Annotated in this window: 152 protein-coding genes, 1 tRNA gene and 1 riboswitch (1 of these 154 running past the window's edge); of the genes, 56 read left to right on the forward strand and 97 right to left on the reverse strand. The window is 55.2% G+C overall.

Annotated features, from left to right (window positions below; translation table 11 throughout):
* The 3 genes from BC440_RS06610 to argJ all read left to right on the forward strand — a co-directional run.
* On the forward strand, positions 1-34 hold the 3' portion of the coding sequence (locus BC440_RS06610) for a hypothetical protein (RefSeq protein ID WP_063094302.1). Its footprint begins 1,082 nt before the window's first position; 34 of the gene's 1,116 nt are visible here — the last part of the coding sequence; its start codon lies off the left edge, out of view; its stop codon occupies positions 32-34.
* A gap of 227 nt (positions 35-261) precedes the next feature.
* Complete coding sequence (locus BC440_RS06615; RefSeq protein WP_007091688.1) at positions 262-1,116, forward strand: peptidylprolyl isomerase; 855 nt, start codon at positions 262-264, stop codon at positions 1,114-1,116.
* 146 nt (positions 1,117-1,262) lie between these two features.
* Positions 1,263-2,492 carry a bifunctional glutamate N-acetyltransferase/amino-acid acetyltransferase ArgJ gene (argJ, locus tag BC440_RS06620; RefSeq protein WP_063094299.1) on the forward strand — a complete coding sequence of 410 codons (1,230 nt, stop codon included), beginning with the start codon at positions 1,263-1,265 and terminating at the stop codon, positions 2,490-2,492.
* A gap of 81 nt (positions 2,493-2,573) precedes the next feature.
* Here argJ and BC440_RS06625 read toward each other — a convergent pair whose 3' ends face one another.
* A complete protein-coding gene (locus tag BC440_RS06625; RefSeq protein WP_063094297.1) occupies positions 2,574-3,845 on the reverse strand; it encodes a pentapeptide repeat-containing protein in 1,272 nt (423 codons plus the stop codon).
* 367 nt (positions 3,846-4,212) lie between these two features.
* Here BC440_RS06625 and BC440_RS06630 point away from each other — a divergent pair, with 367 nt between their 5' ends.
* The 11 genes from BC440_RS06630 (at position 4,213) to BC440_RS06680 (ending at position 16,944) form a co-directional block, all read left to right on the forward strand.
* Entirely contained in the window at positions 4,213-5,433 is a 1,221-nt protein-coding gene (locus BC440_RS06630; RefSeq protein WP_037987020.1) for a response regulator, read from the forward strand.
* A 12-nt stretch (positions 5,434-5,445) separates the two neighbouring features.
* Positions 5,446-6,639, forward strand: a complete 1,194-nt coding sequence (locus tag BC440_RS06635) for an HD domain-containing phosphohydrolase (RefSeq protein ID WP_063094295.1) — start codon at positions 5,446-5,448, stop codon at positions 6,637-6,639.
* Between the two features lie 16 nt (positions 6,640-6,655).
* Positions 6,656-8,089, forward strand: a complete 1,434-nt coding sequence (locus BC440_RS06640) for an ATP-binding protein (RefSeq protein WP_063094293.1) — start codon at positions 6,656-6,658, stop codon at positions 8,087-8,089.
* 113 nt (positions 8,090-8,202) lie between these two features.
* A complete protein-coding gene (locus BC440_RS06645; protein ID WP_063094291.1) occupies positions 8,203-9,234 on the forward strand; it encodes a LacI family DNA-binding transcriptional regulator in 1,032 nt (343 codons plus the stop codon).
* A 147-nt stretch (positions 9,235-9,381) separates the two neighbouring features.
* Complete coding sequence (locus tag BC440_RS06650; protein WP_063094289.1) at positions 9,382-10,641, forward strand: extracellular solute-binding protein; 1,260 nt, start codon at positions 9,382-9,384, stop codon at positions 10,639-10,641.
* A 108-nt stretch (positions 10,642-10,749) separates the two neighbouring features.
* Entirely contained in the window at positions 10,750-11,682 is a 933-nt protein-coding gene (locus tag BC440_RS06655; RefSeq protein WP_063094287.1) for a sugar ABC transporter permease, read from the forward strand.
* Positions 11,679-12,509 (forward strand): carbohydrate ABC transporter permease, encoded by an 831-nt coding sequence (locus BC440_RS06660; protein ID WP_062951245.1) that lies wholly within the window; start codon positions 11,679-11,681, stop codon positions 12,507-12,509. Before BC440_RS06655 ends, BC440_RS06660 begins: the two co-directional genes overlap by 4 nt.
* Before the next feature lie 4 nt (positions 12,510-12,513).
* Positions 12,514-14,136: a glycoside hydrolase family 43 protein gene (locus BC440_RS06665; protein WP_139189981.1), complete on the forward strand. Its 1,623-nt coding sequence runs from the start codon at positions 12,514-12,516 to the stop codon at positions 14,134-14,136.
* On the forward strand, positions 14,129-15,160 hold the full coding sequence (ugpC, locus tag BC440_RS06670) for a sn-glycerol-3-phosphate ABC transporter ATP-binding protein UgpC (RefSeq protein ID WP_063094285.1): 1,032 nt from the start codon (positions 14,129-14,131) through the stop codon (positions 15,158-15,160). Before BC440_RS06665 ends, ugpC begins: the two co-directional genes overlap by 8 nt.
* A gap of 15 nt (positions 15,161-15,175) precedes the next feature.
* A complete protein-coding gene (locus tag BC440_RS06675) occupies positions 15,176-16,285 on the forward strand; it encodes a Gfo/Idh/MocA family oxidoreductase (RefSeq protein WP_063094283.1) in 1,110 nt (369 codons plus the stop codon).
* An 11-nt stretch (positions 16,286-16,296) separates the two neighbouring features.
* A complete protein-coding gene (locus BC440_RS06680) occupies positions 16,297-16,944 on the forward strand; it encodes a ThuA domain-containing protein (RefSeq protein ID WP_063094281.1) in 648 nt (215 codons plus the stop codon).
* A gap of 89 nt (positions 16,945-17,033) precedes the next feature.
* On the opposite strand, the gene BC440_RS06685 is transcribed toward BC440_RS06680, so the two are convergent.
* The 3 genes from BC440_RS06685 to BC440_RS06695 form a co-directional block, all read right to left on the reverse strand.
* The gene (locus tag BC440_RS06685; RefSeq protein ID WP_063094279.1) at positions 17,034-17,354 is read right to left on the reverse strand and encodes a YnfA family protein; all 321 of its coding nucleotides are present in this window, start codon (positions 17,352-17,354) and stop codon (positions 17,034-17,036) included.
* 12 nt (positions 17,355-17,366) lie between these two features.
* Positions 17,367-18,389, reverse strand: a complete 1,023-nt coding sequence (locus BC440_RS06690; RefSeq protein ID WP_063094277.1) for an asparaginase — start codon at positions 18,387-18,389, stop codon at positions 17,367-17,369.
* A 111-nt stretch (positions 18,390-18,500) separates the two neighbouring features.
* Entirely contained in the window at positions 18,501-18,986 is a 486-nt protein-coding gene (locus BC440_RS06695; protein ID WP_063094275.1) for an Lrp/AsnC family transcriptional regulator, read from the reverse strand.
* 142 nt (positions 18,987-19,128) lie between these two features.
* On the opposite strand from BC440_RS06695, the gene phhA reads away from it, so the two are divergent.
* Positions 19,129-20,019, forward strand: a complete 891-nt coding sequence (gene phhA / locus BC440_RS06700) for a phenylalanine 4-monooxygenase (RefSeq protein WP_063094273.1) — start codon at positions 19,129-19,131, stop codon at positions 20,017-20,019.
* 126 nt (positions 20,020-20,145) lie between these two features.
* On the opposite strand, the gene BC440_RS06705 is transcribed toward phhA, so the two are convergent.
* Positions 20,146-20,568, reverse strand: a complete 423-nt coding sequence (locus tag BC440_RS06705) for a response regulator (RefSeq protein ID WP_007091698.1) — start codon at positions 20,566-20,568, stop codon at positions 20,146-20,148.
* Positions 20,569-20,880: 312 nt separating this feature from the next.
* Positions 20,881-20,981: riboswitch (cobalamin riboswitch) on the forward strand.
* A 114-nt stretch (positions 20,982-21,095) separates the two neighbouring features.
* Between BC440_RS06705 and BC440_RS06710 the strand changes: the two genes are divergently transcribed.
* The 5 genes from BC440_RS06710 to BC440_RS06730 all read left to right on the forward strand — a co-directional run bounded on the left by BC440_RS06710 (position 21,096) and on the right by BC440_RS06730 (position 28,292).
* A complete protein-coding gene (locus tag BC440_RS06710) occupies positions 21,096-23,159 on the forward strand; it encodes a methylmalonyl-CoA mutase family protein (RefSeq protein ID WP_063094271.1) in 2,064 nt (687 codons plus the stop codon).
* Between the two features lie 2 nt (positions 23,160-23,161).
* Positions 23,162-25,318, forward strand: a complete 2,157-nt coding sequence (gene scpA, locus BC440_RS06715; protein ID WP_063094269.1) for a methylmalonyl-CoA mutase — start codon at positions 23,162-23,164, stop codon at positions 25,316-25,318.
* 16 nt (positions 25,319-25,334) lie between these two features.
* Positions 25,335-26,420 (forward strand): methylmalonyl Co-A mutase-associated GTPase MeaB, encoded by a 1,086-nt coding sequence (meaB, locus tag BC440_RS06720; protein WP_082822628.1) that lies wholly within the window; start codon positions 25,335-25,337, stop codon positions 26,418-26,420.
* Positions 26,421-26,523: 103 nt separating this feature from the next.
* Positions 26,524-27,828 (forward strand): SDR family oxidoreductase, encoded by a 1,305-nt coding sequence (locus BC440_RS06725; RefSeq protein ID WP_065702158.1) that lies wholly within the window; start codon positions 26,524-26,526, stop codon positions 27,826-27,828.
* A complete protein-coding gene (locus BC440_RS06730; protein WP_063094266.1) occupies positions 27,825-28,292 on the forward strand; it encodes a DUF2269 domain-containing protein in 468 nt (155 codons plus the stop codon). Before BC440_RS06725 ends, BC440_RS06730 begins: the two co-directional genes overlap by 4 nt.
* A gap of 55 nt (positions 28,293-28,347) precedes the next feature.
* On the opposite strand, the gene BC440_RS23090 is transcribed toward BC440_RS06730, so the two are convergent.
* The gene (locus BC440_RS23090) at positions 28,348-28,503 is read right to left on the reverse strand and encodes a hypothetical protein (protein ID WP_156487990.1); all 156 of its coding nucleotides are present in this window, start codon (positions 28,501-28,503) and stop codon (positions 28,348-28,350) included.
* Between the two features lie 298 nt (positions 28,504-28,801).
* On the reverse strand, positions 28,802-28,957 hold the full coding sequence (locus BC440_RS23095) for a hypothetical protein (protein WP_156487991.1): 156 nt from the start codon (positions 28,955-28,957) through the stop codon (positions 28,802-28,804).
* Between the two features lie 230 nt (positions 28,958-29,187).
* Between BC440_RS23095 and BC440_RS06735 the strand changes: the two genes are divergently transcribed.
* Complete coding sequence (locus BC440_RS06735) at positions 29,188-30,186, forward strand: tRNA dihydrouridine(16) synthase DusC (protein ID WP_063094388.1); 999 nt, start codon at positions 29,188-29,190, stop codon at positions 30,184-30,186.
* Between the two features lie 86 nt (positions 30,187-30,272).
* Here the strand turns inward: BC440_RS06735 and BC440_RS23495 are convergent, their stop codons facing one another.
* The 3 genes from BC440_RS23495 to BC440_RS06750 form a co-directional block, all read right to left on the reverse strand.
* Positions 30,273-52,988 (reverse strand): hypothetical protein, encoded by a 22,716-nt coding sequence (locus tag BC440_RS23495; protein WP_071239701.1) that lies wholly within the window; start codon positions 52,986-52,988, stop codon positions 30,273-30,275.
* Between the two features lie 239 nt (positions 52,989-53,227).
* Positions 53,228-54,532: an HlyD family type I secretion periplasmic adaptor subunit gene (locus BC440_RS06745; protein WP_063092721.1), complete on the reverse strand. Its 1,305-nt coding sequence runs from the start codon at positions 54,530-54,532 to the stop codon at positions 53,228-53,230.
* Positions 54,532-56,844: a type I secretion system permease/ATPase gene (locus BC440_RS06750; protein ID WP_063092720.1), complete on the reverse strand. Its 2,313-nt coding sequence runs from the start codon at positions 56,842-56,844 to the stop codon at positions 54,532-54,534. The genes BC440_RS06745 and BC440_RS06750 overlap by 1 nt, the downstream gene beginning before the upstream one ends.
* Before the next feature lie 444 nt (positions 56,845-57,288).
* Here BC440_RS06750 and BC440_RS06755 point away from each other — a divergent pair, with 444 nt between their 5' ends.
* The 3 genes from BC440_RS06755 (at position 57,289) to BC440_RS06765 (ending at position 59,401) form a co-directional block, all read left to right on the forward strand.
* Complete coding sequence (locus tag BC440_RS06755; protein WP_063092719.1) at positions 57,289-58,185, forward strand: M48 family metalloprotease; 897 nt, start codon at positions 57,289-57,291, stop codon at positions 58,183-58,185.
* A 31-nt stretch (positions 58,186-58,216) separates the two neighbouring features.
* A complete protein-coding gene (locus BC440_RS06760) occupies positions 58,217-58,549 on the forward strand; it encodes an HNH endonuclease signature motif containing protein (protein ID WP_065701856.1) in 333 nt (110 codons plus the stop codon).
* A 153-nt stretch (positions 58,550-58,702) separates the two neighbouring features.
* Positions 58,703-59,401, forward strand: coding sequence for a MarC family protein (locus BC440_RS06765; RefSeq protein ID WP_114093483.1), 699 nt, complete (start codon positions 58,703-58,705; stop codon positions 59,399-59,401).
* Between the two features lie 19 nt (positions 59,402-59,420).
* On the opposite strand, the gene BC440_RS06770 is transcribed toward BC440_RS06765, so the two are convergent.
* From BC440_RS06770 to BC440_RS06790, 4 genes are all read right to left on the reverse strand, one after another.
* The gene (locus BC440_RS06770) at positions 59,421-60,566 is read right to left on the reverse strand and encodes an HPP family protein (RefSeq protein WP_063092718.1); all 1,146 of its coding nucleotides are present in this window, start codon (positions 60,564-60,566) and stop codon (positions 59,421-59,423) included.
* A 230-nt stretch (positions 60,567-60,796) separates the two neighbouring features.
* Positions 60,797-61,726, reverse strand: coding sequence for a calcium/sodium antiporter (locus BC440_RS06775; protein WP_063092717.1), 930 nt, complete (start codon positions 61,724-61,726; stop codon positions 60,797-60,799).
* 163 nt (positions 61,727-61,889) lie between these two features.
* Positions 61,890-64,274, reverse strand: a complete 2,385-nt coding sequence (locus tag BC440_RS06780; protein ID WP_082822551.1) for a transketolase — start codon at positions 64,272-64,274, stop codon at positions 61,890-61,892.
* A gap of 372 nt (positions 64,275-64,646) precedes the next feature.
* On the reverse strand, positions 64,647-65,864 hold the full coding sequence (locus BC440_RS06790; protein WP_063092715.1) for a methionine gamma-lyase: 1,218 nt from the start codon (positions 65,862-65,864) through the stop codon (positions 64,647-64,649).
* A gap of 224 nt (positions 65,865-66,088) precedes the next feature.
* On the opposite strand from BC440_RS06790, the gene BC440_RS06795 reads away from it, so the two are divergent.
* The 3 genes from BC440_RS06795 (at position 66,089) to BC440_RS06805 (ending at position 69,094) form a co-directional block, all read left to right on the forward strand.
* Positions 66,089-67,699, forward strand: coding sequence for a sigma 54-interacting transcriptional regulator (locus BC440_RS06795; RefSeq protein ID WP_063092714.1), 1,611 nt, complete (start codon positions 66,089-66,091; stop codon positions 67,697-67,699).
* An 81-nt stretch (positions 67,700-67,780) separates the two neighbouring features.
* Positions 67,781-68,566, forward strand: coding sequence for a 3-hydroxybutyrate dehydrogenase (locus tag BC440_RS06800; RefSeq protein WP_063092713.1), 786 nt, complete (start codon positions 67,781-67,783; stop codon positions 68,564-68,566).
* Positions 68,567-68,569: 3 nt separating this feature from the next.
* Complete coding sequence (locus BC440_RS06805; RefSeq protein WP_063092712.1) at positions 68,570-69,094, forward strand: hypothetical protein; 525 nt, start codon at positions 68,570-68,572, stop codon at positions 69,092-69,094.
* A gap of 19 nt (positions 69,095-69,113) precedes the next feature.
* Here the strand turns inward: BC440_RS06805 and BC440_RS06810 are convergent, their stop codons facing one another.
* Positions 69,114-69,989 (reverse strand): LysR substrate-binding domain-containing protein, encoded by an 876-nt coding sequence (locus BC440_RS06810; RefSeq protein ID WP_062951191.1) that lies wholly within the window; start codon positions 69,987-69,989, stop codon positions 69,114-69,116.
* A gap of 101 nt (positions 69,990-70,090) precedes the next feature.
* Here BC440_RS06810 and BC440_RS06815 point away from each other — a divergent pair, with 101 nt between their 5' ends.
* Positions 70,091-71,215, forward strand: a complete 1,125-nt coding sequence (locus BC440_RS06815) for an S-(hydroxymethyl)glutathione dehydrogenase/class III alcohol dehydrogenase (protein ID WP_063092711.1) — start codon at positions 70,091-70,093, stop codon at positions 71,213-71,215.
* 73 nt (positions 71,216-71,288) lie between these two features.
* Positions 71,289-72,146 (forward strand): S-formylglutathione hydrolase, encoded by an 858-nt coding sequence (gene fghA, locus BC440_RS06820; RefSeq protein WP_063092710.1) that lies wholly within the window; start codon positions 71,289-71,291, stop codon positions 72,144-72,146.
* A gap of 92 nt (positions 72,147-72,238) precedes the next feature.
* Here fghA and BC440_RS06825 read toward each other — a convergent pair whose 3' ends face one another.
* From BC440_RS06825 to BC440_RS06900, 16 genes are all read right to left on the reverse strand, one after another.
* Complete coding sequence (locus BC440_RS06825; protein WP_063092709.1) at positions 72,239-72,841, reverse strand: energy-coupling factor transporter transmembrane protein EcfT; 603 nt, start codon at positions 72,839-72,841, stop codon at positions 72,239-72,241.
* On the reverse strand, positions 72,838-73,512 hold the full coding sequence (locus BC440_RS06830) for an ATP-binding cassette domain-containing protein (RefSeq protein ID WP_063092708.1): 675 nt from the start codon (positions 73,510-73,512) through the stop codon (positions 72,838-72,840). The genes BC440_RS06825 and BC440_RS06830 overlap by 4 nt, the downstream gene beginning before the upstream one ends.
* A 74-nt stretch (positions 73,513-73,586) precedes the next feature.
* Positions 73,587-74,135 carry a biotin transporter BioY gene (locus tag BC440_RS06835; RefSeq protein ID WP_007088871.1) on the reverse strand — a complete coding sequence of 183 codons (549 nt, stop codon included), beginning with the start codon at positions 74,133-74,135 and terminating at the stop codon, positions 73,587-73,589.
* A 1,401-nt stretch (positions 74,136-75,536) separates the two neighbouring features.
* Complete coding sequence (gene ureG, locus BC440_RS06840) at positions 75,537-76,157, reverse strand: urease accessory protein UreG (RefSeq protein ID WP_063092707.1); 621 nt, start codon at positions 76,155-76,157, stop codon at positions 75,537-75,539.
* Positions 76,154-76,879, reverse strand: coding sequence for an urease accessory protein UreF (locus tag BC440_RS06845; RefSeq protein ID WP_063092706.1), 726 nt, complete (start codon positions 76,877-76,879; stop codon positions 76,154-76,156). Before BC440_RS06845 ends, ureG begins: the two co-directional genes overlap by 4 nt.
* Positions 76,869-77,486: an urease accessory protein UreE gene (locus BC440_RS06850; protein WP_063092705.1), complete on the reverse strand. Its 618-nt coding sequence runs from the start codon at positions 77,484-77,486 to the stop codon at positions 76,869-76,871. The genes BC440_RS06845 and BC440_RS06850 overlap by 11 nt, the downstream gene beginning before the upstream one ends.
* A gap of 11 nt (positions 77,487-77,497) precedes the next feature.
* Entirely contained in the window at positions 77,498-79,207 is a 1,710-nt protein-coding gene (ureC, locus tag BC440_RS06855) for an urease subunit alpha (RefSeq protein ID WP_063092704.1), read from the reverse strand.
* A 2-nt stretch (positions 79,208-79,209) separates the two neighbouring features.
* A complete protein-coding gene (locus BC440_RS06860) occupies positions 79,210-79,521 on the reverse strand; it encodes an urease subunit beta (RefSeq protein ID WP_007088864.1) in 312 nt (103 codons plus the stop codon).
* 16 nt (positions 79,522-79,537) lie between these two features.
* Entirely contained in the window at positions 79,538-79,840 is a 303-nt protein-coding gene (locus BC440_RS06865; RefSeq protein ID WP_007088863.1) for an urease subunit gamma, read from the reverse strand.
* A gap of 9 nt (positions 79,841-79,849) precedes the next feature.
* Entirely contained in the window at positions 79,850-80,707 is an 858-nt protein-coding gene (locus BC440_RS06870; RefSeq protein ID WP_223304887.1) for an urease accessory protein UreD, read from the reverse strand.
* Positions 80,708-80,929: 222 nt separating this feature from the next.
* Positions 80,930-81,625 (reverse strand): urea ABC transporter ATP-binding subunit UrtE, encoded by a 696-nt coding sequence (gene urtE / locus BC440_RS06875; RefSeq protein ID WP_062951169.1) that lies wholly within the window; start codon positions 81,623-81,625, stop codon positions 80,930-80,932.
* A 2-nt stretch (positions 81,626-81,627) separates the two neighbouring features.
* Positions 81,628-82,419 (reverse strand): urea ABC transporter ATP-binding protein UrtD, encoded by a 792-nt coding sequence (gene urtD, locus BC440_RS06880; protein ID WP_063092703.1) that lies wholly within the window; start codon positions 82,417-82,419, stop codon positions 81,628-81,630.
* The gene (gene urtC, locus BC440_RS06885; protein ID WP_063092702.1) at positions 82,416-83,603 is read right to left on the reverse strand and encodes an urea ABC transporter permease subunit UrtC; all 1,188 of its coding nucleotides are present in this window, start codon (positions 83,601-83,603) and stop codon (positions 82,416-82,418) included. The genes urtD and urtC overlap by 4 nt, the downstream gene beginning before the upstream one ends.
* Before the next feature lie 3 nt (positions 83,604-83,606).
* Positions 83,607-85,301: an urea ABC transporter permease subunit UrtB gene (gene urtB / locus BC440_RS06890; RefSeq protein ID WP_139189982.1), complete on the reverse strand. Its 1,695-nt coding sequence runs from the start codon at positions 85,299-85,301 to the stop codon at positions 83,607-83,609.
* Positions 85,302-85,417: 116 nt separating this feature from the next.
* Positions 85,418-86,692, reverse strand: coding sequence for an urea ABC transporter substrate-binding protein (gene urtA, locus BC440_RS06895; protein ID WP_063092701.1), 1,275 nt, complete (start codon positions 86,690-86,692; stop codon positions 85,418-85,420).
* 355 nt (positions 86,693-87,047) lie between these two features.
* Positions 87,048-88,001 (reverse strand): LysR family transcriptional regulator, encoded by a 954-nt coding sequence (locus BC440_RS06900; RefSeq protein ID WP_139189983.1) that lies wholly within the window; start codon positions 87,999-88,001, stop codon positions 87,048-87,050.
* Between the two features lie 95 nt (positions 88,002-88,096).
* On the opposite strand from BC440_RS06900, the gene BC440_RS06905 reads away from it, so the two are divergent.
* A complete protein-coding gene (locus BC440_RS06905) occupies positions 88,097-89,080 on the forward strand; it encodes an MBL fold metallo-hydrolase (protein ID WP_063092564.1) in 984 nt (327 codons plus the stop codon).
* Between the two features lie 96 nt (positions 89,081-89,176).
* Here the strand turns inward: BC440_RS06905 and BC440_RS06910 are convergent, their stop codons facing one another.
* A complete protein-coding gene (locus BC440_RS06910) occupies positions 89,177-90,373 on the reverse strand; it encodes a urate hydroxylase PuuD (RefSeq protein WP_063092563.1) in 1,197 nt (398 codons plus the stop codon).
* Between the two features lie 262 nt (positions 90,374-90,635).
* On the opposite strand from BC440_RS06910, the gene BC440_RS06915 reads away from it, so the two are divergent.
* A complete protein-coding gene (locus BC440_RS06915) occupies positions 90,636-91,550 on the forward strand; it encodes a LysR family transcriptional regulator (protein WP_063092562.1) in 915 nt (304 codons plus the stop codon).
* A 64-nt stretch (positions 91,551-91,614) separates the two neighbouring features.
* Here BC440_RS06915 and BC440_RS06920 read toward each other — a convergent pair whose 3' ends face one another.
* From BC440_RS06920 to BC440_RS06930, 3 genes are all read right to left on the reverse strand, one after another.
* A complete protein-coding gene (locus BC440_RS06920) occupies positions 91,615-92,652 on the reverse strand; it encodes a histone deacetylase family protein (protein WP_063092561.1) in 1,038 nt (345 codons plus the stop codon).
* 75 nt (positions 92,653-92,727) lie between these two features.
* A complete protein-coding gene (locus tag BC440_RS06925; protein ID WP_063092560.1) occupies positions 92,728-93,903 on the reverse strand; it encodes a methyl-accepting chemotaxis protein in 1,176 nt (391 codons plus the stop codon).
* Between the two features lie 26 nt (positions 93,904-93,929).
* Positions 93,930-94,463, reverse strand: coding sequence for a PAS domain-containing protein (locus tag BC440_RS06930; protein ID WP_007088850.1), 534 nt, complete (start codon positions 94,461-94,463; stop codon positions 93,930-93,932).
* 266 nt (positions 94,464-94,729) lie between these two features.
* Between BC440_RS06930 and BC440_RS06935 the strand changes: the two genes are divergently transcribed.
* Positions 94,730-95,113, forward strand: coding sequence for a hypothetical protein (locus tag BC440_RS06935; protein WP_063092559.1), 384 nt, complete (start codon positions 94,730-94,732; stop codon positions 95,111-95,113).
* A gap of 71 nt (positions 95,114-95,184) precedes the next feature.
* Here the strand turns inward: BC440_RS06935 and BC440_RS06940 are convergent, their stop codons facing one another.
* From BC440_RS06940 to uraH, 9 genes are all read right to left on the reverse strand, one after another.
* Positions 95,185-96,252: a BMP family ABC transporter substrate-binding protein gene (locus tag BC440_RS06940; RefSeq protein ID WP_007088848.1), complete on the reverse strand. Its 1,068-nt coding sequence runs from the start codon at positions 96,250-96,252 to the stop codon at positions 95,185-95,187.
* 232 nt (positions 96,253-96,484) lie between these two features.
* Positions 96,485-97,405 carry an ABC transporter permease gene (locus BC440_RS06945; protein ID WP_051682096.1) on the reverse strand — a complete coding sequence of 307 codons (921 nt, stop codon included), beginning with the start codon at positions 97,403-97,405 and terminating at the stop codon, positions 96,485-96,487.
* Positions 97,405-98,484: an ABC transporter permease gene (locus BC440_RS06950; RefSeq protein WP_139189984.1), complete on the reverse strand. Its 1,080-nt coding sequence runs from the start codon at positions 98,482-98,484 to the stop codon at positions 97,405-97,407. Before BC440_RS06950 ends, BC440_RS06945 begins: the two co-directional genes overlap by 1 nt.
* Positions 98,471-100,054, reverse strand: a complete 1,584-nt coding sequence (locus tag BC440_RS06955; protein ID WP_063092558.1) for an ABC transporter ATP-binding protein — start codon at positions 100,052-100,054, stop codon at positions 98,471-98,473. The genes BC440_RS06950 and BC440_RS06955 overlap by 14 nt, the downstream gene beginning before the upstream one ends.
* 122 nt (positions 100,055-100,176) lie before the next feature.
* Positions 100,177-100,629 carry a nucleoside deaminase gene (locus BC440_RS06960; protein WP_062951155.1) on the reverse strand — a complete coding sequence of 151 codons (453 nt, stop codon included), beginning with the start codon at positions 100,627-100,629 and terminating at the stop codon, positions 100,177-100,179.
* A gap of 131 nt (positions 100,630-100,760) precedes the next feature.
* Complete coding sequence (gene xdhC / locus BC440_RS06965) at positions 100,761-101,795, reverse strand: xanthine dehydrogenase accessory protein XdhC (RefSeq protein ID WP_063092557.1); 1,035 nt, start codon at positions 101,793-101,795, stop codon at positions 100,761-100,763.
* Positions 101,796-101,800: 5 nt separating this feature from the next.
* Positions 101,801-104,209 carry a xanthine dehydrogenase molybdopterin binding subunit gene (gene xdhB / locus BC440_RS06970; protein WP_063092556.1) on the reverse strand — a complete coding sequence of 803 codons (2,409 nt, stop codon included), beginning with the start codon at positions 104,207-104,209 and terminating at the stop codon, positions 101,801-101,803.
* On the reverse strand, positions 104,202-105,695 hold the full coding sequence (gene xdhA, locus BC440_RS06975) for a xanthine dehydrogenase small subunit (RefSeq protein ID WP_063092555.1): 1,494 nt from the start codon (positions 105,693-105,695) through the stop codon (positions 104,202-104,204). Before xdhA ends, xdhB begins: the two co-directional genes overlap by 8 nt.
* A 7-nt stretch (positions 105,696-105,702) precedes the next feature.
* The gene (gene uraH, locus BC440_RS06980) at positions 105,703-106,056 is read right to left on the reverse strand and encodes a hydroxyisourate hydrolase (RefSeq protein ID WP_062960626.1); all 354 of its coding nucleotides are present in this window, start codon (positions 106,054-106,056) and stop codon (positions 105,703-105,705) included.
* A 421-nt stretch (positions 106,057-106,477) separates the two neighbouring features.
* Here uraH and puuE point away from each other — a divergent pair, with 421 nt between their 5' ends.
* From puuE to BC440_RS07000, 4 genes are read left to right on the forward strand one after another with little or no spacing between them, the layout of a single operon-like run.
* Entirely contained in the window at positions 106,478-107,398 is a 921-nt protein-coding gene (gene puuE / locus BC440_RS06985; protein WP_063092554.1) for an allantoinase PuuE, read from the forward strand.
* 33 nt (positions 107,399-107,431) lie between these two features.
* Entirely contained in the window at positions 107,432-107,959 is a 528-nt protein-coding gene (gene uraD, locus BC440_RS06990) for a 2-oxo-4-hydroxy-4-carboxy-5-ureidoimidazoline decarboxylase (RefSeq protein ID WP_063092574.1), read from the forward strand.
* Positions 107,960-108,010: 51 nt separating this feature from the next.
* Complete coding sequence (gene alc / locus BC440_RS06995) at positions 108,011-109,042, forward strand: allantoicase (RefSeq protein ID WP_063092553.1); 1,032 nt, start codon at positions 108,011-108,013, stop codon at positions 109,040-109,042.
* A gap of 4 nt (positions 109,043-109,046) precedes the next feature.
* The gene (locus BC440_RS07000; protein ID WP_063092552.1) at positions 109,047-109,559 is read left to right on the forward strand and encodes an ureidoglycolate lyase; all 513 of its coding nucleotides are present in this window, start codon (positions 109,047-109,049) and stop codon (positions 109,557-109,559) included.
* A 39-nt stretch (positions 109,560-109,598) separates the two neighbouring features.
* Here BC440_RS07000 and BC440_RS07005 read toward each other — a convergent pair whose 3' ends face one another.
* From BC440_RS07005 to BC440_RS07045, 9 genes are all read right to left on the reverse strand, one after another.
* Complete coding sequence (locus tag BC440_RS07005; protein ID WP_063092551.1) at positions 109,599-110,276, reverse strand: HAD-IA family hydrolase; 678 nt, start codon at positions 110,274-110,276, stop codon at positions 109,599-109,601.
* Entirely contained in the window at positions 110,273-111,049 is a 777-nt protein-coding gene (locus tag BC440_RS07010) for a hypothetical protein (protein ID WP_223304889.1), read from the reverse strand. The genes BC440_RS07005 and BC440_RS07010 overlap by 4 nt, the downstream gene beginning before the upstream one ends.
* A gap of 56 nt (positions 111,050-111,105) precedes the next feature.
* Positions 111,106-112,812 (reverse strand): DUF4153 domain-containing protein, encoded by a 1,707-nt coding sequence (locus BC440_RS07015; RefSeq protein ID WP_063092549.1) that lies wholly within the window; start codon positions 112,810-112,812, stop codon positions 111,106-111,108.
* Between the two features lie 143 nt (positions 112,813-112,955).
* Positions 112,956-113,738 (reverse strand): succinate dehydrogenase iron-sulfur subunit, encoded by a 783-nt coding sequence (locus tag BC440_RS07020; protein ID WP_063092548.1) that lies wholly within the window; start codon positions 113,736-113,738, stop codon positions 112,956-112,958.
* A gap of 25 nt (positions 113,739-113,763) precedes the next feature.
* Positions 113,764-115,560: a succinate dehydrogenase flavoprotein subunit gene (gene sdhA / locus BC440_RS07025; protein WP_063092547.1), complete on the reverse strand. Its 1,797-nt coding sequence runs from the start codon at positions 115,558-115,560 to the stop codon at positions 113,764-113,766.
* 4 nt (positions 115,561-115,564) lie between these two features.
* The gene (sdhD, locus tag BC440_RS07030) at positions 115,565-115,948 is read right to left on the reverse strand and encodes a succinate dehydrogenase, hydrophobic membrane anchor protein (protein ID WP_007088830.1); all 384 of its coding nucleotides are present in this window, start codon (positions 115,946-115,948) and stop codon (positions 115,565-115,567) included.
* Between the two features lie 27 nt (positions 115,949-115,975).
* Entirely contained in the window at positions 115,976-116,356 is a 381-nt protein-coding gene (gene sdhC, locus BC440_RS07035; protein WP_007088829.1) for a succinate dehydrogenase, cytochrome b556 subunit, read from the reverse strand.
* Positions 116,357-116,628: 272 nt separating this feature from the next.
* Positions 116,629-117,681 (reverse strand): MaoC family dehydratase, encoded by a 1,053-nt coding sequence (locus BC440_RS07040; RefSeq protein ID WP_063092546.1) that lies wholly within the window; start codon positions 117,679-117,681, stop codon positions 116,629-116,631.
* 86 nt (positions 117,682-117,767) lie between these two features.
* On the reverse strand, positions 117,768-118,646 hold the full coding sequence (locus tag BC440_RS07045) for a CoA ester lyase (RefSeq protein ID WP_063092545.1): 879 nt from the start codon (positions 118,644-118,646) through the stop codon (positions 117,768-117,770).
* A 220-nt stretch (positions 118,647-118,866) separates the two neighbouring features.
* On the opposite strand from BC440_RS07045, the gene BC440_RS07050 reads away from it, so the two are divergent.
* Genes BC440_RS07050 through BC440_RS07060 form a run of 3 tightly spaced genes read left to right on the forward strand, consistent with a single transcriptional unit; the run spans position 118,867 to position 122,825 of the window.
* Positions 118,867-120,417, forward strand: a complete 1,551-nt coding sequence (locus BC440_RS07050) for an OmpA family protein (RefSeq protein WP_063092544.1) — start codon at positions 118,867-118,869, stop codon at positions 120,415-120,417.
* Between the two features lies 1 nt (position 120,418).
* Complete coding sequence (locus BC440_RS07055; RefSeq protein ID WP_063092543.1) at positions 120,419-121,954, forward strand: hypothetical protein; 1,536 nt, start codon at positions 120,419-120,421, stop codon at positions 121,952-121,954.
* Positions 121,944-122,825, forward strand: coding sequence for a hypothetical protein (locus BC440_RS07060; RefSeq protein ID WP_063092542.1), 882 nt, complete (start codon positions 121,944-121,946; stop codon positions 122,823-122,825). The genes BC440_RS07055 and BC440_RS07060 overlap by 11 nt, the downstream gene beginning before the upstream one ends.
* A 7-nt stretch (positions 122,826-122,832) precedes the next feature.
* On the opposite strand, the gene BC440_RS07065 is transcribed toward BC440_RS07060, so the two are convergent.
* The 11 genes from BC440_RS07065 to pspA form a co-directional block, all read right to left on the reverse strand.
* A complete protein-coding gene (locus BC440_RS07065) occupies positions 122,833-123,735 on the reverse strand; it encodes an HlyD family secretion protein (RefSeq protein ID WP_063092541.1) in 903 nt (300 codons plus the stop codon).
* Positions 123,736-123,743: 8 nt separating this feature from the next.
* Entirely contained in the window at positions 123,744-123,947 is a 204-nt protein-coding gene (locus BC440_RS07070; protein ID WP_063092540.1) for a DUF1656 domain-containing protein, read from the reverse strand.
* The gene (locus BC440_RS07075; protein ID WP_063092539.1) at positions 123,944-126,037 is read right to left on the reverse strand and encodes an FUSC family protein; all 2,094 of its coding nucleotides are present in this window, start codon (positions 126,035-126,037) and stop codon (positions 123,944-123,946) included. The genes BC440_RS07070 and BC440_RS07075 overlap by 4 nt, the downstream gene beginning before the upstream one ends.
* Before the next feature lie 15 nt (positions 126,038-126,052).
* Complete coding sequence (locus BC440_RS07080; RefSeq protein ID WP_223304891.1) at positions 126,053-126,460, reverse strand: MarR family transcriptional regulator; 408 nt, start codon at positions 126,458-126,460, stop codon at positions 126,053-126,055.
* A gap of 192 nt (positions 126,461-126,652) precedes the next feature.
* The gene (locus BC440_RS07085) at positions 126,653-127,783 is read right to left on the reverse strand and encodes a serine hydrolase domain-containing protein (protein ID WP_223304892.1); all 1,131 of its coding nucleotides are present in this window, start codon (positions 127,781-127,783) and stop codon (positions 126,653-126,655) included.
* A 62-nt stretch (positions 127,784-127,845) separates the two neighbouring features.
* Positions 127,846-128,163, reverse strand: a complete 318-nt coding sequence (locus BC440_RS07090; RefSeq protein ID WP_139189985.1) for a hypothetical protein — start codon at positions 128,161-128,163, stop codon at positions 127,846-127,848.
* A 37-nt stretch (positions 128,164-128,200) separates the two neighbouring features.
* Complete coding sequence (locus BC440_RS07095) at positions 128,201-128,770, reverse strand: EndoU domain-containing protein (protein WP_063092535.1); 570 nt, start codon at positions 128,768-128,770, stop codon at positions 128,201-128,203.
* A gap of 102 nt (positions 128,771-128,872) precedes the next feature.
* Entirely contained in the window at positions 128,873-130,249 is a 1,377-nt protein-coding gene (locus tag BC440_RS07100; RefSeq protein ID WP_063092534.1) for an AAA family ATPase, read from the reverse strand.
* Positions 130,250-130,505: 256 nt separating this feature from the next.
* On the reverse strand, positions 130,506-131,084 hold the full coding sequence (locus tag BC440_RS07105) for a PspC domain-containing protein (protein ID WP_063092533.1): 579 nt from the start codon (positions 131,082-131,084) through the stop codon (positions 130,506-130,508).
* Positions 131,081-131,329, reverse strand: a complete 249-nt coding sequence (gene pspB / locus BC440_RS07110) for an envelope stress response membrane protein PspB (protein ID WP_007088817.1) — start codon at positions 131,327-131,329, stop codon at positions 131,081-131,083. Before pspB ends, BC440_RS07105 begins: the two co-directional genes overlap by 4 nt.
* Before the next feature lie 56 nt (positions 131,330-131,385).
* The gene (pspA, locus tag BC440_RS07115) at positions 131,386-132,051 is read right to left on the reverse strand and encodes a phage shock protein PspA (RefSeq protein WP_063092532.1); all 666 of its coding nucleotides are present in this window, start codon (positions 132,049-132,051) and stop codon (positions 131,386-131,388) included.
* 168 nt (positions 132,052-132,219) lie between these two features.
* Here pspA and pspF point away from each other — a divergent pair, with 168 nt between their 5' ends.
* The 3 genes from pspF (at position 132,220) to BC440_RS07130 (ending at position 134,700) form a co-directional block, all read left to right on the forward strand.
* On the forward strand, positions 132,220-133,224 hold the full coding sequence (gene pspF, locus BC440_RS07120; protein WP_063092531.1) for a phage shock protein operon transcriptional activator: 1,005 nt from the start codon (positions 132,220-132,222) through the stop codon (positions 133,222-133,224).
* Positions 133,225-133,226: 2 nt separating this feature from the next.
* Entirely contained in the window at positions 133,227-133,703 is a 477-nt protein-coding gene (locus tag BC440_RS07125; RefSeq protein ID WP_063092530.1) for a hypothetical protein, read from the forward strand.
* Positions 133,704-133,923: 220 nt separating this feature from the next.
* Positions 133,924-134,700, forward strand: coding sequence for an outer membrane beta-barrel protein (locus tag BC440_RS07130; RefSeq protein WP_082822555.1), 777 nt, complete (start codon positions 133,924-133,926; stop codon positions 134,698-134,700).
* A 64-nt stretch (positions 134,701-134,764) separates the two neighbouring features.
* On the opposite strand, the gene BC440_RS07135 is transcribed toward BC440_RS07130, so the two are convergent.
* The 9 genes from BC440_RS07135 to BC440_RS07175 form a co-directional block, all read right to left on the reverse strand.
* A complete protein-coding gene (locus BC440_RS07135) occupies positions 134,765-135,898 on the reverse strand; it encodes an acyl-CoA dehydrogenase (RefSeq protein WP_007088813.1) in 1,134 nt (377 codons plus the stop codon).
* 69 nt (positions 135,899-135,967) lie between these two features.
* The gene (locus tag BC440_RS07140) at positions 135,968-136,588 is read right to left on the reverse strand and encodes a carbonic anhydrase (protein ID WP_007088812.1); all 621 of its coding nucleotides are present in this window, start codon (positions 136,586-136,588) and stop codon (positions 135,968-135,970) included.
* Positions 136,589-136,730: 142 nt separating this feature from the next.
* Positions 136,731-137,042, reverse strand: coding sequence for a hypothetical protein (locus BC440_RS07145; RefSeq protein WP_063092528.1), 312 nt, complete (start codon positions 137,040-137,042; stop codon positions 136,731-136,733).
* A gap of 4 nt (positions 137,043-137,046) precedes the next feature.
* Positions 137,047-138,021 carry a sodium-dependent bicarbonate transport family permease gene (locus BC440_RS07150; RefSeq protein ID WP_037987627.1) on the reverse strand — a complete coding sequence of 325 codons (975 nt, stop codon included), beginning with the start codon at positions 138,019-138,021 and terminating at the stop codon, positions 137,047-137,049.
* Between the two features lie 163 nt (positions 138,022-138,184).
* Entirely contained in the window at positions 138,185-139,372 is a 1,188-nt protein-coding gene (locus BC440_RS07155; RefSeq protein ID WP_007088809.1) for an acetyl-CoA C-acyltransferase, read from the reverse strand.
* A 30-nt stretch (positions 139,373-139,402) separates the two neighbouring features.
* Positions 139,403-140,575, reverse strand: coding sequence for an isovaleryl-CoA dehydrogenase (locus tag BC440_RS07160; protein WP_063092527.1), 1,173 nt, complete (start codon positions 140,573-140,575; stop codon positions 139,403-139,405).
* A gap of 58 nt (positions 140,576-140,633) precedes the next feature.
* A complete protein-coding gene (locus BC440_RS07165) occupies positions 140,634-141,098 on the reverse strand; it encodes a PaaI family thioesterase (protein ID WP_063092526.1) in 465 nt (154 codons plus the stop codon).
* Between the two features lie 189 nt (positions 141,099-141,287).
* Complete coding sequence (locus BC440_RS07170) at positions 141,288-142,130, reverse strand: transporter substrate-binding domain-containing protein (protein ID WP_223304894.1); 843 nt, start codon at positions 142,128-142,130, stop codon at positions 141,288-141,290.
* 253 nt (positions 142,131-142,383) lie between these two features.
* Entirely contained in the window at positions 142,384-144,195 is a 1,812-nt protein-coding gene (locus BC440_RS07175; RefSeq protein WP_063092524.1) for a DEAD/DEAH box helicase, read from the reverse strand.
* Positions 144,196-144,570: 375 nt separating this feature from the next.
* On the opposite strand from BC440_RS07175, the gene BC440_RS07180 reads away from it, so the two are divergent.
* Positions 144,571-146,241, forward strand: a complete 1,671-nt coding sequence (locus BC440_RS07180) for a methyl-accepting chemotaxis protein (protein ID WP_063092523.1) — start codon at positions 144,571-144,573, stop codon at positions 146,239-146,241.
* 106 nt (positions 146,242-146,347) lie between these two features.
* Here BC440_RS07180 and BC440_RS07185 read toward each other — a convergent pair whose 3' ends face one another.
* Positions 146,348-147,208 (reverse strand): prephenate dehydratase, encoded by an 861-nt coding sequence (locus tag BC440_RS07185; RefSeq protein ID WP_007088803.1) that lies wholly within the window; start codon positions 147,206-147,208, stop codon positions 146,348-146,350.
* Between the two features lie 81 nt (positions 147,209-147,289).
* Complete coding sequence (locus BC440_RS07190; RefSeq protein WP_063092522.1) at positions 147,290-148,030, reverse strand: 3-deoxy-manno-octulosonate cytidylyltransferase; 741 nt, start codon at positions 148,028-148,030, stop codon at positions 147,290-147,292.
* Between the two features lie 335 nt (positions 148,031-148,365).
* On the opposite strand from BC440_RS07190, the gene BC440_RS07195 reads away from it, so the two are divergent.
* From BC440_RS07195 to BC440_RS07205, 3 genes are all read left to right on the forward strand, one after another.
* Positions 148,366-149,073: a cytochrome c family protein gene (locus BC440_RS07195; RefSeq protein ID WP_007088801.1), complete on the forward strand. Its 708-nt coding sequence runs from the start codon at positions 148,366-148,368 to the stop codon at positions 149,071-149,073.
* 107 nt (positions 149,074-149,180) lie between these two features.
* Positions 149,181-149,966, forward strand: a complete 786-nt coding sequence (gene hisN / locus BC440_RS07200) for a histidinol-phosphatase (protein WP_063092521.1) — start codon at positions 149,181-149,183, stop codon at positions 149,964-149,966.
* Positions 149,967-149,997: 31 nt separating this feature from the next.
* Positions 149,998-151,224: a cation:proton antiporter gene (locus tag BC440_RS07205; protein WP_063092520.1), complete on the forward strand. Its 1,227-nt coding sequence runs from the start codon at positions 149,998-150,000 to the stop codon at positions 151,222-151,224.
* Between the two features lie 174 nt (positions 151,225-151,398).
* On the opposite strand, the gene BC440_RS07210 is transcribed toward BC440_RS07205, so the two are convergent.
* The 5 genes from BC440_RS07210 to BC440_RS07230 form a co-directional block, all read right to left on the reverse strand.
* Positions 151,399-152,064, reverse strand: coding sequence for a LysE family translocator (locus BC440_RS07210; RefSeq protein ID WP_063092519.1), 666 nt, complete (start codon positions 152,062-152,064; stop codon positions 151,399-151,401).
* Positions 152,064-152,564: a DinB family protein gene (locus tag BC440_RS07215; RefSeq protein WP_063092518.1), complete on the reverse strand. Its 501-nt coding sequence runs from the start codon at positions 152,562-152,564 to the stop codon at positions 152,064-152,066. Before BC440_RS07215 ends, BC440_RS07210 begins: the two co-directional genes overlap by 1 nt.
* 48 nt (positions 152,565-152,612) lie before the next feature.
* Complete coding sequence (locus tag BC440_RS07220) at positions 152,613-153,572, reverse strand: EamA family transporter (protein ID WP_063092517.1); 960 nt, start codon at positions 153,570-153,572, stop codon at positions 152,613-152,615.
* Between the two features lie 113 nt (positions 153,573-153,685).
* Positions 153,686-155,644 (reverse strand): potassium/proton antiporter, encoded by a 1,959-nt coding sequence (locus BC440_RS07225; protein WP_063092516.1) that lies wholly within the window; start codon positions 155,642-155,644, stop codon positions 153,686-153,688.
* 236 nt (positions 155,645-155,880) lie between these two features.
* On the reverse strand, positions 155,881-156,345 hold the full coding sequence (locus BC440_RS07230) for an Lrp/AsnC family transcriptional regulator (RefSeq protein WP_007088794.1): 465 nt from the start codon (positions 156,343-156,345) through the stop codon (positions 155,881-155,883).
* Positions 156,346-156,500: 155 nt separating this feature from the next.
* Here BC440_RS07230 and BC440_RS07235 point away from each other — a divergent pair, with 155 nt between their 5' ends.
* From BC440_RS07235 to BC440_RS07250, 4 genes are all read left to right on the forward strand, one after another.
* Positions 156,501-157,517, forward strand: a complete 1,017-nt coding sequence (locus tag BC440_RS07235; protein WP_255356823.1) for a DMT family transporter — start codon at positions 156,501-156,503, stop codon at positions 157,515-157,517.
* Positions 157,510-158,487, forward strand: coding sequence for a DMT family transporter (locus BC440_RS07240; protein ID WP_063092514.1), 978 nt, complete (start codon positions 157,510-157,512; stop codon positions 158,485-158,487). Before BC440_RS07235 ends, BC440_RS07240 begins: the two co-directional genes overlap by 8 nt.
* On the forward strand, positions 158,484-159,356 hold the full coding sequence (locus tag BC440_RS07245; protein ID WP_063092513.1) for a DMT family transporter: 873 nt from the start codon (positions 158,484-158,486) through the stop codon (positions 159,354-159,356). The genes BC440_RS07240 and BC440_RS07245 overlap by 4 nt, the downstream gene beginning before the upstream one ends.
* A gap of 178 nt (positions 159,357-159,534) precedes the next feature.
* Complete coding sequence (locus BC440_RS07250) at positions 159,535-160,296, forward strand: SDR family NAD(P)-dependent oxidoreductase (protein ID WP_063092512.1); 762 nt, start codon at positions 159,535-159,537, stop codon at positions 160,294-160,296.
* 116 nt (positions 160,297-160,412) lie between these two features.
* Here the strand turns inward: BC440_RS07250 and BC440_RS07255 are convergent, their stop codons facing one another.
* The 3 genes from BC440_RS07255 to BC440_RS07265 form a co-directional block, all read right to left on the reverse strand.
* Complete coding sequence (locus BC440_RS07255) at positions 160,413-160,703, reverse strand: 4a-hydroxytetrahydrobiopterin dehydratase (protein WP_007088789.1); 291 nt, start codon at positions 160,701-160,703, stop codon at positions 160,413-160,415.
* Positions 160,704-160,784: 81 nt separating this feature from the next.
* On the reverse strand, positions 160,785-161,420 hold the full coding sequence (locus BC440_RS07260) for a uracil-DNA glycosylase family protein (RefSeq protein WP_007088788.1): 636 nt from the start codon (positions 161,418-161,420) through the stop codon (positions 160,785-160,787).
* A 27-nt stretch (positions 161,421-161,447) separates the two neighbouring features.
* Positions 161,448-162,113, reverse strand: a complete 666-nt coding sequence (locus BC440_RS07265) for a glutathione S-transferase family protein (RefSeq protein ID WP_063092511.1) — start codon at positions 162,111-162,113, stop codon at positions 161,448-161,450.
* Between the two features lie 328 nt (positions 162,114-162,441).
* Between BC440_RS07265 and BC440_RS07270 the strand changes: the two genes are divergently transcribed.
* Together BC440_RS07270 and BC440_RS07275 are read left to right on the forward strand one after the other, a co-directional pair.
* The gene (locus tag BC440_RS07270; protein ID WP_063092510.1) at positions 162,442-163,842 is read left to right on the forward strand and encodes a leucyl aminopeptidase family protein; all 1,401 of its coding nucleotides are present in this window, start codon (positions 162,442-162,444) and stop codon (positions 163,840-163,842) included.
* Between the two features lie 94 nt (positions 163,843-163,936).
* Positions 163,937-164,284: a MarR family transcriptional regulator gene (locus BC440_RS07275; RefSeq protein ID WP_007088785.1), complete on the forward strand. Its 348-nt coding sequence runs from the start codon at positions 163,937-163,939 to the stop codon at positions 164,282-164,284.
* A gap of 324 nt (positions 164,285-164,608) precedes the next feature.
* On the opposite strand, the gene BC440_RS07280 is transcribed toward BC440_RS07275, so the two are convergent.
* From BC440_RS07280 to BC440_RS07310, 7 genes are all read right to left on the reverse strand, one after another.
* Positions 164,609-165,277: a LysE family translocator gene (locus BC440_RS07280; RefSeq protein WP_063092509.1), complete on the reverse strand. Its 669-nt coding sequence runs from the start codon at positions 165,275-165,277 to the stop codon at positions 164,609-164,611.
* A 220-nt stretch (positions 165,278-165,497) separates the two neighbouring features.
* Positions 165,498-166,184, reverse strand: a complete 687-nt coding sequence (locus BC440_RS07285) for a hypothetical protein (RefSeq protein ID WP_063092508.1) — start codon at positions 166,182-166,184, stop codon at positions 165,498-165,500.
* A gap of 81 nt (positions 166,185-166,265) precedes the next feature.
* The gene (locus tag BC440_RS07290) at positions 166,266-167,900 is read right to left on the reverse strand and encodes an ABC transporter ATP-binding protein (protein WP_063092507.1); all 1,635 of its coding nucleotides are present in this window, start codon (positions 167,898-167,900) and stop codon (positions 166,266-166,268) included.
* 10 nt (positions 167,901-167,910) lie between these two features.
* Complete coding sequence (locus tag BC440_RS07295) at positions 167,911-168,942, reverse strand: ABC transporter permease (protein WP_063092506.1); 1,032 nt, start codon at positions 168,940-168,942, stop codon at positions 167,911-167,913.
* A gap of 2 nt (positions 168,943-168,944) precedes the next feature.
* Positions 168,945-170,054 carry a microcin C ABC transporter permease YejB gene (locus tag BC440_RS07300; RefSeq protein ID WP_063092505.1) on the reverse strand — a complete coding sequence of 370 codons (1,110 nt, stop codon included), beginning with the start codon at positions 170,052-170,054 and terminating at the stop codon, positions 168,945-168,947.
* Positions 170,055-170,057: 3 nt separating this feature from the next.
* The gene (locus tag BC440_RS07305; RefSeq protein ID WP_065701861.1) at positions 170,058-171,938 is read right to left on the reverse strand and encodes an extracellular solute-binding protein; all 1,881 of its coding nucleotides are present in this window, start codon (positions 171,936-171,938) and stop codon (positions 170,058-170,060) included.
* Between the two features lie 310 nt (positions 171,939-172,248).
* Positions 172,249-173,175: a LysR substrate-binding domain-containing protein gene (locus tag BC440_RS07310; RefSeq protein ID WP_063092503.1), complete on the reverse strand. Its 927-nt coding sequence runs from the start codon at positions 173,173-173,175 to the stop codon at positions 172,249-172,251.
* 154 nt (positions 173,176-173,329) lie between these two features.
* Here BC440_RS07310 and BC440_RS07315 point away from each other — a divergent pair, with 154 nt between their 5' ends.
* Positions 173,330-173,539 (forward strand): hypothetical protein, encoded by a 210-nt coding sequence (locus BC440_RS07315; RefSeq protein WP_063092502.1) that lies wholly within the window; start codon positions 173,330-173,332, stop codon positions 173,537-173,539.
* Positions 173,540-173,773: 234 nt separating this feature from the next.
* On the opposite strand, the gene BC440_RS07320 is transcribed toward BC440_RS07315, so the two are convergent.
* The 3 genes from BC440_RS07320 to BC440_RS07330 form a co-directional block, all read right to left on the reverse strand.
* The gene (locus tag BC440_RS07320) at positions 173,774-175,039 is read right to left on the reverse strand and encodes a class I SAM-dependent methyltransferase (protein ID WP_063092501.1); all 1,266 of its coding nucleotides are present in this window, start codon (positions 175,037-175,039) and stop codon (positions 173,774-173,776) included.
* Between the two features lie 135 nt (positions 175,040-175,174).
* Positions 175,175-176,158: an NADPH:quinone oxidoreductase family protein gene (locus tag BC440_RS07325; protein WP_063092500.1), complete on the reverse strand. Its 984-nt coding sequence runs from the start codon at positions 176,156-176,158 to the stop codon at positions 175,175-175,177.
* Positions 176,159-176,275: 117 nt separating this feature from the next.
* Complete coding sequence (locus tag BC440_RS07330; protein WP_007088774.1) at positions 176,276-176,581, reverse strand: hypothetical protein; 306 nt, start codon at positions 176,579-176,581, stop codon at positions 176,276-176,278.
* 333 nt (positions 176,582-176,914) lie between these two features.
* Here BC440_RS07330 and BC440_RS07335 point away from each other — a divergent pair.
* Positions 176,915-177,004: transfer RNA gene (locus tag BC440_RS07335), tRNA-Ser, on the forward strand.
* A 173-nt stretch (positions 177,005-177,177) separates the two neighbouring features.
* Complete coding sequence (locus BC440_RS07340) at positions 177,178-178,980, forward strand: monovalent cation:proton antiporter-2 (CPA2) family protein (RefSeq protein WP_063092499.1); 1,803 nt, start codon at positions 177,178-177,180, stop codon at positions 178,978-178,980.
* A gap of 12 nt (positions 178,981-178,992) precedes the next feature.
* On the opposite strand, the gene BC440_RS07345 is transcribed toward BC440_RS07340, so the two are convergent.
* Complete coding sequence (locus BC440_RS07345; protein ID WP_063092498.1) at positions 178,993-179,526, reverse strand: NUDIX hydrolase; 534 nt, start codon at positions 179,524-179,526, stop codon at positions 178,993-178,995.
* Positions 179,527-179,622: 96 nt separating this feature from the next.
* A complete protein-coding gene (locus BC440_RS07350; RefSeq protein WP_063092497.1) occupies positions 179,623-180,279 on the reverse strand; it encodes an NAD(P)H-binding protein in 657 nt (218 codons plus the stop codon).
* A gap of 195 nt (positions 180,280-180,474) precedes the next feature.
* Here BC440_RS07350 and BC440_RS07355 point away from each other — a divergent pair, with 195 nt between their 5' ends.
* Entirely contained in the window at positions 180,475-181,032 is a 558-nt protein-coding gene (locus tag BC440_RS07355) for a type 1 glutamine amidotransferase domain-containing protein (RefSeq protein WP_063092496.1), read from the forward strand.
* 114 nt (positions 181,033-181,146) lie between these two features.
* On the opposite strand, the gene BC440_RS07360 is transcribed toward BC440_RS07355, so the two are convergent.
* Both BC440_RS07360 and BC440_RS07365 read right to left on the reverse strand, forming a co-directional pair.
* Complete coding sequence (locus BC440_RS07360) at positions 181,147-181,959, reverse strand: hypothetical protein (RefSeq protein WP_063092495.1); 813 nt, start codon at positions 181,957-181,959, stop codon at positions 181,147-181,149.
* Between the two features lie 32 nt (positions 181,960-181,991).
* Positions 181,992-183,677: hypothetical protein (locus BC440_RS07365; protein WP_247643534.1), on the reverse strand; the 1,686-nt coding region annotated here is incomplete at its 5' end.

The raw sequence follows: 183,677 nt of genomic DNA on the forward strand, positions 1-183,677 counted from the left end.
CGTCGGCGAAGTCCTTTTTGACGTTCGCGCCTGACAGCTATTTCTGGATTCTGGCAGAAACCGGCGGGCAAGGGCGCGAAATCCCCCTTGCCCGCGCCATTATATTTTCCGCACTACATCAGCATTTCACATTTTAGCCAGATTGCTTTGAAAAAACCGTGACATCCGAGGGGAACCCTTGTGTGTCACGACCGGATGTGATTTATCCGTGGGGTGAGGCATGGGGAAAAATCCCCCTTAAATGAAAAGTCTGGAGAAAATATGCTGCGCAAAACCCTACTCGCTGCGTCACTTGCGACCGTCATGTTTGCAAGCCCGGTTATGGCACAGGACGCTGCACCGGCCGAAGACCAGGTTCTTGCAACCGTCAATGGCGAGGAAATCCTGGAATCCGAAGTGCGCGCGACACAACAGGGCCTGCCCCAACAGTATCGCCAGCTCCCGTTTGAAATGCTCAAGCCAATGCTTGTCGACCGCGAAATCAATCAGCGCCTGCTGATGCTTGCCGGTCAGGATGCGGGTCTTGCCGACGATGAAGAGGTCAAGAATCAGCTCGCAGCTCTTGAGCGCCGCCTCGTCGCCGAAACCTATCTTGAGCGCGCAATCGCAGAGAAAGTCACCGACGACGCGATCAAAGCCCATTACGACGAATTCATCAAAACCAACGAGCCAGAGCCGCAGGTTCACGCGCGTCACATCCTTCTGGAAAACGAAGACGACGCCAAAGCCGTGATTGCCGAGCTCGATGACGGTGCCGATTTCGTCGAACTCGCCAAAGAAAAATCAACCGGCCCGTCCGGTCCCAATGGTGGCGACCTTGGCTTCTTCAACAAGGGCGACATGGTCGCACCGTTCGCCGAAGCCGCCTTCGCGATGGAGCCAGGCACATACAGCAAAGAACCGGTACAAACCCAGTTCGGCTGGCACGTGATCCTGGTTGAAGAGAAAAAAGACGGCGTACAGCCGACCCTGGAAGAAATCCGTCAGCAGATGGAAGCAGAAGTCACCCAGCAGGCCGTTCAGGACCTGATTGAAGAACTTCGATCCGATGCCGAGGTGGTGAACAACACCGAAACCCCGGCCACAGACGACAGCGCAGAAACCCCGAAAAACTAAGCCCCACGGCTTAACCGGTTTCAAAGCTGAGATCCAAAACGGGGTGAGCCGTCCGGCATCGCCCCGTTTTTTTGTCATCCACCCGTGCCAAATGCGCTACCTTTGGATTAATGGCAGGGTTACGTTCAACGAAGGAAATTGAACAGATGGTTGCGACGTCGCTTTCTCCGCTGGCCCCGGCCGGCTTCCCCGATCTTCCGGCAATTCCCGGTGTCAAACTGCATACCGTGACCCTTGGCATCCGCTACAAGGGCCGCCCCGATGTCCTTCTGGCCGAACTCGAACCGGGCACGCAGGTTGCGGGTGTCTTCACCACCTCGACCACGGCATCGGCCGCTGTTCGCTGGGGACGGGAGGCGCTTAAAGGCGGCACCGGTCGCGCATTCTTTGTCAATGCCGGCAACTCGGTTGCCTTCACCGGCAAGGCGGGCGAAAAATTCGTCGCAGACAAGGTCGAAGCCGCCGCAAAGGCGCTGGGCTGCAACAAGACCGAGATTTTCACCGCCTCCACCGGTGTCATCGGGGAGCCAACCACCGCAAACCGCATCACCGATGCCCTGCCCGATCTTCTGGCAAATGACGCTGGCTGGCTTGATGCCGCCAAGGCGATCATGACCACCGACACCTTCCCCAAGGGCGCATCGGCTACCACCACCATCCATGGTGCCAAGGTCACGATTGCCGGTTTTGCCAAGGGTTCAGGCATGATCGAACCGAACATGGCAACCATGCTTGGCTTCATCTTTACCGATGCCGCCGTGCCCCATGCCGTGCTGCAATCCCTGCTTGCCGATTGCACCAACCGGTCGTTCAATGCGATCACGGTCGATAGCGATACCTCGACGTCTGATACCGTCCTTCTGGCGGCAACCGGCAAGGCCGGTAATGCTGCCGTCACCGGTATTGATGATCCGGCACTGACCGGTTTCAAAACCGCGCTTGAAGACGTCATGCGTGATCTTGCCCATCAGGTCGTGCGCGACGGCGAAGGGGCGTCAAAATTCATCACCGTCAATGTCACCGGCGCCATCAGCGAAGCAGAAGCCAAAATCACCGCCAAGGCGATTGCGAACTCTCCGCTGGTCAAAACCGCGATTGCCGGTGAAGACGCCAACTGGGGCCGCATCGTCATGGCGGTTGGCAAATGCGGCGTGCAGGCCGACCCGAACAAACTGACCGTTTCCATCGGTGGCATTGTTCTGGCGAAAAACGGCGAACGCGTCGCCGATTATGACGAAGCCCCGGTCGCAGCCCACATCAAGGGCCAGTATATCGATATCGATGTCGATCTTGGCTTTGGCGATGGCACGGCCACCGTCTGGACCTGCGATCTGACACATGGCTATATCTCGATCAATGCGGATTACCGCAGCTGATCAGCTTGCCAGACCCCAAAAGATCAAATCCGCCTTTCACCCGAAAGGCGGATTTTTTACAGATACCCCCGACCTTCAAAATCAGGCGTGATCGGGCAAACGCCCATTCAGGGCCGCGGCTACATTGGCTCCGGCAAAATCCACACTGCTCAGGTCCGTTTCACCAAATGCAACGCCGGAAATATTGGCGCGCACCATTTTGACTTCCGCCATCTTTGGCTGGCTGAAACTGGCATTGCGCATATCGGCCTTGGAAAAATCCGCACCGCTCAGATCGGCATACCAGATCACACCTGTTTTTTGCCCATTGCCATCACGTTGTTCAACGGCACCAAACCGCGCGCCCTGGAATATCGCCTTCTGGCAGTTGGCCCCGTTCAACCGCACACCGTTTAATATCGCACTATTGAATTTCGCCAGTTTAAGGTCCGCCCGCCGCAGTGATGCCATGGCAAGAATGGTGTCGACGAACAACGCACCGCGTAAAACGCAATTTTCAAAACATGCCGCCGAAAGATCCAGGCCCGAAAAATCCATCCCCGAAAGGTCACGCCCGTTCGCATCCAACGGCTTGCCCTGTCGTCCACCGGTCGAAAGCCATTCGCTATGTGCATTGACCAGATCGCGAATATCTTCGGGCAAGGGGGCCACTGCCTTGCTGCCAAGGCTGTTGGCGGTATTGGCCTGCGAAAGATCGACACCGTTCAGATCGACATTGCGAAGGTTCGCTCCGCTTAAATCGGTACCGGCCAGAACCGCATTATGAAGCTTCGCCCCCTTGAGGTTGGCGTTCTTCATCTTCGCCCCCGAAAGATTGCAGCCCGTTAAATCCGCCCCGGCAAGATTGACGGCAAACATGTTCGCATCACTCAGGTCGGCATCCACCAGACTGGAACCTGACATATTGGCTTCCGAAAGATTGGCCCCCGCCATCACCGACCCTGCCATGTCGGCATTGCCAAGATCGGTGGCCCGTTTGACCCGGCGTTCCCGCCCGGCATCCATCACGATCATCACTCCGGACCGGAGATCGGCCGCCTTGAGACTGGCGTTTCGCAACTTGGCCCGCGCCATATTCGCCCCGCGCAAATCGGCCCGCTCAAAGCTTGATCCTTCAAGATCGGCTTCGACAAAGTTGGTTCCAAACAGGTCACAGAAATTGAAACTGACATCCTTGATCACGGCCTGGATGAAGTTTGCTCCGGGCAGGATGGCGTCTTCAAGGCTGATCTTGCTCATTTTGATACGCGAAAGGTTCCCGTTGCGAAGCTGCATGCGCTTGCCACCGGGCTGCTTTAAAACATATCGCTGATGCTTTTTGATCGCCTCGATCAGCTCCGGTCGTGACACCATGTGATAGAATCAATCCCCCAGCAACCTGCCCCAACCGCAAAATGCAACGTTACAAAATTAGTATAGCCGGGCCGGGCCCGTTATTTTCTGACACTATTTGACATCTTGGAATTTGCCGGGCGCTTTCCAACAACCAGCCAACATAAATTGTAAAACAATTATGCTCGCCCGGGGCCTGTTCGATGCGGCATTGATCGCCCCTGTATCGCCTGTGCACGACTCGCGGCCCGTCGCCGAAATGCGCCATCACATCCTGAACGTGCAGAATATCTTTTCCTGCAATTTTATTTAAATGTGATCGAGACCTTTGATCTGGCGGACAAAATCACCAAATCCATAGTCAGTTCTCGTGGCATGGACCTATTTTATGAATAATATCCTGTTCGTTGATGATGACGAAAACATCCTGAACGGCCTGCGGCGGCGGTTGCGCGGCATGCGTCCGGACTGGCACATGGTTTTTGCCACCAGTGCGGCTGCCGCCATTGAACTTGCCAGTCACGAAGAATTCGATGTGGTCGTATCGGATATGCGGATGCCCGGTATGGATGGCGCAACGTTGCTGAGCACCCTGCAAAAATCCCATCCACACGCCACCCGCATCATCCTTTCGGGCTTCGCCGAGGAAGAGGCCGTCCTGCGTACCGTCGGGCCAGCCCATCAATATCTTGCCAAACCGTGCGAAGACCTGGTGCTGATCGAAACCATCGAAAACGCGCTTGATTTGCGCAGTCTGCTGACCAGGCCGGAATTGCGGTCCCTCGTTGCCAGCATCGACACACTCAGTTCCCCGCCCGATACTTACCTTCGGCTGGTCAAGGCACTCGAAGACCCGAGAATATCCCAGGATCAGATCACCCGGATCGTTTCATCCGATATCGCCCTGACCGCCGAAGTCCTGAAACTGACCAACTCCGCCTATTTCGCCATCGCCCAGAAAATCAGTTCCGTCTCCCATGCCGTACGCATGATCGGGACCGAGACGCTAAAAGCACTGGCCCTTTTTGTTGGCATTTTCCGCGGATTTGATGGCCCCAAAAGCGAAGCCGACAAATTGCTGCGCCTCTGCCATCGCAGCCAGCAGATCGGCGTCACCGCCGCCCTGATTGCCGAATATGAAAAACTGCCGCGCGCCATCTGCCACGCTGTTCCCTCGACCGGCATGCTCAGCCACGTCGGCAGCCTGATCCTTTATGCCAACCGCAATGCCGAAATGGCCAAGGTGATTGATCGGGTCGAACAGGAACATATCCCCATCGAACAGGCCGAAATCGAACAGTTCGGCGCCGGTCATCCGGAAATAGGCGCCTATCTTCTGGGTTTATGGGGCTTCCCCGCCCCGGTGGTACAGGCCGTTGCCTATCACCACCGCCCGATGGATACCCCGCATCGCGAAATGAACGTCCTTACCGCAATTTATGTCGCACAGGACCTCACCCGGCAGGTTGCCGCCGAAGAAACCGGCAAACAGGTCGAAAGCCATATCGACATGGAATATCTGAAAACCATCGGCAAAGCTGACCAGCTTGACGAATGGCGCATGATCGCGCGCGTTGTCGCCGACAAATACAAAACCCTGACCCAGTAAAGATCCGTGGCCATGGAAAAAAGCAAAGTCCTTTTCGTTGATGACGACAAAAACCTGCTGCATGCCCTGCAACGCAAGATGCGTCACAAATACGATTTTGAAATCGCCATTGGCGGGCAGGAAGCCCTACGTATCCTGATGGAAGACGGTCCCTTTGCCGTCTGCATCGCCGATATGCGGATGCCTGGCATGGACGGTGTGAAACTTCTGACCGAAATCGGGCGCGTCAGTCCCGATACGGTTCGCATGATGCTGACCGGCAATGCCGACCAGCACACCGCTGTCGAGGCCATCAATCGCGGCCATATTTTCCGGTTTTTCAGCAAACCCTGCGATGATGAAATTCTTGAACAGGGGATCAACGATGCCATCCGTCAATATCATCTGATCACGGCGGAACGCGATCTTCTGGAACAGACACTGGCAGGCAGCGTCAAGGTTCTGACCGATGTTCTCGCACAGCTTAATCCCCTGATATTCGGCCGTTCCATGCGGGTGAAATCATGGTGCGACATGATTGCGCGCGATATTGGCTATCCCCAGCCGTGGGAACTTGGTCTGGCCGCCCTTCTTGCGCCGATTGGCCTGGTCTCGCTACCACCTGAAACGCTGGCGCGTCTGGCCATGGGCAAGGTTCTGCAACCGCTTGAACGCGACCTTTTGAAACGCACGCCAGAGGTCGGAAAACGACTGATTTCCAATATCCCGCGTTTGAACCATATCGGCGAAATCGTCTATCTTCAGTTCCGCAATTTTGACGGGACGGGCTTCCCCACTGACAACAGTCCGAAGGGTACGGATATTCCTCTTGGCGCGCGCGTGCTGCGTATCCTCAATGACCTTGCGGAAATCAGCACCAGCGACATGCCACTGGCCCAGAATTTCGATGAATTGAAAGAACATTCGCATCGCTACGATCCGGAACTTTTCGGTCAGATTTCCGACCTGCTGGCAATAGTTGACGACTCTTACGATGTCGATATCCATCCCAAGGGCCGCGAACAGGATATCTTGCTGAAATCGCTGCGTGTGCACGACTTCCTGATGACCGATATCGAAACCGTCGATGGTCATGTGCTGCTGACCCACGGCAACCACGTTTCCGAGGTCCAGTTGCAGCGCCTGCGCGTGTTTCAACAGATCCACAAATTCCATGAACCGATCCGCATTCGTCGTGGCGGCATGAAACCTTCGCAAAACGGTTGAAACACGGAAAGCCGGTATGAACGACACACACCACAATGACGAAAACCTCAAGGTCATCCACCCGACCAGCGATTCGGCGGGTACCGACGACTTGCTCGACGCGATTGATCAACTTGATGTCAGCCCCGAAGCCCTGAAACAGATTCATGCTCTTCTGAACGAACAGAAGAAACGCGAAACAGAGTCAAATCAGCGGCTTAAAACCATCCTCAACAGCGTTGTCGAAGGCATTCTGGTCATTGATGGTGCCGGGATGATTTGCGATTGCAACGAGTCTGCACTCAATCTGATGCGGGGCACGATGTCCGATATGCTGGGCCGGTCGGTTAATGCCTTGTTTGTCGATCGAAAATCGACCGTGCGTCACAAATTGCTTAACCGTTGCATCAATATCAGCAGCGGCACACTGCGCTATGACTATACCGAAACCATGGGGCAGCGCCTTGATGGCGATACCTTTCCGATGGAAATCACCGTAAGCCCCGCCAATTTCACCGGCGAAATGAGCTACCTTTACATTTTCCGCGATATCACGCGCCGCAAACAGGCCGAAGAATCGCATCAAAAGCTCGAAGGTGAATTGCGCGAAGCCTTGAAACTCGAAGCCATCGGTCATCTTGCCGGGGGCATTGCCCATGAAATCAATACGCCCAGCCAGTATATCCGCGACAACCTGAAATTCCTCAATGACGGCTATGGCGCGCTGTCGCGCATTCTGGGGCTGGCGTTGCAAACGCTGTGGCAAAATCGTGATCGTTTGCCGGAAAACACCTTCAACAATTTTGCCCGCAAAATGCGCGATGCCGATCTGGAATTCCTGCTTGATGAAATCCCGCACGCCACCCAGCAATCCCTTGACGGCATCAATCAGGTGGCCCGCATTGTGCTGTCGATGAAGGAATTTTCCCATCCGGGCGGGGCGGAAAAAACCGCGACCGATATCAATCGCGTCCTGTCAAACGTCACCGTGATTTCGCGTAACGAATGGAAACATTATGCGCAACTCATCGAAGAATACGAACCGGAAGTGCCGCATATCCCGTGTCACATCAACGAAATCAATCAGGTGTTTCTCAACCTGCTCGTCAATGCCGCCCAGGCGATTGACGCCGCCGGACGCACGCCCGAAGAAGGCGAGATCAGGATCAAAACCACCTTCCTTGATGACAGTGTCCTGATCAGTATTTCCGATAACGGCACCGGCATCGCCAAGGAAAACCGATCCAAAATCTTCAACCCGTTTTTCACCACCAAGGAAGTCGGCAAGGGCACTGGTCAGGGCCTTGCCATCACCCACGACATCGTGCAGGTCAAGCATGGCGGACGCATCTGGTTTGAAACCGAAATGGGCAAGGGCACAACCTTCCACGTCCTCCTCCCGGCCGAGGATCGGACAGGTAAACCTGACACGGTCAAAAAGGCTCCCGATAAAAAGAAGAAAAATGCCTAGGATCCCGATGTATCGCGACATCTTTGAATATATTGGATTTAATAGAACTGTTTCATAAGTTAGGGTTCGGCTTCTGAAAACCTCATCGGCGAAAACCCAATCTGGAGACCAATATGGCGTCGCGTCCGACCGTTCATGACGTTGCCCGCGAGGCCGGAGTCAGTCTTGCCACCGTCGACAGGGTTTTAAATGCACGAAGCGGCGTCCGTCCGGCCACCGCGCGCAAGGTCGAAGAAGCCATGGCAAAACTGCGATATGAACGCGATATCGCCGCCGCCAATCTGTCCAAAAAACGCTTTTACCGGTTCTGCTTTATCCTGCCCAAAGGCCCCAATACCTTCATGCGTGGCCTGGAGCAGGAAGTTGGCAAAATTGCCGAACACGGACCTCTTGATCGCATAGAAATCGAAACCATCATGGTCACGGCCTTCGATGGCATTGCCTTGGCCGAGGTGCTTGATGCCATTGGCCATCAGAAATTCGACGGTGTCGCCGTTGTCGCCACGGAATCACAAGCCGTGCATCAGGCCATAGAGGGATTGCGGGAACGCAATATCCATGTCGTGACCCTGGTCAGTGACCATCCGACATCCCGGCGCGAACATTTCATCGGGATTGATAACGAAGTTGCCGGCCGGACTGCCGCCGGATTGCTTGGTCGTTTTTGCCATGCGCCATCGGGGAAAATCGCGGTCATAGCAGGCTCAATGCTACTGCGTGACCATATGGAACGGCGCAACGGCTTTGAACGGATCATCCGCAACGAATATCCGCATTTCTCGATCCTGCCTGCTATCGAAGGTCTCGATAATTCCGACCGGGTGGAACTGTTGCTGCGCGAAATGCTCGAACAAAATTCCGATATTGTCGCACTATACAGCCTGGGGGCGGGCAATCGTGGCGTTATCCGCGCTCTTGAAAAAACCGGCAAGGCCGGAAAAATCCCGGTGGTCGCCCACGAACTGACCGAACATACCCGGACCGCATTGCAAAACGGCATCTTTGATGCCGTCATCAATCAGGACCCCGGCCATGAAGCCCGAAGTGCCGTGCGTGTGCTAAAGGCACTGGTTGACGGACGCCCCTTCCTGAATGCACAGGAACGCATCCGCATCGATATTTTCATGCGTGACAACCTCCCCTAGAACAAAATCTGAAACAGGCACTTTTAAATTCCTCTCTTTTGAGGTACGTTCATCAAAGACGTACGTACCTCAGAAAAGCAACTGAATATCGTCTCGTCCTAAAATACATCAACAAAAGGTTGCAAAAGCAACCCCCGGGAGGAACCAATGAAACATATGTTTGGCGCTGTCGGCATCGCCGTATGCAGTCTGTGCACCGTCGCCGCTCAGGCCGATACCACCATCAATATTCTGCGCGTTGAAACCGGCGATCCGGCCCAGAAGGCATATCTGTCGACTATCGGCAAAGATTACGAAGCCAGCCACCCCGGCGTGAAAGTCAATTTCGAATATCTCGCCAACGAAGCCTATAAAAGCAAACTGCCGACCCTGCTGCAATCCGATGCTGCCCCCGACATTTTCTATAGCTGGGGCGGTCAGACGCTGGCCGATCAGGCAAAGGCAGGCTTCCTCAAAGACATATCCGGCCTGCTAAACAGCGACTTCCTTGATACCGTTCCCAAATCCGCGGTTAACGCCTATTCGGTCGACGACAAGATTTACGGCCTGCCAATCTATGCGACCGAGGTCATCTTCTGGGTCAATAAAGACCTGACCGCCAAGGCTGGCGTCGATCACACCCAGATCAAAACCTGGGATGATTTCCTCAAAGCGGTTCAGAAAATCAAGGATGCCGGCATCACCCCGATTGTCGCCGGCGGCAAGGATAAATGGCCACTGCATTTCTACTGGGCCTATCTTGCGCTGCGCTATGGCGGGGCGGATGCGATTAACGAAGCCATGCAGGATGACGGCGAGAATTTCGAATCAGAGCCCTTCGTCAATGCGGGCCGGACCTTCCAGGAACTGGTCAAGCTCGAACCATTCCAGTCGGGCATGATGGGCACAAGCTACGAACAAGCCAGCGGCATGTTCGGCGACGGTGCCGCGGCCTTCCACCTGATGGGGGATTGGGATTATCTGCCGTCGCGTGCGCGTTCCCAAAGTGGCAAGGGCCTGTCTGATGACCAACTGGCCATCATGCCCTTCCCGATGATCGATGGCGGCGAAGCCGGTGCCGATGCAACCTTTGGCGGCATCAATGGCTGGGCGGTTTCCCATAATGCGCCTGATGAAGCGGCTGATTTCCTGCAACACATGATCAGCGCCAAATATCAGCGCGAAGCCGCCAAGGCCGGGATCTTCATTCCGATCGTCAAGGGAACCGACGACGCAATCGATAATCCGTTCTTCCAGCAGGTCGCGCGGGATCTGACGCAATCTTCCTATCATCAGATCTTCCTTGATCAGTATCTCGGGGCGTCCGTCGGCGCCACGGTGAATGATATTTCCGCCGATCTGGCCCAGGAAGTCATCACCCCAGAAGAAGCCGCCGCACAAATTCAGGAAGCCTGGGACTTCCAGTAAGTTCTGACCCTGCATTTGACCCTGCATTCGGGGGCGTTTGGTTCGATCCGCTTGCGGGTTGGGCAACGCCCCCACCTTCTCCAATGATACATGCTTCGGAGGCGGCCCATGCCGACCATCCCCCACGCCCCGCCGCACCTTTCGCTGGTCCAGCGCACAAAAAACGTCCTGACCAATGGCAAATTCGCGGCCCTTGTGTTGCTGTTGCCGCCTGCCCTGATCCTGTTCAGCCTGTTTGTCATTCTTCCCCTGCTTCAGTCGGGCTATTTCGCGTTCTTTAACTGGAACGGATATGGCGAACCGACCGACTATGTCGGACTGAAGAATTTCGAACAGATGATCGGACATTCCGTGTTTCATTCGGCGATCTGGAACACGATAAAGATCGTTCTGGTATCGCTTCTGGTGCAGATGCCACTCGCCCTGTTTCTGGCCCTTCTGATCTATAAGAAAACACCGACCAATGCCCTTTTTCGGCTGATCTTCTTTGTGCCCTACATTCTGGCCGAAGTCGCCGCCGGCCTGATCTGGAGCTTCGTTTTCGACGGCCATTACGGCGTCACCGCATCGGTTGGCGAAACCTTCGGGCTTGAACCCTTCTTCATTCTGGCCGATCGCGATTGGGCCTTTGTTGCCGTCATGACCGTGATTGTCTGGAAATATTTCGGCTTCCACATGATGATCTATATCGCCGCCCTGCAAGGCGTACCCCGCGATCTGATCGAAGCCGCCCGCATCGAAGGCGCAAAACCGTTTGATATCGTGCGCTATGTACAGATCCCGCTGATCAAACCTGCCATCATCGTCAGCGCCTTTTTCGCCATCATCGGCGCGCTTCAGGTCTTTGACGTGATCATCCCGCTGACCAATGGTGGCCCATCCAACACCAGCCATACCATTGTCACCTATCTTTACACCTTCGGCCTGACACGTCTGCGCATCGGTTTTGGCAGTGCTATCGGGGTTGTCCTGTTCATCACCGCGGTTGCCGTTGCCATTTTCTATCAACGTGCCGCCATGTCGCCGGGGAAAAAGCCATGACAAGCAAAACCTTCCTGCGCAATCTTCTGCGCGTCACCATACTGTGCGTCATCGCTAGTTTCGTCATCGCACCCCTGCTTGCCACCGCTCTTGGCGGCTTTAAAACAAATGCCGAAATCCGCACCAGCGCCTTTGGCCTGCCCGAAAGCTGGAATTTCGAATTCTATAACGCCATCGTGTCCGATCCGGCTTTCTGGCGATATCTGGGCAATTCGCTGCTGATTTCGGTGTCGGCGGTGATCCTGACCCTTCTGGTCGGGGCGGCTGCGGCCTATGTGTTCGCGCAAATCCGCTTCTTCGGATCGCGGATGCTGTTTTCCTATCTGCTGCTGGGCCTGATGTTCCCGTTTGCAACCGCCATCCTGCCGCTGTTCATTCAGGTGCGCGATATCGGCCTTCTGGATTCCTACTGGTCGGTCATTCTGCCGCAAACCGCCTTCGGGTTGTCGCTGGCAATTCTGCTTTTCCGCACCTTCTTCGAACAGCTCCCGCGTGAACTGTTCGAAGCCGCCTATGTCGATGGCTGTGGCTATATAAGGTTTTTCTGGCGGTTCACCCTGCCGCTTTCCACACCGATCCTCGCCACGGTTGGCGTCTTCGTCTTCGTCCAGAGCTGGAACAACTTCCTGCTGCCTCTGGTCATGCTCAATTCACGCGAAGCCTTCACATGGCCGCTTGGCATGATGCAGTTCCGCGGTGAATTCGTCACCGAATGGAACCGCACCCTGGCCTTCGTCACCCTGACGATCATGCCCGCCATCGTGTTCTTCCTCGCTGCCCAAAAATATATCGTCGCCGGCCTTACCGGTGGTGCTGTCAAAGGTTGATGCCATGTCTGCTGAAATGATCCAGAACCCCATCCTTCCCGGTTTCAACCCGGACCCGTCAATCTGCCGTGTGGGCGATGATTATTACATCGCGACCTCGACCTTCGAATGGTTCCCCGGTGTTCAAATTCATCATTCCCGCGATCTGGTAAACTGGAAACTGATATCGCGTCCGTTAAACCGCAAATCGCAACTCGATATGCGCGGCAACCCGGATTCCGGTGGCATCTGGGCGCCCTGCCTGACCTATGCCGACGGTCTGTTCTGGCTGATTTATACCGACGTCAAACGCAAGGATGGCGCCTTCAAGGATACGCCAAACTATCTTGTCACTGCCCCCGCCATTGATGGCCCGTGGTCTGATCCGATCTATCTCAATGCATCGGGTTTTGATCCGTCGCTGTTCCATGATGATGATGGCCGCAAATGGCTGATCAACATGATCTGGGATCATAATCAGGTGGTCGGTGAACGCTTTGTCGGTATCGCCCTTCAGGAATACGCCACCACCGAACAGAAACTTGTCGGACCGATCCGCAACATCTATCGCGGGACCGATCACCTGTTTACCGAAGGCCCGCATCTTTATCGTCGGGATGGCTATTACTATCTGCTCGTGGCCGAAGGCGGCACTGGCTATAACCACGCCGTGACCATCGCCCGGTCACGTGAACTGACCGGCCCGTATGAAACCGATCCGGCCAAACATATCCTGACCGCCAAGGACAATCCCGAAAACCCGCTGCAACGTGCGGGCCATGCCGATATTGTCGAAACGCAGAATGGTGAATTTTATATGGTGCATCTGTGCAGCCGTCCGCTGCCCGGCACTAAAAGATCACCGCTGGGCCGCGAAACCGCGATCCAGAAACTGATCTGGGAAAAAGGCGAATGGCCCCGTCTGGCCAATGGCACCAACGAGCCTGACCTGACGGTCCCGGCCCCCGATCTTGAACCCCATCCGTTCGAAGCCGAACCGTCGCGTATTGATTTCACACCGGGCGACCTACCTGCCATGTTCCAATGGCTGCGTACCCCCGAACCCGAACATCTGTTCTCGCTGGCCGAACGGCCGGGGCATCTGCGGCTGTTCGGGCGTCAGGCACCCGGGGGCGCATTCGAACATTCCCTTGTGGCCCGTCGCCAGACTGACATCAATTACAGTGCCGAAACCGTTGTCGAATTTACCCCACTGGACTTCCAGCAGATGGCGGGCCTGATGGCGTGGTACAACAGGTTCCAGTACCATTACCTTGCTGTCACCGCCGACGAAGACGGCAATCGCAAGCTCAACATCTATAGCTGCCCGGGCGATTTCCCCTATGCCCGGCTGACCTACCCGCTGCCGGCGTCTATCGACCTTCCAAAGGACGGTGTCATCCGCCTTGGCGTCGATGTGAACGGGCCGGAATTGCGGTTCCGCTATGCCCTGCCGGGTGGGGACTGGACCATGATTGATGCGGTCCTCGATCACACCGCCCTGTCTGACGAAGCCGGAAGCGGCGAAGGCACGAACTTCACCGGTGCCTTTATCGGCATGGCCGCCCATGACAATAGCGGCCGCGGTGTTCACGCCGATTTTGCTCATTTCATCTATAAAGCCAACGGGGAAAGCAACAATGGCTGACGTTCATCTCAGACATATCAATAAATGCTTCGGCCCCATCGAAGTCATCCCTGATATCGAACTCGAAATCCCGCATGGCTCCTTTACCGTTCTGGTCGGGCCATCGGGCTGCGGCAAATCGACCCTGCTTCGCATGATTGCCGGTCTGGAAAAACCGACATCCGGGACGATTGAAATCGGCGGCACTGACGTCACCGGTTTCGAACCATCCAACAGGGGCATTTCGATGGTGTTCCAATCCTATGCGCTTTATCCGCATATGACGGTGGCACAGAATATCGATTTTGGCCTGCGTCTGATGAAAATGCCCGCCGCAGAGCGCGAAGAACGCGTCAGGGATGCTGCCAAACGCCTGCATCTTGAACCTTTGCTGGATCGCAAACCTTCCGAACTTTCCGGCGGGCAACGTCAACGCGTTGCCATCGGGCGGTCGATTGTGCGCAATCCCAAGGTCTTCCTGTTTGATGAACCGCTTTCAAACCTTGATGCCGCCCTGCGGACCCAGATGCGTGTCGAACTGGCCGAACTGCACCAATCCATCGGTGCCACCATGGTTTATGTCACCCACGATCAGGTCGAAGCCATGACACTGGCCGATCAGATCGTGGTCATGAATGGCGGTCGCATCGAACAGGTCGGCCCGCCGATGGAACTTTACGACAATCCGCAAACCGAATTTGTCGCCGCCTTCATCGGGTCACCGAAAATGAACCTGCTGCCCGGTCAGGCCATTGGCCACGATGACATCAAATCGGTCGGCATCCGCCCCGAACATCTCGAAGTTCATCTCGATAACGGCAAATGGCCGGCAAAGGTCGGGGTGATTGAAAATCTTGGCAGCGACACGGTCGTCTATATGGAAACCGATGATTTCGGGCCCGTTACCGTGCGCCTGCCCGGCCATCACCCCTTGCGCACCGGGGATCGTGTTTTCCTGACCCCGGATGAAAAGCACCTGCATCTGTTTGGCAAGGATGGCCGCAAAATCCACGCCAAAGACGCACTTTCTGCGCCCGCCACCTGAACGGAAAAACTCGTTATGACAGCATCATCACTTGGCGTTGGTATCATCGGATGCGGTGTAATCAGCGAAATATACCTTAAACGTGCCCAAACCTTCCCGCAGATCGACGTCAAGGCCGTCGCCGACCTGAACCCGAATGCGGCGCGCATCCGCGCCGAGGCATTCAACGTCGATGCCCTGACCGTCGATGCCCTTCTGGCCCGCGATGACATTGATATCATCCTGAATCTGACGATCCCGGCCGCTCATATGGATGTCAGCATGGCGGCGGTAAATGCCGGCAAACATGTCTATTCCGAAAAACCGCTAACCGGCACAGCCGCCGATGCCCGTGCCCTGCTCTCGCTCGCGGCCCAAAGAGGTGTGCGGGTCGGCTGCGCGCCCGATACCTTCCTTGGCGGCAGTCACCAGACCGCACGCGCCCTGATTGATCAGGGCAAAATCGGCACTCCCCTGGCCGGGACCGCTACCTTGATGCTGCCCGGTCACGAACGCTGGCATCCCAACCCGGATTTCTACTATGTGCGGGATGGCGGCGGTCCGCTGCTCGATATGGGACCTTATTACATCACCGCGATGGTCAATATGCTGGGTCCGGTATCGCGTGTTTCGGGCATGGGGCGAAGCAGTCGCACCACCCGCGTCATTGAATCCGGCCCCCGCAAGGGGCAGGAAATTCCCGTCACCACGCCAACCCATATTACCGGTGTCATGGAATTTACCAGCGGCGCACTGGTTCAGATCACCACCAGCTTCGATGTCGAGGCACACCGCCACACCCCGCTTGAAGTCTATGGCAGCGAAGGCACCCTGCTTGTCCCCGATCCCAACCGCTTTGATGGCACCGTCGCACTCTATCGCCGTGGCGAAGACTGGCAGGACATGCCAATGACGCATGGCTATGGCGATGACAATTATCGCGGGATCGGCATCGCCGATATGGCCGATGCCATTCTCAATAATCGTCCGCACCGTGCCAGTGGCAAACTCGCCCTGCATGTTCTTGACGTGATGGAAAGCCTCCTGACCGCCACCCTCGAACAACGCACCATCGCCATCCAAAGCCATTGTGACCGACCCGACGGGCTCGCACCAAACCTGTCCGTCGGCCAAATTCACGCATAAAGGATAAATCCATGCCCCAGAAATCAGCCCTCATCTTCTATGGCGGATGGGAAGGACACGAACCCGAAGCCTGCGCCAAAGTTATCGACACCATGCTGCGCAACGAAAACTTCAACACCGAACGGGTCGAAGGCACAGACTGCCTTGCACGCGAAGACCTTGATCGGTTTGATCTGATTGTGCCTCTCTGCACCCAGACGACGGTTGAAAAGGATGCACTCGACAATCTGGTTGCCGCCATTGCTGCCGGAACCGGGCTTGGCGGTTTTCATGGTGGCATGGGCGATACGTTCCGTATGGAACCGGCCTATCAATTCATGGTCGGCGGGCAATGGGTCGCCCATCCGGGCAATATCATTGATTACCGCGTCAACATTACCAAACCCGATGATCCCGTTGTCGAAGGCATCGGCGATTTCGATTACCATTCCGAACAATATTACATGCATATCGACCCGGCGATTGATGTGCTGGCCGAAACCACCTTCACCGGCGAACATGCCGCTTGGATTGACGGCGTAAAAATGCCGGTGGTCTGGAAACACCGCTATGGCAAGGCACGGGTCTTTTTCTCGGCCCTTGGTCACGTTGCCGACGAATTCAAAGTGCCCCAGATGTACGAAATTGTCCGTCGCGGCCTGATTTGGGCGGCACGCTAAGCCCCGCCACCACGCATTGACAAAAACCACACCCGTTGATTTTCGGGTGTGGTCTTTGCATTTGATGACACTGTCAAAAAATCGCCTGCCTATCGCGGCGCAAACAGGATAATCCCCGCACCAATCAAACAGACCGCAACCCCGGTCATGTCCCATCGGTCGGGCATTTTGCCCTCAACCAGCCATAACCAGCCCACCGACGCGACGATATAAATCCCGCCATAGGCCGCATAGGCCCGACCGGCAAAATCGCTTTCAACCTTGGTCAGCAACCAGGCAAACGCGATCAGCGATAAAATCCCCGGCACGATCCAAAGCGCGGACTTGCCAAGTCGAAGCCACGCCCAGAATGCAAAGCATCCGGCGATTTCGGCAATTGCTGCACCGGCATAGGCCACAATGCTGTGCATCTTTCCCCCAAATCAGAATGCCGGACGCAAATCCCCGGCATATTTGCCCGCCCAGTTGGTCAGAACCGGCGTCAGATATTGCTTGAGCGTCTCGGCACGGGCATCGTCAATCACGCCATGCTGGCGCAATATCGCGCCCATCGCAACCTCGGCCCCGCGCTGGGTGCCATCATCGATCTTAAGCGCAACGCCAAGTCCCTGTTTGGGGAATGCTGCGCAATAAACGCCTTCGGCCCCGACCTTGACCAGCGCATCCTCGCCGCACACTTCCATGATCCCGGTGCAAAAACGCCCGGTGCCCGCCACCATGAACGGGGCTTGCGCACATCCCTTGCGGATGCGTTTGATCGCTTCAATACGTTTCGGTGCCAATCCGCTTGGATCAGCCATGCGCGCCATGGCAAGGCCAAGGTCACGCAACCGCATCCCGATCACCGGAATGCCGCATCCATCAATACCGCGTGGCGTGGACGACAGATCGCAATCGCCCATTTCTTCCAGAATTCTGATCAGGCGCTGCTGAACCGGATGGGCTTCCTCGATATAACCTTCGGGATCATCGCCCAGATGCTGCGCGGTCGTCAGGAACCCGCAATGCTTGCCCGAACAATTGTTATGCGCTTTTGAAAGCTTCACATGATCAGACGCCTGCTTGATCGCCGCATTCAGGCTTAGCGAATAATGCGGCGCACAGGCCAGCGTATCGACGGATAATCCGATTTTCTCAAGCCATGCGGCAACGGTCTTGGCATGTTCTTCCTCGCCATTATGCGACGAACAGGCCAGCGCGATATGTTTGTCCTCAAGCCCGAAGGCATCCGCCGCCCCGCTTTCAAGCAGCGGGATCGCCAGCAACGGCTTGATCGCGGATCGCGGATACATCAACGCGTCAATATCGCCCCCTTCGGCAACCACCGTGCCATCGGCCTTCATCACGACATACCGCCCGCGATGGAAACTTTCGACCATCCCGCCACGCGTGGCTTCGACAAGAATCGGATTGGCAGCAATCTGGTTGGCAGAATTGGCAGACATCTTCGGGCTCTCCATGACCGGGGCGCATTCAAAACAGGATCAAACCTATGCCCGAAATCACCCCAAAAAAGCAAGCATCACCCGTGATGCGGTGCAGCGCGATCAAAACGATCACCCACCCGCCAGATGACCAACCGGAATGGCCGTCTGGTTCTTGTATTCCTTCAGCACAAGGCTTGACTGCACATCACGTACATTGGGCATGGATAACAGCTTGTGCGTCACGAAATCCCCGAAGCTTTCAATATCGCGCGCCAGCGCGACCAAAAGGAAATCCTGCCGCCCGGTCATCGCCCAACAGGACATGATTTGCGGCAGGTCGTTCATCGCCTTGGCAAAATCCTCGGCCCCTTCTTCGGTGTGGCGTTGCAGGCGGACCTGAATGGTTGCCAGCACGCCAAGCCCTGCCTTCTTGCGGTCCAGCAACGCCACCGTCTGGCGGATGATGCCCGATGCCTCAAGCTGCTTGACCCGGCGCAGGCAGGGCGATGGGGACATGCCGACCTTTTCGGCCAGCTGCACATTGCTGATCGATGCGTCGTGCTGAAGGATTTGCAGGATTTTGATATCGGTTGGGCTCAACAGCACATCGGTCATTTTTCGCCCTCAAAATGGTTTATGCGGTCACATCTGATCAACCATAACGCATTTTGATCCCTATATCGCGCGAAAATGACATTTGAATTGATGTAAAATGGTCCGTGCAGAAAATCTCATCAGGGAGCAAACGAGGACCGTCATGGACCAGAACAAAAATCTGCGCGGCGACTACAGCCACATCAATGATGACTACACCGTAGCCCAGGACTGGGCATCCTATTCCGCCGCCGAACATGACCTTTGGCGGAAACTTTATGCCCGCCAGAAGGCGATCCTGCCGGGCTATGCCGCCCCCGATTACATCCGCAATCTTGAAAAACTTGATGCCGCCGATGAAATTCCGCATTTCGGCCGGGTTAGTGAGAAGCTCCATGCCGCCACCGGCTGGCACCTTGTCGCGGTGCCGGGGCTGGTGCCCGATGATGTGTTTTTCGATCATCTCGCCAACCGGCGTTTCCCGGTGACCGTCTGGCTGCGCAAGCCCGAGGAAATCGACTATCTCGTCGAACCCGACATCTTCCATGACTTCTTTGGTCATGTGCCGATGCTCTATGATCCGGTCTTTGCCGATTATCTGGCGGCTTATGGTGCCAAGGGCCCCGAAGCCATTGCCAAAGGCGGGCTCAAGAAACTTGCCCGGATGTACTGGTACATGGTCGAGTTTGGCCTGATCATGACCGAACACGGATTGCGCGCCTATGGCGCGGGCATGCTGTCATCGCAAACGGAAACCATCTATTCCGTCACCGATCCAACCCCCAACCGGGTGGCGTTTGACCTCGAACGGGTGATGGCAACTGACTATGCCATCGATGATTTCCAGAAAACCTATTTCGTGCTGACCGACTATCAGCAGCTTTTCGATGCGATGGATGCCGATTTTGCGGCCATCTATGACCGCCTCACCCACCGCCCGGCGATTGATCCGTCGGTCACACTTGCCGGTGATCAGCTTTATCATGTCCACGGGGACGAAAACCACACGATCACCATGCCATCAGGTGATCCGGCGCAACTTCGCCACGCCTGAGATGGCATTTAAATAGTATGATATGAGGAATACAAAAAATCGGGTCCAACGGCATTTTTTGCCAAAAGACCCGATTTTTTGATTTTTCACTGAAAATGAAAAATATGGACGATTACCAAAAATAGTTCAGCAATGGCTCATGGATTTATCAAGCGCCCGGTTAAGCTGCTCGATCACCACCATCGGGCTGGCATCCTTGCTGATAAAGTCCGCCGCGCCAAGGGCATCGGCCTGGGCCCGCGTATCGGCATCATAATGGGCCGAGAAGAACAGAACCGGCACTTCAACCGCATTCGGATAGCGGCGTCGAATCTCGCAAAAGGCTTCAAACCCGCTCATCCCGGGCATTTCAAGATCCAGAATGATCGCCCGCGGATAAAGACCGTCCAGCTGGTCGATCAGATCGTCGGCACAGTCAAACCCTGCCACGTCATAGCCGGCACGGCGCAAAACGGTTTCAAGAGCCGCCTTGGCGCTGGGGCTGTCGTCGGCAAACACCACCAGACCGTCATTCATTGGTCGGGGCGGCACGGCGCTAAGCGCATTCATGGATGGCAATACTCCGAGATTTGGGACAGCGCCAATCTGGCAGACGAAAATGTCAAATTGGTTAAACCCCGCAATTTTTCCCAGAAACCATCATAATCCGGCCAAAGTATAATGGCAGCGGCACGCCATGAATATCCGTTCATCAATCTCGTCCTTGGCAGAAAACAACCACTTTTCAGAAGGATAACGTTACGGAATGCTGATGGATGATCGCAACATTGATCTAAATAGGTATTTCCATGCCTATTTACGTAATTATGGGCGGGTGCTATAAACACCGCCATGTCGCAGATGCGATATGAAACATTCTTTCGGGAATATCGGTGCGGTCCGGCGCATGTCCGCGATCAAGGCCGAAGCTGCCCTCGCAACTGTAACTGCGCCGTTTTTGGCGGCGCATAAGCCAGATACCGAAAGATGGCTCTTGTTTCTGCCGGACCGGGCGGGGTGTACCGGGCGGAGGGAATCCGTTGTAAAATAGATATCGGCCCAGATCCGAAAAGATCCGACCGCGACCGGGAGAGAGCATGACAGACCCGTTAAAGCTGGCCTCAGAGTTTCCAGCCGCCGATTATGCAAGCTGGCGTCAACTGGCGGAATCCGGCCTGAAAGGCGCATCCTTTGACAGGAAACTGGTCACAAGGATGCTTGACGGTTTCGCGATGCAGCCGCTTTACACCAACGACGATCAGGACGACGCAACCCGCCTGATCCATCAGGTCCTGTGTGCCGCCGTCGATGCCAAGGACGCCGCCAGCGGCTGGGACATCCGCCAGCTTCATGCCCATCCCGATCCCAAATCGGTCAATGCCGCGATTCTCGACGATCTGGAAAACGGCGCAACGTCGGTTCTGCTACGCTTGGATGCCGCCGCACGCACGGGGGCGGATGTCACATCGGGCGATGCTGGCATTGACGGCATTGCCATTCACTGCCTTGCCGATCTCGATGCCACACTTGACGATGTCTATACCAACCTTGCCACCGTCGCACTTGATGCCGGTGCCGCCGCAATTCCGGCCGCCGCCCTTTTGGCCGCGCGCCTTGAAAAGGATGGGCAAAACAGCGCCGACGCGGATGACGATTTTGCAAGCGACGCCGCACCAGCCTTTAACATCGATCCGATTGGCACATTGGCAGCAACAGGGTGCCTTCCGGTTTCCGCCGATGATGCGATCAAAAAGGCCGCCGATATTGCCGCCGATCTGATCGACCGTTTTCCTCATGCCACCGCCATCACCGTCAATGGCGCGCCGTTCTATAATGCCGGTGCAACCGATGGGCAGGAACTTGCCTACCTGCTGGCAGGTGGTGTGACCTACCTTCGCGCGCTGACCGATACCGGCATGGTGATTGATCAGGCGGCAGGCGCGATTGCGTTCAATGTGGCGGTTGGCACCGATTTCTTTGCCGGGATTGCCAAGCTGCGCGCGCTTCGCCTGATGTGGAGCCGGGTTCTTTCGGCATCGGGTGTCGATGATGCCACCATCACGATCAATGCCATATCGGCCGAAATGTCGCTGTCGAAGGTTGATCCGTGGGTCAATATGCTGCGCACCACCGTCACCAGCCTGAGCGCCGGTCTGGGCGGTGCCGATAGCGTTATATGCCTGCCCTATGATCATCTGATCGGCCTGTCTGATGGCTTTGCACGCCGCATTGCGCGCAACACCCAACTGATCCTGCAGGAAGAAAGCAACGTTCATCGTGTGATCGACCCGGCAGGCGGTTCATGGTTCATCGAAAACCTGACCCGCGAACTGGCATCCAATGCCTGGGGCCGGTTCCAGTCACTTGAAGCCAAGGGCGGCATTATCAAGGCACTTGCCGACGGGTCCCTGCAAAAAGAGATTTCGGAAATCTGGCAGAACCGCGCAAACCGCGTTGCCACCCGGCGCGATCCCCTGACCGGGGTGTCGGAATTCCCCAACATCACAGAGGCCAAAGTCACCTGCGATGCGCAAGACCTGACGACAATCCGCAAGGAAGCCAAAGCCCGCCAGACCGGGTTTAAGGATGCAATCGGCATCAGCCTTGAGGATCTGATCACGGCGGCCAAATCCGGTGCCACCATCGCACAGATGTATGAAGCCCTTTATGGCAAGGCCGCGGGCACAACCATCGATCCGCTGCCAACCCATCGTCTTTCGGAAAGCTTCGAAACCCTGCGGGATCGTGCCGATGCCCACAAGGCATCAACCGGCAAATTTCCGCAAATCTTTCTGGCCAATCTGGGCCCGGTTGCCAAACATACCGCGCGCGCCATGTTTGCCCGAAACTTCTTCGAAGCTGGCGGGATTGAGGCGATCCTCAATAACGGCTTTGCCGATGCCAGCGAAACCGCCAAGGCATTTGTTGAAAGTGGTGCCAAAATCGCAGTCATTTGCGGATCGGACCCGCAATATGCCGACATGGCCGCCGATATTGCCAAAGCCCTTAAACAGGCCGAGGCGACCCGCATTTACCTTGCCGGGCATCCCGGCGATGCGAGGGCCGATTACGAGGCGGCCGGTATCGATGATTTCATATTTATCGGGGCGGATGTTCTTGCGATCTGCGAGACGGCCCTTTCACATCTGGGGGTAAAATAACCATGACCCGGATTCCGGACTTTTCCGATCTGCCGCTGTTTGATGGCGCAACTTCCGGCCCGACCAGCCCGGTCAATACAGCACCCTGGACCACGCCCGAAGGCATTGATGTCAAGGCCGTCTTTGGCGCGGATGATCTGGCAGGGCTTGATCATCTCAACACCATGCCGGGCATGCCGCCCTTCCTGCGCGGCCCCTATCCGACCATGTATGTCCAGCAACCCTGGACGATCCGGCAATATGCCGGTTTTTCGACCGCCGAAGAATCCAACGCGTTTTATCGCCGCAACCTTGCCGCCGGGCAAAAGGGCCTGTCGATTGCCTTCGACCTTGCCACCCATCGCGGCTATGACAGCGACCATCCGCGGGTAACCGGCGATGTCGGCATGGCCGGTGTGGCAATTGACAGCATCTATGACATGCGGACCCTTTTTGATGGCATTCCGCTCGATCAGATGTCGGTATCCATGACCATGAATGGCGCGGTTCTGCCGGTGATGGCGCTTTATATCGCGGCTGCCGAAGAACAGGGTGTGAAGCATGAACAGCTTTCAGGCACCATTCAGAATGACATTCTGAAGGAATTCATGGTCCGCAATACCTATATCTATCCGCCGAAACCCTCGATGCGGATCATTTCGGACATCTTTGCCTTTACCTCGCAAAACATGCCGAAATTCAATTCGATCTCGATTTCCGGCTACCACATGCAGGAAGCCGGGGCGACCGCGGACCTTGAACTGGCCTATACCCTGGCCGATGGCATCGAATATGCCCGTGCCGGTCAGGCTGCTGGTCTTCCGATTGATAAATTCGCGCCGCGTCTGTCGTTCTTCTGGGCGATTGGCATGAATTTCTTTATGGAAATCGCCAAAATGCGCGCCGCCCGCATGATCTGGGCCAAGCTGATCAAACAGTTCGATCCGCAGAGCCCCAAATCGCTTTCATTGCGCACGCACAGCCAGACATCGGGCTGGTCACTGACAGCACAGGATGTCTTTAACAACGTCATCCGCACCTGTGTCGAGGCGATGGCATCAACCCAAGGCCACACGCAGTCGCTGCATACCAACGCCCTTGACGAAGCATTGGCCCTGCCGACCGATTTTTCGGCGCGCATTGCGCGTAACACGCAGCTTTTCCTGCAACAGGAAAGCGGCACGACCAAGGTCATCGATCCGTGGGGCGGGTCCTATTATGTTGAACGTCTGACGCGTGATCTGGCGGAAAAGGCATGGGCCCATATTCTTGAGGTCGAAGAACAGGGCGGCATGGCCAAGGCGATTGAAGCCGGCATTCCGAAAATGCGCATCGAAGAAGCAGCTGCCCGCACGCAAGCCCGCATCGATAGCGGCCGTCAGACATTGGTCGGCGTGAACAAATACCGCGCGACCGATGATCGCCCGGTCGATGTTTTGCAGGTCGATAACGCCGAGGTCCGCCGTCAGCAGATCGCCAAGCTGGAACGTCTGCGCGCCGAACGCAACAATGCGGATGTTGAAAGCGCCCTTACCGCCCTGACCAATGCCGCCGATCAGGGGAATGGCAACCTTCTTGATCTTGCCGTGCAGGCCGCCCGGTCGAAATGCACGGTGGGCGAGATTTCCGACGCGCTTGAAAAGGTTTATGGCCGTCATCAAGCCGTGATCCGGTCGATTTCGGGGGTCTATAAAACCGAAGTCGGTGCCGATAACGAAGCATTGGCCAAAGTCGACCGGCTGGTAAACGAGTTCGAACAATCCGAAGGCCGCCGCCCGCGCATCCTGATTGCCAAGATGGGGCAGGACGGGCATGACCGCGGCCAGAAAGTCATCGCAACCGCCTTTGCCGATCTTGGCTTTGACGTCGATATCGGCCCGCTGTTCCAGACACCCGAAGAAGCCGCCCGGCAGGCGGTTGAAAACGATGTCCATATCGTCGGTGCCAGTTCTCTTGCCGCCGGTCACCTGACACTTGTGCCGCAGCTTCGTGCGGAGTTGGACAAGCTTGGCCGCGAAGACATCATGATCGTTGCCGGTGGTGTTATCCCACCGCAGGACTTTGACAAACTTTACGAAGCCGGGGCAGAGGCGATTTTCCCGCCCGGAACCGTGATTGCCGAAGCGGCCTGTGACCTGTTAGAAAAGCTGAAGGAATCAACGTCCGAGGAAGCGGCCTGATTGTGAAGGCGAGATCGTGACAGAAACCGCGCCAAAGAGTGCGCCCCAAAATGCACCGGAAACACTGCGCACCGTATCGGGCGGCCCCAAGGGCCAGCCCCGCAAAACGGTGCGCAGGCGGGTTCTTTCAACCGACGAGATTGTCGATGGCATTCTGGCTGGCGACCGCACCATTCTGTCACGCGCGATCACGCTGGTCGAAAGCCGCAATGCCAGACATTTTGATCAGGCGCAGGACGTTCTTTCGCGCCTGATGCCCCATACCGGCGGATCACAGCGGATCGGCATTACCGGTGTGCCGGGTGTCGGCAAATCCACCTTTATCGAGGCCTTTGGCAAAAACCTGACCAAGGCGGGGAAAAAGGTCGCCGTGCTGGCGGTTGACCCGACAAGTGCGCGGTCAGGTGGTTCGATCCTGGGTGACAAGACCCGGATGAATGAACTTTCAATCGATCCGAATGCCTATATCCGCCCATCGCCCAGCAGCGGCTATCTCGGCGGGGTCAATCGCATGACCCGCGAAACCATTTTGCTGTGCGAGGCGGCCGGTTTTGACGTGGTTCTGGTCGAAACCGTCGGGGCCGGTCAAAGCGAAACCATGGTCGCCCAGATGACCGATTTCTTTCTGGTCCTGATGCTGCCCGGTGCCGGGGACGAATTGCAGGGGATCAAGAAAGGCGTTCTTGAAATCGCCGATCTGATCGCGGTCAACAAGGCCGATGCAGACCCGGCCAAGGCCCGCGAAGCCAAACGCGAATATTCATCCGCCCTTCGCATCCTGCAACCCAGCAGCCATCATTGGCGACCGCAATCGATCATGGTTTCCGCCCTGATCAATGACGGCCTTGATCAGGTCTGGGATTTGATCAACCAGCACCGCACCATCATGGAAAACGAAGGCGAGTTCACTGCGAAACGGGCGCGTCAGCAACGCGACTGGATGTGGACCATGCTGCGTGACCGTTTGCTTGAAACCTTTACCGCCCGCGAAGATGTCGCCGGACGCCTCAAAGCCCTAGAAGCCGATGTTCTGGCCGGGTCAACCAACCCGACCGCCGCGGTCGAGGAAATGCTTGGGCTGATCAAGACACCACATGCTTGAAATAGTCGGCAATTAGTCATTTATTTCAGTGCCTTCAAATCGCCCCGCGTGTAAAAGAAACGCTTAACACACTCCGCATGATTTCATTTGTATGAAGACACTGATGCAATCACAAAAGACTGTATACGTGCTTGGCGGTTATGGCCTGATCGGTTCCGCCTGTATCAGAGCCCTTGTAAGAGACGGCTTTTCCGTTGTTGGAATTGGCCGGTCGATAGACAAGGGAAAGCAATCCAATCCGGCGATAGAATGGCGAGAAATCAATATTTCCACTGCCAGCACCCAAGATTGGCGGGAATTGCTGTCCAATGCCGACATCATCGTCAATGCCGCAGGCGCACTGCAAAATGGCGCGCGTGACAACCTGATTGCGATTCATGAAACATCCATTGCCAGAATCACGGAAGCGATTGGAGATTCTGGCAAAAAATTCATTCAGATATCAGCCGTTGGTGCAGACATTCAGGCATCAACAGATTTCATGCGCACCAAAGCCCGCGGCGACCAGATCATCATGCAATCCAAACTGGAATGGTATGTGTTGCGCCCCAGTCTGGTGATCGCTCGTGACGCATATGGCGGCACGGCACTTCTACGCGCAGCATCGGCATTTCCCATCGTCAATATGCGCATCTTTCCTGAAGTCCCGGTTCAAATCGTCTCTGTTGACGATGTTGCAGATGCCGTGGTTCAGGCAGCGTCAGGATCAATACGGCCAAAACTGCTGACCGATATTACAGCGGACGAGTGTTATGCGTTTGATCAATTGAAGACAAGAATCCGCAAATGGCTCGGCTTCCCGGACTGGCGATACCGTTTTGATTTTCCGCCCTTCCTGTTAAAAGCCATTGGCGCGTTTGCCGATATTCTGGGGTGGTTTGGCTGGCGATCCCCGCTGCGTAGCAATGCTCTTGCCGTACTCGATACAGGCATCACAGGCAATTCGAGTTCGTGGATTTCAAATGGTGGCAGGCCATGCCAACCCCTTGAACAGGTACTTGATACGATGCCTGCAACCATTCAGGAACGCTGGTTTTCTCGTATCTATCTGTTGGTTCCTTTTTCTATCGCGATCTTGTCACTGTTTTGGATTTCGTCAGGCTTGATCGGGTTTTATGCGCAGCAAAATGCGCAAAACCTGCTGATTTCGCGTGGCGTTGAACCTTCCCTTGCGCACCTGTTTGTTTTTGGCGGTTCAGTCGCCGACCTTTTGCTTGGCCTATGCGCCCTTGCAAAAAGGACCTGCAAAAGCGCCTGCCTTGCAATGATAGGTTTATCGCTGTGTTACGTGTTTGGCAGTATCGTTATAGCACCCGACCTTTGGCTTGATCCAATGGGACCCATGATAAAAGTATTTCCGGGGATTGCCCTTTCCATGATCACACTGGCGGTTCTAAACGAAAGATGATTTACGAAATCGTTTTGTTCCTGCACGTTATCGGGGCGTTTGTTCTGTTTGGAACCGGTGCGGGAATAGCTTTCTTCTTCGTGATTTCAAACCGTTCAGGAAATCCCGCATTCATCGCGCATACAGCTGGCACTGTTGTTCTGGCAGATGGTATTTTCACCGCAACAGCAGCAGTCGCCCAACCCATTTCGGGTTATATCCTGACGCAGCTCGTTGGCTGGGAGCCGAGCGAAGGGTGGATTGCGCTGTCTTTGGGATTATACGTGTTTGTCGGGCTATTCTGGCTTCCTGTCGTCTGGATTCAAATCAAACTCCGTGATTTGGCAAGAATTGCAGATTCCGAACAAATTCCCTTACAACCAGCCTATCGCCGTCTTTATCGCGTTTGGTTCGCCTTTGGGTTTCCCGCATTTTTCGCGGTTCTGGCGATCATTTGGCTTATGCTGACCAAGCCTTCTTTCTGATAAAAAGGCCGCGCAAAAGCGCGACCTTTGATCGGATAGCTCATCGCAGCAGGTCTTATTTCTTTTCGCCAGCTGCTTCGAGTTTTGCCTTAAGAATTTTCAGCTTTTCGACGGCTTCATTGATTTCGGTGTCGAGATGCGCCAGGTCTTCACGCTTGTCACGCGGCATGGCTTCGATCTCGTTCAAAGCTTTTTCGATGATATAAAGCAAATTCTGTCCTCCGTTATTGGCTGCCGGTTATATGACAGCTCGAAATCTCTTTGTCTTAAGCAGGCCGCAATTCGGCCTGTCATAATCGCCGCTGTCATAGCCCGGTTTGCTATCAGTCCCCATGATCCTGATCAACAATCCGGTCAAACCGGGTCAACGGCTTATGGGTGGCGCACCCGTTTTAGTGCGCACCAATGAGCCGCCCGGATCGTATGCCGGACCCGCAAGTTATTCTACCCAAAACAGGGGTAAAGAAACAGGGATACAAGACAATGTCTGGTGAAAAAAGACCGGCAGGCTAGCCGTTGGTGGCAGGCTGTTCGAGTTTGTCTTTGAGGATTTTCAGATTTTGCGCCGTTGATTTCATCACGGTTTCAAGACGTGACAGTTTTTCACGGGCATCGCGCGATACGGCTTCGACTTCGTCCAGCGCACTTTCGATGACATACAGCATTTCCACACTCTCCTGCCCGAACCATTCGTTCGGGTCGTTTTATTGTGATTGACCTTATGAAGGTGGGCGGGAAATTCGCTGAAACCTTGTCGGAAATAAGCCAAATTGGCCTTAATTCGCCGATCCTGCTGTTGGCAGGGCAAACCTGATCTGTGATTTTTGACCGGCATGATGTTGCGGTTTGTGTTAAAAGCCGCGCACTTGATTTCATGAAACGGGATAATCGGCACATGACGCATCTGGTGCTTGCACCAATGGAAGGACTGGTCGACTGGCGCGTTCGGCAGTTGCTGAGCGCGACGGGCGGGTTTGACCTGTGCGTGACCGAGTTTATCCGTGTGTCGCAAAACCTGTTTCCGGCCCATGTGTTTTACCGTTACTGCCCCGAATTGCTTCAGGGCGGCAAAACGGCATCGGGCACGCCGGTTCTGGTGCAGTTGATGGGGCATGATCCCGAACTGATGGGGGAAAATGCCGCCTTTGTCGCATCCCTTGGCGCGCCGGGGATCGATATCAATTTCGGCTGCCCGTCCAAAACGGTGAATAAACGCGAAGCCGGTGCATCGCTTTTGAAATGCCCCGACAACCTTTTTAACATTGTTTCGGCCGTGCGCCGGGCGGTTCCCGATCATATCCCGGTCAGTGCAAAAATCCGTCTGGGTTATGCCGACAAGGAACTGTTTCTGGACAATTCGTGCGCGGTTGAGGCCGCCGGTGCCCAGCACCTGACAGTGCATGCGCGCACCAAGCTGGAAGGATATAAACCACCCGCACATTGGGAATATCTGGCGCGCATCCGCGACGCCATTTCAATCCCGATGACGGCCAATGGCGAAATCTGGACGGTCGAGGATTACGCGAAATGCCGGGATATTTCCGGCTGCACATCCTTCATGCTGGGCCGCGGGGCGATTGCCGCCCCGGATATCGCCAATCGGATCAAGGCGTTTGAGACCGGTCAGAATCTTGAAAAGCAAAGCTGGTCCGATGTCCTGACGATGCTTTTGACCTATATCGATCTGATGAATGCCGATGACACTACCGAAAACCATCAGGCCGGGCGCATCAAGCAATGGGTGGCGATGATCCGCAAGGGGCATGAACAGGCCGCCGATTGCTTTGACGAGATCAAGCGCATTCGCGACATTCACGAGCTTCGCGCCAAACTGACCATAGACCGCGATAACCCGGAAAATCAGCGGCCAAATGTTCCGATTGCCGCCGAATAGCCGGTAAAGACAGACAATCAAAAGAAAAGGCAGCATGGTTGGCTGCCTTTGTCATTTCCGGGTCAGGTGATCCAAACGATCCGCGATCAGGTGCCGAACCCGAAATCATCGGCATCAAGATCATCGGTATCATGGACGCCCATCAGGGTGACAGATGCATCATTGCCAAGTTCAATCACGACATTGCCATCGGTATCAAGATGCATGTCATTCTTGATCTGGTTGAAGTTGCTGTAATTCCATTCCGACAGATTGATGATGTCCTCGCCCGGGGTGAAGTCGGTGATGATGTCGTGACCGTTGGTTTTGCCGATCTCGAATTCATCCCAGCCCGAACCCCCGGTCAGGGTATCGTCACCGGCACTGCCATACAGGCGATCATTGCCCGCCCCGCCCAGAAGCACATCGTCGCCCGAATTGCTCCAGAGGATGTCATTGCCGTTGCCACCATCAAGCGTGACATTGCCATAGGTTTCATAGGAGCTGGTCAGATCGATGATGTCATCGCCATCACCGGCTTCGATCACCTCGATATTTCGGATGCGCGGCGAAATGCCCGGATCGCTGACCGTGTCGGCAAGGAATAGCGCGTCATTACCGCTGGTCAGTTTCAGGGTATCGGTGCCATCGCCACCTTCGAAGATGTCGTTCGACTGGTTATAACCGTTCAGATTGACATATTCGCCAGTCCCGGCATCGCCACTGTAATCATGGCCCCAACCATTACCGTGATGGCCGGTATGGCCCCAGCCGGTATTGTTGTCATGGCCATCTTCGCCCGGCGCGCCATCATTAAGCGCATGCCAGTTCGAGCTCCAGGTGTCGTCGGCATTGTATTGCAGGACATCGTCACCGGCACCACCATTCAGGATGTCGATCCCGGCACCGCCGGCAAGGGTATCGTTGCCCGCACCACCCCAAAGCGTATCGTTGCCTTCGCCGCCATCAAGGACGTCGTCCCCGGCGTTGCTCCAGATAATGTCATTGCCGGTTCCACCAAGAACCGTCACATCGCCATAGGACTGGGTTTCGCTGGTCAGGTCGACAATGTCATCACCGTTACCGGCATCGATGACTTCGATATTCGAAATGCGCGGCGAAACGCCCGGATCGGTGATCTTGTCGTCAAGGAACAGGGCATCATTGCCGCCGGTCAGGGACAGGGTATCGGTACCGTCACCCCCATCAAAGATATCCTGCGAACGGGTATAGCCTTGCAGATTGACCTGTTCGTTGGTGCCGTCCATGTCCGGATCGCCGACATTCTTTGCGGCATAGCTGCCCGACCAGGTCGCGTCTTTCTGATATTCGATGACGTCATCACCGGCACCGGCATCGATCAGATCGCTGCCCGATCCACCATTGATAACGTCATTGCCATCGCCACCCCAAATGGTGTCATTGCCGCCATCACCGCCCAGAACATCATCGCCCGACAGGCCGGACAGCAGGTTCGCACCATCGTCGCCAAACAGGTAATCGTTGAAGTTCGACCCGATCAGATCTTCGATCGAAGACAGGACGTCATATCCGTCACCACCAACGGCGGTACCGTTTTTCAGGCTGACACCAACCGCGGATGTTGCATTGGCATAGCTTGCGGTATCGCGGCCAGATCCACCCGAAAGGGTATCATTGCCCTGACCACCCATCAGGGTGTCATTACCGCCATCACCATAAAGCCTGTCATCGCCTGATCCGCCGAACAGGGTATCAGTGCCATCGCCGCCCCACAGACGGTCGTTGTTTTCACCGCCATCCAGAACGTCGTTGCCGTCACCGCCAAGGATCGAGTCATCGCCGGTGCCGCCATTGATCACGTCATTACCGGCTTCGCCATAAAGCTTGTCCTGACCCTGACCACCCAGCAGCGTATCGGCCCCGTTACCCGCCCAGACACGGTCATCGCCCGACCCGCCATCCAGCGTATCATCGCCTTCGCCGCCGGTGATGCTGTCCTGACCGCTGCCGCCGTCAATCAGGTCGTTACCGTTATCACCATACAGCTTGTCGTCGCCATCACCGCCATAAAGGCTGTCATTGCCATCCATGCCCGACAGCGTGTCCTGACCATTCAGGCCAAAGACGGTATCGTCACCCGCAAGGGCGGCAATCGTGTCATTGTTGCTGGTGCCATACAGGACATCGTCATAAGGCGTCGGCCCGGTCGAGGCTTCGACACCGACAAACATGTTCGCATTCAGGTCGCTGATCGCGACACCCAGCAGGGTAAGCGTACCCTGACCATTCAGGTTGATAACGGTGTTGCCATTGACCTCGGACATCAAGCTGCGCAACTCGGCCCAGTTATCCACATCAAGCGCAGACAGATTGATCTGGTCACTTGCCCGATTGAAATCGGTGACAACCTTATCGCCGGAATTATCCGATACGATGATCTGATCCGAACCGGCACCACCGGTATAGGTATCGTTGCCAGCCCCGCCATCCAGCGTATCGTTGCCGTCACCACCCAGCAGCGTGTCATTACCGGCATCGCCCGACAGGGTGTCGCTTCCGATACCGCCTTCGAGAAGGTCATTGTCATTGCCGCCCGACAGGACATCATTGCCGGTGCCACCCGAAAGCGTATCGGCACCGTCGCCACCCATCAGGGTATCGTTGCCATCCGCACCCGAAAGGGTGTCATTGCCCGCATCGCCCGAAAGCACGTCATTGCCAAGACCGCCATTGATGGTATCGGCACCATCCCCGCCCGAAATGACATCATCGCCCGCTTCGCCCGAAAGCTGATCATCACCGGCCGCGCCATAGATCGTGTCGGTATCATCACCGCCGGTAACAACATCATCGCCATCCATCGCATCGATGAAGTCCGAACCGCCGCCACCAGAAATCACATCGTCGCCCGATCCACCGATCAGGGTGTCATTGCCCGCACCGCCCGCGATCACATCATGGCCGTCATTGCCATGCAGGCTGTCGTCGCCGTCGCCACCGTCGATCACATCATTGCCGTTGCCGCCCGAAATCGTATCGTTTCCGGCACCACCCGACAGGTTATCGTCGCCGTCATTGCCAAGGATGGTGTCATTGCCATCCCCGCCATCGACCACATCATTCCCAGCCAGTGCATCGATATAATCATCTTCGCTAGTGCCCAGCAGGACATCATCAAACGGTGTTGCGCCAACCGGGCCTTCGATACCGACAAACATGTCGGACGTGACTTCGTTCAGACGCACACCCAGCAGCGTGACCGAGCCATCCGGGCCCAGATCGATGACGAGATTGCCATTGACCTCGCTCAGACGCGGGGCAAGTTCGGACCATTCGGAAATGCCAAGCGCATCAAGGGAAATCTGGTCAACACTGGTGTTGAAATCGGTAACGACCTTATCACCGACAAGGCTTGTGACCTTGACCAGATCGGCACCCGACCCGGTCGAGATACGGTCATTCCCCGATCCGCCATCCAGCGTATCGTTGCCATCACCGCCCACAAGGCTGTCATTACCAGCCCCACCGTCAAGCGTGTCGTCGCCTTTTTCACCGTTCAGATAGTCGTTGCCATTGCCACCGATCAGGGTATCGGCGCCATCGCCGGTCCAGATCGTGTCATTGCCTTCGCCGCCATCGACTGTATCGGCACTGACATCGGCTTCTACATTGTCAAACGTATCGTTGCCATCCCCAAGATCGACAACGTTGTTCTGGCTGTTGCCATAGACGTAATCATCATGCGCCGACGCAATGACGCGTTCAAAGTTGGCAAGAATATCGCCTGCGGCATCACCACCAAATGCGCGACCGCCTTCGCCCGGTGTTCTGGCATTGGCATCGGTATCGCCAAGATAAATCTCGACCCCGGCGTCTGATCCCTCATAGCTGATGGTATCAATGCCATCGCCGCCATCAAGCGTATCGGCACCCGCACCGCCTTCAATGGTGTCATCCCCGGCACCACCCAAAAGGACGTTATCGCCATCCGATCCGGCAATGTCGTCATTGCCCGCCGATCCGATGACATTTTCAAAACCGGAAATATCATCATTGCCGGTTTCGGCACTGCTTGCGGTACCGGCCGACAGATCAACCGTGGCTCCACTTGCCGCCTGGCTCAGGTCAAGGGTATCGGTGCCTGCACCACCCGAAAGCGTGTCATTCCCGGCACCGGCGATGATGGTGTCATTACCGGCCCCGCCATAAACGGAGTCATCACCCGCACCCCCGTCCAGAACGTCATCACCATCCGCACCAGACAGGACGTTTGCCCCGCTTGATCCGATAAGCGTATCCGCACCCGCCGTGCCCAGAACATTCTCGAAGCCGGAAATGGCGTCCGTACCGGTGGCATCGCTGCTTGCGGTGCCGGTCGACAGGTCAACCGTCACACCATTGGCGGCAGCGAAATCAAGGGTGTCGGTGCCATCACCACCGGCAAGGATATCGTTGCCCGCACCGGCAACAACCGTGTCATCACCCGTACCCGCATCAACCGTATCTGCACCGGCACCTGCGGTGATGACGTCATTGCCATCGCCCGCCAGAATAACGTCGTCGCCCGCCCCGGCATCAAGGGTATCGTTACCGGCACCCCCGTCCAACGTATCATTGCCTGCCCCGCCATAAAGGCGATCAGCACCGTCGCCGCCGGTCAGGATGTCATCACCATCGCCACCATCGAGCATGTCGTTGCCGATACCACCATCAAGGGTATCGTTGCCGCCATTGCCGATCAGGCTGTCATTGCCCGCACCACCCGAAAGCAGGTTATCGCCATTCGATCCGGTCAGGGTGTCGCTGCCGCCCGAACCAATCAGGTTTTCAATGCTGACAAGGCTGTCTGCTTCGCCATTGGCAAGCTGTGCGGTACCGGTTGCAAGGTTCGCACGAACCGCCGCGGTCGAATTGCTGTAATCCGCCGTATCGTTGCCATCACCACCGCGCAGCGCATCATTCCCGGCACCACCCGAAAGGGTGTCATCACCGGCACCGCCATCCAGCGTGTTGTTCTGCGCATCCCCCCTGATGATGTCATCATGGGCAGAGCCGACAACGTTTTCGACCCAGTAGATGCCGTCATTTCCGGCACCACCCGTCGCGGTGTAATTGGCCAGATCGACATTCACGCCCGATGCCGCGTCGTCATAGGTCACGGTATCGATGTCACCACCGCCATGGATAATGTCGTCGCCTTCACCACCGCGAAGCGTATCGTTACCCTGCCCGCCGATCAGCGTATCGTTGCCTTCGGCACCATCAAGGATATCGCGGCCATAACCACCATCAAGATAGTCGTCACCCGCGCCGCCATAAAGATTGTCGTCGCCAAGCTCGCCATTGATGCGGTCATCACCTTCGTTGGCCCAAAGCGTATCGTTGCCGCCGCCGCCATTGATGGTGACATCGCCATAGGCAATCGTATCGCTGGTCAGATCGACAACGTCGTTGCCTTCGCCTGCGTTGATGACTTCGACCCCGTCAAGGCGCGCGCCATCGGTGACGGTTTCTTCAACCACCGCATCAAAGGTGATGGAACGCACGAAATAGTCGCTGCTGTCACCACCCGATGAACCATCGGCATAAGGCTCGCCTTCGAAGGCGAGGTAACGGAATTCAACCGGATTGCCCAGACTGTCGGTGACACTGATGGTTGCGGTGCCGACACCGCCACTGGTGTAATTGATTGTGCTTTCGTCAAGCACACCCGACGCAACCAGATTGCCATCGGCATCAAAGGCCTGCCAAGAACCGACTTCGCCGCCATGCTCGGCCGCAATCAGGTTGGAAACCTGAACCGTGGCATTCCGCGCATTGGCACCCAGATCGACAACAACGGCTTCGCTTTCGCCGGTATTGCCATTGTGGTTGATCTGGCTTCCGGCCGGTGAACCGCCGTTATTGCCAATACCGTTGCCATCAAAGGTCACGGTGTCATCGGCCGCGGCAAGGTTCAGTTTGCCGTCTTCACCGACATAGGATGTACCAAAATCAAAGGCATAAAGATTTGCATCCGACCATGCGGCCTGCACGGCACCCGATGATGCCGAATCCGTCAGGCCCAATGTCCGGGTTTCAATCGTGCTACCCGTCGTCTGGCCATCGCCCAGTTTGCTGCCATCAAGGATGAGCGCATCACTGCCACCGCTCAGGTTCAGGGTATCGGTACCGTCACCACCGACAAAGGTATCATCCGAGATGTTCTTGCCACCGATATCGGCAAAATCGCCGGTACCATCGACGCCCGGGCTGCCGGTATTTTCCGTGGTTTCACCGCTTACGGCCGTGCCATCGGCTTCAAAGTTCAGGACATCGTCGCCGGATCCGCCATCAAGGGTGTCGTCACCCGATCCACCCGAAAGCGTATCCGCACCATCGCCACCATTAAGTTCATCATTGCCGGTGCCGCCGCCAAGCGTATCCGAACCGGTCCCGCCATCGACCGTGTCATCGCCCGAACCACCCATCAGGGTATCGTTGCCCGCACCACCATCAATCGTATCGTTACCGGCACCACCATCGACAATATCGTCACCGGCAAGCGCATCAATAACGTCATCGCCATCGCCGCCGGTCAGGCTGTCGTCATAAGGGGTCCCGCCATCGGTAACCCCGGTGAAATCATCGGCTGAAAGATCAAGCGGATTGACACCTTGCAGCGTGATCGTGCCGCCGGACGGCAGATTGATCACCGCATCACCAAGCGAATTGCCGGTGATCAGATCACGAAGCTGGGTCCAGGTTTCAATGCCCGTGCCATCAAGGGTCAGTTTGTCGGTCCCGACTTCAAAGTCGGTGACAACATCATCATCGGTGCCGTCGGCAAAGATAAAGCTGTCATTGCCAGCCCCGCCCGAAAGCGTATCGTCGCCAGCCCCACCATCAAGGGTGTCGTTACCCGCTCCTGCGGCCATGACGTTATTGGCGTCCGATCCGGTCAGTTCATCATCGCCCGAACCGGTTGTGACATTTTCAAAGTTCGAAATGCTGTCCGAACCGGTTTCCACCGATTGCGCCGAACCTGCTGCCAGATTGACCGTGGCACCACTGGTTGCGTTGCGCATGTCGATGGTGTCATTACCCTGGCCACCATCAAGACTGTCATCACCGGCACCCGCGATAACCGTGTCATCGCCCGCACCGGCATCGACATAGTCACTGCCTGCACCATCAGACACGACATCATTGCCGTCACCGGCCACGATCCGGTCATTGCCATCGGCACCGTCAATCGTATCGTTTCCTGCGCCGGACGATATGGTGTCATCGGCGGAACTTCCGGAAATCGTATCGCCACCAGCACCTGTAACGACCTGTTCAAAGCCCGAAATGGTATCAGAACCGGTTTCCGTGCTGCTTGCCGTGCCATTTTCAAGATCAATGACGGCCCCGCCATCGGCATTGGTCAGATCAAGCGTATCGGTGCCATCGCCACCGGCAAGAATATCATTCCCGGCATCACCGATAACGCTATCGTCACCCGCACCGGCATCGACCGTATCATTGCCATCACCCGACGAAATCACATCGTTGCCGTCACCCGCAGCAATCACATCATCGCCAGAACCCGCCGCGATATCGTCATCACCCGCCCCGGCGTCAATCACGTCACTGCCAGAACCCGTATTGATATGATCATCACCATCACCGGCAAGGACGCTGTCATCCCCGGCACTGGTCCAGATGGTATCGTTGCCAGCCCCGCCATCAACCGTGACATCGCCATAGGAATGCACCTGGCTGGTCAGATCGACAACGTCATCACCGTCGCCGGTTTCAATGATTTCAACGCCACTGATTGACGGATTGGCAGCACCATTTTCATGATCGCGATCCAGAATGATCGCATCACCGCCCGACGTGCCCACCAGCGTATCGATGCCGTCACCGCCATCATACTGATCATCACTGACGCCAAGCCCGTCAAGATCGGCAATTTCGCCGGTGCCATCGACACCCGGACTGCCCGCATGATCGGTGGTATCACCCGATTGGCCGGTGCGATCCGCGCCAAATTCCAGAACGTCATCACCCGCACCACCGGCAAGCGTATCCGTGCCAGGCCCGCCGATCAGGGTGTCGTTGCCGTCACCACCGTCGAGCGTGTCATCACCATCCCCGCCATCAACCGTATCGTCCCCGGCACCACCACCAACAGTGTCGTTACCAGCACCACCACCGACGGAATCATTACCATCACCGCCATCGACCGTGTCATTGCCATCACCACCGTCGACCGTATCGTTACCGGCACCACCGCCAACGCTATCGTTGCCCGATCCGCCACCAACGGAATCATCGCCTTCGCCGCCATCGACCGTGTCATCACCGTCACCACCGTCGACCGTATCGTTGCCATCACCGGCACCAACCGTATCGTCACCGCTGCCACCGCCAAGTGTATCATCACCCGGCGTTCCTACATTTTCAATTCCGGCAAAGTGATCCGGTGACAGGTCGCCAACAGCAACACCCGAAAGCGTTACCGTGCCGCCGGACGGCAACGTGATCACCGCACCATCCGGACCATCGGACAGAATCGACTGCAATTCGGTCCAGCTTGTAACACCGATATCGGGCAGGGAAATCACATCGCTGGCGATGTCAAAGTCGCTGACCAGATCGGCGTCGCTGCCATCTTCAAAGACAAAGACATCCGCGCCATCGCCACCGGTCAGGGTGTCGTTGCCGTCACCTGCGGCCAATGTATCATTGCCCGCACCGCCCGAAAGGACGTCGTCGCCAGCCCCGCCATCGATCACGTCATCGCCAGCGCCGCCATCAATCGTGTTGGCCGCATCATTGCCGGTAATGGTATCGGCATCTGCCGAACCGGTGACATTTTCGAAATTGTCAATCGTATCGGAACCGGTTTGTGCGCCGTTTGCCGTGCCAGCGGCAAGATCAACCGTTACCCCGCCACTGGTGCCCGACAGATCAAGCGTATCAATGCCGTCGCCGCCATCAAGGTGATCGTTACCGGCATCAATCGAAACCGTATCGTTGCCTGCACCGGCATCAATCACATTGTTCGCGGCATTACCGGTGATGGTGTCATCACCATCCGTCGCGATCACATTTTCAAAGCCGGAAATGCTGTCCGAGCCAGTGGCATCGCTGCTTGCCGTACCATTGGCCAGATCAATTGTCGCGCCATTGGCCGCAGACATATCAAGCGTATCGGACCCGTCACCACCCGAAAGCGTATCATCGCCGATACCGGCCATGATCGTATCGTCACCGGCACCGCCCGCGATGATGTCATTCCCGGTTCCGCCATCAAGGATGTCGTTATCGGCACCCCCATCGATATTATCGGCACCCGCACCGCCCAGAATATTGTCCGAACCGTCACCGCCAAGGATGACGTCATCACCGTCATTGGCCCACAGGGTATCGTCACCGGCACCGCCATCAATCGTGACGTCACCGTAGGAATGCGTTTCACTGGTCAGGTCGACAACATCGTTACCCGCACCGGCATTGATGTTTTCAATATCCACAATCGACGGGTTGGCGGCACCGCCACCGGCGTGATCGCGATCCAGAATGATGGCATCATCACCGTCGCCTGCCTGCAGGGTATCGTTGCCTTCGCCACCGACAAAACTGTCATCAGAAAGGTTTTTGCCACTGATATCGGCAACGTCACCGGTGCCATCCGTCGTCGGGCTGCCGACATGGTCGGTGGTTTCACCCGATGCCGCGACATGGTCCCCTTCGAAGGCCAGGACATCGTCACCGGCCCCACCGTCAAGCAAATCTGCTCCGGCGCCACCGGCAAGGGTGTCGTTCCCTGCACCGCCCGAAAGGGTGTCATCACCCGCACCACCCGAAAGGATGTTATCGCCATCCGATCCCAGAAGGGTGTCGTTGCCCGATCCACCGGTCGCCCCTTCGATATCGATCAGGGTATCGTTGCCATCGCCGGTGGTGCCGGTCCCCGCGGCAAGATCAACCACAACCGGATCTGTCCGATCCGAATAATCGGCGATATCGGTGCCATCGCCACCGACAAGGGTATCATTGCCGGTACCTGCCTTGAGGGTATCGTTACCCGCCCCGCCCAGAATGGTGTCATCGCCACCACCACCGGCCAGCACATCATCACCGGCACCGCCTTCGATCACGTTGTTGGCATCATCGCCCGAAATGGTATCGGCATGGTCGGAACCGATCACGGTTTCAAACCCGTCAATCACATCATTTCCGGCACCACCGGTTGCCGTGCCATTGGCAAGGTCGACGGAAACGCCGTCTTCGGCCCCTTCGTAGGACAGCGTGTCATCGCCTTCGCCGCCAATCAGGGTATCGTCGCCGCCATTGCCATAAACGGTATCATTGCCTGCGCCGCCATCCAGGATATTGGCGTTTTCATCGCCGATCAGGATATCGTCGCCATTCCCGCCGATGACATTTTCGATGCTATCAAGGGTATCGTTTCCGGCTGCGCCAGTTGCGCTACCTGTGCCGAGGTCAACGGTGACACCTTCGGATGTGTCGGAATAATCGGCGGTATCGTTACCGTCACCGCCATTGAGTTCGTCATCACCGGCCCCACCGGTCAGGGTATCATTGCCCGCATCACCATTGATGACATCATCCCCGGCACCGCCATCAACAATATCGTCACCGTCAAGCGCATTGATTTCATCGCCAAGCTGGCTGCCCTGCAGGACATCGTCAAATTCGGTACCTTCGATGGTGACATAGCCAAAGAAATTATCCGGCCCCAGATCATCGACCGAAACACCTTCAAGCGTGATGCTTTCACCCGGGCCGAGCGAGATAACCGCATTGCCATTGGCGTCATCGAACATGCGATCGGCAAGATCGCTGTAATCCTCAATCCCGTAGGATGACAGATCAATCACATCTTCGTTGACGTCAAAATCGGTAACCGTATCGCTGCCGCCGCCCGGGGTAACAACGATCATGTCTTCGCCGTCGCCGGTAATAATGACGTCGTCACCATCGCCGCCAATCAGCGTATCATTGCCCGAACCACCATCAAGCGTATTGACCCCGTCCGCCCCGATCAGCGTATCGGCAAAGTCGGTACCAATGACCCGTTCGACATCGCGAACAATGTCATTGCCACCCGAACCCGATGCATACTGGTTGACCAGATCAACAACAACCGGACCTTCGACATTGGAATAATCGACCGTGTCGATACCGTCGCCACCATCAATGATGTCGTCACCGGTATCGCCATAAATCCAGTCGTCGCCGGTCCCGGCCTGAATGATGTCGTCACCCGTGCCACCCGACAGGGTGTCGTTATCCGCCCCACCGTCCAGAACATCGTTGCCGGTACCACCGGAAAGGGTATCCGATCCCGCACCGCCGGTAATTTCGTCATCACCACTTCCGGCATCAACAACGTCATCCCCCGAACCGACATTGATCACGTCGTTCCCGGCACCGGCCGTTACGGTGTTATCAGCAGCATTGCCATTGATTGTGTCGTTGAAGTCCGAACCGACGACATTTTCGATATTGGCAAGGGTATCGTTGCCCTGACCGGTCGCTGTGCCTGCGGTCAGGTTGACATTCATCGCCCCGGTTGCGGCACTGTAATCCACAGTGTCAGAATCCGCACCACCGTCGAGCACATCATTGCCTTCGCCACCGACCAGCACATCATCGCCAGCCAGGCCCGAAAGGGTATTGCTGCCATCGGTTCCGGTCAGGGTATCTGCATATAACGTCCCGGTAAGATTTTCGATGCCGTCAAGGACATCATTGCCGTCTCCGCCGGTTACGGTACCGGCCGTCAGATCACCAACAATTCCGGCACTTTCGGTCGAATAATCGGCCGTATCGGTGCCAGCACCACCAATCAGCGTATCCGACCCGGAATTACCAACCAGGGTATCGTCACCGGCATCACCCGACAGGGTATCGTTACCCGAACCGCCAATCAGACGATCATTGCCATCACCACCCGAAACGGTGTCATCCCCGCCCAAAGCATTGATGATATCGCCACCGTTTCCGCCAACCATTTCGTCGGCATTTTCCGTACCAAGACGAACGTCGACACCGATAAAGTTTGCCGCGGTCAGGCTGCCTGCCTGAATATTGTTCAGTGTAATCGTGTCGCCGCTATCAAGCGTGATGATCAGATTACCATCGCCATCCGCACTGAACTGGGATTTCAGGGCATCGAAACCGGCAATATTGAAATCGGTAAGATCAATAACGTCAACGGCCGGGTCGAAATCGGTAATCGTGTCGTTGCCATCGCCCGGGCGGAAGACAACCTGATCAGCCCCTTCGCCAAGCGTCAGAATATCGTCGCCAACCCCGGCATCGAAGGTGTCGTCACCAGCCCCGCCAAGGAAGATGTCCGTGCCTTCCCCGCCAAGGAAGGTATCGCTGAGTCCTGAGCCTTCGATGATTTCGATACCGTCAAGCGTATCGGTTCCGGTTCCCGTCCCGCTGACGGTATTGTTCGCGGTATCAATAACCAGCCCACCGGTCGCATCCGAATAGGTTGCCGTATCAAGACCTTCACCACCGATCAGGACATCATCCCCGGCACCTGCACGCAGGATATCGTCGCCAGCACCACCATCAAGAATATCTGCCCCGCCGCCGCCGGAAATGATGTCATTTCCTTCGCCACCGGTCACATGGTCATCGCCCGCACCCGCGGTGATCGTATCAGCGCCGACACCACCATCGACAGTATCGTTCCCCGTGCCGCTATCGATGACATCATTGCCTTCGCCACCAAGGACGACGTCATCGCCTTGGCCAGCAACAATCGTATCGTCACCGGTACCGCCGTCGACCGTATCGTTGCCATCACCGGCATTGATGACATCGCTACCTGCCCCACCGGTAACAATATCGTTGCCGGAACCCGTGGTCACAACGTCGCTGCCGTCGCCACCATCGACGGTGTCATTTCCGGCACCGGTATCAATGATATCGTTTCCGGCACCACCAGAAACATAATCCTCGCCGCTGCCGGTTGTCAGCGTATCTTCACCGCCCGCACCGATAACCGTGTTATCGCCATCCCCGGCATTGATAACATTTACCTCATCGGTCGCGGTGATAACGTCATTGCCGTCACCGGTAACAAGGTTTTCGATATTGGTGAAGATGTCGGTTGTTGTACCGTCTGTTGCCGTACCGGCGGCAAAATCAACAGTCAGATCACCCGAAACGTCTGACAGATCAAGGGTATCGGAACCTTCGCCACCATCAATGGTGTCTGCGCCGCTGCCACCGCGAATAACATCATTCCCGGCACCGCCCAACAGAACGTCATCACCATCGCGGCCATCAAGGGTATCGTTCCCAGCACCACCATCAAGCGTATTACGACCTGCATCGCCTTTCAGGATATCGTCGAAACGCGAACCGGCAATATTTTCAAAATTGGCAACCTGATCGCCTTCAGAACCACCGACGACACCGGTTTGCAGATCAACCGAAACACCACCGGCGGCACTGTCGTAGGAAAGGGTATCTTCGCCGTCCCCACCATCGAGCGTATCGTTGCCGGCACCGCCATCAATCAGGTCATCGCCAGCCCCGCCGCTAATGATATCGCTTCCGGCACCACCAGATATGATGTCATTACCAGCCCCGGCCGAGATGGTATCGGCGTTGGCGCTACCTGTGATGGTGTCGTCAAAATTCGTCGCAACAATTTGCTCGATATCGCTCAGGATGTCCGTGCCGGTATCCGCACCAGTCGCGATATTGTTGGCAAGGCTGATATCCATCCCCGACTGGGCATTACTGAAATCGATGATGTCCGAACCGGCACCACCGATATAGGTATCATCACCTGCTTCGCCGACGAATGTATCGTTGCCTGCACCGCCATCCAGCACATCATTGCCCGAACCACCGGACAGCGTATCGTTCCCCGCACCGCCCGATAGCACGTTATTGGCGTTATCACCGATAAGGGTATCGTCAAAATCGGTGCCTGTGACATTTTCAAAACCGGAAATGTCATCTGTGCCGTCGGCACCTGTCGCGACGCCGGTTACCAGATTGACAACCTGCCCGCCGGATGCCTTGGAATAATCCAGTGTATCGACACCGGCACCACCGCGCAGCGTATCATCCCCGGTTCCACCCGAAACCGTATCATTGCCACCGCCCGCATTGATGATATCGTTCCCCGCACCACCGGCCAGGCTGTTTGCACCCGACGTCCCGGTCAGGGTGTCATCAAATGCGCTACCCGTCGCATCCTCGATATCCGAAAGCGTATCGGTACCGTCAATCTTGGTAGCAGTGCCACCTTCCAGATCGACATTAACCGCACCTTCGCTTGCGCTGTAATCAACACTGTCGGTGCCGGTTCCACCGGAAATCACATCATTGCCGGCACTTGTATTGAAAACATCATTACCGGCACCACCGATCAGCGTGTTATCGCCACTGCTGCCGGTAATGGTATCGTTAAGGTTTGAACCGGTAACGTTTTCAACATTCAGTACCTGATCGCCGGTCTCGGTATCGGTTTCACCGGTTTCAAGATCAATGGTAATGCCGTTCAGGCTGTTGCTGTAGTCGACAGTATCGTTACCCTCGCCACCATCAATAAGATCTGAGCCAGCGCCGCCGGAAAGTGTGTCGTTGCCACGGCCCCCGAGCAATGTGTCATCACCGCCGCCACCAGCAATAATATCGTTGCCATCTTCACCCGACAGGGTGTTCGCGGCCTCGTTACCGACAAGGGTATCGGCAAACTGCGTGGCGATAATATTTTCGATGCCTGTGACTTTATCCTGTCCAAGACCGAAAACATCGCCTGTCGACAGGTTTGCCGAAATGCTGCCGGTTGCGGCACTGTAATCAACCGTATCAACCCCGTCCCCGCCAATCAGGGTGTCATTGCCCTGTGTTGCGGTAAAGAGGTCATCACCGGCCCCGCCATTCAGGACGTTCGCGCCGCTATCGCCCTTCAGGACGTCGTCGAATTCCGACCCGATGACATTTTCAATATCGATCAGTTTGTCCTGACCATCAGCACCGGTCGCACTAAGGGCGGACAAATCAACATTCACGCCACCGTCGGCATTTTGATAACTGGCCGTGTCGTTACCCGCGCCACCAAACAGCGTGTCGTCGCCGCCAAGCCCTTCGAGCAGGTCATCACCGGCACCACCGGCAAGAATGTTTCCTTCATCATTACCGGTCAGGACATCGTCCCCGGTACCGCCAATGACATTTTCAATATCAAGCAGTGTGTCGTTCTCAAATCCGGTCGAAGCCGTACCGTCTTCAAGATTGATCTGCATATCAGCGGTTTTGTCACTGTAGTCGGCGGTATCATTACCCGCGCCACCGTCCAGTATATCGTCCCCGGCACCACCATCGAGCAGGTCATCCCCGGCACCGCCAAGCAGAACGTCATCACCTGCCAACCCGTCCAGCGTATCGTTGCCATCCAGACCCGATAACGTGTCTTCGCCAGCGGTACCAGCGAGAATGTCATCTCCAGACGTTCCGACGATGTCGCGGATACCGATGAAATTGTTGGCAGAAATCTGGTTCAGGCTGACGCCTTTGAGAACCATGCTGGTATCTTCGCCGAAATCAACAACCAGATCACCATCCGCATTGACCGACATGCGGCTGTAAAGTTCGTCATAGGTGTCTATCGCGAGTTCGGAAATGTCGATCTGATCGTAATTTACATCGAAATCTGTAACGGTGTCCTGACCGTCACCCGCAGACAATTTGTAAATGTCCGCGCCGAAGCCACCGCTGAGCGTATCGTCACCCGCGCCACCACGAATAACGTCATTGCCAATTCCGGCCGAAATAACGTTTGCACCGTCACTACCGATGATCGTGTCATCACCGGTGGAACCGATAACATTTTCGACGTTTGAAATGCTGTCCGTCCCGGCCTCGCTTGTCGCAGTGCCCGCGGCAAGATCGATATTTACAGCGCCCGAACCAAAGAAACTGACGGTGTCCGTTCCCGTACCGCCATCAATGACATCGTCGCCATCGCCACCATACAAAAGATCATCACCAGCACCGCCGGAAACGGTATCGTTCCCTAAACCGCCCGCAATTGTGTTATTGGCAGAATCACCTGTAAGGATGTCGTCGAAATCCGAACCTGATATGTTTTCGATTTCCGAAAGCGTGTCATTGCCAGCCCCACCAGATGCCGTTCCGGATGCCAGATCAACGCTAACAGCACCTTCTGCGTCGGTGTAATCCACAAAATCCTGGCCCGCACCGCCAACCAGCTGATCATCCCCAAGGCCGCCATCAAGGATGTCGTTGCCAGCCCCACCGGAAATCTGATCGTTTCCGGCACCACCGCTCAGATCATCATTGCCGGAACCACCTTCGATCCGGTCATCGCCAGCACCGCCATCGATGCTGTCATTGCCGCCCAACCCCTTCAGAGTGTTGTTCTGTGCATCACCAGTGATCGTGTCGTTGAAGCTAGAACCCGTAACGTCTTCGATATCGACAAGCGTGTCGCTATTGCCGTTGGCGATAAAACCACTGCCATTGTTCAGATCAACCGTAACAGCAGATTCTGATGAATAATCGACCGTGTCCTGACCATCGCCACCATCAAGCGTGTCATTGCCAAGCCCGCCCGAAAGCGTATCGTTGCCAGCACCGCCATAAACAGTGTCCGCACCAGCCCCTGCGCTGATGGTATCATTGCCACCAAGGCCATCGATGATTTCGTCAAAGCCCGTACCAACCAGAACATCGTCACCTTCGGTCGAACCAAGGCTTTCGATGCCAACAAAGTTATCAGCGGCAAGCTGATCCGGTGAAACACCGGTCAGGGTCAACGTCTGGTCATTGATGGAAATGACGGCATCGCCATCGGCATTGGTTTCGATCAGGCTTTTCAGTGCTTCCCAGTTCGGAAGGCCAAAGCTGCTCAGATCAATACGGTCTTCACCAATATCAAAATCGGCAATTTTATCTTCGCCGGAAGTCCCGTTGAAAATAAAGGTATCCGCCCCGGTGCCACCAGCAAGATAGTCGTTGCCTGCGCCACCATTGATCAGATCATTGCCCGCGCCACCCAAAATGCTGTTTGCACGATCCGAACCAGTCAGAACATCATCGAAGTCCGAGCCAACTGCATTCTCGATTTCCTTGAGTGTATCGGTGCCTGCACCACCAGTTGCCGAGCCCGAACCCAAATTGACCTGAACGCTGCCTTCTGCACTGGCATAATCGACGGTATCAGAGCCATCCCCCCCCACAAGGGAGTCATTGCCCGCCCCACCGATCAGCGTATCGTTGCCTGCCCCACCAAGAAGCAGGTCATCGCCATCGCGACCATCAAGGATGTCATTTCCGGCACCGCCAGAAAGCACGTTATTCTGGTCATCTCCGGAAAGCGTATCGTTATAGGATGATCCGGAAACATTTTCGAAATTGGCAAGTGTGTCTGTGCCCTGACCTGTTGCCGAACCTGCATCAAGATCGACATTCACACCACTGCCTGAATCCTGGAACGAAACGGTGTCAGTACCTTCGCCGCCGTCAAGTGTATCAGAGCCGACCCCGCCAACGATCACATCGTTGCCAAGACCACCATCTATGATGTCGTCGCCAGCATCACCGGATATAAAGTCATTCCCGGTGCCGCCATCGACGACGTCATTTCCAACGCCCCCCGAAATGACGTCATTGCCAGAACCACCTGAAATCGTGTCATTCCCGGCATTGCCCGAAATGCTATCGTTGCCAGCCTTGCCATCGATCACATCGCTGCGGCTGGTGCCAACAAGGGTGTCGGCATTTTCTGTACCGTCCAGCGAACGAATACCTTCAAAGTTCTTGAAGGTCAGGCTATCGGGATCAACGCCCTGCAAGGTGACAATAGAATCACCAATCGTGATGGTCGCGTTTCCATCGCCATCCACACCGATAAAGTCTGCAATGTCCGAAAACAGCTCAAGACCATCGATGCCCTGAATGTCGATGATGTCATTTTCAGGATCGAAATCCGTGATCAGGTCATTGTCGCTATCGGTCGAAATAACAAAGGTATCCGAACCGGCACCACCTGAAAGCGTGTCTGCGCCCGCCCGACCATCAATCGTATCGTTGCCGGCACCGCCCCTAAGGATATCGGAACCCGAACTGCCCAGCATGCGATCATTGCCGGCCGAGCCTTCGACCTGCTCAAACCCGTCAATCTGATCGACAAAATCGCCACCGGTAACAGTTCCGGCTTCGAGATCGACGGTTACACCACCAACCGGGTTGCCTGCGGCGTCGCTATAGCTAAGCGTATCGAAACCGTCACCACCTGACAGCGTGTCCGAACCCTCACCACCAAATACGGTATCGTCACCCGCGCCGGTATCAATCTGGTTCTGCGCACCATTTCCGCGAACGGTATCGTTACCGTCACCGGTTGTCACATTTTCGATATCGATCAGCGTATCATTGCCATCGCCTGATGCTGTTCCGGCATCAAGGTTGACGTCCATATCGGCGTCAACGTCACTGTAATCGGCGGCGTCAGAGCCAGCACCACCGTCAAGGGTATCGTCACCGCCACCGCCAGCAAGAATATCGTCACCGGCAAGACCGGTCAGGATATTATTGCCGTCATCGCCGGAAATGATGTCGGAACTTGCCGAACCGCGAACATTTTCGAAGTTGGAAACGGTCGACAGACCGGAATTGGTCTGGACGGTGCCCGCCGCAAGATCAACAACCGCACCGGTTTCACTGCCAAGGGCGAGCGTGTCAGTGCCTTCGCCCCCATCAAGCGTGTCATCCCCGCCACCACCAGCGACCAGATCGTCACCCGCTCCGGCCGAAATGACGTTATTGGCACCATCACCGATCAGAACGTCATTGCCCGCACCGCTGACAATGTTTTCAACGCTGCTAACCGTATCGACTTCGCCGCTGGTGTTGTCTGTGACGGTCCCGGAACCCAGATTAACCGTCTGCGCACCATCGCGTGCCGTCAGATCCAGCGTGTCGTTGCCCGCACCGCCGATATAGGTGTCATTGCCGGCCTCGGCGACAAAGGTATCGTCACCCGCACCACCATCAAGCGTATCGTTACCATCGCGGCCGGTAATGGTGTCGTTGCCGGCCCCGCCCTGAAGCACGTTGACACCGCTGTCACCGGAAATCGTATCGTCGGAATTCGATCCGATAACGTTTTCGATACGGTCAAGAACGTCATTGCCATCGGCACCGGTTGCGCTACCGGCGGCAAGGTCGACATTCACCGCGCCATTGGCACCGGAATAATCAACCGTATCAATACCTTCCTGACCGCGCAGGGTATCATTGCCCGCACCGCCCGAAAGCGTGTCATTGCCATAACCGCCCGAAATGACATCGTCCCCGGCACCACCGCCGAGGATATCATTGCCGTCAAAGCCATACAGCGCATCGTCGCCGTCAGTACCTTCGGCAACGTCGTCACCATCGCCTTCAAAGATACGTCCGAACCCGCGGAAATTATCCGCAACAAGACTGTCAGAACTGACCCCTTCAAGGGTCAGAACACCCTGTTCACCGAAATCGATAACGGCGTTGCCGTTGCCATCATCGCTCATCATCGATTGCAGGGTCGCGAAATCGGTGATGCCCAGCTTCGAAAGGTCGACCGTATCTTCGGCAATATTGAAATCGGTGACCGTATCGTTGCCGAAATTCTCGGTCAGTTCGATGTCATCCTTGCCCGAACCGGTCGTCAGCGTATCGTCGCCTGCGCCACCGGTCAGGGTATCGATGCCATCCCCGCCGATCAGCACGTTATTGCCGTCATTGCCGGTAATATGATCGTCGAAGTCCGACCCGATGACGTCTTCAACCATTTGCAGGACATCATTTCCTGCCCCACCGGTTGCCGTATTCTGCGAAAGATCAACGGTTACCGCATCGGTCGCATCGGTGTAGCTGACGGTATCAGTGCCATCGCCGCCCTGGATATGATCATTGCCAAGACCGCCGCGCAGGAAATCGTCACCCGAACCGCCTTGCAAAACGTCATTGCCGATACCGCCAACCAGAAGGTCGCTGCCTTCGCCACCCTGAAGAATGTCGTCTTCTGAACCGCCATAAAGGCTGTCATTGCCTTCACCGCCCTGCAAGACATCCGCCCCAGCACCACCATCAAGGCTGTCATCGCCAAGGCCGCCCTGCAGCACGTCATCACCAAGACCGCCATCGATGACGTCATTGCCATCACTGCCCTGCAACGTGTCATTCCCGACAGCCCCGCCAAGGAAATCATCACCATCGGAGCCATGGACAATGTCGTTCCCCGATGTCGGGGTGTTGTCATAGATATTGGTCTCGTCGCCGGTCTCGTTTCCGCTGTCGGTAGCACTGCCGCCAGTAGCATCCCCGGTCGCATCTCCGGCTTCGGCATCCGTCTCGCCAGTGGTTCCACCATCAGTCTGCTCGCCCGATGTGCTGTCGCCGTCTTCAGCACCCGCGTCAATCGGGTCGGCTTCGCTATCCGTGGTTTCGCCGCCGGTCGCATCCTCGGCTCCGCCTTCATCCGCGCCAGCATCTTCACCAACAGTCTCATCGCCAGTCTCATCACCGGTCGCGTCACCGGAAAGACCGGTTTCATCCGTGCCGGTTTCGGGCGATGTTTCTGCCCCGGCCTGAAGACCGCTATTGGTGTTTTCCTGTTCGGTCTGGCTCTCTGACTGCGACGGCTGTTCTTCGCCGTCCGTGCTGTCATCACCATCACCCGACGCAGGCGTATCTTCATTCAGAACGTCTTCGCCCGCACCGTCCGAACCGCCAAGGCTGTCATCTTCGGCACCGTCACCCGCGTTCGTTTCATTACCCGCCGCGTCCGAACCGGTTTCAGCCGGGGGTGTTTCCTGATCGGGCTGGGTTTCCCCGTCGGCTCCCTCATTCGGTGAAACATCGGAAGTCTCACCATCGGTTTCAGTCGAAGCGCCCTCTTCGGTTCCGGATGTTTCCGAACCGTTTTCTGCCGGGGTCTCTTCGCCTTCCGTTACTGGATCAGCCGAACCTTCCTCGGTTGTCTCCGCAGTATCGGTGCCATCCGCGCCATTTGAAGTTTCTTCACCAGATGCACCGGCTTCACCCGAACCATCACCCGATGCCGTATCATCCGGCTCGTTCGAGGATGCGTTATCGGATGCTTCATCCTGTGCACCGGTTTGTGCATCACCCGTCTGCGTCTGATCCCCGCCGGTGGTTGATCCGGTTTCAGTTTCCTGCGAAGCGCCACCGGTTTCGTCGGCACCATCCGTCCCGTCACTGCCGGTTTCCGATCCCGTGTTGGTATCGGCACCAGCATCAGAGCCCGTTTCGGTACTATTTTGATCGGTAGGGATTGTCTCATCGACAGTGGTGTTCGGATCGGTTTCTTCATCCGCTCCGGCATCACCAGTGGTTTCGTCGCCAACGCCCGAACCTGTGTCGGTTCCTGCATCGGTTCCTGTGTCGCCGGTTTCTTCAGCAATGGTGTCATCACCCGATCCGCCAGACGCAGAATCATCGCCAGCCCCGCCATCGGTTTCCGACTGGGAACTGTCTCCACCGTTACCGGAAGAAGCCTGATCACCGGTTTCGCCATCGGTCGCATCACTGCCGGACGTATCAGTTTCACCCGTCACCGGTCCCTCCGACGGGTCCGATGCCTCGTCGGTCGTGTCACCAGTATCTGCCCCGGCAGTATCGCCGGTCGTTTCACCAGAAGGTTCGGTGTTGGCGTCCGTGCCGGTGTCAGTTGCCGTTTCACCGCCGGATGCATCGCCACTTGCCGTGCCGGAATCCGTGTTGCTGCCGGTTTCAGATGCGGCATCATCACCGGTTTCAGTTTCTGTCCGGCTTTCGGTCGCGCCATTTTTCAGATCGACAACAACACCCTGTTCGGACGTGCTGTAATCAAGGGTGTTGCTGCCCGCACCACCGTCAATCGAGTCATTACCGCCACTGGCGCCAAAGGTATCGTCGCCTGCACCACCCAAAAGCGTATTGTTTCCGGCGTCCCCGCGCAGAACATCATCGCCCGATGTCCCGGTCAGATTTTCGATATTGCTAAACGAAACGGTATCGTTGTCTGTCGCACTGCCTGCCGTACCGGTCGAAAGATCGGCCGTTACGGCATCATCCGAACCGTCAAATGACAGCGTATCGTTGCCAGAACCGCCATCAACAATATCGCCGCCGCCATTGCCCGAAATCACATCGTCGCCAGACGTGCCCTGGATCACGTCATCACCTGACGTTCCGTCAATGATGGTTGCGTCGCCCGACGACAGATCGCCGGAACTGTCCAGCGCGACATCGGTCAGTTTCGGGGCATCAACAAGGGTGATTTCGGAAAGCTGGGCAATGCTAATGCCCTTAAGCGTCAGCTGATCACCGGACGCAAAGGTAATGACGACATTGCCCTGACCGTCATCCGAGGCGCGCGAAACCAGATCGGCCGCACTTTCAATGCCGAGATCGTCAAGGGCCAGATAATCTTCGCCAAGGGTGAAATCGGTGATGGTCGCCTGACCAAATCCGGCCTGCAAAACAAATGTATCGCGGCCTTCGCCACCCGTCATTTCATCCTGGCCCTCGCCCGGTACCAGGATATCGTCACCCGCACCACCGATCAGGGTGTTGTCGCCCGCATCCCCGATCAGGATGTCGTTAAACGACGTGCCGATGACGTTTTGGATATTGGTGAAGGCCTGCGTTGCAGGGGATTGTGAACCTGACGCGCCCGACGAACCGGAATCAGAATTACCCGCAACAGAGCTATCCTCTGCGCGGTTATCCAGCACCTGTTCGATATCAGCATCCGTTAAACCGGTGCCATCGTCCTGATTGGCGGGCGAAGCCAAGATTCTGCTCCCTACTTGGGATTAATTTTTCAATCCATTGAATACAGAAGACAAAGCAGCCTTCTATATACAGTAGTATAGACGCCAATCAAGCACCCATCAACGGAAGATGCGCACTGGAATCGCTAAATTACATTTTTTTCATGTTTTCCCGGGATTTGAAAGGCGAAATTCGCCTCTGACAGAATCTGTCAGGTTGTATAGGGTAGGTAGAAAGACCCCGAATCGGGCTGGAAGACCTATTGTTCGCGGAATGCGCGATCAAAACTGTCGGTGATCGGAGCAAACAGATAGGCGAGAATCGTTCTGGCACCGGTGACGATTTCAAGCTGTGCGGCCATTCCCGGCGATAAAATCATGCCTTCATGTTCGGCAAGGCTTTCCGAATCGATTTCGATCATTGCCTGAAAATACGGGCGGCCTTCCGGATCGGTCAGACGATCCGGCGACACATCCGCCACAACGCCCTTTACCGGCGCAAACCAGCGCTGGCTGAAAGCCGTCACCCGGATATTAACTTCAAGCCCCTCATGCACGACATCGATATCGTTCGGCGATACGCGCGCCTCGATCACAAGCTTGTCGTCCTGTGGCACGATTTCAAGCACTTGCGCACCGGGCGGGATCACCCCGCCAACGGTGGAAAACTGCAAATTGGTGACCGTACCGGAACGCGGTGCCTTGATGTCGGACCGCACCAGAATATCCTCGGCCGAGCGCAACCGTTCATTCAGGTCTGAAATCTCGCCCTGGATATCGCGAAGCTCGGTATTGATGGTTTGCAGATTGTCACGCGTCAGCTGCGCCTGACTGGATTTGACCTGTTGGATTTGTTGTTCGATGCGTGCGATATCGGCCGAAAACCGCCCTATATTGCCAAGAACTTCGACCAGACGACTTTCAAGCTGAAGCAGACGGGTGCGTCTGGCATAGCCAAGATCGACCATGGGTTTGACCATGGCAAGCTCTTCCTTGACGATGCCAACCTGCTGCTCGGATGCGGTTTTCTGTTCCTGCGTGCCGATGATTTCGCGGCGCAGTTCCTTGATCCGTTCGTCATACAGTTCAAGTTCACCGCGAAACGCGTTCATGCGGCTTTGAAACAGGGTTTCCTGCGATTCAACAATCCCGGCATATTTCGGATCATAAAGCGGCGCGGGAAACTGGATTCTGTCCTTGCCGCCACGTTCGGCAATCAGGCGGGCCTGTGTCGCCAGCGCATTAAGATAGCGGTTATTCAGCAGATCAAAACTGGCCCGCGCACGCGTATCGTCAAGCCGGATCAGGACATCGCCACCCTGCACACGTGCCCCGTTGCGCACCAGAATGTCGCGAATGATCCCGCCTTCAAGGTGCTGAACACTCTGCCGACCGGAAAACGGTGCGACCACGCCGCTTGCCGTTGCGGCGGAATTGATGCGCGCGGTTGCCGCCCACAAGAACACCGACCCGACACCCAGGATCAGGATCAGAAGACCGATCCGCACCAGCGGTCTGACATCGGTTTCAAGTTCACGCGCGGTTGGAAGCTCCACCCCTGCCATCAGACACCACCCTGTCTGCGACCAGCCGATCCTTCAACCACCCGAAGCTGTGGCGGGTCACTGCGTTTCGGGCGCGGGGCGGCGGCGGGCTGTTGTGCTGGGCTGCGCTCGCCGGTACGGCGCGCCTTGCGCGCCTCTTCACGGGCAGCGGCCTTTTTCGCCAGAACCTGCTCACGCGCTTCTTTGCGGCTGGCCTCAAGGGCGGCTTCGCGGGCGGTCTTGCGCGCGCTCAGTCTTTGTTTTTCCTGCTTTTCACGGGCAATGCGCATCCGTTCGGCACGGTCGTCCGCTGTTGTTTCGGCCTTCTTGCGGGTGGCCGGGCGCATGGTCATCATGGTGCCGCCCGGGGTCGGTTGCGGCACCATTTCGGTGCGCTCGATCCCGGCCTTTGACTTGGCCTGTGCGACACGGCTGGCCTGTGCGCGGGTCGGCGTCGGCATAATACCGGCGGGCAAAGGCGTCTGTTCCGGCGTCTGATTTTGCGCCGAATTTTTTTCAATGATCGGGCGCGGTGCATCCGGGTTGGGCACCGCAATCCGTTTGGGCGTGATCCGCATTTGTCCATCACGCGCCGGTGGGGCAACAGGCGATGCCACGGGTGCAGGTGGTGGCGCGATCATCTGATCGGCCTTGGCCCGCACCGGCACGACCTGAATCTGACCATTGGCTAGGGCAAGGATCGCATCGGCACGCACCAGAATTTCGCGTTCGTGACTGACGATAAAGGTCGTAATCCCGGCACGGCGCACGATATCAATCAGCCCGCTGATATGCCCGACACCATTGTCATCAAGGGCGGTTGTCGGTTCATCCAGCAACAACATGCGCGGCCGCCCGAACAGCGCCGCGGCAAGGGCGATCAACTGGCGCTGCCCGCCCGAAAGATTGCGCCCGCCCCGTTCAACCCGGGTTTCATAGCCATCGGGAAGATCAAGGATGAATTTATGCGCCCCGGCCAGTTCGGCCGCCTGAATGATGTCGCGCATTTCGGCATTGCCAAGACGGGCAATATTTTCGGCAATCGTCCCGGGAAACAGGAACGGGTTCTGCGACAGATAGCCGACCTGCGGGCCAAGTTCACCGCGATCAATACGCGATGCTTCGATTTCATCAAGCTTGACCGACCCCGATCCGGGCACCCAGATACCCATGATCAGCTTCAAAAGGGCCGTTTTACCAACCCCGTTGAACCCGGCGATGGAAATCACCTGCCCCGGCCCGGTCTTGAACGAAAATCCCTTGAACAGAACATTGCGGCTGCCCGGCGGGGCAAAAACCAGCCGATCCACCGTCACCGAAATACCGCGCCCGCGTGGCAGCGGCGCAGGTGTCGATTGACGTTTATCCAGAAGAATCTTATTCAGCCGTTCGAACGAATTGCGCGCCGAATTCCAGCTGCGCCATGCCGAAACCGCGCCATCAAATGGGGCAAGCCCGCGCATCCCCATGATCATGGAGGCCACCATGATCCCGATCGTGATGCTCTCGGACAGCACCAGATAGGCACCAACCCCGATAAAACAGACCTGCATGGCCAGACGGATGAAATGCGAAAGCGTTGTCGATGTTCCGACCCGTCGGCTGGCCTGGCCTTCCCAATACAGCGCATCGGACTGATCAGCCTGCCAGCGCTGGCGCGCGGACGGAGTCATGCCCATGGCTTCCATCGCCTCGGCATTGCGGATATAGGTTTCTTCCTGCGCAATACCGCGATTCTGGCTTTCTTCGGACCGGTCGACGGAAATCTTTGCCGCCGCCTCGTTGGCAATCGCAATCAGGATCAGGATCGCCGCCCCGGCACAGGCGACAAGCCCAAGCCGCGTGTCAAAGATGAACACCACACCGATATAGACCGGGGCCCACATGAAATCGATCAGGGTAAAGGGGCCCGATCCGGTCAGGAACCCGCGCAGACCATAAAGATCGCGCAACGGTCGCTGGCGCATATTGTTGCCGCGTGCGGCCTGTTGCACGACATGGGCAAACAGATCCCCGCCAAGCCGAAGATCAAGTGCGGTGCCAACCCGGATCAAAAGGCGCGAACGCAATTGTTCCATCGACGCAATGAACAGCAGCACCAACGCGATGCCAAGCGTCAGAAGTAAAAGCGTATCGACACTGCGGCTGGAAAGGACACGGTCAAACACCTGCATCGAATAGATCGGGATGACCATGTTCAGCATATTGATGACCATGCTGAATCCGCCGACAAGGGCAATCGACCGCCAGAACACCCGTTCCAGCGGGGTGCGATCCCCTTCCCGTGTCGCGCCCGCCTTGCGGACCGACTGGATTTTGTCCAGCAGGGTCATTGTGTTCCTTCCCGAAACCCCGTTCGCAGCAAATCTTGTATCACATCAAATATGGCGCACACGCCAAGCGACCCGCGACAAACCTGTTACGAGCCACCTATCCGATTGCATAAGCACTATTCTAGGGCAACATATAAGGATGTGTTAACAAATTAAGGAACTTCAACGATTTGCGGGCAATAATACGCTGGTTCCGGCATTGCGAAATGCTGCGTTTTGCCACGAATCCGAAAAAACATGCCAGCAGGCAGACATGCCGGAATTGCCGACAACCTGTTGGAAATCTTCCTTTTTCTGATTTGAATTGCGCCAACTCAAATCAGGCGGCGTGCGTTTGGCTTACCCTTGGAGCACGTCGCAAGGCGCAGGCAAAGGTACGTTGCCCTTGCCCTTAACATCTAAAAACATACCTTTTAAGTCAGGGAAAAAGAATCGGGACACCCCATGGAAAACGAACCCTCAAGCCTGCCTGTCTTCCTGCAACGCTTTCTTGCCATCAGTCCGGGCGGCAATTCGCACACCTTCCCGTTAATGGCCTGCATGGCCGGGGTTCTGGCGACCTGCGCATGGATGCTCGGTGGATTATCCATGGCAATTTCGGCCGCGATTGCCGTTGCGCTGATGCTTGTGCTTGCCCCGATGATATCCCCCGAAGTCCTGATGAAATTGTTGCGCGCCCGCCCGCTGGATGCCGCTTCCTTCCCTGCCATTCACGAAATGGCGGCGATGCTGGCGCGCCGTGCCGGGCTTGATTACCTGCCAAAGCTTTTCCTGCTGCCGGGCAAGGGGGTGAATGCAATCACCACCGGCACCGCCGAAGAAACGACCATCGCGATATCAAATGATGCCCTTCATACGCTTTCCCCGCGCCAGATGCGCGCCCTGCTGGCCCATGAAATCGCCCATGCATGGCACGGCGATACGCGCATCCTTCTGATGACCGACGTGCTGTATCGGGCCACATGGACCATTGCCCTGTTCGGATTGATGCTTTTCATTTTTGGCAATTTTGATCCGCCGAACTGGATGGTCATTGTCTTTGGCGTGGTCCCGACCGTAAGCTTCCTGTTACAGCGCGCCGTGATCCGGGATCGTGAGTTCATTGCCGATCACGGCGCAAGCGACCTGTTGAACGGCCCCGAAGACATGATCGAGGCGCTTTTGCATATCGATCAGATCAATCGCCGCCGTTTGCGCCTGATCCCTTATCGCAGCACGCAACCCCCCTTATTGCTTGATACCCATCCACCGGTCAGCGCCCGCATCCGGGCATTGCGCGACCTTAAACCCGGCACGTGGCAGAAATTCTTTGAAAACCGGCGACCTCCCGGCACAAAATAGCCCAACCTGACAATAACCACGTACTTCTTTCATGCCGGTATCGCCCACACCAGATCAGGAACTTGGTCCCTGCCCGATTTGCGGACGGATGATGATCGCGGGCGACAGTGTTGACCGGCATCACTGGACGCCGAAATCAAAGGGCGGCACGGATACCCAATGGCTGCACCGTGTCTGTCATCGCATGATCCACCGATTGTTTGACGAAACCACCTTGGCGCGCGATTTCGATACACCGGAAAAAATCATCGCCCATCCCGATATGCAGACATTCATCCGATGGATACGCAAAAAACCCGTTGATTATATCGACTGGCCGGAAAATGCCGGACGATACGGACGCAATCGTCGTCGCAGCCGTTAAAATCACGAAAACACGTAACAGGCCGATTGCATTTTGCAGCCGACATAAAGGTTTACCTTGCGCGACCGGGCCGATATACGGCCCCAGTTTTGCGGCGACAAACCCGGCTGCAATTGGCACTATGACAAACGATCAACGGACAAAGGAAACCAGATGCCAAGCCTCGACATGCTGAGCGAACTGATCCCGGCCTTTGTCACGTTATTTGTGATCATCGACCCGATCGGGCTGGTGCCGGTCTTCATCGTCCTCACACAGGGCACCGATACCAGACATCGCCGCCGCATGGCGATCCGGGCCTGTATCGCAAGCTTCCTGATCCTTGCCGCCTTTGCCGTTATCGGCGAAAGCGTGCTTGGCATTTTTGGCATACATATGCCGGCCTTCCGGATTGCCGGCGGAACGCTTCTGTTCCTGATCGCGCTTGAAATGCTGTTTGAACGCCGCAGCCAGAAACGCAACCAGCGCGCCGAACAGGTTCATCAGGAACTTGAAGACGAACACGAACTTGATCAGCAGATCACCGATGCCAAACCGGCGCAACCCGACGAAGAACCGGACGATATTTCAATCTTCCCGATGTCGATCCCGTTCCTTGCCGGCCCCGGTTCCATCGCGACCGTGATGCTGCTGATGGGCAAATATGAAGACAGCGTGGTGATGCAGGTCAGCGTCGTCGCGGTTGTCGGCCTTGTCATGCTCTGCGCGCTTACCATGTTCCTGCTGGCCAATCTGGTCGCCAAACGCCTGAGCCCGACAGTCGCGACCGTGATCTCCCGCCTGCTCGGCATGATCCTCGCCGCCCTTGCGGTCCAGTTCATCATTGATGGCATCAAACAGGCGTTTTTCTGATCGACACCTTCGACGTTACCTAGCCCTTCAACCCCGCATGGGCCAAGGCAGCGATAAGGTCCGTTCGGGTGACAATGCCGATGATCCGGTTATCTTCGACCACCGGAACCGCATCACAGGCCCCATCCGCCATCAATGGCAGCAGGGCGGCAATCGGGGTATTCGCCGTTGCCCGTGGCTCTGTCACCGACATGATTTCGATGGCCCGGATCGGGACATTGCGACGGCGATCAATCAGGCGCGCCATGGCGGCAAGCAATCCGCGATCCAGACGAAGGGCATCTTCGGTCGCACGCCGGATCAGATGGATCTGGAAAATCACCCCGATAAAACGTCCGTCATCCTCAATGACCGGCAATGACGTAAACCCGTGCCGCCGGAACAGGTCGGCGACCTCGTTAAGCGGGGTTTGGGCATTCACCGTCACCAGATCGCGTGACATGATCTGGCCTGCCGTGACCGGACCAGCGCGATGGGCCGCGACCTGAAATTCGGCCGCCCCGATCAGGCGCGCAAGATCTTCGACGCCAAGGTTCAGCGACTGGCGATATTGCTGCAAAATCGAATTCAGCTCCCCCTTGTCCAGACCAAGCCGTTCAATCGGGGAACGGTCCGCTGTCTGAAAGGGGCTCTTGTCATCGAAATGGCGTAACGGATATTTCCGCCCGGTTGCTCGGGCATAAAGTACTGCCGTCAGAACAAGAATGGCCGTGATTGCCGCAACCGGTGTAAGGGCAAACCGAAAGCCAAGCTCGGTTGCGATATCCGGGTTCATCGCAACAATCATCGCAACCGCCCCGCCCGGCGGATGAACCGCGCGCGCAACGATCATCACGGTAATGGCAAGCCCGACCGCCACCGCCACCCGCAAAACCGGATCGGGGATCACATAGCAAACCGCAACCCCGGCAAGGGCGGCGACAGAGTTGCCGACAATTGCCGACCACGGCTGCGCCAGCGGGCTGTTTGGCACGGCAAACAGCAACACCGACGACGCCCCGAACGGCGCAATCAGATAAAGCCCCGCCCCCTGCAGATCAAAGAACGACAGAACAAAACCGGCAATCCCCAGCCCGATCAGCGCCCCAAGCCCGGCACGGATGGCTTCCTTATGCGTGCTGGCCGGTATGGCCGGATAAAGCGCGCGATAGTTGCGAAATTTCATCGGATTGGTTCATTTCCCGGCCCGTTATTGAACACTTAATTATTGTTCAATTTTTATAAATGCGATTTTTTCTAGTATTTGTAATTCGCATCCCCGTCAATAACGGCAACCGATAAATCCCCCAACAAAAAGGAGGGCACGCGGCCCTCCTTTCGAACTTTTCCCGGCAAGGCCCCTGATCGCAAGCCCCCGCAAAAGGCCGGATCGCGGTCGTGCTGGCTGGCAATATTTCACTGTGCGGCAAAAACATATCCGCCATAGGCAACAAGCATCACGATCCCGATCCCCCGCCCGATGGTTTGACGGCGCAACAACACAGTCAGGACCAGCGATACCGCGATCATGATCGGCAGATCAAAGGTCAGGAAACGGCTGGCAACCGGGATCGGGGTAATGATCGCGGTCAGGCCAAGAATACCCAGAATATTGAAAATGTTCGATCCGACGATATTGCCGATGGCAATTTCCGACTGCTTTCGCAACGCCGCGATTAACGAGGTCGCGAGTTCCGGCAAGGACGTGCCAACCGCCACGACCGTAAGCCCGATAAACGCCTCTGACACGCCAAAGGTCCGGGCAATTGTTACCGCCCCATCGACCATGAAACGCGCGCCAAACATCAACGCCACCAGCCCGCCAATCACCCAGACCAGCGACAGCCACAAGCCACGCGCCGGAACCGGCAGATCACCCTCATCGGCAAGTGGCGCATTGGGCGCATTGCGCGACTGGCGATAGGCAAACACAAGATAGGCAACAAGCGATACAAACAGGATACCCCCGGCAACCCGCCCCATCATCCCGAAGGCAAAGATCGGCACAAGGGCAATGGCTGCCGCCATCATCACCGCCGTGTCGCGTTTCAGGGTATCGCCAGAAACCCGGATCGGCCAGACAAGCGCCGACACACCAACGATCAGCAGAATATTGGCGATGTTCGATCCAACAACATTGCCAAGCGCAATATCGGAAACCCCGCGCAACGCGGCATCAACCGAAACCAGCAATTCCGGGGTCGATGTGCCAAAGCCAACCACGGTCAAACCGATCAGGAGCGGCGGCATCGCCAGACGCTGCGCAATCCCGACACTGCCGCGCACCAGCGCCTCGCCGCCGAAAAACAGACCGACAAGGCCCGCCAGCAACATCAGATATTCCATAACCAAAGCCCCCATCGCGCTAATGATCAATAGTGTCACAGCATACAGCGCGCAGATGTGTGTGCGTTTCCGACCCTGCGCAAGTGACCCCGATTACATTTCCGCCGACAAAGCAAAATGGCCGGGAAATTCCCGGCCATTGATGCAGATTTCCAGATGGACATCAATCCCAGCGCTTGGTTGCCCGGATGATCGCATCGGTGTCGATCTGGTAATATTTATACAGATCAATGCTGTCGCCGCACTGACCAAACGCATTGACGCCAAGCGGGGCGACGGCGTGACCGCGGACCGAACCCAACCACGCCATCGCCGCCGGATGACCATCAATCACCGTGACAAGACGCGCATCCGATGCCAGCGGCTTCAGAAGGTTTTCGATATGGGCCATGCGCCCATCGGATTTGCCTTCAAGGCGCGCCCGTTCCAGATCCTGCCATTCGTTATAAAGCCGGTCGGTCGATGTCACCGCCAGAAGGCCAATCCCCGGATGATCGGCTTCAAGTTTTTCCCACGCGGCAATCGCTTCGGGGGCCATTGCGCCGCAATAGGCGATCGCCATTTTGCAATTTTCGCCCGGTTCACGCAGCCAGTAACCACCCGATACGATTTCGGACTTTGTGGCATCGGAAAGATCGCGTTCCGGCTGTGCCAGCGGCTTGGTCGACAGGCGCAGATAAACCGATCCGCCTTCGGGATTTTGCAGATGATCAAATGACCAGCCCATGATGGTCGCAAGTTCGTCGCCAAAGCTTGGCTCGAAACTGGTCAGGCCCGGCTGCCCCATGCCGATCATCGGGGTTGAAATCGACTGATGCGCGCCACCTTCGGGCGCCAGCGTAATCCCGCTTGGCGTGGCGACAACCATAAACCGCGCATCCTGATAACAGGCATAATTCAGCGCATCGAGGCCGCGCGCAATGAACGGATCATAAAGCGTTCCAATCGGGAACAGGCGTTGGCCAAACAGGCTGTGCGACAGGCCAAGGGCGGCCAGGTTCAAAAACAGGTTGTTTTCGGCAATGCCAAGTTCGACATGCTGGCCTTCGGGCGACCTGATCCATTTCTGGGCCGAGGGCACCTTGCGTTCGCGGAATTCATCGGCAAGATTTTCACGCGCAAACAGCCCGCGCTGGTTCACAAACCCGCCAAGGTTGGTCGATACCGTCACATCGGGCGATGTGGTGACGATCCGGTCCGCCAGATCGCTATCCTTCAGTTTCGCAAGCTCGTTCAGGATTTTGCCAAACACTTCCTGCGTGCTCGATGTATCGACCCGCGCATAGGGCATTTCGGGAATATCGATGACGGTTGCCAGCTTCTTGCGCGATTTGCCGTCATTAAACGGTGCCGCATCGATATAGGCACGCACCTTATCCTCGGCCACGTCAAGACCGGCGGCGTAATCCCATTCCTGCCCGTCATTGATATTGTTCTGTTTTTTGAACGCATCCATCTGGGCGACATTCATAAGGCCCGCATGGTTGTCCTTATGCCCCTGAAGCGGGGTGGCATAACCCTTGACCGTATAGGCGATAAAGATCGTCGGCTTGTCATTGGGAACGGAATCAAACGCATTCAGGACCGCTTCCATGCAATGCCCGCCCAGATTGGTCATCAGGTCATGCAGGGCATCATCATCATAATCGCCAAGCAGACTTGCCAGCGCATTATCGCCCGGCATATCGCCAAGGATCTGTTTGCGCCACGCCGCACCCCCCTGGAACGTCAGGGCGGAATAGACATCGTTCGGCGCCTCGTTCAGCCATTTTTTCAATGACCTGCCACCCGGCTTGGCAAAGGCATCATGCAGTTTGCGGCCATATTTGATGGTGATCACGTTCCAGCCAACGGCGCGGAAAAACCGGCCGATCACGCGGAACAGATGCGCATCGATCATGCCATCAAGGCTTTGACGGTTGTAATCGATCACCCACCAGACATTGCGAATATCATGCTTCCAGGTATCAAGAAGCGCCTCATAGATATTGCCTTCATCGAGTTCCGCATCGCCAACAAGGGCGACCATGCGACCGGGTTTTTCACCGCGCGGCAGCATATCCTTGTAACGCAGGTAATCCTGCGTGAGGGCGGCAAAGTTGGTGACCGCCGCACCAAGCCCGACCGACCCGGTCGAAAAATCGACGACATCGCCATCCTTGGTCCGCGACGGATAGGATTGCGCACCGCCAAATGCGCGGAAGTTTTCAAGCTTTTCCCTGGTCTGGCGACCGAACAGATAATTGATCGCATGGAAAACCGGCGATGCATGCGGCTTGACCGCGACCCGGTCCTGCGGGCGCAGAACATTGAAATAAAGTGCTGTCATCAGGGTTGTCATCGATGCGCAGCTCGCCTGATGGCCGCCGACCTTGATGCCATCGCGTTTGGGGCGGATATGGTTGGCGTTATGGATGGTCCAGCTTGATAGCCAGCGCACCTTTTTCTCAATCTGGCCCAGCATCTCAAGATCCTTGGCCGCCACGCGCCCGGTCGAGATTGCTTCGATCATTTCGCCAATTTCAGGGGTGCTGTTTTGTGCTGACATCTTTTTCTCGCCTCTCGCTGGCGTTTCGGCCCGGCATCACCGGTTTTGCCGCACGCCTTATTTCGGTATGGATTTGCGTATTTTTGCTGCTACGCGATGCCAATCAAGCGAAAGCACCAAAAATCGCAGGATTGACGAAACTTTCAAAAAACCCTCGTTCAGCCCACGCAAGTTTTTTGAAATTCGTCGAATGTGGCACACAGGCCCGGAGTTGATTTTTATCCGTTACCGATGCCGATTCGGGATGCCCCAACGCTGCCAAGGCGGTTGCCGCATGGCGCGGAACGGCACCCACACCATGCGCAACCTTATACGGACCGCAAATCGTTTGGGGGATTTGCGGTCCGCCTCCCTTGTTCAGGGATTCCGGGATTATTCAGCGGCAATCGCCATCTGATCCCCGTCCAGCGCCTGTTCAAGATCGGCAAGAATATCGTCGATGCTTTCAAGGCCCGCCGACAGGCGGATCAGGCCATCCGTGATCTGATACTCCGCACGTTCTTCGGGCGTGTAGGTCGAATGGGTCATTGATGCCGGGTGCTGGATCAGGGTTTCGGCATCGCCAAGGCTGACCGCGCGCGTGATCATGTTAAGACCGTTCATCAGCTTGCGGCCCTCTTCGATCCCGCCTTTAAGTTCAAACGCGATCATGCCGCCAAAGCGGGCCATCTGCTTTTTCGCCAGTTCATATTGCGCAAAGCTCTCAAGACCGGGATAGAAAACCTTTTCGACCTTCGGATGGTTTTCAAGAAAGGCCGCGATTTTTTCGGCATTGTCGCAATGGCGTTCCATACGAAGTTCAAGCGTCTTGAGCCCCCGCATCACCAGATTGGCATCCTGCGGCGACAGGACCGCACCGGTCATGTCTTTCAGGCCGACAAGGCGAACCTGTTCAAGGTCTTCCGCACGGCCAATCACCGCACCGGCCATCAGATCACCATGACCGCCCAGATATTTGGTCGCCGAATGCACGACAATATCGGCCCCGAGTTCAATCGGGCGCTGCAGATACGGCGTGCAATAGGTGTTATCCACCACGACCTTGGCACCATGTTTATGGGCGATGTCGGAAATGGCTTCGATATCGACCAGACGCATGTTCGGGTTGGCCGGGGTTTCGAAATAAACGATTTTGGTTTTGTCCGAAATCGCCTTTTCAAGCTCCGCCGGATCGGTCAGGTCAACATGGGTATGCTTGATCCCGAATTTCTCAAGCCCGTGACGGAAATAGGCGAATGTGCAGCCATAAAGGGTGCGATCGACAATGATCTCGTCACCCGGCGCAATGAATGTCCAGAAGACCGACGTAATCGCCCCCATGCCCGATGCGGTCGCAAGGGCCGCTTCACCGCCTTCAAGCACCGCTAGACGGCTTTCAAGAAGGGCCAGCGTCGGGTTGCCGATCCGTGAATAGATAAAGCCCTGCTCTTCACCGGCAAACATGCGCCCGCCCTGCTCTGCGGTTTCGAATGCAAAGGTGGAGCTCATGTAAACCGGCGGGTTCAGCGCGCCATTATGGCTTTGCGGATCATACCCATGATGGATGGCGCGGGTGGCAAAACCGGATTTGGTGTGACGCGGATCAGACATGAAAGGCTCCCGTTATTTGAAGTGTTCTGCCCCCATAACCGCAAAGCCCGTGCCAGAATTGAAAACCCCTGTATTTCAATTACTTAGCGCCACAGCCCTTAGATCAACTGTAAACTTAAGTTTACAAACACCTCCACCAACCACGACATTTCGCCAAAACCACTGGAAAACAGCCCCTTACGACTGTATAGTTTTCGTTACAGTGTAAACATTTCGGTACAGCCATGCGTTTTGAAATCACCGGGGAAAACAGGGTCGGCATCACGCGGGACGTCGTCAATGTGCTGGCGGATTTCAAGCTTGATATCCGCGCCTTCGAGGTCACAACCCACCATATCTTTGCCGATATCCCGGCAATCCGGCCGGAACGTTTTCCGTTGCTGGCCCATCGCCTGATGCAACTTCCCGGCATCGAGGACGTCAAACCGATTGACCGCCTGCCAACCGAACGCAGGCGCGCGCAGCTTCACGCAACCCTTGCCGCCCTTGGCGATCCGGTAATCGCGGTGGATGCCAACGGCCTGATCGCGCAGGCCAATCCGGCAGCGCAAAATATCGCAGGCTCCCCCGATGCGCCGCTGCGTGACCGGCCCTTGGCCGATTTCCTGACCGACCCGGATATTGATGACCTGCGCCAAAGCCATTTCCGCCTGCCGGAACGCGAAGTCACGCTGGGCGGTCAAACCTATCTGCTACAGGTCGAACCGATCGGCCATGTTGATGATGGTACGGATGCCGCCGATGACGCACCTTGGGGCGGGGTCATGGTGTTTCACCGGGCCGCGCGCCTTGGCCGCGTCATGACCGCCCTTCAGGATCGAAGCCACACCGGATTTGACGACATCATCGGCCAAAGCAAGGTACTGGCACGGGTCAAGGCACAGGCAAAACGACTGGCATCGGTCGATGCCCCGCTTCTGATCCTCGGCGAAACCGGCACGGGGAAGGAGCTTTTCGCCCGCGCCTGCCACCGCGCAAGCAACCGGGCCGATCAGCCTTTTCTGGCGCTAAACTGTGCTGCCATGCCCGAAGGACTGGCCGAAAGCGAACTGTTTGGCTATGCCGCCGGGGCCTTTACCAGTGCGCGGCGTGGTGGCAAGCCGGGACTTCTGGAACTGGCCGATGGCGGCACGCTGTTTCTGGATGAAATCGGCGAACTGACACCGTATCTGCAGGCAAAGCTTCTGCGCGTGTTGCAGGATGGCCGGTTCCGGCGCGTCGGCGGCACGGATGAAATTGCGGTTGATGTCCGCGTCATCAGCGCGACCAACCGCGACCTTGACGCCATGTCCCATGACGGCACATTCCGCGAAGACCTTTATTTCCGCCTTAACGTCCTTGGCATCACCCTGCCGCCCTTGCGCGACCGGCGCGAAGACATTGCCGAACTGGCGCTTTATTTCGTCACCCGCACCGCCCAGCAAACCGAACGCCCCACACCCCATATCGCAAGGGATGCCCTATCCTGGCTTGCCAGCCACGACTGGCCCGGCAATGTGCGCGAACTGGAAAACACCCTTTTCCGGGCGGTCGCCCTTCTGGATGGCGATATCCTGACCGCACGCGACCTGACCACCACCGCAAGCAGCCCGTCCGTCACCGCCACGGACGAACCCGGCAGACTCCGCGATCCGGCAACCGCTGCCCCCGCAACCGACCCGATCAATGCCGCCATCGCCCAAGGAACCCTTGCCGACGGGATGGACATGCTCGAACGTGAAATGCTGGCGCGCCTTTACCCGGATTACCCAAGCTCGCGGAAGCTTGCCGAACGGCTTGGCATCTCGCACACGGCGATTGCCCGCAAGCTTCGCAAATATGGCATTTCCGGTTGATCTTGCCTCCCATGTTGCATTGCGGCATGATCCACCTAACTTATGAGGAGGAACAACTCCTCACCCACAGGGAGAAACATCATGCTGACAGGCAAATGCGCACTTGTTACCGGATCGACCAGCGGCATCGGCCTTGCCATGGCCAAGGCCCTTGCAGGGGCCGGGGCGGATGTCATGCTGAACGGCTTTGGCGACAAGGACGAAATCGAAGCCACCCGCAAATCGCTTGAAACCGAATTTGGCGTGACCGCGCATTACAATGGCGCGGACCTCTCCAAACCAGATCAGATCGAAGCGATGATGATGGACGCCGCCGCAAAATTCGGGGGTGGTGCCGATATCCTGATCAACAATGCCGGCATCCAATACACCGCCCTGATCGAAGATTTCCCGCCGGAAAAATGGGATGCGATCATTGCGATCAACCTGACCTCGGCCTTCCACACGACGCGCCTTGCCCTGCCGAACATGAAAAAGAAAAACTGGGGCCGGATCATCAATACCGCATCCGCCCACGGTCTGGTCGCATCGGTCCAAAAGGCCGCCTATGTCGCGGCGAAGCACGGCATCATGGGCCTGACCAAGGTAACAGCCCTTGAAACCGCCGAAAGCGGCATCACCGCCAATTCAATCTGCCCGGGCTGGGTGCGCACCGAACTGGTCGAACGCCAGATCGAAGCCAAGGCCAAGGAAGGCGGCATCTCCGTCGAACAGGCCGCAACCAATCTGGTCTCGGACAAACACCCGTCCAAACAGTTCGTCACCCCCGAACAGATCGGCCAGACCGCGCTGTTCCTGTGCTCGGACGCCGCATCACAAATGACCGGCACGCATATGTCGGTCGATGGTGGCTGGACGGCGCAGTAAAAGATGACCTACCAAGCTCTTCAAGTTCTGCAAGACTGTTACCATGCCCTGAATTTGCTAGAAAACGAGGAAAATGAGGACCTCTGGCGTGTCCACTGGGCAGGCGCACTCGCACTTCTGAGAGCAGTGGGCAACGTTTTAAAACAGGTTGACGCCAAAACCGACCCTCGAATTGCAGCGGCAGAGAAAGAGCAATTTAAAAAATGGAAGCAGGATGACAGAGATTCAGAGATGTTCTTTGAATTCATCAAGAAAGATCGCGACTTATTACTAAAAGAATATGAGTTCAATGTTCACCCGTTAGACACTTCCAGCATTTTAATTACTACTAAATTGCGCGATCAAAATGGCAACATTTTTGAGCACAATGAGGTTCATGAACTTGATGGGAATATCTATCGTCCAATTCTTTCCGGCCCCAAGGAAGGGGACGATGCCCGAGATGCATATAAAGAAGCTCTTGAATGGTGGGGGCATCAACTAGATGAAATCGATCAAATAATTTCGAACCTCACCAAACCAGAATAGGCAAGCTTCTAAAACGAGATCACCCCAAATACCGCCCCAAATGCTCCACCAGCATCCGGATTTTCGGGCTAAGGTGCCGGTTGGTCGGGTAAAGCGCCCAGATACCTTCATCGGTCGGCTGGAATTTGGACAGGACCGGGATCAGATCACCGCTGGCGATCCACGGATCGACGTAATAATCCGGCAACTGGACAATGCCGATGCCCTTTAGCGCGGCATCCAAAAGCGCCTGCCCGCTATTGGCGTGGATCGAGCCATGAATTCGGATGGTACGCTCCCGCCCGTCTTCCTCAAACCGCCAGTAATCCAGCGTCCCGACAAGGCAGTTATGGCGCGCAAGCTCCGAAAGCGAATGCGGCTCCCCACGCTTGGACAGATAGGCTGGCGATGCGCAGGCATAAAGGCGGCGGGTTGAAAGCTGCTGGCTCATCAGACTGCCGGTCGTGCCATCCAGCCGCCCAAGCCGGATCGCCATGTCATAGCCTTCAAGCACCAGATCAAGTTTCTGGTTGGTAAAGCGGCACTGGACTTCAAGTTCCGGATATCGGGCGACGAAATCATTGACCAGCGGCGCAATCACGGTTTCACCATAGGTGGTGGGCGCGGTCAGCTTAAGCTTGCCACGCGGCACCTGTGTGAGGGTCCCGATTGCGCGTTCCGCATCCTGCAAGCCATCCAGCAATTGTCGGCAATGCTGATAATAAACCTGCCCGGCTTCGGTAGCACTAACCTTGCGCGTGGTGCGGTAAAAAAGCTGCACGCCAAGCTTTTCTTCTAACGCGGTGATCTGGCGGCTGACCTGTGCCACGGAAATGCCAAGCTGCTTGGCCGCTGCCGTAAAGCTTTTGCGTTCCGTCACGGCGACGAATTCGCTGATCCCATCCCACGCATTCATTATTACACCATCGTAAAAGTCATTTACCGAAATACCGGATTATCAGATCAGGGGAAATAAATACACTGTTGGCAGTAGATCACACAAGCCGGAGGAGCGACATGAGCGCCCAAACCATCACCTGCAAAGCCGCCATTGCCTGGGAAGCGGGCAAGCCGCTATCGATTGAAGAAGTTCAGGTCGCCCCGCCCAAGGCCGGTGAAGTCCGTGTCCGCATCGTTGCCACCGGTGTTTGTCATACCGATGCTTTCACCCTGTCGGGCGACGATCCCGAGGGTATTTTCCCCGCCATCCTTGGCCATGAAGGCGGCGGGATTGTTGAATCAATCGGCGAAGGTGTCACCAGCGTTGCGGTCGGCGATCATGTGATCCCGCTTTACACCCCCGAATGCGGCGAATGCAAATTCTGCAAATCGGGCAAAACCAACCTGTGCCAGAAAATCCGCGCCACTCAGGGCAAGGGCCTTATGCCCGATGGCACCACGCGCTTCTCGCAGAATGGCAAACCGATCTTCCATTATATGGGCTGCTCGACCTTCTCGGAATATACGGTTCTGCCGGAAATCTCGATTGCCAAGGTCAACAAAACCGCCCCGCTTGAAGAAGTCTGTCTGCTGGGTTGTGGCGTTACGACCGGCATGGGGGCTGCCACCAACGCAGCCAAGGTCAAACCGGGCGATAGTGTTGCGATTTTCGGTCTGGGCGGCATCGGCCTTTCGGCCATCATCGGCTGCAAAATGGCCGGCGCCAGCCGCATCATCGCCATTGATATCAACGAAAAGAAATTCGAACTCGCCAAACAGCTTGGCGCGACCGATTGCATCAACCCGAAAGACCATGACAAACCGATCCAGGAAGTCATCGTTGATATGACCGATGGCGGCGTTGAATACAGTTTCGAATGTATCGGCAATGTCAATATCATGCGATCCGCCCTTGAATGCTGTCACAAGGGCTGGGGTGAGTCGGTGATTATCGGTGTTGCCGGTGCCGGTCAGGAAATCTCGACCCGCCCGTTCCAGCTTGTCACCGGTCGCGTCTGGCGCGGCACCGCCTTTGGCGGGGTCAAGGGCCGGTCGCAACTGCCCGATTATGTCGAACGCTACCTCAAGGGCGAATTCAAACTGTCCGATTTCATCACCCACACCATGAAGCTTGAAGACATCAACGAAGCTTTCGACCTGATGCATGAAGGCGAAAGCATCCGTTCGGTCATTCACTATTAAGACCATCTGGCTTCATACGAAAACCCCGCCCTGCCGGTAAAATTCTGGCAAGGCGGGCGAACGGGAGAATAAAATGGGCATTGAAAATTCATCCAGCAACAAGGTATTCGGCGGCTGGCACAAACAATATACCCATCGGTCCGATGTGCTGGGGTGCGATATGCGGTTTGCCATCTTCCTGCCGCGGCAGGCGGGCAAGGGCAACCGTGTACCGGTGATGTACTGGCTATCGGGACTGACCTGCACGGATGAAAACTTCATGCAGAAGGCCGGCGCGTTTCGCATCGCAAGCGAACTTGGCATTGCCATCGTCGCCCCCGACACCAGCCCGCGCGGCGACCATGTGCCCGATGACGAAGAAGAAGCCTATGACTTCGGCAAGGGGGCCGGTTTTTACGTCAACGCGACGCAGGAACCCTGGGCGCGCAATTACCGCATGTATGATTACGTGACCAAAGAACTTCCGGCCCTTGTCCGTGATCATTTCCCGATTTCCGATGATGCGGTGATTTCCGGCCATTCAATGGGCGGGCATGGTGCGCTGATGATCGCGCTTAAAAACCCGGGGATGTTCAAATCGGTGACGGCCTTTTCCCCGATTTCAAACCCGATCAATTGCCCGTGGGGCCAGAAGGCGCTTGGCAATTATCTCGGCGATGACAAATCCGTCTGGAAACAGTGGGACAGCTCGGAACTGATGAAGGCCGCCACCGCCAGGGATATGCAAACCCCGGCCCTCGTTGATCAGGGCGATGCCGATGGCTTCCTGACCGAGCAGCTTAAACCCGATACGCTTTTTGCCGCCGCAAGCCACGCCGGTTATCCGCTGAACCTGCGCATGCAGGAAGGCTACGACCACAGCTATTACTTCATCGCGAGCTTTATCGAAGACCATCTGCGTTTCCACGCATGGCATCTTGGTATCGCCTGAGATCAGGTAACCGCATCAGAACCCGCACCCAAGCGGTTTTCACCCGGCACGCGCCTCGTCCCTATAGGCCTGCCGGGTCTTTTTTTGGAAGATTAATCCGGGTCAAAGCTGCGCGCATCAATGGCATCGGCGACATCGTCCGCCGTTTTAAGCGTGCGGATGATCAGCGGCACGACAAGCGCCAGCACCGATTTATCAAGCCCGCGCGCGCGTTGTGCATCGCGGATTTCATGACCGATTTGCGCAATCACCGGGATAAATCGCAACACCATCGAAAACGCCAGACTGACCTTTTCCGGGTTAACCCCAAACCGCGCCAGCGGCCTCATCGCCCGTTCCAGCGCGGCCAGCATGTCGGACGTTCTGGTCGTCAGGGTCACAAGCCCGGCGAAGCTAACAATCGCGGCCAGCCGGAAAATCACCACAAGCCCCGCCTGCCAGTCATTGAGCCAAAGCTGCACGGCAAAGAACAAAGCCAGCAACCACAATATCGGCCTGATCTGCGCCCAAAGGATGCGCGGGCCAAAACCCGAAGCCGGATACAGAACAAAAACCGTCACCAGCACCCCCGCCAGAACCGGCCAATCAGGGATCAGAAAAACACCAGTCCCCAGCAGGATAAGGGCAAGCACCTTTAACCCCGCTGCCGCCCGGTGCAGGGCGGAATTGCCATCGATGTAAAGTCCGGCAATCACGCCATCATCTCCCGATAGCGGGGAATGGCGATGGCCGGGACGTCGTCACAGGCGATCCGGCCATTTTCAAACACCAGCACCCGGTCATAACCGGCGATCAGATCAAGGTCATGGGAAACCGTAATCACGGTCTGATCCAGTTCGGCAATCGCCCGTTCGACCCGGTTACGATTGCGCAGGTCAAGCAAGGTGGTCGGCTCGTCAAAGATGATGTAACGCGGCGCCATCACCAGCACCCCGGAAATCGCCAGAAGCTGTTTCTGCCCCCCGCTTAACAAATGGCTGGGATGGTTGCGAAATTCCGACAGGCCATATCGCGCAAGGACTTCGTCGATACGACGGTCAATCTCGTCCTTTGGCAGTTTAAGCGCCTTCAGGCCAAAGGCGATGTCTTCCTCGACCACCGGATAGACGATCTGATTATCCGGGTTCTGAAAAACAAAGCCGACATGGCGGCGCACTTTGCGCCCGTCCTTGGCAGCATCGAAGTCATCGACGCGCACAATCCCCGACGATGCCACCTGAAGCCCGTTCAGAAGCCGGACAAAGGTGCTTTTGCCCGATCCGTTGGCCCCGACAATCCCGATCCGCTTTTCGCAAAGTGACAGTGAAATATCGTCAAGCACGCGACGCTGATCAAATTCCACGGTGACATTTTCAAGCGTGATCATCAGCACCCGGCGCAAAATTTCAGACAAGGGATAACAGCAAAAGGCGCGATCTGATGACCGCGCCTCATCAAAACCTAGCGTGCCTTGGAAATCAAGGGATAGGCACGGCGCACGGCAAGGCAGGCTGCGGTTGCAATCGCAACCTTGATCACATCGCCAATCAGGAACGGTGCGGCCCCGACGGTCGCCTTCCAGTAACTGACATCAACAACGATGCTGACCCAAAGATTGCCAATCGCATACAGGACAACAATCCCGCCAACCGCAATCGACAATGCCGCGTTGAAGATATTCAGCCTGTCCCAGAATTTTTCAATCAGCAGGCCGATCACAAACGCCGAAATCACCCAGCCGACGATAAAGCCACCCGTCGCCCCCAGAAGAACACCAAAACCACCGCGCCCCCCCGACAGAAGCGGCAGGCCAAGCGCCACCAGCACAACAAACAGCAGGATCGAAAGCCCGCCACGACGCGCCCCCAAAATCGCCCCGGCCAGCATCGGCCCCAACGATTGCGCGGTCACCGGCACCCCGGTAATCGGCAGGGTGATGGGTGGAAACAGCCCAAGCACAGCGGTCACTGCGGCAAACAGCGCGACATAGACGATATCTTTGGTGTTCATGATTTCACGATCCTTCCTTCCCGTTCTCCCCGACGGTGATGGCACAAGCCCCGACACATCACCGTTCGTTTTCCGGTCCTCCCGACCGGTTCAACGGCCGAAGGGATAGCCGCAAAACCGCAGATCGCAAAGCAAAATGACGCATCATCTCCATCAGGATGGGATAAGGATCGCCTAATAATATTTTGCTTTCAAAAGCTTGCCGCGGATCAAACGGCATCACATTCCGAACCGCAGACAGCCGACGACGGATGCGACGGCAGGGCCCCCACCCAAAACCGGGCTTCCCGCAATCAGGTAAGTCCGACAAACCTTGGGCTTTCGCATCCTCGCCCAACCGGGCGCAGACAGCGCCGCTGACAAGGCCGCCTTCGGACGAACACCTCGCTCCGCTCGCTTTCCGGCAATTCTGCCCCACACCCCGAGCCGACCTCATGCCACCAACAGTCTCGCCAACAGGCCACCTCAGACTGACCCCCTGCTCCGATCCGATCACTCCCGGCCATGGCAGCACTTCTGGCAACCGATGGAGCCCGGACACACCTCGGGCGTCTGCCATCCTCGCCAACAAACCACCTCGGGCTCACGGCCCGCTCCAATCACTTTCGGCAATGGTGACACTTCCCACAACCGATGGAGCCCGGACACATCTCGGGCATCTGCCATCCTCGCCAACAAACCACCTCGGGCTCACGGCCCGCTCCGGTCACTTTCGGCAATGGTGGCACTTCCCGAAACCGATGGAGCCCGGACACATCTCGGGCATCTGCCATCCTCGCCAGCAGACGACCTTCGGGCTCACTGCCTGCTCCGGCCACTTTCGGCAATGGCGGCACTTCCCGCAACCGATGGAGCCCGGACACACTTCGGGCGCACGGGGCCCCACTGGTCCACCATCGACGGGTCACAGCCAACCGCTGCCCCTGCTGCCATCGCTGCCGCTCCCGGCAAATTCAACGCTCCCTCTCCAACAAGACGCACCTCTCCCGTCATGACAAATGACCGGGTTAGTCCCCTTAGTCCTCTGCCTTAGTCCTTGGGCAGAAGGCCGCCATAATGGCTCCGCCATCCGCCAACCCATATCCTGCGGATCGCCCCGCTACCCTGGCTCAATCTTTGCCGTTGCATCCTGATCACCTCTTTCATCCGGCCCCAAACGCAAAAACCCGCGAGGCTCAAGGCCTCGCGGGTTTCGGTCCGGGCGGTTTTCTCCCGTTGACTTTTCTCTTATGCCATAATTAAAAGAACAAATCAAGAACTTTTTGAAAAAAGTTTTATATGCAGTCCGCGTGCGCGGCTATCGTCCGTGCTCAACCTTTCGTCCAAATAGTTCAGGCCCGGCCATTTTCAGGCCGGGCCCGTGTGCTCCCGTCATCCGGTATTATTGCGTCCTGATCCCCATCAGGACGCGGCGGATTGACGGAGCCCCCCTGTCTCGATGATGAAACTCTTGACGTCTTCAAGGCCATCCATCGCCTTGAGATTGGTAAACAGGAACGGACGGGTGCCGCGCATTTTTCTGGCATCGCGGTCCATCACCCCCAGATCCGCGCCAACAAGCGGTGCCAGATCGGTTTTGTTGATCACCAGCAAATCGGACCGCGTGATGCCAGGCCCCCCTTTGCGCGGAATTTTGTCGCCCGCCGAAACATCGATGACATAGATGGTGATGTCGGCCAGTTCCGGCGAAAAGGTCGCCGACAGGTTATCACCACCCGATTCAATAAAGATCGCTTCAAGCCCCGGATGCTTGGCGCTCATATCCTCGACCGCGGCAAGGTTGATCGATGCATCTTCGCGAATGGCGGTGTGCGGGCAGCCACCCGTTTCAACACCGGCAATGCGGTCCGCGGCCAATGCCCCCGACCGGGTCATGAATTCGGCATCCTCGCGGGTGTAAATATCGTTGGTGATCGCGGCGATATTGAACTCGTCGCGCATGGCCTTGCACAGCCGTTCCAGAAGGGCGGTTTTGCCCGAACCAACCGGGCCACCGATACCAATGCGAAGGGGTGAGCTCATGATCTGAAAAGCCTCGTATATTGGGTTTCGTGTTTCATCGACGTCCAGTCAACCATCGGGGCAGCCGCCCCCAGATTGACCGGATCGGTATTCATCGCGGTTTCGGTCGCCATCGCCACCGCCTTGTCAAGGGACGCCAGGGTCCGCACGCCATCGGTCTGCCCCAACGGCACCAGACGCACCGCACTCGACACCAGATTGGCCGCCATCGCGTGCAAAAACGCGCTCAGCGCATCGCGCAGCGGCACATCCGCCTCGGCTGCGGCAATACCCACCGCAACCGGATAGGATGGCAGACGGTCATCATCACGCATTCGTTTCGCCCAGAGGGTTAAAATGCCATCGCCCCAGACCTTTTGGGCGGTCGAGACAAAGGCACGCCCCTGTGCGGTTGCCTCCAGCGCCATTTCAGCCGTCCCGCGCCAGCAATCGGCATCAACCCCGATGTCAAAAAGGGCGTCCAGATCCCCCGCACGCGCCGCGCGCCATGCGGCACAAAACAGCACCGCATCAATCCGCCCGGCACCGAATTCCAGAACCCCTTCGATCCAGGTTGTCAGGCTTTCGGCACTGATGACCCGGCGATCCTCGACCGCGTATTCAACACCGTGGGAATAGGTATAGGCCCCAACCGGGAAGGACGGGCTAAGCCATGTCATCAACCGCATCAGGCCACCCGGCGTCAGGTTGGCGGGGGAACGGGGATCAAGTTCAGTGGTCATGCGGCTCCCCGATGGCATGGGCGTGCGCATGAGAATGGGAATGCCCGTGAGAATGCGCATGGCTATGGTCATGGCCGTGATCATGCCGGTGGTCATGATCGTGATCGTCATGATCATGTGGTTCTTCGAAATGATCATTGCCGTGGCTATGCCCGTGGCCGCCACCGCCCAGCCCGTGATAGGCCCCATTCAGCGGATCGAACGGGGCGACTTCGGCAAAAACAACACCGCCCAGCCCCTGCACCATATCGCGCATGACATGATCATCAATGATGCGAAGCCGCCCGTCTTTCAGGACCTGAAGCGGGGTATGACGGTTGCCGATATGCCATGCCATTTTGGCCGCCGCAATCGGGCCGGAACAGGTGATGGTCAGGACGTCCTCGGCAGCCGCACGCACCACGATCACCCCGCCATCAACCAGACGCAACTTATCCCCGTCGCCCAAACGCACCGCATGGGGCAGATCAAGCAGAAACGCATCCCCGGCATCATCCATCAGCCGGATGCGCCGCCGGTGACGGTCGGCAAAGGCAAGTGTTACCGTACCGCGCACTTCGGATGTGTCGGACTGGCTGACCGGGATATGTTCAATCGCGCGACGCATGATCCGGGCTCCTAGAACAGGAAATAACGCTGTGCCATCGGCACACGGTCGACCGGCTGACAGGTCAGAAGTTCGCCATCGGCACGCACCTGATAGGTTTCCGGATCGACTTCCATTTTCGGCAGGGCATCGTTCAGTTTCATGTCCTTTTTGCCGATATTGCGCGTGTTCGAAACCGCCAGAAGCTGCTTTGCCAGACCGAATTCGGCGGCAATCCCGGCATCGATCCCGGCCTGGGATACGAACGAGAAGCTCGATTTCGACAATGCCGAACCATAGGCACCAAACATCGGACGATAATGAACCGGCTGCGGTGTCGGGATCGAGGCATTCGGATCCCCCATCGCCGCCCCGATGATCATGCCCGCCTTGATGATCATGTCGGGTTTGACGCCAAAGAACATCGGTTTCCAGACCACGATATCGGCAATCTTGCCGACCTCGATTGATCCGACATGCGATGCGATCCCCTGCGCAATTGCCGGGTTGATCGTGTATTTCGCGACATACCGCTTGGCACGGAAATTGTCATTCCCCGGCCCATCTTCCGACAGGTTGCCGCGCTGCTTTTTCATCTTGTCCGCCGTCTGCCAGGTGCGCGAAATTACCTCGCCCACCCGGCCCATGGCCTGACTGTCCGATGAGATTATCGAAAACGCGCCAAGGTCATGCAGGATATCCTCGGCCGCAATGGTTTCGCGGCGGATGCGGCTTTCGGCAAAGGCGACGTCTTCGGGGATTTTCGGATCAAGGTGATGGCACACCATCAGCATGTCCAAATGCTCGTCGATGGTATTCACCGTAAAGGGACGTGTTGGGTTGGTCGAACTTGGCAGAACGTTCGCTTCCCCACACAGCTTGATGATATCGGGTGCATGGCCGCCACCGGCCCCTTCGGTGTGGAAGGTATGGATGGTGCGGCCCTTGAACGACGCGCGGGTATGTTCGACAAAGCCGCTTTCATTCAGCGTATCGGTATGGATCATCACCTGCACGTCAAGGTCATCAGCCACCGACAGGCAGGTATCAATCGACGCCGGGGTCGTGCCCCAGTCTTCATGCAGTTTAAGCCCGCAAACACCGGCTTTGACCTGTTCGATCAATGAACCCGGCAGGGTCGCGTTGCCTTTGCCAAAGAAACCGATATTCATCGGCAATCCGTCGGCTGCCTGCAACATGCGGGCAATGTGCCACGGGCCGGGCGTACAGGTGGTGGCGTTCGTGCCCGCCGCCGGGCCGGTCCCGCCGCCCAGCATCGTGGTGACGCCGGAATACAGCGCATCTTCAACCTGTTGCGGGCAAATCCAGTGAATATGGGCGTCAATACCGCCTGCGGTAATGATGTTGCCTTCACCGGCAATCACCTCGGTCCCCGGACCGATGATGATATCGACACCGGGCTGCACATCGGGGTTCCCGGCCTTGCCGATCCCGGCAATTCGGCCATCGCGAATGCCGATATCGGCCTTGATGATGCCGGTATAATCAAGGATCAGCGCGTTGGTGATCACGGTATCGACCGATCCCTCGGCACGCGATGCCTGCGACTGGCCCATGCCGTCGCGGATGACCTTGCCACCGCCGAATTTGACTTCCTCGCCAAGGATCGTGAAATCCTTTTCGACCTCGATCAAAAGATCGGTATCGGCCAGTCGGACCTTGTCGCCCACGGTCGGGCCAAACATGGCGGCATAGGATGCGCGATCAATTTCATAAGCCATTTTTACGCTCCCAGCTTGCCGTTGATTTTGGCATTAAAGCCATAGACCACACCCGACCCGGCATATTTCACCAGATTGACCTCGCGCGTCTGGCCCGGCTCGAACCGGACGGCCGTGCCCGCCGGGATATCAAGACGGAAACCGCGCGCCGCCTCGCGATCAAAATCAAGGCCCGGATTGGTTTCATAAAAATGATAATGCGATCCGACCTGTACCGGGCGATCCCCGGTATTGGCGACGGTCAGTGTTTTGGTTTCTCGATCCTGATTAAGGATCAGGCTGCCTTCTTTGGTAATGATTTCACCTGGAATCATGGCCTGTTTCCTTTGCCTAGCGGATCGGTTCGTGAACGGTCACAAGCTTCGTCCCGTCGGGAAATGTCGCTTCGACCTGAATTTCATGGATCATCTCGGCAATGCCATCCATCACCTGATCGCGCGTGATCACGGTCGCCCCGTCACGCATCAGATCGGCAACGGATTTGCCGTCGCGCGCGCCTTCGACCACAAAATCCGTGATCAGGGCAATGGCTTCGGGATGGTTCAGTTTCACACCGCGTTCAAGGCGGCGTCGCGCCACCATGGCGGCCATTGAAACCAGCAATTTGTCCTTTTCGCGTGGCGTCAGATTCATGCCGTTCTCCTAAATTTCCCAAAGACGCGGCAGGCGCGCCGGAAGTCCCCGTGTTTCATGGCGGAACTGTCTCCACCACGCGCCGTAAACCCGGCGCAATTTCATCGGATCGCGCGCCATGAAACGCGCGATCACAATCCCCTTCATCGCGGTTGCCGCGCACAACACATCCGTTTCCATCAAACCGTCGGATGCGCGCACCAGACAATCGCGGGCAATATCAAGCTTATCTTCGGCACCCTGCCCGACCAGAATGGCGGTCGCCGCCGCCCGCGCCCCATCAAATGACGCCGGATGATCCAGCATGCGCAAAACATCGCCTTCCAGATGCAGCGCATCGCGCCAGACAGGCCGCCCGTCAATCGAGACATCCCATGCATCACGTGCCAGCCCGGTTGCGAAAACCTCACCGCGGGCAAGGCGGCCAAACACCATGATTTCACCGGCCATCACCTGCCCGGAACCGGTAACGGAAACACTCGTCTTGCGGCGCAGACGCGCTTGATCAAACAGGATGGTTTCATGCGGCAACCATTCCAGCCAGCCGTTATCTTCGGCAGCCAGATCAACCGACATCACGCAATCAGGCCCGGCGGAACGGTAAATCTTTTCTGCGGCCTGTGCGGTAAATAGCGCGGATGCCCCTGCCCTGACCCGGCCTTCAAATGCCAGATGATCGCCACCCACCATGCCGCCCGATGTCGTCACCAGAACGGCAGTCACCAGATCCCCGGCCATCGGCCGCGGGAACAGGATTTTCATCGGATCGCGGTAATAAAGATGATCAAGGGCCGCAAAACCCGCACCCGGCTTAAACGCCACCTCGGCCCGGCCGTCGGTGACGATCGGGTTGGAAGCGTCTGACATTTGCGGTTCCGCCTTCAAATCGCTGCGGACCGGGTTTTCGAGTTTGCGAAGCTGCACAAAGCCACCTGAATATTTCAGTCGCACAACCGGTTAACCCGTGGTCAGACCGGCTGGCCCATCGGCAAACACAGCAAGATGCGGGCCAAACCGCACAGCCCGCAATCACGCCATTTACCGCACCGGCCCCAATTCACCCATGCGCAAAATTTTGGCAAATGCTGATCAAACAGTCAGATACGACCGCACCTTTTCGCGATCGAGCGCATCCTTGGACCCCGCCAGCACCACCTCGCCACGTTCCAGCACGACGATCTCGTCGGCCAGTTCATGGGCGAAATCAAAATACTGTTCGACCAGAAGGATCGCCATATCGCCGCGATCTGCGAGCTGTTTGATGACGCGCTGGATATCCTTGATGATCGATGGCTGAATGCCTTCCGTCGGCTCGTCCAGCACAAGAAGTCTCGGACGTGTGACCAGCGCCCGCCCGATGGCAAGCTGCTGCTGCTGCCCGCCCGAAAGATCGCCACCACGACGCCCCAGCATGTCGCGCAGGACCGGGAACAGTTCAAAAATCTCGTCAGGGATATGACGCAGGGCGCGCGGAAGGGCGGCAAACCCGGTTTCAAGGTTTTCCTTCACGGTCAGAAGCGGGAAAATCTCGCGCCCTTGGGGGACAATCGCAATCCCGGACGCCGAACGACGCCACGCCGGATCACGCGAAATGTTTTTGCCTTCCCAGGTGATGTTGCCATCGGCAATCGGGTGTTGCCCGACAACGGCGCGCATCAGCGATGTTTTTCCCACACCGTTACGCCCCAAAACCGCTGTGACCTTGCCGGTTTCCGCACTAAGCGACACCTTGCGAAGCGCATGCGACGCCCCATAAAACAGATCGATATTGGCTACATCCAGCATGATCAGCGCCCCAAATATACTTCGATGACCCGCGGGTCTTTCTGAACATGGTCAAGACGGCCTTCGGCCAGAACCGATCCTTCGTGCAAAACCGTCACCTTGCAATCAAGGTCGCGAACAAATTCCATGTCATGTTCGACCACCACAACCGACCGATCCATTGCAATGGATCGCAGCAATTTCGCGGTCTGTTCGGTTTCGGAATCCGTCATCCCTGCAACCGGTTCATCCACCAGAAGCAATTCCGGCTCCTGCATCAGCAACATACCAATCTCAAGCCACTGTTTCTGCCCGTGCGACAGGTTGGCTGCCGTCTCTTCACGCTTGTCGGTCAGCATGATGGTTTCAAGTGTCTGCTCGATGCGAAGCTTCTCAGCATTCCCCAAAAGATGGAAAAGCGCCTGAAACACACCCCGCCCGCCCGAACAGGCCAGCAGCAGATTGTCAAACACCGTATGGCTTTCAAACACGGTCGGTTTCTGGAACTTGCGCCCGATGCCAAGGTTCGCGATCTCGGCCTCATCAAGCTTCGTCAGATCGACTTCGCTTCGAAACATCACATCACCCGTATCAGGCCGGGTTTTACCAGTGATGATATCCATCATCGTCGTCTTGCCCGCGCCGTTCGGCCCGATAATCGCGCGAAGTTCGCCCGGCTCGACATAAAAGGACAGGCTATTGAGCGCCCGGAACCCGTCAAAAGTGACGGAAACCCCATCGACATAAAGGATGGTATTGGCTTTGGCGGCCTTGCGTTCGGCCTTTTCAATCTCGATTGCGGCTGCCTCGCTCATGCCTTGCCTCCTTCGTTTGCACGCCCGTTCAGGAAACGCTTGCGCAGGGTGCTAAACGCCGATTGCCGGTCGGGTGCCCCAAATGCCGGCACCGCCCCGATCACGCCCTTTGGCAGGAACAGGGTCACGGCGATGAACAACCCGCCAAGGAAGAACAGCCAGAAATCAGGCATCACACCGGTAAAGAAGGTTTTGGCATAGTTCACGATGAACGCCCCCAGCACCGCACCATACAGCGTACCGCGCCCGCCAACCGCAACCCAGATGACGATTTCAATCGACAGGGCCGGGGCAAATTCACCCGGATTGATGATGCCGACCTGCGGCACATAAAGCGATCCGGCAATCCCGGCCATTACGGCCGATACGGTAAAGACGAACAGCTTGTAATATTCGACCCGGTAACCGGTAAAGCGCACACGCGCCTCGGCATCACGGATCGCAATCAGAACCTTGCCCAGACGGGAATTGGTAATACAGCGCGCCACGACATAACAGATGCCCAGCATCACACAGGATGCAATGAACAGGGCCGCCCGCGTTCCATCGGCCTGCAACGAGAAACCTAGCAGATCCTTGAAATCGGTCAGGCCGTTATTGCCGCCAAATCCCATATCGTTGCGGAAGAATGCCAGCAACAGCGCATAGGTCATCGCCTGTGTGATGATCGAAAGATACACCCCTGTCACACGCGACCGGAAGGCAAGGAAACCAAACACAAACGCCAGAAGCCCCGGCACGAACATCGCCATCACGATGGCAAACCAGAACATGTCAAAGCCGTACCAGTACCACGGCAATTCGGTCCAGTTCAGGAACACCATGAAGTCCGGCAGTTCCGGATTGCCATAAACCCCGCGATCCCCGATCTGGCGCATCAGATACATGCCCATGGCATAACCGCCAAGCGCAAAGAATGCCCCGTGACCAAGGCTTAGAATCCCGCAAAACCCCCAGATCAGATCAACCGAAAGCGCCAGCAACGCATAGCAAAGATATTTGCCAAGCAGGCTCATCATCCATGTCGGAACATGAAAGGCCGATCCTTCGGGCACGATCAGGTTGCCCACCGGGATCAGGATCGATGCCGCAATCAGGATCGCAAGCAGGATCATTCCGCCGCGATCCCGCAACAGCCAGCCGATCACCGGCGTCATTTGGTATTTCTGGCGATAGTCGGTCATGTATCAGGCCTCCACCGCGCGACCCTTAAGGGCAAACAGCCCCTTGGGTCGTTTCTGGATGAACAGGATCAGCGCAATCAGAACAAAGATTTTCGCCAGCACCGCACCGGCCACCGGTTCAAGGAACTTGTTCACAATGCCAAGACTGAATGCGCCAAGGACCGTGCCCCAAAGATTGCCAACCCCGCCAAACACCACGACCATGAAACTGTCGATGATGTAGGTCTGACCAAGGTTCGGACTGACGTTTGAAATCTGGCTAAGCGCGACACCGGCAATCCCGGCAATGCCGGAACCAAGCCCGAATGTCAGGGCATCGACATACCCGGTACGGATACCAACCGATCCCGCCATGCGGCGGTTCTGGGTCACGGCACGCATTTGCAGGCCAAAGGCAGTATAGCGCAACACAATCGCAATCCCGCCAACCACAATCAGACTGAACAGGATGATCCAAAGCCGATTGTAGGTCAGGACCAGACCGTTTGACAGCTCAAGCGCGCCACTCATGAAATCGGGTGCGGTAACCTGCTGGTTGGTTGCGCCAAAGATGCTTCTGATTGCCTGCTGCAAAACAAGGCTCACCCCCCATGTCGCCAGAAGCGTTTCAAGCGGACGCCCATACAGGAAGCGGATCACGCAGCGTTCGATCACAATGCCAACCAATCCCGCGACAACAAATGCCGCAGGCACCGCAATCGCCAACGACCAGGGCGAACCCGACGGAATGACAGATGAAAAAATCTGCTGCACAACAAAGGTGGTATAGGCACCGATCATGATCATTTCGCCGTGCGCCATATTGATCACGCCCATCACACCAAAGGTGATGGCAAGACCAACCGCGGCAAGCAACAGGACAGAGCCAAGGCTGATGCCGCGATAGACATCACCTAACGTCTGCCACATCGAAAGCCGCCCCTCGACATCGGCAAGCGCATCTTTGGCGGCGGCAACGACTTCGGGCTGGTAACTTTCGGCTTCGGCACTAGCAACGAATTGCGACAATACCGCACGGATTTGCGGTGTGGTTTCGCTGGCCAGCACTTCGATGGCGGTCAGGCGTTCCTCGGTGGTTTCACCAGCCGCCAGCGCCATGGTTGCCCGCGCAAGTTCCATCCGCGCCAAAAGTGTCGCATCTTCTTCACGTTCGATCGCGCGGATCAGCAATGGTAACATCGACGGATCGCGGGCATCCATTACCTGCTCGACGGCAGCGGTACGGATACCGATATCCTGACTAAACAGGTTAAGGGCCGCCAACGCATCGCGCAGCGCACCGCGCAGACGGTTGTTGATCTTGATCTTGTCGAGCTCCTTGGAACCGCTTTCACCCACAACCTCGCCGCTGACGACATCGATATGGTTCCAGACCTTGCCCTTTTTCTCGCCAATCACGACGTGTTCGTCGCTGGCACGCACAAACAGGTTGCCTTCAAGCATTGCGTTCAGGATCGGCGCGACGCGGGGGTCGCCATCGGCGGCCATGGCCTCGATTGCTTCCAGCTTTTTGGTCGAACTTTTATCGTTCAGCTGTTCCGTTACATTGCGCAGTTCTTCGTCGCTAAATGCCTGTGCTGGCTGCGGTGATGCCAGCACCAAAACCGCAAAAATTGCGGCAACGGCAAACAGGACAGGCAGGGAATTATTCGCGCAAGAACGGAAACGGCACAGGACAGCGGTCATGACAGTGCGCATGGTCACCAAGCCTTTGAAAATCGGATGTCAGAAAATCGCAAAAAGAATGGTTGCCCGATGATCAGGACAACGAAAAACAGGCTGGCTGCATCAACAGCCAGCCTGTCCAATCCCGATCAGTACATCGGTTTTTCACAGTTGCCGCAGACCCACGGATAGGTCCAGTCGGCGGTCAGCTTTGCGCTTTCGGGCAGGAAGTCCGACCATGCATCGCCAACGACGGTGCCTTCGGTTTCCCAAACGATGTCAAACTGGCCATCATCCTGCACTTCGCCGATCAGAACCGGCTTGGACAGGTGGTGGTTGGTGTTCATGACAGCCGTACCACCGGTCAGGTTCGCAACTTCCTGGCCATACATGGCCTGGCGGACGGCATCAACATCGGTGGTGCCAGCCTGCTCAACAGCCTGTTTCCACATGTTGAAACCGATATAGGTTGCTTCCATCGGATCGTTGGTTACGCGTTTTTCGTCACCGATAAAGGCATGCCATTTTTCGATGAAGGCCGTGTTGGCATCGGCTTCAACCGACTGGAAATAGTTCCAGGCCGCCAGATGACCGACCAGCGGCGCGGTATCGATACCGGCCAGTTCTTCTTCCCCGACCGAGAAGGCAACAACCGGAATGTCCTCGGCTTTAATGCCCTGGTTGGCGAGTTCCTTGTAGAACGGCACGTTGGCATCACCGTTAATGGTCGAAACCACGGCGGTTTTCTTGCCAGTGGATGCGAATGCCTTCACATCGGCAACAATCGACTGCCAGTCGGAATGACCGAACGGGGTGTAGTTCTCCATGATGTCTTCATCGGAGATACCCTTGCCATTCAGGTAGGAACGCAGGATTTTGTTGGTCGTGCGCGGATAGACATAGTCCGTCCCCAGAAGAACGATACGCTCGGCACCGCCGCCATCTTCGCTCATCAGGTAGTCAACAGCCGGGATTGCCTGCTGGTTCGGCGCGGCACCGGTATAGAACACGTTGCGAGAGCTTTCCTCGCCCTCATACTGAACCGGATAGAACAGCATGCTGTTCAGTTCCTCAAAGACCGGCAGAACCGACTTGCGCGAGACCGAGGTCCAGCAGCCGAACACGACATCGACCTTGTCTTTTTCAATCAATTCACGTGCTTTTTCGGCAAAAAGCGGCCAATCCGACGCCGGATCGACAACTACTGCCTCAACCTGTTTCCCCAACAGGCCGCCATTTTTATTCAGATCATCCACCAGCATCAGGACCGTGTCCTTCAGCGTGGTTTCCGAAATCGCCATCGTCCCAGAGAGAGAGTGCAGAACGCCGACTTTAATCGTGTCAGCGGCCTGGGCATTTGACATGGTCATTGCAGACCAAGCCAAGGCCCCAGCGCCCATAAGCGCCTGAAGCTTCTTATTCATTCTATTGCCTCCACTGCGAGTTTATTGCACCGCAGTGTTGCTTGCTAAAATCGTGCCAGATTCCGAATAATATGCTGCACCGCCAGAAATCGCGGCGACTCAACGCAATATCCAACTATTTAACAGGCAGAAAATGGAAAATATTTGCGCCACACGCGATTTCAATGATCACTTTTCGATCATTAATTAAAATTTGATTATTTTTTAATCACGTTGACCTTGGGCTTCTTCCCCCTTATCTGAGGGGCGGAAGTTTCGCCTTTCTGCGGTTATTGCACCACAATGCCCATAGGCCGAAGCATCCCGCCCCGCCGGTTCGCCGGCGGGGTTGTTTATATATGACAATGCGGAACAATCATTGCGCCGCGATGGCAGGCAGATCCGTTGAAATGTCACCGATCACCGATCTGATCTGATTGCGCAACCAGACCAGCCCGACATCCTTGTCCGCCCAGATCGGCCAGTTCATGGTCACCGGCGGGAAGTTCAGCGGAATAGGCATTTCACAGAACACCAGCCCGAATAACGGCGCATATTGCACCGCAATCCTGCGCGGCACAGTCGCAACAATCGGCGCATTCCGGGCAGCGGCAAGCAACGGCATGAAATCTGGTGCGGCCAGAACAACATCAAGATCGATGCCAATCGCACGTAATGCATCCCCAACGCAGCCTTCGACATTTCCGGTCTGAGACAGAACGGCATGACGCGCACCCAGATATGTCTCGCGCGATAATGGCGGCGTCAGCTTGCAGATATCGGGGTTAAAGCAACAGGCCACGCTGGACTCAAACAGCACTTCGCCGATCTGACGGGACTCCTTGCATCCGATTGCCAGATCGATTTCCCCGGCATTCAGCATCAAATCGACCGTTTCAACCGTAATCGAACGACTTACCAGACGCACACCAGGTGCGGTTGATTGCAAATGGTGCACCAATGCTGGCAACAGGACCATTTCCATTTCACCGGTGATACCGATGCGAAATATGCGGTCTGCCGTGTCCGGATCAAAACTGTCCGTCGCCTGAAGCGCACTTTGCGCCTGCGTCAATGCCGCCCGAACCGGCCCGGCAAGGGCGCGCGCCTTTGCGGTTGGCTGCATTTTCTGTCCGACACGGACAAAAAGATCATCCTGCAGCAATATCCGAAGCGTTGACAAATTGTGGCTCATTGCGGACTGACCAATCCGCAATTTTTCGGCAGATTTCGTGACGCTCAGCTCTTGCATCATTGCGTCAAACGCAATCATGAGGTTGAGGTCAAATGACCTTAAATTGAAATGATCAATAGTATCCATGATCCGCATCGATTTGATTACTGACTGATTGGAATATAGCCTTTCTCTATCGCGTTACAAGCTGCCGGTTAAATCCCGGCATTTGATTGAGGGAGAATATTCTGATGCTGTCACGCAGAGACATGCTTAAAGGTTCGCTTGCTGCCGCTGCCATCGGGGCGACGGCCAGCACCGTTTTTATTCCATTGCGCGCCGCGGCCAAGGCACCATTGGTTGGTACACAGGCGCCGGGCTATTACCGCCTGATGGTGGGCAACGTCGAAGTTACCGCACTTTCGGATGGCACCGGGCAGTTTCCACTTGCCGATCTGTATCTCAATACCAGCCCCGAACACGCACGCACGGCCCTTGCCAATGCATTTCAGGGAACTCCGACATCGACATCGGTTAATGCCTATCTTCTGAATTTTGGTGACCGTCTTGTTTTGCTTGATGCTGGGACCAGCGACCTGTTGGGACCGGAACTTGGTAAATTGCCGGACAATATCATCGCATCGGGCTATCACCCCGATCAGATCGACGATGTGGTGATCACCCACATTCATACAGATCATACCGGCGGACTGACGTTTAACGGCAAGAAAGCCTTTCCCAACGCCACGGTGCATGTACCGAAACTCGATGCCGAATACTGGCTGAGCACTGAAAACCGTGACAAGTCGCCGGAAAGTGCCAAGCAATATTTTGATCAGGCCGTCCTATCGACCAAGCCCTATATCGACGGCGGCACACTTTCGACTTACGAGGCCAATGCATCACCCGTTCCGGGCCTGATCAATTCAACACATCGTCCGGGGCACACACCGGGCCACAGCGCTCTTTGGTTCGAAAGCAATGGCGAGAAGTTTGTTTATTGGGGTGACATCACCCATGGTGATGTCATCCAGTTTGACGAACCGGGCGTCTCGATTGCTTTTGATGTCGATCCAGATCAGGCGATCATCACCCGTGAAGCCGCCTTTGCCGAAGCCGTATCAGAAAAATATCTGGTTGCCGGGTGCCATATCGCCTTCCCGGGCATTGGGCATGTCATCGAAGACAGCACGATGTTTGACTGGGTGCCGATGAACTATCGCGCTGACGTCTGATCCGACTTCCCCCGACCCGCGCTTAAGACGCCAGGCGAAAAAAGGGCGACCTGCATCACGCAGGCCGCCCTTGATTTCCGTCATCAACAGAACCGGCTATTCCGGCATCCCGGCACGGATCCACTGCCCCAACTGACCCCGTTCCTCGTCCGTCATTTCGGTCATATTGCCAAGCGGCATGGCACGCCCGATGACGGCCTGCGCCAGAACGCGCTGCGCATTGGCTTTGACCTGTGCGATGTCGTCAAACATCACCCCCATTGGGGCTTCGTCAAAACCTTCATCGGTCGGGTTGGCAGAATGACAGGCCGTGCAGCGAGTCTGAACAATCGCCAGCGCATGATCGGCAGTGATGATTTCCTGATCGGCCAGCTTGGCAGCATCGGGATCATAGGATGCAAACATCGCCAGGATCGCCATGCCCACCGCGGCCGATGGCAGTTGCCAGGCAATCGCCTTACCGCTGCCCCCGGCATTACGCGTGTTAAAGAAATGGCGCACCAACCCACCAATGATCAGGATCAGGCCGACAATCAGCCAAGACTGATCATGGGAAAACAGCATCGAATAATGATTGCTGATCATCATCAGCAAAACCGGCAGGGTCAGATAGTTGTTATGCGTGGATCGCTGTTTGGCCTGCAACCCCAGGGCCGGATCGGGTTTCTCGCCCGCCATCAGGCTAGCGACAACCTTTTTCTGGTTAGGGATGATGATGCGAAACACATTGGCGGCCATGATCGTACCTAGCATCGCACCAACATGGATGAAAGCCCCGCGACCACTAAACACATGGGTAAAGCCATAGGCCGCAACCATTGCCAGAATGAACACGCCAATCGCGAGTTTTCCGGTGCTTTGGCCAATCGGGCTTTTGCACATCAGGTCGTAAATCACCCAACCGGCAAACAGGCTGGCAAGCCCGATCAGGATGGCATCCCATTTGCCAAGCGGCATGACATTCGGATCGATCAGATAGCTCTCCGCACTCCAGTAATACATTGTCACCAGAAGCGCAAAACCGGTCAGCCAGGTGAAATAGGCCTCATACTTGAACCAGTGCAGTTCGGGCGGCATGGATTTCGGCGCAACCATCCATTTATTGACATGGTAAAACCCGCCGCCATGGACCATCCAGGCTTCGCCATAAACGCCTTCATCCATGCCCGGACGCTTACGCAGGCTCAGATCCAGCCAGACGAAGTAAAAGGATGAACCGATCCACGCGATACCGGTAATCAAATGCGCCCAGCGCAGGATCAGATTGATCCAGTCCTGAAACAGAATATCCACCCGTTGAAACCTCCGTCTTGCCGGGCGTCGCTCATACCGCCCCGCTGTCCCCTTGCCGGTTATGCGCATCATGCGACCGCACTGATCCGGAATTATTCCAATCAGAGTCCTAACATAGCGTATCCGGGTGCTCTATTATTAAGGGCAGGTGCATAATCGAAATGACTTTCAAGTTATTTTTTAAAATGGCACAGTAGCCGTCAGGATTTGGAAACACACAAATTCAGAAAATAAAAAAAGCTGTATCAGGAGCCCGCAACCCATGTCCGACTTTGAGGACATCCAGATTTTTGTCCGCGTAGCCGAACTTGGAAACCTGTCTGCCGCCGGGCGCGAGTTGCGCCATTCGGCTGCGGTTGTTTCAAACCGGATTGCGCGCCTTGAAGAACGGCTGGGTGTTCGGCTTTTGAACCGCACAACGCGCCGGGTCAATCTGACGACCGAGGGCGATGTTTATTACCGGCACTGCCTGCGCATTCTGGCCGAAATGCAGGAAGCCGAAAATGCCATCGCCAATCAGAAAAACACCACGCGCGGTCCGGTCACGCTGACCTGCCCGATTGCGTTTGGCAACAAATATGTCGCCCCTATCATCCCGAAATTTGTTGAGAAAAACCCGGACGTTCAGATCAGACTACACCTTTCCGACCGGTTGCTGGACCTGCTGCAGGACAAGGTCGACCTTGCCATTCGCATTGCCGAGTTAAAGGAAAGCTCTTTGATCGTGCGCAAGCTTGCAGCCAATAAACGCATGCTGGTGGCAAGCCCGGCCTATCTGAAACGACATGGCATTCCCAAGGCGCCGGGCGATTTGTTGCATCATAACTGCCTGTTGCTGCGTTTTCCGGGATCACGGCAATATCAATGGACCCTGCATGGTGCCGAGACGGAAGGCCCGGTAACCCTGTCGGTTTCCGGATCCATGGATTCAGATAATGGTGAAGTGCTGACCCGCTGGTGCCTTGATGGGCATGGCATCGCGCTTAAATCCCACTGGGAAGTCGGCGACCATATCCGCAACGGCCAGCTTCAGGTTGTTTTGCCCGATTATACGCCCCCAGCCCATGCGGTTTATGCGCTTTATCCGGAAAACCGTTACCTGCCAACACGTGTGCGGGCCTTTGTCGATTTTCTGGTAAGCGAGTTTGGCGGGACACCGCCATGGGATAAGAGCTGATACCAATTTGTATATCCCCTAAGCACTCTACCAAATGCAGGACGTTTAAGGGCATTTGCTTGTATTAGCTTTTGGTTTCCGACAGATATCCCCCCAAAACAGCCGCAACATTGAATCCGATGACGTCGTGCGCGTAACCGCCTTCCATAACAAACACGGTCTTAAGACCCAATCGCCCGATCATCTGGCCAATCCGGTTAAAATCATCGGTTTGCAGTCTGAAATCGCACAGCGTTTCGGCCTCATGAGCATCAACGCCAAGGGCGATCACCAGGGCTTCGGGCTGCCAGGTGATAATTTTTTGAATAGCCCTTGCAAAACCTTGTGACCACGGCCCGAAATCCGATCCGCCGGACAGCACGATATTCAGGTTCGCCCCCTGCCCGTCCAGACGACCGGTTTCGTTTTCATAACCCATAAAGAACGGGAATTGATGCTTGGGATCGGCGTGGATCGACACGGTCAGAACATCACCACGGTCATAGAAAATATCCTGTGTTCCGTTACCGTGATGGTAATCGATATCAAGGATCGCGACCTTTTTCGCACCTTTGGTAATCATCTGCTGGGCGGCAATGGCAGAGTTATTAAGGAAGCAATATCCGCCATAACGATTGGCATGTGCATGATGCCCCGGCGGGCGGGTCAGGGCAAAGGATGCCTCGCCATCGTTCCAGACGGCATCGGCCGCCGACACAACGGTTTGTGCGCCCCAATAGGCCGCCTTCCATGTCCCCTTGGTGATCGGGGTATCCGATGAAATGGCATATTGCCCAAGACGCGCGCTGATATGAGCGGGATGACCACCGGAGAAACCGGCTGTCGGCCAGACATAGGGAAAAGCATCATGATCATTGCCTGCGGCATTCCAGTCCGCCCAAGCGTTTTCAAGAAAGGACAGATAATCCGCATCATGAATGGCAGCAATCGGTGCCATGCCATGATCGGTCGGGTCAACCAGCTGCGCCTGTACGGAATGGGCCACAGCATCGCGGATGATTGCCATACGGCGGGAATTTTCAAAGCACGGAATCAAGCGTCCATGGTGCATTTCACCATTCCCGTCATGGGAATCGTGGCGGGAATTAAAAAACACACGCATGACTGACTTCCTTTCCGGCAAAGGCGATAAGGGGCATCTATCCCCTTATCGTAGCAGAAAGTTCTTAACAGGTAGCTATTTGCGCGCGGTGCTGTACAGCAGTTCGGCGATGGTATCAAGGAACCCACCCAGCTGTTTGCGCAGATTTTCAGACTCCCGCGCCAGTTTGCCCGCCATATCGCGGGTGGTATCGGCGGCCTCGCCAGTCTGACCGGCCATTTCGGAAACCACGGTGATATTGTCGGTCACTTCCTGTGCGCCGCTGGATGCCTGTTCGACATTGCGGGTGATGTTTGATGACAATGCCGTCTGGGTTTCAACATTATTCGAAATCAGATCCGAACGGATGGCCAGATCATCAATGACAGATGCAATCTCGCGGATCGAATTGACCGATGCCTCGATTGCATTCTGAATATCCTGAACTTTTTCCTCGATCGATTCCGTTGCCTTGCTGGTCTGGTTGGCAAGGCCCTTGACCTCGTTTGCAACCACGGCAAAGCCCTTGCCCGCCTCGCCTGCACGGGCCGCCTCGATGGTCGCATTCAGAGCCAGAAGGTTGGTCTGGGCAGCGATGTCGCGGATAAAGCTGACGACTTCGACAATCTCGCCTGCTGCTGCTTCGAGCTGGCCGATACGCCCATCCGTTTCCTGTGCCAGGCCATTCGCACGATTGGCAATTTCTACCGATTCACGAGCCTGATCGGCAACAGTGCGGATCGACTGATTGAGTTCTTCGGATGCCTCGGACACGCCAGCAACATTGGCCGCCGTTTGACGGGCCGCGGCGGCAACGTTTGTCGAACGCGAACTGGTTTCATGTGCAATACGATTGGCGTCACCCGATGCGCTTGAAAGCGCACCCGCGGCCTCGGCAATCTGATCAACGGCTTCGAATGAACCGCTTTTGAATTCTTCAACGATGGTATTGAAACCGGTCAGTTTTTGTTCAATCGACGCGGTCGCCGCATTGATTTTCTGTGCCGACGTCAGATAGGCCCCGACAAGCCCGGTTTCGACAATCCGACGATAATACCGGTTTTCAGAAACAGCCCCCATCGATGCCGCACTTTCGCGCAAGAAAGCGTCATTTCGGTCAATCAACCTGTTGATCGCGATGAAAAGTTCGCGCATGTCGGGATGACTGTCGACATTGGTAATGCGCGCTTCGTAATCCCCTTCGGCCGCGGCCAGAACAACGTTCAGTGCCTTTTTGATCCCCGATTTGCTAGAACCACCAAATAGCGACATTTTGAAACCTCGAATTAGCAAACAGCCTAAAGGCTTTGAATGAATTTGTCGTATGCCAGACCGGCATCTGAAAGCTTTTGCGCCAGAGCTTTTTCCGCAGCGATCATGCCGTCCTTACGGTTGGCGGTGCTTTCTTCGATCTGGCGGAGTTCCGCATAAAGCGGGATGATCGTGTCTTTAAGAACCTTTGGATCAGCCACCCGACGGTTCGAGTGGTAGCCGATGATTTTGCCATTCGCGTCAAGACTGGGCGTGATATGGGCGTACACCCAGTAATGATCACCATTCTTTGACATGTTGACGACATAAGCGAAGATCTCGTGACCGGCGGCGATTTCATCCCACAGCAATTTGAAAACACAGCGCGGCATATCGGGATGACGAATAAGCGAATGAGGCTGCCCGAGAACTTCCTTTTCATGGTAGTCAGATAGACGCAGGAAAACCTCGTTAGCATATGTAATCCGGCCTTTAAGGTCAGTTTTGCTGACGATCAGTTCTTCCGGCTCGAAATGACGTTCCTTGCCCGTTGGCTTGGCCCTGACTGGCGTTTGGCTCACGTTTCTTTCCCCGATTTTCTGTCCGATTACCTGCTATTTTAGATCACAGCAGTTTGAATGCCCGGATACCATGTAACGATATATCCGCGAATGATAAATGTAAAATATCCATGTGATACATAGACTAAGCGCGATGATAAAAATTAGATAAATATAATTGGCCCCCACAATCCCAACATACAATAGTAGGATCGACCAACGATCATGTCTTGTCAGGCGGTCATCCTTTTGATCTTCTGATAAGGGGGTGTTTGCAGGGAAGCAACATGACAAAAGATCTTCGGGACTTTCCATTTCGCGTGGTGATCCATGAAAAGCGCTCTGCTCAGGGCGTGCTTGACTGGCTGGACAAGAATATCCGCAGCGACAGATGGACCATGGGCATTCGCAATATCGAACTGCCGCGCGCGACCCAATCCGCCCCCATCGTCGATCTGGTGATCTATTTTTCCCGGCGGGAGGATATGGAGCTTTTTCGCGAACGCTGGGCGGGTAAAACGCGCGAGCACAAGGTCAAACTGAAATTCTGGCGCGCTGCACTTTATGCCTTGCTACACCCGAAGATGGAAATGATCGCCTACGAAAAAGTCGATGACAGCCCGAAACGCATCCGTCCGGGGGATCCGGAAACAAGCATCAAGAAGCCCTGAAACGAAACAACCCCGCATCTGATGTGCGGGGTTGTTCAGTACGTCGCCGTTACAGGACGTGCAAATCGTGATTATTTCGGCAGTTCGGCATCAATGCCTTTGATGTACCAGTCCATGCCCAGAAGCATTTCGTCGGTTGCATCTTCGCCTTCCTTGATGCGCAATTCGCCAGCCTGATCATAGATCGGGCCTGCGAACGGATGAATTTCACCTGATGCGATCTTGGCTTCGGTTTCTTCGGCCAGTGCTTTTACGTCGTCCGGCATGTTGGTGTAAGGTGCCATGTCCACCATACCGGAATCAATACCGCCCCATGTGTCGATTGATTCCCAAGTACCATCCATGACAGCCTTGGCGCGTGCGACATAATATTCATCCCAATGGTCAACAATCGCGGTCAACTGTGCCTTCGGGGCGAATTTGATCATGTCGGATGCCTGACCAAAACCAACGATACCGCGGTTCTCGGCAACCTGAAGCGGAGCCGGGCTATCGGTGTGCTGGACCATGATGTCAGCACCCTGATCAATCAGGGCCTTGGCTGCGTCGCCTTCTTTGCCCGGATCGTACCAGGTGTTTGCCCAGACGATTTTGACTTTCACATCCGGGTTAACCGACCATGCACCCAGCATGAAGGCGTTGATGCCACGAACAACTTCCGGGATCGGGAACGAACCGACATAGCCGACAATGTTCGACTTGGTCATTTTACCTGCGATCACACCAGCAACGTAACGGCCTTCATAGAAACGCGCGGCATAGGTCGAAACGTTTGCATCACGTTTGTAACCGGTTGCATGTTCGAATTTCACATTCGGGAACTGCTTGGCGACCTTGACAGTCGGGTTCATGAAACCGAACGAGGTGGTGAAAATCAGGTTATGGCCGGTCTGGGCCAGCTGACGAATCACACGTTCAGCATCGGCACCTTCCGGAACGCTTTCGACGTAACTGGTGGTGGCATTGTCACCAAGGGCCGCTTCGATCGCCTGACGACCGATGTCGTGACGATAGGACCAGCCATGGTCACCAATCGGTCCGACATAAACAAAGCCGGCTTTGACGTCTTCGGCCTGGGCTGCACCCATGCCGAGTGCAAGTGCACCGGTTGCCACAACGGCGGCAAGCGTGCGCTTCACGAGGTTTGCATTCATTATCTGGTCTCCCTGTTAATCAGCTAATCAGGATTTAAACCCAATTGTTTACGCAATCAATGACGTGTTCTTGTCCAGACCAAGACTCAGCCAAACCGGCCTGATGATATCCAGAGATAATATTCAGAACGGCTTGATTGAGTTTTGGTCCGATACGCACTTCCTCCCACCGGGTCGGGGAATCTTTTTGGCGTTCCCCGATCCCGTTGCACCAGCCCTATTGTGCGGGCCGGAACGCCTGCCCGATACAGGCAGGTGCATTCAATCTGATCTTGGCGCGATCACTGGAAATGATCACCAGAACAATCACGGTCGCAAGGTAAGGCAACATCGACATGAATTGTGACGGGACATGAACACCCGCACTTTGCGCATGAAGCTGCAATACCGAAATAAGCCCGAACATATAGGCCCCGGCCAACAATCGCCCCGGACGCCACGTTGCAAACACCACAAGTGCCAATGCGATCCAGCCACGGCCCGCGGTCATGTTTTCGGCCCACATCGGTGTATATGACAGTGACAGATACGCCCCGGCAAGCCCCGCCATTGCCCCACCAAACATGGTCGCCATATAGCGGATTTTGATCACCGAATAACCAATGGCATGCGCGGAATGATGCGAATCACCAACCGCCTTGAGGATCAATCCGCCACGGGTCCGTGACAGGAAAAATCCGACCGCAATCACCATCACAATCGACAGATAAACCAGAAAATCCTGACCAAACAGAATTTCACCAACCAGCGGAATATCGGTCAGAACCGGGATATGAAGCCCCGGAAGCGGTTCAATCGCAAAACCGACAAAGCCGGAGCCAACAAGCGCTGAAAAACCGACCCCGAATATGGTCAGAGCCAGACCCGTTGCCACCTGATTGGCCATAAGGGTCAATGTCAGGAAGGCGAAGATCAACGACATCAGCATTCCGGCAACGATTGCCGCCAGAACACCCAGAATGGCCGATCCGCTTGACGCGGTAACCGCAAAGCCGGAAATCGCCCCGACCAGCATCATGCCTTCGACGCCAAGGTTCAGCACACCGGATTTTTCGGTGATCAGTTCGCCGGTCGACGCCAGCAAAAGCGGGGTCGATGCCGTAATCACAGTCAGCATCAGTGGAATGAGCCAATCCATTATGCGGCCTCCCCTTTGGCAGCAGGGGTTCCGAAACGAACCCGGTACTTGGTCAAAACATCACATGCCAGCAGGAAGAACAGCAAAATCCCCTGGAACAGGCCGGTTACTGCATTTGGCAGCCCCAACGTAATCTGGGCCAATTCCCCCCCTAGGTAGGTCAGCGCCATGATCAGCCCACCAAACAGAATACCCAGCGGATGCAACCGCCCAAGGAAGGCAACGATAATCGCGGTAAAGCCATAACCGGGCGATATGGCGGGTTGCAACTGACCGATAGGTCCGGCAACCTCAAACAGACCGGCAAGACCGGAAAGACCGCCGCCCAGCAACAGGGTAAACCAGACCATGCGTTTCTGCCGGAACCCAACATGACGCGCGGCCTGCGGGGCCTTGCCCACCACGCGCAACTGGAACCCGATCACGGATTTCGACAGCAAAATCCACCCGGCAATCACCACCAGTACCGCAAAGGCCGTTCCAAGATGGACCCGCGTCCCGTCATAAATGATCGGCAACAGGCCTGCATCCGGGAACGGGCGGGATTCAGGGAAGTTGAATCCTTCGGGGTTGCGCCACGGCCCATGCACAAGGAAGCTCAGGAACAGTGTTGCGACATAGGTCAGCATCAGGCTGGTCAGGATTTCGTTGGCATTGAATCTGGTGCGCAAAAGCGCCGGTATCGCCCCCCAGAAGGCCCCGCCAATCGCCCCAAGAACAAACATTGCGGGCAAAAGGAACATGCTTTCACTGTCATGAAAATACAGCGCAAGACCACCGCCGAATATGGCGCCCATGGTCAATTGACCCTCGGCACCGATGTTCCAGACATTGGCGCGGAACCCCATCGACAGCCCGATGGCAATGATCACAAGCGGACTTGCCTTAACAAACAGTTCCGAAAGTCCGTAGCTGTTGTTGATCGGCAGGATGAAGAAAGTATAGAGCGCATCGAACGGGTTCTTGCCCATAAAGGAAAAGATGATCCCGCCGACAAACAGCGTCATGAGAATTGCCAGAACCGGCGACAGATAAACCATCGCCTGACTATGCTGGCGACGGGGTTCAAGCCTGACCAACGTGATCTCCTTCGATAAGCTCTTTCGTCTTCAGGGTTACGTCGCCGTCCAGATCGTGAAGTCCCCCCATCAACAAACCGATTTCCTCGACACTGACGTCGGCCATCGGCCGCGGGGCGGACATCTTGCCTTCGGCCATCACCACCACCTGATCACAAATGGCGAAAATCTCGTCCAGATCCTGCGAAATCACCAGAACCGCCGTGCCCTTCGCCGCCAGATCAAGCAATGCCTGATGGATGGCACTTGCCGCACCGGCATCCACACCCCAGGTCGGTTGGGAAATCACCAGTACGCCCGGATCCTGAAGGATTTCACGCCCGACGATGAATTTCTGGAGGTTGCCCCCCGAAAGGCTTCCGGCCTCGGCCGAGGCGCCGGTGGTGCGTACATCGAATGTCTTGATGATCTTGTCGGCAAAGGTACGGGTCGGCACTTCGCGGATCAGACCACGTGCAGACAACGCCATACGACGAAACGCTGTTAAAAACCCGTTTTCCGACAGGCTCATATCAGGAACGGCACCATGCCCGTTACGTTCTTCGGGCACAAACGCAGCACCAAGCCGACGGCGGCGGCGCGGACCAAAATGCGCAACCGGATTACCATCAATTTTGATGCAGTCGGGCGTGCCGATGATCTCGGTTTCGCCGGCCAGTGCCTGAAACAGCTCGTTCTGGCCATTGCCGGCAACACCGGCAACCCCCATGATTTCCCCGCCCCGCACCTTAAGACCAATCCCCTTAAGGTCGGTGCCGAATTGTTCGTCGCTGATCAGTGAGAGATCGGAAATATCAAGACGCACATCCCCGAATTTGCGTGTCCCGCTGCGATCAGGTGCGGTCAGTTTCTGGCCGATCATCATTTCGGCCATGGATTTCGCCGTTTCCGCGCGCGGATCACACCCGCCAACGACCTTGCCGCCGCGCAAGACGGTCGCCTTCTGACACAGTGCTTTGACTTCGTGCAGCTTGTGGCTGATATACAGGATTGCGCAACCTTCATCGGCAAGACGGCGCAATGTTTCAAACAGCTTTTCGACTTCCTGCGGGGTCAAGACCGATGTCGGCTCGTCCAGAATAAGCAGTTTTGGATTTTGCAGAAGGCATCTGACGATTTCGATCCGCTGACGTTCACCAACCGAAAGTGTATAGACATGCCGATCTGGATCAAGCGGCAGACCATAGGTCTTTTCGACCTCGATCACCTGCTGACGCAGGGCGGCCATATCGCGCACGTCGTTCATCGCCAATGCGATGTTTTCCAGAACCGTCATGGTTTCAAACAGCGAAAAATGCTGGAACACCAGCCCAATGCCCATTTCGCGTGCGTCATGCGGGCTATGGATCGTGACCGGCTTTCCTTCCCACAGCAATGCGCCATGATCGGCCTGCAACACGCCATAGATGATTTTCACAAGCGTACTTTTACCCGCGCCATTTTCCCCCAGAAGGGCATGGATTTCGCCAGGTTCGATACGGAAACTGATATCGTCATTTGCCAGACAGCCCGGAAAGGCCTTGGTCACACCGCGCACTTCAAGCTGTGCCGGTTTCACCCCGCCTGTCATCACCAAGCCTGTATCTGAGCCGGTATTCCCGGTCCTCGAAGTCACTGCTGCCACCCCTATTTTGCGATCCGATCACGCGCACCGTTGGTATTACCCGTTCACGGTTTGCTAATCAAACGGTCTCAATACGCGATTTTATCTTCTTTGGCATCCCAGGCCGCAAAGACATCACGCGCTTCCCCTAAATCCAGATGTTCGCACGGCAGGCTCCGATCCGGGATCGGTTTTGCCACTTCATCATACAGGAATTGATCGTCAAAGCCGATTGCCGCTGCATCATCGCGGGAATTGGCATAATAGATCCGGTCAAGACGCGCCCAATAGATCGCCGAAAGGCACATCGGGCATGGCTCGCAACTGGTGTAAATCTCGCAACCGGCAAGATTGAAGGTACCAAGCTTTTCACAGGCCGCACGGATGGCGCTGACCTCTGCATGAGCGGTCGGATCGTTGCTGGATGTTACCTTGTTCCAGCCTTCGGATATGACTTCGCCGTCCTTGACAATGATTGCCCCGAACGGGCCGCCACAGCCTTCTTCCATTTTTGTCCGCGACAAATTCACGGCATGGAGCATGTGTTTATGCTTGGCATCACACACAGCCAAATCTCCCTATATGAACTCCTGATCCGGTAAACGGATCCTCCTGATCAGGCCGCTATTGGCGCGGCCCTTTATCATTTATATGCCTTGCAATGAAGGCTTTATCATCCGGCAAGGCCGTCTTGTGCGACCCTGTTCACCAGATTTTGCGCCATTCGTGCTTCACGTACGGACAGCAATTGCACTGCAACCGATGCCGCAATGATTGCCGGCTGTTTGCCGGTAATGCCCTGAATTCCAATCGGGCATGTCAAACGACCGATTTCCGTGTCACCCAACCCGCGATCCTTTAATCGCCGGACAAAGCGCGCGCGTTTGGTCTGGCTTCCGATCATGCCGACAAAACCAAGATCATTCCGCATCAAGGCCGCCCGACAGATATCAAAGTCCTGCGCGTGGCTGTGCGTCAGGATAAGCGCGAAGGCATCGGGCGGCATGTCGCCCACCTCGTCCTCGGGCCTTTCGCTTTGATGCAGATGAAGTTTCGGTGTTTCCGGCAGGGTCAGGTATTCATCACGCGAATCGATCAGGTGAATATCGAACGGCAAGGGTGCCAGTGCCTGAACAATCGCCTGCCCGACATGCCCGGCACCAAACAGCCAAAGCGGCGTTGCTCCGTCATCAAGGCGCAGGCACAGCTTCTGCTGCCCCGCCAGATCACACAATCCTCCGCGCCCCCCGGCAAACAGGCGCTCCAATGCATCGGCATCCTGAATACTGGCCGTTTCAAGATGTTGGCTTTCGCCCATCGATAAAATCGCCCAAGCACGATGAACAGGACCGGCATTGCTTTGCGTATTTCGGATCGCTGTCGCCAACTGATGCTTTTGCATCGAGCTCAGCAGGTGAAACGCAATATCGACAGAACCGCCGCAGCATTGGCCAAGCCCTGGCCCCAACGGGAATGGAACCAGTTCCGCATCAAAATCCCGCCCCAGATTCAGGATTTCACGCGCCTGAACCGTCACCTGATGTTCCAGATTGCCACCACCAACCGTCCCGACAATGTCGGCTTCACTGATCAGCATAAATGCCCCTGCCTCGCGAGGGGTGGACCCGCGAATGGCCGCCACACTGACCAGCATCACCGGATCGGATGATTGCAACACAGCAATATGGGCGTCGGGTGACAGGCGCATGATGTCTATTCCCCCGCAGCCGGAACCGCATCATGACTTTGGGCAATCATGCCCTTGGCCACATTGGCGACCGCATTCAGGACGGCCTCGGGCGTTGCCGGGGCATTCAGCATCGGGATCACCTTGTAATCCCCGACCGATGCGATCGCATCAGCAATGGCACGATGCACTGAAATCGCCAGCATCAGCGGCGGCTCACCAACAGCTTTTGATCGGTGAATGGTTTTTTCAACGTTTCTTCCGGATGACCACAATTCAAGACGAAAATCTTCCGGTCGATCCGAACATGCGGGAATTTTATAGGTAGAAGGCGCATGCGTTCGTAAACGACCTGCATCATCCCACCACAATTCCTCGGATGTCAGCCACCCCATGCCTTGAATAAAACCGCCTTCGATCTGACCGCGGTCAATCGCCGGGTTCAGCGACCGGCCGACATCGTGGCTGATATCAACGCGTGTGACCTTATATTCGCCCGTCAGGGTGTCGATCATCACCTCGGAACAGGCCACGCCATAGGCGAAGTAATAGAATGGCCGACCCGACGCGGTTTCACGGTCGTAATGGATTTTCGGCGTCGCGTAATAGCCCGTCGCCGAAAGCGAAACACGCGCCAGATAAGCCTGTTTGACCAGATCGGCAAATTCCAGTTCGGTCACATCACCAACAATCACCCGGCCCGGAACAAACCGGACGGCAGCCTCGGCAACACCGTATTTCTCAGCCGCAAAAGCAATCAGGCGCGATTTGATGATAATCGCGGCATCGCGCGCGGCCATGCCGTTCATATCCGCGCCGCTTGAGGCTGCAGTTGCCGATGTGTTGGGAACCTTGCCGGTATTGGTTGCCGTGATCTTGATCCGGTCGAGATCGATCTGGAATTCCTCGGCCACGACCTGGGCGACCTTGATAAACAGACCCTGCCCCATTTCCGTCCCGCCATGGTTCAGATGCACCGATCCGTCCTGATAAATATGGATCAATGCGCCCGCCTGATTAAGGAAGGTCGTGGTAAAGGAAATACCGAACTTGACTGGCGTAATCGAAATACCGCGCTTGATCACCGGGCTTTGCGCATTGAACGCGTCGATTTCCTCGCGGCGCTTGCGATAGTCGCAAGATGCCAGAATATCGTTCGTCAGTTCCGCAAGGACATTATCCTCGACCGTCATGTGATAGGGCGTCGTGTTGCGGTCGGTTGTCCCGTAATAGTTGACGATCCGCACATCAAGCGGATCGCGGCCAATCGTCATGGCGATTTCATCGATGATCCGTTCAATCGCAACCATGCCCTGCGGCCCGCCAAAGCCTCGAAACGCGGTATTGGACACCAGATTGGTTTTGCAGCGATAGGACCGGATTTCGACATCGCCAAGGAAATAAGCATTGTCGGTATGGAACATCGCACGATCACAGATCGCGGCCGACAGATCGGCCGAGAAACCGCAATTGGCAGCATATTGAATATCCAACCCGCAAATCCGACCATCATCATCAAAACCGACATCATATTCGACGATAAAGTCATGGCGTTTGCCGGTCATGACCATGTCATCATCGCGATCCAGACGCATTTTCGCCGGGCGACCGGTTTTAACCGCAACAATCGCCGCCAGTGCCGCCCATTGTGATGCCTGCGTTTCCTTGCCACCGAAACCACCGCCCATACGGCGCACTTCGACGGTTACCGCATTGGCCGGACGACCAAGGACATTGGCGATATTGTGCTGAACCTCGGACGGATGCTGGGTCGAGCAATGCAAAAGCACATCACCATCTTCCTGCGGAATGGCAAAGGTGATCTGACCTTCGAGATAGAAATGGTCCTGCCCGCCGATTTCCATCACCCCGGACCGGCGATGTTTGGCGCGCGCCAGTGCCGATTTGGCATCGCCCTGCGCCATGACATGGGGCGGTGCAACGAATTGCTGTTTTTCAAGTGCTTCCTTGACGCTCAGGATCGCGGGCAGTTCTTCATATTCGATCTCGGCCAGCTTGACAGCATTGCGTGCCTGTTCGCGGGTTTCGGCGGCGACACAGAAAACCGGCTGACCGTAAAACTGAACAATCCCGTCGGGCAGAACCGGATCATCATGGGTATGGGCGGGTGACACGTCATTGACACCCGGCACATCATCCGCTGTCAGGACACACACCACACCGGGTGCGGATCGCACCTTTGACAGATCCATCTTCGTGATTCTGCCATGTGCGATTGTCGCCGCACCGGGGGCCAGATGAAGAGTGCCGAACGGTTCAAGAATATCGTCAACATAAACCGCTTCGCCCGCAACATGCTTCGGACCGCTGTCATGCTTGCTGGCAGACCGAACCCCGCCCGAAAGCCCCGGTGTCGGCGCCAGAAGCTCACCCGGGTCTTTGGTATCGATGGCTTTGGATGCGTTGTCAGACATGGGCAGCCTCCCTGCCAACCAGACGGGTGGCAATTTCAGGTGCCGTTGTTTCAATAAACAGTTTGGTCAAAAGGTTCTGCGCGACCAGCATGCGGTATTCTTTTGATGCCCGCATATCCGACATCGGTGCAAAATCCCTGGTCAGGGCCAGTTGCGCCGCGTTCAGACTGGCCTCGTTCCAATCCTTGCCAATCAGGGCCGCCTCGCACTTTTTGGCCCGCATCGGTGTTCCGGCCATGCCACCAAATGCCGCCCGGAACTCGACAACCTTGCCGCCATCAATCCGAATGGCAAAGGCCGCAAGAACCGCCGTAATATCCTGATCAAACCGTTTGGAAATCTTGTAGGCCTTGAACTGCACCCCGGCCGCAGGCTTCGGAACGATGATGCTTTCGACGAACTCGCCCTTGGCCCGGTCCTGCTTGCCATAGGTGATAAAGAAATCTTCAAGGGCAACTTCGCGACGGATATCGCCCATGCGCAGGGCAATGCGCGCGTCCAGTGCAATCAGGGCAGGCGGTGTATCGCCAATTGGCGATCCATTGGCGATATTGCCACCAACCGTCCCCGCATTGCGGATTTGCCGTGACCCGATCCGGCGGACCAGCTCTCCGACATCACCGGCAATCATGCCAAGTGCGTTATGGGCATCGCTATAAGTCACACCGGCACCGATAGTCAGAACACCATCCTTTTCCCGGACCGATTTAAGATCCGCGACATCCCCGATATAAATGATCGGATCAAGCCGTTTGAGCATCTTAGTCACCCAAAGCCCGACATCCGTCCCGCCCGCCAGCACCGTCGCATCGGGATGGGCCACCAAAAGTGCGGCCAGTTCATCGCTGCTGCGGGGGGCGAAATAACGCCCCACCGGCATTTCAAGTGCCAGCATGTCGGCACCTTCGACCATCGTGGACAATCGGGTCGCGATATCGGAACGGCGTTTTTGTTCGACCGGATCGGTTGCGCTTATGCCACCGGCCTTGCGGGCGGCTTCGATGATTGGTCCGTAACCGGTGCAACGGCAAAGGTTCCCGGCAAGGGCATCATTGATGGCACCCCGGTCATCCTCGCCCCCATCCAGCCAAAGCTGATACAGGCTCATGACAAAGCCCGGCGTACAGAAACCGCATTGCGACCCATGGGTTTCCACAATGGCCTGCTGCACAGGATGCAGGCTGCCATCTTCGGATTTAAGATGTTCAACAGCCAGAAGCTGCTTCCCATCAAGGGTCGGCATAAACTGGATACAGGCATTGACCGTCCGGTAACGCATGCTGCCCTGACTATTCGGTTCGCCCAGAATGACCGTGCAGGCACCGCAATCGCCCTCGGCACAGCCTTCTTTGGTGCCGGTCTTGCGCTCGTTTAAGCGCAGCCAGTTCAAAACCGTCATTTGCGGATCGATATCGCGCAGGCGACGTTCCTCGTTTCCGAACAGAAACCGGATATCATCGCGTGTATCAAGGGCCGGTTTGGTCATGATGGCCTCAGCTACCGCGATAGGTGGAATAGCCAAACGGCGAAAGCAGCAGCGGCACATGATAATGCGCCTGCGCATCTGAAATACCGAACCGGATTACAACCTGATCAAGGAATTTCGGTTCCGGCAGATCAAGACCGATGTCATCGAAATACGCACCTGCATGAAAGACAAGCTGATACTCGCCCGGCTTGAACGAAGCACCATCAAGCATTGGCGCATCGGTTCGCCCGTCGGCATTGGTTACGGCTTCGGCGACCAGATCATCATGGCCGTCACCAAAACGGTGCAGCTCGATCCGGATGCCGCCCGCCGGGCAACCTTTTGCCGTATCTAGAACATGGGTAGTCAGTCGTCCCATGCCGGGCCTCCTCTTTTCTCTCTCATGCGGTGGTCGGTCGCTTCTTCCCTGGTCGGCTTTTCTGGTTGATCGTTTTATGCCGAACGAATTTATAGCGTTTCAAAAAGGTCGCATTAGGACACGGATCGTGGAAAGAGGTGATAAAGTGAAACTATATCAATAATTCTTTGAAAAACGATTGCCACAGCTTCGTGCAGAATACTATCAAAGCCGGATAAAAAGCTTCTAAAAGCCAATAAAAAACCGGCCAAAGCGATTTCCCGTCCAGGAACATTATCAAAGTCATATTGATAGTGCGGCATAATCATCCATCAATCAGCGCGCAGGAGTTCTTCCTTGCTGCGCTGCGACCTATGGTTAATGCTACACCAAACAGCCCGCATGACAAAGCCGGGCGTTGCGATATCAGGAGAGGCCAAAGATGACCGAACAAAATTATGCACGCGACCTGATTGGCTATGGCCCCAATCCGCCAAAGGCCAACTGGCCGGGCAAGGCCCGTGTTGCGGTCCAATTCGTGCTGAATTACGAGGAAGGCGGTGAAAACTGCGTTCTACACGGGGATCGCGCGTCCGAGGCATTTCTGTCGGAAATCATCGGTGCCGACATGCGCGAAGGCGTTCGCCATATGAGCATGGAGTCGATTTACGAATATGGTTCGCGCGTTGGTGTCTGGCGCATCCTTAACCTGTTCCGCGAACGGCAAATTCCGATCACCATCTTTGCCGTTGCCATGGCGCTGGCCCGTCACCCGAAGGTTGGCGAAGTCGCGATGCGCGATGGTCATGAAATCTGCTCGCACGGCTATCGCTGGATCGATTATCAATACTTCCCCGAAGAACTTGAACGCGAACATCTTTACAAGGCGATCGACATCATCAGGGATGTGACCGGGGAGCGCCCGCTTGGCTGGTATACCGGGCGTACAAGCCCGAACACCCGACGGCTTGTCGCCGAAGAAGGCGGCTTCCTGTATGACGCCGATGATTACAGCGACGAACTGCCTTTCTGGTCAACTCTGACAGACACACCGCATCTGATCGTTCCCTATACGCTTGACGTCAACGACATGCGCTTTGCCGCCATGCAGGGCTTCAATTCCGGTGAACAGTATTTCCAGTATCTGAAAGACAGTTTTGATACGCTTTACGAAGAAGGTGCCGAAACGCCGCGGATGCTATCGGTTGGTTTACATTGCCGTCTTGTCGGCCGGCCGGGGCGGTTTGCAGCCCTGAAACGCTTTGTCGATTATGTGCGCGGTCATGATGATGTCTGGTTTGCACGTCGCGTCGATATTGCGCGTCACTGGCGTGAACATCATCCGTTTACCGAAAACAAATAAGCATCAAGAAAAACAAGAACTGAAATGGCCGTTATGACCAAACCTGAAAAATCATTGTTCGAAACCCGACCGCCCAGCACCTTGGCGCAAAGCGCCTTTGTCTCGCTGTATGGCGGGGTTTACGAACATTCCCCCTGGATCGCAAAGCAGCTTTATGATCGCGGCATCACGTCTGCCCTTGATGCCCCCGATGCGCTCGCCGATGCCATGGCAGCCGTGGTAAATGGCGCGGTTGGCGATGACAAACTGACACTGCTTCGCGCCCACCCTGATCTTGCAGGCAAGCTTGCCTTGGCGGAACTGACGCATTCCTCGCAGAATGAACAAACCGGTGCCGGACTTGATCAATGTACGCCCGATGAACTTGCCCGGTTTACGAAATTGAATGACGACTACAAAAAGAAGTTCGGTTTCCCGTTCATCTTTGCGGTCAAAGGGTTCCATCGGACCGACATCCTGAACGCATTCGAACGCCGCGTTAAAAACGATGTTGAAACCGAATTTAACGAGGCCATCAATCAGGTACACCGTATCGCCAAGCTGCGCCTCGAAGCCCTTTGATCGCCAATGACTGGCCCGAACAAAATAACCAATAATCAGGATTTAAAAGCCATGAGCCACCACACAAACCTTGATGCCCCGGAATTTACCCGGCGTTTTGTCAATCTGGCCGACGAACGTCTGGGCGCAGAAGCAATCTTTGCGACCGACGATTTCTTTGCCGACAAGCAACGCATGTTGCAAACCGCCGATGCCATTTTTTATCCGGATAAATATGATGACAATGGCAAGTGGATGGATGGCTGGGAAAGCCGCCGGAAACGTGTGGAAGGTCATGATTACTGTGTGGTACGGCTGGCAACATCGGGCCGGATTTACGGTGTCGATATCGATACCAGCCACTTCACCGGCAACTTCCCGCCCGCCGCATCGCTAGAGGCATGCTATTGCCCGGATGGTGATCCCGCCGAAGATACAACCTGGATCGAAATTGTTGCCCCGATCGGGTTGCGTGCCGGTGTCGGCGCAGAAGCCCACCATTATGCTGACGTCACGGCAGAGGGCGTTTTCACCCATGTCCGCCTGCATATCTATCCCGATGGAGGCATTGCCCGTCTGCGCGTTTATGGCCGCCCGGATCGGGACTGGTCAAAAATGGCAAGCAGTGCCGATCAGATTGATCTGGCAGCCATGATCAATGGCGGCGTGGTCCTGACATGGTCGGATGCCCATTATGGCAACCCGAATGCCATTCTGGCCCCGGGCAGAGGCATCAATATGGGTGATGGCTGGGAAACCAGACGGCGCCGCGAACCCGGCAACGAGTGGCTTATCGTTGAGCTCGGCCATCCTGGCGAGATCGAGAAAATCATCGTCGACACCTGCCACTTCAAGGGCAACTATCCCGACCGGGTTTCCATTCAGGCCGCCTATGTGGATGGTGAAAAGGATAAGTCGCTGCGCGCACGTTCGATGTTCTGGCAAACCATTTTGCCTGAACAGAAAATGCAGGCCGACCATATCCACGAATTTGATGCGTCGGTCATCGCCAAGCTCGGCCCGGTATCGCATTTGCGCGTCAATTCCATTCCCGATGGCGGGATCAGCCGCCTGCGCATTCTTGGCAAACCGGCAAAGCGATAAGACTATGAAACTGAAAGTCGAACCGCTAAACCCCGCGGCTTTTGCCCCGTTTGGCGAGGTGATATCCACCGCCACCGCGCGGGACGAATATAAAATCAATCTGGGGACAACAACGCGGTTTCACGACATATCGCGCGTTGATGTCGGGGACGAAGGTGGCATACCAATCATCAGCATTTTTCGCGGCACACCGCGCCCGATGCCGATTGAAATCAAAATGATGGAACGCCATCCACTGGGCTCCCAGGCGTTCGTGCCTCTAAGCGGTCAGAAGTTCCTGATTGTTGTGGCAGAGGGTTCAGATACCCCTGCCCTCGAAGACCTACGCGCCTTTATCTCGGACGGGACACAAGGTGTGACTTATGCCAAGAATGTCTGGCACCACCCGCTTCTGGCGCTTGAACCAGAAAGTGATTTTCTGATCGTGGATCGCAGCGGCCCGGGCAACAACCTGAACGAAATTGATCTGCCGATGGTTGATGATACGCCTGTAACGCTTGACTGGCCCCAGACTTGAGAAAACGATCACAAGACATTGCACCCTGATCAATTGCGATCAGGGTCGTTTTGCCAGTCCCTGATTGCCAAGATACCGGTGCAGTTCGCTGGAATCACCGACAACATCCTCGGCCCCGGCCTGCATTAACATTTCGGCATCTTGCGGATTTCGATGGCCTCCACCAAGAAATCCGACGGATCGCATCCCGGCCGCCCCGGCGGCAATAATCCCGGCGGGGCTGTCTTCGATCACAAGACAGTTTTCCGGTTTGGAACCGCATTCCCGCGCCGCATGCAGGAAGATATCCGGGGCCGGTTTGCCATTTGCCACTTCCTCGACCGAGAAAATCCGCGCCTCGAAGAAATCAAGCAAACCGGTATTTCCAAGACAGGTATCAAGGCGTGCCAAATCACTGCCCGATGCAACGCAAACCGGCACATCAAGTGATTTCAGAACCGCGTCAATGCCACCAATCGCCCGCAGATCTGTTTCAAAAAGACTTCCGAGCAGATCTTCACATTCTTTCTGATACTGCACGGCGTCAATCGCGGTTGCGTGATCATTATTCAGGCAGTCGACCATCCCGGCATAGGACACACCGCCAAAACGGCGCGCCAGGTCATCCGACGAGACTTCAATGCCATAGCCTGCAAGTATCTGAACATCGACGGCAAACGACAGCACTTCACTATCGATCAGCACCCCATCGCAATCAAAGATGACAAGATTGATCACTGTGTTGCCGCGCCGCCACCCAGATCAAGGGCAAGCAACCGTTTCTGGATTTCCTGTGACAGCACCGCACTTGGCTGCGCCTCAAGGGCGCGCTGATAAGCCGCGCGTGCCATTTCGGTTTTGCCCATCGCAAGGGCATTTTCGGCAAAATGCGCAAGATGTTCAGCCGTCGGCATTGCCTTGTTTACAGCCACAAATATCTCTTCTGCTTCCTGATATTTGCCCTGCTTATAAAGCACCAGCCCGTAGGTATCGAGCGCACCGGGATCACCGGGTGCAACCTGCAAGGCACGCTTGATCAGACGTTCTGCTTCACCCAAATTTTCACCACGAACCGCATAATGGAAGGCAAGCCAGTTCGCCGCACCGGCATTCCCCGCATTCGATGCCTGCGTTGCTTCTGCCAGCATGGTGTTGCGATAGGTTTCCATCACCGCCTTGATGGCATCGCTATCAAGACCATCAACCCATGTCAGACCGACACGGACCGCCTTGCATCCCTTGCCACCCTTTTCCTGACAAAGGGCAACGGATTCTTCAACCGCGCCCAGCACGGTCGCGCTCGGCCCGGCGGCATATTCAACCCCTGCCTCGTCACGCGATAGCGCCTTGAAATCGATCATCGCCCGGTATCGTTCGTCAACCGGCTTTTCCGCCGGGCTTGCGAACATATCCTGAGGCTCCCATTTCGCAGAGGTATCGCCGCAGGCCGCCAGCGTTAGAAGGGCCAGGCCCGCAATGAGATGATGTGTCCGGATCAACAAAGCAGTCATTCCCTGATGCTGTTTCATGTGATGACAAAGCATAGCCTGTCCCGATTAGGCAGGCGTTAACGATACTGGCCCCACTGCACCCCACCGATCAAAAGATCGGAATAACGGGGTGAAACCGCTTTGAAATTACCATCGGCAAGATCACGCAACATTGCCGCATGGTCGATTTCGTTCTGGCCATGGAAGAAACTGGTCACAATCTGCCAATCATCATCCGCGACCTCATAACGATAGATATCAACATAATCACGCGCCGTGAAAAAGGCTGCTTCTTCCATTCCATCGCCGTCAAGATCGACCAGCAACAATGCGCACTGGTCCGGGGCTCCTGTGCCTGAACCTTCCTTGCGACAGAAGCGGCGATCATATTCAAGCTGTGCTTCAAGCAATCCGGTTACGGCTTCCCCAGGCACGCGATATTCCGCAGGATAAACCGGAATATTGTCAATTTCGCCCATCACCCGTCCGGCATCGGAATCGATATGGCTGCGCAGTTCAGCAAGTGGCGGCACCGTGTCGGGTTTTGCCACGTCAAGTTCAGCAAGTGCCTTCTCGCCCGGCATTCCAAGATTTCGGGCAATGAAAGAAAGATCAGCCGTGTCCCAGTCTGCCATCGACAAAAGACGGCTTTGCTGATTGCGCGCCGAAATGCTGACCGGGTCAAGCAACGGCAGATGTATGATAAAGGCCGTCAGGGCCCCACAAATCGCGATATGGCCAAACGCCCGGCGCAACGATACCGGGGTTGACTGGCGACGGCCAAATGCCGCCACCGAAAGCCATATCGTCGCCATCAAGACAAATACCGCCGCCCAGATCGCATAAATCCGCGATGGGGTCAGTCCGTATTCACGCACCCGGATATAAATCGTTGCCATCGCAATCAGGGCAAAAATCGGTGCCATCCACAATGTAAAGCGAAAGACACGATCACCGATCCGGCCAAACAAGGTTACACCTTCGCCTGCCTGCACCGCCCCAAACAGTAGGTAACTTAACCCTGCTGCGGCGGCCATCACGGTCCACCAGACACCAAATTCCTGATCCAGCAGAACTTCCCAGCCACCCAATGCCGCCGCAATCAGAAACAGGAAAAGCCCCAGAGCCTGAATCGGATAAAGAATGCGGAACATTCCGCCAATCACTTGGCGGACCGGGATCAGAAGCCCCGATTTTTCACGCGCAATGAGGATACCTGTGGCAAAAGCCGCCCCCGAAAGGGGCATCGCAACATACGCCTCACTGATCAGGTCCCAAATCTGGTCGATCCCCACCAGCATAAACAGCGAAGACAAGGCATAAAGAACGGGCCAGACAACACCAACCCCGACCAAACCAAATGCCAATGCCAGCTTGATTGACCAGATTTCGGGCACCAGTGCCGCCCGATCCGGATAGTTTGGTAAAACAGTCGTCTGCAACGGCCCCCATATCCGCCATATGGCGACAGCAAGCCCGACCCAAAACGCCTGACAGGCGAGCAAACCTAAAATGGCGACATCATCGGTATGATCGAACCCGACCAGATGCTGAAATGCCAGCACCTGAAGGGCTGCGAGGGTTGGTAAAACAAACGTCACCGCAAGATCATCACGCAGACGACGCACGCCAATGGCAAACCAGCTGCAATAGGCCAGTGCGGCAATAAAGGTCATTAGACTCGCCAGAAGATAGTCATCCTCCCAGCGATAATCGATCAGATACCAGAATGCGAAGCCATATGCCGCGCCGCTAAGGGGGAACAGCCAATGCGCTTTTTTCATCGGTTTGCCTTTGCTCGTGCCCGATTGTTCGGGTCAGGTTGTCTTTATAAACAGTATTAAAACAGAAAAAGCCGCCGGGATCATCCGATCTCCGGCGGCTTTAACTTTTTGTCTTAAAAAGACTTTTTTATGGTCTAAGCCGATCAGGCGCGGCGTTCTGCGATCATCTTTTTGATTTCGGTGATCGCCAATGCCGGGTTCAGGCCTTTCGGGCAGGTATTGGTGCAGTTCATGATCGTGTGGCAACGATACAGGCGGAACGGATCTTCGAGCGCGTCGAGACGTTCACCGGTATATTCATCACGCGAGTCAGCCAGCCAACGATAAGCCTGCAACAGAACAGCCGGGCCGAGATAACGGTCGGAGTTCCACCAGTAAGACGGGCACGCGGTCGAGCAGGAGAAGCACAGGATGCATTCCCACAGACCGTCAAGCTTCGCGCGTTCTTCACGCGACTGCAGACGCTCGCCATCGGGCGGAGTCGGGCTATCGGCCTTCAGCCACGGCTCGATCGAGGCGAGCTGTGCATAAGGCTGCGACAGATCCGGCACCAGATCCTTGACCACCGGCATATGCGGCAGCGGATAGATTTTGACCTCGCCCTTGATGTCCTCGATCGGTTTCAGACACGCAAGCGTGTTGCGACCGTCGATATTCATCGCGCACGAACCGCAAATGCCTTCGCGACAAGAACGACGGAATGTCAGGGTCGCGTCGATCTCGTTCTTGATCTTGATCAGCGCATCAAGAACCATCGGACCGCACTTATCAAGGTCAATGTCGTAAGTATCGGTACGCGGGTTATCGCCACTGTCAGGATCATAACGATAGATCTTGAAGCTGCGGGTGTTTGTCGCGTCAGCCGGTGCAGAGAACGACTTGCCCTCTTTAACGACCGAATTGGCGGGAAGATTGAATTCTACCATCTCTCAAATCCTCTCTTGCCGCGCCTTAATAGACGCGCTCTTTCGGCTCGATATACGACACTTCATCTGTAAGGGTGAAGTTATTGACCGGACGATAGGTCAGATCAACGCCATACCCTTTGTCCCAATCGACAGTCGCAATCGTGTGCTTCATCCAGACTTCGTCATCACGCTTCGGATAATCCTCGTGGGCATGTGCCCCGCGTGATTCGTGACGGGCCTCGGCGGAATTCATGGTTGCAGCAGCGCAGACCATGAGGTTTTCGAGTTCCATCGTTTCGACGAGATCGGAGTTCCAGATCAGCGAACGATCCGACACGGCAACATCAGGAAGCGTTGCTGCGGTCGCGGAAAGCTTTTCGACACCTTCCTTGAGAATCTCGGCAGTACGGAACACGCCGCAATTGCCCTGCATGACGCGCTGCATTTCCAGACGGATTTCGGCGGTCGGACGAGAACCCTTTGCCCAACGCAGACGGTCGAAACGTGCAATAGCCTCGTCGCCATCGGTGGTTTTGAGTTCCTTGTAGGATGCCTTGGCATCGACGACTTCGGCGGCGTGCAAGCCACATGCACGACCAAAAACAACAAGGTCGAGCAACGAGTTGGTGCCAAGACGGTTTGCACCGTGGACCGACACGCAGGCCGCTTCGCCGGCCGCCATCAGACCCGGAACGATTGCGTTCGGGTTATCCGCGGTCGGACGCAGGACTTCGCCCTTATAGTTGGTCGGAATGCCGCCCATGTTGTAATGAACCGTCGGCAGGACCGGGATCGGTTCCTTGGTCGCATCAACACCGGCAAAGATTTTTGCGGTTTCGGTAATACCCGGCAGACGTTCCCACAGCACTTCCGAACCAAGATGTTCAAGGTGCAGGTGGATGTATTCACCGTGTTCGCCAACACCGCGACCATCACGGATTTCCTGTGCCATACCGCGCGAAACGACGTCACGTGACGCAAGGTCCTTAACGGTCGGTGCGTAACGTTCCATGAAACGTTCGCCTTCGGAGTTGGTCAGATAACCGCCCTCGCCACGCGCACCTTCGGTGATCAGGCAGCCAGAACCGTAAATGCCGGTCGGGTGGAACTGAACGAATTCCATGTCCTGAAGACCAAGGCCTGCACGTGCGACCATGCCATGACCGTCACCGGTGCAGGTATGGGCCGAGGTGCAGCTAAAGAATGCGCGACCATAACCGCCCGACGCCAGAATGGTCATCTTGGCGTTGAAACGATGGATTTCACCGGTATCAAGATCCCAGGCGACCAGACCTTTGCACGACCCGTCGTCACCCATGATCAGATCAAGGGCGATATATTCGACAAAGAATTCGGCTTTGTGTTTCAGGCACTGCTGATACAGGGTGTGCAGCATGGCATGACCGGTACGGTCAGCCGCGGCACAGGCACGTTCGACCGGCGCTTTACCGTGGTCACGGGTATGACCACCGAACGGACGCTGATAGATTTTACCATCTTCGGTCCGCGAGAACGGCATGCCGTAATGTTCAAGTTCATGAACAGCCGGAACAGCGTTACGGCACATATATTCGATCGCGTCCTGGTCACCGAGCCAGTCGGAGCCCTTGACGGTGTCATACATATGCCACTGCCAGTGATCTTCGGACATGTTGCCAAGTGATGCACCAATGCCGCCCTGCGCCGCAACGGTGTGCGAGCGGGTCGGGAAGACCTTGGTGATACAGGCGGTTTTCAGTCCGGCTTCGACCGTACCAAGCGTCGCACGAAGACCGGCGCCGCCTGCGCCCATAACAACGACGTCGTAGTTATGGTCGATAATTTTATATGATTCGCTCATTGGTTCAGGCTCCGGCAAAAACGATACGCATGACCGACACGATGGCAGCAACCGACAGGAATGCGGCCACAGCCTTGATCAGGAACAGCGATACGATTTCTGCTTTACGGTTGTGCACATAATCCTCGATCACGACCTGAAGGCCGTGCGTGAAGTGCACAGAAACACTGATGATCATCAGGATCATCATGGTCGAATGGAAATACGAGCTCAGCCAATCACGGACTGCATCATAGTCGGCCGTATGGCCAGACAGGATCGATATGATGAACCAGATGCCGAGCGGAAGGTTTGCGACAGCGGTAACGCGCTGGGTCCACCAGTGCGACGAGCCACTTTTAGCAGAACCGAGGCCGCGAACACGGCCCAGATCGGATTGCATTTTCATGACAGGTTTGTCCCCTCTTGCCCGGCCTTAGGCCAGACCGATAATCCAGGTAAGAATGGTCAGCACGATTGCCGCGCCAAAGACGATCGGGTTGCCTTTTCTGGCGCCCTCATTCGTCAGGCCGCGACCGGTATCCCAGACAAGGTGCCGGACACCGTTGCAAGCATGGTAATAAAATGCCGCCGTCCAACCGAACAGCAGCAGCAGACCAAACCACGAGGTGAAAAATGCGTGATAGCCGTCAAATGCATCACGACCAGCGCCGGCACCAATCAGCCAGGACGCCAGAAATACGAAACCAATGGCAAGACCGACACCCATCGCACGGAACGAAATGGACATCTTGGCTGCCATCGGAAGCCGGTACACCTGCAAGTGCGGAGACAGCGGCCGATTGGCTTTGCTCATAGCGGATTTGCCTCTTCTCAAAGTAGCTGGCGGGAAAGCAGGGTTTATTTACCCATGCAACGGGTTTGAGTCAATCTAGACACCTTTGAAATCCAAAGAAATCCGCGATCAAATTCCGTTTTCGCCTCGGTTAAACTACGTAGTTGACCTCTCTTGTGCCGTCTACGACCCGCGGGAAGGGCCAAGGGTTCCCCCTTAATGCAGAAAACGGCGTAACGTGCATTTAGCAATCGCACAATTAGACCTTAATACGCAAGACTGCACCTGCCAGATTATCTGGGAATTAAAACGGTATAATCAAAGTCCAGAAGAACGCCGGAGTCATATTTTCCTTCTGCGTCACGTAACGGGAAGTCAGATGCCTGCCGATCGCGCACCGCAACAAGACGCAAACGAAGCGCACCGATGTCTCGCCGCCCCGGAATTTCAAACTTGTCCAGCACCTCCGACCAAGCAAACACCGTATCGCCGGCAAAAGCCGGATTAGCATGCGCACCGGCATTAATCGCAGCAATACGAAAACCGTTGCCAAGCCCGTTAAAGGACAATGCACGTGCCAGTGAAATGATGTGCCCACCATAAATCAGCCGCTTGCCAAACCGCCCGGCACCTGCCGCAACCTGATCAAAGTGAACCTTGGCCGTGTTCTGGTAAAGACGGGTTGCGATCTGGTGTTCGGCTTCTTCGATGGTCATGCCATCGATATGATCGATTTTTTCGCCAATCGCATATTCACCCCAACGATGGGATGCCCCGGCCAGCTCAAAATCATAGGCCGACAGATCAAGGCTTTTGGGTATCTGCAATGCCTCTGGCGCAACAACGCCTGGCAATTCAGGAAGAACTGTTTCAGGTGCCCCGGCACTTTCATCATGTTTGCGCACCATGACCCAGCGATTGTAATCCAGCACCATCTCGCCGCGCTGATTACGACCGATGGAATTGACGTAAACCACACCGCTCTTGCCGTTCGAGTTTTCCTTAAGCCCGATCACGGTCGATACCGTACTGACCGTATCGCCAGGATAGACCGGCGCGCCAAACACCCCACCGGCATAACCAAGATTGGCAACCGCATTTAACGACACATCTGGCACGGTTTTGCCAAAAACCATATGAAACGCCAGAAAATCATCCACAGGCGCGCGATCAAACCCGATCCGCCGGGCAAATTCATCAGATGACTGCACCGCAAAACGGGAACCATAAAGGCCGGTATAAAGTGCGACATCACCGGTCGTGATCGTGCGCGGTGTTGCGTGGCGCATTTCCTGACCGATGCGGAAATCCTCAAAATAATTTCCGGGATTTGTTTTCGATGCCATGGTGCCTCCCTGCATTTATGGCGCTTGGTCTGACGGGATGGCATGCCGGTTCTTTTCGCGCTTTTTATCCGGCTATGCGACCGGGCTTAAGCCGCGTCCATTTCCGCAATCTGATCGGCCATTGCGACCAGACGCTTGGCCGAAACCACATGCAAATTCTCGATCAGTTTGCCATCGACCACGACAACACCTTTGCCCTCTTGTGCCGCTTCCTGATGGGCGGCAATGATTTTGCGTGCCCAGGCAATCTCGCTTTCGGCTGGGGCGAATGCGGTATTAGCAGCCGCAATGGTTTTGGGATGGATCAGCGTTTTGCCATCAAATCCCATTTCGCGCCCCTGCTTACAGGATGCGGCGAAGCCATCATCGTCCGAAAGATCAAGATGAACGCCGTCAAGGATCGCAAGGCCATAGGCACGGGCCGCCAGCAGGCAAAGGCCAAGACTTGTCATCATTGGCAAACGATCAGGCGTATGAGCACAGTTCAGATCCTTCGCCAGATCAGATGTCCCCATCACAAAACCGCCAAGACGCGGATGAGCCCCTGCGATTTCCCTGGCATCAAGCATCGCAAGCGGCGTTTCCATCATGCACCAGATACGCATATCCGCATGCGCACCCTGCGCTTCCATGATGGTCGCAACCTGTCGGACCGTATCGGCACTTTCCACCTTTGGCAGCAAAATCGCGTCGGCCGATGTTTTGGCCGCAGCCACGATATCGGCATATCCCCACGGGGTGTTTAATCCGTTGGTCCTGATCTGGATTTCACGTTTGCCATAACCACCTTCTGCCAGCGCGGCAACGATCTGATCGCGGGCAACATCCTTAGCGTCGGGTGCCACCGCATCCTCAAGATCAAGGATCAGGCCATCAGCAGGCAGACTGCGCCCCTTTTCCAGTGCCCGGGCGTTGGAGCCTGGCATATATAAAACGGAACGACGCGGACGGGCAGTTGCAGCCACGGGACACCTCCACAAAGCGTAATTTTTGTACAATACTTAATAATAATCTTTGTGAAAATTACCCAAACTCAAAATACGCTTCAAGTCACTTTTTGCAGTGCGATATCGGGAACGGGCTGCGGCTTATTATTTAACAATCAGTACTTGCTGATCTTGCGATGATAAAGATAATAGCATTAGAGGGGACTACTACGCACAATAATTGAATCCAGGGGTCAGAATGAAATCGCAACCTGCTAAGGCGTTGGTAGTCGCTTTATGCGCCACCAGCCTTTTAAGTGGTTGCGTTACCAACGGCGGTAACGGCAACTTTCTGAGCATTACGCCCGGGGCAAATGGCGAATGTGAATATAACGAAGCAGCCTATGTAATCGGCGGAGCATTGCTGGGCATCGGTATCGGTCTGCTTGCGGGTGGTGACAACAGAGGGGTCGCAACAGTAGCCGGGGGAGCCGCTGGCGGACTCATTGGCAAAGGAGTGCAATCGTACCTTCAGAACAGATGCAAAGAACTTGCGGCTGTTAAAAAGCAAATGAAAGAAAGTGATCTCAATGTTCAGGCAGTTAACGCACCTGCACCAAGCAGCTGGGTTAACCCGGACGCATCGTCACCAAAAGAAGGCGAACAAGGCATCATCGTTACTGTTTCTAATGCAATGATGTTTGCCAGCGGCTCATCTGTACCAACAAAGTCTGCCGCTGCTGATCTGCAAAAATTGGCAAAGACCTATGCAGGCAAGAACCGAAAGGTTTTGATTATTGGGCACACGGACTCGTCCGGCCCCGAACAGCTGAATCGGACCCTTTCGGAAAAACGCGCACGCGAAGTTGCCAAAATCTTTGAAAGCTCCGGGGTCGGCCTGGCTGATCTGTATTACAAGGGTGCCGGCGCAGATCGCCCGATCGCAACCAACCTCACCGCAGAAGGGCGCGCTGCAAACCGCCGGGTTGAGGTCGTCGAACTTGGAACGGAAGAGGGCATCATCGCCTATGATAATTTTGTTGAAAGTGATCCAACTCTTCCCTCTCGCGTTGTGAAATCGCAAGAGTCACCTTATATTCCCCGGCCTCCTCAAACGTCCAAACCAGCGACGGAAAACAAACCCGAACTCCCCTCCAAAACGATACCAACAGTCGCCTCCTTGAAATCTGGCAGCTCAATCGATTTCGGCGGCCTGCCCATTGATGAGTTCGATCAGAACTTGGCTGCTAATGTGGAGAAAAGCCAAGTAGAAAAATCTCTTTTTTCTACTTTGTGGCCGGTCTCTGAAGCAAAAGCCTCCAACGAGACCGACATGATGCTTGGAACGAATTGCATTAATGACAGTTATAGACCAGTTGGAAGCATCATGTCTCTGGACGGAGACATGCCGGTTCATCGCACATCGGATTATATTCCCGGACTTTACTCGACCTCATGGCATGACACTGTTAACGGGCATCTTATTGGCCTGACCAAGGTGGCTGTCTTGGAAGATAGCGGCCTTGTCGAGAAAGCGCCCGGTCTCTTTGTCTTTGAAAATTACAAGAAAGGGGACCAAGCACCGACCCTTAGCGCCGAGGGCTCTGCAAGGTCCTATATCGGCGCGAACGGCGTGGTCTATCGCGTATTCTTTGACGAAGGTGCATGGCCGGTCAGATGTATCGATACCTTCTTCCCGCGAAATGTGGCTCAACAAGGCCTCGCGCAAGCTCGGATATATTACGACAAAGATAGCAAAGTCTTTGCAAACGAGATGCACTTGAAAATCGCCAAAAGCACGGAACAATAAAATGGATGAACTTTACGCATTCTTGCTGTTATATCGTGCCATCATTGGCGCAGCTGTCCTTACCGCAATCTTTGTCATTCTTGTCATTGCTTGGTGGGATGAAGTAAAACTGTTTTTCAAGAGCGCTCTCTACAGCTTACCCCTGATCGGTAAGACGCGTCGCTTATCAAAAGACATCTCGGTACGCAGAGATGGCTGGTTTGCATCCGAACGTACTCTTTGTGATGACTTTGCTGGTGACATCCGGCGAATTGCCGCAGATCCCGAAATGTATGACCGCTCCAAAAGCTATCTGGGGAAAGTACAAGAACTGGGCAGGAACGAACTGGGCATCCTCATGCGTGTTCTCCTGATCGCAATGGTATTTGTCGAAGCCCTCGGTTTTGCGTATGTGCTTGCCGGATACACGCTGCCCGGAGCGAGTGAACAGTTACAGGTTCAGGGATCTTTCTTTATCGCCTTTCTCATTTCCTGCGTGTTGGTGTTTCTTACCCACCAATCAGGTCAGGAACTTCACAAGCGAGGCCTGATCAAGAAAATTCGGACCTGGTGGATCCATGACAATGCGGAAGACCGCCCTAATCTTCTGGGTCGCACAAACAAGGTCACACTTGAGAACGATCAGGTGGATGATAACGATCCCGCCTATATGCAAATTCTGCATCGCGTTGACACTAATGCACATGTTACGCCCGGCGCTCCGATGTGGACCATCATCGCCGCGATCGCCATTATCGGTGTCGCAATTGGAGCGACATATGTGCGCTATGAGACCTATCAACAGGAAAAAACTGCGGAAACCATTGGCGCGAACACCTCGCCAAACAATTCCCTTTTCTCGCTTGAAGGCCTAGCGTCTGAAGGGCTTCCTGATGTTTTGACCGAGCCGCAGACAGAAGCCAATAATCAAGCGCACAATGAGCAAGAGGGTGCGCGTGACGCTGCCAACTTGACGACCTATGCCATTTTGGCGACCCTCTTTATCCTTATTCAAATCATGGGTATTGGCATCGGTTATAAAACCGGATTTGCAGGTAAAGAAAGCTCGACCGCACGGCGCATCATTCGCAATTTCCCAAGCAGAACATCTTACGAAGCCTGGTACGAACGCAAACGTGATGCAATTGCGCGGGTCGCGCAAAAACACCTTTCAAACTTGCAGGCACGACTGACCGAGAACGCAACTTCCAATGGTGTAGATAAAACGCATAGAGAAGTTATACAACACTCAGCTGACCGCACCTTTATCGAGCATTACGAACAAACGGAAATCAAGGCAGAGCAATCCCGCCAAAACAGCGAAGCTCGAAAACTTTCGCGTACTGTGGAAAGCAAACTGCAACCATCGGAAAGCATCAAAACGACCACCGCGCCAGAACCTGTAAACCAGGGCAAGACAGCAGCGGAGAGTCCGGAAGAAATGGAAGCACGCATTCGCAGGGAATTGCTTGCCGAAAAAGAGGCAAAAGAAAAGCATGTCGAAACCGAAGACGAAATGCGTGAACGCATGCGTAAGGAGCTCGGACTTGGATCTTAAACGTTTAGCTCCGAGAACTATACAGAACTTCGGGCCACTTTTTGCCGTCGCAATACTAGCTGGAGCGTTGATTTTTTGGTTTGACCAAAAGACGGCAAATGCCACAACCGCAAAAATCGGCAGTTGCTATCAATTGGTCACGCTGGGGGATATTGATCCCCCGTCTGCGTCACGCGACTTATATGTACTTGTCGACCAGACAATGACTCTTCCCAAAAAACTCCAAGAAGAAACATATCGAAAAATTATCGAGTTTTTGCGCCCAGGGGATGTCATACAGATTATCGGATTTTCTGCAAATGCTGCTGGTTTCTATACTGAGGTCATTCTCAAAGGCATTATAGATAACCGCTTAGGCGATGAGATTCGCTACTCCGTCTCCAAGAAAGTCCTGCACCAACTCGATCAGTGCTATCAGGCTCAGGACACCCAAGTGCGTCAATATACAGGACGCGCCTTAATCCACGCATTTTCCCAAGCAACAACAGAGCTCCCCAAAACAGAAATTGTTTCCAACCTTGCGGTTGTTGCAAAGGACATTATCGCCAAGTCGGAAACACCTGAAAAATATGTACTGATCGTTTCAGACATGATGGAAAACTCGGACCTCATGTCCCTGTATGGCAACGGCAAGCTCGAAAACCTGCCCATCGATCAGGAAATCAAAAAACTGGGCGAAAAGCTGGCATTTGAAGATATGAGCAACGCCAAAGTATATGTCATTGGCGGAGGCTATCTTGACAATGGCAATTACAGATCATCCTTGGAATTGAAAGCGCTGGAGCATTTCTGGGCAAGCTACTTTGAGCATTCCAATGCTGAACTCAAGCAGTTTGGCACCCCGTCATTGCTGAGCGGAATTGGAAACTAGATCTTCCCTAAAAGACGGATGACCAGAAGTGGTCACCGTCTTTTTCACCCAGAACCATCACCGTCGCACTCCGCCCCGCAACCAGCCGGACACTTTCAGGGACGCTATCAAGCGATACGCGCACCGGCACACGTTGCGCCAAGCGAACCCAGCTGAAGGTCGACTTGACATTTGCAAGGCTTCCCCCTGCGCCCGACCGTTCACTATCCTGAATACCGCCTGCGATGCTGACGACATGGCCGTAGATAGCGTTATCTTCCCCCATCAGACGGACTTCAACATGATCGCCGATTGCGATACGCGGCAGTTTGGTTTCTTCGAAATAACCCGCCACATAAAATGACTGGCTATCGACCAGGGCAGCAATCGCCTGCCCTGCACCAACATAGTTCCCCCGACGTAACGAGAAATTCGTCAGGATGCCATCAACCGGGGCAACAACCTTGGTACGTGCCAGATTCAAAACCGCAAGGTCAAGATCGGCCTTGGCCAGATCCATATCTGCCTGTGCGGTCGCGAGATTGGTTGCAACCTGTTCTTTTTTCTGACGCGAAACAACGTCGCTATCAAGCCCCCGGTAGCGTTTCACTTCACGCTTGGCCTGATCACGTGCGGCAATGGCACTTTCAAGTTTTGCCTGTGCCTGATCAACGGCCACCTGATACCGGGCTGGATCAATGGAAAACAGCAAATCCCCGGCATGAACAATCTGGTTGTCGGTGACATTTACCTCACTGACCAGCCCGGCGATGTCCGGCGCAATTGCCACAACGTCGGCACTGACCCGTCCATCCCGGGTCCAAGGAGAGTTCATGTAGTAGTCATAAAGCTGATAACCGCCAGCAGATGCCGCCAGAACAAGAACAAGCGTCACCAGAACGCGAAGGGAATTGGCAAAAGTCGGTTTCACATCGTCACCTATTGAACAAACAGAGCCGAAAGTGCCGTCAGGATCAGCACGAACAAGGCCAGATCCGTTAAAGCGGGATGCGCGGTTATCTTGTAAAAACCGATCCGCGCAAGGGCGACATGCAGCACTTTCAGGCAGAACCAGGCGCCAAGCGCCATTATCAGAAAGGCGGGCACAAACACGCCGTAAACATCGATCATCGGATTGATCATGCGGTTTCTCCGATCAGGGGTGGCAGATCGGACACGAATGCCTTATCTGCCCGGCGATCCAGCACCGGTGCGCCCGCGCGGCATAAGGCACGGCGCAGCGCAATCAGCGGGATCAGCAATTTAGCGCGAAGCGGTGTGGGTGAAATTGCCACGACCTCACGCAGGATATTATCGACTTCATCAAGGATCACAGGATCGGGCAGTGCGCCAAAATCTCGGCGGCGATTGTCAAAATGACGCGCCATGTTTCGCAAAACCACATCCAGTTTGGTCGCGATCCTTTGATCCGCCAGCGCCTTAAAACGATGCAGGTCATAAATGCTGGCAGCAATCGAGACCTCCGGCATTGACCGGATCAAAGTATCGCGATGGTCTGGTGCCAATGCCAATCTGGGCAAAATCAAACCCTGCCGATCCAGTAAACGGCGGATCATGACCATGCGCGGCAAACGGAGCGTCCCGCGCGCAATAGCACTAATGTCGCGCCAGTTTGACATCACCAGTCGCCGAATGCTGGCATCGACTGTCACGCTGCGTACAAAGGCCGTAACAAGTGCCGCGACAGCAAAACCGGCAAGCGATGCCAGACCGCTATCGAGCAGGGTGGCAAAGTTGCTGCTGTAACTGGTATCGACATTCAGGATCATCACGACATTGACCAGCATCGCCAGACCAAACCCGTATGTCTGCGGGGAAGTCATCAACACCCCCAGCAAAAGGAAATAGGGTGCAAACGCCATAACAAGAAGCGGGAAGCCATCAATGCCGGGCAGAATCGCAAGGCTGTAGATAATCACGACAACAATTGCCATCGCGGTATAACGGATGAAGCCCTTCAAGGCCGGAACCGGATTATCAAGGAACGACATGATACTGGCACCGACTGCTGCCATCATCGCCGCCGTCCCACCCGTAGGCCATGCCGTCATGATCCAGAAACCGCATACCAGCAAGGTTGCAATCACCGCCGTCATGCCGGACCGGAACGCAACACCGTAATCGCGATGCAAAGCCCGCTCCTGCGCGCTATCGCGCCAGCGATCCACGACGTCGACTGGAACATTGTCGACACGCACCCCATCCCACAACCGGCAGCAATCGGAATAAAAATTCAAAAGCCGATGCAGACGATTACAAAGATTAAGCTGCAACAGGCCATCCCATTCCGATGCATTCGAAAACTCGGCACCATATGCGGCAATTCGCGCATGAAGCGCCTGCGCTGACAAACCATCGTAGTGGCCGGTTGCCATATGGATCGCCACATCATCAAGAATGGCCCGCAAATCTTTGGGGATGCTCCCACTGTAATCGACAAGCGCGGTTATTCTGTCATGAACGGCGAAAAACACAGGCAAAAGAGCGGCTATCGCGCTTTGCAGGGCTTGCAATTGGCGGGTTCGCCCAGCAAATCGGGACTTTTCATATCCCAGATGAACAGAAAGCCCGTGCAATTCACCAATATCTGCCGCGATGCGTGTCCGGTCCTGATGCAATTTTTCAGGATCAGAACCAGCATCAAAGCTTAGCTTTGCCAGGTCGGCAATATCGCCCATCCAGCCATCAATCCGTGCCGCGACGACCGGGCCGACATGGCGTGGGAAAATGATATGACTGACCAGTGTGGCACAAATGATGCCAAGCGTAATTTCCTGGACGCGCGCAACGGCCGTATCAAAAATAATCCCGGGGTCCGTTACGCACGGAAAACCGACAATCGCCGCGGTATAGCCCGCCAGCATGAAAAGGTAGCTCTTGGGCGTCCGGTCCAGTCGGGAAAGATAAAGGCAGCCCCCAACCCAAATTGCGAGCGCAAGCGATAGCAAAGCCGGCGCATTCACAAGATTGGGCACCATTACAATCGCCGCAACCGCCCCAATGATCGTTCCGATCACACGATAAAGTGCCTTGGACGCCAGAACACCGGACAAAGGATGGGCAACGATATAGACCGTTGCCATCGCCCAGACAGGCCGATCAAGATCAAAGGCCAGCGCAATGAACAATGCAAGAACCGCCGCGGCAAATGTTTTTGCCGAAAACAGCCAGTCAGCACCTTTAGGACGCAGGGCAAGAATATTTGCAAACATCTTATCCCCCGCACCCTAAGCGTCGCCACCGCGTTGCGCCAGTTTGTCAAGCAATTGCTGCATGACATCAAGAGTGGTCGCAAGATTTTCGGGGTCGATATCGGCCGTGAGTTCGTTGCGGATATCGGCAAGAATGATCTCGATCTCGGCGGCTTTGTCTTTACCTGCTGCCGTTAGCGCAACCATTTTGGCGCGCCGGTCGCTCAGATCGCAAACACGCGAAATAAGTCCATCGCGTTCCAGCGCATCAATAACCCGCACAAGAGACGGGCCTTCGACGCCGATTTCATCTGCAATCAAACCTTGCCGTACGGGACCGGCTGCCCGGTTGAGAACAATCAGGGGCATTACCATGGTTTGAGACAAGCCTTGCGATTGTAATGTGCTGTCGATCTCGCGACGCCAGCAACGCGCGACACGCATCAACGTGCTTCCAAGACTCAGATAAGGGGTATCAATATCATTGTTTTCCATGATGCAAAGCATAACAGAGAAATTAGATAGTATCCTAACTATTATAATCCTATCAGTTATGCGCTGTAAGCATAAATGTCCGCCCGCATGCTCGCGATGAACAATTAATCGATTAGTTTCAATTATTTAAATTGCACTGATCTATTGCGCCTTGCCAAACAGGCCCGACAACAGCAGGCCCGTTACAGGTGGCACCTCGTTCAACGCGCGCCCATTGGACAAGAAAACAATCGCGACATCCTGTTTGGGGAACCACGAAAATTCCGCAGAATAACCGAAATAAACCCCGTCATGCCCCCAAACAGGTCCCCAATCGGTTTTGCCGATCATCATGCCATAGCCATAGGAACCTTCGCCGGCGAATAATGTATCCGTCGTGGCCCGCTCCAGCGCGTTCGCGCCCAGCAAAATACCATCCGCAAACAGCGCCCGGCCAAATTTCAAAAGATCTTCTGCGGTTGAAATCACCCCGCCATCTGAAAGCTGATCGCCGACATCAAAATCGGTCACATCCTCAAGCTTGCCATCCCCATTGGCGTCATCAAAGCCGCGCGCAAGATCATCGGGGCGCGGATACCGGCCAAAGGATGTATTGCGCATTTCGGCTGGCTCAAAAATCCGTCGATTGAACACCGCTTCGATGTGATCGCCTTCGACCTGTTCTATCAGGACACCCAGCAGGATATAGTTGCTGTTGGACGGGTTATATTGGGTACCGGGTTTGAAATGTGCTTCACGGCCCGCAATCAGCGGCAGCAATTCGCGATTACGCCAGCCGTGCTGGGGATCGCGCCCGACCAGCTCAAAGAAAAATTCCCCATCCAGATAATCGGGAATGCCTGAACTATTGCGCAAAAGATCACGAACGGTCGCAACATTGGCATTGGCAATCTTGTCGCGGAATTCCGCAGGAAGCCATTTGGCAATCGGATCGGAAAGGTCGATGCGCTTTTCAGATGCCAACTGCAACACAACCACCGCAGTCATCATTTTGGTCAGTGACCCGATATAGAATTGCCTGTCCTGGGTCATGCCCTTGTCGGGATTTACCGCTGCATACCCGGTTGCGGCAAAGCGCATCTGACCGTCACCATAACCAATGCCGATTACTGCACCCGGCAAACCGGCCTGCTCGACATATTGCCGCAAAAATTTGACAAGCGGATCATCGGGCTCGTTTTTTTCCTCGGCATATGCCGCCGACGGCACCGATACTGCGACAAGCAGCAGAAATAATACCGGCACCAAAAGCCGCCAAAACCCTGAAGTCACGACTTTGTCCCCACAAAACGTCAAATTTGGTGCCAGCATTGATGAAATTGTTTATCGGCTGGTTAACCTGTTGATTGATCTATCTGTTCTATCCATGCGACCAGAGCAGCACGAAATTCCAAAGACGGGACCCAGACAATCTCTTCGTCCTGCTCTTCATATGCCGGAGCAATTTCGCAAATTGCCGCATCCATTTTTAAGATATAGGCATTCATTGCCATCTCCCAATGGTCTTCACTGCCATTGATGATGGCATCCACCCGATCAAGCACGATTTGCGCCCATTCCGGTGCATTCTGAATATCCAGAACAAGACAGGCAGCGATGCGATCATGCCCTTCATCGCCAACAATCCTGCCGGGCCAATCGGGTACCATCATTTCACCGCCTGCCATTTTCAAGCCTCACATTTCACGGTTAACGCAGCGGGAACGCGGTGTTGATGTTTCCGCCATTGACCCCAACCGCGATGTAGAAACGGTTTGAATCGTCGTCACCTTCGCAATACGGCCCCTGTGTAGCCATCACCGGATCTGGTCGATTTTTCCCGCACACCACCCAGCCGGGTGCTCCGGCAGGACAGGCTTCCTGATTGGCTTCCGCATAAAGGATGGAGTTCACAACCTCATCCTGGGAACAGCTGTCGGGGAACATTGTCGAAATCGACTTCTGAACACCGTTCTTTTTAAAGGATATATTGTAAATTCCCATCGGGTTCGCTGGCTGGGTGATCACAACATTCGTTATCCCCCCACCCGCAGGATTGCTTCCGCCGGGACGGGAATGGAAACCGACAGCCTTGCCTTTGCTGTTTATCTCGCCACAGAAAACGTGATCGCCATTGATGTCGGGCAGCCCCGCATTTGTGATCGTACCGACCGGGCACGCGACCTGAGCCATCGCGGATGTGGCATTGATCATCAACAGCCCGCAAACCAGCAGGATCACGGCGACAAAAGTATGGGAGAGCTTTAAAAGTGTCGTCATAAACGACCTCCTTTGCCTTGTCCTAGCAGTTCCTGCCGCCACCATCAGGGCTGCGGCATACTGCCCGGAACAGACGCCATCAACCCAGCACTGTGACGCCGTTCAAAGCTGCGAGAATTCCAGCCCGATCCGAAGTGCAAGGACACTCGCAGGTTCAAAACGCATTGGCACGCCACCGATTTTACCGCCATGCCATTGCGCCTTGGTCATCACGAATGCCCCTAGTGGCAAGGCATGACTGGTGCGGAAATTGACCAATGCACGGATTTCCTTGGGCTTTCGAATGCCTTCATCACGCCACAGGCAGTGATAGGCAAAAAGCGGTGTTCCGCTTCGCCGGTCAAGGAAAACGAAAGGCACCTCGAAATGCCCCCAACGCGCGTAATAAAGGCTTTCAAGCCCGACACTCGACGTCAGGAACTGGGTCTGGATCGCGGTTTCAGCCAGTCGGGTAATTGTCGCACTGTCCGTGGCCTTGGCACCGATCAATCCGGCGCGAAGCCCGGGGTGAATCAGATGGACCTTAAATGCCACCGCGCGCTGAAACGGTTTTGCATCCTGATCGACACGTTCCAGCCTGCGCACCAGCCATGCACTTTCAAGATATTCAAGATAACGGCGCAGCGTATTTTTGGCGATATCAAGTTCCCGCGCCAATGTCTCGATCGAGAATTCCGCACCGGTGTTATAGGCCAGCAACACAAACAGACGGTGCAAATCCGATGGATTTGAAATGCCGTGCAACCCGGGAAGATCGGAATGAAGCGATCGATGGATTGCCCCCGCCTCGCCGTCACGATCATGGAAACCGCCTTCGTTGATATAGGCTTCGAACAGGTCGTTAAGCTCGATCAGGCCTTCGGGAATATCGGCGGTATAGCGCCCGACATTGGGTGTTTGCGGCAAGACGTCTGATGGCGCGATCCCGCGCTGCTCAAGATATTCGGCGAAACTGAAAGGCGGTAAAAACAGGCTTTGAATATGACCAAGCGCGTTTGGATTGGGTGCCAACGCACTAACCGCAACCACGCGCAACATCGGGTCTGCCACCAGCAATTTTGCAACCCGGTCTTCCCAATCGCGCTGATAGGACACCTCGTCGATAAACAGCCAAAGCGGATGATCTGCCGATATGCCCCGCATGGAACGGAGTATTTTTGGCAGTCGCGGCAAATCGATTTCAAGAAACAGCGGGTGTTCAAGCGAGATATAGCAAACATGTCGACGTGGTGTATCGGCATTAAGCAATTCGGCAACGGCCTGCCGCAACATGACGGTCTTACCCACCCCACGCGGCCCGGTTAAAACAACGGCCTTTGTTCCGTCGTTTTTTTCAATTGCGGCCCAGAACCGTTTGAAAAACGCACGCTGCGGCAGATCATGAACCAGATCATCGGTGATGCCATCCCACCACGGATTATCAAGCATCAACCGATGCAGAAAATCCTGTTCGCCCGGATGTTCGATCATGGTCGCCATATCACCCCCCGTTTTGCTGGCAGGCTTTCCCGCCAGATATCACCAGAGGACACCAAGCTAGTCAGAAAACCTTTAAATTAGGTATAACGATAAACGCTATTTGGTTATTTTTCAGCAAATAGTTGCGATCACGAACAAAAACAAAAAAAGAAACCGAACCCGTAGAAACAGGTCCGGCTCGAAAGGTGAAGCTGCGGGATAACTCAATATAACTGCGAAGCAGGGGGGATTGATACCGATGTCATCGCAGCATCTGCTAAGCTTTATCGTTGGGGGAGGTCGAAGCATCATCGTCGCTGCCATCGGCGTCTTTCTTGCCGCTGGCGTCGTCTTTTTTCATCTTTTCAAGTTCCGATGCCAGCCGGTAATCACCGGAAGCAACGTAACCTTCCATTGAACCGGTTCGGCGTTCAAGGTCATCGAATTTCTCGCGAAGGTCTTCCATCCACGGCTCTTCGAAATCGACACCCATGGTCGGGCGCTCTTCTGGCGCGTCGGTATGCGCGGTCGAGGCATTATATGATCCCGTCCGACCGGCCCCGCGAAACTTGCCGCGCAGACCATCAAACCATTCCGGATGATGCACATAGGCCCACGCAAGGGCGAACAGCATCACACCGACAGGGAAGCTGAAAATCAGGATCAGGATAAAGGCGATCAGCACACCTTTGCGCGGGATACCAAACTTTTCGGCAATTCCCCGGGTCGTGCGGCGAATGACGCCCCCGCACTCCTTGCCGTCCTTGCCCTCACGCCGGAAACGGCAACCGCCATGACGATGTTTCTTGTGACCGCGCTGATAGCCGGCACCGGCAGCAGCTTGCTGTGCAGTCATATCCTGTTCCTCCATTCGGCAACCTCGGCATCCAACAGGCGTTCAAGTGTTTCGACACGATTTTCAAGGCGTTCTGCCCGGCCTTTGAGCGTGGCGACGATTTCCTTTTCCTTCGCCACCTGTTCCGGACTGGATTTTTGCTGTTCGGCTTTCATCCGTTTCCAAAGTGTTATGTAGTGAAACACAACCCAAACAGGGCCGACAACGACAACAAACACAATTAACGGTACAGCAATCGCCCACATCTTTGTCAGCTCAACCTTTGTTGCAGCTTATCGCATCGAAACACGCGAACCGCTGATTATTTGTCTTTCTTGACCCGCGCTTTAAGCTCTTTCAGATCGTCCTCGATCCCAAGCTCGGCTTCAAGGTCTTCGAACTGTTCTTCAAGGCTCTGCCCGCGACCAAGATCCCAGGAGTCCGCGCCGGCCTCAAGCTCGTCAATGCGGCGTTCCATCTGCTCATAGCGCAGCAATGCTTCATCGATCTGACCCGAATGCAACTTTTCGCGCATCTTGACACGCTTTTCGGCAGTCTGCATGCGGATTTCAACCGCACGCTGCTTGCCCTTGGCTTCGTTAAGCTTGTTCTGAAGCTTGTTCAAGTCATCGTCAAACTTGCCAAGCGTTTCCTCGATCACTTCAAGCTCGCGCTCCAGCACGATGCTCTGATCGGCCAGACGGCGACGCGCCATCAGTGCACCCTTTGCCAGATCGTCACGGCCTTTGGAAATGGCAAATTCCGCTTTGCCTTCCCACTCAAGCTGACCGTCATGAAGCTTCTTGAGCTTGCGCTCGACTTCTTTCTTGTCGGCAATCGCCTTGACCGCGGCGGAACGGACTTCAACCAGGGTATCTTCCATTTCCTGGATCATCAACCGAACCATTTTCTCCGGATCTTCAGCACGATCCAGAAGCGAGTTGATATTGGCATTTACGATATCGGACAAACGCGAAAACACGCCCATTGTCTGATCTCCTTAAAAATACGGGGGACGCAAAAATTCTGATCTCTCTATTTCAAATGCCGTGCCAGTTTTGACACCCAATAAAATCAATGACTTAGAATCACCCGCCTTATCCAATTAACTTTTATCGCGACAATTTTGTCTTTTTTCGATAACGTTTTTCGCGAAATGGATAGCTTGCAACCGATATTGGGCGAAGACCCCGTTTTTCTGGCCGCCCTTGAACATGTTTCACGTCTGGCACCGATTGAACGGCCATGCCTTGTGATCGGCGAACGGGGATCGGGCAAGGAACTGATTGCTTCACGCCTGCATTACCTGTCCCGTCGCTGGGGCGGCCCGCTGGTCAAGGTCAATTGCGCGGCCCTGTCTGAAACCCTGCTTGATACCGAACTGTTCGGGCACGAGGCCGGGGCCTTTACCGGGGCAACCAAACGTCATGTCGGGCGATTTGAACGCGCGCATGGCGGCACCATCATTCTCGATGAAATAGCCACCGCCAGCCCAATGGTGCAGGAAAAACTCCTGCGCGTTGTTGAATATGGCGAGATTGAACGTGTTGGCGGCTCCGAGGTGATCGAAGTTGATGCCCGCGTCATTGGTGTGACAAATGAAAACCTGCGCGAATTGGCCAAAACCGGGAAGTTTCGCGCCGACCTGCTCGACCGACTCGCCTTTGACGTGATCGCCGTGCCGCCGTTGCGCCAAAGGTCTGATGATATCTTGCCACTTGCCGAACAGTTCGCACTCGAAATGACCAAACGCCTGTCGCGACAGGTTTTTGCCGGCTTCACACCAACAGCGGCGCGCCAACTTCTGAGCCATTCCTGGCCCGGCAATGTCCGCGAGTTGCGCAATGCGGTCGAACGCAGCCTTTATCTGGCTGAAGATGATGAAAATCCGCTTGCGCATATCGTACTCGACCCGTTCGAAGGCATCTGGACCGAAACCGACCGTGATGCTCCACCTACCACACCCGAAGAACCTGCCCCCACCGGCACAACAGATTTCAAATCTCAGGTTGCAGAATTTGAAATCAAACTGCTTGAAAACGCCCTGCGTCGAAACGCGAATAACCAGACCGAAGCCGCCAAGGCGCTTGATCTGAACTACCATCAGTTCCGTCGACTTCTGGAAAAATACGATCTGCTGCCGGGGCGCTCAGGACCATAAGCATGTATCAGCCCCGCACCCCAAACTATCGCAAGAGCGACCCGGTAATGCGCTGGAACCTGCCTGACAGGATATTCTTTGCGTGTGGTGCCTGCCATATCCTTGCCCACGCATTCATCGAACGCTTTGACGCGACCGGCGAACTCACTCCAATCTGGTTCCATCCGAAAGATAACCTTCCCGGCAATCACATCATCGTCTCAGGCGGAGATTGGGTCTTTGACTATCACGGATACAGCAACCACAAGCGCTTCATGGATCATTGCTTCCGACGCGCCCGACAACGTTGGCCGGGGTGGGATGCCGACATAATACCGCTCCCACGTGACGTTCTGATATCGGAACCCAAATCCCGCGAATTTGACGGATTATGGCTCCGTGAACCGCAACAATTCCTGCACGATGCACTGCCGCGTGCACGACGTTTTCTGGATCGGTTTTCGTCGCCCCCAAGGCAACCGAGCCAGAGCGCTTCTTAGTGACGTCCGCCCCAAGCCCACTGCCCGCCGTTTTCATGTGCGCAAGCACCGCCGAGCGTTGTTTGCCGAACAGAAGACTTGCCGGGCCACATACGCGATCAGATGTCCTGAGCTCCGCCGCGTAGCGGCCAATTATTTATTCAAGTTGCCATTTTGACAGCACCATGAAATTGTAAGTTAAATTTCTAATATTACCTCAAAATAATGCAGGTCAAAATCAATGAGCCCCGCCATGATGAAATCTCCGATGGTTCGTCTCTGCCGCACGATCTGCGTTTTACTCATCCCAGCTTTTCTCCTCTCCACCTTGCCGCCGAGCACGGCACATGCAGAAGATGACTGGTTGTTCGCACCCTATCTGCGGGCCGATCTGGGGTCTTCCATCACGGTTGACGATAGAGCCGAATTTGACGACCCGGGTGAACGCGATTCGATCGAAATGACAAGCTATAAAGGATCGCGCTACCAGATCGGTGCGGGGCTCAAGCTCACGGACTATCTACGAACCGACATCACGGTATCTTATGGTAATCGACTGTCCGCAGCAGATGACTATCGTGACGCGGATGGCATCCCGAACAAACCAAACAACAAGCTAAATGACGGTGCTTTCGAAACATCCAACTGGACGACAATGGTGAACGTTTATGTTGACCCATTAAGTATTGCTGGCGTTGATCTCGGTGCCTTTTCACCCTACGTGCAAGGCGGTATCGGCTGGGCCCGAAACAAAACTGAAAAAATGTTCTTTGCAGCCCCCAATGGTAGTTACACTACCGGCGACACGCATAACGATTTGGCCTGGCAGATTGGTGCGGGTGTCGGGTACGTGATTTCCGACCAATGGACGCTCGACATGTCCTACCGCTTCCTTGACATGGGCGAAGCGCGCGGTGGTGACAAATTTATTAATGGGGCGACGGTGACCAGCGTGGAGGCTGCCCGGTTTGACCTACGGGCACATGAGTTCATGATTGGCCTGCAATATCAGTTCTGATTGCGACACTGTTTAATCTTGAAAAGGGGTACGTTTTGCGTACCCCTTTATTGCTGGTTTGCCATCAATCGGCAAGCGACCTTGCAATCACCATGCGTTGAATGTCGGACGTGCCTTCGTAAATCTGACAGACCCGCACATCACGGTAAATGCGCTCCACCGGGAAGTCTTTAAGGTAGCCATACCCGCCGTGAATTTGAATGGCGGCCGAGCACACTTCTTCGGCGATTTCGGATGCGAACATCTTAGCCATGCAGGCCTCGGTCAAACAGGGTTTGTGATCGTCGCGAAGTTCGGCAGCGCGATGGACCAGCAAACGGGCCGCATCGATTTTGGTCGCCATATCGGCAAGGCGAAATGCCACCGCCTGATGTTCGATGATCTTTTTGCCGAACGTTTCACGTTCATTGGCGTAATCGCGGGCCGCCTCGAACGCCGCGCGTGCCATGCCGACCGATTGCGCGGCAATACCAATTCGCCCACCTTCAAGGTTCGCTAGTGCGATTTTATAGCCTTGCCCTTCTTCACCCAGCATGTTTTCACCGGGCACCCGGCATTCGACAAAGGTGATCTGGCAGGTGTCCGATGCATTCTGGCCAAGCTTTTCCTCGACCCGCGAAACGACATAGCCCGGCGTATCGGTTGGCACGATGAAGGCCGAAATACCGCGTTTACCTGCTTCCGGGTCTGTAACGGCAAAGACAATCGCCACATCACCCTCACTGCCGGACGTGATGAATTGCTTGGAACCGTTGATAATCCAGTGATCGCCGTCGCGCACGGCACGCGTGCGCAGTGCACTGGCATCCGATCCGGCTTGCGGCTCGGTCAGGCAAAATGCGCCGATCTTTTCGCCACGCGCCATCGGGACCAGATATTTTTCTTTCTGATCTTCGGTACCGAATTTCAGGATCGGCATACACCCGACCGAATTATGCACCGACATGATGGTGGAGGTTGCCCCATCGCCAGCAGCTATTTCTTCGAGTGCCAGCGCATAGGCGACGTGATCCATGCCCGCCCCGCCATATTCTTCGGGCACCAGCATGCCCAAAAAGCCAAGTTCTCCCAATCCGGCAATCGCTTCGGCCGGAAAGGTATGGTGGATGTCCCATTTTGCGGCATGAGGTTTGAGTTCATTTTCGGCGAACTCGCGCGCTGTATCGCGCACCATGATCTGATGTTCTTCCAACCGCATGGCGGTCACCCTCCCAATTGGGCGATGCACCGGCCATGCGATCAGAAGATCGTTTTCATCAGGCCGGGCCTATTCTTCGCCCTGAACAAATTTGTCCTGCTCGGCATCAAAGCGCCACAGGATTCCTTCTTTCATGCCGTACCACCAGCCATGCAGCTTAAGGTCGCCGGCTTCGACCCGTTCCTTGATGAACGGGAACGACATCAGGTTTTGCAGCGAGTTACGGATCGAATGACGCGATACCTTGTCGACATCCGGGCCATGCTCCAGACAGCATTTCGCAATGCTGACCCACTCGCCGATAAAGTCGCGATCCGGCACCTTGCCCGCTTCGCCGTGCTCGACCAGAGCCTCCATGCCACCGCACGCCGAATGGCCCAGAATGACGATGTCCCTGACCTTGAGATCACGCACCGCAAATTCGATCGCCGACGACGTCCCGTGGTAATTCTCATCGGGCTCATAGGGCGGAACAAGGTTTGCCACGTTACGGATGACAAACATCTCGCCCGGTTCGGCATTGGTCAGGATGGCTGGATCAACGCGGGAATCAGAACAGGCAATCAGAAGAACTTCTGGGCGCTGGCCCATATTGACCAGGTCCTCGACGCGTTCCGGGCGCTGATCATAATACATCGCCTTAAAGCTCTTGAACCCGGCAAGCATCCGATCAACGGTTGGCTTTGACATCTCGCGAAGTCCCCTATTCTGTCATAACGCTGCCGACAAAATAGGACCAAATTGCCCAAGTTGATAGTCCCCATTCAAACCTTTTGAACCGTTCTAAACGCGCGATCTCCTTTGTTTCGCAGACAACCAAACCCTGACGTTTCTAGAAACGATCCGCGCGCAGCACCTGACAGTCACTGATCGTGACCACACCAATATGTCGGTCAACCACTTCAAAGGCGGCTTCAAGCATGGCATCAAGCTTCTCCGGGCGGATAATGCAGATCACCTGAACCATGCCGCCCCCGCGCGACACGGTATCGTCCCGGCGCCAACTGCCAGATCGCCCCGATCCACCAAGCACCGGCAGCACGGAAAAGCCGGTAACCCCCGCCCCTTCAAGTGCCTGGCGCAGGCGGCTCTCCATAATGGCTTCGATAATGATCGCCACGCGTTTGGCATCATGCTTTTCCATGGGATTAACCTCCGTGAACGGCGCTTGCCATCGCAAGATAAAGCGGAATGCCAAGCGTCAGGTTGAAGGGGAACGTCACGCCAAGCGACAGCGTAAGATAGACCGACGGATTGGCCTCTGGCAGGGCGACACGCATGGCCGCAGGCACCGCGATATAACTTGCCGAGGCGGCCAGAACCATCAACAGCACTGTGCCCCCCAGTGACAGGCCGATCAGCAACGCAAATACCAGACCAAGGCAGGAGCCGATCACTGGCATCATCACACCAAAGGCCAGTGGTCCCGCACGCAGCACGGCACGACCCTGTTTAAGCCCACGCCCCGCAACCAGCCCCATATCAAGCAGAAACAGGCAAAGAACCCCCTGGAAGGGTGAAACAATCAGCGCCTCGATCTTTGCCATGCCCTCAGCCCCGGTGATCCAGCCGATAAAGAAACTGCCGACAAGCAAAACGATGGAACCATTGAGCAGGATTTCACGGATCAGCGCCCCATCCATCCGCCCCTTACCGCCCGATGACACAAGTAACAGGGCCGAGAAAATAGCCGGTGCCTCCATGGCCGCCGCGACAGCAACCATATAACCCTCTGCCACAATGCCGGAACTTTGCAGGACCGAGGTTGCCGCGACAAACGTCACGATCGAGATCGAGCCATAATGCCCGGCCACGGCCGCGGCATCTGTCCGGCTGAGTTGCGATATCCACCGCAAAAGGCCAAAGGCGATAAAGGGCAGAACGAAGGACAGGATCACACCTGCCATCAGGGTCATACCCAAGGTCAGGTCGATCCCATTATCTGAGACCGCAACCCCACCCTTGAAGCCAATGGCAAAGAGCAGATAAAGCGATATGCCTTTGGCTACGGCTTCGGGGATCGTCAGATCGGATCGCGCAAGGGCAGCCCCCACCCCCAGAACAAAGAAAAGTACGATGGGCGACAGAAGATTTTGCGCCGCCAGGCTCAACACATCTTGCATGGCTGTCCCTTGACTATGATACCTTGGTGTTGGTGTCGCGCAAGCAGTCTCGCCCCTGCGCCAAAACCGCAATTCCGATAGCAGGATCACGGTTTTCTGTCATCAGAAAGCCGAACCCTCCGATCACAGGGGCGTAACTTCGTTCACATAATTTACCAAAAACTTAAAGCAGCTCGATGGCGACCGCCGTGGCCTCACCGCCACCAATGCAAAGCGACGCCACGCCCTTGGTCCCGCCATGGGTTTTAAGCGCATGGATCAGGGTCACCAACAACCGCGCACCGGTGGCACCTATCGGATGGCCCAGCGCACAGGCACCGCCATGGACATTGACCTTGCCGTGATCAAGTTCCAGATCACGGATGGCGGCCATCGCCACCACGGCAAAGGCTTCGTTGATTTCCCACAGATCAACATCGTCCTTGGACCAGCCGGTTTTGCCCAGCACCTTTTTGATCGCATCAATCGGGGCGGTCGTGAACCAGCAAGGTTCTTGGGCGTGGGTAGACTGACCAACGATTTTGGCAAGCGGCTTAAGCCCTCGCTTTTCGGCTTCCGACGCGCGCATCATGACAAGAGCCGCCGCCCCATCGGAAATCGATGCCGAATGGGCCGCGGTTACTGTGCCGTCCTTGGCGAATGCCGGGCGCAGGGTCGGGATTTTTTCCGGTTTTGCCTTTGGCGGCTGTTCATCGGCATCAATGGTAACCTCGCCATTACGGGTGGCATAGGTCACCGGGGCAATTTCATCAGCAAAATGGCCTGACTTGGCAGCATTCTGCGCACGGGTCAGCGACGTGATGGCATAGTCGTCCTGCGCTTTGCGGGTAAATCCGTATTTTTCGGCTGTCGCCTCGGCAAAGGTGCCCATCGAACGGCCCTTGTCATAGGCATCTTCCAGCCCATCCAGCGCCATATGGTCATAAACCATGTCATGACCGTATTTGTGGCCCGACCGCATTTTCGGAAGCAGGAACGGCGCATTGGTCATGCTTTCCATCCCCCCCACAACCATGACATTGGCGCCACCGGCGACCAGCGTATCATGGGCAAACATCACGGCCTTCATGCCCGATCCGCACATCTTGTTGATCGTGGTTGCACCGGCAGAACGCGGGATACCCGCCTTCCATGCGGCCTGACGCGCCGGGGCCTGTCCCTGACCAGCGGGCAGAACGTTACCCATAATGACTTCGTCAACATCTTCGGCAGCAACACGGCCATGCTCAAGCGCGGCCCTGATGGCAACGCCGCCCAGTTCGGATGCGGTAACGGTTGCGAAATCCCCCTGCAGGCCGCCCATCGGGGTTCTGGCACAGGAAACGATAACGATGGGGTCTGAATTGCTCATGGATCTGATCCTGTATTCCAAATATGGGGATTAGGCGGTTTCGCCGAAAAGTTCACGGCCAATCAACATGCGGCGAATTTCGCTAGTGCCTGCGCCAATCTCGTAAAGCTTGGCATCGCGCAGCAAACGTCCCGTCGGGTATTCATTGATATAACCATTACCACCCAGCGTCTGAATGGCTTCAAGCGCCATCCAGGTCGCTTTTTCGGCAGCATAAAGGATCACTCCTGCCGCGTCCTTGCGTGATGTTTCACCACGATCACATGCCTTGGCGACCTCGTAAACATAGGCCCGGCAGGCATTCATTGTGGTGTACATATCGGCCATCTTGCCCTGCATCAGCTGGAATTCACCGATCGCCCTGCCGAATTGTTTGCGTTCATGAATATAGGGCACGACCACGTCCATGCATGCCCGCATGATGCCGGTCGGTCCGGCGGCCAGAACGACGCGCTCATAATCAAGGCCGCTCATCAAAACACGAACGCCGCCATTCAAATTCCCAAGGATATTTTCCTCGGGTACTTCGCAATCCTGAAACACCAGTTCGCAGGTGTTTGACCCCCGCATCCCCAGTTTATCGAGCTTCTGCGCCGTCGAGAAACCCTTGAAACCCTTTTCGATAATAAATGCCGTAATACCCTTGGGCCCGGCATCAATATCGGTTTTGGCATAAACTACCAGCGTATCGGCATCCGGACCATTGGTGATCCACATCTTGTTCCCATTCAGGATGAAACGGTCACCTTTTTTTTCCGCCCGCAATTTCATCGACACCACATCGGAACCGGATCCCGGTTCGCTCATGGCAAGCGCACCGACATGTTCACCACTCATCAGCTTCGGCAGGTACTTTGCCTTTTGCTCGGCATTGGCATTGCGTTTGATCTGATTGACGCACAGGTTTGAATGCGCACCATAGGAAAGTGCAACCGATGCCGATGCGCGGCTGATTTCTTCCATGGCAATCACATGTTCAAGATAGCCAAGACCGGTACCGCCATCTTCCTCGGGGACCGTCATTCCGAGCAGACCAAGATCGCCAAATTTGCGCCACAGATCATTGGGGAATTCATTTTTTTCATCAATCTCGGCCGCGCGCGGCGTGATTTCTGCCTCGGCGAAGGATGAAACGGTTTCGCGGATCGCTTCTGCGGTCTCGCCGAGATCAAATTTCAATCCGGGAAAGTCGAAAAATGCCATTTTACTGTTCCTGCCCTGGGTGTTTTGATTTTTTGATAAAAGTGAATAATCAAACCGATTATGCAGCGTTACTTAATAATTCCGGCGGCAGCTTCATGACCTTGAGCGTCTGAAGCGACGTCGCACACAGAACCGGCTCACTATTCCTCATACCAAAGACATCGATGCGGGTGACAATGATCGACCGACCGCGTGAAACCACCTCGCCAACCGCGCGCAACTGATCGCCCATGCCCGGCGCGACGATGTTAAGCTTGTATTCGATGGTCAGCATGCCCTGATCTTCGGCAACGAGGCTCCATCCAGCAAAGCCGCCCGCGATGTCGGCAAGCCCGGCGATCAGGCCACCATGAAAATAGCCGTTATGCTGGATCAGATCCGCGCGTGACGGCACGACAATCTCGACCCGCCCCGGCTTAACATCAACGACCTCGGCCCCGATCGAAAGATTGTAGGGCTGCTGAGAAAACCGATGCCGGACTTCAGCATTATAGTTCGGATTTTGCGGCTCAAACTGTGCCATCTTGCGATCCTGTCCTGCCTGCAGTCATGCCGGTTCAATATATCGAGCACCGGTCATCACGGGTTATGAAGCAAATCTGTTGTAGTTTACGTTAACGTAAACGTCAAATCAAAATCCGCATCACTATACCTATTTATGATCACAACAGGCAAAAGGCCGGTTTTCAACTTTATATCAACTCATCGGGAGTCAGTTTGTGCCTGTGCTCCAGCGGGCGATGCTGGCTTCGAGCATTTCATCCATCACGCCGTCGCCCACAAGCTTGAAAAGTGCCTGAGCAATACGGCCACGCATCGCGCCGGTATTGCAGGGCGACTTATGCGACATGGTCAGATACAGGCTTTCTTCGCTTACCGCGATGTCATAGCTGCGAATATCGTCAATCTTTTCCCGCGCAGCAAAAGCTTTGCCGGGGAACTCTTCGTAAATCAGATATTCTCCGCGATTACGATCCAGCATCTTCAAACCTTGTTCAAGGCTTGGAACTTCCCGAATTGTCAGGTTCTGGGCCGCATAGCTGTCGAATTCCTGCCCGAAACTGTTGTTAATGACTGTAAGCCCCTCAAGCCCGCGCAGATCCGACCATTGGCGATAATTGATATCAATGTTGGCTTTGGTCCAGATGACCGTGCGCGTCCCCTGGAATGCCGGATAAAAATAATCCATGTATTCAAGTCGCGGCACTGTAAAGAAGGCACCTGCGATCATATCGATGCCACCCTCACGCATGTGCTGCTGCACACGCCCCCAACTACCTGCATTGACGACTTCAATGTTAATGCCTGCGGCATCACCAACCCGCTGCAGGAATTCAGCAGCCGCACCAATCAGATGACCAGAACCATCGTCGGCAGGCCAAAGATAGGGTGGGTAATCCGGGTTTCCCGATGCAATCAAATGGTTGCAATCCCGCACGCCACCATTATCGACCGCAAAATTCTGTGAGGCGTCCTTGGCATGGGCAATGTTTGCTGCGATTAAACCAGCAACGCAAATGGACGCTAAATACCCTGTCCGGGTCATCAACTGCATATCCATCACTCTCCAACCGCATCACCAATCTCGCAGCGTCGATTATTTTATGAGTAATGTAAGGAGACTCTCGAGCATATTCATCATCCGGTATGTGTTTTTTCGTACATTACCACAATCGCACACCAACCGGTGGATGATACTGTGTGACGTCCTGAAATCAAAAAAGCCCCCGCAAAGCGGAGGCTTCTTTTAAAATCTTCAGATTTCCCGCGCTTTTCAGCAAAAGGCGGAAAGAGAAAGGCAAAATGACTTAGGCGGAACGGCGCTTCATGCCCTGGTTTCCACCACGGACTTCACCACGACCACCTTCGGCACGGCGCGGACGATCACTGAAATCACGACCGCGGGTATCACGATCTCGATTTTTGAAACCGCGTTCGCCACGTGGTTTGTCAGCAAAACGACGCTCGCCATCACGTGCCGGTGCACCTTCGCCACGCGGGCGGAAGTTGGTGCCACGGTCCGTGCGCTCGGTACGATCAGAACGCTCTGCACGATCAGGGCGCTGGTCGGCAGCAGCGCGATCAAAGCGCGGCTTGCGATCAAAACGGTCACCACCGCGGTCGTTGCGATCCGAACGGGCCGGACGATCACCACCGCGATCACCACGCGGCTGATCTGACTGGCCAAAACGACGGCCGCCATCACGACCACCGTCACGATCACCACCAAAAGCCCGACCGCCTTCGCGATCCCCTTCGAAACGGCGCACACCATCACGGTCGCCTTCGGCACGACGTGGACCACCGAATGAACGGGCGCCGTCGCGGGCACCATCACGGCCACCAGCAAATCCACCGCGACCACCACGGCCGGCATCACGACCACCATCACGGCCGCCGCCGAAACCGCCACGACCACGACCGCCATCACGGCCACCGCCAAATCCGCCGCGACCGCCACCACCTGACGAACGGGCCGGAGGAGCCGAATGGAATTCATGATCTTCGTCGATCTCGACCTGCTGGCCGATCACGCGTTCGATGTTGCGCAGATGACGAACGTCACGCGGCTCGCAGAACGAAATCGCGATGCCTTCGGCACTGCCGCGACCGGTACGGCCAATGCGGTGCACATAGTTTTCCGGATCGGTTGGCAGGTCATAGTTGATGACATGCGTGATGCCCGGAACGTCAATCCCACGTGCAGCAACGTCAGTTGCAATCAGGACCGGGAACTGGCCATTACGGAAGTTACGCAGGATTTTCTGGCGAATACGCTGCTGCTTGTCACCATGGATGGCGTCGGTATCGACACCTTCATCGCGCAGCTGGAACGAAAGCTCGTCCGCATCGGCTTTGGTTTTGGTGAAAACCAGAACGCGTTCGCTTTCCTGACGTTTCAGCAACTGAACCAGAAGCGAGGTCTTGTCGTGACGTTTCACGAACATGCCGCGCTGGGTCACACGCTCGGTCACGCTGGACTGCGGCGCGGTTTCAACCTTAACCGGATTGTTCAGCAAACGGTCGGTCAGATGTTTGACAGCCGGCGGCATGGTTGCCGAGAACATCACCGTCTGGTGATCACGCGGCAGCACTTCGGCAACGGTCAGAACGTCTTCCGAGAAGCCCATATCGAGCATACGGTCGGCTTCGTCGAGAATGAAGACTTCGATGTCATCAAAACGAATGGTATTGCGTGACATGTGGTCAAGCAGACGACCCGGGGTCGCAACCAGAATGTCAACGCCACGGCGCAGTTCCTGAATCTGCGGGCCCATCGGCGAGCCACCGTAAACAACAGAAGAGAACAGGCGAATGCCTTTTTTGAAATCACGCAGGCACTGACCGATCTGGTTTACCAGTTCACGCGTCGGCGCAAGAATAAGCGCGCGCGGCTGGCCCGGTGCCGGGCGTTTCGGGTTCTCGGCAAGGCGCTGCAACAGCGGAAGGCAGAAAGCAGCGGTTTTACCACCACCCGTCTGGGAAATACCCATCAGGTCACGACCCTCAAGCAAAGCCGGAATGGTTTTTGCCTGAATCTCGGTCGGTGCGGTGAAACCAGAAGCTTCAACGTTGCGCAGCAGGGGCTCGATAAGGTTGAGCCCTTCAAAATTAGTCATAAAGGAAAGTCCTTCAAAATCCGGTCGGCGCCATGTTCGCGCCATGATGTGCCTGCTCGACAGCAATAGCGACCGGTGCACGGCGATCAAGCCGCTGCTTCGGACCCTGCATGAGAGGCATATGATGAGGCCATGACGTCATCACGTCATCGCCGCCCTCGCCTTTTCACACAGTTCCTGACAGCTCAATCTGCCCTACAAGCGAAGGAATGAACGGGGTGATACATGCCCCCCAGAACAAAGTCAATCAATCCCTGCGCCGGGCAGCCATGCAAAAACGCATTCACCATTCCCATATGTAACGCGGAATTAATCTATGCATGTCTAATTTGTGTGCATTATCGGTCGCTTAAATAACGCGTAAGGGGAAGAAATATGCGTTTTCGGGTTGTTACGGGGATTTTTTCGATCCCGGCCATCTGCCTGCTGACACTTCTCGCGATTATCGCGACAGTCGCTTTGAATTATCAAAACAGCCTGCGTAACGGTAAGTTCGAACAGATCGAACATCTGACCGAGGGCGCGGTAACGATCGTTGATTCATATATTGCCAAGGTCAAAGCGGGCGATATGGATGAAAACGCCGCCAAGGCAGAAGTGCTTTCATTGCTCAATGCGTATCGCTTTGATGGGGAGAACTACATATACGCCACCGATTATAACCATTGCATGGTTCTTGATCCGCTCAGCCCCGAAGATGTCGGCAAATGCAACCCCGACAGTAAAGTGCGCCAGATGATCGTCAAAACCGCCAAGGCCGGTGGTGGCGTGATAACCTATGAAACCAAAAAACCAGGCATGGGCGATACATTGGTCGAAAAGGCCGCATATGTTCGTCCGATTCCGGGCTGGAACTGGGCATTAGGTGCGGGTGTCTATATGGATGACGTCGCCGCAGAATTTCAGTCCGTGATGCAACGTATCGCGATTATCTCTGTGATCGCGATCGTCATCGCCGGCGTGTTGTCCTGGTTCGTCGGCACCCGTATCACCAAAAGCATCGTCGGCCTGAACCGTTCGATCGCGACAATTGCCGAAGGCAATTATCAGGCACCAGTTGAGACGGATTCCAACTTTACCGAAATCGGCGACATGGCATCTGGCGTTCTTGCCCTGCGTGACAAATCCGCGCAGGCCCAGCAGCTTGAAAAAGACGCCGCCATCCAGAAACAGAGAGCCGAAGAAGAACGGCGCACCAATATCCGCAACATCGCCAAAAAACTCGAGAGCGAAGTTGGTGGTATTGCCGGTGCCGTTGACCAATCGGTTAAACGCAGCGGTGAACTTGCAGTTAGTATGTCACACAACGCCGAAGGCATTCTTGATCAGAGCCAGCAGGTTGCATCTGCCGCCGGGTCCGTGTCACAGAACGTTGACGCGGTTGCCGCCGCGACCGAGGAACTTTCTTCCTCGATCACGGAAATCAACGTTCAGATTTCCCAGATGTCAAATACTGTCGAACGCGCAACGCATGAAAGCCAAAGCGCCTCTGAGGATGTTGGCGGCCTGTCCGAAGCCGTTGATAAAATCAAGGAAATCGTCAGCCTGATTAACGACATCGCGGGCCAGACCAACCTCTTGGCCCTGAACGCAACCATCGAAGCCGCCCGTGCAGGTGATGCGGGCAAGGGCTTTGCGGTGGTCGCAAGCGAAGTCAAAAACCTTGCCACCCAGACCGGGCGCGCGACCGAGGAAATCGCGGCCCAGATCAACGGCATCGTCGAAGGTACCGAGCGTGCGGTTACGGGTATTTCGCGCGTGTCGGAAACCATTGATCAGGTCCGGTCTGCGTCAACCGCCATTGCAGCGGCAATTGAAGAACAGGGTGCAGCCACACAGGAAATCGCGGGCAATGCCAATCGCAGTGCGGATGGCGTGAAACAGATTTCGTATAGTGTCGATCAAACCATGAAGAACGCGCAAAGCACAACCACCCATGCGGGCGATCTGCGCAACGCGTCCGAAGAACTTTCGTCGCGGTCTTCGGAACTGACACAGATCATTCACCGCTTCTCGAACGATCTGATCAAGCAGGCTGAGAATTGATTCCTGCGAAGAAAATAGCCTCAAACAAAACGGATGTGGCTTAAGCAAAACGGGCCATTTCGCAGGAAATGGCCCGTTTTCTTTATCGAAAAGGATCTAAGCCGATCTATTCGGCGGGAAGATCATTTTCCCGACGGAAGGAATGAGACGGGTAAACACCCAAAATCCGGACCTCGTGCGAGAAGAACTGAAGTTCTTCAAGCGCATGGCGCAGACCAAGCTGTTCTGGATGGGCTTCGACCTCGGCAAAGAACTGGGTTGCGGTGAAATGCCCCTCGACCATATAGCTTTCAAGCTTGGTCATGTTGATCCCATTGGTCGCAAAACCGCCAAGCGCCTTGTAAAGGGCCGCCGCAACGTTACGGACGCGGAAGACAAAGCTTGTCACTACCGGCGTGCCGTCATTGGCGATATCAAGCGGCTCGCGCGCCAGAATGATGAAACGGGTCGTATTATGTGCCGCATCTTCGACCTCGGTGCGCAGCACATCAAGGCCATAAATCTCTGCGGCCAGAACCGGGGCAATCGCAGCAATGCTTTTATCGCCCAGATCGGCCACTTCCTTTGCGCAGCCTGCCGTATCTGGCCCGACAACGGTATTCACGCCAAGTTCCTGACGGATTTTACGGCACTGGCCCAGCGCGTGAACGTGGCTTCGGATTTCCTTGATATCCGAAATCCTGGCACCGGGAACTGCGACAAGCGCGTGGTTGATGCGCAGGAACGTCTCGCCAATGATATGCGCCCCAGAGTCAGGCAAAATGTGGTGAACATCCGCCACACGACCGGCCAGAGTGTTATCAATCGGAATCACCGCCAGATCGACATCACCATCGCGCAATGCACCAAATGCGCCCTCAAACGTCCGGCAAGGCACGGTTGTCGCACCGGGAAAGGCGCGCCGCGCTGCCTGATCGGAGTAGGCACCGTGCATTCCCTGAAAAGCGATACGTTGTTGGGCAGTCATCTGGTTGTTTCCTGATATCTAATATGATTTCCATGTCATGCCCCGCGGCTTTACCGCCAGACAAAACATAGAAAAGCCTAATTACGAGCCCAGCACAAGTCGTGCGCGTTCAAGGTCTTCCGGGGTGTCGACGCCAAGCGGTACGCCGTTCACAAGCGCAACCGCGATCACCATGCCATTTTCAAGTGCGCGCAGCTGCTCAAGCTTTTCACGCTTTTCAAGTTCGGCCGGTGGAAGACTTACAAACCGGTCAAGTGCTGCCCGGCGATAGGTGTAAAGACCGATATGATGGTAAAGCGGCCCGTCGCCATGCGGGGCCGTTGCCCGCGTGAAGTAAAGCGCACGCGCCACACGACCGGCACCAAAGGCCGCTACCGCCTTCACCACATTGGGATTTGTACGTTCTTCTTGCCGCGTGATTTCAGCCGCCAGAGTCGCGATGTCGACATTCGGATCGACAAGCGGCTCAAAAACCGCACGAATATCGGCTGCATCAATCGTCGGAAGATCACCCTGAACATTGACCACGGCGTCGTATTTTCCATCCGGGTCAAAGCTTTGCAACGCCTGATGCACCCGATCCGATCCGCTTGGCAAATCCGGATCGGTCAAAACGGCAATACCACCAGCCGCCGTTACCGCGTCGGCAATTTCCTGTTCGGCGCACGCGACGATAACCGGACCGATTCCTGCATCGGTTGCCCGGCGCCAAACATGAACAATCATCGGTTCGCCGTGAATATCAGCCAACGGCTTGTTGGGCAGGCGTGTCGATGCCATACGGGCAGGAATAACGACAACGGGGTTGCGCGGCGTAGTCATATAGGCCTCCGGTCTGGCTTGATCCTGCTTTGATCTCGCGCAAAGCGCGCGTCTGATCACCTGTGCAAGAAGCAATGTCGTGAATCGGCGGGACAATAGCCGGTTTTGGGGATTCTGCGAAAGACGGAATTGAATATGACGAAGGTATATCTCGTCTGTTTTCGCCTTTATGTTTAAGAAAGGTTGATGCAAATCTCTGAAACGTATAGTTTCCCTCCGACCGGTCTGACCTGCTGTCGCATGCGCGTTCTTGTGATCTTTAAGAGCGTTTTGGGGGCGCATGGGTCAGCTGTTAAAAAGAAACCTGAGAGTGATTAGGCTGTAGGGATCCCGTCATGAAAACGATGGAAATCAACAAGATCGTCGCCGGTGTTATCTGTGCTGTGCTTTTGGTTATAGTTGTTGGCAAGATCGGAAGTGCTCTTGTGCACCCCGAAGAACTGGAAACGCCCGTTTACCCGTTCTCCGAGGATCTGATGGCTGGTGCCAACGCACCGGCTGCCGCACCGGCAGAGCCGGCTGGACCAGAACCGATTTTTGCATTGCTGGCATCAGCTGACCTTGCCGAAGGCGAGAAAGTCTTCAAAAAATGCGCATCCTGCCACGACACCGAGAATGGCGGCCCGAACAAAACCGGCCCGAACCTTTATGGCATCGTCGGTAACAAGTTCGCCCACAAGGATGACTTCGCCTATTCCGACGCCATGGCGAACCATGGCGGAACCTGGGGCTGGGAAGAACTGAACCACTTCCTGTACAAGCCGCGCGATTATGTCGAAGGCACGAAAATGAGCTTCGGGGGTCTGAAAAAGGCCGAAGATCGCGCTGCTGTCATCGCATGGCTTAACAGCAAGTCGGACAATCCGCTGCCTTATCCTGATCCGGCAGAAGCCACCGCAGCTGAAGGCACCGACGCCGCAGCAGATGCAGCAGCAGATACCCCGGCCGAGGCCGCGGAGTCCAACGATGCCCCTGCTGAAGAAGCACCTGCCGCTGATGCACCGGCAGAGCCCGCAGCAGAGGGTGAAGCACCCGCCCAATAAAGGGGTGGGAAATTCACCGGATAATCGATTGATTTTTTACAGGGGACAGGTAACTGTCCCCTGTTTTCGTTTGCCACTAATCGTTTCAAAACAAGGAATGCGTTTTAATGGAAAATCTCGACCACTTTCTGGAGATCGCCCACAAACTGGCCGATACCGCCCGTCCGGTCGTACACCAGTATTACCGCACCCCTGTTGCCGTGGACGTCAAGGCCGATGCAAGCCCGGTGACCATTGCCGACCGCGAAGTTGAAACCGCGATGCGGGCAATCCTGATTGCGGAACTTCCCGATCACGGAATTCTTGGCGAAGAACATGGCCACCACAATATTGATGCCGATTTTGTCTGGGTCCTTGATCCGATTGATGGCACCAAGTCATTCATCGCTGGCAAGCCAAGTTTCGCAACACTTATTGCCCTGTGCCACAAAGGTGTTCCCGTTATTGGCATTATTGATCAGGCCATCACCAATGAACGCTGGGTTGGTGTTATGGGTCGCGCCAGCACAATGAATGGTGACGAAATCAACGCCCGCGAATGCGAAACGCTTGATGCTGCCACCTTCTTTACCACCGCACCGGAGCTGTTCCGCACCGATGCCTCCGCGCGCGCCTATAAGGCAGTTTCGAACAAATGTCGGCAGCCGATGTATGGCGTTGATGCCTATGCCTATGGGTTGGTTGCCCTTGGCTTTGCCGATACCGTGGTTGAATGTGGTTTGCAGGCCTATGATTTTTGTGCCCTTGTCCCGGTCGTCGAAGGTGCCGGTGGCGTTATGACCGATTGGCAGGGCAAGCCGCTGACGATTTTCAGTGACGGTTCCGTCATCGCGAGTGGCGACGCCCGATGCCATCAGGACGTTCTTTCGACCATCCGGGCAGCAACGGTCTGATCTCTGTGCCCGCTTTCCGTTAGGCCGCATCATGTTCGAATGGGTCATCATCCTGTTTCTGGGAACCGGACTGCTTTACGGCCTGCAATCGCGCAGGCTGCAACGGCGTAACATATCCTCGCCGATGATGATGGTTATAACCGGTGCGTTGATCGCATTGCCATTGGGCATATGGCACGAAGCACCCCTTGCCCCGTTCGCTGATCGCATCCATTTCGCCACCGGGTTTTCCGAAATGACGCTGGCGATCATTCTGTTTCTTGATTCCGCTGTCCTTGACTATCGCAAGGAAAAACCTGCCATACGGCTTGCCAACCGGTTGCTCCTGATCGGGTTGCCGTTGACCATCGGTGTGACATGGGCTTTCATCATTGGCCTTCACCCTTCCATCGGGATTCTTCCGGCACTGATCCTTGCCCTGATTGCAAGCCCGACCGATGCGGCCCTTGGCCGACCGGTATTGGAAAACAAATCGGTTCCCGATCCGATCAGACAGGGGATCAATATCGAAAGCGGTCTGAATGACGGGCTGGTTTTACCAATATTCACAGCCGTTGTATTGCTCGAAGCCGACCTTGTCGGTGAAGGCAGCAACAACTGGCTGACCGAGGCGATCATCGAAATTTCCGTCGGGGCCGGGGTCGGACTTCTGGCTGGCTATGTCATCGGCCAGATCGTCAATCACGCGGTTACCACCAACACCATCCTTGACCGGTTCGAACGCTTGCTTGGCGTGCTTTCAGCACTTTTCATCTTCTTCCTGTCTGAGAAGCTCGGCGGAAACGGCTTTGTCGCGGCCTTCGCTGGTGGTCTTGCATTGAACATATTCTCCGAAAAGGTCCGCGAAACTATCGAAAGCTTTGGCGAAGCAGAATCAGAACTACTTACCATGCTGACCTTCTTCATTTTCGGTCTGGTGGTTATCCCGGCTGTGTATCAGCTTTGGACATGGGAGATGCTGATCTTCTCGATTGTCAGCCTCGCGATCCTGCGCCCGCTTTGTGTCTGGATTTGCATGATCGGCAGCCCCTATAGTCTGGCGGAAAAACTCTATGTCGGCTGGTTTGGCCCACGCGGCATCGCGTCGGTGATTTACCTGCTGATCATGATCACCATGATCGATCCGAAGGGCTATGAATCCCTTATTGCTGCCGCCGTCATGATCGTCGCCATCAGCGTAACCGCACATGGTCTGTCGGCTGCCCCGCTTTCAAATATGCTGGTGCGTCACCTTGCAAAAAAAGGCGCCCGGTCCTGAGGATATCCCAGCCGGGCGCAAGTCTTGGTTTGCAGTAAGAGAGCTCTGGATGGAGTGCAAAATCCAGAGGGCCCGGCTACCAATCCGGACCAAGGACCTTTGCGCCTGAATGCAAAAGCCCGGCATCGTCATCCTTCCCAACCGGTTGGGAACGAAGGGTGACGAATTCGATTATCAACGCTCGGTCAGCGCCAACCGGACACCCAACGCGATAAACATCCCGCCAAGAGAACGTTGCAGCCAGATACCGAGCGCCCCGTTAGCCCGAAGGCGGGTTGCGGCAAATCCGATGGCAAACACCACGACCGTCTCGACACAAAAACCGATGACATTCACCAGGGTACCAAGCACCAGAAATTGGATCGCACCATCCCCCGCCGCCGGGTTAACAAACTGGGGCAGAAACGCCATAAAGAAAATCGCGACCTTAGGATTAAGGACATCGATCATCGCGCCCTGACGCCATGCGTGAAACGCTGTCATGGTGGGTATCGGAGTCCGCTTTACCGCAGATATTTCAGATGCCGCATCATCCGGACCACGTTTGGCAAAACTGCTGCGCAAGGCACCAATCCCCAGCCACACCAGATATGCCACACCAACCCATTTCACCACCGAGAATGCCAGTGTTGATGTGGCCAGAATGGCCGAAAGCCCAAGGGCTGCGGCAACCACATGGACAAACGCACCGGAACAAACGCCAAGACTGGAAAACACCCCGATCTTGCGACCATGGATCGCGGTCTGGGCACTGATATAAGCCAGATCAGGCCCGGGCGAGATATTGAGCAACAGGGCGGCAATCAGAAACGGCGTATATTGGATCAGAAGATCGGCCATCACGCATCGACCTCCAGGCAATAGTAAACCAGATCCATCGAAAGTGACTTGGCACCGGCCTCGATCAGCATGGAATGAAGCTGCCCGCGATGATGTGTTTGGTGGTTGAACATATGCGCCAAGACAATCTCGCGCGGCAGTGTATATGCCCCGGCCAGCATCGATTGATAGGACAGATCACTTGCCAATGTGTCCGCGTCAAGTTGTTCGGTAAAGGCGATGATTTTGGCATCCTGTGCCTTACGCGCGGTTCGGAATTCTGAAAATCCGGCGTACAGCACGGCATCAAGCGCCAGACGTTCAGGCACCCCGACCAGACGCCCCAACCACAGACGATCCGCCACCAAAAGATGGTTCAGTGTCTTGATGATCGACGGGAAAAAAGCAGCCCGCGGGGCGGTAAGTTCGCCCGCTTCAAGACCCGCACATGCGTCCAGAATATGCTGGTTCGCCCACGCATTATAATTGGCCATGCGTTGAAAGTAGGCAACTCCGTTCATAATATTTCATCCATCTTGATTCCGCCTCCCCCCGTCACTTCAAAAGCTTTATCCGGCCTTTGCGTCACAGGGGCTTGTCGTCTGGTTAGCACCACCTGTCGCATCTGCTGTTGTGTTCATGGCAAGGACGGGCGGTTTGGGCATCCGTTTGGTCAGGATCACGATATTACCCAGCAAAGTCAGGCCAACGCCTAGAACGATATTGCTGTCCCAGACAAATCCTTCAAACCAGGTCGACAGTAATAGCGCTACTACCGGAAACATGACGGAACTGTATGCCGCGCGATCCGGGCCGATCTTGCCCAGAAGTGTCAGATAGGAGCCAAACGCCAGAACCGAGCCAAACAGGGAAAGGTAAATCAGCGCAGCGACAAAGGACGGACTGGTGTCAAAGGTAAACGGAATACCGGTAACAAGGATGTATCCGATCAACAGGATCGAGCCATACATCATGCCATAAGCATTCGCCTGAAGGACCGGAATGCCGCGCGCCTGATTGCGCGCCGATGCCATATTTCCAAGCGACGCGATATAGCTGCCCGCAAGCGAAACCAGCAACCCAACGCTACCACCTGCTGCCAGATCAAACGTTGCAAGATCGCGCGCAAACACCAGCGAAATCCCGCCAAGCCCGATTGCCGCCCCGATCAATGTCCGGGTTTCCGGGCGTCGCTTGAAAAAGATCGCACCATTAATCATGTTCATGATCACGATGGTCGAAAACACTACCGCCAGAAGACCCGACGTCAAATGCGCACTTGCGATGTAAATCAGTACGTAATTCAGCGAAAACAGGCATATGCCAAGGGCCGCCATAAACACATGATCACGCAGGGAATAGCGCATAGGCAAACGGCGGATAACACACCATGCCATCAAAATTACTGCCGCCAGGACAAAACGATAGGCAACAGCCAGTTCCGGCCCGACCGAAAGCTGATACTGGATTGCGATCCAGGTGCTTCCCCAGATCAGAACGACAACACTATATAATCCAAGCGGGCCCATGACGGCACTCCAACGAAATCAATCGTTGGTATTTAGGGCAGTTTTTGCCAAACAGACAAACCAGCAAAACTCATCTATCCATTAGACATACTAATGGACTTTCCGTCCCATCCCTAAGATTTATCGCTTTTTCCCGATTCTGCCCGCACCGGCCCGATATCATCATTTTCGCCATCATTGGCGGCATCGTCGACAATCGACATGTCATCTCCGGGTTCTTTGGCGTCATCGGTATCAAGAACATCATCACCACGCTTCTTGCGCATTTTTTCGCGCAGGCGACGACGCTGCCATTCCTTCCAGATTGCCAGCAATTCTGTGCGCGAATGGAACATCGGCAGATGGCGTTTGGGCTTGACCGGTTTCTGTTCGACCGCCATGCCAACTTCGACAATCTCGTGCGTATCATCGATCCGACGAACAATCAGTTCAACCATGCCATAGGCAACCCGGTCCCCAGGTTCGATATCGCCCGAAAGGTTGCGTTCAAGGATTTCGGCAACGGTCGCCTCTTCGTCCGCGTCCCCAACCACAAAGCCATACAAACGGCCAAGATCGGCAATACGGGTATCGGGTGGGAAACTGAAATCACCAAACAGGTCGACGTCATTTGCCCCCTCGGCCGGACCGGCGAACAATTGATCAAGCAGTTCGACATGGCGCGGTGGGGTAATGATATAAACCTGATCACCGCCTTCGATGCGCCCGGCACTGTGCGGGCGTAACGATTTGCCATCGCGCAAAATCAGGCTCGGCCGTGCCCAGCGCGGAATGCGTTGCCCGGTTGCCACCGCACTTTCGCTGTGAACGCGATAAACGACAATTTCCTGATTGGCGTTGCCCGGCAGTTCAAGGTCGATACGATCGACCGGCCCGTGTCGCGGCGGAATCATAATGCCCAGCCAGCGCGCCATCAGCCGGATTGTCCACCCCTGCAACAGCAGCGACGTGATCACAACAATAAAGGCCGTGTTGAAAAGAAGCTGGCCATATTCAACACCTTCCACCATCGGCACGATCGCAAGCAGGATGGAAACCGCCCCGCGCAAACCAACCCATGAAATAAAAGCGGTATCATTGCGTGAGAAGTTGAAGAACATCAGGCAAAGCCATACCGCAACCGGGCGGGCGACAAACACCAGTACAAGCGCCAGAATAACCCCGGGAATGATCACATCACCAAACTGTGACGGTGTTGCAAGCAACCCCATGGTGACAAACATCACGATCTGCGCCAGCCAGGTGGTTACGTGCTGGAACCGGCGCACCCCGACACTCATGCGCATCTGACTGTTGCCAGCATAAAGACCGGCGACATAAACTGCCAAAAAGCCGCTGCCACCAACGATACTGGTTGCGCCAAAAAGGCTAAGCGCGCAGGCAAGCGTTACAATCGGAACAAGTGCGGGTTCAAGCTTGACCCGGTTGATCATCTGGACGATGGCCATGCCACCCAGAAGACCCAAAACAGCCCCAAGTCCGATTTGCAGAACAAACCGTTCAAGCAGTTCCAGCGCCAGATTATCCCCGCCGCCCTGCATGATCAGTTCGACCAGCGAAATGGTCAGAAACACCGCCATGGGATCGTTCGAACCGGACTCGACTTCAAGTGTGCTGCGCGTACGGTCGCGCAAATTTATCCCGCCCACCCGCAAAAGGAAAAACACCGCCGCCGCATCCGTCGAACTGACAATCGCCCCGAACAACAAGGCCACCAGCCATGGCACATCAAGCACAAGCCAGGTGACCCCGCCAACGACAAACGCGGTCAACATGACCCCGACCGTCGCCAGTACGAGCGAGGGTGCGGCTGCAATCTTCAAGGTTCGAAGCTGGGTTTCAAATCCGCTATCAAACAGGATCATCGCAAGCGCAATGGACCCGATAAAATAAGCCAGCGGCGCATTATCGAAATTGATGCCGCCAATCCCGTCCTCGCCAGCACCAAGGCCGACAAACAGGAAAACAAGCAACAAGGGTGCACCAACCCGGAAACTGATCAGACTGGTAAAGACCGCAACAACGACCAGAACCGATGCAATCAGGATCACCAGATTCATCGATTCGATCATACTCGCGTCTCCATCCTGTTTGTCATTATCGTGAGACAGGTCGAAAAACCCGTCAGGTTCCTGTCAAATGTTTTCCAAGACAGGAAAGTTTGAAATGCGTTACGGCAACTCATCTTGCAATGATGTGCTTAAAGCGCGCAAAGGCGGCATTCTTGCGGCAGGATTACCCGATATTTGGTCAAATATCAGGCAAATGAAATCAATTCTCTCCACCGGTTATAATTCAGCACAGCCAATCATTTATCGCCATCAAGCATTGCCGGAACAAAGCCGGTTTCTTTGGCTGTAGACAGGGCAATTTCCGGAATAACCTCGACCACGCCGGGGACTTCCTTGATCGTATCCGTCACAAAGCTTTCAAGATGAGAAGTATCGCGCAGGCGCAATTTCAACAGAAAATCAAATCGGCCGGTCATGTGATGACATTCAAGAACCTCGTCTGCCTTGATCAGCGACTTGACCAGTTTCTTGTTTCCCTTGGCCGGGTCGGTGCGCAACCAGACCATTGCGGTAAGTGCGCGACCAATCGCATTGCCGTCAACTTCGACGCGGTAAGCCTTGATAACCCCCTGTTCGCGCAATTTGCGCACACGGTCATTCACCGCCGAAACAGAAAGGCCGACCTTCGTCCCCAGCGCCGAATAAGACAAAGACGCGTCATCCTGCAAAATGTCGATCAACTTGCGATCAATGGCATCCATAAAACATCCCCCTGAAGAATTTTTATCAATATCAGACGATCTTACACGAAAACTGTGTAGGCATGAAACTTTCGGGTCGCCATCAACAAATGGTAGGACTATTTCGCTGATCAAGACTGGATTTTTTATAAAATCAGTCTTATTCGTTGATGATCATGCATCTTTTTCGTGTTTCTCGGGATGACGATGCGCTTCGCGGCGCCCTTTTAATGACCGGTGCTGCAATCCTTTTTGCGGCGATGGCGGTGCTTATCCGCTACATCACACGCGAAGTTCATCCCTTCGAAGCAGCTTTTTTCCGTAATCTGTTCGGGTTGATCCCAATGATCCCCTGGATGCTGCGCGACCGGTTGGTTGGTCTGCGTACGCTGAAACTGAAATTGCATTTCATCAGGGCGGTCATCGGACTGGCCGGAATGCTATGCCTGTTTTCGGCACTTGCCATTGCCCCGGCGGCACAGGTGATTGCAATCAATTTCACGGTCCCGATCCTGACCACCATCCTTGCTGCCCTGATCCTTCATGAAACCGTCAGGGCGCGCCGCTGGACGGCTGTGGCACTCGGCTTTATTGGCGCAATGATCATTGTGCGTCCGATCGGACAAACGCTTGAAACCGGTGCGATCCTTGCCCTTCTGGCGACCCTGTTTACTGCCTTTGCCGTAACAACGGTCAAGATGCTCTCGCGCAGTGAAAGTGCCAACGCCATCGTGACATGGATGGGCATGATCATGACGCCCCTGTCACTGATCCCGGCCCTTTTCTTTTGGCAAAATCCGACATGGGAACAGCTTGGGGTACTTCTTGCAATCGCTGTTCTGGCGACTGCGGGACAACAGCTTTTTGTGCGCGCCAATCGCACGGCCGACCAGTCCTATGTCATGGCCTTCGATTTCCTGCGTCTGCCATTTGTCGCGGCCCTTGCCTTCATCATGTTTGGTGAAACCGTCGATTTCTGGACCTGGGCCGGGGCGTCGCTGATCATTGGCTCAACCCTTTATATCGCGCGCCGCGAAGCTGTTCTGGCCAGAAAGGAAAAGCGCCGCCGCCGTATGCCGACAACGGCAGCCGCGGATTCTCAGGCGATCCCGGTCACCAAGGCAAAAACCATCAACCCGCCCGAAGATCCGGAAAGCACCCCCGAAAGCAAAGCAGGCCGCATTGATGCGTAGGTGGTTCAACAGCCTGCCCCCCTATCTTCAGGCATCTGTTTTCGCCGTGATTGCATCGCTTATGGCCGCCCTTTTTTCGGTGATTGTCCGCATAGCAACCCGTGAAATCGATCCGCTGCAGGCTGTTTTCTTTCGCAACTTATTTGGGCTTCTTTTCATCGCTCCCATCGCGCTCCGGTCCGGTTTTGCACAGCTGAAAACACAGCGGATGCCGCTGTTTCTGTTGCGCGCCTTGCTGTCGATGGGGGCCATGAGCTTCTGGTTCTCCGCCATTGCCTATATGCCGCTGGCCGAAGCAACGACGCTGAACTTCACCGTCCCGCTGTTTGGTACCGTCCTTGCCGCGATATTTCTGGGTGAAGCGGTTCGAAAATACCGCGTAGCCGCCCTTCTGGCAGGCTTTATCGGTGTCGTCATCATTATCCGCCCCGGCAGCGAAACCATGCAACTGGCAAGCCTTCTGCCAATTGCAGCCGCCCTTTGCATGGCCAGCGCAGGGTTGACGATCAAGTCGCTGTCCAAAACTGAAAACAGTACAACCATCGTGCTTTACATGATGCTGTTGACCACGCCACTGACATTCATCCCCGCGCTCCTCGTCTGGCAGACACCAAGCCTGCAGGCGCTTGGTTTGATGGCACTGGGTGCGTTTATCGCCAACATCACCCAGATCTGTAATACCAATGCTTTTCGAATATACGATTACAGTTTCGTCGTCGGCTTCAACTATCTGCGCCTGCCCTTTGTTGTCGCCATCGCCTTGGTCATGTTCGGTGAGGTCCCTGAAATCTGGCTGTTGCCCGGTGCGGGTTTGATCATCGGGTCCGCACTGTTCATTGCACGGCGCGAAGCCAAACTCGCCAAAGAAGCAAGACGGATCAATCGCGGCCCGTCAGCCGCGGCGATTGACCTTGACCCACCCCCGTCACGCGATAATCGACAAAATATTAATGGGTCAGAGCGCAGATGAAAAACTGGTTCAAAAACCAACCCGCCACGGTACAGGCCAGTTTTTATGCCCTATCGGCAGCGATTCTTGCAGCCTGCTTCACATTGACAATTCGTTTTGCCACCGAGGAACTTCACCCCTATCAGGCTGTATTCCTGCGGTTTCTGTTCGGACTGCTGATGATCGCACCAGTAGTTATGCGCGGTGGATTCGCCCCCTTACACACCAAACGCCTGCCACTTCTTGGATTGCGCGGTATTCTGTCGGCATCGGAAATGTGTTTGTGGTTCTTGGCGGTGCTTTATCTGCCACTGGCCGAGGCCACGACACTTAACTTTACCGTCCCGTTATTTGGCACCATTCTGGCCGCGCTGATCCTTCGCGAAACCATCCGCATTCACCGTTGGCTTGCCGTTTTTGTCGGATTTATTGGTGTTGGGTTGATCATTCAGCCCGGAACGGCCGCCATGCAACCGGCAAGCCTTCTGCCAATTGCCGCAGCCATCTGCATGGCAAGTGCCGGGCTCATCACCAAGCGACTGGTTGCCACCGAAAGCACCACCGCCCTTCTGTTTTACCTGATGCTGATTACAACGCCAGTTTCCTTAATTCCGGCCCTGTTTGTCTGGCAAACGCCAAGCTGGCATGTGCTTGGCCTGATAGTGCTGGCGGCCGCGATGATGAACGTCATGCAGGTTTGCAATGTCAAAGCTCTGCAATTTGCCGATTACAGCTTCTTTGTCGGATTTTCCTATTTGCGCCTGCCGATCATCGCCATTCTGGCCCTGATCCTGTTTGGCGAAGTCCCCGACATCTGGATATTTCCCGGTGGCGCCCTGATTATCGCAGCGGCAGTCTATGTTGCCTTGCGTGAACGCAAAATTGCCTGAACAGCAAACCTGAACAGTTCGAAAACCACCCGGCCAGCCGGGACCACACCCACACCGCAACATCCAAACTCTTCCCCTTGAACTCAGACGGTCAAATGCCCTTGCCCGATAAACAAATAATTTGGTATAGAATTACCTATTATTTGTTTATCGGGATCAAAACAGGGAATTTCATGTCATGCAGGTCAAGGGATCCATTGCCATTGTCACCGGGGCCGCATCGGGCCTGGGCGCCGCCACCGCGCGCGTGCTTGCAGCCGCCGGGGCAAAGATTGCGGCCTTTGATCTGAATGAAGCAGGCGCCAAAACAACAGCAGTCGAACTTGACGGCATCGGTTACAAGGTTGATGTATCAAACGCCAAAAGCGTCGAAGACGCGATTTCCGACGTTATCAAGACCCAAGGCATTCCATCCATTTTGGTCAATTGCGCAGGCATCCTGCAAGGCGAACGCATTGTTGGTCGCGAAGGCCCGGCAGATCTTGATGCATTTGCGCGCGTGATCAATGTCAATCTGATCGGGACATTCAACATGATGCGCGTTGCCGCAACCGCCATGAGCCGCAATGAACCGACCAAAGGTGGTGAACGCGGGGTTATCGTCAATACCGCATCCATCGCCGCCTACGAAGGTCAGATCGGACAGGCCGCTTATTCGGCATCCAAGGGCGGCGTTGCCGCGATGACCTTGCCAGCAGCGCGCGAACTGGCCCGGCACGGCATCCGTGTCGTTTCGATTGCTCCGGGCATGTTTGGCACGCCCATGGTCACCGCCCTGCCCGACGACATGCAGCAGGCACTTGCGGCCAACATTCCCTTCCCCAAACGCCTTGGCGATCCGGCGGAATATGGCCGATTGGCCCTACATATATGTGAAAATGAAATGATTAATGGCGAAACGATCCGCATCGATGGCGCGGTAAGGCTGGAGCCCAAATAAGCCAGCCCCCCAAACGGGAACCGCTGCCACGAAAAACGCCCTGCCAGTCCCGCAATGGCAGGGCGTTTATTTTCCAGCTTTGATCAAGGATCAGCCCCTATCGTCCGACACGGCACCTAGTGGGCGATAACCGTTTCGGCAAAAGTCGCCAGATCGATGTCTTTTTGTGTCACGCCACCCGCGTCGTGAGTTGTCAGCGTGACCCCCACCTTGTTATAAACATTGAACCATTCCGGGTGGTGATCCATCTTTTCGGCCTGTATCGCGATGCGCGTCATGAAACCAAATGCCGAATTGAAATCACCGAACATGTAAACCTTGCCGATTGATAACCCGTCTTCTGCCAGTTTCCAGCCATCGAGTTTAACAAGCGCAGCTTCGATGGCGGTTTTGTCCAGTTTGCTCATTGTGACCTCCTGCTTTTTGCTTGATCCCATTTGACCATGACACCGGAAACTTGCCAAATATTGAACGGTGCAAAGCAGTCCCTACTTCAAAAGGCAATGCACACGTTCACGCAACACCGGTAAAAGGTCACTTTCAAACCACGGGTTCTTTTTGATCCAGCCGGTATTGCGCCAGCTTGGATGCGGCATCGGCAGTAACCCGTCTGGCAAATACTCGGCAAATAGATGTACCGTTTCGGTCATGCTTTTTGCCCGGCGCGGGCCAAGATAACGTTCCTGCGCATACTGCCCGATCAGAAGTGTTAATCCAACATCGGGCAAATGTTTTAGCAATGCATCATGCCATGTCGGTGCACATTCGGGGCGCGGTGGCAAATCACCACCACGTTCAAACCGGCCGGGATAACAAAATCCCATAGGCATGATGGCAAGCTTGCCCGGATCATAGAAATCCTCAACCGGCATTTGCAGCCAATCGCGCAACCGGTCCCCCGATGCATCATTCCACGGCAGCCCGGTTTCATGCACCTTCGTCCCCGGTGCCTGCCCGATCACAAGGATTCTGGCACCCGCCGCCATCCGCACGACAGGTCTGGGGCCCAGGGGCAATGCACTTTCGCATATCCGACAGGCCCGGACATTGACCAGAAGATCGTCAAGTGCGGGGTCACCACCCGGCGGATCGATTTCGGGAAGCCTGCCGGTTAATCCGGCCATTGCATGCTCCTGTTTTGAGGTATCGAACTATGCGTCGGGAAGTTCGCCACCGGCAACAACCCATTCCTCGGCCATGGCGTCGCGATACCATTCCACCATTTCAGGCAATCCAAGAATGGTTTCCATATAGGCATTACCGATGGGATCAAGCGACACGTCATAAGTTTTGAACCGGGTCACCACCGGCGCAAACATCGCGTCTGCAATCGAAAAATGCCCAAAAAGGAAGTCTCCCCCCTGACCAAACTGCGTGCGGCATGTTTTGAGAATCTCGCAGATGCGCGCGATTTCTTTTTCGACGATCTCGCTTCGGCCACGCCCGGGCAATGTTTTGCGTAAGTTCATCGGCATGTTGCTGCGGATCGCACCAAACCCGCCATGCATTTCAAGCGAGACAGACCGCGCAATCGCCCTCACATCAAGATCAAGCGGCCACAACATCGCATCAGGTCGACTGTCCGCAAAATATTCCAGAATACTCAACGCTTCCCAAATGGTTTTCCGGCCATCAAAAAGTGCGGGGACCTTTTTGCTCGGCGAGACGACTTCGGCCTTGGCATGCCATTCTTCGCTATAAAGCGGGATCAGCTTTTCCTCGAAATCGATCCCTGCCACACGCAGGCCCAGCCACGCGCGAAGCGACCACGAAGAATAGTTTTTATTACCGATATACAGAATGGGGCGCGTTTCCATAGGAAGGTATCCTTCATTCAAACCAAAAGGGGGCGGCCAACACACTATCGGGCTATTCAAAACCCGGTTCAAGGCCGTTCAGTCACCGGGCCGTGCTCGGTTTTGGCGATCCGGCAAATGATCATTCAAGGTCTGCCAATCAATGTCGCAGTCACCCAGCACATCCCGAATTATATTTCCGGATGCGGGGTTTTCTTTTGGGCGATTGCCGATTGACGGTGGCATCCGTAAGATCGAAGTCATATCTCGCAATAACAGGCCTAAACAGACTGCCTGCTCAAGAGCCCCACCACTCTCGCCAACACGTCACCACAAGGGAAGTATCAAATTGTTCGATCACATTATCTCGTCTGAAAAGCCCTCCAACCCGGTCCGCATCACGGCAGTTCAAGAATCCGATTTCAAAAAATGGCTCGGCAAACAGTCCGATGCTCATCAGGCATGGATTGCCTCGTCCGGCTATGACGGCAAACGCGGCACCCATCTTGCCCTTGCCGGTGACGCGGGTACCTATCAGACCATCGTGATCAGCTATGTCGACGATGCCAAAACCCAGTGGGATTTTGCTGGACTTCCGACTGCCCTGCCCGCGGGTGAATATATCCTGACAGATGATGTTACAAAAAATGATGCCATATGCGAAAAGGCCGTTCTTGGTCTTTACCTTGGCGGGTATCGTTTTGATCGCTACCGCAAATCAGAAGCCAGCACCGCGAAACGTGCGCTATTTGCCATTCCGTCAAACGATGCGACCAAACGTGCTGAAAATATCGCGCGTGGTATCGGACTTGCACGCGACCTGATCAACATTCCGGCCAATGATATGGGGCCGGAAGAACTCGAAGCCGCAGCACGTCGCCTTGGCGAAGAGTTTGGCGCAAAGGTGACGAGCATCATTGGCGAAGACCTGAACAAACGCAATTTCCCGGCGATCTACACGGTTGGCAAAGGCAGCGATCGTGCCCCCCGCCTGATTGATCTTCATTGGGGTGATGAGAACGCGCCCAAGGTCACACTGGTCGGCAAGGGTGTCTGCTTTGACACCGGCGGCTATGACCTCAAACCGTCAAGCAACATGCTTCTGATGAAAAAGGATCTGGGGGGATCGGCACAGGTTCTTGGTCTGGCCCGTATGATCATGGCATCGGGTCTTCCGGTGCGCCTGCGTGTTCTGATCCCGGCTGTTGAAAACATGGTTTCGGGCAAGGCATACAGGCCAAGCGACATCCTTCAGACCAGGAAGGGCATCACCGTCGAAGTTGGCAATACCGATGCCGAAGGTCGCCTGGTTCTCTCCGATGCCCTGACCGAAGCCGCGGCCGAGGATCCCGAAATCCTGCTTGATTTCGCAACTCTGACCGGGGCTGCACGTGTTGCACTGGGCCTTGGCCTGCCGGCACTGTTTTCCAACAATGACGACCTTGCCAATGGCCTTCTGGAAAATGGTCTGGCGCTGAATGATCCGATGTGGCGCTTGCCGTTGTGGGATGATTATCGTCCGATGCTCGATAGCAAGGCGGCCGACATGAACAACATTTCCGGTTCGCCCTATGGCGGTGCGATCATTGCGGCTCTGTTCCTTGATCGCTTCGCCGAAGGTGCAAAAGCCTGGGCCCATATCGACCTGATGGCGTGGAATCCTTCGGCACGTCCCGGACGTCCCGAAGGCGGCGAAGCCCAAGGAATCCGGGCCGCTTTCAAGCTCATTGCGGATCGTTACGGAAAGTAAACATTTCGATTTTCCCAATTAGACCTTTGACATCCGCGCAGGGGTCAGGTAGACAGATTACGTATTCGTAACAAATTAATTGTTGGGCACAGGCATGTCGATCGAGATCAAACCGTCTCAGGCGCTTGACCTTTGGCGTATCGCGATTGTTGAAAGCGTGCGTCGGGACTCTCCCGACCTATCGGCTCGCCAGATGGCCCTTATGCTGACTGTTTATCTGACCCCGGCCCCGCATACCGTTCGGGGCCTTTCCGACGCCCTGAATATCTCCAAACCAGCGATTACACGTGCGCTTGACCGCCTCAGTTCACTGGGCATGGTCAAACGCAAGGTCGACGAAGATGATCGTCGCTCCGTTCTGATTCAGCGCACTGTGAAGGGTTCTGTCTTCCTGCGCGAATTTGGCGATATTATCGTGTCCGCGGGGAAGAAAACCGAATAGATCGATCTCTTGATCCGATGACGTTCGGGTCTCGTGGCAGTAGGTCAGGCGAAATTGAATTGATATTCTGTCGCCAATAGCTGGTCTGAATACCAAAGGTCGGGAAATGGGACAGAAAATCTGTCCTAAAGCTAAAACTCTCCCTTCTCATACGTAAGAATAGGCATCAAACAGACCAGTTGGTTTGTTCGAAGCTTCTGTATTTCGTCAAACAGAATATATTTTTAGTATTTAATATCAAAACGTTACTGACAATCACCTGTATCACGAGCCCAAAACACGCAGCTTTGACGCCAAGAAATAATACCCGATCCAACTTTCGGCCTAGCGGGTCCGCGCCACGCTTTCAGGCATGTCAATCAGGGACAAAAGCAGGGCGGCAACAATCAAAACACCGCCACTGATCCGGCCAATCGTGTTTTTTCCACCACGTTTCAACAACCATGGCATCAGTCTTGCGGCACCAAACGCATACATCATTACGAATGTGTAATCAAAAATCACAAACGTGATCCCAAGGATCACCAATTGCGACCAAAGGTCCACCGAAGGATCGATGAACTGCGGGAATAATGCACCAAAAAACGCGATCGCTTTCGGGTTACCCGCTGCAACCAGAAAACCTTCGCTAAACAACCGACGTTTTCGTACCGGCTCAAACCCTGTTCTGATTTTTATTTCGGTATCGTTATCATTTCTTGATGCCTTGGGTTTTCGCAGGATTGCCGTCAGACCGATGACAATCAGGAACGCGACGCCGCACCATTTGACAACGCCAAACGCCGTCACCGATGTCGCCAGCAACGCCCCCAAGCCAACCGCGGCAATCACCATCTGGATCATGTTTGCGGTCACATCACCAAGGGCGGTAATCATGGTCGGGCGCGGTCCATAACGTAACGAATGCGACATGCCGATCAGGACACTGGGCCCGGGCGTTGCCACCATAAGCGATACAAGTGCGCAAAAGCTGAGCCATGTTTCAATCGACATTTCATTCCACGGATTACGTCAATCAAGACGGAATATCACGCCCATGTCACCATACAAGTGCACTCTGTGCACTGCTGGCATCTGCCGATCAGGCATCCTGAAAACAGGTAACCCGGCAATGGATCACACCGAACAAAAACCATTCGGGTAAGGAGAAGGAAATTGTTTTGAATTACCGATACGGTATCGGCGGGTATGCCTTTAGGCGGGCGAAATAACCTTAGCGGCCCGGCTTCTTGTCGCCGGGCCAGTTATCATAAAATTTGCGCACCTGAACCGAACGAATTGATTCTGGCGGCACGATGCCGCGTGCGGTTGCCAGAAGCCGGCTCTGAAGTGCTGCAAAATACCTATTGGTTGTTGGACGGAACGGAGAGAACGGTGGCTCGGATTTGATTTCCTCGCCCTTTTCTTTCGCCGCTTCTAAGGCTTCTTTTTCTGCTTCTAGTTCTTCTGGTGTTTTGGGCGGCGGTGGTGCAATCAGCTCCGGCCCGTTATAGACAAAACCACGTTTGCCTGCTTCAAGTTTCTCGTATCGGTTCTGGGTATCGCGATACATGATGCGTTGCAGATCTCGCAGGAACGCATTCAATAATTTTGGCTCTGCCTGCTCGATGACCGCACGATCAGCAACACTTGATGCTTCAAGCCAGACATAGAACACCATTTGCCGGATCGCGCCGCTCTTGGGCAAAACAACGGTAAGCGCAATTGAATCCGGTTCGATCACCGTTTCCGGAATTTGCGGTTCTTTTGGCTCGGCACTTTCAGACGGCTTTGCGTCCTCTTGCCCACCGCCCGATGCCTGTGCATCCGGACCAAACAGCGCAATCCCGATCATCATCGCCAAAAGCGATTTGAAAAGGCAGTTCCTGAACGCTTTCGGTTTTCTTGCCGGTTCGGTCATGAACAGTTTGCTTTCAGCCCGTTATTAATTTTACGCAATACCCAACGAACGCCAATTGTCCCGTCAAGTTCCGATTTGGGGTCAGCTCTGCACAAGCTCCAGCCCCGCAGCACGCAAATCAAGCGCTGCTGCCAACAAAGCCTTTGTATAGGATTCTTTCGGATTTTCAAAGACTTCGTCGGCATTTCCGCTTTCGACAAGCCGCCCGCCCTGCATCACCATCACCCGATGCGAAAGCGCACGCACAACCCGAAGGTCATGGCTGATAAACAGATAGGCCATCTTGTGTCGCGCCTGAAGATCGCGCAAAAGATCAACAATCTGCGCCTGTACAGACATATCAAGTGCCGAGGTCGGTTCATCAAGCACCATAAAACGCGGCTTTAAAACAAGTGCACGCGCAATCGAAATACGCTGGCGCTGTCCGCCGGAAAATTCATGTGGATACCGGTCCATCGCATTTACCGGCAAATCAACTTCGCGCAGGGCTTCGGCAATGCGTTCGGTACGCTCCTGCCGCGACATTTCCGGATGATGGATTTCAAGCCCTTCGCCCACGATCTGGCTGATTGACATCCTCGGGCTCAGGGATCCGAAAGGGTCCTGAAACACCACCTGCATGTCGCGGCGCAGGGCCCGCAAATCCGCCCCGGAAAACTGCCGCACATCTTTACCGTCAAACCAGATATCACCGGTGGACGACAAAAGCCGCAAGATCGCCATCGCCAGTGTCGTTTTGCCCGATCCGCTTTCGCCGACAATACCCAGCGTCTCGCCCTGCCTCAGGGTAAGCGATATATGGTCTACAGCATCAAGGTAATATTCCGGACGCCCCAAAATCCCCTTCTTACCAATCGGGAACCGCACCAGAATCTCATTGGTTCGGATCAGTTCCTTTGCATTTTCGGGCAATGGCGGGGCATTACCACTTGGCACTGCCGCCAGAAGCTTTTGGGTATAAGGATGCTGCGGATTGTCAAAAAGCCCCCGGCCTGTGCCGCGCTCAACCACCTCGCCATCCTTCATGACGCAGACATTATCGGCCATCTTCTGCACGATCTGAAGATCATGGGTAATCAGCAACAAACCCATGCCAAGCTTGGCCTGCAAATCCTTCAATAATTCAAGTATCTGCGCCTGAATGGTTACATCAAGGGCCGTGGTTGGCTCGTCGGCAATCAGCAATTCCGGTTCATTTGCCAATGCCATGGCAATCATCACGCGCTGGCGCTGTCCACCCGATAATTCATGCGGCAATGCTTTAAGACGCGAGGCCGGATCGGGAATACCCACCAGATCAAGCAGCTCAAGAATACGCGCCCGTGCTTTGGCACCGCGCAATCCCTTATGAAGCAGCAACACCTCGCCGATCTGCTTTTCGATATTGTGCAGCGGGTTTAACGATGTCATCGGTTCCTGGAAAATCATTGCAATCCGGTTGCCCCGAATTTGTCGCAGAATTTTCGCATCCGTTCCGACCATTTCCTGCCCGTCAAACAGGATAGAACCACCCGGGTGGCTGGCCCGCGGATAGGGCAGCAATTGCAGGATGGAAAGTGCGGTCACCGATTTACCCGATCCGCTTTCCCCCACAAGCGCCATGGTCTCACCACGCTTCATGGTGAACGAAACGCCTTTGACCGCAGGAACACCGGCAAAACTTGCCGAAAGATCCCTTACTTCCAGAAGCGGCTGTGTCGATTGATTGGTCGTCATAACCGTTCCCCTAGAAGGTTTTTCGTGGATCAAAGGCATCGCGCACCGCCTCGCCGATAAAGATCAGCAAACTCAGCATAATCGCGATTGCAAAGAACGCCGTCATGCCAAGCCACGGTGCCTGAAGGTTGTTTTTACCCTGTGCAAGCAACTCGCCAAGCGACGGCGATCCGGGCGGCATGCCCAGCCCCAGAAAATCAAGCGATGTAAGGGCCACGATCGAACCGTTCAACACAAACGGCAGGAACGTAATCGTTGCCACCATCGCGTTCGGCAGAACATGACGATACATGATGCGATAATCGGTCATGCCCAATGCGCGTGCAGCCCGAACATATTCGAAATTGCGCGCCCGCAGGAATTCCGCACGCACAAGCCCCGTCAAACTCATCCAGCTAAACAGCACAAGAATGAACAAAAGCGTCCAGAAACCCGGCGCAAACAGGCTGGCCAGAATGATCAGGATGAACAACTGCGGCAATCCGGACCAGATTTCGATCACACGCTGGAAACCAAGGTCAATCCAGCCACCGAAATAGCCCTGTACCGCACCAGCCGCGATCCCGATCACCGAACTGATCGCCGTTAAGGCAAGGCCAAACAGGATCGAAATCCGGAATCCGTAAATCAGGCGCGCCAGAACATCGCGCCCAAGATCATCTGTTCCCAGCCAATGCCGGAACGATGGCGGGGCGGGCTGTGCCTCGCGCATTTCAAAATCGATGGTATTGTAAGAAAACGGTATCGGCGGCCAGATGGCAAAACCGTGTTCCTCGATCTTGCCAAGGATATAGGGATCATAGAAATCGGTTTCGACGTCAAAATCGCCGCCATAAACGGTTTCAGGGTGGTCTGACAGGATCGGGATATACCAGTTATCGTCATATTTGACGAAGATCGGCTTGTCATTGGCCACCAGCTCAGCGACCAGACAGATGACGAACAGGATCGTGAAAATCACAAGCGACCAGTATCCGCGCTTGTTGGAACGGAAATTTGCGATCCGGCGTTTGTTCAACGGCGAAAGAATGATGTTGTTCATGATCAATTCTCCCGCGCTTCAAAGTCGATCCGCGGATCAATCAGGTGATAGCTGAGGTCACTGATCAGGTTCAGAACAAGACCAAACAACGTAAACAGATAAAGTGTCGCAAACATCACCGGATAATCACGCTTCATCACGGCTTCAAAACCCAGCAATCCAAGTCCGTCGAGTGAGAAAATCACTTCAATCAGGACCGAACCGGTAAACAGCAACCCGATCAGTGCACTGGGAAAACCGGCAATCACCAACAACATCGCATTGCGGAAGACATGTCCGTACAGAACCCGCTTTTCCGTCAGTCCCTTGGCCCGCGCGGTCACCACATATTGTTTGTTGATTTCATCCAGAAACGAGTTCTTGGTCAGCATCGTAAGCGTGGTGAATCCGCCAATGGTCAATGCCGTAATCGGCAATGCCAGATGCCAGAAATAGTCCGCAACCTTGCCCAAAAGCGACAATTCATCAAAATTCGATGATGTCAGCCCCCTTAACGGGAACAGATCGAAATAGGTTCCACCGGCAAACACCACGATCAGCATCACGGCAAAAAGGAAACCCGGAATGGCATAACCGACAATGATCGCCGCCGATGACCAGACATCAAAATTCGATCCGTCCCGCACGGCCTTGGCAACGCCAAGCGGCACGGAAATGATATAGATGATCAATGTCGACCAAAGGCCAAGTGATATCGAAACCGGCATCTTATCAATCACGATATCGACCACATCGCGATCCTGAAAATAGCTTTGGCCGAAATCGAACGTCAGATAATTTTTCATCATCATCCAGAAACGTTCGTAAGCCGGTTTATCGAACCCGAACTGCTTTTCAAGCTGGGTGATGATTTCGGGGTCAAGTCCCTGAGCCCCACGGTAGTTCGAGGTCGAGGAAAAATTGTTTCCCCCGCTGGCACCACCGCCGCCCCCACTATCAGCCCCCTGATTGCTGATGCGCGCGGTTGCGGAAACATCCGTGCCCTGTAACTGGGCAATCATCTGTTCGACCGGGCCGCCCGGCGCGAATTGCACGATTGCAAAGTTCAGAACCATAATCCCGAACAGCGTCACCGGGATCAGCAAAAGACGACGCAGGATGTAATTCAGCATGGCCTAGTACCCTCCCTTCTTAAGCTGCCGCGACTTTTCGGGATCAATCCACCATGTCATGACCGATGTTCCCTTAAGCGGCACCTCGTCAGGTCGCCCGAACACATCCCAATAGGCCATCCGATCCCCGCCAAGATAATATTGCGGGATCACGTAAAATCCCCACTGCAACACGCGATCAAGCGCGCGTACCCGCTGCACAAGACTTTCCCGGCTGTCGGCATCCACAACCAGATCGGTCAGTTCATCAATGACCGGACTTCTGATACCCGCAAAATTGCGACTGCCGGGTTGGTCGGCGGCGGCGGATGACCAAAAAATCCGCTGCTCGTTCCCCGGTGAAAGACTTTGCGTCCACCAGAAAGTCGTCATATCGAAATCATAGGCCTGAATACGATTAACCCACTGCCCGGTATCAATCATGCGAATATCCATGGTCACGCCAAGCTGGCGCAGACGGGCTTTAAGAACCAACGCGATTTTCTCAAGCCCTGGCTGGCGGATAATCAGTTCGAACCGGAACGGCTCGCCGGTCTTTCTGTTGACCAGTTGCATGTTGCGCAACTGCCAACCCGCCTCCTGCAAAAGCTTCATCGAATGACGCAATGCTTCGCGTCGACCATTGGGCGCATCAAAGTTCGGCAATTGCGGCGGCTGGGTGAACAGTTCGGGCGGCAGCTGGCTTCTGAATCCTTTCAGAATATCAAGCTCCTCGCCTTCCGGCACGCCGGTTGCCGCAAGTTCCGAATTGGCGAAATAGCTGACATTGCGCTTATACGCGCCATAGAACATCGCCCGGTTCAGCCATTCGAAATCAAACGCATATTGCAGCGCCTCCCGAACACGGATGTCAGAAAACAGGGGCTTGCGTGTGTTAAACACATAGGCCTGCATACCGTTTGGCAGATTGTCAGGCAGGAATTCCTTCCTGATCTGGCCGTTCTGGATTGCCGGGGTGTTGTATGCCGTGCTCCATTCGCGCGATGAATGTTCGCTTCTGATCATGTATTCACCGGCAAAGAACGCCTGACGTGATACATCGGGATCAAGATAGGTATCAAACCGCAGCGTATCGTAATTATTGCTGCCGCGATTGACCGGCAAATCCGCCGCCCAGTAATCCTTGACCCGTTCATAGGTGATCTGGCGACCGGCCTCGAAAGACTTGATTTTATAGGCCCCACTGCCGACAGGAGGATCAAAGGTCGTCTTGGAAAAATCCCGCCCTTCCCAGTAATGCTTTGGCATGATGGAAAGTTCGGCAACAATCATCGGCAATTCGCGATTATTGCCCGGCTTGAAATCAAAACGCACCGTCAGATCGTCAAGCGCTTCGACTTTATCGACCTGCGCGTAGTACTGCCGGTAAACAGGGCTGCCTTTTTCAATCAGGATATTGAATGAAAACACCACATCTTCGGCGGTGATATCAGTGCCATCCTGAAAGCGCGCCCGAGGATCAAGATGGAAAATCACAAAGGATCGATCGACCGGATATTCAACGCTACGCGCAATCAAACCATAAAGTGACGAAGGCTCATCCGCACTCGACACCATCAGACTGTCATACATAAGCCCAAGGCCGCTTGCTGCCGTCCCCTTCAGCGTGAAGGGGTTTAATGTATCAAACGAGACGATGGAACTTTGCACCAGCGTCCCGCCCTTGGGCGCATCCGGATTGACGTAATCGAAATGCCGAAAATCAGGACCGTATTTCAGATCACCATAAAGCGATATGCCATGTGACACAGTGGTTAGCGGACTGAGCTGTTCCTCTGCTACCGGAACTGTCGGGGCCGGTGTAATGTCGGGCTTGTCGCCTGTCTGTGCCGCTGCCGGACCGGCCATTGCGATTGGTAACCCGATCACAACCGCCAGAAGCATACCCCCGACACAACGGGAAAACGTTCCCCGGCTCCCGTTTTTCCGTGCTATGCACGTCTCGCCTTCTTGCCGCGTCATATTTATTCCTGAAATGTGCCCGGCTCGAAGCCCGAACCCCGGCAGGGCCAATACGCATCATTGAACCATCTGACATCATTACGGACGCAATGATCGGAACGTTCCGGACAATTCCCGCCAAGAAAACGGGACCGGTTACGCCGACGTTACGTCCGCAAAGCCATTTGGTCCAAACGACATATTCATAATGAGGAATAAAATGGTTCAATTTCAAGGCATCATCTTGAAACTGTCATTCCGTTCCTGATTCTTTTTGCACAAGCTTGCGCTTGCCTGTCTCGATCTTGATTTCGCTCATCAACCAATCGCGAAATGCCTTCACTTTTCGCCGCTCCAACCTTCCTTCGGGATAGCACAGCGAATAGGCATAGGGACTATCAACCGGCAAATCGAACGGCACCATAAGTCTATTGGTCACAACATATTCCCCGATCATTGCCGGATCGGAAATTACCGCACCAAATCCGCTGGCCGCGGCCTCCATTGCCATATCAAGGGTCGCAAAAACAGGTCCCCGGTCCGGATCGACGCTCTCAATCCCGGTTCCTTTTAACCAGATACGCCAATCCTCACGCTGTGCCGAACAATGCAGCAGGGTCACATTGCCAAAGTCTTCCGGTCTTTTCAGTTGCTTTGCCAGATTGGGATGACATACCGGCAAAAGCCGTTCCCCGGTCAGAAATTCATGCACCAGCTGGTCGCCCGGCGTATCAGCAAAACGGATGGCAATATCGGTTTCATTGAAATCAACCGGGGCGGCATCGTCACTATAGGTGCCAAGCTGTACCTGCAGGTCAGGATGTTCCATCTGAAACCGGCCAAGACGCGGCACGATCCAGCGCATGGCAAATGTCAAGGGCGACAGGACCTTAAGCTGCGTGTCATCAGGCCGGTTTTCGATACGCGACACCGCCAGTTCAATCGAATCAAATGCCGCCGTCAGGGACGCCAGCAAATTCCGCCCTGGCCGGGTCAGTTTCAATCGGCGGTGATGACGTTCGAACAATTGCCGCCCCAGCACATCCTCCAGGTGCTGAACCTGTCGACTGACCGCCCCTTGTGTAACATTAAGCTCATGTGAAGCTTTGGTGAAACTTTCAAGTCGACCGGCCACTTCAAAGGCACGAAGCGCGTTTAACGGTAATGGACGGCGTTTCATGACGATCATCTTGCATGATTAAAACTCATGCAATGATGACAAAAGATGGTTTGAGCGCAAGTGTTTTTAGGCGTAACTCTGGGTTTAGCAAAACGAAACACATTCAGGCCGCATACAAACTGAGAGCTGGCCGATAGATTGAAGGAATAAGATCATGGTCGCGATCACCAAAGATGCCGGTGCTTTTGTCACCACCCGACGTCACCACAACATCACAAATGTTATGGAACTCCCGCGTCAGTGGGCGAAACGTTATATTCTCCGCCAGAAGCTTGCGACGATGGACAGCCATCTCCTGCGCGACATTGGCTGGGACGTATATGAAGCCCGTATCGAAGCAGCCAAGCCGTTCTGGAAAGCCTGAGCATTTCGCTTAAAGGCACCAAACCGAGAGTATTTATTATGTCTCCCCGACTTTTCCGCCTGCAGGGGCCACTTTCTTTCCCTCTGCAGGTTATTGAAGCGCTGACAAGCGTCTTCAGCCTCCCGACACGCAAAACCGAGACCCGCACCCGCTATTGACGGTTTTGTGTCCCTGATTGCCGGCCATCCCCCGATGGTCGGCATTTCTTTTGCCTGATCGGATCTGCAAGACGGATTATTTTGATGGATGCAGATACATCAGGTTCGCGGCGTTCAGCACCGAATACATCACTGCGAACTGGGCATCGAATTCATATTTATCTGGGCTTGGCTCAAACAGCTCGTAAATCTGGCCAACCGTGCGTTTGCCATCGATGCGTGACAGAATCCCCGGGCTTGCAGGCGGAAGACTGCGCGTTACCGACAATCCCGTAAAATTGATCTTGATATGGCCGGTCTTCGCGACAGAGCGGGCCAAAGCAGCTCCGTCAATACGCACAAAAAACGGCACCGCATGACGATCCGGGACCGGCGGCTTGATCTTGTTATCCGATTTGACCACATAAAACAGATGCTTGGTAATATTGCCCGCCATCAATTCAGCCAATGCCGCGCGCTTGCGAAACGGCACATGCACGGCCTTGTCCAGAACGTCGTGGCGCGAACAATAGGTCGTCGGATCATAGCGCATCGGTTCAATGAATTGCTGAAGCCGCAAACCGGCCTTCTCGACAAAATCAAAAACCTCGTCCACGCGATAGGCCCGATCCTGCTGATGCAAAAGCAGATCGTAAAATCCGGAATCGCCCCCCTGGATATGGTCATTCACAAACGGGTTACGCTTCAACCAGTTTGTACCCGGCAGTGAATCGAACAATGCCTTGCCAAGGTTAAGCCGTTTGCGCCCACCCGCCTCGGCCGAGAGGCGTTCCATCATTTCCTGCATATGGTAGACGCCGATCCGGCCAAGTTCGCCATACACCATCAAACCCATACCGCCCCTGGGTTTAAGCGCATCTGCCAACGCCTTTAAACCGGCGTCCGGATCAGGCAGATGATGAAGCACCCCGCAGCAATCAATATAATCAAACGGCCCATATTTCCCGGCCAGATCAACGAACGACCCGGTAACGAATTTGACACTCTTTTCAAGATTACGGCGCTTGATCCGGGCCTCAGCGATCTTGCGCGAGCTTTCCGAAAGATCGATATAAACAATCTCGACCTTGGCCTTGCGATCACGCGCCTGCTGCGCGAGCATCACCAACGCATCTCCGGTGCCGCCCCCGGCAACAAGAACTTTTATCTTTTTGCCATCAGCCGATGGATCGCGGCCGCCAAACACGAAATGAACCACTTCGTCCCAATTGCCGGGGGACCCTACGACAAGACGCTTGTCCTCATCTTTCGGGTCACGCGCCGGATAAGGAAATGTTTCATATTGCGCCCGTGTTTTGTCGGACGGTTGCGGCGCGTCTGGCTTTTTCCGGATTTCGGACATCTATAAATTCCAATGGATCAACAGGTGCGGTGGCAAGCCCGAAAACAAGCCCGCAAGCAGTAATTCTATCAGGGACGGCAACATCCTATAAAATTTCAAGGATTTGATTAATAGAATAATCACCTTGGGACGCACTCATTCCCGACACCGGATCACAAGCTTCCCTGTTGCCGTCCGGTTACGGAGCGCCGCAAGTGCCTCCATCGCGTTTATCAGCGGATATGTCGCAGACACCAATGGCGATATTTCCCCAGACGACAGCAGCTCCAAAAGCTCGGCCATGCCAGCCTTTGCGATATCGGGGTTCTGTTCAAGATAAGCCCCGAAATAAAAGCCCAGTGCAGCAACATTCTTGACCAGAAGGATATTGGCAGGAATTTGTGGCACCGATCCGCTGGCAAATCCGATCAGAAGGATGCGCCCTCCCGGCGCAACACAGCGCAGGCTATGATCAAACACATCGCCCCCGACCGGATCATAAACCAAGTCGACACCTATTCGCCCGATGCGGGCACAGATTTCCTTTACCCGGGCCCGTATGCTTTCGGATTTGTAGTCAATTACATGATCCGCACCATGCGCTTTGGCGATGGCACATTTATCAGCCCCACCCGCGGTTGCGATCACGGTCGCGCCCAGAAGTTTGGCGCATTCCACCGCCGTCAGGCCAACACCCCCGGCAGCCCCATGAACCAGAACCACTTCACCCGGCAGCAAATTGGCGCGATACTTCAAACCAAACCATGACGTTCCATAAGCAATCTGGAATGCAGCCGCCACATTGAATTCAACATTGTCGGGCAACCCCGTCACCAGTCTGGCATCAACTGAAATCCGACCGGCATATCCACCCCAGTCAGGCAGGGCCATGACCCGATCACCAATGGTAAAACCCTGGACGTCCGTCCCAATTGCAGAAACGGTCCCGGCAATTTCAAACCCCGGCGCAAACGGACCAGTCGGGCGTTTCTGATATTTTCCCTCAAGAATCAGGGTATCGGCAAAATTAACGCCACAGGCGGCAATATCGATGATGATTTGATGGGCTTGTGCGATCGGTTCTTCGCAGTCGATCAGCATCGGCGCTTCGCCGAAAGCCTCGCATATCCATGCTTTCATCGCTGTCTTCCATCCTATGATCCTGCCCGATCACGCACAGTGTGCCGTGCACGCAGCGATCAGACAAGCGAAAGACAGATACGGTATTGAAAACGGTGGAATACAGACAGGAACGGCTTAGAAAAACTTCTGACGCCTGCGTTTTCGCGTCACCAGCAAAAGAAGTATTCCGGGCACCAGCAATATGACAAACGCCGGGGCCAATAGCACGGGCACAAACGCATTGTCCCAAATCCAGGCCGAGATATAGCGCTGAATCACGGACTGCAACAGGTTCAGGCTTCCGGCATCCAACCGATACCAGAGCTCCCCTGCCGCGACAAAGCGGAACGTTCCCGTCTGAAGCGAGGTAATGCCATCACCGACCAGTACAGCAAGACTGGAAAACAGCAATATCCATCCCAACGCTCTGAAAAGCCACATAGCCGTCTCCGAATTCCCGGTCTGAACTTTTCGTTATCATCACAGACATGCCGACGGCTTTGCCCCGTCAGCATAAAGGTTGCTGCGAATCACCCTATCGTCCCGGTACATCTGGAACCATAGCCTGAAACCTTAGAGGCGATTAATCAACAAGAAGTAAATATTGGACAAATTGCTACAACTTTATCCGTCAAGTGATTGTAAAAATGGCATTTGTTCGCTGTTTGGATAGTGACCAGAACAAACATCAAAAAGTAAGGGATTTTGCCTTGTCAACCGGGATCGGGTCGGCTAATGTCCGCCCGCTTTCGCGATATATACAAGATCGCATGTGGAGAGGTGGCCGAGTGGTTTAAGGCGCACGCCTGGAAAGCGTGTTGGGGTGTAAGCCCCTCAGGGGTTCGAATCCCCTCCTCTCTGCCACTTTGCAGCCTGCGGGCCGCAGCGATACCAAAAGCTGCAAAAAACTTCCCTTCTTCGATGTGAAATACGAAAATGCGCGCACAACTTTTGTGTGTCGTGTTTCTTATTGCCCGCTAAACTGCACGGTAAGGCACAAATCAGGTACCTGCATCATCATAGGGACGTGGCAAAACATGGCGACAATTGAAGGCGGCTTTCTGCATACGGCGGTTCTTTTCCTCGGTGCGGCCGTGGTTGCAGTACCGATCTTCAAGAAACTTCGCCTGGGTTCCGTGCTGGGTTATCTGTGCGCTGGGGCACTGATCGGGCCGTTTGGCCTTGCCATGATTGCGGAACCGGAAGAAGTTTTGCATTTCGCCGAATTTGGCGTTGTTCTTCTGCTGTTTATTATCGGTCTTGAATTGCGCCCCCAACGCCTGTGGGCAATGAAAAGCGAGATTTTCGGGCTGGGGATGGCGCAGGTGGCCATCACCGCCGCCCTTCTTTACGCCGCCCTGATTGCATTTGACTGGCCATGGCAGCAGGCGATGATTGCCGCCCTTGCCCTGTCCTTGTCCTCAACCGCGTTTGCCCTTCAAATCCTTGAAGAAAAGGGCACGCTTAACAGCGACCATGGCAACACAGCCTTTTCAATCCTGCTGTTTCAGGATCTTGCTATCGTACCACTAATCGCGCTTGTCGCGTGGCTCAGCCCGATAAGTGACGGCGACGAAGCCGGTACCGACTGGATTTATATCGCCAAAACCATCGGTGCAATTGCGTTGGTCATCGGGGCTGGGAAATATCTGCTTAATCCGTTTTTCCGCATCATCGCCCTGACCCGCGCGCAGGAAATCTTCACATCCGCAGCACTGCTGCTCGTGATTGGCGCGGCTCTTTTGATGCAGGCCGTCGGGCTTTCTATGGCACTTGGCGCATTTCTGGTCGGTGTCATGTTGGCGGATTCCGAATATCGCCACCAACTTGAAACCGATATCGAACCGTTTCGCGGCATTCTGCTCGGTCTGTTTTTCATCGCGGTCGGCATGTCGGTCAACTGGCCGCTTGTCGCGGATAATATCGGGATCGTCCTGGCATCGGTTGCTGGTCTGATGGCAATCAAGGGGATCGTCGTTTATGGACTGGCCCGGATATTTGGCAAATGTCACGCAACCGCATGGCGGACTGCGGTCACCATCCCGCAGGGCGGCGAATTTGCCTTTGTCCTGTTTAGTCTGGCGACATCGCTTGCGGTCATCAGCTCCACACGCGCCAACCTTCTGACCGCCATCGTCACCCTTTCGATGGCTGCCACCCCGCTTGTCGGTGCGATTGCCGAAAAACTGTCGGCCAAGCTTCGCAAGGATGATCAGCCCGATGTCGATGGCGTTGAAACAGCTGAACTGCAATCAGTGGTCATTGTCGGCTTTGGCCGTTTCGGACAGATCATTTCACGTGTTATGGCAGCCCGCGGCATCAATGCCACCGCAATCGACAACGACCCGAAACGCATTCAGATGGCCAGCCTCTATGGCAACAAGGTCTATTTCGGTGATGTCCGGAGAAGTGATGTTCTTGCCACCGCCGGGGCGGCGAATGCCGATCTGATCTGTCTGTGTATAAATGATCGTGACGCGACCACACAGGCCGCCAAATATATCAGCGAACTGTTTCCCAAACCGAAACTGCTGGTGCGCGTTTATGACCGCAACCATGCACTTGATCTGATGGAAATCGGGCTTGGCGTCGAACAGCTTTATCGCGAAACCTTTGATACGGGTGTTTCCATGGCACGGCACGGGCTTTCAATGCTTGAAACCGAACATGATGTTATTGATCAGATTGCTGATGAATTTCGCCGTCGTGATATCGACATGCTGCACGCCCAAGTGGCCGAAGGCCGCATTGCCGGCATGGCAAAGGTTCATGAAAGCTATCAGCTTGACCGCAATGATGCCCGCACCAACAAGGATGACCCGGCAATGTCGCGGCTGTAATTATCCGGTCCGTTAACCTTGGGCAAAAGCCCGAAGCTTGTCGCGCATCACCAGAACCGAATGCTCATCGGTGTAATCTTCGAAGCGGTCCAAAGCCACCCATGCCAGATCTTCGGATTCATCGGTGATTTTCAGCGGATCGCACATATCGGCCTCGAACAGGAACCGCATGTCATAATGCAGATGTGCAGGCCCCTTGGCATTTTCGGGAATTTCGTGGATATCGATATCAAATATCGCTGACGACAAGGGCCGTATCCAAGAAAGACCGCTTTCCTCATAGGCTTCGCGCTGGGCGACAAACAATACGTCGCGCACTCCGTCACAATGCCCGCCAAGCTGAAGCCAGCATTTAAGCTTCCGGTGATGGGTCAGCACCACATGACTGCGTTCCGAATTCACGACAAAAGCCGATCCCGTGACATGTGACGTTACCGGATCATTTTCAAATGCCTTGGGTTCACCTGCGATAAAGTCACTGATACGCATGTGATTTTCCAGGTCACGATCAGACTGTGAGACAAAGCTGGCAAGGTCGATCTGCATGATATTCCGGTGTTTGAAATTGACGGTTTACCGACCCTAGCCGAAGCCGCCACAACAGAACAACCGAAAACCCGGAAGCATAAAGACGAAGCCAACCTATTTACGGACGATCCGATTTACCGCCTCGGAAATCTCCGTTCTCCCATCGGTCAGTTCAAGAATCTCCCGCCGGATTTCCGGGGTTTCGATCAATTTGGCCAGAAACTGCGCAACGTTGCCACGCTTGACCGTGCCGTAAGGGATGGCAAATCCGGCGTTCACGCGCCCATCCTGATCTTCATGCAACAATGTTCCCGGCCGGAGGATCACCCAATCGGCATCGGATGCCGCAACATCCGCATCGGCGCGCTTTTTCTCGGTCATATAATGTTCAAACCGCGGGTTGGGGTCTTTGCCGCGCCCGGCTTCGGGGAAGGCAGAAACAAGATAAAGCCGTGAAATGCCTTCCTGCTTCATCGCGGCCACCAAATGCCCCGGTCCGTCGCCGTCAATCCGCGTGGTCCGGTCAAGGCCGCTTCCTGCCGCCCCGGATGAAAAAACAACAATGTCGTGGCCCCGGATCAAAGGGGCGAGCGTTTCTGCCGTCAGTTCCATCAAATCCCCGAGAACCGGCGTAATCCCCGCATTCCTGAGGTTGTCGGCCTGTTCGGGTTTGCGATGCAGGCCCGTAACCTGATGCCCATTTGCCAGTAAAAGCGGTGCCAGACGATGCCCGATACCACCCGTGACGCCGATAATGAAAATGCGTGCCATATCCTGCCTCTATCCTTCGCATCGGAAATCGAACCTACCTGAAAACTAGTTTGCGCCCCCGTGATGTCAACAAAGCCCGGCGTCACCGCGCAGCATGCAGATGGGCATAAAATTGCCACAAGAAATTTTGGAACGTTTTGAAATCACAGCCGTTGGTGAGGTGTAACGCTCGACATCAATGAAAGGAGAGACGTTATGCCTGCGATTGATACCGCAAAGATTCTTATTCTCGCTACCGACGGTTATGAACGTTCGGAACTGCGCGTTCCGCTTGATAAGCTCTCGACCCATGGGGCAGATGTCAAAATAGCATCGCCCAAATCATCCCCGATCAAAAGCTGGGATAAAAAGGACTGGGGCGACACCGTCGAGGTCGATATCGAAGTCAAAGATGTCGATATCAACAATTACGACGCGCTGGTTATCCCCGGCGGTCAGATCAACCCCGATCTTCTGCGCAATGACGAGGCATCCGTCAGTCTGGTCCGCGAATTTGTCGCGTCAGGCAAACCGGTTGCGGCGATTTGCCACGGCCCATGGCTTCTGGTCGAAGCCGGTGCCCTGCGCGGGCGCGCAGCAACCTCATACAGTTCGATCAAAACCGACTTGCTAAATGCCGGTGCAGTCTGGCGCGACGAACCGGTGGTCTGCGATCAGGCCATCATCACGTCGCGCAATCCCAACGATCTTGATGCCTTTGTTTCCAAGATCGTCGAGGAAGTTAGCGAAGGCAAACACAGGCGCGCGGCCTGACAAGCCGCATGAAAGGCAGCCTTGCCCGCAACTGCACACGGACGGATGGGAACCATCCGTCCGTGTGCGCATCAGCAATCCGATCACCCTACTCCGGACCATTATTCCGACCCCTTATTCCGGGCACGGATCCTTGGCATTCAGAAGATTGCCGGTCGAATACCAGATATCATGCAGGCCCTGGCTCAGATCAAGGCGTACCGGTGCATCTTCTCTCCCCTGAAACAGGATGTCATAAACCTTGGCTTGCAGCGGTGAACTGCACCCCAATGGCTGGGTTGGCATCCCGGGAAAATCAAGCTCAAGTCCCGCTTCGATCTGGGTTTGCGAAAACTCATCGGGCGGCGACGGCAATGTCAGAATATTCTGAAAATCAGGATCCCGGGCGATGTAATGCGTCAGATGCGCCTCATCCCCATAGCCAAACAGGTAATAGACAAGCTCGGCCGGTTGATCGATCCCGAAATTGAAATGCCGGAAAATAACGACATCCTCGATCTCGACCGCGACATTATCCAGTAATACCGGTCCCGGTGTCCCGCCGCCTGCATTGGAATAACCGTCATAGACTGTCGCGGTAAAGCTGGTCACCCTGCCTGATTTGATATCGGGCAGGGTGAATTTGTCATCATCGACATTGATCAGGTTATAGGGCTTATCAGGATTGGCTGCGCGCAATTTACGGTACTGCGCCATCGCATCATCCGTCAGATGCGCGCGCAGAACCATCTGGTACATATGCTTTTCCTGAGTGAACATCGGCATATGCAGCAAAAACAGCGTTTCCGATCCAACCATAAACATGCCGTGATTGCCCGGTGCATCGGCTTCGGCCCCATTACTGGTATGGCTCATTTCACCCATCGGCGGATGGGCCTTCGCCATCTCCACCAAACCAGAAAACATGGTAACGGTAACCGCGATCATTATCGCCGGTTTCCTGAAGACAAGAGGTCCGATCATTGTGCCTGCTCCATGAATTGTTTTACCTCTTCCACCAGTGACGGGTTTTTCGCCGATCCGGCATCGCGGAAAATGAATGAGAAATCCGATGCTAGCGTATCGCTGCCAGCAATCGTCGCATTGGCATGACAAAAATCGCAGGATTGATCCTGGATGTAGGTTTCCATGGTTGTATTGGCGACTTTCAGATTACCCTCGGACTCAAAGGTGCCATAGCGCAGCGGTATCGATGCATTCGCACCGGGCTCCATGACTGGGGGGCTTGGGCTGCCATCCCACAACACATTGACCAGCTTGTAATACTGAAACACCGATTTCCCGCCGGTTTGCGATGCGATCTTTTGGGCAACACCGGCATTTAGCGTATCCATTTCACTGGTTAGGGCCTGTTCGCGCGTAACCTGTACGGGCTGATCGCGGGGATAAAGATCCTTGCACTGGTTCTGATCGTTACAGTCAATGCGCGGCTGATTGGGTTTGCAATCCGGTCCGGTACAATTCGGGTTGTTAAAGGAATATCCGCCGGGCGGTAAAGTTGCCTGCCCGTCGGGCACATTGTCGACCTGCTCGAAGGTTGCCCAGATCAGATCGGGGAATGTATCGGTCTTGTGAATGATATGAAGCCCGACCAAACCGACAACTTCCTGGCTGCATTCACCGGTATCAGGACGTTTCAGCCATGCAACCGATGTCAGATACCGGTCATAAATGTCGCTTTGCCCTGTCAGGACCCGCCACGCTGCCTTGATCTCGAACGCTCCAAGCGCATCCTGACCTTGCGGTTCCGTCGGTGGAACACGCAGGAACTTGCCACTTGGCAGGGACAATCCCGCCGGATGTCGACCATCAGCATTGGTTGCGACCCGCATCTGATCGGCAGCGTCATAAAGCGTATTGTTCATGATGTAATCGAACTCGACCTTGCCGACCTTACGTTCGAAAAACACCAGATTGCCGTTCTGATCGGTCAGCCATCCGCCGGTGGCTTCCATGATCTCGTCGGACTGGGTATCACGCGTACCACTTGAAAGATGGAACCGATGGGCAGTATTAACCGCATTTTTTGAAAGCGTTGTTAAAATCTTTGCCGAACCAGCCGGATAGCCCAGCAACATCTTGTCACTTTTACATCCCGACGGCACGGCTTGCGGCACGCCCCAATCGGTCGGCTTGGCCGCATCAGGCAGGAAGATCGCCTGCGCATCCTTGAAACTGCCCCAGACCGGTACGCTGGTTAAGGGTGAGGTCGGATTTTCCGGTACCCCCCAATTTTCCACCGAAACGTTTTGATCTGGCTCACCTGCGGCCGATGGTGTTCCCGGCCATGAACTGCTGACCGGCCAGTTCATCGCGATGAACATTTGCCACGCATAACAATTGTTACCCTGCTGGGTTGGCAGGAACAGATTGTCACTGGTCATGAACGACCCGCTTGTCGGATCGAAAACCAGTTGATCCGGGCATTGCTGTGCCGATTGGGCTATTTCCGTCACCCGGCTGATATTGATTTCATCCGCCCTGCCAGCCGGAACATCAATCACCCAAAGAAGTCCCGCAATCGCCAGGATACAAAACCCCGCAAGCACACAGCCTGCCCCCAAATGTAATCGGTTCATCATAACGGCTCCCTCTGTCGCAAACAGCATCCGGGGCAGATCACAACCTTGACCCCACCCCGGATG

It is taken from the genome of Thalassospira sp. MIT1004, from assembly GCF_001858545.1.
In the GTDB taxonomy this organism is placed as follows: Bacteria; Pseudomonadota; Alphaproteobacteria; order Rhodospirillales; family Thalassospiraceae; genus Thalassospira; species Thalassospira xiamenensis.

Coding starts and splice junctions, on each gene's coding strand:
- BC440_RS06615 (WP_007091688.1), top strand. CDS start 262: ATGCTGCGCAAAACCCTACTCGCTGCGTCACTTGCGACCGTCATGTTT.
- argJ (WP_063094299.1), top strand. CDS start 1,263: ATGGTTGCGACGTCGCTTTCTCCGCTGGCCCCGGCCGGCTTCCCCGAT.
- BC440_RS06625 (WP_063094297.1), bottom strand. CDS start 3,845: ATGGTGTCACGACCGGAGCTGATCGAGGCGATCAAAAAGCATCAGCGA.
- BC440_RS06630 (WP_037987020.1), top strand. CDS start 4,213: ATGAATAATATCCTGTTCGTTGATGATGACGAAAACATCCTGAACGGC.
- BC440_RS06635 (WP_063094295.1), top strand. CDS start 5,446: ATGGAAAAAAGCAAAGTCCTTTTCGTTGATGACGACAAAAACCTGCTG.
- BC440_RS06640 (WP_063094293.1), top strand. CDS start 6,656: ATGAACGACACACACCACAATGACGAAAACCTCAAGGTCATCCACCCG.
- BC440_RS06645 (WP_063094291.1), top strand. CDS start 8,203: ATGGCGTCGCGTCCGACCGTTCATGACGTTGCCCGCGAGGCCGGAGTC.
- BC440_RS06650 (WP_063094289.1), top strand. CDS start 9,382: ATGAAACATATGTTTGGCGCTGTCGGCATCGCCGTATGCAGTCTGTGC.
- BC440_RS06655 (WP_063094287.1), top strand. CDS start 10,750: ATGCCGACCATCCCCCACGCCCCGCCGCACCTTTCGCTGGTCCAGCGC.
- BC440_RS06660 (WP_062951245.1), top strand. CDS start 11,679: ATGACAAGCAAAACCTTCCTGCGCAATCTTCTGCGCGTCACCATACTG.
- BC440_RS06665 (WP_139189981.1), top strand. CDS start 12,514: ATGTCTGCTGAAATGATCCAGAACCCCATCCTTCCCGGTTTCAACCCG.
- ugpC (WP_063094285.1), top strand. CDS start 14,129: ATGGCTGACGTTCATCTCAGACATATCAATAAATGCTTCGGCCCCATC.
- BC440_RS06675 (WP_063094283.1), top strand. CDS start 15,176: ATGACAGCATCATCACTTGGCGTTGGTATCATCGGATGCGGTGTAATC.
- BC440_RS06680 (WP_063094281.1), top strand. CDS start 16,297: ATGCCCCAGAAATCAGCCCTCATCTTCTATGGCGGATGGGAAGGACAC.
- BC440_RS06685 (WP_063094279.1), bottom strand. CDS start 17,354: ATGCACAGCATTGTGGCCTATGCCGGTGCAGCAATTGCCGAAATCGCC.
- BC440_RS06690 (WP_063094277.1), bottom strand. CDS start 18,389: ATGTCTGCCAATTCTGCCAACCAGATTGCTGCCAATCCGATTCTTGTC.
- BC440_RS06695 (WP_063094275.1), bottom strand. CDS start 18,986: ATGACCGATGTGCTGTTGAGCCCAACCGATATCAAAATCCTGCAAATC.
- phhA (WP_063094273.1), top strand. CDS start 19,129: ATGGACCAGAACAAAAATCTGCGCGGCGACTACAGCCACATCAATGAT.
- BC440_RS06705 (WP_007091698.1), bottom strand. CDS start 20,568: ATGAATGCGCTTAGCGCCGTGCCGCCCCGACCAATGAATGACGGTCTG.
- BC440_RS06710 (WP_063094271.1), top strand. CDS start 21,096: ATGACAGACCCGTTAAAGCTGGCCTCAGAGTTTCCAGCCGCCGATTAT.
- scpA (WP_063094269.1), top strand. CDS start 23,162: ATGACCCGGATTCCGGACTTTTCCGATCTGCCGCTGTTTGATGGCGCA.
- BC440_RS06725 (WP_065702158.1), top strand. CDS start 26,524: ATGCAATCACAAAAGACTGTATACGTGCTTGGCGGTTATGGCCTGATC.
- BC440_RS06730 (WP_063094266.1), top strand. CDS start 27,825: ATGATTTACGAAATCGTTTTGTTCCTGCACGTTATCGGGGCGTTTGTT.
- BC440_RS23095 (WP_156487991.1), bottom strand. CDS start 28,957: ATGCTGTATGTCATCGAAAGTGCGCTGGACGAAGTCGAAGCCGTATCG.
- BC440_RS06735 (WP_063094388.1), top strand. CDS start 29,188: ATGACGCATCTGGTGCTTGCACCAATGGAAGGACTGGTCGACTGGCGC.
- BC440_RS06745 (WP_063092721.1), bottom strand. CDS start 54,532: ATGGCAGGGGTGGAGCTTCCAACCGCGCGTGAACTTGAAACCGATGTC.
- BC440_RS06750 (WP_063092720.1), bottom strand. CDS start 56,844: ATGACCCTGCTGGACAAAATCCAGTCGGTCCGCAAGGCGGGCGCGACA.
- BC440_RS06755 (WP_063092719.1), top strand. CDS start 57,289: ATGGAAAACGAACCCTCAAGCCTGCCTGTCTTCCTGCAACGCTTTCTT.
- BC440_RS06760 (WP_065701856.1), top strand. CDS start 58,217: ATGCCGGTATCGCCCACACCAGATCAGGAACTTGGTCCCTGCCCGATT.
- BC440_RS06765 (WP_114093483.1), top strand. CDS start 58,703: ATGCCAAGCCTCGACATGCTGAGCGAACTGATCCCGGCCTTTGTCACG.
- BC440_RS06770 (WP_063092718.1), bottom strand. CDS start 60,566: ATGAAATTTCGCAACTATCGCGCGCTTTATCCGGCCATACCGGCCAGC.
- BC440_RS06775 (WP_063092717.1), bottom strand. CDS start 61,726: ATGGAATATCTGATGTTGCTGGCGGGCCTTGTCGGTCTGTTTTTCGGC.
- BC440_RS06780 (WP_082822551.1), bottom strand. CDS start 64,274: ATGTCAGCACAAAACAGCACCCCTGAAATTGGCGAAATGATCGAAGCA.
- BC440_RS06790 (WP_063092715.1), bottom strand. CDS start 65,864: ATGTCTGATCCGCGTCACACCAAATCCGGTTTTGCCACCCGCGCCATC.
- BC440_RS06795 (WP_063092714.1), top strand. CDS start 66,089: ATGCGTTTTGAAATCACCGGGGAAAACAGGGTCGGCATCACGCGGGAC.
- BC440_RS06800 (WP_063092713.1), top strand. CDS start 67,781: ATGCTGACAGGCAAATGCGCACTTGTTACCGGATCGACCAGCGGCATC.
- BC440_RS06805 (WP_063092712.1), top strand. CDS start 68,570: ATGACCTACCAAGCTCTTCAAGTTCTGCAAGACTGTTACCATGCCCTG.
- BC440_RS06810 (WP_062951191.1), bottom strand. CDS start 69,989: ATGAATGCGTGGGATGGGATCAGCGAATTCGTCGCCGTGACGGAACGC.
- BC440_RS06815 (WP_063092711.1), top strand. CDS start 70,091: ATGAGCGCCCAAACCATCACCTGCAAAGCCGCCATTGCCTGGGAAGCG.
- fghA (WP_063092710.1), top strand. CDS start 71,289: ATGGGCATTGAAAATTCATCCAGCAACAAGGTATTCGGCGGCTGGCAC.
- BC440_RS06830 (WP_063092708.1), bottom strand. CDS start 73,512: ATGATCACGCTTGAAAATGTCACCGTGGAATTTGATCAGCGTCGCGTG.
- BC440_RS06835 (WP_007088871.1), bottom strand. CDS start 74,135: ATGAACACCAAAGATATCGTCTATGTCGCGCTGTTTGCCGCAGTGACC.
- ureG (WP_063092707.1), bottom strand. CDS start 76,157: ATGAGCTCACCCCTTCGCATTGGTATCGGTGGCCCGGTTGGTTCGGGC.
- BC440_RS06845 (WP_063092706.1), bottom strand. CDS start 76,879: ATGACCACTGAACTTGATCCCCGTTCCCCCGCCAACCTGACGCCGGGT.
- BC440_RS06850 (WP_063092705.1), bottom strand. CDS start 77,486: ATGCGTCGCGCGATTGAACATATCCCGGTCAGCCAGTCCGACACATCC.
- ureC (WP_063092704.1), bottom strand. CDS start 79,207: ATGGCTTATGAAATTGATCGCGCATCCTATGCCGCCATGTTTGGCCCG.
- BC440_RS06860 (WP_007088864.1), bottom strand. CDS start 79,521: ATGATTCCAGGTGAAATCATTACCAAAGAAGGCAGCCTGATCCTTAAT.
- BC440_RS06865 (WP_007088863.1), bottom strand. CDS start 79,840: ATGAATCTGACGCCACGCGAAAAGGACAAATTGCTGGTTTCAATGGCC.
- BC440_RS06870 (WP_223304887.1), bottom strand. CDS start 80,707: ATGTCAGACGCTTCCAACCCGATCGTCACCGACGGCCGGGCCGAGGTG.
- urtE (WP_062951169.1), bottom strand. CDS start 81,625: ATGCTGGATGTAGCCAATATCGATCTGTTTTATGGGGCGTCGCATGCG.
- urtD (WP_063092703.1), bottom strand. CDS start 82,419: ATGAGCGAGGCAGCCGCAATCGAGATTGAAAAGGCCGAACGCAAGGCC.
- urtC (WP_063092702.1), bottom strand. CDS start 83,603: ATGACCGACTATCGCCAGAAATACCAAATGACGCCGGTGATCGGCTGG.
- urtB (WP_139189982.1), bottom strand. CDS start 85,301: ATGCGCACTGTCATGACCGCTGTCCTGTGCCGTTTCCGTTCTTGCGCG.
- urtA (WP_063092701.1), bottom strand. CDS start 86,692: ATGAATAAGAAGCTTCAGGCGCTTATGGGCGCTGGGGCCTTGGCTTGG.
- BC440_RS06900 (WP_139189983.1), bottom strand. CDS start 88,001: ATGCGGATCATGGATACTATTGATCATTTCAATTTAAGGTCATTTGAC.
- BC440_RS06905 (WP_063092564.1), top strand. CDS start 88,097: ATGCTGTCACGCAGAGACATGCTTAAAGGTTCGCTTGCTGCCGCTGCC.
- BC440_RS06915 (WP_063092562.1), top strand. CDS start 90,636: ATGTCCGACTTTGAGGACATCCAGATTTTTGTCCGCGTAGCCGAACTT.
- BC440_RS06920 (WP_063092561.1), bottom strand. CDS start 92,652: ATGCGTGTGTTTTTTAATTCCCGCCACGATTCCCATGACGGGAATGGT.
- BC440_RS06925 (WP_063092560.1), bottom strand. CDS start 93,903: ATGTCGCTATTTGGTGGTTCTAGCAAATCGGGGATCAAAAAGGCACTG.
- BC440_RS06935 (WP_063092559.1), top strand. CDS start 94,730: ATGACAAAAGATCTTCGGGACTTTCCATTTCGCGTGGTGATCCATGAA.
- BC440_RS06945 (WP_051682096.1), bottom strand. CDS start 97,405: ATGGATTGGCTCATTCCACTGATGCTGACTGTGATTACGGCATCGACC.
- BC440_RS06955 (WP_063092558.1), bottom strand. CDS start 100,054: ATGACAGGCGGGGTGAAACCGGCACAGCTTGAAGTGCGCGGTGTGACC.
- BC440_RS06960 (WP_062951155.1), bottom strand. CDS start 100,629: ATGCTCCATGCCGTGAATTTGTCGCGGACAAAAATGGAAGAAGGCTGT.
- xdhC (WP_063092557.1), bottom strand. CDS start 101,795: ATGCGCCTGTCACCCGACGCCCATATTGCTGTGTTGCAATCATCCGAT.
- xdhB (WP_063092556.1), bottom strand. CDS start 104,209: ATGTCTGACAACGCATCCAAAGCCATCGATACCAAAGACCCGGGTGAG.
- xdhA (WP_063092555.1), bottom strand. CDS start 105,695: ATGACCAAACCGGCCCTTGATACACGCGATGATATCCGGTTTCTGTTC.
- uraH (WP_062960626.1), bottom strand. CDS start 106,056: ATGGGACGACTGACTACCCATGTTCTAGATACGGCAAAAGGTTGCCCG.
- puuE (WP_063092554.1), top strand. CDS start 106,478: ATGACCGAACAAAATTATGCACGCGACCTGATTGGCTATGGCCCCAAT.
- uraD (WP_063092574.1), top strand. CDS start 107,432: ATGACCAAACCTGAAAAATCATTGTTCGAAACCCGACCGCCCAGCACC.
- alc (WP_063092553.1), top strand. CDS start 108,011: ATGAGCCACCACACAAACCTTGATGCCCCGGAATTTACCCGGCGTTTT.
- BC440_RS07000 (WP_063092552.1), top strand. CDS start 109,047: ATGAAACTGAAAGTCGAACCGCTAAACCCCGCGGCTTTTGCCCCGTTT.
- BC440_RS07010 (WP_223304889.1), bottom strand. CDS start 111,049: ATGACTGCTTTGTTGATCCGGACACATCATCTCATTGCGGGCCTGGCC.
- BC440_RS07015 (WP_063092549.1), bottom strand. CDS start 112,812: ATGAAAAAAGCGCATTGGCTGTTCCCCCTTAGCGGCGCGGCATATGGC.
- BC440_RS07020 (WP_063092548.1), bottom strand. CDS start 113,738: ATGGTAGAATTCAATCTTCCCGCCAATTCGGTCGTTAAAGAGGGCAAG.
- sdhA (WP_063092547.1), bottom strand. CDS start 115,560: ATGAGCGAATCATATAAAATTATCGACCATAACTACGACGTCGTTGTT.
- sdhD (WP_007088830.1), bottom strand. CDS start 115,948: ATGAAAATGCAATCCGATCTGGGCCGTGTTCGCGGCCTCGGTTCTGCT.
- sdhC (WP_007088829.1), bottom strand. CDS start 116,356: ATGAGCAAAGCCAATCGGCCGCTGTCTCCGCACTTGCAGGTGTACCGG.
- BC440_RS07040 (WP_063092546.1), bottom strand. CDS start 117,681: ATGGCATCGAAAACAAATCCCGGAAATTATTTTGAGGATTTCCGCATC.
- BC440_RS07050 (WP_063092544.1), top strand. CDS start 118,867: ATGAAATCGCAACCTGCTAAGGCGTTGGTAGTCGCTTTATGCGCCACC.
- BC440_RS07055 (WP_063092543.1), top strand. CDS start 120,419: ATGGATGAACTTTACGCATTCTTGCTGTTATATCGTGCCATCATTGGC.
- BC440_RS07070 (WP_063092540.1), bottom strand. CDS start 123,947: ATGATCAATCCGATGATCGATGTTTACGGCGTGTTTGTGCCCGCCTTT.
- BC440_RS07075 (WP_063092539.1), bottom strand. CDS start 126,037: ATGTTTGCAAATATTCTTGCCCTGCGTCCTAAAGGTGCTGACTGGCTG.
- BC440_RS07080 (WP_223304891.1), bottom strand. CDS start 126,460: ATGCGTGTCGCGCGTTGCTGGCGTCGCGAGATCGACAGCACATTACAA.
- BC440_RS07090 (WP_139189985.1), bottom strand. CDS start 128,163: ATGATGGTACCCGATTGGCCCGGCAGGATTGTTGGCGATGAAGGGCAT.
- BC440_RS07095 (WP_063092535.1), bottom strand. CDS start 128,770: ATGACGACACTTTTAAAGCTCTCCCATACTTTTGTCGCCGTGATCCTG.
- BC440_RS07100 (WP_063092534.1), bottom strand. CDS start 130,249: ATGGCGACCATGATCGAACATCCGGGCGAACAGGATTTTCTGCATCGG.
- BC440_RS07105 (WP_063092533.1), bottom strand. CDS start 131,084: ATGACTGCACAGCAAGCTGCTGCCGGTGCCGGCTATCAGCGCGGTCAC.
- pspB (WP_007088817.1), bottom strand. CDS start 131,329: ATGTGGGCGATTGCTGTACCGTTAATTGTGTTTGTTGTCGTTGTCGGC.
- pspA (WP_063092532.1), bottom strand. CDS start 132,051: ATGGGCGTGTTTTCGCGTTTGTCCGATATCGTAAATGCCAATATCAAC.
- pspF (WP_063092531.1), top strand. CDS start 132,220: ATGGATAGCTTGCAACCGATATTGGGCGAAGACCCCGTTTTTCTGGCC.
- BC440_RS07125 (WP_063092530.1), top strand. CDS start 133,227: ATGTATCAGCCCCGCACCCCAAACTATCGCAAGAGCGACCCGGTAATG.
- BC440_RS07130 (WP_082822555.1), top strand. CDS start 133,924: ATGAGCCCCGCCATGATGAAATCTCCGATGGTTCGTCTCTGCCGCACG.
- BC440_RS07135 (WP_007088813.1), bottom strand. CDS start 135,898: ATGCGGTTGGAAGAACATCAGATCATGGTGCGCGATACAGCGCGCGAG.
- BC440_RS07140 (WP_007088812.1), bottom strand. CDS start 136,588: ATGTCAAAGCCAACCGTTGATCGGATGCTTGCCGGGTTCAAGAGCTTT.
- BC440_RS07145 (WP_063092528.1), bottom strand. CDS start 137,042: ATGGAAAAGCATGATGCCAAACGCGTGGCGATCATTATCGAAGCCATT.
- BC440_RS07150 (WP_037987627.1), bottom strand. CDS start 138,021: ATGCAAGATGTGTTGAGCCTGGCGGCGCAAAATCTTCTGTCGCCCATC.
- BC440_RS07155 (WP_007088809.1), bottom strand. CDS start 139,372: ATGAGCAATTCAGACCCCATCGTTATCGTTTCCTGTGCCAGAACCCCG.
- BC440_RS07160 (WP_063092527.1), bottom strand. CDS start 140,575: ATGGCATTTTTCGACTTTCCCGGATTGAAATTTGATCTCGGCGAGACC.
- BC440_RS07165 (WP_063092526.1), bottom strand. CDS start 141,098: ATGGCACAGTTTGAGCCGCAAAATCCGAACTATAATGCTGAAGTCCGG.
- BC440_RS07170 (WP_223304894.1), bottom strand. CDS start 142,130: ATGCAGTTGATGACCCGGACAGGGTATTTAGCGTCCATTTGCGTTGCT.
- BC440_RS07175 (WP_063092524.1), bottom strand. CDS start 144,195: ATGACTAATTTTGAAGGGCTCAACCTTATCGAGCCCCTGCTGCGCAAC.
- BC440_RS07180 (WP_063092523.1), top strand. CDS start 144,571: ATGCGTTTTCGGGTTGTTACGGGGATTTTTTCGATCCCGGCCATCTGC.
- BC440_RS07185 (WP_007088803.1), bottom strand. CDS start 147,208: ATGACTGCCCAACAACGTATCGCTTTTCAGGGAATGCACGGTGCCTAC.
- BC440_RS07190 (WP_063092522.1), bottom strand. CDS start 148,030: ATGACTACGCCGCGCAACCCCGTTGTCGTTATTCCTGCCCGTATGGCA.
- BC440_RS07195 (WP_007088801.1), top strand. CDS start 148,366: ATGAAAACGATGGAAATCAACAAGATCGTCGCCGGTGTTATCTGTGCT.
- hisN (WP_063092521.1), top strand. CDS start 149,181: ATGGAAAATCTCGACCACTTTCTGGAGATCGCCCACAAACTGGCCGAT.
- BC440_RS07205 (WP_063092520.1), top strand. CDS start 149,998: ATGTTCGAATGGGTCATCATCCTGTTTCTGGGAACCGGACTGCTTTAC.
- BC440_RS07210 (WP_063092519.1), bottom strand. CDS start 152,064: ATGGCCGATCTTCTGATCCAATATACGCCGTTTCTGATTGCCGCCCTG.
- BC440_RS07215 (WP_063092518.1), bottom strand. CDS start 152,564: ATGAACGGAGTTGCCTACTTTCAACGCATGGCCAATTATAATGCGTGG.
- BC440_RS07220 (WP_063092517.1), bottom strand. CDS start 153,572: ATGGGCCCGCTTGGATTATATAGTGTTGTCGTTCTGATCTGGGGAAGC.
- BC440_RS07225 (WP_063092516.1), bottom strand. CDS start 155,644: ATGATCGAATCGATGAATCTGGTGATCCTGATTGCATCGGTTCTGGTC.
- BC440_RS07230 (WP_007088794.1), bottom strand. CDS start 156,345: ATGGATGCCATTGATCGCAAGTTGATCGACATTTTGCAGGATGACGCG.
- BC440_RS07235 (WP_255356823.1), top strand. CDS start 156,501: ATGCATCTTTTTCGTGTTTCTCGGGATGACGATGCGCTTCGCGGCGCC.
- BC440_RS07240 (WP_063092514.1), top strand. CDS start 157,510: ATGCGTAGGTGGTTCAACAGCCTGCCCCCCTATCTTCAGGCATCTGTT.
- BC440_RS07245 (WP_063092513.1), top strand. CDS start 158,484: ATGAAAAACTGGTTCAAAAACCAACCCGCCACGGTACAGGCCAGTTTT.
- BC440_RS07250 (WP_063092512.1), top strand. CDS start 159,535: ATGCAGGTCAAGGGATCCATTGCCATTGTCACCGGGGCCGCATCGGGC.
- BC440_RS07255 (WP_007088789.1), bottom strand. CDS start 160,703: ATGAGCAAACTGGACAAAACCGCCATCGAAGCTGCGCTTGTTAAACTC.
- BC440_RS07260 (WP_007088788.1), bottom strand. CDS start 161,420: ATGGCCGGATTAACCGGCAGGCTTCCCGAAATCGATCCGCCGGGTGGT.
- BC440_RS07265 (WP_063092511.1), bottom strand. CDS start 162,113: ATGGAAACGCGCCCCATTCTGTATATCGGTAATAAAAACTATTCTTCG.
- BC440_RS07275 (WP_007088785.1), top strand. CDS start 163,937: ATGTCGATCGAGATCAAACCGTCTCAGGCGCTTGACCTTTGGCGTATC.
- BC440_RS07280 (WP_063092509.1), bottom strand. CDS start 165,277: ATGTCGATTGAAACATGGCTCAGCTTTTGCGCACTTGTATCGCTTATG.
- BC440_RS07285 (WP_063092508.1), bottom strand. CDS start 166,184: ATGACCGAACCGGCAAGAAAACCGAAAGCGTTCAGGAACTGCCTTTTC.
- BC440_RS07290 (WP_063092507.1), bottom strand. CDS start 167,900: ATGACGACCAATCAATCGACACAGCCGCTTCTGGAAGTAAGGGATCTT.
- BC440_RS07295 (WP_063092506.1), bottom strand. CDS start 168,942: ATGAACAACATCATTCTTTCGCCGTTGAACAAACGCCGGATCGCAAAT.
- BC440_RS07300 (WP_063092505.1), bottom strand. CDS start 170,054: ATGCTGAATTACATCCTGCGTCGTCTTTTGCTGATCCCGGTGACGCTG.
- BC440_RS07305 (WP_065701861.1), bottom strand. CDS start 171,938: ATGCTTCTGGCGGTTGTGATCGGGTTACCAATCGCAATGGCCGGTCCG.
- BC440_RS07310 (WP_063092503.1), bottom strand. CDS start 173,175: ATGAAACGCCGTCCATTACCGTTAAACGCGCTTCGTGCCTTTGAAGTG.
- BC440_RS07315 (WP_063092502.1), top strand. CDS start 173,330: ATGGTCGCGATCACCAAAGATGCCGGTGCTTTTGTCACCACCCGACGT.
- BC440_RS07320 (WP_063092501.1), bottom strand. CDS start 175,039: ATGTCCGAAATCCGGAAAAAGCCAGACGCGCCGCAACCGTCCGACAAA.
- BC440_RS07325 (WP_063092500.1), bottom strand. CDS start 176,158: ATGAAAGCATGGATATGCGAGGCTTTCGGCGAAGCGCCGATGCTGATC.
- BC440_RS07330 (WP_007088774.1), bottom strand. CDS start 176,581: ATGTGGCTTTTCAGAGCGTTGGGATGGATATTGCTGTTTTCCAGTCTT.
- BC440_RS07340 (WP_063092499.1), top strand. CDS start 177,178: ATGGCGACAATTGAAGGCGGCTTTCTGCATACGGCGGTTCTTTTCCTC.
- BC440_RS07345 (WP_063092498.1), bottom strand. CDS start 179,526: ATGCAGATCGACCTTGCCAGCTTTGTCTCACAGTCTGATCGTGACCTG.
- BC440_RS07350 (WP_063092497.1), bottom strand. CDS start 180,279: ATGGCACGCATTTTCATTATCGGCGTCACGGGTGGTATCGGGCATCGT.
- BC440_RS07355 (WP_063092496.1), top strand. CDS start 180,475: ATGCCTGCGATTGATACCGCAAAGATTCTTATTCTCGCTACCGACGGT.
- BC440_RS07360 (WP_063092495.1), bottom strand. CDS start 181,959: ATGATCGCGGTTACCGTTACCATGTTTTCTGGTTTGGTGGAGATGGCG.